Consider the following 223960-nt stretch of genomic DNA (forward strand, 5'->3'; position numbering starts at 1 on the left):
GAACAGCGAGCCGTTCCAGACCTGGGGCGCGCTGCTCAGCCTGATCGTGCTGATGGAGCGCGGCGAGGTCACGCTGTTCAACGACGAGAGGTGGCAGGGATGAGTCTGCTGAGTGGCGTGGTCGTGCCGTTGGTGACGCCGATGTCCGAGCCCGGGGTGCCGTCCGCCGAGGCTGCAGAGAAGTTGCTCACGGCAATGGCTTCGGTCGGCGTACGCCGCTTGATGCTGCTCGGGAGCAATGGCGAAGGCCCGCTGATCCCGGCCGAGGTGTCCGGCGACTTCACCGCCGGCGTGGTGAAGCGCTGGCGGGACCTGGTCGCCGGCGGGACGATCCTGGTGAACGTCACAGCACCCGGTACGGCGGAAGCCGAGCGGCGCACTGATGACGCTGCCGCAGCGGGTGCGGATGCGGTTGTGTCGAGCCCGCCGACCTTCTTCAAGCACCGCGCCGACGAGGTGGTCGCCCACTTCGAGGCATTGAGTCGGCGTGGTCTGCCGGTCATCGCCTACAACACTCCCCGCTCGACGCTGCTCACGCAGGAGACTGCAAGCGGCGCGCAGCCCTATCTGGCCGGCATCAAGGACTCGTCCGGCGACCCGGACATGCTGCGGTACCTGCTGTCGCTCGGGATCGAGGTCAGCCAGGGCGACGAGCAAGGCCTGGCCGACGCCGTACGGGCTGGTGCGCACGGCATCACACCAGGCATCGCCAACCTCGCGCCCGGGCTAGCACTACAGATGGTTGCCCCGGGCGCCGATCTCGATCACCTGCAGGAGCTGTCCACTGCACTGACCAAGATCCACACGGTGCGCCCCGGCGTACCGACGGTCAAGGCCCTACTGAACACCCGCGGCCTCTGCCCACCGCACTGCGCGCCGCCGCTCGCCCCCTGCACAGCCGATGAGGTCCGCCACCTGACGGACCTCATCGCCCCACTGGAAGAGCACCTGATCCCGCGAGCTACTTCGTCTTAGCCTTGAGCGACGACTTGTCCGATGGCTTGCCTGACGGCTTGACGGTGCTGACCGGCGGAAGCTTCCAGGACTTGCTCTTGGCCAGCGTCGACAGCTCGGCCGTGGACAGGATCGGCTTCTGCCGGGTGTGCCGCTGGCCCTTCTCCGCCGGGGCGTTGTAGCTGATCAGGTTGATGTTGCGGCCGTCCGGCCGGAACAGCGTGACGGAGTGGCTGACGACGCCGTTCTGCGCCTGGCGGCCGTCCGAGTACTCCGGGTAGGTCGGCGAGGCGTAGAGCACCGAGCCGTCGGCCAACGTGGTGCAGCCCGAGCGGACGGGCACGCACGGGTTGCCCTCTCCGCCACCGGACACCATCACGTCGACGCGGGCAGCCCCCTTACCGTCGTCGACCACGTACGCCGCTCCGGTGAAGGCGCCGCCGCCCCACGTCTCGGACTTGCCGAGCGTCAGCCCACGCGCCGCAAGCAGCGTCCGCAGCGTGGCGAGAGTCTCCTTCGGCGTCACGGAGGCAGTCGATGCCTTCACGGACGGCTTGGTCAGCGGCGCCGCAGTGCCGGCAACCCCAGCATCAGCGGGGGAGCTCAGCAGCTGGATCCCGCCGCCAATCAGCCCGGCAGTGGCCAGTACGGCGCCAGCGCCGCTCGCGGTGAGCAACGCCGTACGTCGCCTCCGCTGGCGCAGCCCCTGCGTGACAGACCGCTCCAGCAGGTCGGCAGTAACCGGCTCGAGGTTCTCGGTGGCCCGGTTCATCAGGTCAGTGAGTTGGGTGTTCATGTGTTCTCCTCGGTTCAGTGCGCGATCAGCTGGACGGCCTCGTCACCAAGAACCGCCCGTAGGCGATCCAGGGCGCGAGCGGTGCGAGTGCTGATCGCACTGGCGTTCTTGCCAAGATCAAGCGCCACCTGCTCGACGCTGCGATCTTCGAAGAACCGCAGCACCAGCACAGCGCGATCCAACGGCGCCAGCTCCCCCAGTGCACCCTGCAACGCCAACCGCAACTCAACATCTCCCGCCCGCTCAACCACCTCAGGCAAAACCTCAGTAGGCCGCTCAGACCAACTCCGCCGCCGCCGCTGAGACACATAAGTCCGCACCAACGCAGTCCGCGCATAAGCCCCCGGACTGTCCACCCGATGCCAAGCCTTCAACACGTTCGCAAGCGTGTCCTGCACCAGATCCTCAGCATGATGCCGATCCCCGCAAAGCAACCAGGCCGTCCGATACAACTGCGGTATCCGAGCCCGCGCAAACTCCTCAAACTCCTCAGTCGATCTCATCCACACCCTCTCGTCGAGCCTCACAACTAGAGACGCATCAACGAGCCCCCGAGATCACACCCAGAATCAGAAGACTTTGGAGAGCACCCACACAGCAAACGCCAAGAACCCCACCCCGAACGTCACAACAACCACCACGCCATACCCAAACCACATACTCCCGGAACCCTTCACCCCGGCATCCTCCCATCCCAAAGCGGTGACCCAACCGGCAAACCCAACCCAGGAGCCGAGCGAAGCGAAGGCGCCAGGGGGTGCGGGTGGCGGAGCCCCCGCCTGCGGCAAGCGAAGCGCAGCCGAACAAAATGACGAAGCCGACCAAGCCTGCGCAATCCGCAGGCATGGCCGGCCATCGGGTGAGTGACGGGACTTGAACCCGCGACCACCTGGACCACAACCAGGTGCTCTACCAGCTGAGCTACACCCACCATTGCCATCTGAACCGCGACGGCGGAGCAATCATAGCGACGAACTGTCCGGAGCTGAAATCGAGGTGTCAGGAGCCGGTTTGGGTGTCCTGGACGGGTGCTGCGATGAGGCTGGCGGCGGCCCGGGCGGCGTTGGAGTCGGGTCCGGGCTGCGGCACGAACACGGTCTGCCGGTAGTACCGCAGTTCGTCGATGCTTTCGCTGATGTCGGCGAGGGCGCGGTGGTTGCCGTTCTTGGCGGGCGTCGCGTAGTACACGCGCGGGTACCACCGGCGGACGAGCTCTTTGATCGAGCTGACGTCGACGTTGCGGTAGTGCAGGTGCGACTCGACCCGGGGCATGTCGCGGACCAGGAAGGTCCGGTCGGTGCCGACGGAGTTGCCGGCGAGGGCGGCCTTGCGCGGCTCTTTCACGTACGACGTGATGAAGTCGAGCACCTGTTGTTCGGCGTCGGCGAGCGGGATGCCGTTGGCGAGCTCTTCGAGCAGCCCGGACGCGGTGTGCATGTCGCGGACGAAGTCGCCCATCTGCTCGAGTGCGGCCGGTGGTGGAGCGATCACCAGGTCGATCCCGTCACCGAGCACGTTCAGTTCGTAGTCGGTGACGAGCACAGCGACCTCGATCAGGGCGTCTTCCGCCAGGTCGAGGCCGGTCATCTCGCAGTCGATCCACACCAGCCGGTCGTTCATGGGCACCCACCTTACGGCGAGCCGCCGACACTCCTGCGACGGCGTGCCCTGTCAGCGCGGCGAGTACCCCAGGTGGATGCTGCGGACGGACAGTACGGCGAGGTCGCGGCGGCGTCCGAGGTAATACGGCCCGTCGGCGTCCAGCAACTGCTTCCAGACCGCCAGGTCCTCCGGATCGAGCCACTCCTCGTCCGCCACAACGTGACCGTGCCCATGACCGTGCCCGTGGCCATGCCCTGAACCGTGCCCCTCGCCGGCCATCCGCGCGATCCGTGTCCGGAACGCTTGTACGAGCCCCTCCAACCGCTCCGGCGTCAGCGGTGCCGGCGTCTCGGTCAGCACGCTCCGGGTGGTCGCGTCGGTCAGCCCGGCCCGGGTCAGCGCCTCGGTCCACCCGTACGGCATCGGCACCGACCCCGGCAGCGACTCCCGCATCACCTTGAACCACCTGTCCTGCGCCAGGTCCAGCCGCAGCTCCAGCCCGGGCTCTCCGACCCCGAGGTCCCAGGGCAGGTACCGAGCAGGCAGTCCGCCTTCGGCGAGCGCCAGCCGCCCGCCTGGCGCGAGCAGTGAGGCCAGCGCGTCCACAGCAGCCTGCTGGTCGGCAGCGTGGTGCACCGAGGCCGACGCCCAGATCAGGTCGGCCGGCGCGTCGATTGCCCGACGCAACGGCTCTGCCCCCTCGTCCATCGACGCCAGCTCACACCGGACCAGTCCGGCAGTGTGCTGCCGCGCCTGCCCCAGTACGTCGGGATCCGCGTCGACAGCGACCACCGTCGCACTGGGTAGAGCCTCCGCCAACGCCTTGGCCATCCCTCCGCCGCCGCAGCCGATGTCGGCCACGACCTTGTCGCTGTCCCGCACCAGACTGCGGGCCACTGCCGCGTTCCAGTCGCCTTCGCCCTCGGCGGACGCACGCAGCCGCCCGGCCTCTTCAGCCCAATCGATCTCGATCATGACGACAGTCTGGCCCCACGAGTGGGCGCACCCAGTCGCATGTTGCCGGACCGGCAAATGGCGCTACCGTGGCGCGATGATCGCGACGGACCGCCTGACGATGCTCCCGCTCAAGGTCGAGTACGCCGGAGCGATGGCGAAGGTCCTGTCCGACCCCAGCCTGTATACGTTCACCGGCGGCGAGCCGCCCACTGTGGAGGCGCTCGAGGCGCGGTACGCCCGCCAACTCGAAGGCCCGGGCCGTGAGGACGAGCAATGGCTCAACTGGGTGATCCAGCACGATGACGACCTGATCGGCTTCGTGCAAGCGACGATCACGAGCGGTACGGCGGAGATCGCCTGGGTCATCGGCACCGCGTGGCAGGGCCGGGGTTATGCGAAAGAGGCAGCCCAGGGCCTAGTCACCTGGCTACAGAAGCAGCAGACCGACCGGATCATCGCGCACGTCCATCCGGATCACACTGCGTCGGCCGCTGTGGCAGCGGCTGTAGGTCTCGCGCGCACCGACGTGGTGGAAGACGGCGAGTACCTGTGGAGCACAGAACGGCAGGCCCGGTGACCCGGGCCTGCCGTCAAGCACTTCAGACCGGGCGGACGTTCTCCGCCTGCAGGCCCTTCGGGCCCTGAGCGATCTCGAACTCAACCTTCTGGTTCTCGTCCAGCGAGCGGAAGCCCTGCGTCTGGATCGCCGAGTAGTGGACGAACACGTCAGCGCCGCCGTCCTCCTGAGAGATGAAGCCGAAGCCCTTCTCGCCGTTGAACCACTTCACTGTTCCCAAAGCCATGATTTTCTCCTGATACGACAAAACGCCCGGCGGATTACAATCCGCGGGCGCTTCGACAACGAACGTGGAACTGCATAACATCAACCTCGAAGACCCTAGCACGCTCAGTGAGTCTTCAGCCATCCCTGACCGCGACGCGCGTCGTACTCGTCCGGCGTACCGGACCAGACCTCAGCGCAACCGGACGTGCCGCACTCGCACGCGAACGGGTACGGCGGCAGTTCGGCGAGCCCGATGTCGGCCTGCCACAACCGACCCTGCAGGCACGCCGCCAGGTTCTCGTACCGCCGCTGGCGCGACAGCTCCTCACCAGCCTCCAGTCGCGGTAGCGGACCCAGCGCGGCCTCGACAGCGGCCGAGATAGCTGACCAGTCCGGCGTGGCCGGAACCTGTACGACGGCCCGTCCTCGCTCCGCAGCCTCGCGCCGTACCCGGTCTGCCAGTACTGCGTCCCGCGCCAGCAGACTCTCCAACCGGGCCCGACCAGCTGGATCGTCCACCCGGGCCAGCCGCTCCTCCCGGGCACGCCTGGTCTGCTCCGCGTCCGGCACCAGCCACATCGCAGCTGGTACGTCGTCAGCCATCGACGGGAAGAGCTGCGGCCCCTCGACCAGCGCAGGTACGTCCCCCAGTCCGCGCTCCCGCACATCCGAGGCCACCAGCTCCAGCCGCAACCGCGCGATCCGTACGAAGGCATCGGCGGCGTACTCCGGACCCTCGGCGAGGTCCTCCGCGAGCGGCCGGATCGGCGCCATCCGGTCCAGGTGCGCGTAGGTCCACAGGTCGATCGGGTGCAGCGGCAGGTCACCCCGCCGCGCCAACTCTCGAGCAATCGTCGACTTCCCTGCGCCCGGGGCGCCACCGATCCACACCATCACCCCGCCATCCTGCCAAGCGCAGGGTCAACGCACGTACGTCGCCAGCGACGCGTCGCCCGGCTGCGTGAGCGACTCGAGCCGGAGGTGGACGGGCTTCTCGGACGGGCCGAACATCCGCTCACCGGCGCCGACGATCGACGGCATCGTCATCAGGCGGTACTCGTCGACCAGGTCCGCGGCCTGCAGTACCCGGATCACGCTCAGGCTGCCGGTGACCACGATGGTCCGCGACTCGGACCGCACGTAGTCGGTCAGCTCACCTTCCATGAGCCTCGAGTTGGGGAAGGCGGAGAGGTCGGTCAGCGTGTGCGACGCGACCACCTTGGTCATCTTGTTCATCTTGGTCGAGAACTCGTCGGTGCGGGGCGGCCAGATCTTGCTGAAGATCTCCCAGCTGGTCCGGCCGAGCAGCAGCACCCCGGTGTCCATCAGGTCGCCCATCCGGAACTTGTCGCCGCTGACGGTCTCGGCGCCGTGCTGGAACATCCAGCCGCCGGCCGGCGTGCCGCCGGAGCCGTCGGGGTCGGTGACGATGCCGTCGAGGCTGACGAATCCGGTGACGATGACGTGGCCCATGGTCCGTGCTCCTTCTGTCGAGTGATTCACACCCGTACTTACCGACCGGCCGACCCCGATTCATCGCTACCGGCAGAACTTTTTGGCGAGCGCTTGCCGCTCAGTGTGATCTTGACCGCATTCCACGCCCGGCCTACTGTATGCCGTATACAAAACCCGGAAGGCAGGGACCCCTATGAGAGTTGCGGTTCTCGGCGCCGGCGCGATCGGTGCGTACGTCGGTGCGGCGCTGCACCGTGGCGGGACCGAGGTCCACCTGGTGGCCCGCGGCGCGCATCTGGAAGCGATCCGCTCGCACGGCGTACAGGTGCTCAGTCCACGCGGTGACTTCGAGGCGAGGACACCGGCCACCGACGATCCGGCCGAGATCGGTCCGGTCGACTGTGTCTTTCTCGGGCTCAAGGCGAACTCGTACGCGAGCGCCGGCCCGCTGCTCCAGCCGCTCCTGCACGACCGCACGGTCGTCGTGGCCGCGCAGAACGGCATCCCCTGGTGGTACTTCCACGGCCTGAAGGGACCGTACGAAGGCCGCCGGATCGAATCGGTCGACCCGGGCGGCTCGGTCACCCAGGTCATCGACCTCGATCGAGCGGTCGGCTGCGTCGTCTACTGCTCCACCGAGCTGGCCGGTCCGGGCGTCGTACAGCATCTGGAAGGCACCCGCTTCTCGATCGGTGAACCTGCGGGCGGATCGTCGCAGCGGTGTGAAGAGTTCAGTACGGCGATGATCGCGGGCGGACTGAAGTGCCCGGTCGAGGCGGATATCCGCAACGACATCTGGATCAAGCTGCTCGGCAACGCGGCGTTCAACCCGATCAGCGCGCTCGCGCGGGCGACGATGGTCGAGATCGCTACGCATCAGGGCACACGGCAGATGGTCCGGATGATGATGGAGGAGTCGCTGGAGATCGCCGGCGCCCTCGGCTGTCACCCGGAGATCTCTGTCGACAAACGCCTCGACGGCGCCGAGCGCGTCGGTGAGCACAAGACGTCGATGCTCCAGGACCTCGAGAAGGACAAGCCGCTCGAGCTGGACGTCATCCTCGCCGCGGTCGTCGAGCTCGCTGATCTCACCGGCATCAAGGCGCCCACGCTGCGCGCCGTACATGCCGTCGCCGACCTGTTGGCCAGCAAGGTCGGCGTTTGAGCCAGGTGGGTCCGACCACAGCGACGTCGGACCCACCTGTTCCAGCTACAGCTCCAGCGGTCCGAGCGACGGGCCGGCGACGAAGTGAGCCACCGGATCGGCCATGACGTCGAGCTCGAGTACGACGAGCTCGTTGCGGCCGGGTCGGAGCAGCGGGCCCGGTACGTACAAGGTCTGCTGGGGGCCGCGGCGCCAGTAGCGGCCGAGGTTGAAGCCGTTGACCCAGGCGAATCCCTTGCCCCAAGCAACGGTCGAGAGGAAGTGATCCACCGGCGTCTCGACGTCGAAACAGGCCCGCCAGGCCGTGGGACCGACACCGGGAGCATCTGCCGCCGGACCCACGGAGTCCCACAGCGCAGGTACGGCGTCGAGGTCGATCACGCACGCGGACCACTCGGTCAGCTCTACCCCGTCGAGCTGAACCGGACCGATCAAACCCTTGGGCTCACCGATCCGCTGTCCGTAGTTCACCCGGCCCTGGTCCTCGACCAGGATCTCCAGGTGCCCGCCGTGCGGGAGCATCAGCGCCCGGTCGTGCCGCTCCCGGTCGAGCACCCCGACCGGAGCGCCGTCCAGGAACACGTACGCGCGATCCCGCACCTCACCGACGCTCAGCAGCACCGGATCCTCGGCCGGCACCTCGGTCTGGAACAGCACCAGCCGCGCGTCCAGCTCATCGAGCGTCGGCAGCTCGGAGTGCTCGCTCCACGCACCCCACGGATCAGCCAGCAACCGGAGTGGTGAGCCCAGCGCCGCAGACGTCTCCGGTGCGGCCGCTCCCGACGCCGGGACATCGTCGGGAACGGCCGCGTACCGGGAGATCACCTCTCGAAACGCGTGGTACTTCAGCGTCGGATGACCAGCCTCGTCCAGCGGAGCGTCATAGTCGTACGACGTGATGGTCGGACGGTAGACGCCCTTGTCGTTCGCTCCACTGGTCAGTCCGAAGTTCGTACCGCCGTGGAGCATGTAGATGTTCACCGAAGCGCCGGCCGCGAGCAGTGCGTCCAGTTCGGCCGCTGCCTCGGCCACGCTGGTCGTGTGGTGTGGTCCGCCCCAGTGATCGAACCACCCGTCCCAGAACTCCATGCACATCAAGGGTCCGGTCGGCTGGTGCCTCCGCAGCGTCTCCAGCCGTTCAGGAACGCGCGATCCGAACGATCCGGTCCGCAGTACGCCGTCAAGCCCACCGGCCGCGAGCATCGCGTCGACGGGTTGGTCCACGGTCACCAAGGGGACAGTGATCCCGGCGCCGCGGATGATCTCGGCCACTGCCTTGAGGTACGTCGGGTCGTCGCCGAACGCGCCGTACTCGTTCTCGACCTGCACCAGCAGCACCGGCCCGCCGGCAGAGACCTGCAGCGGCGCGACGATCCGTAGTACGTCCTGTAGGTACTCCGAAACCGCGGCCATGAACCGCGGTTCGTACCGGCGGACCCCCAGGCCCGGCTCCCGGAAGAGCCAGGCCGGGAGTCCGCCGTTGTCCCACTCCGCGCAGATGTACGGGCCGGGGCGGACGATCGCGTACAGGCCGGCGGCGGCCACCTCCTGCAGGAAGCGCTCGAGGTCGAGCATCCCGGAGGTGTCGAAGGTGCCCGGCCGCGGGTTGTGCGCGTTCCACGGCACGTACGTCTCGATGGTGTTGAGCCCCATCAGGCGGGCCTTCTCGATCCGGTCGGCCCAGCTGTCCGGGTGCACACGGAAGTAGTGCAGTGCCCCGGACAGGATCTGGAACGGCCGGCCGTCGAGAAGAAAGTCGGACTCACCAATCTCGAACACGGTCACAGGGCCTCCCGACCTGGACTGAGGAGCGCAGGGAGCGAAGCGACCGGAGCGACGAGGGAAGGTCGGGAGTCACAGCCCTGTGACCCGCCGAGCGGTAGCGAGGCATTCAACACCGTCAGCCGTTGACCTGGAAGCCCTGCTGGTTGCCATACGTGACCAGGGCGTCCTGCCAGGACTTCAGTCCGGCGTTCAGGTCGGACTTCGACTGGTACGCCTTGCCCACTGTGTCGCCGTAGATGCTGTTGGCGTACAGCTCGTAGGGCAGGTAGCTCCAGCCCTTCACGACGTTGCCAGCCGCGGCGGTGAGGACCTGGTTGATCTTCTGGCCGCCGAAGTACGCACTCGCCTTGTCAACGAACGCGGTGTCCTTCAGGTCGGCAGTGGTCGCCGGGAAGCCACCGCTGGCCAGGAACGGCTTCACGCCCTCGTCGTGGTTCAGCCAGCGCACGAACGCGGCCGCGAGGGCCGGGTTCTTGCTCTGCTTGAGCACGGACTCGGTGCTACCGCCGTTCTCCGCGGTCGCCGGCTGGCCGTCGTACGTCGGCATCGGCGCGACCCGCCACTTGCCTGCGCCGGCCTTCACCGAGGACTCCATCACGCCGGGCATCCACGCACCGGTGGGCAGCGTCGCGATCGTGCCGTCGCCGAGCGCCTTGAACCACTCGTCGGTCCAGCCCGGGATCTGCGACACCAGACCGCCCTCGACGAGGTTGTTCCAGGTGCCGGTCCACTTCTTCGAGCCGTCGTCGGCCAGGTTGATGCTGATGTTCTTGCCGTCGGTCTTGAACGGCTGGCCGCCGGCCTGCCAGATCATGCTGGTGGTGAAGCCCGCGTCACCGGAGTCGTTGGTGATGTAGGCCTTGGGGTTCGCGGCGTGCAGCTTCTTCGCGGCGGCGACGTACTCGTCCCAGGTCTTCGGTACGGCGATGCCGTACTTGTCGAAGACCTCCTTGTTGTAGAACAGCGCCATCGGGCCGGAGTCCTGCGGCAGGCCGTACAGACCGCCGCCCGCGTGCACGGCCGCCCAGGTGGAGGCGGTGTACGCCGACTCGTACTGGCTGAAGCCGTACTGGTTCAGGTCGGCCAGCGAACCGGGCAGCGCGAACTGGGGGAGGGCCTGGTACTCGATCTGGGCCACATCCGGTGCGCCGGAGCCGGCCTTGATCGCGTTCTGCAGCTTGGTGTAGTGGTCGTTGCCGGTCCCGGCGTTGACGTAGTTCACCTTGACGTTCGGGTACTGCGCCATGAACGCCTTGACCTGGGCCTCCGCCGACGGCGTCCAGCTCCAGTACGTGATCTCGCCGCCGGCCTTGAGCGCCGCGTCGACGGCGTCGGACGAACCCGTGGTCGCACCACCGCTCGCGCTATCGTTGGACGACCCGCCGCCGCATGCCGCCACGGCCGCGAGGGCGATCACTGCGGCCCCGGCAACCACCAGCTGCCGGATGCCTCGCCGATGTACCTTCATCTTGTTGCCTTTCACTTGACCGAACCTGCGGACAGGCCGGACTGCCAGAACCGCTGGAGTAGAAGGAAGGCGATCACCAGGGGGACGATCGTCAGCAACGATCCGGTGATCACCAGGTTGTAGATGGGGCGGGCACCCACGCCGGTCGCTTGGTTGCTCCACTGGGTGAGGCCGACCGTGAGCGGGTAGAGGTTGGGTTTGCTGAGCATGATCAGCGGCAGGAAGTAGTTGTTCCAGGTCGACACCACCGCGAAGAGCAGCGTCGTAACGATGCCCGGGGCAAGCAATCGCAGCGCCACGGTGAAGAACGTCCGGACCTCGCCGGCGCCGTCGATCCGCGCCGCCTCGAGCAGCTCATGAGGTACGGCGTCGGTCGCGTACACCCACATCAGGTACAACCCGAACGGGCTCACCAGCGACGGGATGATGATCGCCCACACGGTGTTCGTCAGTCCGAGGTTCGAAAACATCAGGAACGTCGGTACGGCGAGCGCCGTACCGGGGACTGCGACTGCCCCGAGCAACACGGCGAAGACAGCGCGACGGCCGGCGAACTTGTACTTCGCCAACCCGTAGCCGGCCGCCGTGGCGAGTAGCGTCGCACCACCGGCGCCGACGACCACGTAAAGAACAGTGTTGCCGAGCCAGCGCAGGAAGATGCCGTCGTTGTAGGTCAGCGTGTCCTTGATGTTGCTGAAGAACGCGAAGCTCTTGCCGAACCACAGGCCCGGCGTCGACAGCAGGTCATCCTGCGTCTTCGTTGCGCTAAGCAACAACCAGAGCAGCGGGACGAGCGTGTAGATCAGATACAGCACCATCGCGCCGGTCAGCAGCTTCGAGCGCTTCGGACGCAGTGGAGAAGACAGGACACTCACAAGGACTCCCGGGATCCGCGGAGCTGGACGACGTACGCGATGATCGCGGTGATGACGCCCATCACGATCGCGATCGTGGCCGAGTAGTTGAACTGCTGGCCGGCGAACGACAGGTTGTAGGCGTACATGTTGGGCGTGTAGTACGTCGTGATCACGTTCGGCGCGAGCGTGCGCAGGATGTTCGGCTCGTTGAACAGCTGGAAGCTGCCGATGATCGAGAAGATCGTCGCGATCACGATCGCCCCGCGCAGCGCCGGCAGCTTGACCGCCCGGATGGTCCGGAACGTGCCGGCCCCGTCGATCGCCGCCGCCTCGTACAGCTCACCGGGAACCGTGCGCAGCGCCGAGTAGAAGATCAGCATGTTGTAGCCGACGAACTCCCAGGTGACGATGTTGGCGATCGACGGCAGCATCCAGTGCGCGCTGAGCGGCTGGATCGCGGTCGTGCCGAACAGGTCGTTGAGGTTCGCGGCCAGCCCGAAGTTGTCGCCGTAGATATAGCCCCACATCAGCACCGCGACGACGCCCGGTACGGCGTACGGCAGGAAGATCACGATCCGGAAGAAGCCGGACGCGTGCAACCGGGCGCTGTCGATCGCGAGCGCGGCGAGCAGGGCGAGGATCAGCATGATCGGGACCTGGACCACCAGGAACGCCGCGACCCGGCCGAACGCCTCCCAGAACTTCGGGTCCTGCAGCGCCTCGGTGTAGTTGTCGATCCCGACGAACACCTTGCCGCCGAAGAACGCCTGGCTGCGGTACAGGCTGAGATAGATCGCGTACCCGATCGGGGCCAGGAACGTCAGCGCGAACACCGCCAGGAACGGACCGACGAAGATCCATCCCTTGCCGTCCTGGGACGCTCGCCGCCGTTTCCGGCCGGCCGCGGACACCGGCCGTACTTCCTGGGCCGACTGCTGGGCCATGGACTGAGCCATGTCCGCCGACCTCCTTTCGCCCTCACGACGCCACCGGTCGCGCTGCGACGCGCGCATGTTGACGTCAACATCGACGCGGCGACGGTAACGTGTTTACGTCAACATGTCTACACTGCGGACACGACCGAGGAGGCGGGGATGTCAACGGAGGTATCACCGGGGAAGCGGCGGCGCGGTCCGTCGATGGCGGACGTCGCCCGGCTGGCCGGCGTCTCCGGACAGACCGTCTCGAGGGTCGCGAACGATCGCCACAACGTCGACGCGGAGACCCGCGACCGGGTCCGGGCCGCGATGAACCAGCTCGGCTACCGGCCGAACAGTGCGGCCCGCGCGCTGCGGAACGGCGAGTACCGCAGCATCGGGGTGATCGTCTTCGAGCTGCACAGCTTCGGTACGACGCGCACGCTCGACGCGATCGCCACCGCGGCCACGATCCGCGGGTACTCGATCAACCTCGTCCCCGTGCTCGACGTGACCCAGAGCGCGGTGACGAACGCGTTCGGGCGGCTGGGGGAGCAGGCGGTCGACGGCGTGATCATCCTGATCGAGGCGCACACGCTCGACGCGGCCGGCGTACGGCTGCCGGAGGGGCTGTCGGTCGTGGTCGTCGACTCGAGCGCGCACTACGACTATCCGATCGTCGACACCGACCAGCGACAGGGTGCGCGGCTCGCGACGGAGCATCTGCTCGATCTGGGGCACAAGACCGTGTGGCATCTCGGTGGCCCGCCGACCTCGTTCGCAGCGGATCGGCGCCGGCGCTCGTGGGAGCAGACGCTGATCGACCACGGGCGTGAGGTGCCGCCGGTGTACGACGGCGATTGGTCGGCGACCTCCGGGTATGAGGCGGGCTGTCGGCTCGCGGATGACGGCCAGGTGACGGCGGTCTTCGTCGCCAACGACCAGATGGCTCTCGGTCTGCTGCGTGCGTTGTACGAGCGGGGTCTTGCGGTGCCGGACGACGTCAGCGTGGTCGGCTTCGACGACATGGAAGAGGCGGCCCATTTCTGGCCGCCTCTCACCACCGTCCGTCAGACCTTCACCGAGGTCGGCCGGCAGAGCGTCGACGCGCTGATCGCCGAGATCCACTCCGGCGAGCACCACAACGCGCCGGTCGCCGTCCCGACCGAGCTCATCATCCGCAAGAGCACCGCCCCGCCTCGCCCTACCTCGTTTGGTGGGTAAGCCCACCAGACTGTGGGTTGGCACACCGTATTCCGGTTGGCCAACCCACAGTCGCGTGGGCATACCCACCAAACGGGTGCGTCAGGCGGGCACCATCGCGGCGCGCACGATGGCGGCGGTTTCGGTGGGGGTCTTGCCGACGCGTACGCCGGCGGCCTCGAGGGCTGCTTGTTTTGCTGCCGCTGTGCCGGACGAGCCGGACACGATGGCGCCGGCGTGGCCCATCGTCTTGCCCTCCGGCGCGGTGAACCCGGCCACGTAGCCGACGACCGGCTTGGTCACGTTCTCCTTGATGAACGCGGCCGCCCGCTCCTCGGCGTCGCCGCCGATCTCACCGATCATCACGATCGCGTCGGTGTTGGGGTCGTCCTGGAACGCCTTCAGCGCATCGATGTGCGTCGTCCCGATGATCGGGTCACCGCCGATGCCGATCGCCGACGAGAACCCGAAGTCCCGCAGCTCGTACATCATCTGGTAGGTCAGCGTGCCGGACTTGCTGACCAGCCCGATCCGGCCACGTCCCGCGATGTCCGCGGGAATGATCCCGGCGTTCGCGCGCCCCGGGCTGATGATGCCCGGACAGTTCGGGCCGATCACCCGCGTCCCGTTGGCCTGTGCGTGCGCGAAGAACGCCGCCGTGTCCTGCACCGGCACGCCTTCGGTGATCACCACGACCAGCGGTACGCCGGCATCGACCGCCTCGATCACAGCGCCCTTGGTGAAACGTGGTGGCACGAACACCACCGACACGTCCGCGTCCGTCGCCTTCACCGCGTCGGCGCACGAGCCGTACACCGGGATCGACCGCTTCGCGAAGTCGATCGACAGGCCGCCCTTGCCAGGTGTCACGCCGCCGACGATGTCGGTGCCGGCGGCAAGCATCCGGCTGGTGTGCTTCTGTCCCTCGGACCCGGTCATTCCTTGTACGACGACCCGGCTCTTCTCGGTCAGGAAGATCGCCATCTCTACTGTCCCTTCTCTGTGACCGACTTGGCGAGCTCGGCTGCTCGCGCCGCCGCGCCGTCCATCGTGTCGACCACGGTCACCAGCGGATGGTTGGCCTTGGCAAGGATCTTGCGGCCCTCGTCGACGTTGTTGCCGTCCAGTCGTACGACCAGCGGCTTGTCGGCCTGATCGCCGAGCAGTTCGAGCGCCTGCACGATGCCGTTCGAGACCGCATCGCACGCGGTGATCCCGCCGAACACGTTCACGAACACGCTGCGGACCTGCTGGTCGGACAGGATGATCCCGAGCCCGTTCGCCATGACTTCAGCTGAAGCACCGCCGCCGATGTCGAGGAAGTTCGCCGGCTTCACGCCGTACTGCGAACCCGCGTACGCGACCACGTCGAGCGTGGACATGACGAGTCCGGCACCGTTGCCGATGATGCCGACCGAGCCGTCGAGCTTGACGTAGTTCAAGCCCTTCTCGAGAGCCGCGGCCTCCAACGGATCGGCTGAGGCGTGATCCGCGAAGGCGGCATGATCCGCGTGCCGGTACGCCGCGTTGTCGTCGAGCGTCACCTTGCCGTCGAGCGCCTCGAGCGAGCCATCGCCCAACTTCACCAGCGGATTCACCTCGACCAGCGAGGCGTCCTCCGCGACGAACACGTCCCACAACTTCCGTACGACGTCCTGTGCGCCGACCGGAAACCCAGCCGCCGCGACGATCTCGGCCGCCTTCGCGTCGTCGACCCCGACCGCCGGATCGATCGACACCTTCGCGATCGCGTCCGGGTTGGTGTGCGCGACCTCCTCGATCTCCACGCCGCCCTCGACACTCGCGATGCACAGGTACTCGCGGTTGGCGCGGTCCACCAGGAAGGAGAAGTAGTACTCGTCGGCGATGTCCGCGGCCGGGGCGAGCAGCACGCGGTGCACGGTGTGCCCCTTGATATCCATCCCGAGGATCTCGCCGGCCTTCGCCACCGCCTCCTCAGGCGTTGCGGCGAGTTTCACGCCGCCGGCCTTGCCGCGGCCGCCGGTCTTCACCTGGGCCTTCACTACCACCCGGCCGCCGATCTCCGTCGCCGCGTCCGCCGCCTCGGCCGGATCCTCGATCACCCGGCCGAGCGTCACGGGGACGCCGTGCCGGGCGAAGAGTTCCTTGGCTTGGTACTCCATCAGGTCCACGTCGCCTCCTCAGTGTGTGCGGACGACTGTATGCGGTATGCAATCTGGTCACAAGAGCCAGGTCGCAACACCCCAGGTCTGGACAGCTGCGGTGTCGGGGGAGTACCACAGACTTCATACGGTATGCAGTAGTCATCGGACCCCCGGCCTGGACTGAGGAGCGCAGGGAGCGAAGCGACCGGAGCGACGAGGGAAGGCCGGGAGTCCAGGTCCGATGACGACCGCGCGGAGCGCGGCATGACACTGTCAGGAGGCGAGATGAATCACGTGGCGCCCCACGATGTACGTGATGTCTACGGCCGGCGGTACCGGATCGGCGAGGATGCCCGTGAGTTGACCGGGCACTCCAGGCGCTGGCAACTCTGGGCGGCCTGGGCTTGCATGGTCGCGATCAGCCCGTTGCAATACTCGTTCGGCACGGCCGTACTCGGCCTCGACCGCGGCTGGGGTACGACGCAAACCCTGTGGCTGCTTGCGATCTTCGTCGCTTGCCAGGCGCTGGTCGCGATCCCCGCCGCCTGGATCCAACGGGTCCGCCGTGCGACGCCGACGCAGCTCGTCGTCCTAGGTGGTGCATTGGCCGCCATCGGTCTCGCAACCCTCGCTCACGCGAACAGCTACGTCGCGGCCGTCTTCGGCTACGCGCTCGTCGGCGGCATCGGTGCAGGTCTCGTGTACTCCGCCTGTATCACCACCTCAGCGCGCTGGTTCCCGGATCGACGTACCGCGACGATCGGTTTCGTGACTGGTGGTTTCGCCGTCGGCGCCGTACCGAGCATCGCGCTGCTGGCGATCTTCGAGTCGAGTCAACGGGTTGTCTTCGATGTGACCGCGCTGGTCACGTTGCTGATCGTGCTCGTCGCGGGCGGTCTGCTGAAGGATCCGCCGAGGTACTGGTGGCCCGCAGACCTCGACGCACAGGCGTGGGCGGTCGATCGGAAACTGAACCGCAGCATCCCGAACAATGCGCCCGCCATCCGGCACTACCGTCCGGCGGAGGCGATGAGGACCGGTGCGCTGCCGTTGATGTGGTTGCTGCTGGCAATCAGTACGGCGTTGTCGCTGCTCGGCATCGCGTTCGTTGCTGGCTACGCGGTGACGTCCGACTTCGGGCTCGCGATCGCGGGTGCGGCCGCCGGAATGCTTGCCGCCGTCAACGGTCTCGGACGATCGTCGGCGGGTCACCTGTCTGATCGGTTCGGCCGTAGGAGAGTGCTGGCCGCCGTACTGATGATCGAGGGCTTCGCGCATGTCGGCTTGGTGGTTGCCGGCAGTGGCTGGGCCTTCGTGGTCTGCGCGATGTTCGCCGGGCTGGGCGGCGGCGCGTTCTACGCGATCATGGCCAACCTCGTCCTCGAGTTCTTCGGCGAGAACAGCCTTCTGCAGAACCAGGCCATCCTGTACTCCGCCAAGGCTGTCGGCGGCCTGATCGGCATCGGTGTCGCCGCCTCGCTGATTGCCAGCGTCGGCTACCGCCCGCTATTCCTTGGCGCCGGCCTGCTCGGCCTGCTGACCGCACTGAGCGTGCGCCTACTCAAACAGCCGGGTAGGCCAGCGCTGTCGGTCCGTCAGCAGCTCGGTACACCAGTGGCGGGCGAGTGAACGGATACGGAGTGGCCCATCGGCCGGACCCCTGCGTGATGGAGCTTGTCTCCCGCCTGGCGCGAGAACCCTGGACCGATCGTCCTGCGTGCGTACACCCAGTGCTGAGTGCAGTAGCGCGCGCGGTCCATGACCACAGCAGCTCCGCCGGTCGTCGGGAGCTGCTGCCGCTCGCGCCGCTCTTCCTCGACACCGCCTCTCCCGGCTTTGAACCGTCCGCCCGTCTGGTGGCGCTGTGCGTGTCCACCGCGCTGGCGGGCGGTGAACTCGCCGGCGATGAGCGGAGGCGTCTAGGCGCTGCGCATCAGACCGCGCTGCACCTACTCGGTACGGAGGAACATCCCGCCGGGTCGGCCCGCTGGTGGTTGCCGGTTCTGGGTCATCGGAGCGAGGCCTTCTACCGCACCTTCGTCGCGACGGAACATGCGGCCGAGGCGGTGGCGGTCGCCGCGAGGACGGCGAACGACGTACGACTCAAGAGCCTCCTGAAGCTGTGCCTCGCAGCTCAGCCCAGACCCTCGTGCTCCGCGTCGGCCCAGAACTCCGGGTCGTAGTCGCCGTCAGGGATCGCCACGAGCTCGCCCTGGTGTGGCGCGCGGACCTGCTGCTCGAGTCGGCGCAGGTCCGCTGTGCATCGCTCCAGATCGTCCAGCAACCGCAGTACGTCGAGATGCGGGCCGATCCGATTCCTCAACGCCATAAGGGATTTCTCCAGGGTGAGGAGTGCGGCGCGGGTCCGTTCGAGCTCCTCGGAAATGGTCATCTCGGCCTCCTCGACGCGAACTCTGGACAACCACCATCGCGTGGGATAAGACTACGACTACACCATACGGTATGCAATCTACATTCAAGCCGCACACAGCGGCCCCTTCCGAGGAGAGGACTGCAGATGGCGCAGACAGTGTCGGAGACCCAGCCCGTCGCCGAAGTGAAGGAGCCGGAGACCATCTCAGGTGGTCACCTGGTCGCCAAGGCGTTGAAGGCCGAGGGGATCGACGTGATCTTCACGCTCTGCGGCGGTCACATCATCGATATCTACGACGGCTGCGTGGACGAGGGCATCGCCGTGGTCGACGTACGGCACGAGCAGGTCGCCGCGCACGCCGCGGACGGATACGCACGGGTGACAGGTAAGCCCGGGTGCGCGGTCGTCACCGCCGGCCCGGGTACGACGGACGCGGTCACTGGCGTCGCGAACGCGTTCCGCGCCGAGAGCCCGATGTTGCTGATCGGCGGCCAGGGCGCACTCAACCAGCACAAGATGGGGTCCCTGCAGGACCTGCCGCACGTCGACATGATGACGCCGATCACCAAGTTCGCCGCGACCGTGCCGCACACCGCGCGCGCCGCCGACATGGTGTCGATGGCGTTCCGCGAGTGCTACAACGGTGCACCCGGCCCGTCCTTCCTGGAGATCCCGCGCGACATCCTGGACAATTCGGTCCCGGTCGAGTCCGCGACGGTTCCCGAGGCCGGCCGCTACCGCGCGTCCACGAAGAGCATCGGCGACCCGGCGAGCATCGAGGCGCTGGCCGATCTGCTGGTGCGGGCCGAGAAGCCCGTCGTGCTGCTCGGCACCCAGGTGTGGACCGCTCGCGGGAGCGACGCGGCGACCGAGTTCGTGCGGACCCTCGACGTACCGGCCTTCATGAACGGCGCCGCCCGCGGCACGCTGCCGCCCGGCGACCCGCACCACTTCCACCTGTCCCGTCGGTACGGGTTCAACAACGCCGACCTGATCCTGATCGTCGGTACGCCGTTCGACTTCCGGATGGGGTACGGACGGCGCCTGCCGAAGAGCGCGACCGTCGTCCAGATCGACATGGACTACCGCACAATCGGCAAGAACCGCGACATCGATCTCGGCCTGGTCGGCGATCCCGGTGCGATCCTCGCCGCGGTCACCCAGGCCGCATCGGGCCGGCTGCACAAGACGGATCGCAAGGGATGGTTCGCGGAGCTCCGCGCCGAGGAGGACGCGGCGTACCAGAAGCGGCTGCCGCGCCAGCTGTCCGACGCGAACCCGATCCACCCGCTGCGGCTGGCGCACGAGATCAACGAGTTCCTCACCGAGGACTCGATCTACATCGGCGACGGCGGCGACATCGTGACGTTCTCCGGTGGCGTCGTACAGCCCAAGTCACCCGGCCACTGGATGGACCCGGGCCCGCTCGGCACGCTCGGCGTCGGCATCCCGTTCGTGCTCGCGGCGAAGTACGCGCGACCGGACAAGGAAGTCGTCGCGCTGTTCGGCGACGGCGCTTTCTCCTTGACCGGTTGGGATTTCGAGACGCTGGTGCGCTTCAACCTCCCGTTCGTCGGTGTCGTCGGCAACAACTCCTCGATGAACCAGATCCGCTACGGCCAGGAAGCGAAGTACGGCCATGACCGCGGCCGGATCGGCAACACCCTCGGCGACGTCAAGTACGACGAGTTCGCCCGGATGCTCGGCGGGTACGGCGAGGAGGTCCGCGACCCGAAGGACATCGGGCCGGCCATGCAGCGCGCCCGCGAGTCCGGGCTGCCGTCGCTGATCAACGTCTGGGTCGACCCAGACGCGTACGCGCCCGGAACCATGAACCAGACCATGTACAAGTAAGGGGACCCAGCATGACGAAGGCCCTCGAAGGTGTCCGCGTCCTCGACATGACCCACGTGCAGTCCGGACCGTCCTGCACCCAGATCCTCGCCTGGCTCGGCGCCGACGTGATCAAGCTCGAGGCACCGACCGGCGATATCACCCGCCAGCAGCTGCGCGACCTCCCGGACGTCGACAGCCTCTATTTCACGATGCTGAACTGCAACAAGCGCAGCATCACGCTGAACATGAAGTCCGACCGGGGCAAGGAGATCTTCACCGACCTGGTGAAGAACTCCGACATCCTGGTGGAGAACTTCGCGCCGGGCGCGATCGACCGGATGGGCTTCACCTGGGAGCGACTGCAACTGCTCAACCCGGGGCTGATCTTCGCGTCGATCAAGGGCTTCGGCCCCGGCCGCTACGAGAACTTCAAGGCGTACGAGGTGGTCGCCCAGGCCATGGGCGGCGCGATGAGTACGACGGGGTTCGAGGACGGACCGCCCACCGCGACCGGTGCGCAGATCGGCGACTCAGGCACCGGGATCCACCTGGTCGCCGGCATCCTCGCCGCCCTGTTCCAGCGGACCCACTCCGGCAAGGGCCAGCGGGTGACCGTGGCCATGCAGGAGGCCGTGCTCAACCTGACGCGGGTGAAGCTCCGTGACCAGCAGCGGCTGACGCACGGGGCGCTGAAGGAGTACCCGAACGACAACTTCGGCGACGAGGTACCGCGCTCGGGGAACGCGTCCGGCGGCGGCCAGCCCGGCTGGGCGCTGAGGTGCGCGCCGGGCGGACCGAACGACTACATCTACGTCATCGTCCAGCCGCCCGGCTGGGCGCCGATCGCCAACCTGATCGGCAAGCCCGAGCTGGCCGAGGACCCCGACTGGTCGACGCCGGCCGCGCGGCTGGACAAGCTCGACAAGATGTTCGCGCTGATCGAGCAGTGGACCGAGCAGCACACGAAGTTCGAGGTGATGGACAAGCTCAACGCGCTGAACGTGCCGTGCGGGCCGATCATGTCCACCGCCGAGCTGATCGCGGACGAGACGCTGGCCGACCTCGGCGCCGTGGTCGAGGTGGAGCACCCGCAGCGCGGCGCGTTCAAGACCGTCGGCTGCCCGATCAAGCTGTCCGACTCGCCGGTCGAGGTGCAGACCTCACCCGGACTCGGTGAGCACAACTCCGCCATCTACGGCTCGCTCGGCATCGACACCGCCGAGCTCTCCGAACTCAAGGCCGCCGGCGTCATCTGATCTCTCGAATTGGAGCTTTCGCATGACCTATGACAAGGCAGCAGTCCGGACCATCCTCGACCAGGCTCTGGCGGACGGCCGCACCTCGCTGAGCGCGCCCGAGGCCAAGCAGGTCGCCGACGCGTACGGCATCCCGACGCCGGGCGAGGGACTGGCCACGACTGCCGAGGGAGCCGCCGGTCTCGCCGCCGAGATCGGGTTCCCCGTCGTACTGAAGATCGTCTCGCCGGACATCCTGCACAAGACCGAGGCCGGCGGCGTGGTGGTCGGCGTGGACACCGCGGACGCCGCGCGGGACGCGTTCGACAAGATCCTCGCCAATGCGCGCGCGTACAAGGCCGACGCGGCGATCACCGGCGTACAGGTCCAGAAGATGCTGGTCACCGGCGGTGACGTGCAGGAGGTCATCGTCGGCGCGGTCACCGATCCGACGTTCGGCAAGGTGGTCGCGTTCGGGCTGGGCGGCGTACTCGTCGAGGTCCTGAAAGACGTGACCTTCCGGCTTGCCCCGCTGACGTCCGGCGAAGCGCGGGCGATGGTCGACGGGATCGGCGCGCACGAGATGCTCGAGGGTGTTCGCGGTGCGCAGCCGGTCGACAAGGACGCTGTCGGGGACTTGATCAAGCGGTTGTCGGATCTGGTCACCGACTTCCCGCAGTTCGCCGAGGTGGACCTCAACCCGGTGCTGGCCGGGCCGGACGGCGCTACCGCGGTGGACTTCCGGATCATCGTGGACGCCGAGGCGGGCAAGCCGGTCGAGCGGTTCAGCCAGGAGGAGATCCTGACCGCGATGACCCGGATCATGCGGCCGCGCGCGGTCGCCGTGATCGGGGCGTCCAACGAGGACGGCAAGATCGGCAACTCGGTGATGAAGAACCTGGTCAACGGCGGGTACGCCGGGGACATCTACCCGATCAACCCGCGCGGTGGAGAGGTGCTCGGACGGAAGGCGTTCCCCAGCATCTTGGAGGTGCCGGGGGACGTGGATGTCGCGGTGTTCGCCGTACCGGCCAAGTTCGTCGCCGGGGCGCTCGAGCAGTGCGGGCAGAAGGGCGTCGCGGGCGCGATCCTGATCCCGTCCGGGTTCGCCGAGACCGGCGAGCAGGAGCTCCAGGACGAGGTCGTCGCGATCGCCCGTGAACACAATGTCCGAATCCTCGGACCGAACATCTACGGCTATTACTATCTGCCCGAGAGTCTGTGCGCGACCTTCTGCACGCCGTACGACGTCCGCGGATCCGTTGCCCTGTCCTCGCAATCGGGCGGGATCGGGATGGCGATCCTCGGCTTCAGCCGGTCCAGCCGGATGGGAGTCTCCGCGATCGTTGGGGTAGGCAACAAGGCCGACATCGACGAGGATGACCTCCTGACCTTCTTCGAGAGCGATGACAACACCAACCTGATCGCCATGCATCTTGAGGACTTGAAGGACGGCCGGGCGTTCGCCGAGACGGCGGCCCGGGTGTCCAAGAAGAAGCCGGTCGTCGTGCTGAAGGCCGGCCGGACGTCCATGGGTGCGCGGGCGGCCAGCTCGCACACCGGCGCCCTGGCCGGCGACGACAAGGTGTACGACGACATCCTGCGGCAGAGCGGGGTGGTACGGGCGCCGGGGCTGAACGAGATGCTCCAGTACGCCCGCGGTATTCCGCTGCTGCCGACGCCGAAGGGCGAGAACGTCGTCATCATCACCGGCGCGGGCGGTTCCGGCGTACTGCTGTCGGACGCCTGCGTCGACAACGGGCTCACGCTGATGGACATCCCGGCCGATCTGGACGCGGCGTTCCGCAAGTTCATCCCGCCGTTCGGTGCCGCCGGCAACCCCGTGGACATCACCGGCGGCGAGCCGCCGTCGACGTACCGGAACACGGTCGCGCTCGGGCTGTCCGACGAGCGCATCCACGCCCTGATCCTGGGCTACTGGCACACGATCGTGACGCCGCCGATGGTGTTCGCGAAGCTGGTCGCCGAGGTGGTCGAGGAGTTCCGGGCCAAAGGCATCGACAAGCCGGTGGTGGCCTCACTGTCCGGCGACGTCGAGGTCGAGGAAGCGAGTCAGTACCTGTTCGACCACGGTGTGGTCGCGTACCCGTACACCACCGAGACGCCGGTCCAGGTCCTCGGTGCCAAGTACCGCTGGGCCCGCAACGCCGGTCCGCTCGGCTGATTGGAGGAAATGCGCGCGCGGGGGAGGAGTTTGATCCGCTAGTTGGCGTCGATGTAAGGAGTCCGCCTTGGACGTCACGAGCAAGACCTCAGAAGTTCCCGAAGAGCCGGCCGCGGCAGCTGTGACCGAGAAGGTCTGGAAAGCGGGCAGGCTCGAACCGATGCCGATCCGGAAACTTCCGGACGCACCACCCTCGATGCACATCCTCGGCCCGACCGTGTTCCTGGTCGCGCTGGGGGTCGGCATCGGAGAGTCGTACATGTGGCCCCGGCTCGTCCTGGTGTTCGGGCCGGACATCCGCTGGTTGTTCCTGATCGGTGTCACCCTGCAGGCGTTCGTACTGCTGGAGATGGCCCGGTACGCGATGGCGACCGGGGAGAGCATCTTCTTCGGCGCGGCGCGTGTCTTCAAACCGCTGATGTGGTTCTTCTACGCGGCGGCGATCCTCATCTACATGTGGCCGGGTCACCTGTCCGCGGGCGCCGGCGCGCTCGAGGAGATCACCGGCATACCCTGGCAGGTCAGCGCGTGCGTGGCTCTGGTGTTCGTCGGTGTCCTGTTCAGCATGTTGTCGGTGATCTACAACTTCCTTGAGAAGCTCCTCGGGTTGCTGATCGGCGTACTGGTGGTCGGTACGTCGGTGATCGCGGCGATCGTCGGCAGCTGGGACGACGTGGCGAAGACACTCGGTGGGATGTTCGCGTTCGGGTACTTCCCGCACGAGGCGATGAACTCGACCTGGTTCCCGGTCGTCGTCGGGGCCTGTGCCTTCGCCGGCCCGTCCGGGATGCAGCAGATGTGGTACACGCTGCAGCTGCGCGACAGCGGTGCCGGCATGGGTGCGCACATCCCGAAGATCCGTGGTCTGCGGACGGCGGGCGAGGCGGAGTCGATGCCGTCGCGCGGGTTCATGTTCGACACCGAGGACCCGGCCGAGATGGCGAAGTGGAAGGGCTGGCGCAAGTGGGTCACCTTCGACGCGATCCTGCTCTTCTGGGGGATCACGATGCTGGTGACGATCTCGTTCACCGTGCTGGCCATGTCGGCGGCCCGGCAGAACCCGGACGTGGCTTCGCTGATAGAAGGAGGTGACCGCGACGCCGCGCTGCGGGCGATGTCCGATGCCTTCTCCGCGGCCGGTGGTCCGGTCCTGGGAACGCTGTTCTTCGCTTTCATCGCGCTGATCGGGCTGAACGCGACGCTGGGTCTGTTCGACTCGTTCTCGCGGGGCCAGGCGGACATGACGTACTACTTCGTGCCTGGCGCGAAGCGGTTCTCGATGTCGCGGTTGTACGCCGGGTTCCTGTGGGGCGTGATCCTGTTCGGGATCCTGATCCTGCTGTTCGGGCCGGCCGACGGTCCGGCCGGGATCCTGGACACGCTGGCGTTCCTGTCCACGTTCGCGATGGGTGCGTATTGCATCGTGCTGCTGCTCACGAACAACATGCTGCTGCCGAAGAAGATCCGCCCCGGCCCGGTCCGGAACGTGATCATCGGCTTCGGTGCGGTGTTCTACCTGGGCATGTTGTTCTACTGCCTGGTCCGCTTCGGCGTGGCAGTGGGCTGACATGAGCATTCCCGTTTCGGCCAAGCAGTTAGCGGAGTTCAGTGTCCCGGCCCTGTCGGTCGGTGCCGCTGCCGGGTTGATCGCCGGAGGGCTGGCCGCGTTCGTCGGCCAGCCCGCCGGCTGGGCGGTGGTCACCGGGCTCGGGCTCGGCGTACCGCTGATGCTGTTCGGCGCCGGGTACGCCGTACTGCTTGCCCTGGGCAAGGTCCCCGCCGGGGTGTTCGCGCCGGCGGCGGTCTACTGGGTGATCGGCTTCCCGGTCTCCCTGTTCGTCCACGCGATCGTCACCGAGTGGGTGGTGACCGGCACCCCCGGCGTACCGCCCGATCCGTGGAAGTTCCTCGCCTTCCGTGCCTTGATCAGCATGGGCTTCGCGATCGGCTTCCTCTGGATGCACGAACAGCTGGGCCGCCACTGGTGGCCACACATCCTCGACCGCAACACCTACGCCCGACGGGTCGTAGAACAGTACGTCCACCTGGCCACAGCCCTACAGGCCCGCAAGGCCGCCACGGGCCGCGGCCGCAACTGAGTCCCCGCCAGTTGCCCGCACCCTCAGGGGTGCGGGCAACTGTTTTTGGTACGCCGTCAAAAGGACACCGCTCCGCGGCGGCTGCCTGTTGCCGCCTTCGGCGGGGCGCGGCTTGCTGGTTCCGCGGGCAGGTGTTGGCGCGGGTGTTGCTGGTCACGCGGAATGGTCACCGCTTCGCGGCGGCTGTTCTGTTGCCGCCTTCGGCGGGGTGCACGGCTGATGCCGGCCGCGAGCGTGGTCGGCGCCAGGACCGGACCGGTGGGCTGAAAGGACACCGCTTCGCGGCGGCTGCCTATTGCCGCCTTCGGCGGGGCGCGGCTTGCTGGTTCCGCGAGGAGGTGTTGGCGCGGGTGCTGCTGGTCACGCGGAATGGTCGCCGCTTCGCGGCGGCTGTTTGTTGCCGCTTTCGGCGGGGCTCGATTAATGGCGAGGGGCTCCGCGGTGGCGCGGCGTGCTGGATCGAGGCGACCAGGAAAGGTATCGGGGACTGTGATTGGTGCCAGCCGGTCGCAATGAGGTGATGTCACGGGTGCCGCGCGAGGCTGGAGAAGGCTTGTCAGCGCTGCACCTGCTCGCACGTGAGAAGGCGTCCGGGGAGACCTTTAATACGTTCGCGGATTGCGGCTGCGTGTTGGTGCGCCCAGGAGGCAGGTGCGATGTGCTCCTCGATGAGCTGATCGCCCAGCCACAGTTGGACTTTCCAGAGGTCGGCCGGTTCGGGTTCGATCGGGTCGCCGTCGAGTTGACGTTCGCCGCGGAGCCACCCCTCGAAGGCCCAGCGGTTCTCTGCGGGGCATCGCTCGACGTACTCGCGAATCTGCTCCTCGCTCAACACCCCGCCGTACCTCCGACGCCAGTCCTGGTGGATGCCCGAAGTACAGGCCAGCCCCGGGCCGTGCGTTCGATCGGCGCGGGCGCGACTGGCGGGTCGAGAAGTTGGCGGATCGCGTGGACAGTCCGTTCGGCCGGACCACGCTCGTCGAGTATTCGACGTACCTGGGAGAGCACGTCATGAGACGCCGTCGATGTCATCGCTGCCCCGATCAAATGGCTGGCTCCTGGAACGGCCAGGGCGACAGGGCAGGAGACCGCAAACTCGCCTGCGCACTCGGGCTCACCTGCCGCCCTGACCTGTTCCAAGCTTGTTGCCGATCACCGACTGAAACCACCGAGACGATCAGTGACCAATGGCCGCGAACTCTCCCCGTCAGCCGGGGAGGTTTCGTGGCACCATGGTGTTGTGGACCCCAACACACCGCCCCGCGTTGGAACAGGCGGAGCGAGCATGCGCCAAGAGCGACGGCAGTTGGCCGCTGAGTTTCGCTCCTCGCACCGCACCTGGGTGGAGATCGCGTTGGCGTTCGCCGACCGCTATGGCGTCAACCTCCGCGTTGCGTTCCGGATGGCGCACGACTGGAGCCAGCGCGAAGCCGCCGATCGCTGGAACAACCTTTGGCCGGCTGATCCGAAGACCTTCAAGAACTTCTCGTACTGGGAACAGTGGCCGTCCGCGAGCGGCTACGAGCCATCGATGACGGTGCTGGCCAGGCTGGCGCAGCTCTATGACTGTTCGATCGCCGACCTGGTCGCGGACTGCGCGGACTTTCGCTCGGCCGATCCCAATCAACGCGTCACCTCGCAGTTGGCCAGATTAAACGCCGACTTGGTCGTCGCCGACGACCAGGACGCCGTACGTCGCGTCGCTGATGAGGTCGAGAACACCAGTCCGGAAGTCTTGGCCCGGACTGTTGCGGCCTGGCTCAGCACAGTCGACCCGAGACTCGGGCGGCGCCGACTGCTGACGAAGCTGTCCGCAGCACTTGCTCTCGCCGCTGCCACACCGTCCACCGCCGCAGCAGCGGTGGAAGACACACCGCCCCCGGGTCCCGCGAGTGATAACGCTCTGGGTGGCATCTGGCACTCCCGGTATGTCTACCACTCGACAGGCCGGGACGGGCAGTTGTCGTGTGAGCACTACATCGTCCTTCGACACCAGGGCAACCGGATCTTCGGCGAGAACGTACCGGCTCGCAACGACTCGCTTGTCCGGCTGGACCTGACCCTCCGCGGAACTGTTGCCACCGGCACCTGGTCTGAACGAACCAGCACCAACGGGTACTACCACGGCCGGGAGTATCACGGCGCCATCCAGCTCGTTGTCGACCCGATGGGCAAAGCCATGACCGGTCGTTGGATCGGTGTCGATCGGCAGTTCAACGTCAACAGTGACGCGTGGGAGCTCCAGTGGGTCGACACGGCGTCACCCACTGTCCAGCGCGAATACCGCAATCTCGTGTAGCGGACTGCGAGGCCGTGTGTGCTAGCTGGTCGTACGGCGCAGGCGGCGGGCATGGTTCCCCGTGCGGCTCACCGGTCGGATTTGACTAGTTTCATGGTGATTCGGGAGTCGACGCGGGCTATGGCGGGGTTGCCGAGCAAGTTGGTCATCAGCCAGTGTTCGAAGGCGGCGAGGTTGGCGACCTGGACGCGGATGAGGTAGTCGGGGAGGCCGAACATGCGGCGCATCTCGACGATCTCGTCCATGTCGGCGAGTCTGTCCTCGAACGCCTCGACGGTTGCCAGATCTTTCGCGACCAGGTCCGCGTGGATGATGACCTCGAATCCGCGGCCCATCGCCTCCGGGTTCACGACTGCGGCGTACCCGGCAATCACACCGTCGGCCTCCAGCCGCCGGACGCGTCGCAGGCAAGGTGCGGCGGTCAGGCCGACGCGAGCTGCCAGTTCCAGGTTGGTCAGCCGGCCGTTCTCCTGTAGGTGGGCGATTATTGCTCGATCCAGATCATCCATACCAAAGTATTGCTCCAAGGGCAGCCGGGCAAGCAACAACAGGCAAGCGCATTGCGCGGATTCGCGCCTAACTTAGCTGTATGGCCAATCGCACCGCTGCAGTCGCAGCTGAACCCGGCTCGGCGCTCGCGGCTGTCGCCCGCGAAACGTGGGTCATCTGGATGGGGCTGTTCGCGCTCGGCATCGGCTTCGGCGTCGTCGTCACCAGCCACGGCCTGCCGTGGTGGCTTGCTCCGGTGATATCCGCGGCGATGTTCGCCGGATCGGTGGAGTTCATCCTCGTCGGCATGCTTGCCGCGGCCGCTCCGATCGCTGCGATCGCCATGACCACCTTCCTCGTCAATTCGCGGCATCTGTTCTACGGACTGTCGTTCCCGCTGCACCGGGTCAACGGGTGGCGCAAGGCCTACAGCGTGTTCGCGCTGTGCGACGAGGCCTACGCGATCATTACCGGCAAGGAACCCGACACGCTCACCAGCGGCAGGATCCTGTGGACCCAGCTCGGCCTCCACGCGTCGTGGGCGACCGGCGCGCTCCTCGGCGGCCTCGCCGGCGAAACCTTCCTCGGCGAGGTGCATGGCCTCGACTTCATCCTCACGGCCCTCTTCGTCGTACTGGCCATCGATGCCTTCCGCGCCCACTCCGACAAGCGAAGCCTGGCGCTGGCCGCCGGTTCGGCCATCGCCGCCCAACTGCTCGCCCCTGGCTCGATGATCCTCGTCGCCATGACTGTCTTCAGCATCAGCCTCGTCGTCCGTCACCGACTGCACCGAAAGGCCTGCCGTGCCTGACCCCACCTACATCGCCACCGCACTGGCCGTGGCTGTAACCATCACGGTCGCCCTCCGCGCGCTGCCGTTCGCGATGAAATCGGCCCTGAACGAATCAGCTCTGCTGGCAGATATCGGTCGCTGGATGCCGCTGGGCGCGATCACCATCCTGGCCATCTACTGCCTGGCCGGCATCGACCTCACCACGCCCAGCCACGGCGTACCCGAGATCGCCGGCGTCGCCGCCACGATCGCCATCCACCTGTGGCGCCGCAACGCCGTACTCAGCATCGTCACCGGTACCGCCGCCTGCCTGGTCCTCACCAACCTAGCTCTGCCCGCCTGACCTGCGGAGTGGAGTTTGGGCCATGCGTTGTTCGCCGATGCGGGCGGCTTCGCGGACTACGGTGAAGGCGTAGTCGGTTATGTCGGCCTCGTACGCCGCCAGCGCCTGGTCGAGTGGGAGGTGGCCGTCGGCAACTTTCTTCAGGTGTCGTCCGAGGAGCGCGCCGTAGCGCATCGCGAGGTTGGCTCCGCGGCCGAGCGTTGGGGTCATGGCGTGGATAGCGTCGCCGAGAAGCGTGACGTTGGTGGGTGTGTCGAGCTTGGTCGGCACGCTTGTGTGCATCTCGACCAGGAAGAACGAGGTGGGATCACCAGCATCGATGACGCGGACCGCGGCGTCGGGCCACTCGCCGATGGTCGCGCCGGCGATGTGCTGCAACTCCGCGCCCGTGTGGGCCCGCATCGTGTCGTTGCGCGGGAAGAAGCGGTGTCGGCCGCCGACGATGCACACGACGTAGTCGTCCTGATCGCGCATGGCCGTCCCCGGCGCGAATTGCTGCGCAGCCTGTGCCGGAGGGCTGGGAAAACGGACCGCGCCGAGGCCGAGGAAGACCTTCCGTTCGTCGGAAGCGATGGTGAAGATGTCGGTGAGCGCCTCGGTCGGGACCAGCGACGCCGCGGTCTGCCACGGCAGGCGCCCGTAGATCGCGGTGATCCCGGCGTCCACGATCTCGGCGTACGGCGCTCGCTGCCGACGTACTGTTGATCGGATGGCGTCCGCGCCCACCAGCAGCGTTCCGCGCGCGCTTGACCCGTCGGAGAAGTACGCCGTGACGCCGTCGGGGTCGCTGACGTAGCGTTCCAGCTTCTTGCCGAAGTGCACGACGTCTTCCAAGCCCGCGAGGAGGATCTGACGCAGCGTGCCCCGGTCGACGTTCGCGTGTACGTCGTCCTGCTCGCGGCCCGGCCAGGCGTCGCCGGTGTCGTCGCGGGTCGGCAGCCGCTTGAGCACCGACAGGTCGGTGTTGAGGATCGTGGTGAACGGCTCGGTGGGGTGGGCTGTGGCGCGGAAGACGTCGTACAGCTCGGTCGGCAGAACCTCGTGTGCAGCGTTGATGCCGTCGGCGTCCAGGTGAAGGCGGTAGCCCTGTGGGCGATCCCACGGGTCGGCGTCCCGCTCGAAGACTGCGACGTCGATCCCGTTCCGGCGAAGCGACTGGGCGAGAGCGAGGCCGCCGAGACCGGCGCCGGCGATGAGAACTTTGAACTCAAACATGATCGTCCCTTGTTCGACTGTCGACAAAGGACGCACTGGTAGCCCTGAGAAGGGCGTCTGTACGGGCGCTTGAGGCGCCACCCGGACTACCTACCGGGCAGTGACTTTCGTACGTCACGGAGACGGTAGCACTCGTGCACGCGGCCGTGCGAAGCGAGCTACTCGGTGATACCGTATAGTGGTACTCGGTGATACGGAGTACTGAGAGGATCGGCTTGGGATGGATGACCTGACGGAGATGTTGAAGGGCACGCTGGAGGGTTGTGTGCTCGAGATCATCGGCCGCGAGGAGACGTATGGGTATGTCATCACGCGTCAGCTGAATGAGCTCGGGTTCGCCGATGTCATCGAGGGGACCGTCTACACGATCTTGTTGCGGCTGGAGCGGAACGGGCTGGTGCAGGTGACCAAACGGCCGTCCGGGATGGGGCCGCCGCGCAAGTTCTATTCGCTCAACGACGCGGGGCGCGCGGAGCTCGGGAAGTTCTGGGCGAAGTGGGAGTACCTCTCATCGCGAATCGACAAACTCAAGGAGGGTGGGAGATGAGTTTCTGGGACACGATTACCGGCAACGACCTCACCAGGGAATACAAGGCGTTCGAGGTCCGAGCTGCGGCATTGCCGGCTGACTACCGGGCCGCCTGGGAGCAGATCAAGGCCCGCCTGTCGCCGTACTCAGGCTTCACGGGTCGCAACCTGATGCCGATCCTCGACGGAGCCCTGGGCTTGCTCGAGGAAACGGCGGCCGACGGGCAAAGCATCGACGACGTGCTGAGTGATGACATCGCCGGCTTCTGCGCGGCGCTCGCCGGCGGTGAAGGCGCCCGCACCTACCGCGATCGCTGGCGTGAGCAGTTGAACCGCAACGTGGCAAGAAAACTGGGCCGGCTAGGAGACTGACGTGGGCATCCAAGACATCATCGAAGGCAAGAAGCAGTGGCGAGCGCACCTGGCAAGAGTTAAGGCGCTCCCGCCGGACTACGAGATCGTCTACAAAGAGATCCAGAAGTACTTGTTCAAGGTCGGCCCGACCGATCTGACCGAGGGAAACCTGCTCTCCGGAATCGTCGACTTCTTCGAAGAAGGCGTCGCCGCCGGCAAGGGCGTGATCGAACTAATCGGCCCCGACGTAGCCGCCTTCTGTGACGACCTGATCAAAGACTCCCGCACCTACGCCGAGATCTACCAGGAATCCGTCGCCAAGAAGGAGTAGCCGTCGTCAGGTGGTGCGGCGTCGGCGGCGGGGAGCTGCTTCGGGCTCGGGAGTTTCGGCGGGCTCTGCGCCGGACTGGAGGTCGTGGTAGGCCTTGCGGGTGTGTTCGGTGTGTTCCCGCATGATTTGGGCGGCTTTGTCTTCGTCGCCTTCGCTGATGGCCTTCACCAGGCGGTTGTGTTCGCGCCAGGAGGCTGCGCCGCGGACCGGGGCGACCGGCGTGTAGTACCAGCGGACCCGGCGGTCCACCTGGGCGGCGAAGTCGACCAAGAAGCGGTTGCCGGACATCTCGGTGATGAGGCTGTGGAGTTCGCCGTTGGTGCGGACGGTGCCGTCGATGTCGCCAGACTCCTGGTACGCCGTGCCGACCTTGCAGAGCTCGCGCAGACGAGCGACGTCTTCCTTCGTGGCGTGGCGGGCGGCGAGACGGGCGGACTCGGACTCCAGGGCCGCGCGGGCCGCGAGCAACTGGTCGACCTCGTCCTCGGCGGGAACGTGCACCATCGCGCCGAAACCGGGGCGCAGGTCCACCCAGCCCTCGTTGTTCAGGCGCTGCAGCGCCTCTCGCACCGGTTGCCGGGAGACGCCCAGCAGGCCGGCGAGCTCGACCTCGACCAGGTGACGGCCGCGCTCGAGGGTGCCGTCGATGATCATCTCGGTCAGGGCCTCGTACACCGACTCCCGCAACGGCGTCGGCCGCTTGACGTGCCGCACTCCGGCCGGTTCCGCACCCGCCCCTGGCCCTGCGCTGATCGTCGTCATGAGGTCCCTTCCCGAAAACAGCACGGCACTTGGTAGACAGTCTACCAAGTGCCATGCCCTGACATATAGCCGCCGCTCAGGCGGCCGACTCGTCTGCCTGACGGTCGTCGTCGCGCGCGGCGGTCACGTCGCCGGTCGGTTGGCCGGTCAGCTTGGCGAGCTCTGCGTCCAGGTCGAGCGGGTTGGACAGCTCCTGCTGCAGCTCCGGGGCATCCGGGAACTGCGGGCGAGCCGCCAGAGCGCCGAACCTACGTGTGAAGATCATTTCTACCCTTCCTTGAATTCTGGCTTCTGTATACATTCAACCAGGTGTACTGACCGGTTATGCCCGCGTCTCACGTGATCCGGCTTACACCCTCGTCGAGTACGAATGCGCTCCGGCACCGGCCAGTTGCCCGCCGTCGACGATCAGGTACTCGTCGCGGATCGGCGTACCGGCAAGCCATGACTCCAGGATCTCCCGGGTGCCCGCGGCGTACCGGGTCTGGGCGGACAGCGACGAGCCGGAGATGTGCGGCGTCATCCCGTGGTGCGGCATGGTCCGCCACGGGTGGTCGGCCGGGGCGGGCTGCGGGTACCAGACGTCACCGGCGTACCCGGCCAGCTGTCCGCTCTCGAGGGCCCGGACGATCGCGTCGGGGTCGGTGATGCGAGCCCGCGCGGTGTTGATCAGGTACGTCCCGCGCTTCATCGTCCCGAGCAGTTTGTCGCCGAACAGCCCCTCGGTCTCCGGGTGCAGCGGCGCGTTGACCGTCACGACGTCGCAGTGCGGCACCATGTCGGCTGCGCTCGGGTGGAAGGTCAGCCCGAGCTCCCGCTCGACCGACTCCGGCAGGCGGTGCCGGTCGGTGTAGTGCAGCTTCACGTCGAAGGGAGCCAGCCGGCGCAGTACTGCGGTCCCGATCCGGCCGGCCGCGACCGTACCGACGTGCATGCCCTCGAGGTCGTACGAGCGGGCCACGCAATCCGCGATGTTCCACCCGCCGTCGAGGACGACCTGGTGGGACGGGAGGTAGTTGCGGACGAGCCCGAGGATCATCATCACCACGTGCTCCGCGACGCTGATGCTGTTCGAATAGGTGACCTCGGCAACGGTCATGCCGTGCTTGATCGCCGCGTCCAGGTCGACGTGGTCCGAGCCGATGCCGGCGGTGATCGCGAGCTTCAGCTTCGGCGCCTTCGCGATCCGCTCGGCGGTCAGGTACGCCGGCCAGAATGGTTGCGAGATCACCACATCGGCGTCGGGCAGCTCACGATCGAGCACGGAGTCGGCGCCCTCCTTGTCGGACGTGACGACAAGTGTGTGGCCCTGGCTCTCGAGGAATTCGCGCAGCCCGAGCTCACCGGACACGCTGCCGAGCAGCGCGCCCGGCGTGAAGTCGATCGCCTTCGGCGAGGGCGCGGTCTGACCGCCGGGGTAGCCGTCGATGGTCGGGATGTCGTCCCGCGCGTACGACGTCGGGTGGCCGGTGACCGGGTCGTCGTACAGGACGCAGACAATCTTCGCCATGATGGGAATCTCCTTGTTCTGAAGGGATTTCCACCATCGCGGTGTCACGGTCCGACGGTCAAAGACTTGTTCGCTATGTCGAGATAGCCGGAATCCATCAAATGCACGTCGAGGAGATCGTCGAGGGCTTTGTGTACGCCGGCCTGCCGCGCGACGTCGAGCAACGCCCGCGCCAGTACAGGCTCCGGACTGCGCGCCGCGATCACCAGGCCGACCCGCGGCCCGTGCGCCGGACCCTTGAGCGGTACGACGCGCATCCCGTCCGGTACGCCGAACATATGCAACCAAGCGTGTGAGATCACGGTCGACCAATGGCTGCCATGCAGATGGCTGTACAACCCGGACACGGTGTCGCTCTCGATGGCCGGCGTCGCAGTGACCCCGTCGTCGGTGAAGTAGCCGTTCATGATCCGGCGGTTGCGCATGTCGGGGGAGAGCAGGCAGAGCGGCAGTCCGGCGACCTCCGCCCAGGTGGCGACCGGCTGGTCGGCGAGCTTCGAGTGGGTCGGAGTCAGCAGCAGATAGCGCTCCTCGTACAGCGGCGTCTTCCGCACCTGACCGAGCGTGTCGTCGTCGAGATACGTCATCGCGACGTCGAGATCGAACTCGGCGAGCTTCTGCGTGATGTCGCGCGACGACAGCGATTCCAGTGTCACCCGGGCATTGGTATGCCGTTCGCAGAAAGGTGTCGTGAGCAACGAAACAACCGGCATCGCCGTCGGGATCGCGCCGAGCCGGAGGGTGCCGTTGAGCCCGCCGCGCATCACCGACAACTCGTGCCGGAGCGCGTCCTGCTCGGCGAGGATGCGCTGCGCCCAGAGCAGCACCCGCTCGCCCTCGGGCGTCAGGCCCTCGAACCGCCGGCCGCGACGCACGATCGGTACGTCGAGCTCCTGCTCGAGCTTGCGGATCGCGGCCGACAGCGACGGCTGGGAGACGTAACAGGCTTCCGCCGCCCGGGCGAAATGCTTCTCGCGGGCGAGGGCGACGAGGTACTCCAGCTGGCGGAGCAGCATCAACGAACCCGGGATGGTGTGCAGTCGCCTGTATACATAATCCAACTGTAGTGAGGTGCGCCGTCGCCCGGAAGATCTCGGCGTGTTGTGATGTGGATCACAGGGTGTCTTTCCGGCGCGGATCCGTTCGACGGATGGGCAGAGATCTCTCTGGCAAAAGGAGCTGTGATGCAGAAGGTGGTTTCCAAGGACGGCACCGAACTCGCGTACGACACGTACGGCAGCGGGCCGGTCCTGGTACTCGTCGCGGGCGGGTTCACCGAGCGCTCGCGGTACGTCGACGACGCGAAGGCGCTGTCGTCGGCGTTCACGGTGGTGAACTACGACCGGCGTGGTCGCGGTGACTCCGGCGACACCCTGCCGTACGCGGTGGAGCGTGAGTGGGAGGACCTGGAGGCGATCCGGTCGGCGACCGGCGCGCAGTACGCCTGTGCCTATTCGTCCGGGTCGATGGTGCTGCTGAGGGCTGGACTGCCGTTCGAGAAGCAGGCGGTGCTGGAGCCGCCGTTCCGGGTCGACGGAGCACCGCAGGCGCCGGACCGGTACATCGAGCGGTTGCAGGAGTTCGTCGACGCCGGGAATCCCGGTGGGGCGGCTGAGCTGTTCATGGTCGAGGCAGTCGGCCAGCCGAAGCAGGCGGTCGACCAGATCCGGCAGACGCCGATGTGGGCCGGCATGGAGGCGATCGCGCACACCCTCGTGTACGACGGTCTCCAGATGGGTGACAGCGCCGTACCGCGTGGCCTGCTGGCGTCGGTCGACGTACCGACGCTGGCGATGTACAGCAACGCCAGTCCGGACTGGTTGAAGGAGGCGGCGCGGCAGGCCGCCGAGGCGCTCCCGCACGGGACGCTGGAGGGACACGACGGGACGTTCCACACGCTGCCGCCGGAGACGATGGCGCGGGTGCTGACGGGCTACTTCCTGAGTGCGTAAACCGGTCGGACCCGGTTCAGTAGGCGTTTGAGGCGTGGCGCGAGCGGCTGCTCGACGCCGTAGTGCAGTGCGGCCGCAATGCCGATCATGAGCAGCATCGTGGCGGCGACCAGGAGGACGTGGTTCACCTGGTCGCCGAGGCGCTCGAAGATGATGAAGCCGATGTGCGCGTGCACGAGGTAGAGCGGGTAGGTGAGCGCGCCGAGCACGGCGAACCACGGTCGGCCTCCTAGGCGATGCGTCAGCTTCAGCGCGACGGTCAGCATGACCGCGAAGATCGCGATGATGATCGCGACGACGGCGGGCCGGTGGATCCCGGTGTGGTAGCGGATGCCGACGCGGTCCGCGAATCCGATGCCGCGGTAGATCGCGTTGCCGAGTGCGATCGCGACGATGGCGAGGGTCTGTCGCGTGGCGCCGTACCGGTGGATCAGGCAGAGCGCCATGCCGGCGATGAAGTAGTGCGAGAACTGGGTGTTGAGCACCAGGTCGGTTGCGTGCGGCAACAGTCCGGTCTGGAAGACGAGCGTCGCCGCGAGCCACACCCAACAGAAGATTGTCACCCGGCGCGCGGTGATGCCGATCCAGGTGAGCACTAGGACCATCGCGTAGAACCTGATCTCGGCCCAGAGCGTCCAGTAGACGACGTCGACGTTCTGGATGTTCGGCAGCGAGTTGAACATCGTCAGATTCGCCAGGTACTGCTTGAGGCCGACAGGGAAGTGTCCCTGGCTGAAGGCAACGGACACGAACGCCGTGAGGCTGACCGCGATCCAGTACGCCGGGTACAGCCGGACCGCCCGCGAGATCATGAACGATCGCGGGCTGCGATCCCACGCGCTGAGCAGCACGACGAATCCGCTGATCGTGAAGAACAGGTCGACGCCGAGATACCCGTACCGCGCGACGACGTCCACGTGCGGGAAATGCATCGCGGATGTGCCATCGGCGTACGAGGAGAACAGGTAGTGGTACGCCATCACCGAGAACGCCGCAAAGATCCGCAGCAGGTCAACCTCATGAAGCCGTCCCCGCGAGCCTTCCACAGCCACCCTTCCGTCGCGCTTCCGGCTCCACTACATCGCACCGGACGACCGCAATCGTCAGCCCCCAGCACGATTCACCCGTCCGACCTACGGATGACGGAGCGACCCGGGGCACGCGGCAACAAGAGGGTTGTACGCGGCAAGCACCTCGGCTGATTCAGCCGTCAGTTGGGTAGGCGCATGGGCATCAGGATGTAGGCGGAGTCTGGCGTGGGTGTGTCGTCGGGGGCGCGGAGGCCGGTCAGGTTGGCGGGCTTGGTGGGCTGGGTGAAGGCGAAGTGTGCGATCGGCGTACCGAGTGAGCCGAGTCCGTCGAGCAGGTAGCCGGCGTTGAAGCCGGTGACCACGGGCTCGCCGGTCAGCGTGACCTCGACGGACTCCGACGCCTGGGCCTCTTCGCCGTTGCCGGCGTCAAGCGTCGCCAAGCCGTCGGCGATTGTGAGCCGCACCGGCGCCGACCGCTCAGCCACGAGTGCAACCCGCTTCACGGCCTCGACCAGCGCGGCGGTGTCCACGGTCACCGTGGTGGTGATCGCGTTCTCTACCGGGATGAGACTGCGTACTTTCGGGAACTCGCCGTCGATCAGCCGGCTGGTTGCATGCCGACCGCCGCCCTCGAACCCGAACAACCCGTCCCCTGTGCGGGTCGAACCGAGCGCAAGCGTCAGCTCATGACCGGTCATCGCCTTCGCTACATCCGCGAGCAGCTTCGCCGGGACCAGCGCGTTGGCCTCGACCCCGGCATCGACCGGCTCCCACGGGAACGACCGCAGTGCTAGTCGGTATCGGTCGGTGGCAAGCAACGAGATCGTCGAACCACGGATCTCGAGCCGGATCCCGGTGAACACCGGCAGCGTGTCATCGCGACCCGCCGCGCTCACCACCTGCGAGACGGCCCGCGCGAACACGTCTCCGTCGACCACTCCACTGGCCTTTGGAATCTCCGGCAGCGGCGGATACTCATCGAGCGGCAGAGTGTGCAGCACGAACCGAGACGCACCGCTACTCACCTGAACCCGAGCCGCCTCACCGCTCAGATCCACCGAGTCGCGTGGCATGCTCCGGCAGATATCTGACAGCAGCCGCCCGGAAACCAGCACTTTTCCCTCGTCGGCCACCTCCGCCGGCACACTCACCCGCGCCGAACTCTCATAGTCGAACCCGGACAACGTCACCTGCCCGTCGGCCGCCTCCACCACCATCCCGGCCAGGATCGGCACACTCGGCCGACTGGGCAACCCACGCGCCACCCATCCGACCGCCTCAGCCAGCACCTCACGCCCGACTCGCACCTTCATGCCGCACTCCTCCCCATCTCGAAGTACGACTCAATCAGCAGCCACCGACAATTCGTTAACCGAAGCTGATCCGGGCGATCTGATTTGCCTGCCCACGGCTGAGCACGAGCGCCGACGCGGCTCCAGGTACGACGTACGCCGGATCCTCAGCTGCTCGTCCCACCAGGTCGGGCCACCTTTGGCAGTGCGTGGCCATGCTGCCGGACCGTACGACGCGGCCGCGCGCCCACTGGCCTGAGCGAGCCACATCGCCTGGTACGTCCAGGAGGATGAGGTGCAAGGGCAGCCCGGCGCGGCGGGCCCGCCAGCCGAGCAGTCGGCGTACCCAGGGCCTCGTGGCGCAGTCGTGCACGACAAGCGGGCCTCCGCCTCGACGCATCGCCGCCAGCACGCGCACGTAGTACGCCAGGTGCAGCAGCGGGCGCCACCATGCATACGGCACCCGGCCCAGGACGGGCATCCAGCGAGCACGCAGGCGCTCTGAGTCGAACACTCGTACGCCGCTGTGGTCCGCGCCGATCGGGTAGAGCCTGCGGAGCAGAGTGGTCTTGCCGGCTCCTGGGATCCCGGCCAGGATCACCAGCGCGTCCGCGGCGTACCGCAGGTCGCGTAACCCGTTGGTCGTATGAAGGACACCCACAACTCCTGAAGCCACGACACCGGCCCTTCCGTCACCTGTCAGTACAGATAGGACGAACCAGCTCACACCACCGCTCCGTGAGAAGACTGAGAAGTGCTTAGGAACTCGCTGAGGGAATCTCTGCCGACGCGATCCTGTTGACCGCAGCAGGCCGAGCATCGGGAGGGCGAGATGCAGTTCCTGGTCACGATGACCACGCAGGTACCGGAGGGGGTGACGGACTCGGAGGTCGACGAGGTACGCGGCCGGGAGGCGGCGCACTCACGCGAGCTCGCCGCGGCCGGCCAGCTGCTGCGGCTGTGGCGGCCGCCGCTCCAGCCCGGCGAGTGGCGCACGTTCGGTCTGTTCGAGGCGAAGGACGCCCAGCAACTGGAGGAGGTCCTGTCCTCGATGCCGCTCCGGATCTGGCGCCACGACGACGTCATGCCCCTCGAACCACACCCGAACGACCCGTCGTCACCGACCCCTCTCGACGCCGGCGCGACGGAGTACTTCACCATCTTCAACCTGACGATCCCGGAAGGCACTCCGCCCGAGCTCGTCGACGAGAAGGCCGCCGGCGAGGCAACCAGTACTCGCCGACTCGCCGCCGAGGGCAAGCTCGTCCGCCTCTGGAAGCGCGCCGACGGCCCCACCCTGGGCCTCTGGCAAGCCGACAGCCCCGAGGAAATGACGACCATCCTGAAGTCGCTTCCCCTCGCGGACTGGCTCGAGACCGACACGATCCCGCTCACCGTCCACCCCAGCGATCCGGCCCACACAGCAGCCTGATCCGCGGGTGAAATGGCGCGCCCGGCAGGATTCGAACCTGCGACCAACGGATTAGAAGTCCGACGCTCTATCCAGCTGAGCTACGGGCGCGTGGCAGGGAAGAGTCTCTCAGATCGGCGGGTGATCCCGCCTCTGGGTTCCTGATCGGCGCGGTTCGAGCGGGGGCGAAGTACAGGGTTGTCGTTCCATCCCGGTAACGCTGAGTGGGTGGTCCTGCCGGTTGATCGGCACCCCAACTAGGCTTCTGGGCATGAGTCACCCCTCACCAGGCCCGGCAGGCACGCCGCAACCCGCGGCGGGGTCGGCGTACTCGCCCGGCGGACCCTACCCGCAGCCGAATGTTCTCGGCAGCCATCCGGTCCCCGGCCAGCGCCGTAACCAGGGCGTCCTGATCGGCATCGTGATCGCGGTGGTCTTCGCGATCGCGGGCCTGGTGATCTTCGGAATCGTGGCCAAGTCGACCGGCGCGGGCGGCTTCACCTGGGGTCTGATCTTCGCGTTCGTGCCGGTGATCCCGGTCATCGCGCTCTACCTCTGGCTGGACCGGTACGAACCGGAGCCGACCAGGTACATCGTCTTCGCGCTCTGCTGGGGCGCCTTCATCGCCACGCTGGCCGCGATCTTCATCAACACCGAGGTGTCGCACCGGCTGGCCGAGACCGGCGTCGGCGGCGACCGGTCCGCGGTCTTCGTCGCCCCGCCGGTGGAAGAGTTCGCCAAGGGCTCCGTGATCCTGCTGCTGGCGCTGGTACGCCGCAAGGAGTTCGACGGCATCATCGACGGCCTCGTGTACGCCGGGATGGTCGGCGTCGGCTTCGCCTTCACCGAGAACATCCTGTACTACGGCCGCGTCTTCAACACGCTCTCCGAGGAGGCCGGCAGCGACGCCGGGCTGCGCGGTGCGTTCGCGCTGTTCATCATCCGCGGCGTGATCTCGCCGTTCGCGCATCCGCTCTTCACGTCGTTCACCGCGATCGGTATCGGCGTCGCGATACGCCACCGAAGTACCGTGGTCCGTTTTCTCGCGCCTGTCGTCGGGTACCTGGCTGCGGTGCTGGCGCACGCGTCCTGGAACGCTTCGGCGAGCTGGGCCGGTGGCGGGGGCTTCATCGTCGCGTACCTGTGTCTGATGGTGCCGCTGTTCATCTGCCTGGTCGTCTTCGCTCTCGTGATGCGATCACGGGAGGGACAGATGATCGCGTCCCGGTTGTACGACTATGTGCGGTTCGGATGGCTGGTTCCACAAGACGTTCCACTGATAGCGACGCTGCGAGGGCGCAAGGCGCTGCGGCAGAACGCGCGGCGGTACGGGCCCCAGGCGGAAACGGCGGCGAAGGCGTTCCAGCACGCCGCGACCGAGCTGGCGTACCTGCGGGACAAGATTGTGCGCCAGGTGATCGGACCGGATGCACTGCAAACGGAGAAGCAGCTGCTGGACGAGCTGCGGGAGCGGAGGCCGAGCGTGCCCTTCCCTCCGATGCCTGCGTTCGCACAGGCGGCTCCGCAGTACGCCGGTGGTGCCTTCCCGCCCGGTCCTCCGGGGATGCCGATGGGGCAAATGGGTCCCGGCATGCCGATGGGGCCGGGTGCCCCGATGGGCCCGGGGCCGGGTGGCCCGATGGGACCGGGTGGTGCTGGGCAGGCGCCTGGTGGGCCGGGTCCTGGAGTTCCGGGAGGTGGCGCCGGGGAAGGCGCATACCCGCCGCCTCAGGGTGGTTATCCGCCCGCCCAGCCGGGGTATCCCTCGGGGCAACCCGGTTACCCAGCCGGTCAGTCTGGTTACCCACCGGGACCCCCCGGTCAACAAGGACCGCCGGGAGGATACGGTCCGTATCCACCACCGCAGTGACTGCCACCCGTCCACGCCGCCAAACGGGACTGACGATGACTTTGCTTCTGCGCTGTCCGACCGGGCACTCTGTGCTCGTGGACGGACGACGTGGCTGACACCAGGTCAGCAGCTGGTGAAGGTTCGGAACCGCGGGTTCCGAGCCAGGATCAGCCTGCCCAGGAGCTGGCGAATCTCATCGCCCAGTCCACCCCCAAACCCCGAGGCTTCTGGCGCCGCCGCCGCAAAAAGTCGGCCCCCGACCAGGAACCCACCGCCACGCCGGTCCCGCCCGAGGCTCAATCCTCCGACGAACCGTCCACCGGCGCTCACGACGGCGTGGCGACCGACGGTGCAGTCACGTCTGACTCCAAAGACAAGCTGACTCAGGACGGCGCAGCCACGCCGGGCCAGCCGACAGCAGCTCCGGAGTCGACCGAGCCCACCGCGAGCACCTCCGAGTCCGCACAAGCCGCAGAGGCCGCAGAAGCAGGCGCCGAGAGCCCCACAACAGACTCCGAGCACCCCGGTACGACGACTGACGCGCCGTCCGAGGCCAACCACCCGTCGCCAACCGCAGAAGCCACCCCAACCGCCACCTCGCCGACCGACCCATCCACCTCGACCGACCAGACGTCGACCGAGCACACCGGCGTACCGACGGCAGAGGCCACCCCCAAGCCCGCGGAAGCCTCCACGCAGGCGACGGACGACGCCGCGCAGGCCGGTGCAGGCACGGCGCAGGCCGGTACAGGGACCGCGCAGGCCGGTGGAGGGACCGCGCACGCCGGTGGAGGGACCGCGCAGGCTGGCGAAGACGCCGCGCAGGCTGGCGGAGGCACTGGACAGGCTGGCGGGGGCACCGCTGAGGGCGGTGAGGGGACGGGGCGGGTAGGCGAGTTGAGCGCGCAGGCTGGTCACGGCAACGCGGTACAAGGCTCTGGCGGCGCGGCAGCACCGCGGGTGGGTGTCGTGTACGAGCCGGACGAGTCGCCTGACGGCTTTCCCCTCGAGTACGGCAACATCATCATCGGCCTCCCCAAACAGCCGGAGAACGGCACTCAGGACGCCCAGGACGGCTCCGACGAGCAGCAGCCCAACGCGAGCGACGCCGAGGACACGGACGCCGCAGCCGACGAGACCGCCGAGCAGGCCACTCGCGAAGCTGCGGACGAGTCGACCGAGACCGCGCAGGAGTCGACGGATGACGCAGCCGACGAGGCGGCTGAAGGTGTGGCGTCCGAGGTAACTGATGACGCGGCCGACTCGGCTGCCGGATCGGCAGTCGCAGACGCGACGGAGCACGCGGGCGCGGGAACGGCTGACGAGGCCGCCGACGCGGCTGGTGAGTCGGACGGTGGCGCGGTAGATGGTGCCGCGGACGAGGCTGCCGAGGAAGCTGGGTCGAGTTCGGCCGAGAACGCTGACGAGGTGGCAAGCGACGGCGCAGCCGAGACGGAGAACGACGGTGCGCGCGATGCGGGGAACGACGTCGTGGGCGAGGGCGGTGCCGAGCCTGGTGCTGCGGAGGACGCTGGTGCTGGGGCGGCTGCGGGCAGTGCGGCGGACGACGGCTCGGATGAACCGGCCGGCGAGGCCGCGGAGTCGGCGGCTGAGGGTGCGGCTGGTGCGGCTGGGCGGCACGCTGCCGACGGATCGGCTGACGTTGCGGCAGTTGATGGGACTGAGCCGGCGGCCGGTGATCCAGCAGCTGATGCTGATGGCACGGCCGCTGACGGCGCAGATGAGTCGGCTGGTGCTGCGGCTGCTCCGGCTGGTGCTGCGGACGGCGCGGACGAGGCAGCTGATGAGGCGGGTGACGACGCGGGGGCTGAGGCCGCAGACGACGTCGCGGCGGATGGTGCGTCGGATGAGGTAGCTGGGGAAGCCGCGGATGGTGTTGCCGAGGCGGCCGCAGATGGTGGCGGAGATGCCGCGTCGGACGCTGCGGACGAGTCTGCAGGTGACGTCGCGGGCGAGGCTGCGGAGGATGACGGCGCTGGGTCCGTAGACGGTGCCGCTGAGTCCGCGGATGAGGCTGCGGATGGGGCCGCCGACGGCGCGGTTGCTGGCGATGGTGGTGATGACTCGGATGAGGATGGGGCCGAGGGAGACGCCGCCGATGGGGACGGGGAAGAGGAGCTGACTGCGGCGCAGTTAAGGGAGCGGTTGGCGGCTGAGCAGGCTGCTATGGCTTTGATTACTGCGTTGATGAAGTTGCGGGGAGTGCTGGCGGGTAGTCGGTTGCCGCTGGAGGTTGTGGGGGCTGACGAGGCTCGGCAGCAGCAGAAGGGGATGCTGGATCAGCTGGATGACTACCTGTTGCCGCGGTTGGTGCAGCTTGAGGCACCGGTTCTGGCTGTGGTTGGTGGGTCGACCGGGGCTGGGAAGTCGACGCTGGTCAATACGGTGATCGGCAAGGTAGTGAGTGAGCCGGGTGTGTTGCGGCCTACTACCCGGTCGCCGGTGTTGATTCATCACCCGGCGGATGCGGACTGGTTCGTGGGTGACCGGGTGCTGCCGGGGATGGCACGGACGAGTTCGGACGAGCCGGGTGGCATGGAGGATGCTGGGCAGCTGCGGTTGGTTGCCGCTGACACCGTTCCGCGTGGGCTCGCGATCCTGGACGCGCCGGACATCGACTCCGTCGTCGAGGCGAACCGTGATCTCGCGACGCAGTTGCTCGGAGCCGCAGACCTCTGGCTGTTCGTCACCACGGCGGCGCGGTACTCCGACGCTGTCCCGTGGGAGTTCCTGCAGACCGCATCGGATCGCAGTACTGCGGTCGCGGTTGTACTCGACCGGGCTCCGAGCGAGACGATCGACGACATCACCGGGCACCTCGCGCAGATGCTGCTCGAGCGCGGACTCGGCGATTCGCCGCTGTTCTCCATCCAGGAGACTGTTGTCGATGGCAACGGAATGCTGCCGCAGGCAACGGTTGCCTCGATCAAGGACTGGCTCGTCGACCTCGCCGCCGATGCCGAGGCGCGCGCGGGCGTAGTTCGCCGCACCTTGCAAGGTGCGGTCAGCGCGATGGTGAAGACGACTGCACCGTTCGCCGAGGCTGTGAAGGCGCAGGCGGACACCGCGATCGAGCTGCGGTCGTCGGTGGAGTCGGCGTACGACCAGGCTGTGAAGGACATCGCCAAGGCGTGCCAGGACGGAACGCTGATGCGCGGCGAGGTGCTTGCTCGCTGGCAGGAGTTTGTCGGCACTGGTGAACTGCTGAAGGGCCTGCAGTCCAACGCGGGCCGGCTGCGCGATCGGCTGAAGACTTCGCTCGGCAACAAGCCGGCGGAAACGCGTGACGTCAGCGACGCGATCCAGTCCGGATTGGAGTCGCTGCTGCGCGAGCACGCGACGGCCGCGGCGGAACGTGCGGAGAAGGCGTGGCAGGCAACCGCCCCCGGTCGCCAACTGCTGGCTGTCGGTGACGCGGCGCTCGCCGAGGAAGACCCTGAGAGCTCGCTCGGCGCGTTGTCGCCGGCGTTCCCGGATACTGCGGCTCGTGCGGTCCGGGAGTGGCAGGCGTTCGTCCTCGACGTGATCCGTAAGGAAGGCGGCGCCAAGAAGTCGACGGCACGCATCCTGGAGTACGGCGTTAATGGGCTGGGCCTTTCGCTGATGGTGGTGGTTTTCGCCCGCGAGACCGGGATCCCGAAGGGCGCTGAGGCGAGCGTCGGTGCGGGCAGCGCGGTGGTCGGGCAGCGGCTGCTGGAAGCAGTTTTCGGCGACAAGGCAGTTCAGGGCATGGTGGACAAGGCACGCGAGGACCTTGACGGTAAGGTTCATGCACTGATGGATGCCGAATTCGCCCGCTATCTGGCTGTCCTTGACCAGCATCCGGTCGACGCCGAGACGGCCAGGCAACTGACGGAGGCCGCGCGCGCGGTGGAGGACTGCACGTGACGGAAACAGTGGATACGGTCGAGACCCCGGTCCGGGGCGAAACCGATGTCCTGAAGAAGATCGATGCCATCGACGTGGCCGCGAAGGCCGGCGACGGTCGGCTCGACCCGGTGGTGCTCACCGAGGCGACGCAGATCGTCGACCGGGCCGGACAACGCCTGCGCATGTCCGGCGACCTCACTGTCGTCGCGCTGGCCGGCGCGACCGGCTCCGGTAAGTCGTCGCTGTTCAACGCGCTGACCGGGCTCGACCTGGCCGCGATCGGAACGCGTCGGCCCACGAGCTCGATGCCGCTTGCCTGTGTCTGGGGTGACGAGCCGGCCGGTGAGGTGCTGAGCTGGCTCGGGATCCCGCGCCGCCACCAGGTGCAGCACCGGAGCTCGCTCGAGGAAGCGCACTCCGAGGACCTGGACGGACTGGTCCTGCTGGACCTTCCTGACCACGACTCGACCGAAGTCGAGCACCGCCTGATCGTCGACCGGCTCGTGGAGCTGGTCGACATGCTCGTGTGGGTGGTGGATCCGCAGAAGTACGCCGATGCGGCACTGCACAACCGGTACATCAAACCGTTCGCCTCGCATTCCGGGGTGATGGTGTTCGCGCTGAACCACATCGACAAGTTGACGCCGGACCAGCGGAAGAGCTGCCTCGAAGACCTGGAACGGCTGCTCAAGTCGGACGGTCTCAAGTCGCCGACGGTCGTCGCGACCTCGGCCGTCAGTGGCGACGGTCTCGAAGAGGTGCGCGGCCTGCTGGTCAAGCGGGTCAGCAACAAGCGCTCCGCACGCGAGCGCCTCTCCGCCGACGTCGACCGGGTCGCGGACCGCATGGCGAGCCAGTGCGGCAACGCGAAGACACCGGAGATCGCCGACGCGGACGTGACCGAACTGGTCGACGCGTTGTCGGACGCGAGCGGGCTGTCGGTCGTTGCCGACGCAGTACGCCGCTCCTACCTCCAGCGTGCTCGCGCTGCGACGGGGTGGCCGTTGACCAAGTGGGTCGAGCGGTTCCGTCCGGATCCGTTGCGGCGGCTGCACGGCGACCAGGTGTCGCGCGAGCAGGGCAAGGCGTTGCGCAAGTCGGCATCGAGCGAGGTCGCGATCGCGCGCTCTTCGTTGCCTGCGGCAACACCCGTGCAGCGAGCCCGGATGGATGCCGCCGTCCGCACGATCACGAACAAGGCCGCGGAAGGACTGTCGCGTCCGTGGGCCGATTCGGTGCGTACGGCGATCCGGCGGCGCGAGGAGTCGCTCGGCGACGAGCTCGACCAGGCGGTCGCGCGGACGGACCTTGGCGTCGCCAACAATCCGGGCTGGTGGAGCTTCGCGCGGATCGTGCAGTGGCTGCTGTTCCTGGTCACGCTCGGCGGCGCCGCGTGGCTGATCGCCTTGCTGGTGGCGCGAATCGCCGATCTGAACGACCCGCCGCTGCCGGAATGGAACGGCATCCCGTACGCATGGGTCATGCTGGTCGGTGGTGCCGTCCTGGGTCTGGCGCTCTCCTTCGTCTGCCGGGTGTTCGCGACCAACGGTGCGCTGCGTCGCTCCCGTCAGGTGGCGAAGGCGCTGCGGACCGAACTCGAGAAGGTTGCTGACAGCCACGTAGTTGCGCCGGCTCGCGACGAGCTCACGGCGTACACGACCTGCCGCGACAGCCTCGCCACTGCGCGCGGCTAGGCGTCCACTCGTCGGGAAGTCGAGCTGCCGCTGGGGCACGCGCAAGAGTTGACGCGCGCCCCGGCGGACAGCACAGGTCAGAGCTCGGCGTCGGGGGCGTACTGGGACATCGAGATCTTGGCCGCGGAGGTCAAGTCTTCCTCCGTCGTCGTCCCGGAGGCGCGGATGGCTTCGATCCACGCTCGGACCGACTGCTCGTTGTAGCTGATCACCTCGGCGGAGTTGGCCATCGCCGTCGGGTCGGCGTCCGCCGGAAGCTCGCCGGTGACGTAGAGCGCGAGGCCGAGCAAACCGCCGTCCCAGCCCGGGCCGACCCAGAGCGCGCCCGCGCCGCCAGGCGCCGGAGCCTCGCTCATCGAGTGCTCGAGCTCCAGCTCGGTGGAGGCGTCCGCTCCGGGGAGTAGACGCAACTCGAGGAGACTGTTGGGACCACCAAAGGTCACCTTGAACCGCTTGGGCGGCTCGCATTCCAGGATCTCGCCGCCGGCGTTGCCCTCCAGCTGGAAGGTGCCGCCGACCTGGAGATCGCCGGAGACGGGCATGAACCAGCGCTTCATCCGGTCGGGATCCGTGAGGGCGTCCCACACCTCCGCCGGGTCGGCCTGGTACGAGCGGCGCATCAGCACCGTCACGGTCTCGCCGGTCCGGCTGACGTCGCGCTGGACCGCGTTGATGTGCTCGAGGATGTCGATCACAGGTGATTCCCTCTCCTGCTCGGCTGCTGGGATGGACCTCAGAATGCCGGGCAGCGCTTATATAAGTCAAGGGTGAGATAGTCATGCCGCCTCCGCTTCGGCCGGTTCGGTGCTCGTCGAGAGCGGGAGTGGCGTGACGGAGTACTCGTCGGCGGGAAAAGGAGAGGTGGTCACGTCGGGAACGGCATGCTCACCTCGCGGGGCGGACTTGGAGAACGTCGCCGTGCCTCGGTTGAGGTCATGGCCGATCGAGAAGGCTTCCAGGACGAGGCGGCTGCGCTGCTCGCCTTTGTCGTCGGTCCACTCGTGGGTGCGGAGCTTGCCGCTGACGATGACCGGCTGGCCGACGCGCGTCGAATCGAACGTGTTCTGGGCGAGGTAGCGCCAGCACTCCACCTGCAGCCACGAGGTGGTCTTCTCGACGAACCTGCCGAGGATCTTGTCGAACTGCCTCGGGGTGGAGGCGAGGCGGAACGAGAGGTGGGGGACCTGGCCGATCTCCTTGAAGTCGGGTTCGCTGCCGATCCGGCCGACTACGGTCAGATGGATTTCGTTGACGCTCATCGGGTTCTGCCTTCCGTGCGGATGTCCTGTCGACGGAGAAGATGCACTCGTCGAGCCTCGTTTGGACGCCCGAATTCGTGGCTGTGGAGAAAGCACATAGGCTCTACGTATGGCGGAATTCATCTACACGCTTCGCAACGTCCGGAAGGCGCACGGCGACAAGGTCGTTCTCGACAACGTCACCTTGAACTTCCTCACCGCCGCGAAGATCGGCGTGGTCGGGCCCAACGGCACCGGTAAGTCCTCGCTGTTCAAGATCATGGCGGGGCTCGACCAGCCCTCCAACGGCGAGGCGCGGCTGGCGGAAGGGGCGACGGTCGGGATCCTGCTGCAGGAGCCGCCGTTGACCGAGGGCAAGACCGTGCTGGAGAACGTGCAGGAAGGGGTCGGCGACACCAAGCAGAAGCTCGACCGCTTCAACGAGATCTCCGCCGAGCTGGCCGACCCGGACGCCGACTACGACACGCTGCTCGCCGAGATGGGCGACCTGCAGACCGAGCTCGACCACCGCAACGCCTGGGACATCGACGCCCAGCTGGAGCAGGCGATGGACGCGCTGCGGTGCCCGCCGCCGGACGCGATCGTCGACAAGCTCTCCGGTGGTGAGCGTCGCCGGGTCGCGCTGTGCAAGCTCCTGCTGCAGCAGCCCGATCTCCTGCTGCTCGACGAGCCCACCAACCACCTTGACGCCGAGTCGGTGCAGTGGCTGGAGCAGCACCTGCAGAAGTACCCGGGCGCCGTCATGGCGATCACCCACGACCGGTACTTCCTGGACAACGTCGCCGAGTGGATCCTCGAGCTCGACCGCGGCCGGACGTACGGCTACGAGGGCAACTACTCGAAGTACCTGGAGACCAAGAAGGCGCGTCTGGTCGTCGAGGGGCAGAAGGACGCCAAGCGGCAGAAGATCCTGGAGCGCGAGCTCGAGTGGGTCCGGTCGAACGCGAAGGGCCGGCAGTCCAAGAGCAAGGCACGCCTTCAGCGGTACGAGGAGCTGGCGGCCGAGGCCGAGCGTTCCAAGAAGCTGGACATCGACGAGATCAACATCCCGCCGGGTCCGCGGCTGGGCAGCACGGTGCTCGAGGTCAGCAAGCTGGAGAAGGGGTTCGGCGACCGCACGCTGATCGACGGCCTGAGTTTCTCCCTGCCTCGGGCCGGCATCGTCGGCGTCGTCGGTCCGAACGGCGTCGGCAAGTCGACGCTGTTCCGGATGATCATCGGCGAGGAGCAGCCGGACAAGGGCGGCCTGAAGCTCGGTGAGACGGTCAAGATCTCGTACGTCGACCAGTCGCGCGGCAACCTGGACCCGAAGAAGACGGTCTGGCAGATGGTGTCCGACGAGCTCGACTTCATCAAGGTCGCGAACTTCGAGATGCCGAGCCGGGCGTATGTCGCGTCATTCGGGTTCAAGGGCCCGGACCAGCAGAAGCCCACCGGCGTACTGTCCGGGGGTGAGCGGAACCGGCTGAACCTGGCGCTGACGCTGAAGATGGGCGGCAACCTGCTGCTCCTCGACGAGCCGACCAACGACCTGGACGTCGAGACCCTGCAATCGCTCGAGGATGCGCTGCTGGAGTTCCCGGGCTGTGCGGTGGTCGTGTCCCACGACCGGTGGTTCCTGGACCGCGTGGCGACCCACATCCTCGCCTGGGAAGGCACCGACGAGGACCCGGCCAAGTGGTTCTGGTTCGAGGGCAACTTCGCGTCGTACGAGGCGAACAAGGTCGAGCGGCTCGGCCCGGAGGCGGCCCGTCCGCACCGCGTCACCCACCGCAAGCTCACCCGCGACTGACCCGACGGCTGATCGGCAACCCTGGCAACTCGGCATCACCCCAGACGGGTGAGGCCGAGTTGCGGGGCCGGCCGCGGATCAGGATCCCAAGACTCGGGCCTTCTGGGTGGCGAACTCTTCCTCGGTGAGGATTCCCTGATCCTTCAGCGCCGCGAGCTCCTTCAGTTGCGTCACCACATCGGAGACTGACGACGCGGCGACAGGCTGGGCCGGAGGTTGCTGTGCAGGTGTCGCCTGCTGCTGGCGGTACGCCGCCGCGTCGGCCTCCTGCTGCGCCCGTGCCTGCTGCTGTCGCGAGACACTTCCGGAGACAGCACTCGCCGTACCGGCGACGACCGCCGTACGAGCCATCGTGCCGATCAGGCCTGGCCGGCCGACTCTCCCGCCTCGACGTCGCAACATCGCCTCGTCCTTTCCGTCCGTCACCGCGGACAAACTGTCAGTCGGCCTCGATGCCGGCCAGGGCTTTCTCTACGATCTGCTGCGGGATCCGCTCGCCGGTCGTGATCCGGCCGCCGGCGTCCTGGATCGTCTGCGCGAGCCGCGCCGCCCATCGGTCCTCCCAGACGATCAGCGCTGCTGAGCTGTCCGGCGCGACGACCTCGGCGGCCATCCGCAGATCCTCGTCGCTCAGTACGCCGCCGGCCTCGCCTTCGACGTCGGCGAAGCCGAACTCCAGGACGTCGTCCAGCCCGTCGTACTCGAACAGCGTCACCGTCTCTTCGGCGTCCTTCTTGATGAAGACGACGTCGAGGATGCGGACCACCCCGTTGTCGACCAGTTCGGCCAGGACCGGCACGATCTCGCCCTTGAAGCGGTTCCCGGGAAACTCGATCACCACGTACTCGACAGGCCCGACGTCGGCCATGTTGCCTCCCTCAGCGGACGACCTCCACGGCGGCACTCTAGGCCCGGCCACGGGACCGTCACCTCACCTCAACGGGGTGAGGGGCCAACCAACAGTTAGCCCTTGCGCTAAGTATCAGCGCAAGGCAATACTTAGCCTCATGGCACAGTATTCGGGTGAGGTCGATGGTGTGTTCGTCGCGCTCGCTGATCCGACCCGGCGCAGTGTGATCTGGCGGCTCGGGCGCGGGCCGACCAGTGTGGGCGAGCTCGCGGCCGACTTCCCGATCACCTTGCCGTCGTTCATGAAGCATGTCCGGACGCTCGAGTCGAACGGGCTGATCCGCACGGTCAAGGTCGGCCGGGTGCGGACCTGCGTACTGAATCGCGAGCGGCTGGCGCTCGTCGACGACTGGCTCGCCGAGCAGCGCCGGATCTGGACGGACCGCACCGATCGGCTGGAACGCCTCGTCACGGAATCCCCGCTCGTCACGGAATCCCAGGAGGAAGAGTCATGATTGATCCCGAGCTTGATCTGACCGTCGAGCGCGTGATCCGAGCGCCGCGGGCGACCGTCTGGAACGCCTGGACCGATCCGGCGAAGTTCGCGCAGTGGTGGGTGCCGGCGCCGGCGGTGTGCCGGGTGGAGCGGCTCGAGGTGCGTCCTGGCGGGGCGATGGTGACGCAGCTGAGCGAAGACGGGACGCAGTTCGTGCCGCATCTCGATGCGAGCTTCTTGGTGGTCGAGGAGATCGAGCGGCTGGTGTTCACCAATGCGATCGACAGCAGTTGGCGTCCTGCCAGCCCGGAGCCGTTTCTGATGACGGCCGAGGTGATGCTCGCGGAGCATCCGGAGGGCACGGACTACCGGATCATCGTGCGGCACGGGACGTCTGCGGCTCGGGCGCGGCATGAGGAGCTGGGGTTCGCGGACGGTTGGGAGACCGTCACGAAGCAGCTCGCTGCGGTCGCGGAGGGCGCGCGATGAAGCTGGTGCTGACGGAGTTCGTGACGCTGGATGGAGTCAGCCAAGGGCCGGGGTCTCCGAGTGAAGACACGAGCGACGGGTTCACCCGTGGTGGGTGGCTGGTGCCGTTCATCGACGAGACGTTCGTACGCCGTACCTCGGAATGGCTCGATCTTGCTGATGGGTTGTTGCTGGGACGGCGGACGTACGACGCGTTTGCGCGCGACTGGCCGCGGATCACTGACCCCGACGATCCGTTCACGGAACGGATGAACTCGCTGCCGAAGTACGTCGTGAGTCGGACGATCAGCGAAGGCGATTGGCAGCCGACCACCGTCCTACAGCTCGAAGGCGTGGAAGAGCTGAAGGCGCGAGAGGGTCGCGAGCTGCAGATCCATGGCAGTGCTCGGTTGGGGAGTGCACTGGTGCGGGCCGGGCTGGTGGATGTGGTGCGATTGGTGGTTGCGCCAACGGTTATCGGAGCCGGCAGGCGGCTGTTCGAGCAGTCAGGTGAGACCGCGGGGCTGAAGCTCACGAAGCACGAGGCAACGCCGAGTGGTCTGATGCTGCTGGAGTACGAGACTGCTGGCGTTGCTGCGGTGGGGGAGTACGAAGGCGTCAGCGCGTTTGTGTGACGTAGTCGTCCAGGACGGCCTGCACCACAGCGAGGTCTGAAGTGATCAAAGCTTTCCAGAGTGCCCAGCCGCGGGCTCGGGCCCACATGCCGGAGTCCTGATCAACGGCCTCGCGGAAGGCGTCGCGCGATGAGTCGGAGAAGAACGTGTACGCGATCACCAGGTCGCAGGCCGGATCGCCGACGCCCGACGTACCGAAGTCGATGACGGCCGTCAGCCGGCCCTCCTGCACCAACAGGTTTCCGTGCGCGATATCGCCGTGGAACCACACTGGTGGCCGGTCCCACGTCGCCGCCAGGGCGGTGTCCCACACCTCGCCCGCGAGGTCCGCATCGATGCGGTCCTTCAGTACGGCGAGGGCCTCGACCGTCTCCTCGTGGTAGTGCTGCAGCGGCGCACCGCGATAGAAGCTGTGCTCGCCGGCGAGCGGTCCGCCCGTGGCGTCGACGCTCTGGAGTGCCTGGATGAAGTCCGCGATCGACTCTGCGAAAGCGATCAGGTCGGTCACGGTTTCGGTCGATGCGGTCCGGCCGTCGATCCAGCGCCGGACCGCCCACGGATGCGGATATCCCTCGCCCGGCGCGCCCTTGGCAATGGCCGTTGGGATCTCGACCGGCAGATACGGCGCGAGCACCGGCAACCACTGGTGCTCCTTGTCCACGGCCGGCACGTAGGAAGCGGCCGTCGGCAGGCGGGCGGTCAGATCGGCGCCCAGCCGGTACGTCCGGTTGTCCCAGCCGTCGACCTTCACCGGGGTGACCGGAAGGTCGGCCCACTGCGGGAACTGGTGCGCGATCAGTCGCCGGACCAGCTCTGCGTCGATGCCGGCCCGGCCGTCAATGTCTGTCACACCGAGAAGGCTTCCGGAGTCGTCCGGCAGGCTCAAACGCTTTAGCCGCCGGCTTCAGCGATCGAGTCGGCGAGGAACGCGGAGATGGTCCGGAGCTCCTCGACACTCCGTGATGCGAGTACGCCGTGCATCCGCTCGCCCTGGTCGGCGTACAGCGGGACGAGCTTCTCCCGGATCGCCTCGAACGACGGCGTGACGACTACCTTGCGGCGATCGCCGGGATCTGGCCGGCGGGTGACGAAGCCGTGGGACTCGAGCCGGTCGATGACACCGGTGACCGTGCCGGAGGTCAGACCGGTGCGCTCGGCGAGCTGCCGCGGCGTCAGGGGGCCGTACGTCTGCAGCAACGTCATGAACTGCGAGTCGCTCGCGCCGAGTCCGACCTTGGCCGACACGGCGTGGTTGTACAGCACCGCTTCGGCGATGAATCGGATCATCCGCTGCTGGATCTCGCCGGTGAGCTCTTCACGAGTACTGGTCATGGTCCGCCTCAGCATAGGGCTTGCATTTCTCTCGGATCTCCAAGATACTCGGTTTACCGAGATACTTGAAGAAGCGAGGGAAAATGAAGGTATTGGTGATCGGCGGCGGGACCGGCGGCCTGGCTCTGGCGCACGGCCTGAAGCGAGCCGGCATCGGCGTGACCGTGTTCGAGCGGGACGCTGTCCGGACCGACGGCCTGCACGGCTACCGAGTCGGGATCGACCCGGATGGCAGCCGCGCGCTGCATGCGCTGCTGCCCAAGGAGCTGTACGACACGTTCGTGGCCACGAAGGCGCGCGATCCGAAGTACTTCAACATGCTCACCGAGGACCTCAAGGAGGTCCTGTCGATGGAGATCCCGGCGTCGACGGATCCGGTCGAGAGCGAGAAGTCGATCAGCCGGATGACGCTGCGGCAGGTGCTGCTGACCGGGCTGGACGATGTCGTCGAGTTCGGCAAGGAGTTCACCCGGTTCGAGCAGCACAGAGGCCAGCAGGGTGACCAGGTCACGGCGTACTTCGCTGACGGTACGAGCGCCACCGGCGACCTGCTCGTTGCCGCGGACGGATCAGGATCGCGCGTACGACGTCAGTACCTGCCGCAGGCGAAGACCGAGGAGACCGGGATCCTCGCGATCGCGGGCAAGCTGCCGATCACCGAGGAGAGCGCGAAGCTGGTCTCGCCGAAGGTCTTCGAGGGCATCTCGATCGTGACCGCGCCGCGCGGATTCGCCTGCATCCTGCACGTGATGGAGTTCCAGTGGGACCGGGACGGTCACGTGAAGAGCGGCATCGGCGGTAACACCGAGGAGCTCATCCGCCGCTGGCCGGGTCTGCAGTTCGACAACACGCGTGACTACATCAACTGGGGCCTGTCCGCGACCAGGGACAAGCTGCCGGCGAACATCATGGAGATGAGCGGCGAGGAGCTCGTCAAGGTCGCCCTCAACCTCACCCCGGGCTGGCACCCGAACCTGCGCCGGCTGTTCGAGCTGACCGATCCGGGCACGTGCTTCCCGGTGAACATCTGGACCTCGGTCCCGCTCGATCCGTGGAAGACCACGAACGTCACGTTGCTGGGTGATGCGATTCACACGATGACGCCGGGTCGCGGCGTCGGCGCGAACACCGCGCTCCGCGACGCCGTGAACCTCTGCCGCGCGCTGATCGACGTACGCGATGGCCGTCGGGAGCTGATCCCGGCCGTCAACGAGTACGAGGCGAAGATGATCGAGTACGGCTTCGATGCCGTGATCAAGTCGCGGGCGCAGATGACGTCGGCCGACCCGGTGCACAAGCCGGTCGTCGGGCGCGTCGCGCTGGCCGGCATGCGTACGGCGATGCGTACCGTCAACCACCTGCCGCCCGTCAAGCGGCGGATGCGCGACTCGATGATGGCCTACCGCGGCGCCGACCGGGACGAGCTGACCTTGGAGATCACACCCGGCCCGGCGGGCCAATAATCAGACGCTGTTCAGCGCTGTCCGACGTGCTCCGAGACGGCGTCGAACACGCGGCCGACGGCAGCGAAGTCGTCGGAGCTGGCGAGGTCGACCAGGTTCTCCCGGACGCCCTCGACGTGGTACGGCGCGGCCTGCTCCAGCAGCGAGAATCCAGCCTCGGTCAGCTCGGCCCAGACGCCGCGCTTGTCGCTGGTGCACGACGTACGGCGGACCAGGTCGGCGGCCTCCAGGCGACCGACCGTGTGGGTCAGGCGCGACCGGCTCTGGTGCAGCCGGTCAGCCAGATCCGCCATCCGGAGCCGCCGGTCAGGCGACTCGGAGAGCCGGACCAGGATCTCGTAGTCGTTGATGCCGATGCCGAACCGGCGCAGGTCCTCGTCCAGCTTGGCCATCAGGCGTGCGGTGCCCAGCAGGTACGCACGCCACGCCACCTGCTGCTCGGGGCTGAGCCACCGAGTCCCAGTCTCCATCGTCGTCACGGGAACAGTGTACCGGGAATGTAGTTGACTTTTAAACCGTTACTGCCTACTGTCGTAGTCATCGGTTGAAGTTTTAACTATAGACCCGGCTGCGTCGCCCCCGACCAGTACGTACACCTTCCCGAGAGGACCCCATGAGCGACACCACCACCGGCACTGTGACCAGCACCATCCCCGGCCTGGTCGCCGGTACGTACGCCCTCGACACCGCGCACACCGAGATCGGCTTCACCGTTCGGCACCTGATGACCAAGGTCCGCGGCACCTTCCAGGAGTTCAGCGGCGAGATCACCGTCAAGGACACCATCGAGGAGTCCGGCGTGAGCGTCTCCATCGAGCTCGGTTCCGTGCACACCCGGAACGAGCAGCGCGACGGGCACCTGAAGTCCGGCGACTTCTTCGACGCCGAGAACAGCCCGAAGATGACCTTCGTCAGCACCGCGATCAAGCCCGAGGGCGACGACTACGTCCTCGCCGGCGAGCTGACCATCAAGAACGTGACCAAGCCGGTCGAGCTCGGCGTCGAGTTCCTCGGCGTCGACCAGAACGCCTACGGCCAGACCATCATCGGCTTCGAGGCCTCGACCTCGATCAGCCGCAAGGAGTGGGGCATCGACTTCAACGTCCCGCTCGAGGGTGGCAAGCTCCTGATCGGCGACAAGGTGGAGATCCACCTCGACGTCCAGGCTGCGCTGCAGGCCTGATCTGCTGACGCAAAAGACCCCGCACCAAGTGGTGCGGGGTCTTTGCTATGTCTGGACCATCCGGTGCGCGAGGTCGGCGTACAGCTTGCCCAGCGCCGCCGGGTCGCCGCGATGCGGTGTGTACCAGCGGGCAACGTCGATGGACAGCGACAGTACGGCGAGAGTCGTGCCTGGAAGGTCGGCGACCGCGAAGGATCCGTCGCGTACGCCGTCCGCCAGCACCTGCTCGATCTGGGTGGAGATAGCCCGTCGGATGACGGCTACCTCGGCGAGGTGCTCCGGCGTCAGGGCGACCAGCTCGTACTGGACCACGCGGGCGATGGTGTGGTGCTCGGCGTGCCAGGCGGTGAACGCCGCGACCAGCGAGCGAAGTCGGTCGGCGGGCGTCGAGCCGGCGTCGGCGGAGCGCAGTACCTCGAGTGCCGCGTTGTGGCCGTAGAGGCTGATCTCGAAGAGCAGGCGCTCCTTGGACGGGTAGTGCACGTACAGCGCGGCCGGACTCATCCCCGCGCGGGACGCGATGTCGCGGGTCGTGGTGGCCTGATACCCACGCTCGGCGAACGCGTCGACGGCGCCGGTCAGCAGCCGGCGGGCTGCGGCCGGCTGGACATGCTCCCAAACCAGGGGACTCGTGACTGCGGACACGTTGACACCTTGCACCAAACGCGTGAAGCTAAGCAAGCGCTTAGCCAGACATCTCACAGCTTGGGGAGGCCTAGATGCAGCGCGTCATCTTCAACGAGGACCACCACGCATTCCGAGCGAGTGCCAAGGAGTACTGCGACCGCTCGCTGGTACCGCGGATGGAGCAGTTCCTCGAAGAGAAGACGATCGATCGGGCCGCCTGGCTGGAGGCCGGCAAGCAGGGCTTCCTCGGGCTGGACGTGCCGGAGGAGTACGGCGGATCGAGCGTCGGCGACTACCGCTTCAACCAGGTCTTCGCCGAAGAGGTCTCGAAGGTCTCCGCCTCGCTGTCGAGCTGCTTCGGCATCCACTACGACTGCGCCGCGCCGTACTTCGTCGACCTCGGCACCGAGGAGCAGAAGCAGCGCTGGCTGCCGAAGTTCTGCTCCGGTGAGTACGTCGCCGCGATCGGGATGACCGAGCCGTCGGGCGGCTCCGACCTCGCCGCGCTGAAGACGACGGCGAAGCGGGCCGACGGCGGCTGGGTGCTGAACGGCTCGAAGACCTTCATCACGAACGGCGACATGGCCGACCTCGTCATCGTCGCCGCCCGGACCGACCCGTCCAAGGGCGCGAAGGGCATCACGCTGTTCGTGGTCGAGGAGGGCATGGAGGGCTTCGCCCGCGGCCGCAAGCTCGACAAGGTCGGTCAGACCGAGTCGGGTACGTCGGAGCTGTTCTTCGAGGACCTGTTCATCGCCGACGACAACGTGCTCGGCGAGCTCGACCGCGGCTTCATCCACATGATGGAGCGGCTGGCCCAGGAGCGGATCGGCGCCGCGGTGTCGAATATCGCGCACGCGACCCAGATCCTCGACGAGACGATCGAGTACGTGAAGCAGCGCAAGGCCTTCGGCCAGTCGGTCGGCTCGTTCCAGTACAACAAGTTCCTGATCGCCGAGCTCGTCACCAAGGTCGAGGTCACGCAGGCGTACGTCGACAACGGCGTGGTCGCGCACGACGAGGACCGGCTGTCCGCGGTCGACGCCGCGAAGACCAAGTGGTGGAGCGCTCACGTGCAGAACGAAGTACTGGATGCGTGCGTCCAGCTGCACGGCGGGTACGGCTACATGAACGAGTATCGGGTGGCCCGCGCCTGGCGCGACGCCCGGGTGACGAAGATCTGGGCCGGCTCGAACGAGATCATGAAGGAACTCATCGGCCGCGATCTGGGCCTCTGAAAGGGATAAGAGATGCCTGAAGCAGTCATCGTCTCCACCGCGCGTTCGCCGATCGGCCGCGCGTTCAAGGGATCGCTGACCACGATCCGGCCGGACGACCTCGCCGTACAGATGATCAAGGCGGCGACCGAGAAGATCGGGCTGACCGGGGATCAGATCGAGGACCTCGCGCTCGGTTGTGCGGAGCCGCACGACGAGCACGGCGGCAACATGGCCCGCCGGGTCGCGGTGCAGCTCGGCTGGGACAACACGCCCGCGACCACGGTGAACCGGTTCTGCGCGTCGTCGACGCAGACGGCGCGGATGGCCTTCCATGCGATCAAGTCCGGTGAAGGCGACATCTTCGTCAGCGCCGGCGTCGAGTGCGTGTCGCGGTACAAGAACTTCGGCTCGGCCGGGGTCGGCGACCCGAGCGCGTTCAACCCGGTCTTCACCGACGCGGTCGCGCGGACCGAGAAGTACGCCGAGACCAACGACACCTGGCACGACCCGCGCGCGGACGGGCAGATCCCGGACATCTACATCGCGATGGGCCAGACCGCGGAGAACGTCGCGACGCTGCGGGGGATCACCCGGACCGAGCAGGACGTGTTCGGCGTACGGTCGCAGAACCTTGCCGAGAAGGCGATCGGCAACGGGTTCTTCGAGCGGGAGATAGTCCCGGTCACGCTGCCCGACGGCACTGTCGTGAGCAAGGACGACGGACCGCGGGCGGGTACGACGCTCGAAGGCGTCAGCGGCCTGAAGCCGGTGTTCCGTCCCGACGGCACTGTCACGGCAGGCAACTGCTGCCCGCTGAACGACGGCGCCGCGGCGGTCGTGATCATGAGCGACACCAAGGCTCGCGAACTCGGCCTGACGCCGCTGGCGCGGATCGTGTCGACCGGCGTGAGCGGTCTGTCGCCGGAGATCATGGGCCTCGGTCCGGTGGAGGCGTCGAAGCAGGCGTTGGCCCGGGCCGGGATGAGCATCAACGACATCGACCTGGTCGAGATCAACGAGGCGTTCGCGGTCCAGGTGATCGGTTCGGCGCGCGAGCTCGGGATCGATGAGGACAAGCTGAACGTGCACGGCGGGGCGATCGCGCTCGGACACCCGTTCGGGTCGACCGGTGCGCGGATCATGACCACGCTGGTGAACGGGCTGCAGTTCGAGGACAAGCAGTTCGGCCTCGAGACCATGTGCGTCGGCGGCGGCCAGGGTATGGCGGTCGTGCTCGAGCGTCTCAGCTGATGACGCTGGAGAACCGCACGGCGATCGTCACCGGAGCCTCCCGCGGGATCGGGCTGGCGGTCGCGCAGCGGCTGGTGGCCGACGGTGCGCGCGTCGTCATCACCGGCCGGACCAAAGAGACGCTCGACGAGGCGGTCGCAACGCTGGGTGGCCGGAAGCACGCGTTGGGGATCGCGGGCAACGCCGCGGATGCCTCGCACCGCGGCGCGGTGGTCGCGGCAGCGGTGGCGACGTACGGGTCGGTGGATCTGCTGGTGAACAACGCCGGCATCAATCCGATCTACGGCAAGCTGCTCGATGTCGACCAAGGTGTCGCGGCCAAGATGGTCGACACCAACGTGCTGGCCGCGATCTCGTGGGTGAAGGCCTGCCGGGACGCGTGGATGCGCGCGCATGGTGGGGCCGTGGTCAATCTGTCGTCGGTGGCCGGTCTGGGTCCCTCGCCGGGCATCGGGTGGTACGGCGCGACCAAGGCGATGCTGTCCCGGATCACGCAGGAGCTGGCTGTCGAGCTGGCTCCGGAGATCCGGGTCAACGCCGTGGCTCCGGCGGTGGTCAAGACCAAGTTCGCCGGAGCCCTCTACGAAGGACGTGAGGACAAGGTCGCGTCGACGTACCCACTGGGTCGGCTGGGTCGGCCGGAGGACGTCGCCTCGCTGGTGTGGTTCCTGCTGTCCGATGAGGCGTCGTGGCTCACCGGCCAGACCGTCACGATCGACGGCGGGCTGACGCTGAACGGCGGGATCGCCTAGGGCTGACGGCCCTGCCAGGCCACCAGCTGGTCGTACGGCGCGGCGTCGTCGGCGACCGGCACGACCGCGTCGAACGGGATCTGCCCGCCGCGTGGCTCGGCGGGAAGGTACTGCTTGCTCATGGGGAGCAGGTACGTCGCGATGCGGTCGTCGAGCACGTCCAGCCGGCTGGTGGCTTTCGCCAGGTCCCACGAGTGGGTCGCGAGCTCGCGGCCGTAGGAGTTCAGCGCCACGGCGCCGGAGACCGTGCCCCAAGGAACCCGGCAGACCCGATCCAGCACATCGTCTTCGGCGAGGGTCGCCTCCAGGGCGGTCCTGCGCTCTTTCCAAACGCCGGCGACGTCCTCGGTCTCGGTCACTGTCGGGATGCTGAAGATGTCCTCGCCCGACAGCGCGAGGTCGATCCGGCCGATCACGGTGAGCAGGTGGCCGAGCAGCGTGCGGACGTCGTACTCCGTACATGGCGTCGGCAGGTCGAGCTCCTCCGGCCTGACCGACTCCATCAGTTGCTGGGCCTGGTCGAGGGCACGGACGAACATCGGGCGAGGGTCTTCGAAGTTGTTCATGGCAAATAGCTTCGCGGGGTATATACGACATCTTCTGTCGCATATTCTGAAGTCGTGCGAGCGGACCGGTTGTTGCAGATCATCCTGCTGTTGCAGAGGCATGAGCGGCTGAGTGCGCGCGACCTCGCCGAGCGGCTGGAGGTGTCGACGCGGACTGTCATGCGCGACATGGAGGCGTTGTCCGCGGCCGGCGTACCCGTCTACAGCGAGCGTGGACGCAACGGGGGCTGTGTGCTGCTGCCGGGCTATCGGGCCGACGTCAGTGAGCTGACGCCGCGGGAGGCGCAGGCGCTGTTCGCCTGGTCGGGGCGGGCTGCGTTGTCGGAGGAGCTCGGGCTGCAGGACGCACTGCACTCTGCGATGGGGAAGCTGTCCGCGACGTTGCCGGTGGAGCTGCAGGGGGACGCGGATGCGTTGTCCGGTGCGATCGTGGTCGACCGGCGACGGTGGTTCGCGGAGGCCGAGGACACCGGTGCGTTGCCGGTACTGCGACAAGCGGTCGTCAAACGCAGACGAGTCCGCCTGCGCTACGCGTCGGCCAGCGAGGGCGTGCAGCGCCGTACGGTCGATCCGTGGGGGCTGGTGGAGCAGGCGGGACGCTGGTACCTCGTGGCAGCGCATCGCGGGGCGGCGCGGATGTATCGGGTGTCGCGCGTGGAGCATGCGGACATCCTTGAGGAGTTGGCGGATCGGCCCGACGGGCTCGACGTACGTGCGGAGTGGGATCGGCTGCGCTCGGGGCTCGAGCGGCAGATGCCGCTGGGGGTCGACGTACTGGTCCGGGTACGGCGGGAGCGCGTCGAGATGGTGCGGCGGATCGCGACGCCGATGCTGGCCAAAGGCGAGGCGGCGCGCGACGTACCGAGCGACGACGACTGGCCGCACCTGCGGATGCACTTCCGGGTGCGGGAGGCCGCGTGCGGGGTGTTGCTCGGGTTCGCCGGTGATGTCGAGGTGCTCGAACCGGCTGACATCAGGGCGCGGATGCTGGAGTTGGCCGAGGCGGCGGTCGCTACCTACCGCTGACGGGTTGCGACGAAGGTCTGCCGCAGGATGATGTTGCCGTCGGCATCTTCATCCTCGTTGCGCCAGTGGAAGCCGGTCCCGGTGATGCCGGTGAACTCCCAGCGGGTCTTCGCGCCTTGTGCCTCGAGCGTGATCGTGTCCGCGGTCGCGCGCGCGACGAACGGCATCACGAAGGCTGCCTTCGGTCCCATCCAGGTCGAGCGGAACGCCTGCAGGTCGGGATCGAAGATGCGCATCGACAGGCCCCACTCGCCGTCGCCGTCGGTGGCGCGGGCGGCACGGCTGGGGGTGATCCAGATGTCCGCGACCGCGCGTCCGTCGAGCACCCAGGCGAAATGCCATTCACCCTTCGTCTGCCGCGTGACGGCGCCGGTCTCGTCGTACCAGGCGACGTCGAGATCCCAGCTCCCGATCAACGGAGCGAACGGCTCGAAGGCTTCGGCGTACTCCGGGCGTGGGCCGTCGGAGACCATCAGCTCGGCGAAGGTCCGGGCGGCTGAAGCGCCGTCGGTCATCTGCATGCTTGTTGTTTACGCCTGACATCTGAACGGGGTCAAGCGTAAATGCGGACGCCCCGCCGCCGGTGACCCCGTCGCGTGCAACCACGATGGCACTTCCGGCGGTCGGGGCGATCAGTCCGACAGCACCGCGTCACTCTAGTACGACTCCGCTACACAGCCGAATCACGAGACTCTCGCCGCTGTTGCGATCGCGTTGCTGGTTGTTAATGCGTGGCGTGGGCAAGGGCTGCTGACTAGGGTCCGGGGCATGACGACGCGGGTGGTGATCCGGCAGGCCGTGGGTGACGACGCCGAAGCGGTGGCGGCGGTACGACGGGCCGTGTACCCGTACAAGGCGATGTCGGCGGCGGCGACGCGGCACATGATCACCGTGTTTACCCCCGATGAGCGGTTCCTGCCGCTGGTGGCCGAGGTCGACGGCAAGGTGGTCGGCTGGGGAGCGGCCGGATTGAGTGTGTGGACGAGCAATCCGGGCCAGAGTCACCTCACCGTGTTCGTGCATCCCGACCATCGCAAGCAGGGCATCGGCAGCCAGCTCGCGGAGCGGTTGCACCAGCATCTGACCGAGGTCGGCGCGATTCGCGTGCGGACGTTCGTCCATCCGGATGGTCTCGAGTTCGCCCGCAATCTCGGGTACGACGGCACGCGGCAGATGCACTATGCCGGCGTCGAGCTGAAGTCGTTGCCGGAGCAGCCGGAAACGCCCGAGGGGATCGAGCTGCTGTCGTTCGACGAGGTGGATCCGCGGGCGGCGTACACGGCCGACACGATCGCGTCGCTGGACGAGCCGGGTGATTCGCCGATGGACTCGATGGAGTACGACCGGTGGCTCGAGGAGATCTGGAACAGCCCGTCGATGGACAAGTCGCTCAGCATCGCGGCGATGTCCGGTGACGAGATGGCGGCCTTCACGATCGTCGAGACCGACGGCGATCGGATGTGGTCGGGCATGACCGGCACGATCCCGGCGTACCGCGGTCGGGGGTTGGCGAAGCTGGTGAAGTCCGTTGCTCTGCGGCGGGCGGCCGCGGCCGGGATCACATCGGCGTACACCTCCAACGACGACGAGAACGGCCCGATGCTTGCCATCAACAACTGGCTCGGCTACCACCGCGTCCAAACCGAACTAGCCCTCCTCCGCACCCTGGACAACTGACCGATGACAACGGTCACCTTCGACCGCCTTCAGCACTTGGTCCAGGTCCCGGTGACCGTCGGTACGGCGGAGCACCGCTTCCTGGTCGACACCGGCATCGGGACCACGGTGATCTCGTCCGCGCTCGCCGGTGGCCTCGACGAGACCGGCGAGACGTTCACCGGCCGGCGCATGTCCGGGCAGGCGATCGAGGTACCGCTGGTCCGGGTACCGCGGATCGCGCTCGGTGACTTCGTGGTTGAAGGACACGTCGCCGGTGTCGCTGATCTGGGCGACGACTTCGCGGGGATCCTCGGGCCGACCTTCTTCGAGAACCACACCGTCACAACCGATCCGGACGCGAAGACGCTGACCGTCCAGCCGCGGGAGAGCTTCGTTGCCGATGGCCCTGAGATCCCGCTCGACGTACGGCGTGAGTCGGTGTCGGCCGATCCGTTCGCGCAGCTCGTGCTGCCGAGCGGACGGGAGATCACCGTGGAGGTGGACACCGGGTCGGACAGCCTGATTCTGGACACTTGGTTCGCGGTGGACTGCGGCGTCGATCTGGAGGGTTCCGACGTCACGACGCGGAGTGGGACTGACGAGACTGGTTACGTCTGGCAACGACATTGGGCAACGATTGAGGGGAGTGTTCACCTGGCTGCGGCGCCGGAGACCGCGCACGCAGGGCCACGGGTTCTGTTTCAGGAGATCATTCATGACGGGCTGGTGGGTACTGGGTACCTCGAGCGGTACAGGATGACTTTCGACATCACGGGGGCTCGACTCGTGCTCGGTGCGCGAACCCTCTGAGACAGAGCGTTACCTTCCGGGGGACTTCGTCGTTGGAGTTCCCGAGGAGTTGGGATGGAGATCAGGGCGGCTGGACCGGGGGACGTCGACGCGGCGGTGGCGTTGCATGACGCGCTCGTTCCGTATCTGGTGGTCACGCGGAGTTCGCTGATCCGGCGGCTGACTGCGCCGGCCGCTCCGGGGCACGGTGCGTTCGCGGCGGTGGACCACGGCAAACTGGTCGGCTGGGCATCGGGCGGGCTGATCGGCGGCTCGGATCCGCTGGACGGCGAGCTGCGGCTGCTGATCCGGCCGGAGTACCGCGGTCGCGGTATCGGCACGCGCTTGCTGGAGGCAACGCACGCGGACCTGAAGGCGGCCGGAGCGACGTCTGCCCGGGTGTTCGCCGACCCGAGCAGTGTCGATTGGGCAGCGCGGTTCGGCTACCGGCAGACGCGGCAGGTGCACTACGCGGGCATCGACCCGCGCAAGGTCCAGGACCGTCCCGAGGTCCCGAGCCAGGTGCGCTTGGTCCCGTTCACCGAGGTCGATCCGCGCCTGCTGCACGCCGCGGACGAAGTTGCCCAGCGCACCAAGCCGGGCGACGCGAAGATCCCCTCCCACCCGTACGACGCGTGGCTGGCCGACATCTGGAACGCGCCGGACCTGGTCCGCGAGGTGAGCGTGGCCGCGATGTACGACGGCCAGATCATCGCCTTCACCCGCAACCACGGCGATCGAGCCAAGATGTGGTCGAGGATGACGTCGACCATGCCGGAGTACCGCGGCCGCGGGCTCGCCAAACTGGTCAAGAGCGCCGCCCTGCACCGCGCCGCCGACGCCGGTATCGAGGGCGCCTACACCGCCAACTACGACGGCAATACCCCGATGCTCGCCGTGAACGAATGGCTCGGCTACGACCGCATCGCCACCCACGCGGTCCTGATCTGCCCGCTCTAGTGTCCTGCGTCGGAGGTGCGACGGCGCTTTCGGCGCCCAGGCACGCACCTCGCGGCACTTGGCCAGCGCCCACGATGCTCCGCATCGACGCCACTGCCCAAGCACCGCGATGCACGCACCTGACCACCGAAATCGCTCGCCGCACCTCCGACGCAGGACACTAGCGGACGAGCAGTACGACGGTCTCCGCAACGCAGGCGGGCTTTGTGGAGTTCTCGAGCTCGATGACCCAGTTGAGCGAGACCTGGACGCCGGCCGGGGTCTCGACCGCGTTGGAGATCGAGGCGCCGGCGCGGACGCGGGTGCCGACCGGGACCGGGGCGGGGAAGCGGACCTTGTTCACGCCGTAGTTGAGCTTGGCGGTGACGCCGTCGACCTTGAACAGCTCGTCGCCGAAGCGGGCGATCAGGCTCAGTGTCAGGTAGCCGTGGGCGATCGTGCCGCCGTACGGGCCCTGCTTGGCGCGCTCGACGTCGACGTGGATCCACTGGTGGTCACCGGTCGCCTCGGCGAACTGGTTCACCTGCTCCTGGGTGATCTCCAGCCACTCGGTCTCGCCGAGCGGGGTGCCGACCGCGTGCGCGACCTCGTCGACGCCGTTGAAGGTCTGCGGCATGCTCGTTCGCTCCTAGTTCCGGGGTCCGCCGGCGACGTACAGCACCTGGCCGGAGACGAAACCGGCCTCCTCGCTGCAGAAGAACGATGCCGCGGCGGCGATGTCCTCCGGCTTCCCGGTGCGCTGCACCGGGATGGTCGCGGCGGTCGCCTTCTTGAACTCCTCGAAGTCGACACCGACCCGGGCAGCGGTGGCCGCGGTCATGTCGGTCTCGATGAAGCCCGGCGCGATCGCGTTCGCGGTGACGCCGAACTTGCCCAGCTCGATCGCCAGCGTCTTGGCCAGGCCCTGCAGACCGGCCTTCGCGGAGGCGTAGTTGGCCTGGCCGCGGTTGCCCAGCGCGGAGGTCGACGAGAGGAACACGATCCGCCCGTACGCGGCGTCGACCATGTGCGACTGGACCGCCTTGGACATCAGGAAGCTGCCCTTGAGGTGGACGGACATGACCGTGTCCCAGTCGTCCTCGGACATCTTGAACAGCAGGTTGTCCCGCAGTACACCGGCATTGTTGACCAGGATCGTCGGCGCGCCGAGCTCGGCCGCCACCCGCTCGACCGCGGCGGCGACCTGGTCGGACTTGCTGACGTCGGCGCCGACGCCGATCGCCTTGCCGCCGGCCTCGGTGATCGCCTTCACGGTGGCGTCGCAGGCGCCCTCGTCGAGGTCGATGACCGCGACGGCGTTCCCGTCCTGGGCGAGCCGCTGCGCGACAGCCGCGCCGATTCCCCGGGCCGCCCCGGTCACGATCGCCACCCGCTGCGTGCTCATCCACCACTCCAATCGAAAACTGGTCTGCCGGGGATGACATTACCCACGCTGTGTCACCCGGGTAGTACCCCGGATGCGATGATCGCCGTGTGGATCATCACAGACCGGGGCGGTGGGGTGGGGAAGGTATGAGAAACCGCCACGTCTACCACTGCCCGCTGCGGTGGGGGGACATGGACGCACTCGGCCACGTGAACAACGGCCGGTACGTCGACTACCTCCAGGACGCCCGGGTGGATTTCCTGTTCCGCACGGCCAAGGAACTCGGCGCCGACGCCCTCGAGACCGGACTGCTGGTGGCGCGGCACGAGGTCCAGTACCGGGCGCCGCTGCTGTTCCGCCCTGAACCGGTTCGGATCGAGCTGTGGATCAGCGAGATCAAGGCCGCCTCGTTCACGGTGGACTACGAGATCCTCGACGCGGAGCCTGAGCGCCGAACCTATGTGGAGGCTCGCACGCGGCTGGTGCCGTTCGACTTCAATGCCAATCGGTTGCGCCGGATCACGCCGGTGGAGCGCGAGGCCCTGACCAAGCTGGTGGGCGCATGACGTTCACGTACCAGGTCCTGGTCCGCTGGTCCGACATCGACTCGTACGACCACGTCAACAACGTGCGGTACTTCGACTACCTGCAAGAGGCCCGGATCGCGTTCCTCGCACAGGTCATGGGGACCACGGGGGACTACTTCGCGCAGTACCCGGTCGTGCTCGTCAGCCAGACGGTGGACTACCTGCGTCCGATCCACCTGCGGCACCCGCCGTACGACGTGGACGTGTGGGTCGCCTCCGTCGGTACGACGTCGTACACGCTCGGGTCGCGGATCGTGGACCGCAGTGGCGAGTCGGAGGACGTGTACGCCAAAGCGGAGTCCGTACTGGTGGTTGTGGACGGTGAGACGCACGCGAAGCGGCAGCTGGGAGACGCCGAACGGGCAGCCCTCCTCCAGCACGTTGTGACCACTTGAGAGACTAGATCCGATATGAGTGAGCAGCAGAGCTTCTATGACGCCGTCGGTGGGGCGGACACCTTCCACCGGTTGGTGGCGGCCTTCTACCGCGGTGTTGCCGCCGACCCGGAACTGAGAGCGCTGTACCCGGAGGAGGACCTCGGTCCGGCCGAGGTGCGCTTCCGGATGTTCCTGGAGCAGTACTGGGGCGGCCCGAAGACGTACTCCGAGCAGCGCGGGCACCCCCGGCTGCGGATGCGGCACGCCCCGTTCGCGGTCACCCCACGCGCCCGGGACATGTGGCTGGGCCATATGCGCGCCGCGGTGGACGAGCTCGCCCTGGCACCGGAGCAGGACGAGCAGCTCTGGACCTACATGGTGATGGCCGCGCAGAGCATGGTGAACACCGACGAACCGCAGTACCCGGGCGCGATCGACGTGTCCGGCCGCTGAACCTCTTCGAAGGAGACAACACGAGCATGGCTACCACTCGTACGGCCAAGGCCCACTGGGAAGGCTCGCTGATGGAGGGCGCCGGCCAGGTCGCTCTCGAGTCGTCCGGTGTCGGCACCTACGACGTCACCTGGGCCTCCCGCGCGAACGACGCCAATGGAAAGACCAGCCCGGAGGAGCTGATCGCGGCCGCGCACTCCACCTGCTTCTCGATGGCGCTGTCGCACGCGCTCGCCGGTGCGGGTCACGCGCCGACGTCGATCGACACCCAGGCGGACGTCACCTTCCAGCCGGGTGAGGGCATCACCGGCATCAAGCTGTCCGTCAACGGCAACGTCCCCGGCGTGACCGCCGACGAGTTCGCCGAGTACGCCGAGGGCGCGAAGAAGAACTGCCCGGTCTCGCAGGCGCTGTCCGCCGTGCCGATCACGCTGGACGTCACCTTCACCGCATGACGTGAACGAACGCCCGGCGAGCCAGTCGCTCGCCGGGCGTTCGTCGTTTCAGCCGTGGAACTGGGCGACAACCTTGGTGAAGTCGTAGGCGTTCTGCGAGATCCCGCTGCACGAGTCACCGTCGTTGTTGCTGCCTCCGCACTTCCGGTCCCGGTTGACCGACCAGAACGTGAAGCGGGCCAGGTGGTGCTGCTGCGCGTAGGCGAGCATCGTCTTGAAGTCCTGCAGCCGGACCGTCTCGCCGTCGTCGGTCTTGCCGTTCATCGACGAGATGCCCATGTGCCGGTACGCCGTGTCGTCGGAGTACCCGTACGCCGTCTTCAGCCGGCCCTTCAGACCTTCCTCGGCCTTCTGGGTCAGCGTCGCCATGTTGGTCGAGCCGCCGCCGAAGTCGAACGGCATCAGCACCCAGCCGTCGTTGGCCAGCCCGGCCTTCGCGGCCCGGTTGATCAGGTCGACACCGGACGAGTCCGGACCGGTCTGATCGGTACCCATCGTGATGTAGGTCTTGATCCCGGAGTTCTTGGACTTGACGGTCTTCAGCGCGTCGACCACCCGCTGCCGGGCGGCCGAGCTGTGGAACTCGGTGTCCTCGATGTCGATGTCGATCGCCTTCAGCTTGTAGGCGTCGATCACCTTCTGGTACGCCCCGGCCAGGGCGGAGGCCGAGGTGCACTTCTCGCCGAGCTTGTTACCGGACCAGCCGCCGAACGACGGGATGACGTCGCCGCCGGCCGACCGGATGTTGTTGATCGCGGTCTGGTCCGAGCCGCCGGTCAGCGCGCGGTCGCCGTCCCACTTCGGGTTACAGCCGCCGTCGGACAGGATGAAGGCGAGCGTGAACCACTTGTTGCCGGCCGCCTTCATCACGTCGGCGGGCTTCTGCGGGTTACCCCAGCCGAGGTACTCGTACGGCGCGGCGCCGATGCTGGCCGGGTCCGCCTGGACCTGCTGGGTGGACGCCTGCGCGGCGAGAGCCGCACCGAGCACCAACGTGCCGGCGACGACCGTCGCGGCGGCGGCCTTGAAGATGCGCATCTGAAACTCCGATCTTGGGGGCGGGTAGGAGTTAGGAAAGTTTCCTATCAGTTGTTGATGTGGTCAAGACCTGCTCGTTCATCAGCAGGAAGGCGCCGAGGCCGTGGAAGTCGTTCGTGGCCCGCTCGCGGCCGACGTAGTACTTGTAGTCGCCGACGTTGGTGCCGATCGAGATCCCGGTCAGGTTGGTGCGACCGTCCGAGCCGAGGCTGAGCTTGGACAGGACGCCTTGGTAGCCGCGGTCGGCGGTGGATTGGTACGACGCATCGACGTACCCGCGTTCCACCGCACGGGAGATGACGAACGTGTACATCGACGAGCAGGACGTCTCGGTCCAGTTGTCGGAGCGGTTGCCCTTGTCGACGACCTGGAACCAGCGCCCGCTGGCCGGGTCCTGGTACTGCGCGTACGCCGCCACGAGCTTCCGCAGTACCTCGATCAGCTCGGCCCGTCGTGGCTGGTTCGCCGGTACGACGTCCAGTACGTCGATGGTCGCCATACCGAACCAGCCCTCCGCGCGGCACCACACCTCAGGGGACTGGCCGGTCTTGGGGTCGGCCCAGGACTGTGTGCGGGACTCGTCGTACGCATGCCGCAGCAAGCCGTTCGACTGCTGTAGATGGCTGGCGTAGACGAGCAGCTGGTTCACGGTCTCCTTGTCCGTGTATGCCGAGTCGCCGAACTCATGCCCGTACTCCGCGAGGAACGGATCCACCATGAACACACCGTCGCCCCAGAGCTGGTGCTGACGACTGGTCGCGTGCCAGAAGCCCTGATCGGTAGTTCGTGGGTAGGTGCTCAGCCGTTTGCGGATCTTGGTCGCTGCGACCTCGTAGCGGTGGTCGCCGGTCTCGTGGTGCAGTACGACGAGCAGGCGGCCGGCGAGCATGCTGTCCAGGCTGTTGAAGCTGTTGTCGATGTTCCCGGACTTGTCGACGAACCGGTCGACCCAGGACTTGACGTAGCTCAGGTACTTCGGGTCGTGCGTACGTTGGTAGACCAGGTACTGGCCGTAGAGGTACAGCCCGACCGGATAGGACCAGCCGCCGATCGTAGTCGGCTTGTAGCGAGCCATGGTCGAGTCCACCATCCGCACCGACCAATCGGTCGCTGCAAGCGCAGCAGGTGGATCCACCGCGACATCCAGGTAGTCCAGGTTGGGAGCGCCGTTCGCAGTGGTCGCCGTGACCCGGATGGTGTTGGTGCCTGCTCGCAGGTTAGCCGCGGTGTGGATGGTTCGCCACAGGGTCCACGCGCCGGTTGACGGGATAGCGACGCTCTTCGCGACGGTGCTGCCGTTGACGGCGATGTCGACGGCTCGGTTGGCGGTTGTCCCGTTGGCGTGGTCGAAGATGAGCGTGGCTGGACCGGCCTGGTCGTGGTCGACCTTCCACTCGACGTAGTTGCCGGTCTGGTTGGGGGTGTTGACGAAGCCGGCACCGGAGTACCCGGAGTGGTCCTTGTCGATCGTGCTGCCGGGTGAGAGCGTCGCGGCCTCGGCCTCATAGCGCTGGGTCGTTCCAGCGCGGGAGACGCGGTACATCACGGTGGCGTGGGACGGCACCGATGCGCTGATCTGACCAGCGGTGGTCCGAGACGTCTTGCTCCACAGGTCTTTCAGTGTGTACGACGCGGATCCGCCGAGGCCTATTGCTTCCGCGGTCGTGCTGATCGTCGCTGTCGAACCAGTCTCGTTGGAGAGGGCTACGGCTCGGTCTCCGTTCGCCAGGGTCTTGGCGTAGACGACCAGGCCACCCGACGAGCTGACCACTGTGGCCTGGCGGCCGAGGCGGTCCTGGTCGATAGCGATGACGTCCGGGTTGGTGAGGATGTCGAAGGTCCCAGTGGACGCCTTGCGGAGGTCGGTGCCGATCAGCAGCGGCGCCGACATCATCGCCCACAGGCTGAAGTGCGTGCGGTACTCCGTGGCCGTCATCCCGCCGTTGCCGACCTCCAGCATGTCCGGGTCGTTCCAGTGGCCCGGACCGGCGTACTGGGTGAGGTCCCGGTTGGCCTGGGCCTTGCCGATCATGCTGCCCCAGTTGTCGCTGATGTCGCCGGTGGTGCGCCACAGGTTGCCGACGTCCGCAGCCCATTGCCAGACCTTCGGCGGTCCGGTGCGGCCCCACTCGCAGATGGAGTACGTGATCGGCCGTCCGGTAGCCAGTAGCGCGTCACGCATCGCGGTGTACCGCTGCTGCGCGTCGACGCCCTGGTTGTTGCAGTTGTCGTACTTCAGGTAGTCCACACCCCACGACGCGAACAGATTGGCGTCCTGCTTCTCGTGGCCGAGTCCACCGGGGAAGCCGTTCTTGTCGCAGGTCTTCGTCCCCGCGCTGGTGTAGAGCCCGAACTTCAAGCCCTTGCTGTGCACGTAATCCGCCACGCTCTTGATGCCGTGCGGGAACCGGGCCGGGTCCGGCACGAGCTTGCCCTGGGCGTTGCGCTGGGGGAGCGCCCAGCAGTCGTCGATGTTGACGTACTGGTACCCGGCGTCCTTCAGGCCGCGACTGACGAAGAGGTCCGCGATGCTCTTGATCATCGCCTCGTTGAACGCGGACGTGCACTTGGTCGAGTTCCAGTTGTTGAAGCCCATCGGCGGTGTCCGGGCCTGCCCGTTCTCGAGGTTCGCAGTGCGGCAGTTGCTGGACGAGTCGGTCGCCTTGACGCGCAACGAGCCACCGTTCACGCAGTATCCGTTCACGGACTGGAAGCCCAGGTCATACGGACTCGACGTCCCGCGCTGTGCGGTGAAGTTGCTCAGCCTGACGTTCGCTGCGTCGTTGGCGATGACAGCCGGCCGCCCGTCGTTCTTGTTGAAGTGGATGGAGCTGTCGGTGAAGTGCACGCCGTCCACCTGGTGCAGATACCAGCCGTACGACGGCCTGGTGCCGATGCTGTTCGGGTTGTAGTCCTTCGGGTCGTTGCTCGGTACGCCGGTCCCCATCGTCGCGTTGCCGCCCGGCACTGTGAGCTGCACGTTGTCGAAGGTGACGTCGCTGATCTTGTCCTCACCCCAGAGCGTCGGGCTGTACGCCGAACCCCTCGCACCGTCGTACGTGCCGGTGACGTTCTGGTAGGTGATGTTGCTGATCGAGCCGACACCTGGGTTGCTCCCGCAGCGTTTGCGCGTGCCGACCTTCTGCATGATCGGACTGCGGGTGCCGGACATCGTGATGTCGCGGTAGTGCACGTCGGAGATGTTGCTGCCGTCCATCGAGACCATGCCGAGCCCGGACTTGCCGGCGCCGGTGATCTTGATCCGGTCGAACGCGTAGTCGGTGAAGTTGCCGCAGGTCTCCGAGCCGAACATCAGCGCGTTGCAGCATCCCGCGGACAGCTGGCTGTCGGAGACGCGCACGTGCCCGTTGTCGATCGTCTGGCCCAATGCCCAGTCGCTCTTGAAGACCAGCGCGTCGTCGTTGGCGGCGATATTCGCGTGGGTGACCGTGACGTTCTTGGCGTTGATGATGTTCCAGCCGTCGCGATTGTCCGCGGTCTCGATCCGCAGGCCATCCGAGCTGATGTCGTCGCAGCCGTTGGTCAGCATCGCGAAGTGCCCGCCGCGGCGCAGTCGGATGCCGTCGACGCGCAGACCGTCGCAACGGGTCAGCGAGATGATCTTGTCGGCCTGGCCCGACTTCGGGTTGCCGGTGATCAGATGGCCGCCGCCGTCGATCGTTCCTGTGCCGGTGAACGCGATGTCGGTCAGTCGATCGCCCCACAGCATCGCGTCGTGGAAGTGGCTGTGGCCGTAGTCCTGGTACTCGTCGTTCGGGTTCGCCTCGGCCTTGTCGTACGTGTTGTTGCTCGCGCCGAGGATGGTCGCGCCGGAGTCGAGTTGGTACCTGAGATGGCTCTTCAGGTGGATGGAGTTGGCGCTCTTGTAGGTGCCGGCCGGGAACCGCACGGTGCTCCCGGGCGCTGCCGCCGCGATCGCCTTGTTGATCGCCGCGCTGTCGTTGGCCTTGCCGTCGCCCTTCGCGCCGTAGTCCTTCACGTTGACCTCAGCAGCCATGACTGCAGCGGTTGACGGCTGGGCGTACGACGTACCGATCCAAGCCTCGTCGATGCGCAGCCGCTTGTAGCGGGTCGGGTCCGAAGAGGCCGCGTAGGTGTTGACGACCTCGAGGCGGACGTGACGAGTGGTGGTCGCGGGCAGGTCGATGTAGACGACCGCGCGGCGGCTGGGGAGAGTGCCGGTCTTGATGGGCGAGCCCCAGGTCTTCCCGTCGGCGCTGACGTAGACGCGGTAGCTCTTGATGCGGGCCGATTGCTCGCTGGCGGAGCGTGCGTACGCGACCGAGTCCTCGCGCTGGTTGAGGCCGATGAACCGGACCGGCTTCGACGACCCGAGGTCGAAGTCCAGCGACACCGGCGTGGTCTTGTTGCTGTCCCAGTAGGTCAGGTAGTTGCCGTCAGCCGCTGCCGCTGGATTAGTGCCAGCAGTGGCAGTCATCGTGTACGACGATGCCGGGAGGATGCCCTCGCGTCCCGCACTCTCGACTTTGAAGACCGTGTCGTAGGCGTCCCAGCTGGTCAGACCGGTGAGGGTGAGAATGCCGTTGGCCTGCGAGTGGGCGATCGCCTGACCGGTCCGCAGATCGGTCACGTCGGCGATGCGGTACCCGTTGTCGCGGATCCGCAGGGTGCTGGTGGTCGGCTTGGTGAGTACGTGGATGTACTGCTCGTCCGGATCGGTCCGGCTGACGGTGGTGACGCCGTACGCGCCGTCGTTCCAGGCGCCGGGCTTCAGGCCGCCGTACATGTAGCCGCCGCCCTCGGTGCCGTGGAGCGACGGCCAGATCGGCTGCAGGTATTTGTCAAAAAGGTTGTTGAAATCTTCCTGGTGGGACGGGAACCGGCCGTTGACCATCGCGGTCTCGGCCATCAGCGACTTGATCGACGAGCCGGCGTTCGCTACGTACCGGCCGATCGTCAGCCGGGTGTCGACGGTCGGGTTCGAGCCGTCGTACCACCAGGCGCCCTTCGACGGCAGCTTGAAATCGGCCTCGATCAGCCGCGGCGCCGCGGTGTAGACCGCCTGCGGGTAGTCGTAGTCCGGGGACATGCCGGTCTTCTGCTCGTTGCTGATCATGTCCATGATCGGCGTGTCCTCGTTGTTGTTGCTGAGCGTGTACTCCGGCCGGTCGCGGCGGATCTTGTCGTACAGCCCGTGGCTCTCCCAGTAGGCGTTGTCGTTGTCGATCCAGAAGCCGCCGAGGTCGGGGTACCGCTGCATCACCTCGACGAAGTTGTCGTAGCTGAACTCGCCGAACCCGTCGCGCGTGCTGAGATCGACGTTGTGGCCCTTGTACTTCGAGTACGCCGCCGAGTCGAGCCAGTCCTTCCCGGACGGCAGGCCGTCGTTGTGCCACTGCGGATCGTCGGTCATGTAGAGGACGACCTTGAGTCCCTGCGCCTTCGCGGCGTCGATGGTCTCGCGGAGGAGGTCGCGGTTGGTCTGGCAGCTGCCCGGGATCTTCGACGGCCACGGCCGCGCGTACCCGAGCCGGCTGTGGAAGGTCGCGAGGACCAGGTACTGCGTGTGCAGCTTCTGCGCCTCGCGGACCCAGTACGCCGGGTCCCAGCCGCCGGCCTTGACGGCGTTCTCCCAGGCGCTGCAACTGGTGTAGCCGGGGGAGGATCGCATCCCCCAATGCAGGAACAGGCCGCCGGTCGACTCGCGGAGGAACTGCTGCCGGGGATGTTGCAGCTCGGCCTGGGCCGGCTGGGCGCTGAGCTGTGCGCTGAACAGTGTCGTCAGCAGCAGAAGGGGGAGGAGTGCCGCCAGACAGCGGCGCAGGACGGATCGTGCGCGCATTTCGAGCTCCAAACCTGGGGGCGGTCAGAGTTGGGCTTCTGTTAGGAAGGTTTCCTAATGGTTCGCTCGATCATGACGCGCCGGTCGCGATGCGTCAACAGCTGATTTCTGTCGGTGCCGCCGTAGAGACAGCTCGCATGCCCGACGACCCCGCCTTGCTCGACAACCACCTGGCCTTCCTCGCGGCCCATCGCGGAGCGGTACGCCGGTCGGCCGCGGCGATCGAGGTGGTGGGCGAATCGGACGAGTTCTCCGCGTGGATCCCGCTCTCGCCGACCGCCGAGCTCCCGGCCGGGACGTCCACGGTCCGCCTGGTGCCGTGGAGTGGCGCGGGGTGGGCCGAGCGGCTGACTGCGGCGGGCTTCGAGCCGGCCGAGGTCCTGGTGCACATGGAGGCGTCGGCCGGCTCGGTGGACGGGGAGCCGGTCGAGGCGATCGACTCGGATGCGGACGCGGCGGGGTTTGCGGAGGTGCAGAGTGCGGCGTTTCTCGAGGTCGGCGAGCCGGACTACGACTGGTGGCAGAAGATGTTCGTCGAGCGAGCCGTCCAGAACTACCGGGCGCCCGACCAGTCGCTCTACCTGCTCCGCGTGGATGGTCGGCCCGCGTCGAGCACGCTGGTGTTGCGGACCGGATCAGTCGTCGGCGTGTACGCAGTCGCGACCAAACCGCTGTACCGGGGGCGAGGGCTGGCAACGGCGCTGCTCGAGCAGGCCCGGCGGGACGCGGCCGGCGGGCGGCTCACGCTGCAGGTGGTCGAGGGGTCGGACGCTGAGCGGCTCTACCTCAAGCTCGGGTTTCGTCCTGCTTTTCGCTCGCCGCACTTTCGTCGGGCTTAGATTCTTCTTCCTTCTCGGTGCCGGAGCCGACACCGGAGGAGGCCGGGCTGTTCGGGTCGCGGGTGGTCAGGTTGCCGATCCGGACCACCTCGCCGTTGCGGACGTACCAGGTGGTGCCGTCCTCACCGCGGAGTGTCGTGATTCGCAGGCCGACCGCGACCACCGTCCCGGTCGCCTTCTCCATGTCGATCAGGTCGCCCACGCCGTACTGGTCCTCGAAGATCATGAACACGCCGGCCAGGAAGTCCTTCACCAGCGTCTGCGCGCCGAAGCCGAGCGCCACGCCGATGATGCTGGCGGACGCGATCACCGGCAGGATGTTGAAGCCGAGCTCGGCCAGCACCATCACCACGAGTACGGCGGTCAGCACGATCGTGACCGTGCTCGTCAGCAGCGACGCGATCGTCTCCGCGCGCTGCGCCCGGCGTTCGTTCGCGAGGTTGTTCTCGACGAACTCCTGGCCGCGCTTGGACTTCGCCAGCACGCCCGCCACCGCGCCGTTGCCGGTGCGGCGGGCGAACCGCCGGATGACCTTGTGCAGCACCCAGCGGAGCACGAGGAAACCGATGATCAGTCCCGCGATCCGGGCAGGGACGACCACGATCTGGTCGGTCACCTCGAGTTTGCCGTCGTTGCCGGTGCGGAAGAACGTCGGAAACGCGTCCGGGGGCGACAACAAGCGCGAAAACAGGGGGTGACTGAACGGGGACAGAAGGTAGCTGGTCAGAATAGGCATCTCGCCGCCAGATCTTAGTAAGGCTGACAAGGAGACGGAAAAGCATGTCGAGCCGGCTGGATGACGAGCTGTCCAGGCTCGTGAGCGCTGGTGTGCTGCGCCAGTACCAGGCCGACTCGATCCGGGACGCCGCCGACGCCGAGATCGACGCGGCGCTGGCCGACCCCGGCCGGCCCCATCCGCAAGCAGCGGCCCAGGCGGCCCAGGCTCCCGGGCCACCCAAGCCCAAGGCGCCGCCCGTCGAAGCCCACCCCAACGCCCTCGTCGAGGTGCTCGGCTACATCGGCGGCGCACTGCTGCTTGGCGCGGTCGCGCTCCTGACCTTGGCGAACTGGGGCGAAATGGGTCGCGCGGCCCGGGTCAGCACCGGTACGACGGCAGCGGTCGTGCTGCTCGGTGCGGCCGTCGTGCTCGCGTTGATGCGGCGCCGTGAGCAGCTGAGCTCGGCGCTCGCGTCGCTCGGGTGTTGCGTGGCCGGCTTCGCGACGTACGTGGCGATCGAGGGGGAGACCGGGCAGGTCGCCGGGGTGGCGGTCGCACTCGCGCTGGCCGCGGTCGGGTTGTGGTGGCTGGAGGGCTCATCGTTGCTGGTGGCAACGTTCGGGATCCTGGCCGTGGGTGTGTTGGTCATCACGGCAGATGTCCTCACTCCGGACACCGGATCGGCGGCGAACAGCGCGGGCATCGCCGGCACCGGTTTCATCATCGTGGCGTTCGTGTTCGCGATGCTCGGCCTGGTGCGGGATCAGGCGACGTCGTGGTCACTGGCCGGAGCGGCGATGTTCAGCTCGTCGATCTGCTGGCTGGTGCAGGACCGCGGCGAGATCATGGCCCTGGCCGTCGGTACGGCGGGCCCTGCCGCGCTGCTGGTCGCCTACGGCCGGACCCGGCGTTCGTCGTACGCCGTGGTGGGCTGTGCGATCCTCCTGGTGATCTGGCCGACGTCGCTGTACCAGCTGACCGACAACATGGCCGGTGTGGCGGTCGGACTCGTCGTCGCCAGCGGAGTCCTGCTGCTCGCAGTGCTGATGCTGAGTCGGCGGCGCTCGAACGAGTAGCAGACGCCCTCGTGCGGCGCGCGCCGTTTAGCCGTTGGCGCGGTTGATGCGGCAGACTCGCTGAGGTGACAGCTCCCACTGCAGCCCTTGTCGAGCTAGCGGTTGCCCATGGCGTGGCGACGGAGTACTGGAACTGGCAAGGCGAGCATGTGATCGTCTCGAGCGAGGTCGTGGCCGATGTACTCGCTGCGCTCGGCGTGGACGCGTCTACGCCGGACAGGGCGGCTCTTGCGCTTGCTGAGCACCAGGAGGCGCGCTGGCGACGTACGCTGCCCGCCACCGTGGTCATGCGAGAGGGCTGGACGCCCTGGTTCGCCGTACACCTGCCGCACGGGTCGACGGCAGAGGTGTGGGTCGACCTCGAGGACGGCGGCCAGCGACGGGACATCCCGCAGCAGGATCACTGGGTGGAGCCGGAGTGGGTCGACGGCGTACAGGTCGGCGAGGCGACGTTCCAGCTGCCCGGGGACCTGCCGCTCGGGTACCACCGGCTGTGCGCGCGGATCGGTACCAATCCGGAGATCTCGGTCAGCACGCTGATCGTCACACCGCGGAAGCTCGAGCCGGAGAAGCTGCACCGCACCTGGGGCTGGGTGCTGCAGCTGTACTCCGTTCGCTCGCGGCGGTCGTGGGGGATCGGCGACCTGCACGACCTGGGTGACCTGGCTGCGTGGTCGGCGCATGACCTGGGCGCCGGGTTCGTGCTGGTGAACCCCTTGCACGCTGCGGAGTTGGCCGGGCGGATGGAGCCCTCGCCGTACCTGCCGGCGTCGCGGCGCTTCAACAACCCGATCTACCTGCGGATCGAGGACATCGACGAGTACGGCGACCTCGCGCCGGCGGAGCGGGATCGCGTGCGGACGCTGGCGCTGCAGGCGCGGGTGCTCAGCGAGGACGTCACCGCGCTGGACCGGGACACGGTCTGGGCCGCGAAGCGCGAGGCGCTGCAGCTGCTGTTCCGCGTGCAGCCGTCGATCGGACGGATCGCGGAGTACGGCGCGTACTGCGACCGGGAGAGCCAGGGGCTGATCGACTTCGCCACCTGGGCCGCGATCGCGGACGTGCACGGGCCGGAGTGGAGCAAGTGGCCGGAGGAGCTGCAGGAGCCGACGTCGTCGGCGGTCGTTGCCTTCCGCAACGAGAACCCGGACGCGGTGGAGTTCCACTGCTGGCTGCAGTGGCAGCTCGACGAGCAGCTCGCGCGCACGCAGGCTCGGGCGAAGTCGGCCGGCATGTCCCTGGGCGTCGTACACGATCTTGCGGTCGGTGTGCATCCCGACGGCGCGGACGCGTGGGCGCTGCAGAACGTGCTGGCGCCGAACATCCACGTCGGTGCGCCGCCGGACGCGTTCAACCAGCAGGGGCAGGACTGGTCGCAGCCGCCGTGGCGGCCCAATGCGCTGGCCGAGACCGGGTACGCCGCGTGGCGGGATCTGGTGCGGGCCGTGATGCGGCACGGCGGCGGGCTGCGGATCGACCACATCCTCGGGATGTTCCGGCTCTGGTGGGTGACGTCGCCGGAGCGGCCCACCGAGGGGACCTACGTGCGGTACGACCATGAGGCACTGATCGGCATCCTGGTGCTCGAGGCCCAGCGCTCCGGAGTGACCGTGATCGGCGAGGACCTCGGGACGGTCGAGCCGTGGGTGCGCGACTACCTGACCGAGCGGGGGATTCTCGGTACGTCGGTGCTGTGGTTCGAGCGGGATGCGAACGGGAAGCCACTCGCGCCGGAGCGGTGGCGGGAGCTGTGCCTCGCGACCGTCACCACGCATGACCTGCCGCCAACAGCGGGATACCTGGCCGGCGACCACGTGGAGCTGCGGAACCGGCTCGGCCTGCTGACGCGTCCGGTCGCGGAGGAGCTTGCCGTCGACGAGGCCGACCGCGACGCGTGGCTCGGGGCCTTGCGCGAGCGTCATCTGCTGTCCGACACCGACGGCGACGTCGAGCGGATCGTCGAGGCTCTGCACCAGTACGTCGCGCATACCCCGTCCAAGCTGGTCGGGGTCGCGCTGACCGATGCGGTCGGCGAACGGCGTACGCAGAACCAGCCGGGGACCACGGACGAGTACCCGAACTGGCGGATCCCGCTGGGCGGGCCGGACGGCGAGCCTGTCCTGGTCGAGGACCTGCCGAACAACCACCGGCTCCGCCGCCTGATCGGCGCACTGAACATATAGCTTTCCGTATTCAACTGCTCACCAACCGTTGACAATAGATTTGAACGGTTGTTTTCTATTGAGCAGGAGGCGCCTTCCTTCGCTGTTCCACCGCCCCAGCAGTTGAAGGAGCTCGCATGCTGCGACAAAGGAAACTCGGCATCGCCGGAATTGCCGTCGGCGCGTTCGCACTGACGGTGTGTACGTCGGTGCCGCTCGCCTACGGACACGGGTACACGACCGGGCCGATCAGCCGGGCCAAGAATTGTCAGGACGGAGTCGTGCAGGACTGCGGTCAGATCCAGTGGGAGCCGCAGAGTGTGGAAGGACCGAAGGGGTTTCCGCAGGCGGGTCCTGCGGACGGGAGCCTCTGCTCGGCGGGGCTGCCGCAGTTCGCCGAACTCAACGATCAGCGCGGCGGGACCTGGCCGGCCACCCAGCTACAGGGCGGTCAGGGCTTCACGTTCGCGTGGCATCTGACCGCGGCGCACGCGACCACGGACTTCAAGTACTACATGACCAAGCAGGGCTGGGATCCGACCCAGCCGCTGACGCGGTCCGCGCTGGATCTCGAACCGTTCCTCACCGTCCCGATGAACGGCGCGCGTCCGGCGACCGACGTCTCCCACCCCGGAACCATCCCGACCGGGCGGTCCGGACGGCACATGATCCTCGCCGTCTGGACCATCGCCGACACTGCGAACGCCTTCTACCAGTGCTCGGATGTTAATTTCTAATTCAATCTGAAGTTTCGCCAATATCTTTCCTGGGCAGTGCACTCCTTGAAATAACCGCCCCATATTTCAAGGAGTGTCCCCATGAAGTCAGTGCTCCGTCGCGTCGTCGTCCCGATCGTCGCCGTCCTCGTCGGCCTGCTGCCGGGTGTGGTCGCAGTCGAGCAGGCGTCGGCGCTGACCAAGATGACGCACGCCCAGGCGACCGCGATCTTCTCGGCCGCCGGCATCACCTGGTCGTCCAGCGGCAACTGCTCGAACCGCAACATCTCCACCTGCACGTCGTTCGACCAGATCAACGACAGCACCGTGTACGGCGTCCGCACGCTCAGGCAGGCGAGCGGGTGCGCGATCCGGATCACCGGCGGCACCGAGACAGGCCACGCCAGTGGTACCTACAGCCACTGGAACGGCTACAAGGTCGACGTCGCGATCACCACGTGCGTCACCAACTACGTCCACAACAACTTCACCCGCATCGCCGACCGCGGCGACGGCTACCCCCAGTGGCGCTCCGGCGCAGGCAACATCTACGCCAACGAAGGAAGCCACTGGGACATCACGTACTACAACTGCGGCGGCTGCTGACAAGAACGACAAGCAGCCGCGCTTCGCGCGGGTTGTGAAGAGGGAGCAGCGGCGGCTGCTGACAACAAGCAGCCGCGCTTCGCGCGGGTTGTGGTGAGGGCGCTGCGGCGGCTGCTGATAGCGCTGGCTGACTCGTGGCTGCTCCAGGGTGAGGCCCTGGGGTGGTCGCGGGTTGGCGGGTATTAGGCTTCGGGGCGTGATACCTCAATTGTCGGGGCACTCCCTGCTGGTGTTCGTCGGGATTCCTCTGTTGGTTGTCGCGGTGCTGGCGTTGCTGGTGTTCGCGTCGTCGATCGCTGACGGGCCGCGGTACCGTCCAGGGCTTTCCTGGTGGGCTCCGCCGGTCTGGATCAACGGGCCGACCGCGACCAAGCCGGACCCGGCCAACCTGCCCGAGCTGCCTGAGCTGACCGGCGCACCGGGTGCCACTGTGACCACGGCGACCGCCGGCACCGGCGTCGCCCGCACGACCGGAGGCGCAAGTGCCAGCTGGTGACGCATTCACCCCTGACCAGCTCTACGACATCGAGCGAGCGATCCGGTACGCCGAGGAAACCTCCGGCCTGCACTTCTCCGTGTACGTCGGCGGCGCGGACTCCGAGACCCGTCCGTTCGCGCTCGAGCTGTTGAACGAGCTCGACGACCCGGACAGCACCGTCCTGGTGTACGTCGACCCGGCCGGCCGGCGCCTCGAGATCGTCACCGGCCCGCTGGCCAAGCGGCAGCTGACGGACACCGCAGCCGGACTGGCCGCGCTGACCATGCAGACGTCGTTCGCCACCGGCGACCTCACCGGCGGACTGGTCACCGGCGTACAGCAGTTGGGGACGCACGCTCACCAGCCGCCGTTGCTGCACGCCAGCGACGAGCAGCACAAGCTGTAGCACGTGGCACCGGCCCTGCAGCCCCGCCGTATCGAGCTGGGCGACGTCGTACTGCGTCCTTTCGTCACGTCCGACGAGGCTGCAGTGGCCGAGGCATTGCGTGACCCCGGCATCCTCCGCTGGACCGCTGGTACGGCGGTCATCCGCGCACCAGCCGAGCACCGCGCCCGCAGGTGGCTGGAGCCACGCATCGACGGCTGGAGCCGCGGTAGCGCCATCTTCGCGATCGCGGACGCCGCCACGGACCAGGTGCTCGGGAACGTGTCGCTGCGGGACGTGCACCGCATCCCGGACCAGGCCGTCGCGGCGTACTGGGTCAGCCCGCTCGCCCGCGGCCGCCGGCTCGGTGCGCGCGCACTCGACGCTGCAGCGACCTGGGGGTTCGCGGCCGACGGACTGGGTCTGCACCGCATCTCACTCGACCACTCGCTGGTCAACGAGGGGTCGTGCCGCGTCGCGCTCCGCGCCGGCTTCCAGCTGGAGGGTGTGATGCGCGACTACTACGTCGAACCGACCGGGAAGCGGCACGACTCGCACCTGCACGCCCGGCTGGCCACGGACGTGGTCTCCTCAGCCGGCTGACGCTGCCGGCTCGTAGGTCGGGCAGGCCGGACTCGGGTACGCCGCCTGCGTGCGCGAGTCCAGGCATAGGTTGAGGACCTGCGCCGAGGAGGAGCCCGGGCCGAGGTAGACGATCCAGGTATTGATGACCGGCGTCATCGAACTGCTGTTCGTGATGCCGGGGTACTGGCCGTTGACCAGCATCGCCTTCGCCGGGATCCCTGCCCGGGTGAGCGTGGCCGCGGTGTTCTTCGCACTCTGGTCCGCAGGCATGCCGACGTCGGTCGGGTACTTGTCGATCACGACGATCCACTGGCCGCGCTTGAACTTCGGCGAGACCGGCCCGGTGTTCACCTGCGGCGTCGTCTTCTGCGCCTTGGCCTTCGGCGCCGCCGTCGAGGCCGGGGGCTGCCGATCCGCCTTCGAGACGGTCCCGCTCGCGCTCGCGGTCGGGACCTGCGGTGCAGCGGCGCCGGAGTCGGTGCCCGATCCCAGCCGCAGCCCGTCGACCGGCGGGTCGTCGGAGGTTCCCCGCGTCAGGATGAACCCGAAGATCGCGGCCATCGCCGCAGCAGCCACGACACCCGCGCCGATGGCGCTGTGCGAACGCTGTGCCTTCCGCGGGCCTGCTGCCGGCGTACTCCGCCTGGCAGCGGTCTTCTGTTGTTTACGCGCAACCCGAGCAGGCGGCTTACGGTGATCGACGCGAGTCACGGCAAGGGCCCCTCCCCAAGAAAACCCGGGCATCCGTGGATGGATAGTCCGGTGCAGCTTAAACCGAACGACCGAATAAATGAGCCTCTCTCAGGTGGCGAGAATCTCTTTCCCTGCAAGGGAATCGCGCACCGCGCACGACCCCTCACGATCTGCCGACGAGCAATCGTTTGACCCTTACCGAGCGGGGTCGGACGGTCCGGAAGCGCAATATGTTGACCTAGACCGCACTCCAGCTGATTCGCTCCTGGTATGCGTTATCTGACCATCGGAAGTGACCCCGCGCGACAGCGCCGGGTGAGCCAGATCGCCCTCGGGGCGATGCTCATGGGTACGGCGACCGACGAGGCGACGTCGTACGCGATTCTGGACCGGTACGTCGAGGCGGGCGGCACGTTCGTCGACACGGCCAACAACTACGCGTTCTGGGTCAACGGCACCCAGGGCGGTGAGAGCGAGCAACTGCTCGGCCGCTGGCTGCGGAGCCGCGGCATCGCGGACGAGCTCACGATCGCGACCAAGGTGGGCGGCAGGCCGCCGCGGCCCGCCAACGCCTTGAGCGAGCATCTCGAGGGCCTGTCGGCTCAGGTGATCAAGGAGTCCCTGGCCCGGAGCCTGGAGAACCTCGGGCGCGACCATGTGGACGTGTACTACGCGCATGTGCCCGATCCCGCAGTACCGCTGGAGGAGCAGGTCGAGACGTTCGGGACGCTGGCCGCGGACGGCACGGTCGGTCTGCTCGGGCTGAGCAATTACTGGAGCTGGCAGATCGAGCGGGCGAGGACGCTAGCCGCGGCGGCCGGTCTGCCAGGCTGTGAGGTGCTGCAGCATCACCACACGTACTTCCGGGCCCGCACCGACCAAGGCGGCCTCCGCTCGCGCGACGGCAGCATCGGTGTCACCGACGGGCAGTTGCTGAGCTATCTGCGCGAAGAGTCTGGCCTGACGCTCGTGGCATACACACCACTCCTCAGCGGCGCCTACGTCCGAGCTGACAAGCGACTCGACGAGCTGTACGACCACGCCGGTACGAGAGCTCGCAAGATCGCGCTGGACGACGTCGTACAGCAGACCGGCGCCACGGCGAACCAGGTCGTCCTCTCGTGGCTGATGGGCGGCGACATCCCGATCATTCCGCTGGTAGGCGCGTCATCCGTCGCCCAGCTCGACGAGACCCTCGCAGCCGCCGACCTCGAGCTCACGCCCGAGCAGCGCGACCGACTGAACGCAGCCGGCCAGAACTAGGTGCCGGACGGGATGCCGTCGTACTTCGCCTTCGGGCGGGTGTCGAGGGCGTCGTCCAGCCAGGCGTCGATGTCGACGTCGGCGGAGAGGATGTGCCGCACGTACGACGCGCGCTCGTGGCTGAGGACCTCTAGCTCCCAGACGCACGGGGCAGCGCCGAGCGGGGCAGGGCGGAGGTCGTCCGCTTCCATGCCGCTGAAGATGCTCAGGCGGGACTGGAAGTCCTTCGCCCAGCTCTGCACGACCAGGTAGATGCCGTCGTCGCCGAGGTGCAGTACGACGACGCCGAGCCCGATCGCTCCCATCGCGTCGTCGAACTCGAGCTGACGGGTTGCAGTGCTGCGGGCCACGTCGACCATGTGGTCGTCCCACTGCCGTCCGCGTGCGGTGATGATGTACGGCTTCACCAGGCGGTGGGGGTACCGCCAGGGCATCAGGGGAGTGACTGGGCGGGGTCTGTACGCCTCTGCGAGTCCGGTCAGCGCAACAGCTGCCGCACCGGCCAAGGCGGGGTCGGAGGCGGGCACCGACCCAGTCTTACCGCACGCAAAGGTCCAACGCGACACTGCCGGTCTCCTGGTGAGACCGGCAGTGTCACGGGAGGTCAGGCGACGGTGTCCGTGGCCTGCGCGGCGATCGCGCGGGTCAGGTCCGCCTGTGCCTCGGTGACGTACCGGAGCGTCGGAGCGTCCACAGCCGACGACTCCGTGGCCAGCCAGCCGGTCAGCGCGTCCAGTGCGGCCTCGTCAGCCAGGTGACGCGGCGACAGGTACACCAGCACGTTCTCGCCCATCGACGAGCCGAGCCGGGTGTACACGTCCTTGGCAGCGTTCAGGTACTTGTCGACGTACGGCCGGAGCAGGTCCTCCTGACCGGGCTGCTGGAAGCCGAGGATGGTCCGGAACTGCGTCTCGTTCGGGGTGTCCTCGGACTCCACCGCGATCCGCCAGGCCTCTTCCTTCGCCTCGGCCGTCGGTCGCGCGGCACGGGCCTGCGCGGCCCGCTCCTGACCGGTGATCGTGGTGTCGCGGGTGAGCTCGTCGTCGATCTCGTCCGCACCGATCTTGCCGAGGCGGGCGAGTGACACGATCAGCGTCCAGCGCAGGTCGGTGTCGACGGCGAGACCTTCCGGCAGGTCGCGGCCGTCCAGCCAGCCGGCGATCCGGTCGGCGCCGGCCGCCGAGAACACGGCCGAGCTGTACGCGCGGACGAAGGCCAGCTGGTGGTCGCTGCCCGGCTCCGCGTCCGCGACCAGACCGGACAGTGCCTCCTCGAGCTGCGCCCGCAGAGCAGGCCGGTTCTGCGGGGCGGCGTACTGGTTGACGGCGCTGTTCGCCTGCGCGAGCAGCGAGCGGACGCCGGTGAGGTCGGTCTCGGCGCGGATACCCCGCAGGACGATGCCGACGTACTGGCTGGCCGGCATCTCGGCGTCGCGGGTCATGTCCCACGCCGAGCCCCAGGCCAGTGCCCTGGGCAACGACTCGGTCAGCTGATCGATCGACTCGACCAGCGTCGCGCGGGAGCGCTCGTCCAGCCGGATCTTCGCGTAGGTGAGGTCGTCGTCGTTCAGCAGGACCAGGTCCGGCTGCGTCGAGCCGGTGAGCTCGGGCAGCTCGGTGCGGGCGCCGTCGATGTCCACCTCGAACCGCTCCGTCCGCACCAGACCCTCGTCGGTACGCCGGTACAGCCCGACCGCGAGCCGGTGCGGACGCAGTACCGGGAACTTCTCGGTCGCGGTCTGCTCGATCGCGAACGTCGTGAACGCGCCCTGGTCGTCGACGGTGAAGTCGGCGCGCAGCGTGTTCACACCGGCGGTCCGCAGCCAGCGCTCGGTCCAGTCGTCCAGGTCGCGCCCGGACGCCTTCTCCAGCGGCTTCAGCAGGTCGGTCAGCTCGGTGTTGCCGAACGCGTGGTCGTGGAAGTACTCCTTCAGCGCGGTGACGAACGTGTCCTCACCGACGAAGGCGACCAGCTGGCGCAGCGTCGACGCGCCCTTGGCGTAGGTGATGCCGTCGAAGTTCACCTCGACCGCGTGGAAGTCGATCATGTCGGCCGCGATCGGGTGCGTCGACGGCAGCTGGTCCTGCCGGTACGCCCAGTTCTTCCGGGCGTTGCAGAACGTCGTCCAGGCGTCGGAGTACTTCGTTGTCGCGACCACCTGGGCCCAGTGGCTGGCCCACTCGGCGAACGACTCGTTCAGCCACAGGTCGTCCCACCAGGTCATCGTGACCAGGTCGCCGAACCACATGTGCGCCAGCTCGTGCAGCACGGTGTTGGCGCGCGACTCCAGTTCTGCGTGCGTCGTACGGCTGCGGAACAGGTACTCGTCCCGCAGCGTCACGCAGCCTGCGTTCTCCATCGCGCCCATGTTGTACTCCGGCACGAAGGCCTGGTCGTACTTGTGGAACGGGTACGGCGTCCCGAACGCCTCCTCGAACAGCGCGAAGCCCTGCTTGGTGACCTCGAACAGGTCCTCGACGTCCAGCGCCTCCTTCAGCGACGGACGGCACAGCAGTGACAACGGATACGTCCCGTGCGGACCCTCGTACGCGTCTGTCACCACGTGGTACGGACCTGCGACCACCGCGGTGATGTACGTCGAGATCCGCTCCGTCGGCGGGAACTCCCAGCGGGCCAGCTCCTCGCCGTTCTCACCGGAGTACGTCGTGGGCTCGGGCGTCGGTGCGTTCGAGATGACCGCCCAGCGAGCCGGTGCGGAGACGGTGAAGATGAACGGGGCCTTGAGATCGGGCTGCTCGAAGGTGGTGAACACCCGGCGGGCGTCCGGCACCTCGAACTGCGTGTAGAGGTAGGTCTCCTTGTCGGCCGGGTCGACCGAGCGGTGCAGCCCTTCACCGGTGCGGGAGTACAGACAGTCCGCGACCACGGTCAGCTCGTTGCGCTCCGCCAGCCCGTCGAGCTGGATCCGCGCGCCGTCGTACACCACGTCCGGGTCGAGGGCGACGCCGTTCAGGGTCACCGAGCGGACCTTGTCCGCGATCAGGTCGGCGAACGTGCTCGCGCCGGCGGTGGCGGTGAAGGTGACGGCGGTCACGGACGGGAACGTGGGGGCGCCGCTCGGGGCACCGGTCAGGTCGAGCTCGATCGCGTAGGTCACGTCACTGACCACGCCCGCACGGGAACGCGCTTCGTCGCGCGTCAGGTTGGTTCCAGGCATATCGGCATCCTATGCACCTGGTTCTCAGGTTCGCCGAGGGTTTCCCCGCGATATTGGGTATTGGATACCGAGACGATATCTGGTGTCCTTCAACTTTGTATGATGGTGAATATGACTGCCTCTGCAGATTTCTGGTTCGACCCGGCCTGCCCCTGGGCCTGGATGACATCTCGCTGGATGCTCGAGGTCGAGCAGGTCCGCGATGTGAAGACGACCTGGCACGTGATGAGCCTCGCCGTCCTGAACGAAGACCGCCGCGAGCACGACGCGGACTGGCTGCGGTTGCTCGGCCGGGTCCGGGTGCTGATCGCCGCCGAGCAGGCGCACGGCAACGAAGTACTGCTGCCGCTCTACACCGCACTCGGCCGCCGGATCCACAACGAGGGCCGCGGCGGCAAGGACGACGCCGTACTGGCCGAGGCGCTCGAGGAGGTCGGCCTGCCTGCGTCGCTGCTGGAGGCGGCCGACACCGACAAGTACGACGACGCGCTGAAGAAGTCGCACCACGCCGGCATGGACCTGGTCGGCATGGACGTCGGTACGCCGGTGATCGCCGTCGAGGGCACCGCGTTCTTCGGACCGGTCGTGACGCCGGCGCCCAAGGGTGAGGCGGCCGGCAAGCTCTGGGACGGCGTCCGGCTCGTCGCCGGCACCGAGGGCTTCTTCGAGATCAAGCGCACCCGCGACCGCGGCCCGATCTTCGACTGACGATTCAGGGCTTGCTATCGAACGGCTCGGCCGGTGAAAGTTGCTCACCAAGAAGTCCGTCAAGTGGTGAGTAGGTTCCAGATGACCGCCGTACCTCCAGATGTGACCGCCGGGATCGCCGTGTTCGACCGTCACACCGGACAGTTCGTCCAGCAGTTGAATGCCGACCACCAGTTCCGGTCGGCGTCCGTGGTGAAGCTGCTGATCGTGCTGGACTTCCTGTGGGAGCGCGGACCGCAGTACGACGTCCCCGCGGCGGACCGGGAGCGGCTGGAGGTCATGCTCCGCAGCAGCGACGACGACGCGGCCAGCTACTACTGGGACGAGCTCGGCGGCGCAGCGATCGTGGAGCGGATGGTGGAGCGGCTCGGCCTGACCCGTACGGCCGGACCGCCCGCCACCCACCCGGGCTTCTGGGGGTACGTCGCCATCACCGCCGCCGACACGGTGCGGATCTATCGATACATCCTGGACCGCGCTCCGCAGCCGGTCCGGACCTACGTGATGGACCTGCTGCACCGGCCGACCCGCTACGGCACCGACGGCTTCGACCAGTACTTCGGGATCGCCTCCGTGTTCGACCCGGACTTCAGCATCAAGCAGGGCTGGTCCGGGTTCCAGGGGTCGAGCGGCTACCAGTCGGACCGGGCGAAGCCGGAGTCCACGCTCGATCTGGTCAGTGACGCACTGCACACCACCGGAACGGTCGGCGTGGACGATCGGACCGTCGTCGCGGTCTTCACGCTGCATCCGAGCGGAACGGAGTACGAGCAGGCCTATGCCGCGGTCACGCAGTTGACCGCGGGGCTGACAGTGCCGGGTGGCGTCCGCGCACAGGCGGGCTGACAGTAGATTGCTCGCCATGCGAGTGCACATCGGCTGCGACCATGCCGGCTTCGAGCTGAAGAACCACCTGGTAGAGCACCTGACTGCTGCCGGGCACGACGTCGTGGACCACGGTCCTGCGGTGTACGACGCCGTGGACGACTACCCGCCGTTCTGTCTGCGGACCGCACAGGCCGTCGTCGACGACCCGGGCAGCCTGGGCGTCGTGATCGGTGGCTCCGGCAACGGTGAGCAGATCGCCGCGAACAAGGTGAAGGGGGTCCGGGCCGTGCTGGCCTGGAGCACCGAGACCGCACGTCTCGGCCGCGAGCACAACAACGCCAACGTGATCAGCGTCGGCGGCCGGATGCACTCGGAGGAGGAGGCGACCGGGTTCATCGACACGTTCCTGGCAACCGACTACTCCGGCGAGGCGCGGCACACCCGCCGGATCGACATGCTGTCGGACTACGAGTCGACCGGTGAGCTCCCGCCCCTGCCCTGACCGTCCTGAGCGTCGTGATTGTCCTCGGACTTTTGCGGCGCCGGCCGGCGTTCTACCTCTCGACGCGGCCGGGAGACGTCCCGGGCCCGCATCGACCGGCCGGTGCCGACCACCGCCGGAGTGGGCGGCGCCGCGCGTCCGCCCCTGGCTGCACCAGAACCACCTGTCGTCCCCATATGAGGAATCATGCCTGAAGGTCACACCCTGCACCGCCTGGCGAACGACGTCTGGGACGCCTTCGGCGGCCGCCTGGTCCAGGCGTCCAGCCCGCAGGGCCGGTTCGTCGACGGCGCCGCACTGCTCAACGGACATGTCCTGCGGCAGACCGAGGCCCACGGCAAGCACTTTCTCGCCGATTTCGAGGGCGCCGGCTGGTTGCACATCCACCTCGGCCTGATCGGCAAGATGGACATCCGCCCGGCCCCCGTGCCCGAGCCGGTCGGTCAGGTACGGCTCCGGCTGCAGAACGCCACGTCGTACGCCGATCTGCGCGGCGCGACCGTGTGCGAGGTCATCACCGACGAGGAACGCGACAAGCTGCTCGGCCGGCTCGGACCCGACCCGCTGCGCGACGACGCGGACTCGGACCTCGCCTGGAAGCGGATCCACCGCAGCAAGCTGCCGATCGGGCAGCTGCTGATGAACCAGGACGTGTTGAGCGGTGTCGGCAACGTGTACCGCGCCGAGGTCCTCTTCCGGGCCAAGCTGAACCCGATGACGCCGGGCAACGTGGTCAAGAAACGTGAGTGGCAGGGCATGTGGGACGACCTGCTCGAGCTGATGAAGTACGGCGTCGAAACCGGCCGGATCGACACCGTTGCCGACGACCACACACCGGAGGCGATGGGGCGTGACCCACGCAAGGATGATCATGGTGGCGAGGTCTACGTCTACCGGCGGCAGGGGCAGCACTGCTTCGTCTGTCAGTCGGTGATCCGGACCAAGATCCTGGCCGGCCGCAACCTTTTCTGGTGTCCCAAATGTCAACGGACCGGACTCACTCGCAAGAGCTGAAACCCATCGGTTGTGTTGCGAATTGATGCGCGGACCGGGTGGTGCCGTTATCTTCTTCACACCATGAGGAAGAACGGCGGTCTCGCGCTGGTACGACGCATCGGCCGCCGGGTCGAAGCGCTGGGCCGTCGTGCCCGCCGGTCCCACCGGCTGGCGTTCGTTGCCCTGGCGCTGATGCAGCTGGTGATCGCGATCGCGAGCTTCGCCTGGATGACCTTCGTCCCGGCGTCGTTCCTGATCATCCCGCTCGTCGTCGGCGGCGTTCTGCTGCGCTTCGGCGAACTGGTGGCGCTGACCGGGATCACGGCGGGGTTCGGTTCGTACGTCGTACTGTCCCGCGGGATGACGATGCCGCGGATCGGCTTCGTGCTGGTGCTGGTGATCGTCGGCTGGATCATGATCACCAGCGCCAAGGTGCGCAGCCGGCTCGGTGTGGCCGGCACCCGGAGCGAGTCGATGCTGATGGAGCTGCGGGACACGCTGACGGCGCAGGGGGAGATGCCGACGTTGCCGTCGGGCTGGCAGGTCGAGGTGGCGATCCAGTCCGCCGCCGGTTCGACGTTCTCCGGTGACTTCGTGGTGTCGACGATGCACGACGAGTTCCTCGAGGTGGCGCTGGTCGATGTCTCGGGCAAGGGAATCGATGCCGGCACGCGGGCGCTGCTGTTGTCCGGTGCGTTCGGCGGCCTGCTGGGCGTCGTACCCGAGGCGGAGTTCCTGCCGTCGGCGAACCAGTACATCCGTCGGCAGGACTGGGACGACGACTTCGCGACCGTGGTCCACGTCGTACTCAACCTGAGCACCGGGGACTTCGACGTACGCACAGCCGGGCATCCGCCGGCGATCCAGTTCGACGCGTGGTCGGGGCGCTGGCAGACGCGGGACGCGGACGGGCCGTTGCTCGGGCTGATGGAGGCCCCGGACTTCAACGCGAACCACGGGCAGCTGCGGCCCGGGGACGCCTTGTTCCTGTACAGCGACGGCATGGTCGAGACTCCGCGGCGGGACATCGGCCGCGGTACGGACCGGCTGACCGGGCACGCGGAACGGCTGGTGGCGCAGGGATTCCTGGGCGGTGCCGCCGACCTGGTCGCAACCGCCGGCGGACCGGGCGACGACTCGGCGATCGTGATCATCCACCGCAAGGCGCATGCCTGAGGCAACTAAGTCTCTCGTTGTCAATCACTGGTTGTTGACTTGGGCAACCAAAGGGTCATACTGCAGATGAAATGTCCGCCCGGGCTATGACCACAGCGCTAGACAGGGGACGGGCATGGTCATCAAGGGTTTTCGCGTGCAGGTTGCCGGGGCGGTAGCGGCTGCTGGAGCGCTCACAGTCCTGATCGGGGCCGCGGCGATGTTCGTTCGGCCGGCGAGTGACGGCGGATCTGCCGGGGTTCCGGCGGGAGCGGCGATCGCGGCACCGCCCGGGAACAACGGGACGATCAAGATCGACGGCGTGGACATCGGCGGCGGGCCGCCGGACAACAATCCGCACCAGGGGTGCACGTTCACCGTCGAGTTCTACGACTACGACCAGGGGCCGTACAACGCCCAGGTGATCTTCGAGGATCAGCCGCCGACGGCAGACGGCGGGTTGCAGGTCGTCTCCGGCGATCTCACCCCGTTCATCGGCGGCGACCCGGCCGGGGGTGGCAACGATCTGGACGCCCGCGTGACGTACACGCTGAAGTTCACCGGCCAGCCGCAGCCGCAGCAGGGTTACCACGTCAAGATCACCGTCCACGCCCCCGGCTCGACCGGCGCCGACACCAAACACAAGGTCTTCTGGGTAGAGGGCTGCGACGCCCCACCCCCCACCACCCCGCCGACAACCCCGCCCACGACGCCGCCCACGACCCCGCCGACCACACCTCCCACGACGCCTCCCACCACGCCACCAACGACGCCTCCGACGACTCCGCCTACGACGCCTCCCACGACGCCACCGACCACGCCGCCTACGACGCCTCCGACCACGCCGCCTACAACTCCACCGACGACGCCTCCGACCACGCCTCCCACGACGCCTCCGACCACGCCGCCTACAACGCCACCCACCACGCCTCCCACGACGCCTCCGACCACGCCGCCTACAACGCCACCCACCACGCCACCAACGACGCCTCCGACCACGCCGCCTACAACTCCGCCGACGACGCCTCCCACGACACCACCGACCACGCTGCCCACGACGCCTCCGACGACGCCTCCGGTGACGACTCCGCCGCCCACCAGGAAACCGTCGAGTACGCCGCCGACCACGCCGGTGCCGACGCGGCACCCGAGCAGCCCGGCGACTTCCGGCCTACCGACGGCTGTGCACGCAGGACTGGCGGGCCCGCCGACCCGGCCGGTCTCGTCGACCGGCGATCAGGGAAGCGGCCAGACCGGCGGCCTCCTGATGACGCTGGGCGGCATGCTCCTCGCCGGTGGCGCGACCGCATCCCTGCGCCGCCGCGGCAAGCACATCCGTTGACGCCTCCTGGGTGAACTTGACAGAGGCAACCACCACCCGCGCACCTGTGCTGACCTTTGGCGCAGGTGCGCGGCGCCCACAGGCCTGTGGATAACCCCAAACATCGACGAGCCAATCGTTACCGAACCGTCTTGACTGCTGTAACGGAACCGAAATACTTCTCCTGGACCAAATTCCCTGCACCTCGTTCGAGGACGGACATGACCCCCAAGGGCATTCGCTCCCGCGCCGGCGGCGTTGTCGCCGCGGCCGGAGCACTCACACTGCTGCTCGGCGCAACGACCCTGCTCGTCGCGCCCTCCGCCAACGCCGACCAGGCGGTCGTGGCCGGAGGCAACAAAGGCAACCCGCCGGGCAACAACGGCACAGTCAAGATCGAAGGCGCCGACATCCAAAGCGGACCGCCGGACAACAACCCGCACCAGGGCTGCACGTTCGTGGTCGAGTTCTACAACTACGACAAGAACCCGGACTACTTCGCGAAGGTGACCTTCGAGGACCAGGCGCCGACCAAGGACGGCGGCCTGCAGGTCGTGTCCGGCAACCTGAGTCCGTTCATCGGCGAGGATGCGGCCGGTGGCGGCACCGACCTGGATGCGCGCGAGACCTACACGCTGAAGTTCACCGGTCAGCCGCAGCCGCAGCAGGGCTACCACGTGAAGCTGACGGTGGACGCGCCCGGCTCGATCGGCGCCGACAAGAAGCACAAGGTGTTCTGGGTGAGCGGCTGCGACGCCCCGCCCACCACCACCCCGCCGACGAAGACGCCTTGCCCGACCAAGACGCCGACGAAGCCGCCAACGACCTCGCCGCCGACGACCACCGCGCCGACGACTCCGCCGGCGACCACGAAGCCGCCGACGACGGTTCCCACGACAGCGCCGCCGAGTACTCCGGCCACGACCACGGCGCCGCCGGCCACCACGACCGGTACGCCGTCGGACACTCCGCCGACCGCCACCACGACCGCGACCACGCCCGTCCCCGATGTGCCGGGTGAGTCGCAGACGCCGGCGCCCGGTGTGCCGACCGAGGTCGACGCCGGCTTCGGCGGAGCCAACGGCACCGCTGCCAACTCGGTTGCTGGCGGCAACAGCCCGTTCGGTCTGGCGGGCGGACTGCTGCTCGTGGCCGGTGGCCTGATGCTGGCCGGCGGCGGAGTTGTCGCACTCCGGCGCCGCGGAAAGCACAGCGTCTGACGTGAGGCCGATGTGACCTCTGCTCAACGACGCGGCCGCCCTGCTCCACTTCGGTGGAGTGGGGCGGTCGCGCTCGTCGGTATCGGTGTGCTCGCAGTCGGCGCCTACCTGCAGTTCGGCAACGACCACGCCGGCGCCTCGACGTCACCGAGCAGCTCGGTGACACCGGCACCGGCCGCCTCGACCAGTCCGGTCGGTGTAGTAGGCCGGGGGGCTCCGGAGTCTGCGCAGACAAGTCCGTCGACGAGTCGTACGTCGACGGTGCGCGCTGGGCGGCCGACCGGCATCAGCATCCCGCAACTGGATGTCAGCGCGCCGGTCGTGGCGATCAAAGCGGTCCATGCGGCGCTGACCCCGCCGTCCGACCCGTCGATGGTCGGCTGGTGGTCGGCAGGTGCGCAGCCCGGTGCCAAACGAGGTTCCGCGGTGATCACCGGCCACACTGTGCACACCGGCGGTGGGGCCTTCGACAACCTCGGCAAGCTGGTCCCTGGGTCGGTTGTCCGCGTGACGACGGCGCACGGTCAGTTGCAGTACCGGGTGGCGACGGTGACGACGTACCGCAAGGCGACACTGGCGAAGCGGGCCGCGCAGGTCTTCGACCAGAGTGTTCGCGGACGACTGGTGCTCGTCACGTGTGAGGACTGGAACGGCGAGGTGTACCTCAGCAACGTGGTCGTGATCGCCCTGCCGATGGCGTAGCCTGCTCGGTCGTGACGATCGATGGGCTGGGCGACACCTTCGGTGCGGGGGCGGACCGGGTCGCGCCCGACGTCTCGTTCGAAGAGCTGGTCGCGATGATGCCGGAGGCGTTGCGGGAGGTGTTCCCGCCGTACCGCTGGCAGTTGGCGAAGCTGTGGGAGCTCGAGCTGAAGGTCGAGCCGGTCGAGGTCGCCGACCTGGTCTGGATGTTCGACCTGCCGCTGTGGCAGCTCGACGGCGAAAGGTTCCGGGTCACGCCGAACCAGGTCGCGGAGACCCCGATGAACTTCCGTGCCCACTACCAGCGGGTGATGGACGCGGACCTCGACTTCCCGATCAACCTGGTCGCGTACCGCGGCCGGCTCGTCGTCCTCGACGGCGTACACCGGCTGGCCAAGGCGCACTTCCTGCGTCGCCGCTGGATCGAGGCCACGATCGCCACCGCGACCCAGCTCCAGTCCTGCGCCGTTTGACAGGATGGACGCCATGGACAGCGTGGAGCGTGAGGTGTACGTCGAGGCTCGCCCGGAGGAGGTCTGGGCCGCGGTCACGCAGCCTGCCGGTCTCGCCCGGTGGTACGCGTTCGGCGGCGCGGAGATCGACCTGCGGCCGGGCGGGCGGCTGGTCCTGCGCTGGGACGAACACGGGCAGTTCCGCGGCTTCGTCGAGAAGGTCGAACCTGGTCGCCGCTTCGCCTACCGGTACGCCGTCGCGCCGGACGTCGATCCCGCGCCGGGCAACGCGAACCTGGTCGAATTCACCCTCACCCCGGAAGGTGAAGGCACCCGCCTGCTCGTCGTCGAGTCCGGCTTCGACCGCCTCGACCTCACGCCGGAACAGCAGACCGAGCACGCCGACCAGTCCTCGCAGGCCTGGGAGAACTCTCTCGGCCTGCTGACCAGTTGGGCGACACGCGGCAGTTGGTAATGGTGATGTGTCACCTTACGATTGGTGACATGACATCGAACAACGACGACTACGCGCCCAGCCCCACCGGATGGGTCCGCGACCAGGTGGAGAAGGTCACCGAGGCCGGCACCACCGCGGCGGTCGACATCAAGGGGATGCGCGTGGTGCTGCTGACGATGCGCGGCGCCAAGTCCGGCAAGATCCGGAAGGTCCCGCTGATGCGGGTGGAGCACGACGGTGTGTATGCCGCCGTCGCCTCGCTCGGCGGCGCGCCGAAGAACCCCGTCTGGTACTACAACCTGAAGGCAGACCCGAAGCTCACCCTGCAGGACGGTGAGACCACCAACGAGTACGTCGCCCGCGAGATCGAGGGCGCCGAGTACGACGAGTGGTGGCCGCGCGCCGTCGAGGCCTACCCGCCGTACGCCGAGTACCAGACCAAGACCTCCCGGAAGATCCCGCTGTTCGTCCTGGACCCGGTGAACTAAGTCCTTGCAAAGATCTCGCTCCGGATGACGGTCGGTGACTGGGGCGGGACCAGGCTTGTGAGACGCTGGCGAAGGCCGGGTTCACTTCGACCCGGCCCGGCGCGCTGCGTCGCTTGAGTTCTGGGAGTCGTCCTGACCACACACGACGCGGTGCAGGAACCGTTCGTCGGGTCGACGCGGTTGCGTCTGGCCGGACTTGCACTGCATGCCTATACCGCGAGCGGAACGGTGCTCGCGTTGCTGATCGTGATCGCCGCCATCGACGGCGACGCGGTCCGCGCCCTCTGGCTCGGACTGGCGACCCTGGTGATCGACGGCACCGACGGGATGCTCGCGCGCCGGCTGCGTGTGAAGGAGACCCTCCCGTGGTTCGACGGCGCGATGCTCGACAACATCGTCGACTACCTGACCTACGCGTTCGCCCCGATCATCCTGCTGTGGACCGGCGGCTACCTGCCGTCCGGCACCTGGGGCGCGGTCCTCGGCGCGCTGCCGTTACTTGCCTCCAGCTACCAGTTCTGCCGGGTCGACGCGAAGACCGAGGACCACTTCTTCCTCGGCTTCCCCAGCTACTGGAACGTGGTCGCGTTCTACGTCGTGGTGCTCAGCCTCAGCCCGGTCACCACCGGCATCATCCTGGTCGTCTGCTCGATCCTCGTCTTCATCCCGGTGAAGTACGTGTACCCGTCGCGGACGAAGGCCTTCCGCACGCTGAACCTGTTGACGACCGCGATCTGGCTCGCGGCGTACGCCGTACTCCTGGCGCAGATGCCGAACCCGAACCCGATCGTGGTCGGGGTCTCGCTGTCGTACCTGGTGTATTACGGCGTCCTGAGCCTGTATCTGACGTGGCGCCGTAAGGCTGTCGCGTAGATGGTCCTCGGTCTTGGCGCGGCTCTGGGGGCCGCGGTGCTGTTCGGCGTCGGTGCGATCCTTCAGGCAGTCGGTTCGCGCAAGGTGCCGACCGAGTCGGAGCTGAATCCGCGGCGGTTCGGCGCGTTCGTCGTCGCCTTGCTCAAGCAGCCCGCGTTCCTCGGCGCGCTCGCGCTCAACCTGGCCGGCTTCGGCCTGCACTTCGTCGCTCTGCGTCTGCTGCCGTTGTACCTGGCGCAGGCCGGTATCGCGGTCAGCCTCGTCGTCACCGCACTGCTCGCGACCCGGCTGATGTCGGACCAGCTCAGCGCCCTCGAATGGTCAGCGGTGGCGGGCGTCGTCGTGGGTCTCGGTCTGCTCGCGGTGTCAGCTGGGGACGCCGGCGCGAACGTGCAGCATCACGGCCTCACCATCGGCATCATCGTCGGCCTCGTCACGATCGCCGCACTCGGCGCCATCGCCAGCCGATCGCAGCACGGTGTCTCGACCGCCCTGCTCGGAATGCTGGCCGGTCTCGGGTACGCCGGAGTTGCCATCTCGGCCCGTCTGCTGCAGGACGGTTCCATCTCCGAGCTGTTCCACAGCCCGACGCTCTACACGCTCCCGATCAGTGGAGCGCTCGCTTTCATCCTGTACTCGTTGGCGCTGCAGCGTGGTTCGGTGACGTTGGCAACGACGCCGATGATCGCCCTGCAGACCATCACCCCGGCCGCGGTCGGTGTCTTCGTCCTCAACGACGCCGTACGCGCAGGTTGGTGGCCGGCGGCGATCATCGGCTTCGCCCTCTCCGCGGCCGGCTCCGTGGTCCTGGTCCGCTTCGAGTCGGTCAAGCACTGAGCTCAGCGCGACGGCCACTTCCAGGGTGGTTCGTCGAGCGGGCCTTGGCCATCGATGGTGGTGGCGCCGCGGTCCTTGACCAGCTCGATCGTGTGCAGGTCGGGGGACAGGGTCTGCAGTGAGGCGATGAACGGGCGCGAATGGGTGACCACGATGACCTGCGCCTCCTTGGCCGCGGTGACCACGAGGTTGGCGAGGGCCGGCAGTAGGTCTGGGTGCAGGCTGGTCTCGGGCTCGTTGAGGACCAGGAGTTCTGGCGGTCTCGGGGTCAGTAGCGCAGCGACCCACAGGAGATATCGGAGCGTGCCGTCGGACAGCTCGGCACCGGACAGCGGCCGGAGCAGACCGTGCTGGCGGAACGCGACCTCGAACCGGCCGGCGGTGTTCACGACGTCGACCCGGCTGCCGGGGAAGGCCAGCTCGATGGCCTCGTCGAGTGCGCCGTTCGGGCCTAGCTCGCGGATCGTCTGGAGGGCGGCCGCAACGTCCCCGCCGTCCTGGGACAGTACGGCGGTCCGCGTCCCGATCTGCACTCGCCGAGCAGGTGCGTCGGAGTCGGTGCGGAAGTGGTCGTAGAACCGCCAACCCCGCAGTCGATCCCGCACCAGCATGAGCTCCGGCGCGCGCTCTGGATCCGCGAACTCGCTCAGCATGCTGTCGAACGTCTGCAGCTGATGACCCGCGCGTTCCCACTCGCCACCGGAGGAGCGGATCCGCGCCTCGCGATTGCTCCGATCGACCAGCAGCGTAGCTGGTCGGAGGAACGGCCCGGCCCACAACGCTTCCCGCTTGATCTCGGGATCCAGATCGAACTGCGAACCGTTGGGAACAGGCAGCCCGAGGTCCATCAGATAGCCGTAGTCGTCGCCCGCAAACCCCATCCGCAACGTCACCGGACCGGTCCGGACCGTGCCCTGGACCGGCCGGTCTTTGCGGACATGCTCCGGCCCGGCCCACAGTGTCGACTGCAGGCCGCCTTCGCGTGCCAGGGCTGCGACGGCGCCGTTGCGCGAGGCATCGGCGAGCAACCGGAGCGCCCGGTACAGGCTCGACTTGCCCGACCCGTTCGCTCCGGTCACCACGTTCAATCCGCCCAGCGGCATGACGATCCGCCGCAGGGACCGGTAGTTCTCCACCGCCAGCGTCGTCAACATGCGGCCAACGTACCGGCGGCTCCGGACAGTTCTACGGCACGCGGCGCCACCGGACGGCGTCGGCGATCACGTAGCCGTCGGCGTTGTCGCTCAGCTCGACGTAGCTGTCCAGACCCGCATTGAACGTGAACGTGCCGAGCGACACCCACTCACCGGTCCGCGGATCCGGTACGCCGCGGACGCGCTGGTCGACAGTCACCGTCGTAGTACCGCCCGCGTGATGAACGACGTACGGCGCGTTCGAAGCACGGTTCGGATCGGCGGTGTACGACGTGAGGAGCTCGTACTGACCTGTGCCGGGGATGGCCGGGCGGAAACGTGCCAGGTTGGCACCGGTGCCCTTCGCGTGGGTGAGGTAGTTGAACCCGTAGTACCCGAGGATGCTGCGCCCGCTGGCCCACGTCCCGACCGTCTCGAAGCCGAGGCCGCCGTTGTCGACGGTGATCTCCTCGCGGACGTCCGGGGTCGCCGGTGCCTTGACCAGGGTCAGCTGCTCGAGCGCGACCGCCGTACCGCCGCCTCGGCCTGCGCCCGCCAGGGTGAAGCGGATGGAGTGCCGGCCCGCGGTGAGCTGGCGCCGGTCGAGCAGCACCATGTCGTAGCCCTCGCCGCGGAACGATGTCAGGTCGAGTGCACTGACCCGCGGCGCGTCCCCGTCGACAGTCACCGTGACCAGTCCGCCGTCAGCAGAGCGGTAGTAGCGCAGCCACAGCTCGTACGTGTCGTCGCGGTCTACGTGGATCGCCTGGTCGACGTACGCGCCGACTGCGCCCGCTGGGAGCCGCGGGTAGTTCATCGGGTACGACGACGTGGACAGACCAGGCCCGGTGGCCAGGCTGTCGCGTCCTTGGGTCAGCCACTCCAGGTTGAAGCGGGCGACTGCCACACGGCGCGGACTGCTGTCGATGTCGCCATCGCACCCGTACAGCAGGACGATGGTGCCGTCGGACAGGCGGGCGAGGTCGGAGTAGTACCCGCGGATCGGGCTGATCGATCGGCTGTAGCGGAACGACTTGCCCTCGTCGTAGCTGACCGCAACCGTCATGTTCCAGCGCATCGGTGAGTCAGGACGACTGAGCAGCACCCGATTGGCGTCGTCCGTGTACCGGTGGAAGCCCATGTCGCAGCCGTTGAACAGGCCCACACTGAAGTCCATCACCGCGCGCGACCAGCTCAGACCCTCGTCGGTGCTGATGGCGAAGTCCCGCGGCCAGTCGTTGCCGGAGCCCGGCCGACTGTTCATCACGATGGAGCCGTCCGCGCGCTGAAGCACTCTGGCCTCGCCAACCGTCGGCAGCCCAGTCCCGAGCGGTACTTCGCCACCGGCCTTCCAGGTGCGACCGTGGTCGTCGCTGTAGACGGTAGAGGCGCCGTAGTTGCGGTCTGCCGTCGGTACGCCGGTGATGATCGTCCGGTGCGACACGGTGAGCAGCAACCGGCCGGACTTCAGCTGGATGCCGTGCCCGGGGCCGGGCCCATGCATCTCCCAGTTGAACGGGAAGCTGTCGAACAGACCGTCCAGACTGTGCCGCTCGCCCCACGTAGCGCCGTTGTCGGTGCTGGAGCGGTAGTGCACGATGCCCGTGTCGGACGAACAGCTGGTGTTCTCCGGCAGCCGCGCGCAGAGGTTGTAGAACAGGAAGACCTCACCGGTGTGGCCGTCGGCAACGAACGTCGGGTTGGCCCAGCTCTCACCGTTCACCGACGCCTCGACGGTCTGCGTCGGCAGCCACGTCTGTCCGCCGTCCGTACTGCGTCGGATGAGCAGATCGTGCGGTCCGGCGTCACACACCTCGTGCCTGCCTTCGCAGCACGCGATGAGGGTGTCGTTGCGTGTCGCGATCAGCCCGTAGACGAAGTAGCTGGCCAACGGGTCGACGGTGTTGTCCCACAGCGTTGTCTCTCCGAAGACCGGCGCGGCCGGCTGGTGGCCATGACCACCGCCATGACCACCGCCACCCTGCGGTACGACGGCATTGGCGGACGTCGGCAATGCGGCCGCGGCCGCTCCGGCTGCGATCCCGAGATTCAACGTACGACGACTGATCGGCATGCCACTCTCCTCACGACGGGTGGCAGGACCGTACTAGCTCGGTTCGCGCAGGCGCTAGACGCTAATAGGTATTACTCCTGTTACTTGCCGCCGAAGGTCTCGTACAGCTCGTCGCGCTCGGCCTCGGTGAGGTTGGTGTCGATGAGCTTGCTGTGCATGCCGTGGAAGCGCTCGCCGACGCGGTCGAGATCGCCTTGCTCGGTGACCACGAACAGTGCCGAGCTTCCTGGTGTCACCTCGGTGCGGATCTTGTGCAGCTGCTCCTTGGTGATGCCGGCATTCTCGGTCGTCTTGGCGATCGCGCCGATCGCGGCGCCGGCCACGCCGCCGATCACCGGCACGAAGAAGAGGGCGCCGAGGAGAACGCCCCACAAGGCGCCCCACCCGGTTCCGCGCCAGGTCTCTTCGTGTGCCTGCTTGGTGGTCGGATGCGAGGCGCCTTCGGGCCACGAGACGACCGCATGGTCGACGATCTTCACCAGCCCGTCTCTCTCGCAGCCCTTGAGCACTGTAGCGGCGTGCTCGGCTCCGTCGGGGCTGTCGAACTTCCACACCGTAAAGGCGGTCATGGTGCACTCCTTGCCGATCTTCACTGCCGGTCATCACATGGTGTCGGCTGGAAGGCACGGCAACGTCACCCCGCTGGGGTGAATCTGAGAAACGCAGCGGGCGCGTGGGTTGATGAACCCACGCGCCCGCGATCACAGACAGTCAGGCCAGGGACTCTTCCCAGGCCTGGTGCAGCCCGGCGTAGTGACCGTCCCGGGTGGCGAGGTCGTCAGGTGCGCCGTCCTCGATGATCCGCCCGTGCTCCAGCACGAGCACCCGGTCCGCGGTCTCGACGGTGGACAGCCGGTGGGCGATCACGATCGCCGTACGGTCGGCCAGGATCGTCTTCAGAGCCCGCTGGATGAGGCGTTCGCTGGGGATGTCCAGGCTGGACGTCGCCTCGTCCAGGATCAGTACGGCGGGGTTGGCCAGGAACGCCCGGGCGAACGCGACCAGCTGACGCTGACCCGCGGACAACCGGGAACCGCGCTTCTCCACCGGGGTGTCGTAGCCGTTGGGCAACGCCGAGATGAAGTCGTGCGCGCCGATCACCTTCGCCGCCTCGACAACCTCCTCCATCGTCGCGTCGGGCTTGCCGAAGCGGATGTTGTCGGCCACCGAGCCGGTGAACAGGAAGTTCTCCTGGGTCACCATGACGACCCGCTCGCGCAGGTCGTCCTCGGCCAGGTCGCGCAGGTCCACACCGTCGAGCAGCAGGTGCCCGCCGGTCGGGTCGTAGAACCGCGCGACCAGTTTGGCGATCGTGGTCTTGCCGGCGCCCGTCGTACCGACCAGGGCCAGCGTCTGACCCGCCGGCACGTCCAGCTGCAGACCGGGCAGTACGGGTACGCCGTCGACGTACTCGAACCGCACGTTCCGCAGTTCCAGGTGACCGCGCTCCTTGCCCGGCTTGGCCGGCTCGATCGGCTCCGGAACGTCCGGGGTCTCGTTCAGCACACCGGACAGCTTCTCCAGCGCCGCCGACGCGGACAGGAACGTGTTGTAGAACTGCGTGATGTCCTGCAGCGGCTCGAAGAACTGCCGCAGGTAGAGCAGGAACGCCGTCAGTACGCCTACCGTCACGTGCCCGTGGTACGCCTGGTAACCGCCGAACGCCAGGATCGCGACGATCGTGATGTTGCCGACGCCCTTGATCGCCGGCATGAACACCGCGTTCAGCCGGAACGACTCGAGGTTCGCCTTCCGGTAGCGGTCGTTGACCCCGTGGAAGATCTCCTCGTTGCGCGGCTCCCGGCGGAACGCCTGGACCGCGCGGATCCCGGTCATCGACTCGACGAAGTGCACGATGACCAGTACGACGGCCTCACGCGTCTGCCGGTACACGACCGCCGACCGCTTCCGGAACCACGCCGTGAGGACCAGCAGTGCCGGGATCGACACCAGGGCGAGCAGCCCGAGCTTGACGTCCAGCGTGATCAGGATGATCGACGTACCGACCAGGGTCAGTACTGCGGTGACCAGGCTGTCGAACCCGCTCGCCAGCATCTCGTCGATGACCTGCACGTCGGACGTCAGCCGGGAGATCACCCGACCGGAGGTGAACCGGTCGTGGAACGCCGGGCTGAGCCGCTGGAAGTGGTCGAACACCCGCTTGCGCAGGCCGAGCAGGATGGTCTGACCCAGCCGCCCGGACCGCAGCAGGAAGATCTGCCGCGCCCACGCCTGCAGCAGCGCCGAGAAGAGCACCGCGATCACGATCGTGATCAGCTGCCGCGAACCCTCGCCGGCCAGGATCGGCGGGATGCCGTTGTCGATACCCAGGTGGACCAGGTATGGCACCGCGAGCCGGGCGGCGTTCTCGACTACCACGATGACCACCAGCAGCCAGATCAGCTTCTGGTACGGCCGGAGCAGCTCCCCGAGCAGCTTGCGGGAGTCCTCCTTCAGCCGGATGGTCGTCGCCCGGGAGATCTCCCGGTCCGGGTCCTCCTCGAACAGGCCCCGCCAGCTCTGCTCCTCCGGGGCCTTCTCGTCCCGTTCCTTCTCCGGTTCCGAAGCCCGAGGAGGTGTTTGCTGGGTCGTCGTCATGCGTGCACCTCCTCTTCTTCGGCCGCGAGCAGGTGCCGGTACGCCGGCACTGTCGCGAGCAGTTCGTGATGGGTTCCGACGTGGGTGATCGTGCCGCCCTGGAGCAGGGCAACCTTGTCGGCCAGCATCACGGTCGACGCGCGGTGCGCGACCACGATGCCGGTGGTGTCGGCGAGCACGTTCTGCAGCGCCTCCTCCACCAGAGCCTCGGTGTGTACGTCGAGCGCCGACAGCGTGTCGTCCAGCACCAGTACGGCCGGCTTGGCGAGCACTGCACGGGCCAGTGCGAGCCGCTGCCGCTGTCCACCCGACAACGACATGCCCTGCTCACCGACGCGGGTCTCCAGACCCCACGGCAGCTCGTTGGCGAACTGCGCCTGCGCCACCTCCAACGCCTGCTGTACGTCGGCCTCGCTCGCGTCCGGCCTGCCGAGCGTCAGGTTCTCCCGGACGCTCATCGAGAACAGTGTCGGGTCGTCGAACGCGGACGCGACCGCGGTCCGCAGCGACACCAGGGACAGGTCCCGGATGTCGTGCCCGTCGATGGTGATCCGTCCGGCGGTCACGTCGTACAGCCGGGGGATCAGTGCGGTCAGAGTGGTCTTGCCGGACCCGGTGGCGCCGACCAGTGCGAGCGTCGTACCAGGGGTCAGGTCGAGGTTGATGTCGTGCAGGACCTCGGTGGAGTCGTCGGAGAACCGGAACCCGACGTGCTCGAAGCGCAGGTGCCCCCGCGAGTTGACGAGCTCCTCCGGACCGGACTTGATCACCGAGTAGGTGTCGAGGATCTCGCTGATCCGGTCCGCCGCGGTCATCGACTCCTGCGCCATCGCCAGGATCGCGCCGAGCGAGGTGACCGGCCAGACCAGGGACAGCATCAGCGTGATGAACGCGACCAGGGTGCCGAGGGTGATCGCCTCCCGGCCGACGGCGAGCGCGCCGAGCAGCAGCACGATCACCAGGGTCAGGTTCGGGATGACGCCGAGGAAGCTCCAGAACCGGGATGCGAGCCGGACCTTCTCGACCTCGGTGTCGTACAGCGTGGTCGCCTCGTCGTCGAACTGGCCCTGGACGTGCGGCCGGCGGCCGAACGCCTTGATCACCCGGAAGCCGAGCGCCGACTCCTCGATCCGGGTGGCCAGGTCGCCCTGCTGGTCCTGCACCTTGCGCGAGATCCGCAGGTACTTCTTCTCGAACTTGAGCGACACCATCACGATCGGCACGGCGGCCACCAGGACCACGAGACCGAGCGGCCAGTACAGCTGCAGCAGCAGGATGGTGACGACGATCAGTTGCAGGATGTTCATCACCAGGAACAGCAGACCGAAGCCCATGAACCGGCGGATCGTGGACAGGTCGGTGGTGACGCGGGAGAGCAGCTGCCCGCTCTGCCAGCGGGTGTGGAACTCCATCGGCAGCGACTGGAGCCGGACGTACAGGTCGTGCCGGAGAGTTGCCTCCAAATCACTGACCGCTCGGGATTGCGCCCAGCGGCGCATCCACACCAAGATGACTTCGGAGATGCTGAGCCCGAGGGCCAGCAGTGCGAGCGGGACCAGCGCGCTCAGCTCGCGGCGGGTTACCGGACCATCGATGATGGCTCGGGTCACCAGCGGAACGGTAAGGCTCACTCCGACGCCGAGCATGGCGGTGGAGAACATCACCGCGAGGCGCCAGCGGTGTGGCTTCAGGTAAGGACGCAGTCGCCACAGGTTGCGGCTGCGTTCGGGGGCACGGGTGGTAGGGGCAGCGATCGACGGCGCTGTGACAGCGTGCTCTGACGGCATCTGGACGGGCGCACTTCCCATCTACTTCGGTTCACAAGGGGCTTGGGCGACCGGAAAACGGCGCACTTTCCAGTATCGCTTAGTAGGTAAGCGCTTGTCCCGCGAATTCCATTCCCTGTCGATGAATAACCACCGGACGCAATAACCCGTCCCGGGCCCACGCGGGAGGCCTGTCCGGACCTATCGCGATTCGTAATTAGTGCTAGGCCATCGATCGCCCAGCCGTTTCCTCTTCGGGCAGCTCGCGCAGTCCGCGCAGCGGCGAGAAGACGGCGACCAGGGTTCCCGCGAGCATGCCCGCGGTGGCGATCAGGAGGGTGGGGCGGATGTGGAGAGCCGTGGCCAGGACCCCTGAGGCGGCCGCGCCCGCGGCCTGGCCGCCGATGACCAGGGTGCGCCAGGAGGCCGTGACCTGGCCGAGGAGGTGGGCAGGAGCCAGCGCCTGGCGCAGCGTGCGCTGCGGTACGCCGAACAGCGACATCCCGAGGCCCGCGAGTACCTGGCCGAGGAGGATGAGCGGCGTGCGGCCGGTGAAGAGCAAGGCGCCGTTGAGCGAGGCAAGGACGCATCCGGACAGGTACGAGCGGCCGATGCCGACCCGCCGGCACCACGGACCGGCTACCAGCGTCCCCACTACCGCAGCGGCGCCGAAGGCGGTCAGCGTGAGGCCTACGAACGCGGGCGAGCGGTGCAGCTCACGGATGAGGAACAGGACGATCAGTGGTCCCTGCAGAGATCCGGCCAGGGCCGCAATGCCCGCGGAGATGACAAGCGGCCTGAGCATCCGGTGACCGAAGAGCACGCGCAGACCTGCCGACAGCTGCACCTCGGAGCGGGGTCGCGCGGGCGGGCGGTCCGGCTCGCGGATCAGGTACGCCGCGATGGTGGACACGATGTACGACGCGGCGTCGATGACGATCGCGAATGGGGCTGTGAGGACCTGGACCAGGAGACCGGCGGCAGACGGGCCGACGGTCGAGGCAAGGTTCAGGCTCAGCAGGGCCGCACTGTTTGCGCGGATCAGGTCCTCACGTGGAACCAGCAACGGGATCATCGTCTGGGACGCGGTGTCGGACAGCAGCGTGAGCACTCCGGTCAGTACGGCGACGACGTACAGCTGCTCGATCCGCAGCGACTGGAGGGCTGCCGCAACCGGCACCGAGCCGAGTAGCAGGAGCCGTCCGACGTCGGTCCAGATCAGCACGCGCCGTCGCGACCACCTGTCCACCCAGACACCCGCCAGCAGTCCGAACAGCAGGTGGGGCGCAATCGACACCGCGGACAGCGCACCCATCTGCACAGCTGATGCCTGCAGAGTCAGCACGGCCACCAGCGGCAGCGCGACAGTGGTGACCGCACTGCCGGATGCAGACACCAGCTGTCCGATCCATAGCTTCCTGAACTCGCCGTTAACGACCCATGCCATACCTGTGAACCTGTCACTCAGGAGAGTCACGCGGCTACGGCTGTTCGCCGCCAGCAGAGCTTGTTCACTCCACGCGAAACACGGGACCCTTTGCAGTGAAGGGGAGTGAGGCGCCGCGGGGGATCAGCCAGGCGTGCTCGCGCCGTACCCGGACGACGTCGCACTGCCCGTCCGTGATGAGCAGGATCGGGCCCTCCGCGGGGAAGTCCTTCGCCCGCTCCAGGAGATCGACACCGGGCTGCAGCACCGTCCCGCCACGACCACGGACCTGCACCCGGCCGGCGATGTCGTCCACGGGCACATACCCGGCGTCGTACGCCGCCGCGTCGCAGTACACGACCCGTGCGGCCGGTACGTCGCGAGCGCGCGAGTACGACGCGATCGCGCCCAGCGCCTTGCCCAGCAGCTCGCGGTCCATCGAGCCGGACGTGTCCAGCACCACGCCGTACGTCGGGAGCCGGTCGAGCTCGACCGGGCGGATCCAGCCCGGGCGCGGTATGTCCGGCGTACCGGATTGGCGGCGGGATGCGCGGGCGTACGTGCGGGTCTTCTCGACGGCCGGCACGTGTTCCTCGAACCAGCGGGCCAGCTGTGCGTCCCACGCGAGCGGCGGGTGGTCCAGCGCGCGGATCTCCTCGACCAGTCCGGCAGGCAGCGTGCCCCGGGCGGAGTCGTGGTACGCCAGACCTGTGGTGAGCGCCCGCCGGTAGATGTCGTCCAGACCGGCGCCGCGTGCGGCCTCACCCGCGTGCGGCAGAGGGTGACCGAGCACGTCGCCCAGTCCGACGCCACGCAGGGTCGCGAGCTTCCGGTAGCGACGCAGGTCGGTGGTGATGCGGTCGTAGACCTCTTCGGCGGACATGCCCTTGAGTACCGGGTCGTCCAGAGCGCCGTCCGGCATGCTGCCGACGCCCATCTCCAGGAGCCAGCCGTTGATCACGAGGTCGGCCGCCACGTTCCACAGGTATGGGTCGCGGCCGCCGACGCGCTCACCGTGTCGCAGGGCAGCGTGCAGCATCTCGTGAGCCATCACGAAGCGCCACTCGCTCAGCGTCATGCTGATGAGCGGATTGACGTAGATCTCGCCGACCGCCGCATTCACCGCAGCGGTGTGGATGTCCCAGCCGCGGGCGAGCTCCGCCTCGGCGACGATCGTCATGCTCGACGCGATCGCACCGAGCAGCGGGTACGACGAGACGAACCAGCCGAGCGCGAGGTCCCATTTGTCCCGCCCGCCACGGCCCGCACCCAGCGAAGAGCGTGCACCGCCGGCGATCTCGACGGCTGCTGCCGTTGCGGCGGACAAGCCGGCAGCGAACAGCTCGCCCCACTCGGGCGGCTTGCCCCAGCCGTTCCAGCGGGCCGTCTCCACGTCCGATGTGTGGCCGGCCGCTCCGAGTCCGTCGTACTCCGCTGGTACGCCTTCGCGCCGCCAGAGGCGTGCCAGCGCGTCCTCCTCCATTGCGGGGAAGGAGGCCGGCAGCTCGACGATCGGCGAACCGAGTTTGAGGGACTGGAGGTAGCGATTGACCGCTACGTCGCACGCGGCCTGGGCGGCGTGGTCCGGTTCCGGTCGGTCGCGGTCCGCGTGGCCGAGACCGAGGTGGATGAGCAGGTGCGCGAAGACCCACGTCCACTCGTCCGGCGTGGCGCGGCGGGTCCGGTGCGTCTGGATCTGGCCGTTCGAGTCGATGATCGCCCAGGCGTCGGCCGGACAGGCGTCGTCCCGGATCGGGCTGCGCATGTAGTCGGCGATCGGCGCGAACAACGGATGCTGCACGATGGTCGTCCACCCGGCCTGGATCGCCTCCCACGCCTGATCGCGCTGCTTCTTGCGCTGTTTAGGCACGTGCGGCAACCAGCCGCGGCAGGTCGCGGCTGACCTCGACGAGGAACCAGGTCGGCAGCACCGGACGGCCGTCGTCGTCGGACGCGATCACCAGCTGCGCGATCTCGAGCGAGATCTCCGCCAGCTCCACCAGCAGCGCCTTGCCGCGGTGTGCGAGCTGACGGGCCGCCGGGTTGGCGGAGGTCTTGTCGGCGGCCAGTTCCTTGATCAGCCGGGCGCGGAAGGTCTCGGCGAGGAAGTAGAGCAGGTCGCGGTCCTCCGGAGCGGCCGGCCAACCGGTCTCACCCTTGAGCACGGCGTCCAGCCCGAACGCGTGGCGGACCGTCTTCACGTACGCGCGGAACGTGGAGGCGTGCGCGGCGGACAAGGTGCCGAAGGCAAGCACCCGGAGGGTCTCGTCGGCCACGTCATCGCCGTACGACTGCAGGGCGTCCGAGAGCATGTGCCAGGAGCGCGGGGTGGAGAACGGCTCCTCGGTCTTCGGCGGTGCGGTCCACAGGTGGTCGGGGCGGTTGCGCAGGTACTCGAGGATCCACGGGTGGATGCTCGCCGTACCGGCCCACTGCAGCCAGTCGCTCGCGGAGGCACGCAGGTGGACGTGGACGAGCCGGTTGACCAGTGCGCTCGCCATCGGACGGGCCAGCGCATTGTCGGTGGCGCGGTTGCCGGCGCCGATCACGACGGAGCCCTCGGGCAGCTCGTACTCACCGATCCGGCGGTCGAGGATGAGCGAGTAGAAGGCCTTCTGGACCTCGGCGGACGATGCGTTCAGCTCATCGAGGAACAGGCAGTACGGCTCGTCCCGCGCGATCGCGACGGGCGGTGCGAAGCGGCTGCGGCCGTCGACGATCTGCGGTACGCCGATGAGGTCCTCCGGCGCGAGCTGCGTGCCCAGCAGCGTCACGCACTCCAGACCGAGCGATTCGGCGAACTCCCGCACCAGACTGCTCTTGCCGATCCCCGGCGCGCCCCAGAGGAAGACCGGCCGCACCACTGCGACGTGCAGCAGTACTTCGGGCAGCTCTGCCGCCGATACCGTGATTCCCGCCTGCATTCGTTCCTTTCGATTTCGTCGCTGGTCAGCCCTTCAGGATCCTCCTGGCGTCACGGTGTGTCACTCTGTTTTCCACGGCGCTTCCGTTACCGGTGGTTACTGGCTAGGGTGCGGCCCGTTGTCTTCGGAGTACTGGGGGGTCTCTCGTGGTGAGCTTTCGGGTCAAGGCCGCGGCTGTGTGCGCCGTCGTACTGCTGCCGTTGTCGGCATCGCAGGTGATGGCTGCCGACCCGCCACCGCACCTGGGGGCGGGGGTGCTGGTCCCGGGGCGGTCTGCCGTCGACGTGGGGATGTCCGGCGCCCGCGTGGTCGTGTCGAACCCGGTCTACGAGACCAGCAACAACGGGACCACCTGGACCGCTTCTGGCGGTACGAACGTCGGCAAGCCGCTGCAGGTCGAGGGGACTGCGCTGCTGACGTTCGACGGGAGTACTGCGAAGGTCGGCGGGCTCACGTTCCCCGCTGCGGACGAGGTGGTGCTCGGGAAGGGCGGCAAGCTCGTCTCGGACCGTACGCCGGCCGGAGCGACCGCAGCGGTGTACGACGTCGCCTCCAAGACCAAGCTGGCCGACTATGCCCCGCCGTTCGCCATGTCCGGCGACACCGTGTGGAAGGTGACGTCGCCGGGGCATCTGGACGGCAAGAACCTGACTACCGGTGCCGTGAAGAGCCTGCTCGTCGCCAGCGCGTGCACCGTCGGCCCGTCCAATGTGAATGGCCGCTGGGCTGTGCTGAGCGGCTGCAACCAGGTTGTCGACGTTGCAGGCCCGCAGCCGCCGCGGAACCTGTCCGTGGCCGCGGACTCCCAGCTGGGCAACGGCTTTGCTGTGCAGGCGTCTGGATCGGACCTGCTGGTCACCGACCTCAACGATCCGGCTTTCGGTCAGCGCAGGTACGGACCGATCCGCACCGCCAGCCCCAGCTTCCGCGCGGACGGCTCCGGTCTGGCGAAGATCGTGTACGCCGACTCGGACGGCAATCCCCGCGTGATCACGCTGAGCTGGCTGACCCCGGATCCGCAGCAGCACCCGGACACGCTTGCTCCCGTACTGACCAGTGCGTCGGCCGGCGACCGGGTGCGTGACAACACCAGCTTGTCCTTCGACTGGGCCTTCACCGACCCGCAGGACCCGAACTCGCCTGCTACCGGCGTTTTGAGCTACGACCTGCGCATCCAGCAGCGCCCGAACCGGACGTCGCCGTACGGCGCCTGGAATCTGGTGCCGGGGTGGCAGGGGCTGAAGACGACTGCAGCGAGTCTGACTGCGCCGATCGGCACGGATACGTGCTGGTCGGTCCGTGCGCGTGACTATGCGGGCAATGTGAGCGCGTGGAGTGCGTCGTACTGCAGTGAGGTCGATGGGACTGCGCCGTCACTTGTGACTTGGCGGATCGGCGATCGGGTGCAGCTGACCGGGACCGCGACTGTTCGGTGGGCTTACAAGGACGACACCGACATCGCGTCGTACGACGTGGTGTACAAGACCGCCGCACCGGGTGCGGCGCTCGGCAAGTGGATCTACCCGGCCACCTGGCAGAACACGCGCATCACGTCGATCACCTGGGCGCCCCGCCTCGGGTGGGACGAGTGCTTCATGGTCCGGTCCCGCGACTACCTGGGCAACCTGTCCGCCTGGGCCGCCCCCATCTGCTCAGTAGCCCCCGAGGACGACCGCGCCCTGACCTCCGCCGGCACCGTCACCCGCACCACCAGCACCCTCGCCTTCCAGGGCACCACCACCATCCTCAAAGCCAACGGCGCCTACCTGACCAAGGCCACGGAAGCGGGCCAACGCATAGCCCTAGTAGCGCTCCACGGTCCCGGCCAAGGCCGCGTAGACATCTACCACGCCAACATCAAAATCGGCACCGTCTCCCTGGCCGCCACCACCACAAGCCGAGTAGTCACCTACCTCCCCACCACCGTCTTCCGCACCGGCGCCCTCAAAATCATCTCCACCACCACAGCCCCAGCCTCAATAGACGCCATAGCCTTCCTCCGCGCCCCATAACCCAAGCCGCGCCCGCTAGCTGAGGTTGGCGAGTGCTTGGAGGGCTTGGGTGACGTGGTGGGGGAATGACTCGTCGTTGTCGGAGTCGAGCCAGTGGGTGAGGGCTACTCGGGTGGCGGCGACTGTGGCGGCTGCTACCGCGGTGGCGGCTAGGGGGTCGGGGAGGCGGTCCTGGACGGCGGCTGCCAGCGGGGCTTCCAGGGTGCTGAGGTCCTTCAGGTACTCGCCGCGGAGCGCGGGCTCACGGGTGATCAGGCGCAGCGCGGCCCGGTCCGGATCGGGACCGAGGAACTCCGCTGTGATCGCCGCGGTGATGGCTGCCAGCAGCGGTTCATCAGCGGGACGAGCACGCAACGCATCCGCGATCCGCCCAGCGCGATCGGCGTACAGCGCACAGATCGCCTCTTCACGGCTCCCGAAGTACCCGTTGTAAGTCCGCGGCGCAACGCCGGCCCGGTCAGCGATATCCGCGACCCGGACGTTCTCCGTCCCCACCTCGACCGCCAGGCCCCGCGCAGCCGCCCCCAGCGCCGCCCGCGTCGCCACCTTCTTCCGCTCCCGAAGTCCACTCACAACCGAATAGTAGCGCAGCACGCATATTTGCGCGCCACGCAAGTTTGCGTATGCTGCCGATCATGGACGAGTTCATCGAGGTTCCAGGCGCACGCTTCCGTATCCGGTCCGGTGGCTCCGGCCCGATTCTGCTCTTGCTGGGCGGTGCAGCCGAAGGCGGCGGCCTCGGCGTACTGCGAGACCTGCTGGAGCCGTCGTACACCGTCATCACCTACGACCGCCGAGGCCTCGGCGAAAGCACCGTGGACGCCCCCGACGCGCCCGTCGAGGTAGCCGACGATGCCGACGACGCGGCAGCCGTCCTAGCCGCCATCACCCCCGAGCCGGCCTACGTAGCCAGCACCAGCAACGGCGCAGTCCAAGCCCTAGAACTAGCCCTCCGCCACCCAAACCGCATCCGCACCCTCCTGGCCCACGAGCCACCCCTCCCACACCTCCTCCCACCACCCCAACGCGACCAGATCACCACCACCCAGTCCCAAATCACCACCCACCTCCAAACAGCCACCCCCACAACCGCCACCCCCCTCCTATCCACCCTCACCGGCCTCCCCACCCCACCCAAATCCCTCGCCACCCCCGCACCACCACCCCCCACCACCCCCACGCCCGCCGATCCCGCGCCCGAGGCGCCCATCGCGCCTGTGCCCGCCGTGCCCGCGCCCGCAGCACCAGCCCTCGCGGGGCCGACGGTCGCCGAGTCCACGCCCGCCGGGCCTACGCCCGAGGCGCCCGTCGCGCCTGTGCTCGCCGTGCCCGCGCCCGCAGCACCAGCGCTCGCGGGGCCCACGGTCGCCGGTCCTCTGCCCGCCGGGCTTCCGCCCGAGGGGCCCGTCGCGCCGGCAGTCGACGGGTCCGGCGGTTCCATGGATGAGGTGCGTGCTGCGTTCCTCCGCCGAGTGGCGCTACCACTGCACCGGTACCGGCCGGACCGCGATGCGCTCGCCACGTGCCCTGTCTCAATCGTCATCGGCGCAGGCGAAGAAGCCCCCACCCTGGTCGGCCCCCTCAGCGCAACCGCCCTCGCCGCCCTCCGCCGTACTGCGGTAACCGTCTTCCCAGGCGGCCACGCCGGCTACCTCCAGAAGCCGGCCGAGTTCACCGCCATCCTCCGGACAGTCCTCCCGCCCACCTAAAGGTTGCCGCCAGCAACCTCCCTCATCACCGCCCGTGGTAACGGTCGACCGCCCATCGCGATAGACGATTCGTGACGGGGAACAGCAGGACCGGGTGGCTCGGTGGGGCAATTTATGTGCTCGCCGTACTCGCCTTCGCGATCTACGTCTACGCCGTGGACTTCGACCTGATCAGGTTCCTCTGGCTAGGAACCGCACTAGTCGGCCTCGCAGTCCCCTACGTGAGCTACCTAGCCTCAGTGCCACCCATCTTGCTAGGCCTAGCAGACCCAGTAGACGGAAACGCCCTGCTCCCAGTCCTCATCCTCCTGTGGACCCTCGCCGCAATCAGCAACGTCACCCTCGCCCGACTGATCTGTGGAGCAGGCCGGACCAAAGCCGCCGGGCGCGTCAGGTCTTGATCTGCCCGGACACCCACCCCAACCAGAATTCGCGAAGGCTCGGTGCGAGTGGTCGCGCTTCCTGCTCGATAGGCGACCAAGTGAAGATGGTCGGCTTCCCGTCCAGTGCGACACAGAAGGGATCCCCGGCGCCGTCGTCTCCGAAGCCAAGCAGTTCCCGGCGAGCCTCGGACTCCCATCCGCTCCAGGCTTCAAGGTTCCAGCGGGCGACGTCTACAAGCCGCCACATCACAAACCACTCACCCGGTTTGTCGAAGATGCCGTCCGTCACCTCATACAGTCCGCGCAACTCACCGGGGAACGCGACCCCGAGCCGAAGCTCAACCGCCGCAATCTCGCCAGGATCCGCGGGACCCTGCAACTTCAAGCCGTCGTCACCAGTCCGCAGTGTTTGTAGCCAGGCGGCCGCGTCCATACCAAGCAGGCTCTCACGCCAGCCCCCGACGAACCCACAAGCCAAACACGCCCGACCCAGCACCCGAGCCCACCGCAAAACCCGACCCAAGAGCCGAGCGCAAAACCCGAGCCAAGAGCCGAGCGCAGCGAAGGCGCAGGGGGTGCGGGTGGCGGAGCCCCCGCTCGCGCCGAGCGGAGCGAGGGCGCACAAATGACGAGGGCGAGCTGGCCTGCGCTTTTCGCAGGCACGGCTCGCCCATCGTCCGAGAGCGGGTGACGAGAATCGAACTCGCGTAGTCAGTTTGGAAGACTGGGGCTCTACCATTGAGCTACACCCGCGTGGTGCTGCGGAACATGATTCCACAGACCGGGGGGTGGACTCAAAATGGGTTTCGGGAGCCCGGTGGCGCGAGCAGTGGTTCGGGGCGGCTAGACTTCTCCGGTCACTGCGGGGCGTAGCGTAGTGGCTAGCGCGCCTGCTTTGGGAGCAGGAGACCGCAGGTTCGAGTCCTGTCGCCCCGACAAACCCCCTGCAGCTCTGCTGCGGTCCGGGCCGTCGCCCGTGCTGGCAATGTCATCGAATCAAGGAGAACCGCCACCGTGAAGAGCACCGTCGAGTCCTTGAGCCCGACGAAGGTCAAGCTCATTGTCGAGGTGCCGTTCGAGGAGCTCAAGCCGAGCCTCGACGCGGCGTACAAGAGCATCGCCCAGCAGATCCAGGTGCCGGGCTTCCGCAAGGGCAAGATCCCGCCGCAGGTCATCGACCAGCGCGTCGGCCGCGGCCCTGTGCTCGAGGAGGCGATCAACGACGCGCTCCCGAAGCTCTACTCGCAGGCTGTCAGCGACAACCAGGTGAAGGCGATCGGCCGGCCCGAGGTTGACGTGACCGAGTTCAACGACAAGGAGAGCCTGCAGTTCTCCGCCGAGGTCGAGGTCCGCCCGGAGATCACCCTGCCGGACCTGGAGGGCCTGGAGGCCCAGGTCGAGGACCTCGCGATCTCCGACGACGAGGTCGACGAGCAGATCGAGGGCCTGCGGCAGCGGTTCGGCTCGCTGAACCCGGTCGAGCGCGCGGTGCAGGACAAGGACTTCATCACCCTGGACCTGTCGGCCAGCAAGGACGGCGAGAAGGTCGAGGAGGCGCAGGCGACCGGCCTGTCGTACCAGGTGGGCAGCGGTCAGCTGCTGGACGGCCTGGACGAGGCGGTCACCGGTCTGAGCGCCGGCGAGAAGAAGACGTTCGTCACCCAGCTGGTCGGCGGTGCGCTCAAGGGCGACGACGTCGACGTCGAGGTGACGGTGACCGCGGTCAAGGAGCAGGAGCTGCCGGAGCTCGACGACGAGTTCGCGCAGACCGCTTCGGAGTTCGACACCGCGGATGAGCTGACCGCCGACGTGCGGACCCGGCTGGAGCGCGGCAAGCGGCTCGAGCAGGCCGGCGAGGCGCGTGACGCCGTACTGGAGAAGATCCTGACGCTGGTCGACGTGCCGGTGCCCGAGGGTCTGCTGACCGACGAGCTCGCCGCCCGCAAGGAGAACCTGGAGCAGCAGCTCGGGTACTCCGGGATGACGATGGAGCAGTTCCTCGAGGGTGAGGAGCAGTCCCAGGACGAGTTCGACGAGGACCTGAAGAAGCGCTCCGAGGACGCGATCAAGGCGCAGTTCGTGCTGGATCTGGTGGCCGAGCAGCAGGAGCTGAGCGTCAACGACCAGGAGCTGACCGAGCACATCGTCCGGCACGCGCAGCGTTCCGGCGTCAGCCCGGACCAGTTCGCCCAGCACGCGGTCGAGAACAACCTGGTCCCGAGCCTGGTGTCCGAGGTCGTCCGCGGTAAGGCGCTGGCCTACCTGGTCGAGAACGCGACGGTCACCGACGCGTCCGGCAACACGGTCGAGCTGAAGACCCTGCAGCCCGACGGCACGTACGCCGACCCCGAGGCCGAGGGCGCCGATGAGGCGTCCGACGCCGAGGCCCCGGTCGCGGAGCCCGCGAAGGCCTGATCCACGGCGTAACGGCCCGGCACCCAGCGATGGGTTCCGGGCCGTTCGCATTTTGCGAACCGGCTGCAAGGAAACCGACGGCTGGACCGCCTAGCGTGGCTGGTGAAACGATTTCCGAGCGAGGAGGCGGGTGTGACCGCGCTGCTGGAGGAGCCTGAGGTCGACCGTCCTGAGCTCTCCGAAGTACCTGACGAGGAAGCGGTCGACGAGCCCGGATCCGTTGTTCTGTGCGGCTGGTGAATACGTCCCGAATTCGCTGACAGCAGACAGACAGCAGACAGATCAGGCATGAGGATGCGCCGTGAGCGAACACCTACGGCCCAGCCTTAGGTCTGTCGCCGTCGACCAGTAATGTCGGGTTCGTGAACGAGACATTTGCAGCCAGCCCCACCGCCGCGGGCGGCAACGGATCCGGCGGACAAGACGACGACATCTACCGCGAGCTGCGGAAAAACCGGATCATCTTCCTGGGCTCCGAGGTTCGCGACGACAACTCGAACGCGATCATCGCGCAGATGCTCCTGCTGAACGCTCAGGACCCCAACGCGGACATCTGGCTGTACATCAACTCGCCGGGTGGCTCGGTGGACTCAGGCATGGCGATCTACGACACCATGCAGTGGATCTCCAACGACGTCGCCACGGTCGGGATGGGTCTGGCCGCCTCGATGGGCCAGTTCCTGCTCTGCGCCGGCGCGAAGAACAAGCGGTTCGCGCTGCCGCACACCCGGGTCATGATGCACCAGCCGTCCGGCGGTATGGGCGGTACGGCCTCCGACATCAAGATCCAGGCCGAGCAGTCGCTGCACCTGAAGGCGCTGCTGTTCAAGCTGATCTCGGAGCACACCAACCAGCCGCTCGAGCAGGTGGAGAACGACGCCGACCGCGACCGCTGGTTCACCGCCGACGCGGCCAAGGAGTACGGCTTCATCGACCACGTGGTCACCAGCGCCGCCCAGCTCAGCCAGGGCAGCCCGAACTCCTGATCTCCCACTCCGTCTCAGTTAAGGACGCACAATGAACTACTTCATCCCGCAGTGGGAGGAGCGCACGTCGTACGGCATGCGCCGCATCGATCCCTACACGAAGCTGTTCGAGGACCGCATCATCTTCCTCGGCACGCCGATCACCGACGAGATCGCGAACGCGGTGATGGCGCAGCTGCTGTGCCTGCAGTCGATGGACTCCGACCGCGACATCAGCATCTACATCAACTCCCCGGGCGGCTCGTTCACGGCGCTGACCGCGATCTACGACACCGTCCGTTACATCAAGCCGGATGTGCAGACGGTCTGCCTCGGCCAGGCGGCGTCCGCGGCGGCTGTGCTGCTCGCGGCCGGTACGCCGGGCAAGCGCCTCGCCCTGCCGAACAGCCGGATCATCATTCACCAGCCGGCCACCGAGGGCACCTACGGCCAGTCCTCCGACATCGAGATCCAGGCGAACGAGATTCTCCGCCTGCGTGCGCTGCTGGAGACCATGCTGGCCGACTCCAGCGGCAAGTCCCGCGAGGAGGTCTCCCGCGACATCGAGCGGGACAAGTTCCTGACCGCCGAGCAGGCCATCGAGTACGGCTTGATCGACGACGTCCTGCAGACCCTCAAGACCCCGGTCCCGGCCGGCGTCTGACCCGGCCGACGGCCTGTCAAGAGCTCGACGCGTTCGCCACCGGCGTAGTCACAACCCGGTGGCGAGCGCGGTTTTTTAGCCCACGACGGGGTACCGTCGAAACGGTCCGACTGCGCATAGAAGGGATCTGTCCCGGTGGCACGCATTGGTGACGGCGGTGACCTGCTCAAGTGCTCGTTCTGTGGAAAGAGTCAGAAGCAGGTCAAGAAGCTCATCGCCGGTCCCGGCGTCTACATCTGCGACGAATGCATCGATCTCTGTAACGAGATCATCGAGGAGGAGCTGAACGAGGGCTCCGAGGTCGGTCTCACCGAGCTTCCCAAGCCGCGGGAGATCTACGACTTCCTCAACGCGTACGTCGTCGGACAGGACGTGGCGAAGAAGGCGCTCGCAGTAGCGGTGTACAACCACTACAAGCGGGTTCGCGACGGTCAGGGCGCCTCGAGCGCCGGCCGGCACGCGAAGGACGAGGCCGTCGAGCTGGCCAAGTCCAACATCTTGCTGATCGGCCCGACGGGCTGCGGCAAGACCTACCTCGCCCAGACGCTGGCCCGGATGCTCAACGTCCCGTTCGCGATCGCGGACGCGACGGCGCTGACCGAGGCCGGCTATGTCGGCGAGGACGTCGAGAACATCCTGCTCAAGCTGATCCAGGCGGCGGACTACGACGTCAAGAAGGCCGAGACCGGAATCATCTACATCGACGAGGTCGACAAGATCGCCCGCAAGAGCGAGAACCCGTCGATCACCCGCGATGTCTCCGGTGAAGGTGTCCAGCAGGCGCTGCTGAAGATCCTGGAAGGCACCACCGCGAGTGTCCCGCCGCAGGGCGGCCGCAAGCACCCGCACCAGGAGTTCATCCAGATCGACACGACCAACGTGCTGTTCATCGTCGGCGGCGCGTTCGCCGGTCTGGACCACATGGTCGAGCAGCGGGTCGGCAAGAAGACCCTCGGCTTCAACGCCTCCCGCGAGCCGGAGAAGCCGAAAGAGCTCGGCGGGTACGCCGATGTCATGCCGGAGGACCTGCTCAAGTTCGGGCTGATCCCCGAGTTCATCGGCCGGCTCCCGGTCATCACGACGGTGTCGCCGCTGGACCGCGACGCGCTGATCAAGATCCTGTCGGAGCCGAAGAACGCGCTGGTCAAGCAGTACCGGCGGCTGTTCGAGATCGACAACGTCGAGCTGGAGTTCAGCGACGACGCGGTCGAGGCGATCGCGGACCAGGCGCTGCTGCGCGGCACCGGCGCCCGTGGTCTGCGGGCGATCATGGAAGAGGTCCTCCTCAACGTGATGTACGAGGTGCCTAGCCGCGAGGACGTCGCCAAGGTCGTCGTCACCGGCGACGTCGTACTGGAGAACGTCAACCCGACGTTGATCCCGCGTGACCAGCTCGAGCGCACCAAGCGCCGCGAGAAGAGCGCGTAACAGAACACGACGAAAGGGAGGCCGGAGTCCGCTGTACGGCGGACTCCGGCCTCCTTCTCGTCTACAGGGAAGAAAGCACTGAGTCCGCTGCCGCAAGAGTCTCGTCGACCTGGTCCGCGGTGTGCTCGGTGGACAGGAACCACAGTCCACGCGGGACGATGTTGATCCCGGCGGCGAACAGGCCCGCGTGGAACCGAGCCATCGCGCCCCGGTCGCAGGCAGCGAACGATCGGTAGTCGACCACCTCGGCCTGGTCGGTGATGTAGGTCTGGAACACCGGGCCCGGACCGTCCACCAGCAGCGGTACGCCGTGCTTGGCAGCTGCGGCGCGCAGGCCGGTCATCAGCCGTTGGCCGGTCGCGTTCAGCGATGGGTAGACGTCGTCGCGGTTCTCGTCGAGTTCACGCAGTACCGCGTCGGCGGCCGCCATCCCGACCGGGTGCGAGTTGAACGTCCCCGCGTGCGCCACCTTGCCGTCGGCAATCGTCCCCATCACCTCCGCCGATCCGACCAGCGCGGACACCTGCATCCCGCCGGCCATCGCTTTCCCAAAGGCTGCCAGATCGGGTACGACGCCGAGCAGCTCGCCCGCACCGCCGGGAGCCACGCGAAAGCCGGTGATGATCTCGTCGAAGATCAGCAACGACCCGTGCTGCCTCGTCAGCTCCCGCAGCGCCTCGAGGTAGCCGGGTCGAGGCGTGATGCAGCCGGTGTTGCACAGCAGGGGTTCGAGGATGACGGCGGCGATGTCGTCGCCACACCGCAACAACACGTCCGAAACAGCGGCCAGGTCGTTGTACGGGAGCACGATCAGGTCGTCGGCGTCGTGGCGCGGCTGGCCCGCCGTACCGCCGACTGCGGTGGGATGCCGGGCGTCACCAGCCAGCGCGAGGTCCGGGTGCACGCTGTAGAGCACCGGGTCGAGCCAGCCGTGGTAGTTGCCCTCGAACTTCACGATCTTCGGCCGACCGGTGTGACCGCGGGCCAGGCGGATCGCACCGTGCACCGCCTCCGAGCCGACGCTGTTGAAGCGAACCAGCTCCGCTGCGGGGACCATGGCGCAGAGGCGCTCCGCGACCCGTGCCTCCAGCTCGTGCTGTGCGGCATACGCGACGCCACGGCGTACCTGGGTCGAGACGGCATCGGCGACAACTGGTGCGGCGTGGCCGAGGAGGTTGGGGCCTTGACCGAGCACGTAGTCCAGGTAGCGGTTGCCGTCCACGTCCCACAGCTCTGCGCCGCTGGCGTGGTCCACGAACAGGGGCCGGTCGGCACGTCGGGCGTCGCTGGAGACTCCACCGGTGATCACCTTCTGGGCACGCTGGTACAGGCGGTCGGCGTGGTCGTGGGTTCTCTGCACGGGTGCCTCCAAAGGGGCGTCAGTCGAGCTTCTCGGTCAGCAAGCGGAACTGCTGGCGGGGACGGCCACCGCCGGTCGACCGAGCCGGCGGCAGCGGCCACGCGAGTCCGGCCTCGACCAGCTCCTTCAGCATGCGGCGTCCGGTGCGTTGGGTGACCTGCATGATCGCGGCGACGCTCTCGACGTCGACAACGAGTTGCCGGCCCGGTGTGGCACTCATGGCGGAGGCGATCGACGTGACGATCTCCAGCGCCCTCTGATCGAGCGGAGCGCTGTCAACAGGTGCAGCGTCAGCTGTCGCAGGCCCAGGCTCCAGGTCCAGCCGGTCGCTGCCACCGTCCAGGTACACCGCGACCTTGCCGCCTGCAGCAACTGACTCCTCCACAGCCATCAGCGCGTTTGCCTCAGCTGCACGAGCAGTCTGGCCAGTGCCAGCACCCACAGCGACCGGTACGCCGAGTTGCGCCGTCAAGGCGCTCAGGAAGGGTGCAACGGTGAACTGCTCGGTCAGCCGGACCAGTGCGCCGTGTGTGGTGGTGACGAGGAACAGCGTGTCGGACCGGCGCGTCACCGACGCACCGACCTGCCGTGCCTCGGACAACAGCTTCTGGTGGGTCGACAGCGCCAGCTCCTGCTGCCAGTAGTCGCCGGACTCCGCTCCCGAAGGAATGACCTGTACGGCGATCATCGCCAGCTGGTGCGCTCCCATCCGCGTGCCCTGACCGAGCAGTACGGCGGTCTCCAGCGCGTCCCGCACACTCGACCGCGTCGGCGCGATCCGCAGCACCGGTACGCCGTCTGCTCGCAGCTCGCGCTCCACGGACAGGATCGTGGTCAGCGCGACCGTGGTGTGCTGACGCTCCCACTTGTCCCGGTGGAACGCTGCGAAGCCGTCAACCGACTCCGGCCCGTCGTATGGGACGTCATATACCTGTGCGGTGTCCAGGCCGATCTCGGCGTACGCCTCGGTGACGTCGGCCAGGGAGAGCGAGTCGATGCTGACCCGGCTCAGGTCGACGTCTTTGATGGTCAGTGAGGCACGCAGCAGGGCGGCGTACAGCGCGGCGCCGGTCAGTGGGAGGTGGGTGGACGGGACGGTCAGCCAGTGGCCAGTGGTCGCCAGGTCGAACGCCCACGGGCCGGGGAAGACGGCGGAGTCGATCCGGTCGCGCAGCCTCAGGTAGCGCTCCTCGGCCTCGGACTGGTCGTCGTACCCGCCGGTGAGGAACCGCACGCCGTGCGCGGACCGCTCCGCGACCTCCTGCCCGACCTCGGCCATCGTCTTCACCAGACGACGTGGCCCGAACAGTCCAACGGTCACTGCCGGCACCCGCTCACCCGCCGCCGGCTCGGTATCGTCACTCATCGTCAACCCCTCGTTCTCCCGGTAGCGGCCGCCACCGGAACAGCTTGCGGGCATTCCCGCTGAGAACATCTTGACGTTGACTCTCCGTCAAAGGGGCGCACACCACTCTGCCCAGTGACATCCGCTGGTCGATGAAGGGAAAGTCCGAGCCGAACAGGACCCGCCCGCTGCCCACCTGCGCGACCATCGCACCGATCATCGGCCCGGTCATCTGCGAGCCGCACACCTCCAGCCAGAGCGACTCGTACCGGCTCGCGGCCTCGATCGCCTCGGCTACGCCGGCCGGGGTGATACCGGCGTGGCCGAGCATGACCGCAGCACCCGGGTAGCGCTCGGCGACCGTCTGGAACATCGCCGGAGCGTCGTACGGCGACTGGTGCTCGGAGTGGCTGAGCACGGGACAGCCGGTCGACTCGGCGAACTCCCAGACCGCGGCGTACCGCGCCCCGGTGACTGGATAGCGATGCAGCGACGGGTGCACCTTGATCCCGACGAACCTCTCGTCGGCCGCGAGCCGCTCGAGCTCGCGCTCCGGGTCCTGCCACGGGTTGATGACCGCGTACGCCGCGATGCGTCCCGGATGCGCGTCGACGGCGGCCAGCGATTGCGAGTTGCCGAGGTGCGCGTCCTGCTGGATCGCGCGATTGGCCGAGAGGACGGTGACGTCGGTGCCGGTCAGGTCCATCACGGCGACCATCGTGGCGGCGTCCGGGTCCGGGATGTAGAACAAGGAGTACGGGCCGAGATGCGCGTGGACGTCGATGATCCGGTGCGTCGGCCTGCGCCCGATCACAACCAACCTCCCGCCGTGCTCCGCACGTCGCGCGGGCCGGACTGCCGGGGCGTGTCGGGGGCGCCGAAGAGGCGGGTTGCGTTGGTGAATCCGACCTGGTGGATCGTGGCGTCGTCGAGGCCGGACCAGGCCAGCCGGACGACGCTCTCGCCTGGGTCGCGCAGGCCTAAACCGGTCGCGAACAGCAGCCGGTCGGCGAGGCCATGGGCGGCCAGCCACTCGACGCCCTGGTGCGAGGCGAAGTCGACGAGGTCCACGTGCAGGTTGGAATGCCCGGAGAGCGCTGCCCAGAGTTCACGCAGCTTCCGGTAGCCCAGGTTCGACACGATGATCGGCAGTTCGGGATACCGGGTGGCGATCGTCGACAGGTCCGTCCAGGCGATCTCCGCCGAGTCGATGCACAAGGGCAGACGGTTGGCCTGCAGCGCGGCGTACAACTCGTCGAGCAGGCTGGGGGAGAAGCCGTGCGACGCCGGGTGGATCCGGAAGGCCGCGACGCCGTCGTCGACGGCGCGTTCCACCAGTTCCGTCAGCGAGTCCAGTTCGCCCGGGGTTGCGGGCACCGCGCTCCAGCACGCGAGTACGCCGCGATCGGCCAGGCTGTGCGCGAGGGCGGACGCCTCCGCGTTGCCGCCGATCGGGTCGTGCAGCCAGGAGGCCATCGCACTCACCAGCGCGCCTGACAGCTCGAACCGGTCAAGATGCGCGGCAACCGCATCCCGATCGGTCGCCGGCTGCAAACTGGCCGGATGCGCGCCGGTCACCACCCGCGCGTCGAACCACCCACAAGTCACCGCATCACTCATCACGAACCATCCCCCGATTCAACAGTCCAGCGGCCCGCGTACGGCAACGTCAAGTGCGCCCATCCGTCCTCGATCGCCGCGTCGATCACGATGCCGTTGAGGCGGAGCTCGCCGGTAGCGCGCACAGACAGCTCGCAGCGTGCCGAGCAGGTGACCTCGTACCGCGTCGACTCGGCAAGGATGGTGATGTCTTCTGTGGAGCGGACCAGCGACGGCAGTTCCCGCACCTGCCAACCGGTTGCCCAGGACAACTTTCCGTTGACGGAGCGGATCCAGGTGGAGGCGCCGATGCGGTCGATGGTGGGTCCGTTGGTGACGAGTAGTTCACCGTCTACTCGGGTGACGGCAACGTCGTCCGCGGACGGCACGAGAACGGTTGTGAAGTCGCCGCTCGAGCGTTCCAAGCTGAGCGAGTGCAAGGGCCCGTACTCCGCCGTCTGAGACTCCAGAACCGGCCGCCGGGCGGTGCCCTCCGTGGTGCCGACGACGGTTGTCGCCGGATCACCCGCCTCCACCAGCAGGAGCCGCCCTGCCGCGTACGCGAGCGGCCCGACCTGCTGCCAGGGATGAAGCGCATGCCACAGCGCGCGGAAGGTGTGCGGGCCGCTCGCCCTGTCCGTCACGACGACGTACGCCGGCTCCTCGCGCACCATCGCGATCGTGCGCGCCTGCTCCAGCCCGTTGCCGTGATGCCGTCCCGAGAAGACCGCCACCGGACCGGTGTCGATGAGCGGATCGACCGAGACCCGACGATCCGTCGACAGTTCGCGATCGTCGACGAGGACCGTGTTGTGGCCCCGACCTGACTGGTACCAGCTCACATAGCCGGGATCGTCGTAGCTCGGGGGACCGCCCGCCTCCCACAGCAACGGCTCGCCCCCGCCGTCCAGCACAAGATCCAGTACGGCACGATGCGAGTGCGACTCCAGCTCATGCTCGATATGCGGCCCGTGATTGATCACGGCCCGCAGCTCGTCACTCCGCAAGATCGTGTACCCCGACTCCGGCAAGAAAGTTGCCAAAGGCAACTCCAAAGGCAGCGAACCGCCACGCTCCAACATCGCAGCAGGCCAGACGATCCCGCTGTCCTGCAGATGCGGCACCCATCCACCCGACGACACCAACTCGCGCAACCAGGTATGCATCGCGGCGTACCGGGGATGACCCGCAACCCCCGAGTCGATCCGCGCCGCCGTTTGCAGCGCGCTCAGCACCATCCCGTGGTACCCGGGCGACCGCTCGTAGTGCCCGCCATCCGGATAGATGTCCAAAGCGAGGTGCTCTTCGATCCGCTCCCGCGCACGCCACGCCCAGGCCGCCGACTCCACGAGTGACGGCAGTACGGCGCTGATATGCAGCAGCTCGGTCGCGCACACCAATTGCCAGTTCCCGTGCCGGAAAACGTCATGCTCGTCGTACGCCCAGCGGGCTCCACCGACCAGCGTCGCGACCAGCCGACCCCACGCGCGATCGGACAGCGACGACGGAGTCAGTACTTCGAGCGTCGGCAGCAGGTTGCGGCAGCGCGCCCATGTGCCCAGCGAGTACCAGATGACGTCCAGCCCCGGCCACTCGCCGGTGACCGAGTCGCGCCGCTCCACCCACTCGTCGAGGTGCCGCTCGAAGGCCCGCAGATAGCGCTCGTCGCCGGTCAGCAACCAGGCATCAACGCCGGGCTTCAGCCAGCCGAGGTAGTGGAAGCCGTACAGCTGCGACCGGCCCTTGCCCAGCCCGGTCACGTCCACGCCATCAAGCAACGGCGCTGCAGCTTCGAGTACGCCGTCAGCTGAGTCCGGCAACGGCCAGGCCGGACGCTGCATGCGTGACCCGACGAAAGCGCGCAGCCCGGCGAGATCCTCCGCCGGCGACCCGAACGCCTTCAACAGGTCGTCAGTTCCGATCTGATTGATCCGCCCGTCGATATGCCGTGGTTTCTCCGGACCCACACTCATGCGACATCGACCGGTTGCCGGGTCTCGATCGACAGATGCGCGGCCTCGAGTACGGCGGTCACGTCGCGGCTGCTCTCGATCGTGATCAGCGGCTGCCGCCCGGTCTGGCAGCAGTCGACCCAGTGCGCGATCGCGTCGGCGTACGCACCGGCCGGGATCCCGTGCATGACCCGCTGCAGCATGTTCCGCGGATAGCTGTAGCCCTCCGGACGAGCCAGTACGACGCTCTCCTTCTGCCGGTCGAGCTGTACGACGCCGTTGTCGGTGATCACCGCGACGTACGAGTCGACCGTGGTCGGGAACGTGTTCGGATAGATCCACGCCGACTCGAACGTGGCGACCGCGCCGCGCGAGTACTCCGCCTGGATCTGGATCGCGTCCGGGGTGTCGATGCCGAGCGACCGCAGCTTGCCCCAGCGCGCGGTCGCGTAGACCCGGCGTACCTGATCGCGCAGCAGCCACGAGACCAGGTCGATGTCGTGGCTGGACAGGAACCACGCACACGTCGTGCGATCGGCCCACGACAACATCTCGGTCGGCACGAAGATCGTGTCGTCCTTGCGTGCGTACGCGACCGCGGCCTCGCCGAGATCCGCGAGCAGCTCGTAGGCCTGTGCGTACGCCGGAACCCAGCGGTGGTTGAACAGGCACATCGCGATCACCTCGTTCTCGCGGATCGCCTTCACCGCGGCGTCGGCCTCCGCGATCGACGTGGTCATCGGCTTCTCGACCAGGATGTGCTTCCCGGCCTCGGCCGCGCGCACCATCATCTCGCCGTGCACGTGATCCGGAGTCGTGAGTACGACGGCATCCACCGAATCGTCGGCGAGCAGCGCGTCGAGGTCGGGGTGGATCGTGGGCCGCCGCGCGCCACGTGCGGCGATCTCGTCGGCCAGCCGCCCGGCCGAATCCGCCGACCGGCTGGTCACCGCCGTGATCTCGGCGTCGGACCGGCCGGACAACGACAACGCGTTGCCCCGCCCCATGATTCCGGCCCCGACAATCCCAATCCGCAACACGCTATTTGCCCTTCGCCAGAGTCTCGTTCCACGCCTTCTCGGCGTCGTCCAGTGCTTGCTCAGCAGTCTTGGTACCCGACATGTACGCGCGGATCTGGTCGTCGAACAGCTGTCGCAGCTGCTCGTCGTTCCCGGAACCCATCGACGCGTCCACGCTGGTCTTGAACGTGTCGACCAGGATCTTGCGGGCCTGATCGGCCGGCGTGTTCCCGGAGATGTCGGTGAAGAACGGGTCGGCGAGTGCCTTCACCGACGACGGGTAGATCGGGACGAGCTTGCAGAGCGCGAGCTGCTGCTCGGGCGCGGCGACGTACTTGAGCCACGCGGCCGCCGCAGCCTGGTTGTCCGACTTCGCCGGGATGCCCATCACCTGCTGGCCGGACATGTAGTACTTGCTGTCGGCACCGGTCACCGGGGGACCGACCACGATCGAAGAGTAGACCGCGGGCGCGTTCTTCTCGACATTGAGCAGCGAGCTGGAGACGGCCGCCGGGTTGAACGCGATCAGCTTGTTCTCCAGCGACTGCGGCAGGTCCCGCGGGTTCTCGCTCAGGCTTCCGGGCGCGATCGCACCCGACGCGAACAGCGGCTTGAACTTCTGGACCAGCGCGAGAGTCTCCGGCGTGTTGAAGGCAGCCGTCTTCCCGTCCTCCGACAACAGCTTGATGCCGTCAGCCTGCACCACGCTCGAATACGCCATGAAGTTGGTCGCGGACTTGCCGGTCGCGTCGTGGTACTTCGTCGCGAGCGTCAGCGCGTCGTCGTACGTCGTCGGCGGCTTGGCCGGATCGAATCCGGCCTTGGCCAGCAGATCCTTGTTGTAGAACGAGAGCGACGTGCCGCCGTTGTACCACGGGATCGCGATGCGCTTGCCGTCGACAACCAACGGGTCGGCCAGGTTGGGCAGGTACGCCGCGACGTCCTCCTGGCTGAACAACGAGCTCAGGTCCGCCATCGAGCCGGCGAACAGCCCGGTCGTCGCGGACGTGAAGTTGACGACGTCCGGCACCTTCCCGCTGGCGATCGCGGCCAGCAGCTTGGTGGTGATGTCCGCGCCAGGCACGTCCACCCAGTTGATGTGAACCTTCGGATGGTCCTTCTGGTACGCGTCGATCCATTTCTGGATGTCCGGCCCGTAGTTCTTCTGCAGGTTGATCGTCCACCACTCGACGTCGCCGGCGTACGCGTCGCTGGACTGCTGCTTCGGTTCGTCGCCGCCGGCCGGGCTGCCGGACACACAACCGGTCAGCGCGAGAAGCAGAGCGGCACCCACCGCAAGGTGCCTGAGCAGGGATCGGGCCATCGGTGGCTCCTCAGAACGAAATGTCCTAAACCTGGCTTACAGACACCAGAGTGTTCGGCATCTCGTGAGCGAGGTCAAGGGAAGATCGCAGAAAATTCTGGGAGTTAGCGCTTCCTGCGGCCGCGTTCGTGCGTTACGGTTCCGGACATCCAGGAATCTGAAAGCTAGGTTTCAGACATTAGGGGCGACATGCGAGGACGTGTAGTCGGACAGCACTGGTACACGCCGTACGTGTTCATGCTGCCCGGGCTGCTGTTCTACGCCGCGATGTTCGCCTGGCCGGCCGTCATCGCGATCCAGTTGGCGTTCTCCGACTACGACATCGTCCATCCGGTCCGCTTCTCCGGGCTGGACAATTTCATCCGGCTCGGGCAGGACCCGCGGGTCTGGATCGCGCTGCGCAACTCGCTGTTGTTCCTGCTGATGTTCCTGCCGCTGACCGTGGTCGCGCCGCTGTTCCTGGCGATGCTGGTCAACCTGAAGCTGCGCGCGATCCAGGCGTTCCGGATGCTCTACTACCTGCCGGTGATCACGTCGATGGTCGCGGTGGCGGTCGCCTGGCGGTATGTCTTCAACCGCGAAGGCGTCGTGAACTGGCTGCTCGGCCTCTTCGGCGCCGGCCCGATCGACTTCCTCCTCGATCGGCACTGGGCGCTGCCGACCGTCGTACTGCTCGAGGCGTGGAAGAACGCCGGGTTGTTCATGATGATCTACCTGGCCGGACTCCAGGCCGTGCCGTCCGATCAGGTCGAGGCGGCGACGATCGACGGCGCGAACGCGTGGCAGCGGCTGCTGCACGTCGTCGTACCGTCGCTGCGGCCGACCTTCGCGGTGACGCTCGTGCTCAGCATGCTCGAGGCGATGCGGGCGTTCGAGTCCGTCTACGTACTGACCCGCGGCGGGCCGCTCGACTCGACTCTCACCCTCGGCTACTACATCTGGTCGAAGGCCTTCCAGGACTACGACATGGGCTACGCGAGCGCCGTCGGCCTGCTGCTGTGGGCGATCATGATCGTCCTGGCCGGCTTCAACCTCCTGGTGACCCGACGGAGGGACGGCTGATGGCCCGCCGCCTGTACCGGAGCCGGCCGCGGATCAACGTGCGCCGCGTCGGCCTTTATGTGCTGCTGATCGCGGTGGCGGCGTTGTTCATCGGGCCGTTCCTGATCCTGCTCAGCTCGGCGACCAAACCGGCCAGCCAGGACGTGTTCGGCTTCCCGCCCGATCTGATCCCGCGGCCCCCGGTCTTCGACTGGTTCCGCGAGGCGTGGACGACGATCCCGTACGCGCGCTTCCTGGTGAACTCGGTGATCTACGTCGGCATTACCGTCCCGATCTACCTCGTGATCTCGGCGCTGACGGCGTACCCGCTGGCCCGGATCGCATTCCGCGGCCGCGGCGTGTTCTTCATGCTGTTCCTGTCGATCATGTTCCTGCCCGGCGAGCTGATGCTGATCCCGCGGTTCCTGGTGATGAGCCAGCTCGGGCTGACCGACACGTTCGCTGCGGTGATCCTGCCCGCGGTGCTGTCGTCGCTCGGGATCTTCCTGCTTCGCCAGGCGTTCTCGCAGATCCCGGACGAGATCGTCGAGGCGGCCCGGATGGACGGCGCGAACGAATTCGCGATCTTCTGGCGGATCTGCGTGCCCATCGTCGCGCCGACGCTGGCCGTGCTCGCGATCCTCGGCTTCGTCTCGGTCTGGAACAGCTTCATCTGGCCGCTGGTCGTGCTGACCAGCCAATCGAAGTACCCGATCGCGCTCGGGATCGCCTACCTGAGCGGCGTCAGCGGGACCGATGTTCGCGGTCTTGCCGCCGGGACGGTGATCTCGCTGGTCCCGGTGATCTTCGTGTTCCTCCTGCTGCAGAAACGCATTCTCAACAGCATGGGCGGTGCAGTCAAAGGCTGAGCCGCCCACCGCCGCCCACCGCCGCCCACCGCCGCCCACCGCCGCCCACCGCCGCCCACCGCCGCCCACCGCCGCCCACCGCCGCCCACCGCCGCCCACCGCCGCCCACCGCCGCCCACCGCTCCGTCCACCCTGTGAGGCCCTCATGCAACCGTTCAGCCGCCGCACGCTCATTCTCGGAACGACCGCCGGCGGAGTCGCCGCCTGGGCCGGCATCCCGGCCCTCTCGGCATCCGCCGATCCACTCGTCTACGACTCACCCGAAGCCTTCGACGTCGCGCAGGCCGGCTACCTCGCGTCCGACCCGCAGGACAACGAGGCCGGCGTGTACGCCTGGGGCGAGTCCTACTTCCTGCTCAGCCTGCTCCGGATGTACGAGGCCCATCAGGACGAGCGCTACCTGCGGACGTTCGAGGACCGCGCCCACCACCTGATGAAGACCACCGACCACGCCCGCCACGTGACGGACTACGCCGGCCGGTCCGGCAAGGTCTGGCGTACGGCGGGTAACTACACCGCCGGGCACGGCGTACTCCCTGATGGCGACGGCAAGCCGGCGATCCAGCTCCGCTGGGCCGGGAGCCGGTCGGCCGAGTCGACCGCCGAGGTCTCGAACGTTGCCGACGGCACCTTTGACCTCGTACTTCGCAACCCCGCCACCACGACCGTCGTCACGCTGCCCGGCGTCACCCTCGATCCCGCTGCGCCGACGTACGTCGTGACCGCTGTCAACAACGCCTACACAGCAGGGCTGCGCTGGACTGCGGCCGATCTCCGCGCGACTCCCGCTGCAGCGCCCGCACCCGCACCTGCCACGATCACCTTCCAGTCGCAGTACTACGTGTTCGCCGTACACACCGGGATGATCGCGTTCCCGTTGGCGCGCTACGCCCGGATGGTGTTGCAGTCGCCGAAGCTCCGTTCGCGGCAGAAGTTCGCGCGCGACGCCCTCGACGCGGCGACCGCGGCCGTTGCGTTCCACGATCCCGAATGGGTCTCGCGGCCGGACGGGACCGGCGATTATGTGTGGCCGAAGGGTGCGCCGATCCCGTTCGACGGGACGATCCAGCCGTACAACCAGAGCCAGGGCATCGGTCAGGTGCTGGTCGAGCTCTTCCGCGCGACCAAGCAGCCGCGCTACAAGACCCGGGTCCAGCAGATGCTCAAGGCGTACCAGCCTGCTCTGCGACTCGTCGACGGCGCCTACGTGTGGACCTACTGGCCGCCGTACAGCGAGTTGTACGCCGGTTACCCGAAGACCGCGGGGATCTCGGAGTACACGCCGTCGTACCCGGCGTCGAAGCAGATCGAGGATCTCAGCCACGCGGCGATCAGCACCGAGTTCGTGCACGCGGCGTACGACGCGGGGATCGACGGGGGACCGGTCACGGACGTGACCATCTTCGCGAAGACGTTCACGCAGAAGCTGATCCGATCCGCGAACGAGGTCTGGTTCCGCGTCGACGGGACCGGTGACGCCGTGCCGGCCAACGCGGTCCAGTGCGCACGATGGGGCGAGTACGCCGAACAGGATCTGCTGATCTACCAGCAGTCCTTGCGCGTGTACGACGCCGTACAACTCATGCCGGTGCAAGGCTCGCACGCATTGGGTATCGCATACCTGAACTGGGCGAAGAACTCTGGTTGGAGGAACAAGTGAGACTGCTCCGGATCCGCAGCGACGACGGCCTGCGCGACGCCGTACTCGACGACGACGGCCGGGTGCGGCTGTTGCCGGGCGCCGCCGAGCCGTTCGACCTCGACCGGCTGCGTGAGCGGACGCCTGGTGACGAAGCGTTGGGCTTCGAGGCGGTGAGACTCGCCCCGCCGCTGAGCCCCGGCAAGATCGTGTGCGTCGGGCTGAACTACGCCGACCACGCGGCCGAAGGCGGGCAGGAGGCGCCGGCCGAGCCGATCCTGTTCATGAAGGCGCCGGACACCGTGGTCGGTGCGCGCGACGACGTGATCATTCCGCGGGGCAGCGAGAAGACCGACTGGGAGGTCGAGCTGGGCGTTGTCATCGGTCGGAAGGCGGCCTACCTGGCTGACGAGGCCGAGGCGATGGCTCATGTCGCCGGATATGTGCTCGCCAACGACGTGTCCGAGCGACACTTCCAGCTCGAGCGCGGAGGCCAATGGGACAAGGGGAAGAACTCGGCGACGTTCTGCCCGCTCGGTCCGTGGATCCTGACCGCGGACGAGGTGCCGGATCCGCAAGCGATCAAGCTCGGGCTGGACGTGAACGGCGAGGCGTTGCAGGACGGGTCGACGGCGAACATGATCTTCGGCGTCGCGCACCTGGTCCACTACATCTCGCAGTTCATGACGCTGTACCCGGGCGACGTGATCAGCACCGGTACGCCGGCCGGCGTCGGCGCAGGCCAGAAGCCGCCACGCTTCCTGCGCGAGGGCGACGTACTCCGGGTCTGGGCCGACGGCCTGGGCGAGCAGCACAACCGGCTTCGTGGCGCTAACGACAGGACGTAGTCGTCTACGTATACGACTTCGCACGCCTGACCGCGGCGCGAGCCGGCCCAGAAACCTGGGTACCTCCTGTCGTTAGCGCCCCAGCGCGGCGGCGATCGAGTCCGCGATCGGTGTTGTGGGACGACCGATCAGGCGGCTGAGGTCGCTGCCGCGTCCGGCCAGCAGGCCGCGCTCGATCGCCGCGTCGACGTCCACGAGGATCGGGGCGAACCGCTCCGGCAACCCAGCCCCGATCAGGATCTGCAGGTGCGTCTCGGCCGGAACGTTGTTGTAGGCAACGTTCTTCCCGGACTGCTCGGCGAGCTCGGCGGCGTACTCCGTCAGCGTCCAGGCGACGTCGCCGTTCAACTCGTAGGCCTTCTTGTCGTGCCCGTCCCCGGCCAGCACGACGGCTGCCGCAGCGGCGTAGTCCCGGCGCGCGGCCGACCCGATCCGCCCGTCGCCGGCGCTGCCGACAACACCGTGCTCCAGCTGTACGGCGATCTGGTCGGTGTAGACCTCGTTGTACCAGCCGTTGCGCAGGAGCGTGTACGGCAGCCCCGAGTCGAGGATCGCCTGCTCGGTCGCGAGGTGATCGGCAGCCAGATCGAAGTCGGCCTCGGGTCCGCCGAGCACGCTGGTGTACACGATCCGCGCGACGCCGGCGTCCTTCGCGATCGCGATGATCGACTTGTGCTGGTCAACCCGGTTCGGCTCGAGTCCGGAGATCAGCAGGACGGTGTCCCCGGCGCCGAACGCCTTCGCCAGCGCGGCCGGGTCGTTGTAGTCGGCGATCCGGACCTCGACGCCGCGGGCCGCGATCGGGGCGGCCTTCTCGGCGTTTCGGGCGACCGCGACGACCTGGTCGGCGGGAACCCGCTGCAGCAGTTCGTCGATGACGAGGCTGCCCAGGTGGCCGGTGGCGGCGGTGACGACGATGCTCATCTGTACTCCTCAGTGGTTGATGTCTGTCACCGACAGTAGGCAGCTTCGGCGAGCGGATCTATGTCCATAGAGCGCAGATTTATATCCGATCGTCTTGACGGCTGCGCGTATCATGGAGGACATGGATGTGCTCGCAGATGTCGTCGACGCGATGAAGACCGGTCCGGCCACCTCCGGGCGCACCGACGTCCGGGGCCCGTGGGGGCTGCGGTTCGGGCACTCGTTCGGCGCCACGTTCCATCTGGTCCTGCAGGGTACGGCGTGGTTGCTGCCGCCGGACGGCGACCCGATCCCGCTCGGACCGGGCGACGCCGTACTGCTTCCGCGCGGCCTCCAGCACACGCTGGTCGACCATCCGGACTCGCCGACCGTCGACTTCGATCCGTCGGTCGAAGAGCCGCAACACGGTCAAGGCGCCCGCGCGCTGTTGTTGTGCGGGACCTACCGGCTCGATCGCGAACGCCCTCACCCGGTGCTGAGCAGACTGCCCGACGTGGTCGTCGTGCCGGCGGATCCGGGCCGGCACCGAACGTTGCACACGGCAATCAGCATCCTGGGCGAGGAGCTCGACGCGCAGCGGCCCGGCGCGGCGGCCGTCGTACCGGCGCTCGTCGATGCGCTGCTGGTGCTGATCCTGCGGGCCTGGTTCGAGAACAACGACTGCCCGACGGATCGCGGGTGGGCGCGGGCGCTGACCGATCCCGCGGTCGTGCAGTCGCTCGAGCTGATCCACGAGAAGCCTGGTGCCGCGTGGACGGTTGCTGATCTGGCGGCCGATGTCGGACTGTCGCGGGCGGCGTTCGCGCGCCGGTTCACCGAGGCGGTCGGCGAGCCGCCGCTCACGTACCTGTCGCGTTGGCGGATGACGACCGCGGCGCGGCTGTTGCGCGATCACGATCGTCCGCTCGCCACGGTCGCGAAGGAGATCGGCTACACCTCGGAGTTCGCGTTCGCAAAGGCGTTCAAGCGCGACTTCGGCGTACCGCCAGGGACTTACCGCAAGCAGCTCACGCCGGCCTGACGGTCAGATCCTCTGGGCGCAACGTCGCGACCAGTTCGCCACGACTGCGGACGCCGACCTTGGCGAACGCGGACTTCAGGTGGTCCTGGATGGTGTGCGGCGAGATCGACAGCCGATCCGCGATCTCGGTGGTGGTGTGCCCGGAGATGATCTCCAGGCAGATCTCCCGCTCGCGCGTGGTCAGGCCGTACGCCGCCAGTAGCATCCCGACCAGGTGATGACCGGACGCCGGCTCGATCGTGACCACGACCTCCTCGTCGTTGTCCCCGAGCAACCGACTGCCCTGCAACACAACCCATCCGCCCGACGCCGTCTGCACCCGCGCCTGAAACGTCCCGCCGGCCGCCACCCGCGCGCCGGTGACGACCGCGCGCAGCAGTACGTCGAACCGCCCTGGCGCGATCTCGTTCAGCTCGTCCTGCCAGGTCTGCGCGGCCGCCGTGATCGCCCGAGGTTCGCCGTTGGGGCCGGTGACGACGATCGACGGGCCGACCCGTCCGCGGTACCCGTGCGCATCGGTCCGTACGGCGACCCGCGTCGCCGCGCCGATCACCGGCGCCACCGACCCGAGGAACTCGACCTCGCGATCGCTGAAGTCCGAGCCGCTCCGCACGAACCCGGCCGCACCCCAGCAGTCCCCGTCGACGGTGAACGTGGTCCGCACCTCGTGCTCGATCCCGAGCGGCCGCCACACCTCGTTCAGCCGCCGGTGCCCGACGACCTCGCGGTACGGCAGGTCGGACATCCGCGCGACCCGGCGATCCTCGCGGGCCAGTTCGGCGAACGAGTTCGGCACCGATCCGGCGTACTCCGTCTCGGCCAGCCGCGGCTCGTACTCCGAGGGGATGCGGGCCTGCCCGCTGGTCATCGAGCTCATCACCAGCGTGGCCGGATCCAGGCCGGCCCAGCAGGTCAGCTCGCTGCCGACGACCCGCTCGACCACCTCGATCGCGGCCGCGTGCAGTTCGACGACGCCCATCCCCGACGTCGCCAGTGCCGCGATGTCCCGGCGCGCGGTCCGCGCCTGGCCCTCCCACATGCGCTCAGTATGCGCCGCCGTACCGGGGCCGCCTATCCCGGAAATGTGGGGATTCCGGTCAGGTCCTGAGCCCAGCCGCACGGGATTTCGGCCGGCCTCACCGCTTCCTACCGTCGCAGCCATGACCGAATCAGTGCATCTGAGCAACGCCGGCAGCGGGGTCGAGCACGCCGCTCCGGACGCGACCGTGACCGTCAAGATCGGCGCCGAACACACCGACGGGCAGTACGAGCTGTTCGAGATCGACGCGCCCCGCGGCGATGCGACGCCGCCGCACAGCGAGACCTGGAGCAAGGCTTTCTACGTGCTGCAGGGCCGGATCCTCGTCCAGGCAGGCGATCAGGGCTACGACCTCGGCCCGGGTTCGTCGATCAGCATCCCGGCCGGCACGCTGAACACCTTCTCGGTGCTCACGCCGTCGGCCAAGTTCCTCACGATCAGCCAGACCGGCCGGATGGGCGAGACGCTATGAGTACGGCGGCGCAGGTGCTGGCGATCTTCATCGCGGTGATGCTGACCGTGGTGTTCGTGATGGAGTCGATCCTCTACCGGCATCCCAAGCTCTATCCGCTGTTCCTGACCAGGCGCGAGGACCTCGACGCGGTCCGGATGTGGACCGTGAACATGGGCTGGTACAACCTGTCGACCGCGGCCGCGCTGGTGATCGGCGTGATCCTCGCGGCCAACGGCCACGAGTCGGCGGGGGAGGCCCTGGTGACGTTCACGGCGGCGCAGCACACGTTCATGGCCGTCGTGCTGGTGGTCTCGGAGCGGCGGTTGTGGCTGAACGCGCTCATGGAAGGCATTCCTGCTGCGGTTTTGCTCATCCTCATGCTGTAGGAAACTTACGGACCTTGCGCAATCATGGGCATGAAACACCGCACACACTCAAGGTTCCCGGATGGTCACCGAGCGTTCGGCTATTCCGGGGGCCTGCCGCCCTGAGTACCCGTGAAGGTGAGGCTCATGAGCCCAATCAGTCGCAGGACCCTTGTTCTCGGCGGACTCGCCGCGGCCGGTGTCGGCGCCCTCCCGGCTGCCGCCCAGTCGTCCGTGATCACCGCCACCGCCGCCGTCCCGTACCCGTTCCAGCTCGGCGTCGCCTCCGGGGAGCCGGACGCGAGCAGCGTCGTACTGTGGACCCGCCTGGCCCCGTCGCCGACCGACGCCGACGGCCAGGGCGGGATGGCGAACGCCGACGTCGCCGTGGACTGGCAGGTGTCGACCACCGACACCTTCAGCACGCTGGTCGCCTTCGGCACAGTCACTGCCACGTACGCCGCCGCGCACTCGGTGCACGCCATCGCCGGCGGCCTCAACCCGGACTCCGACTACTTCTACCGATTCCGTGCCCAGGGCCACATCTCGCCCGTGGGCCGCACCCGCACCACTCCGGCCATCGGCGCCGCCGGACGCGACCTGGTGATGGCCTTCACCTCCTGCTCGCACTACGAGGAGGGGTACTTCACCGTCTATCGCCGGATGGCCGAGGAGAACCCTGGCGTCATCCTGCACCTCGGCGACTACATCTACGAGTACGGTCCGACGACGGGCCGCCCGCGTCTCCACCTCGGCAACGAGATCGTGGCGCTCGCGGACTACCGCCGCCGGTACGCGCAGTACAAGACAGACCCGGACCTGCAGGCTGCGCACGCGGTCGCGCCGTGGATCGTCGTACCGGATGACCACGAGGTGGAGAACAACTACGCCGGCACGGTGCGCGAGAACAACACTCCGGCGCTGACTGCGGCGCAGTGGACCGCGCGGCGCTCGGCGGCGTACCAGGCGTACTACGAGAACATGCCGCTGCGGCCTGCTCAGGTGAACAGCGGCAACAGCATCCAGCTGTACCGGCGGCTGCGGTGGGGGAGTCTGGCGACGTTCCACATGCTCGACACCCGCCAGTACCGCAACGACCAGGCGTGTGGTGACGGCTGGCAGCTGTGCTCGGACGCCGATCTGGCCAACCGCAGTCTGCCCGGCAACCCGCAGGAGACGTGGCTGCTGGACGGTCTGGGGCAGCACCTCGGTACGTGGGACATCATCGGCCAGCAGGTGTTCTTCGCCCGCCGGTTCAACTCGACCGGCGCCAGCATGGACTCCTGGGACGGGTACCGCGCTTCGCGGGCGCGGATCCAGCAGGGCTGGGTGGATCGGTCGGTCCGCAATCCCGTCGTACTCACCGGAGATGTGCACCGGGCGTGGGCCAACGACCTCAAGGCCGACTACAACAACGTGAACTCGGCGACCATCGGCACCGAGCTCGTCACTAGCTCGGTCACCTCGAGCGGCGATGGCGACGCGACCACAGCGGTTCCGGATGTGGGGACGAACCCGTGGCTGAAGTTCTACAGCAATCGGCGCGGGTACATCCGCGCGACGGTCAGCCCGACCGAGATGCGAGCCGACTTCCGCAACGTGGCAAAGGTGTCCGAGCACGGCGCCGCTGCTGCGACCGCGAAGTCGTTCGTCATCCAAGAGGGCCAGCCCGGACTGCAGGCGGTGTGACTCATGAAGACGCTACTCATTACCGCGCTTGCTGCTACCGCTCTGACGCTCACTGCCACCCCTGCTGATGCGCATGTGGCTGCTCCCACGTGGGTGACCGCGAACAGCGTGGCCACCGGCGACCAGGACAACGCATCCGTTGCGATCAACCGGAACGGGTACGTCGCTGTGGCGTGGGAGGACGACCGCGACACCGACAACGCGACCGACAACGTCCATAGCGACATCTGGGTGAGGCTGTTCCACAACGGCACTGCTGTGTATGAGAAGAAGCTGTCCGCCGGTGGCGACAGCGGAGTGACGACCTGGCGACACCTGCACCCGGACGTCGGTCTGGATGACAAGGGCAATGCTGTCGTGGTGTGGCAGGACGACCCGGACGGCAATGGGTTCTACAACATCCCGTACCGCGTCCTGAACACTGCTGGCACCGTGACAGCGACTGGCAACGCCAACACGAGCGCTACTGGTCAGCAGATCAACCCACGGGTTGCTGTGGACCCGGACGGCGCACCATCCACTGCTGCAGTCGCGTTCTCTGTTGTGTGGGAGGACATCCAGACCGGTACGCCGGCCACCGTGAAGGCAGCCGGCTACACCGGACCGACCACGCGCGCCTGGGAGGTCACCGCCTCGCAGACGACCGGCCAGCACCACAACCCGGACGTGGCCGTGTCGGCGTCCGGTGACGCGGTAGTCGTCTGGGACGAGGACGGCGACGCCAACGGTGACTACAACATCGGGCTGATCCGCCTGGGACGGACCAACGGTGCAGCCAGCCTGTCCCGCCGGGTCGCCAACGCCACAACGACGGGCCAGCAGACGGGCGCAGCCGTCGCAGCCAACTTCAACGGCGACTTCGCGGTCGCATGGCAATCAGGTACGGCGCTCGGCACACGCTCGTTCGACTCAGCGGGCACGGCCCGCTATGCCGACGTACAGGCAGCAGCTGCGGGTACTGCGCCGTCGATCGGGATCGACGACCAGGCGCAGACCGTAGTGGGCTGGACGGTCCAGGCGACTGATCTCGATGTGTGGATCCGTGGCTTCGGGACGGACGGCACGGACACGGGACGACTGTCATCGCAGCAGCTCAGCTCGGCCACCGCCGGTCGGCAGGAGCAGATGACGGTCGCGGTCTCGCCGTACGCCGAGGTTGCTGTTGCCTACACCGACGACAACGACGGCAACACGTACGACCAGGTCATCCTGGGCACTGGGATCTCCAACAATAGTTGGTGATTCAGTGCGAGGTCGGGGACATCGTGCTGAGCACCTTGTCCCCGGCCGTGACCACGTCGAGCCCGACGATGTCCTGCAGCGGGATCGATGTACTGGCCGGCACCTGTGCCTGGCTGCCGCCGTTCGCAGCCCACCAGCCGGCTGTCTCGGTGGTGCCGTTGCGACTGCGGACGACCAGCATGCAGTGCTCGTACGGCTGCAGGTCCTTCATCTTCAGCTGGATGTCCGTACCCCAGCCGTGACTGGTCAGCTTGGCAGTGGTGTCGATGCCGCCCACTCCGTCGGTCGCGGTCCAGGTAGCAGAGGCCGGAGTCGACACCAGGCCCCAGCCGACCACGCCGCTCACCATGGCTGCCGATGCAGCCGCCAGCACCCAGCGTTTGCGTCGCGGTCGCTTGCGTTTGGTCAGGTGAAGCGGTGCAGGCTCTGGTTGCTCCGTCTCGATGTCTTCGACCGGTACGGCGTGCAGCAGGCCCGGCAGGTGGGCGAACTGCAGCAGCGTCTCGCGGCAGGTCGCACAGGTCGCGAGGTGCTCCTCGGTCGCGCGACGCTCGGACGCCTCCAGCGCACCGAGAATGTAGGCACCGATCGACATCGTCTCCGGGCACGTCATGAGCCGGTCACTCCTCGTTCCTGCAGCGCCGCACGGAGTGCGTGCAGCGCGTAGTAGCTCCGCGACTTCACCGTCCCCGCCGGTACGCCGAGGACCACCGCCGCCTCGTTGACGGTCCGCCGCTTGTAGAACAGCTCGACGATCACCTGCCGGTGGTCATGGCTCAGTCCGCGCATGACTTCGATCACCTGCCAGACCTGCAGCACGTGGTCGATGTCGTCCCCGAGCGCAGCGAACTCACGGTCGTCGATCGGTACTTCGGTCACCCGGGCGGCCTGTTTGCGGTGACCGGAGATCACCAGGTTGCGCGCGACCGTGAACAGCCAGCGGCCGGCCCGGTCCGGATCCAGTTCCGACGCGTGCGTCCAGGCCCGCGCCATCGTCTCCTGCACGATGTCCTCGGCGTACTGACGGTCGCCGCCCACCGAGCGCAGGACATAGCTGTAGAGCGGCCGCCGGTACCTGTCGTACAACGCGCGGATCACCGTGTCGTCATCCACACCCCAGAACTACGCACCAGAGCCGTAGAAGGTTCAACTGAACCGGTCGGCGCTGTTCTGCGTATCTGATGGTGAAAGGAGCTATTGATGAAAACCACAGTATTGTTGCTAGGAGCAACCGTGGCCGCGGTCGGAACGCTGGCTGCGTGCGGAGGCAACAACACCGATCAGACAAGCACCGGCGGAGCTGCTGCTGGGGCTGCGGTCTCGGTCCAGAACGTGAGCGGGGTCGGTCAGACGCTGGTCGACTCGTCCGGCAAGACGCTGTACTTCGCCGACCAGGAGGCCGGCGGGATGATCAAGTGCACGGGCAACTGCCTGAGCTTCTGGATGCCGGCCACAGGCACCGCCGCCGACGCGAAGTCGGTGACCGGTCTGGCCGTCACGAAGCGCACCGACACCGGCGCCGACCAGCTGACCTTCCAGGGCAAGCCGCTCTACACCTTCAAACTCGACACCGGAGCCGGCAAGGCCCAAGGCAACAACGTCACCGATTCCTTCTCCGGCACAAGCTTCACCTGGCACGCCGCCACAACCACAGCCGCGGCCGCACCTTCTCAAGCAACGTCCAGCTCGTCCGGCGGCGGCGGTTACGGCTACTGATCCTCGACCAGGACGCGAACGTCCCACGGGCCGAGCTCGAGCTTGCCGTTCGTCGGCCGGTCCGCGAGGACGTCGCGGGCCGGACCGGGCACCTTGATATCGACGCTGCCCCACGACCAGTTGTGGACGAATCGGAGCCGCCGTCCGTCCGCAGCGGTCGCGGACGTCACGGTCACACTGCTCGGCAACTCGGACCATGCGACTGGCTTGATCCACCGGAAGAGGGCTGCGGCGAGGGCCGGATTGGGGACCGTACCGACGTACGTGACCCGGCCGGACCCGCAGGCCCGCGTGGTGATCGCCGGCCACCTGCCGAAGTGCGGATCGTCATAGCCGGCCAGAACCTCGGCGCCGTCGAGCTGAAGCCCGTCTGCCCAGCGGGTTGCGGCAGCGTCGTCCCCGAGCTCTAGGCCGCCGGCACCGTGAACGGACAGGTCTACGTCGAGATTGCTGTACTCGTCGTACCGGACACCGGCTGCGGCCGACAGTCTGGCGGGCTGCATGTCGGTGCGGACCCGCGCCTCGACGTCGGCGTACCCCGTGCGCGGTCCGACGACCAGGTGGCCGCCGGCCTCGGCGTACGCGACCAGTCGGTCCAGCAGGCCGTCGTCGGCCAGATAAAGCGCAGGTACGACGAGAATCGAGTGCTCCTCGACCGAGCCCGTGAACTGACTCGTGTGCAGGATGCGGACCTGGAGGCCGGCGTCGAAAGCCCCACGATAGAAGGGGTCGAAGAATCCGTGGTACGAGCGCTCGTCCGGGCTGCCGTCCTCCCGCGCGAGCGCCGGGTACTTCTGCATCAGCCACTTGCTGGGCAGTGAGTACAGCATCGTCACGTCGTTGTCCGGGGTGATGCCGGCAACGAGTGAGCCGGCGGCATCGAACTCCGCACCCAGCTGTGCGACCTCCCGGTAGACCCGACCCGGTTCACCACTGTGAGGAAGGACTCCACCCCAATAGGTCTCCGCACCGAAGTGCAGGGTGTGCCAATGCCAGTACTCGATCATGCTGGCGCCACGAGACACCAGGGCCCACGCTGCCTGGCGCCACTGGCCGTCGTACGCCGGACGGTTGTTCCACGGGTAGCCGATGGACTGCGCGTTGGTCTCCGTGACGAGAAAAGGCCGCTGCTGGGACGAGTACATCCGGTCTGCGCTGAGGTAGAGCGCCCAGGTGCCACTCGTGGTCCAGCCCTGCTGAGCCGGACCGTGAGGTGGGTGCAGCAGGCCGTCCTGCATTGCGTAGTACGCGTTGCCGGTGGTGACGTCCAGACGCCGTACCAGCTCGTCGTCGGCGACGGCCGGGCGCTCGTAGGCGATGCACGTGGTGACGAACTGGTCCGGTCGCGAGTACTCACGGACGAGGTCGGCCTGCCAGCCGATGAACTCCGTTGTCTGATCTGCCTGGAACTGCCGCCACGCCACGTCGTACTGCGGCTGGACGTTACCGTCGGGAGTCCACAGGTCGGCCCAGTCCGACAGGCGGTGCGACCAGTAGACGAGACCCCAAGCGTCGTTGAGATTCTGGACGTCGCCGTACTTGTCCCGGAGGCTGTCCACGAAGCGCTGGAAGACCCCGTGGTTGTGGAGCAGTTCGTTACCTGGTTCGTTGTCGACCTGGAACCCGATCACGGCCGGATGCCCGGCGTACCGGCCGGCGATCTTCCGGATCACCCGCTCCGCGTGGAACCGGAAGCCGGGATGCGTGAAGTCCACCTCCTGCCGCGCGCCCCACCCGATCCGCTGACCCGTCTTCCGCTCGCCGGTGATCTCCGGATACAACCGCACCAGCCACGGCGGCACGGCGTACGTCGGAGTGCCGAGCACGACCGCGATACCGCGCCGGAGCGCGCCGTCGAGGACGGGTTGCAGCCAGTCGAGGTCGAAGCGGCCGTTCTGCGGCTCCCAGGTCGACCAGACCGACTCGCCGACGCGGATCACCGAGAAGTGCGCCGCGGCCATCAGGTCGAGATCCCGCTCGAGGCGATCGTCCGGTTGGTATTCGTGATAGTACGCAGCTCCGAAGAGCACACGCTCGTGCACGCTTTCTCCAATAATAGAAGGGAATCAGGCCTTGACGCCGCCGGCGGCCAGCCCTGACTGCCAGTACCGCTGCAGCAGGAGGAAGGCGGCGATCAGCGGTAGCACGGACAGGAACGAGCCGGTGATGACCAGCGAGAGCACGGCTCCGGTCGTGCCGCCGCCGGCGCTGGCCTGGGACGACCACGCGGCCAGCCCCACGGTGATCGGATACAGATCCGGGTTGTTGAGCATGATCAGCGGCAGGAAGTAGTTGTTCCAGGTCGCGACCAGGGTGAACAGCAGCACCGTGACGATGCCCGGCGCGAGCATCCGGAGCGCGACCTGGAAGAAGATCCGGAACTCGCCGGCGCCGTCGATCCGGGCCGCCTCGATGATGCCGTCCGGTACGGCGTCCTGCGCGTAGATCCGCATCAGGTACAGCCCGAACGGGCTCACCAGCGACGGCAGGATGATCGCCAGCGGCGTGTTCACCAGCCCCGCCTTGCTGAACAACAGGTACGTCGGGATCGCGAGGGCCGTGGTCGGGACCATGATCGCGCCGAGCACGGCCCCGAACAGCGCCGCGTTCCCACGGAACCGGTACTTGGCGAAACCGTATCCGCCCAGCGCACACAGGAACGCCGCCCCACCGGCACTGACGACCGCGTAGAAGACGGTGTTGCCCATCCAACGGGTGAAGACCCAGCCGTCGGTCGTCACGGTCTGTTTGATGTTCGAGAACAGGGAGATGTCGTGCGCGAACCACAGGCCGAAGCTCGAGAACAGGTCGCCGACCGTCTTGGTCGATGCGACGAACAGCCAGAACAACGGCAGCAGGAAGTAGATCAGCAGGACCGCCATGGCGACGGTCAGCGCGGTGCTGCGGCGACCGGTCATACCCGGCTCCTTCTGGTGGTGATGAACAGGACGGCATAGGACGCGACGACGATGACCGCGCCGAGCAGGAACGAGACCGCCGCGGCGTAGTTCACTTCCTGGCCGGTGAACGCGAGCGTGTAGGCGTAGAGGTTGGGCGTGTAGCCGCTGTCGATCACGCTCGGCGCCAGCCGCTGCATCAGTTGGGGCTCGTTGAACAGCTGGAAGCTGCCGATGACCGAGAAGATCACGCAGATCAGAAGAGCGGGTCGCAGCGCCGGGATCTTGATGCTCCACGCGGTCCGGATCGCGCCGGCGCCGTCAACGGCCGCGGCCTCGTACAGGTCGTGCGGGACCGCGCGCAGAGCGGCGTACAAGATGATCATGTTGTAGCCGGTGAACTCCCAGGTGACGACGTTCGCGAGGGAGCCGAGCATCCAATCGGGGGTGAGGAACTTCGGCGCGGCTGTCCCGACCTTGTCGGCGAGCTGGGCGAACGGGCCGAAGTCGCGACCGTACAGATAGCCCCACATGAGTGCCGCGACGACGCTCGGCACGGCGTACGGCAGGAAGATTCCCAGCCGGAACACCTTCGCGATACGCAGCAGGCCGCTGTCGATGGCCAAGGCCGCCAGCAGCGCGATCACGAGCATGACCGGGACCTGGATCAGGAAGAACAACCCAACGCGGCCCACACCGTGCAGGAGCCGCGGATCGGTGAGGGCGCGGGTGTAGTTGCCCATCCCGGCGAAGACCGTCCCGCCGATCAGCCGCTCCTGGAAGAGGCTGAGGTACGCCGCGTAGGCGAGGGGGAGGATCAGCATGGCGAGGAACACCAGCATGAACGGTGCCACGAACAGGTAGCCGGTCCGGGCGTGGCTCACACCGCCGCGCCGATGCCGATGGCCCTGACTGCGGCTCGGGGCCCGCGCCCCGAGCCGCCGATCGGTGGTGTCGACACTCATTGGTCGACCTTGAAGCCCTGGTTCTGGGCGTACTTCGTGGTCCGTTGCTGCCATTGATCGAGCGCCGCGCTGGTGTCGGTCTTGTTCGCGAACGACTTGCCGACGGTCTCGTTCCAGTCGCTGACGGTCTGGTCCAGGAACGGCGGCCACTGGAACTTCGTGTCCACGGTGTCGCTGATCCCGGCGAACAGCTTGTTCACCGGCTGGCCGCCGTAGAAAGGCAGCGGCCGGTCGACGAACGAGCTGTCTGCCAACAGGGCTTTCGTGACCGGGAACAGGAACTGCTGGGTCGCGAACATCTTGGCCGACTCCGGATCGGTGTTGATGGACTCGGCCAGCTTGGCCGCGGCGATCGGATTCTTCGTTCCCTGGACGACGGCGGTCGTCGAGCCGCCCCAGTTGCCGGAGACGTTCTTGCCGGCGTCCCACTGGGGGAGCGGCGCGGCCCGCCACTTGCCGCTGGTCGCCTTCGCGCTTCCCTCCAGGAAGACCGGGCCCCACGCGGCAGTGAGCCAGGTGGCGTACTTGCCCCGGTTCAGCGCCTGGTACCACGCGTCGTTGAAGTCGGCGTCGGCAGAGACCGAGCCGTCCTTGATCAGACCGCTCCAGTAGTCGGCCACCTTCTTGGACCCGTCGCCGTTGAGGTCGATCTTGACCGAGTCGGCGCTCGGCGTCTCGAACGGGTTCACGCCGGCCTGCCAGAGCAGCCCGAACCACACTCCGGCCTGGCTCTGCGCGAGGTTCGTCATCGACACGTTCGGGTCCGCGGCGTGCAGCTTGCGGGCGGCCGCCGCGAACTCGTCCCAGGTCTTCGGTACGCCGATGCCGTACTTGTCGAAGATGTCCTTGCGGTACAGCATTCCCATCGGCCCGCTGTCCTGCGGAACCGCCCAGACCTGACCGCCGGACCCGACCACTTGCTGCCAGGTCCACGGCACGAACTGGTCCTTGAGCGCCTCCGCGCCGTACGGCCGCAGGTCCATCAGACTCTTGGTGAGCGCGAACGTCGGGATGTACTGGAACTCGATCTGGACCGCATCGGGGAAACCGGTCCCGGCCTTGAGCGCCGTGCGCAGCTTGGTGTACTGCGGCGTGCCCTGGCCGGCATTGACCACCTTCACCTTGATCGCCGGGTACTTCTTCTGGAACAGGTCGACCTCCTTCTGGATGTTCGGCACCCAGGTCCAGAAGGTGAGGTCGGTCGGCGTGGTCATGGCCTTGTCGATGTCGGACTGGCTGACGGTCTGCGCCTGGCTCGCACTGCCTGACGACGACCCGTTACCTCCGCCGCAGGCGGCCAGAGCCAGCGCGGCGGCAAGGGCGAGGGCGGTTCCGACGGCTGTGCGTCGGCGAATACGGTTGATGAACATTGCGAACAACTCCTCGAGTCGTGGCAAGGCGGTGCCCGGGCACGGGCCTCGGCCGGCGTGCCTGACAGGGGTACGGCGCAGCGTGCGCCGGACGTGAATGCGGCGATCAGCCCGCCGGATGCGGCGCGGCGGTGGAGTGGCGGACGACGAGCCGGAGCGGTGGTGACTCCGGGAGCGGCGAGCGGTCGCCGGTAGGCGACTCGATCTCGGTGACCAGGTTGGCGATCCCGCGGTCGACGTGGAGGTCGAAGTCCTGCGGGACGGTGGTGAGGGGCGGCGTCAGGAACGCCGCGGACGGGATGTCGTCGAAGCCGACGACGCTGACATCGCCGGGAACCGAACGGCCGGCCTCGGCGAGCGCACGCAGTACTCCGATGGCCATGTCGTCGTTGGCGACGAAGACCGCGGTGACGTCGGGATTCGCGGCCAGTTCACGGCCGGCGGCATAGCCGGAAGCAGGCAGCCAATCGCCTTCCAGCACAGGGGGTTCGGGCACACCGGCAGCCGCCAGCGCCTGGCGCCAGCCCGCCAGCCGGTCCTGAGCGGCCCACCAGCGCTGGGGGCCGGCGACGTGCCAGACCGTCCGGTGCCCGAGGCCGAGCAGGTGTTCGGTCGCGGTCCGGCCGCCGCCTACGTTGTCGCCGCCGGTAACCAGGCTCGGCTTCGCACTGAGCCCGGGCAACCGGCCGAAACTGAGCACGGGGAGGTCGGCCTCGATCGGTACGCCGTCGCCCTCGTCGATCGGCTCGGACAGGATGATCCCGTCCACACCTTGCTCGAGCAGGTGCTCGACCGCGTCGGCGATCGTGTCGCCTTCGAGGGTGTTCACGATGGTGACCGAGTAGCCGGTCGTCCGCAGCGCCCGTTCGACCGCCACCAGCTGGGTCGACGGGCCGAACAGCGCCGTACCGAGGCAGACCACCCCGATCCGCTTCGTCCGGCCGGAGTTGAGCGCTCGGGCAGCGTCGTTGCGTCGGTAACCCAGCTCCCGCACCGCAGCCTGGACCCGGAGCCGCACCTCTTCCTTGACGTACGGCTCACCGTTCAGAACCCGCGACACAGTCTTCTGCGAGACCCCCGCAAGCCGCGCGACATCGGTACTGCTGGGTTTGGCATCGCTCATGACTCCTCCGCTCTGACTGCGTAGTCATAATGTGTCTACGTAGTCAGAACGTCAAGACCTCAGGCCCAGGTGCGCCAGAGTCAGCGTTTGTAGGTGGCCGTGAGGCGGCCGCGGGCCACGGTGGCCGCGCCGACGGCTTTAAGCGCCTCGTCGAGTCCGGTGCCGGCGCCGTCGCAGGTGTACTCGACGGGGATCGCCCCGCCTTCGCGGAACGCCGTACTCGTCACCTTGATGCTCTCCGGGGCTGTGGCGGCAGGCTCTGTCGGATCGCCACCGCTGCACCCGGCTGTCAGCAGGACGGCGGTCGTCAACAGTAGGAGACGCACGTCCTCACGCTACTGCTCGATCAGTTTGATGATTGGGAGTTCGCGATCGGTCTTCTGTTGGTAGCCCGCGAAGCGTGGGGCGGTCGCGATGATTCGCTCCCACTCTTGGGCCCGTGCCGCGCCGTGAAGCTGTTCGGCGCGGACCTCGATCGTCTTGTTGCCGACCTCGATCCGGACCTGGTCGGGATGGGCGGCGAGGTTGTAGTACCACGCCGGATTCCCCGGAGCGCCGGCCGCGGAGGCGATGATCAGCCGGCTGCCGTCGGCGGCCGGGAGCCAGCTGACCGGTGTCACCCGTACCTCCCCGGACCTGCGTCCGATCGTGTGCAGGACCAAGATGTCGATGCCAACGACCCTGCCGCCCCGGCGCCGCATCACGGGGGCCACGAACTTGTTCAGCAACCGCCACGCGAGGCCGTTCGGCTGCCGAGCGCCACGGGTGCCGGCTCGGCTGTCGAAGCTCATCCCGTCACGCTACTGCCTGTCCTTCAGTGCCGTTCGGTCAGCTTGATGACGGGGAGCTCGCGGTCGGTCTTCACCTGGTACTCCGCGAACCGCGGCGCGGCTGCCGTGATCCGCTCCCACGCCTCCGCTCGCTCGGCGCCGTGCAACTGCTCCGCCCGGACCGCGATCGTCGTGCCGTCGATGTCGATCAGGACCTCGGGGTTCGCCGCCAGGTTGTAGTACCAGGCCGGGTTCTTGGGCGCTCCGGCGGCGGACGCGACGATCAACCGGCTGCCGTCGGCGCCGGGGAACCAGCCGACGGGTGTCCTGCGTTCCTCGCCGGACTTCCGCCCGATCGTCCGGAGTACCAGCGCGTCGAAGCCCATGAACTTGCTCCCGCGGCCGATCCGGCGGGCCATCAGGGCGTTCATCCAGCGCATCACCCGGCCCTTCGGCTGCCGCGCGCCGCGGGTGCCGGCCATCGCGTCGAAGCTCATCGGCGCGTCACCGCCTCGCGGGTGTGGACGGTCCGGGTCGTCGTGACCTCGACATCGTGGCCGAACGGCCGGCCTTCGAGGTTGAAGCTCCAGGACACGGTCGGAGTTATCCGCAGATACGGCGCCGGGCCGAACTGCCCGTCCCGCTCGACCAGTTCCGCCTCGCCGTAGATCCGCAGGTACCGAGGAACCCACGGGCGCACGGACGCCAGGTCGTCGACAACGAACGCGACCTTGACGTTCCCGTCCCGGACGTTGCGGTACTTGCGGGTGCGGACCGGGTCCATCCCGCCGACGTAGAGGTACGTCCCGTCGTACTCGAAGCCGACCGGCACCGCGTCCGGCTGGCCGTCGGCGGAGACGGTGGCGAGGCGGCCCAGGGGCTGGGACCGCAGATAGTCGGTCTCCGCTTCGCTGAAGGACATGGCTCTCCTTCGATAGTTAACGACATTGACTGTATGTGCCGTTAACTATACATGCCCTGTACCTTGGTGGATGTGACCGAGACCGAAGCCACCCGGCCTGTCGCCCGCTCCGGCCCGCTGTACGGCGCCGACCTGGCGGCCGACCAGATCGACACGGCCACCGGTCTCATCCAGCTGACCGGCCTCGTTCAGGGGATCTTCACCCGCATCGCCGAGCGGCATGAGCTGACGCCCGTTCAGGCGAGACTCCTGTGCGTTCTGCTCGGCGGCCCGCGCGGAATGGCCGAGCTGGCGAACTGCTTCGGCGTGGAGAAGGCGGCGCTGACCGGGTTGATGGACCGGGCCGAGAAGCGTGGGCTGGCGGAGCGCTCGGCGGTCCCGGGCAACAGGCGTGCCCTGCAGGTCAATCTCACCGAGGCCGGCCGCCGGGCCGCGACCCGGTTCCATGCCGATGTCGGCGAGGAGCTGACCAAGCTGACGGCGAGCCTGAGCGCAGCCGATCACGAACGCTTCCGCGCCGTCATGGCCGGCATCGTGACGAGTTGCCGCAGCGGCGACGGCCCCTGCTGACCGTCCGGTCGCTGGAAGCCCAAGGTCGCCGGACAGCCGTTTCCTATACGATCGCAGCGTGTCGAAGCCGCTGAGTTCCTGAGGTGTCCGCCGTCGTCGGTGCGTTCGGCGCGCTGGTCGCGGTCGCCGTGCTCGGGTACGTCGTCGGCCTCCTCGGCGTACTGCGGTCGCAGGACGAGCTGGTTCTGTCCCGGCTGGCGTTCTTCGTCGCGACGCCGGCGCTGCTGTTCACGACGGTCGCGCGGGCGGATCTGCGGGCGATCTTCTCGGTCGTGCTGGTCACCAACCTGCTGAGCCTTTTCGTGGTCCAGGTGGTGTTCCTCGTCGTCGCTGCCGCGATCTGGCGGCGCACTCGGTCGGAAGCGACGATCGGCGTACTCGCGTCGTCGTACGTGAACGCCGGGAACCTCGGCGTGCCGGTCGCGGCGTACGTGCTGGGGAACGGTGCGTTGGTCGCACCAATCGTGTTGTTCCAGGTCGTGATCATGGCGCCGATCGCGTTCGCCGTACTGGACCATGACCGGCAGGGGAGTGGACGGCGGGTGTCGCTGCGGACGATGGTGACGCGGCCGTTCCGCAATCCGCTGACCGTGGCGTCGTTGCTCGGGTTGCTGTTTTCGTTGCTGGGCGTGCGATTGCCGGAGGTCGTGATGCGGCCGATCGACTTGGTCGCCGCCGCGGCGGTGCCGGTTGCGTTGGTCGCTTACGGGTTGAGCCTGAGCGCGGGGACTAAGGACTCGATCACGTTGCGTCGGGACGTCGTACTCGCGGTCGTGTTGAAGACGTTCGTGCAACCACTGGTCGCCTACACCATCGCCCGCTGGGTCCTGGACCTCCACGGGCCTGCGCTACTGGCCCCGACTCTGCTGGCCGCCCTGCCTACTGCCCAGAACGTTTACGTCTATGCCGTTCACTACAGAGCGAGCCGCACGCTGGCGCGGAGCGCGGTCCTGCTGAGCACGTTGCTGTCGATCCCGGTCATGATCCTGATCGCAGGCCTGCTCGCCTGATTCGGTGTGCCAGTCAGTGCCAGTCAGCGCCAGTCAGCGCATGGCTTTGAAGGCTTCTTCGGCGACAGGCTCGACCTTGTCGACGTTGACGCCTTCGTTCGCGGACTGGGCGATGACCGTGAGGGTGTTGGAGCCGCGGTAGCACTGGGTCGGCAGGTTGCCGGACGACTCGACGCAGGTGGAGTTGCCGATCTTCTTGATCTTGTCCGGGGTCGCGCCGGAGTCGGCGACGGTCTTGTCGATGTCGACCTTGCCGCGCAGCGCGATGATCACGAACAGGCGATCGCCGTCGAGACTCCCGTACGCCTCGACCGTCACCTGCTTGCCGTTGTTGATCCGGCTCAACGCCTCTCGGGTCTGGTCGAGGCCGGCCTGGTCGCGGATCGTCTTGTCGGTGATCCGGTCGAGCCCGGCCAGCTTCGCCGGCGGGGTGATCCCGCGCTCGGTGTTCAGCCGGTTGAGCGGCCCGAGACCCCAGATGTACCCGAGCAGCGCCAGCGCGAGCAGTACGACGAGCGCCGCGGCGACCGTGACCCACGGCCCCCGGACCTTGATCCGTCGCCACCACTTCTTCTTCGGCTGCCCGCCCGCGCCATCAACGTTCGTGTCCCCAGCCGCTTCCCCAGCAGTCTTCACGGCCCCAGCAGCCTTCTCGGCGCCCACAGCCTTCTCGATCCCAGCAGCCGTCTCAGCACCCGCAGCCTTCTCGGCCCCAGCAGGCTTGTCGGCCCCGGCAGTATTGTCGGCTCCGGCGGAATTCTCGGCCCCGGCAGGGACTGCGGCCAGCTCGGCGGTGTCGGCGCCGGCGTCGGCCGTGGTGACGGCCTCCTCCGTCGGCGTCGGATCCGCCGGGGTGGTGGGGTCGCTCATGGGTTGGCTCCTCGGACGTTCGGTCACGGGGTTCGGACCCGATGCTTCCACATCAGCACAAACCGATCTCGCAGGGTAGTCGTTCCGCCACACGTGCCGGCGCCCGCCTCCATCAGGAGACGGGCACCAGGAGACAGGCAGCAGGAGACAGGCAGCGGGGAACGGGCTCAGAGCGCGGCGACGACCTTGACCGCGTCGGAGTCGTCGGCGTGCCAGACGATCTCGCCGGTGATCCGGCCCGCGGCCCGCAGGTCCGGCTCGGCGCGCTCGGCCAGCTCCAGCCGCGCCGCCGGACCGGTGACCTCGACCTTGCTGACCTCGGTCTTCATCGACACCTGCGCCTCGGACTTCGCCCCGCGAATCCCCGCGAGAACCTCCGAAACCGCGTCCAGAACCTCAGGCTCCTGCGCGGCGACCGCGAGATCGACATCCGGCTGCGGCCAGCTGGTCAGGTGGATCGAACCCTCCTGCCACCACGACCAGACCTCCTCGGTCGCGAACGGCAGGTACGGCGCGAGCAGCCGCAGCTGGACCGACAACGCAACGGCGAGCGCAGCCTTCGCGGAGGCTGCAGCGGCGTCACCCTGACCGCCGTACGCCCGCTCCTTGACCAGCTCGACGTAGTCGTCGCAGAACGTCCAGAAGAACCGCTCGCTGACCTCCAGCGCACCGGTGTAGTCGAACCGCTCGAAGGCCGCGGTGGCGTCGGCGACGACCGACCGCAGCCGCTGCAGCATCGCCAGGTCGACCGGCTCGGTGACCGCGGACGTGTCGACCGTCGTCGCACCGAACCCGAGAACGAACTTCGACGCGTTCAGGACCTTGATCGCGAGCCGGCGCCCGACCTTCATCTGCGACTCGTCGAACGGCGAGTCCATCCCCGGCCGGGCCATCGCCGCGCGCCAGCGGACCGCGTCCGCGCCGAACTTGTCCAGGATCTCGGTCGGGACGACCGCGTTGCCCTTGGACTTCGACATCTTCTTCCGGTCCGGGTCGACGACGAATCCGGAGATCATCGACCGCGCCCACGGCAGCGTGCCGTTCTCGAAGTGGGCCCGGACGACGCGGGAGAACAGCCAGGTCCGGATGATCTCGTGCGCGTGCGTGTTCAGATCCATCGGGAAGGTACGCCGGAATAGGTCGTCGTCGCGCTCCCAGCCGCAGGCGATGTGCGGGCTCAGCGACGACGTCGCCCAGGTGTCCATCACATCGGGATCGGCCTCGAATCCGCCCGGCTTGCCGCGCTGGGACTCGTCGTACCCCTGCGGTGCCTGTGAGGTCGGGTCGATCGGCAGCTCGGCCTCGGCCGGCATCAGCGGGTGCGCGTAGTCGGGCTCGCCGTCGGCGTCCAGCGGATACCAGACCGGGAACGGGACGCCGAAGTACCGCTGGCGGGAGATCAGCCAGTCGCCGTTCAGCCCCTCGACCCAGTTCAGGTAGCGGTGCCGCATGTGCTCGGGAACCCAGGCGAGCTCCTCGCCGCGCTCGAGGAACTCCTGCTTGAGCCCTTCGTCGCGTCCGCCGTTGGTGATGTACCACTGCCGGGTGGAGACGATCTCGAGCGGCTTGTCACCGTTCTCGTAGAAGTTCGCCATCCGCTCGGTGGGCTTCGGCTCGCCGTCCAGGTCGCCGCTCTCGCGCAGCTTCGCCACGATCAGCTCGCGGGCGCTGAAGACGGTCTTGCCGGCCAGCTCGCCGTACAGCTCGGCGGAGTCCTCGAGCCAGGCCGGGGTCTCGCGCAGGAACCGGCCGTCGCGGCCGATGACGGTGCGGACCGGCAGCTGCAGCTCGCGCCACCACTGGATGTCGGTCTGGTCGCCGAACGTGCAGCACATCGCGATGCCGGCGCCCTTGTCCATCTCGGCGGCCGGGTGGGACAGGACCGGGACCTCGACGCCGAACAGCGGCGACTTCACGGTCGTCCCGAACAGGTGCTTGTAGCGGTCGTCGTCGGGGTGGGCGATCAGCGCGACACAGGCCGGGATCAGCTCGGGCCGGGTGGTCTCGATGTAGATCGGCCCGTCGGCGCCGTGGAACGCGATCCGGTGGTAGGCGCCCGGATACGGCCGGGCCTCCATCTCGGCCTGCGCGACAGCGGTCTGGAATGTGACGTCCCAGACGGTCGGCGCCTCGGCCAGATACGCCTCGCCGCGGGCGAAGTTGCGCAGGAACGCGCGCTGCGACGTACGCCGGGAGTCCTCGGAGATCGTGGTGTAGAGGTGCTCCCAGTCGACGCTCAGGCCGACCGTCCGCCACATCGACTCGAACGCCTGCTCGTCGATGTGGGTGAGCTCACCGCACAGGTCGACGAAGTTCTGCCGGGCGATCGGGATCTGCTTCTTCGGGTCCGGCTTGGCCGGCGGGGTGAAGTCCGCGTCGTACGGCATGGAGGGGTCGCACTTGACGCCGTAGTAGTTCTGGACCCGGCGCTCGGTCGGCAGGCCGTTGTCGTCCCACCCGATCGGGTAGAAGACCTTCTTCCCGCGCATCCGCTGGAAGCGCGCGACCAGGTCGGTGTGGGTGTAGCTGAAGATGTGCCCGACGTGCAGCGATCCGGAGACCGTCGGCGGCGGCGTGTCGATCGAGAACACGTCGGCCCGCTCGGCGGTGCGGTCGAAGGCGTAGGTCTGCTGCTCCTTCCATACGGCAGCCCACTTCTCCTCGAGGCCTTCGAGGGTGGGCTTGTCTGGAACGCGGGACGTCTGGCTCATGCGCACAATCGTAGTGGTTGTCAAGGGGTGCTCCGAACGCTTATCCACAGGGCCCCCATAGACTGAGTCTCCTGATGAGCGACCTCTCTTATGCCGACGTGTCGGCCCTGCTCCAGGCGCGCTGGCCGGAGCACAAGATCGAGCCTTCCCTGGACCGGGTTCGGCGGCTCGTCGAGCTGCTCGGCGACCCCCAGAAGGCCTACCCGGTGGTGCACCTGACCGGGACCAACGGCAAGACGTCCACGGCCCGGATGATCGACACCCTGCTGCGCGAGGCGGGGCTGCGGACCGGCCGGTTCACCAGCCCGCACCTGGAGTCGGTGCGCGAGCGGATCACGCTGGACGGTGAGCCGATCAGCGAGGAGCGCTTCGTCGAGGCCTACGCCGAGATCGCGCCGTACCTCGACGTCGTCGACGCCGAGCAGGAGCACCCGCTGACGTTCTTCGAGGTGATGACCGGCATGGCGTACGCCGTGTTCGCGGACGCACCGGTCGACGTCGCGGTGATCGAGGTCGGCCTGGGCGGGTCCTGGGACTCGACCAACGTCGCCGACGGAACGGTCTCGGTGATCACGCCGATCGCGGTCGACCATGCGCACATCCTCGGCGCGGATCCGGTCACGATCGCCGGTGAGAAGGCCGGCATCATCAAGGCCGGCGGTACGACGGTGATGTCGCAGCAGAGCCTGGAGGTCTTCGAGGTCCTGCTCCGCCGGGCCGCCGAGGTCGGCTCGCAGGTGGCCCGTGAGGGGATCGAGTTCGGTGTCGTCAACCGCACGCTCGCGGTCGGCGGCCAGGTCATCTCGGTGAAGGGCCTCGGCGGCGAGTACGACGAGTTGTTCATCCCGCTGCACGGTGAGTTCCAGGCGCACAACGCCGCCGCCGCGATCGCCGCGGTCGAGGCGCTGCTCGGCGCCAGCCCCGAGACCGAGGGCCGGGTCACCACCGAGCTGCTGCAGGCCGGGTTCGCCGAGGTCACCAGCCCGGGCCGGCTGGAGGTCGTCCGGCAGAGCCCGACGATTGTCGTGGACGCCGCGCACAACCCGCACGGCGCCGAGGCGACCGCGGCCGCGGTTTCGGAGGCGTTCCAGTTCCAGCCGCTGATCGGCGTCCTCGGCTGCATGAAGGACAAGGACGTGTACGGCGTCCTCGAGGCATACGAGCCGATCATGGAAACGGTCGTCTGCACCCGGAACAGCTTCGTCGAGCGCTCGATGCCGGCCGAGGAGCTGGGCGAGCTCGCGGCCGAGGTGTTCGGCGAGGACCGGGTGGTGGTCCGCCCGCACCTGATCGACGCGATCGACGACGCGATCCGGCTGGCCGAGGAGAACTCGGTCGCGTTCGGCAGCGGCGGCGTACTGATCACCGGCTCCGTCATCACCGCCGGTGAGGCCCGCACGCTACTGGTTCGCAAGTCGAAGGACGCGACGACATGAGGTCGCTGGCGTCGATCTCGCTCGGGTTCGAGATGATCGTGCTCGCGCTGGTGACGCCGGTGATGATCTCGGTCGCGGACGTCCGGCCGGCAGTAGCAGTGCCGGTGTGCCTCGGGCTGGCGGTGCTGGCGCTCGTGGCCGCCGGCCTGTTGAAGTACCGGGTCGGCTACGTGCTCGGCTCGCTGGTCCAGGTCGGCGCGGTCGGGCTCGGCTTCGTCGTACCGGTGATGTTCCTGCTCGGTGCCGCCTTTGCGGCGTTCTGGGTGGCGGCCATCGTGCTCGGCCGCCGCATCGACGAGGCCAAGAAGGCGCATGAGGCCCGTGCGGCTCGTGAGGCCCCCGAAGCACAGAGCAGTTAGGCTCAGCCGCCCACCCTAGTTCGAGAGAGAGTTGACAGATGTCGCAGCGCACCCTGGTCCTGCTGAAGCCCGACACGGTCCGCCGCGGCCTGGTCGGTGAGGTGCTCGGCCGGTTCGAGGCCAAGGGGCTCCGGATCGTCGCGATGGACCTGCGCACGATCGACGGCGAGATGGCCGACCAGCACTACGCCGAGCACGTCGAAAAGGCGTTCTACCCGCCGCTGCGCGACTTCGTCACCAGCGGCCCGCTGGTCGCGATGGTGCTCGAGGGCGACGAGGCGATCGAGGTCATCCGCGCCGCCAACGGCGCGACCGACGGCCGCAAGGCCGCGCCCGGGACCATCCGTGGCGACTTCTCGCTGTCGAACCGCGAGAACCTCGTCCACGGCTCCGACTCCGAGGAGTCCGCGAGCCGCGAGATCAAGATCTGGTTCCCCGACCTGCCTTGATCACAAGGCCGTTCGCGCCCGGGAGGCCAGTTCGGACGCCGGGTGAGTAAGCGGATACGATACGTGCCGGACGGACCGGTCGTGTCGGTCCACGGGCTTTGCGCGGGCGGCGCTTAGCCTGAGTTGGGGTCGAGTGGGAGGTGCCGCGGTGGCGAACAGCATGCTCGGCCGCGACATGGCGGTCGACCTCGGGACGGCGAACACCTTGGTCTACGTGCGCGGGCGGGGCGTCGTGCTGAACGAGCCGTCCGTGGTCGCGACCCGGACGGACGACCCGCGCGAAGCGGTCGCGTTCGGTCACGAGGCGAAGAAGATGATCGGCCGGACGCCGGGCAACATCACTGCGATCCGGCCGCTCAAGGACGGCGTGATCGCCGACTTCGACGCAGCGGAGCAGATGCTGCGGTACTTCATCCAGCGCGTGCACCGCCGGCGGTACTTCGCGAAGCCGCGGATCGTGGTCTGCGTCCCGTCCGGGATCACCGCGGTCGAGCAGCGCGCGGTCCGCGACGCCGGGTACATGGCCGGCGCCCGCAAGGTCTACATCATCGAGGAGCCGATGGCCGCGGCGCTCGGCTCGAACCTCGAGGTCCGCGACGCCACCGGCAACATGGTCGTCGACATCGGCGGCGGTACGACGGAGGTCGCGGTCATCTCGTTCGGCGGCATCGTCACCAGCCAGTCGATCCGGGTGGCCGGCGACGCGATCGACAAGTCGATCGTGAACTACTGCAAGAAGGAGTTCTCGCTGCTGCTCGGCGAGGCGACCTCGGAGCAGATCAAGATGACGATCGGGTCGGCCTTCCCGACCACCGACGGCCCGGACAGCGAGATCCGCGGCCGCGACATGGTCTCCGGCCTGCCGCGGACTGTGAAGGTCTCGTCGGCCGACATGCGCCAGGCGATCGAGGAGCCGATCACCGCGATCGTCGACGCGGTCAAGGCGACGCTGGACAAGACCCCGCCGGAGCTGGCCGGCGACATCGTCGACCGTGGCATCGTGCTGACCGGCGGCGGCGCGCTGCTCAAGGGGATGGACGAGCGGCTGCGGCACGAGACAGGCATCCCGATCCACGTCGCGGAGAATCCGCTCGACGCCGTCGTCCTCGGCGCCGGCAAGTGCGTGGACAACATCGAGACCCTCAACCGCATCCTGGTCACCGACAACCGGCGCTGAGGTCCACCCGATGCTCAAAGACCTCGGTACACCCGCCCGCAGCGCGATCCGTTCGGCAGGCGCCCCGCTCCGCGCGACCGGCATGCCGCGGCAGATCCGCCGCCGCCGGACCGTGCTCGTGCTGGTGATCCTGGCCTGTTTCACGCTGATCGTGCTCGACGCCCGCCGCTCGGCCGGTTCGCCGGTCGAGCCGCTGCGGGAGGCCGCGGCCGGCGTGTTCGGTCCGCTGGAGTCGACCGCGAGCTCGGCCCGGCAGCCTGTGGACAACCTCCGCGACCGGTTCGCGGAAATGGATAGGTTGAAAGCAGAGAACGAAAAACTCAAGCAGGACAACGAGAATCTGACCCAGGAGCTGAACACCTCCGACTACGCCCGCAACCGGGCGCAGGAGTTGGACAAGCTGCTCAAGGTCGCGCCGGCGTACACGATGACGCCGGCCCGGGTGATCGGGATCGGTGGCGCGCAGACGTTCAGCCACACGGTCACGATCGACGCCGGGACGGCGGACGGCGTGCACACCGACATGACCGTGATGAACGGGACCGGTCTGGTCGGCCGAGTGGTGCGCACCACCGCGGGGACCGCGACCGTGCTGCTGATCGGCGACCGCAACTCGACCGTCGGCGGCCGGCTGAACTCGTCGATGGCGCTCGGCTTCGTCTCCGGGCGCGGCGACCTGGCCGGCACCCTCGACTACAAGCTCGTCGACCCGAAGGCCCGGCCCAAGGTCGGGGACCGGATCGTCACCTGGGGCTCGAGCGGCAACGCGCCGTACGTGCCAGGCGTCCCGATCGGCGTCGTCACCTCCGTGACGCCGAACGAAGGCTCCCTCGGATCCACCGCAACCATCAAGCCGTACGTCGACCCGACTCGGATCGACACCGTCGGCGTGGTCACCGGACCACCCGCCCGCCCACCGCGAGCCCCACTACCAGGGAAGGGGAACTGACACCGTGATCGCTTTACGCATCGGCCTGGCTGCCTTCTTCCTGATGGTGGCCGTGACCGTGCAGACGTCCGTCCTGACCAACATCGCAGTCGCTGGGGTGACGTGTGACCTCACGCTGATCGTGGTGATCGCACTCGCGCTGTCCCGCGGGCCGGAGTGGGGTGCGATCGCCGGATTCGTCGGCGGCCTGCTGCTGGACGTCGTGCCGCCGGCGGACCACACCGCGGGCCGCTGGGCCTTGTCGCTCGCGATCGCGGGGTACGTCGCCGGCCTGATCCGCCGCGAGACCTCCAGCGGGCCGGTCGGTCCGCTCGGTGTTGCGCTCACGGTCGTGCTCGGGACGGCGGTCTCGTTCTTCATCTACAGCGCGACCGGCTCGCTGCTGCACGACCCGTCGGTCGACTGGGGTGAGTTCGGCGTCCGCCTCGGCATCGCCGCCGGGTACGACGTGGTCGGCGCGATCGTGGTGATTCCGCTGGTCATGTGGATCATGGGCCGCGTCCAACCCGCCCGCGAGCGGCGAGTCGCGCCATGAGCTGGGACGGCTTCGAGGCCCCACTGAAGGCCCGGTTGCGGTTGTTCGTGATCGGGGTGCTGGTTTTCTCCTTGCTGTGCACGCTTTTCGGCCGACTTTGGTACATGCAGGTGATGTCGAGCGCCGACTACACGCAGGCCGCGACCGCTCAGCACATCCGGCAGGTCCTGATCCCCGCCCCGCGCGGCACGATCGTCGACTCCCAAGGCCGGACCCTCGTCGGCAACCGGGTCTCGCTGATGATCACCGTCGACCGGTCGGTGCTCGCCAAACTCCCCGACAGCCAGCAGAACGTCGTCCTCGCCCGGCTTGCCAAGGTGCTCGGCCAGAAGCCCGCGGACCTCAAGGCCCGCACCATGCTGTGCGGAGAGCCCGGCGCGTCCAAACCACCCGCCTGCTGGAACGGCACGCCGTACCAGCCGATCCCGGTGGCCAAGGACGTCAGCGAGCAGGTCGCGATCGACGTGATGGAGCGCCGCGAGGACTTTCCCGGGATCGCCGCCGACTCGCAGACGCTCCGCGCGTACCCCGAGCCGTACAAGGTGAACGCGGCGCACATCCTCGGCTACCTGTCGCCGATCACCACCGGAGAGCTCGAGGACATGGACAAGGCCGGGCAGGACTCGGTCCCACACCGGTCCGACCTGGTCGGTCGCGCCGGCATCGAGCGCTCGTACGACAAGCTGTTGCGCGGCACGCCCGGCGAGAAGGACGTGATCGTCGACGCGGTCGGGTACACCACCGGCATCAAGAAGCAGACCGCGCCGGTCCCGGGCGCGACGCTGGTCACCACGATCGACGCGCGGATCCAGGCCTCGGTCGAGGCCAACCTGAAGAACGCGATCATGACCGCGCGCAAGCAGACCGACCCGGTGACCCACAAGAAGTACGTGGCCGACTCCGGTGCCGCGGTGGTCATGGACACCAAGACCGGCCGGGTCGTCGCAATGGCCAGCTACCCGACGTACGACCCGGGCGTCTGGGTCGGCGGTATCAGCCAGCGCGAGCTCGACGCCTTGTACTCGACCAAGTCCGGGACGCCGCTGGTCTCCCGTGCGCTGCAGGCCCAGCTGGCGCCGGGCTCGACGTTCAAGCCGATCACGACCTCGGCCGCGCTGAGCTCCGGGTACAGCACGAAGACCCGGCTCGACTGCTCCTCGTACTTCGAGGTCGGCAACCGCCGGTTCAAGAACTACGAGTCGGCCTCGTACGGGATGATCGGCTTCGACCGGGCGCTGGCGCTGTCCTGCGACACGTTCTTCTACCGGGTCGCGTATGCGCTCTGGCTGAAGGAGGGCGGCAACTCCAGCGACATCAGCACGTACGACCCGCTGGTCGAGATGGCGAAGAAGTTCGGCCTCGGCAAGCCGACCGGGATCGACCTGCCCGGCGAGGCGACCGGCCGGATCGCCGACCGCCAGTGGAAGAAGACGTACTACGACTCGATGAAGGACTACTACTGCAAGCTGTCGGCCAACCCGCCGGCCGGCACGTCAGCATTCCTCAAGCAATTCGCCCGCGAGTTCTGCGTCGACGGCTACAAGTACCGAGCCGGTGACGCGGTGAACTTCGCGATCGGCCAGGGCGACACCACCGTCACCCCGCTGCAACTCGCGACCGTGTACTCCGCCCTGTCGAACGGCGGCACGCTCTTCGAGCCGCGCGTCGTCCAGTCGTGGGTCGGCGCGAACGGCAAGCCGCACGAGATCAAGCCGGCGGTGAAGGCCAAGCTCCCGGTCGCGAAGAACACCCTGAAGTACATCGACACCGCGCTGAAGCAGACCACGATCAGCGGCACTGCTGCCTGGAAGTTCCAGGGCTTCCCGCTCGACAAGATCCCGGTCCGCGCCAAGACCGGTACGGCTGAGGTCTACGGCAAGCAGACGACGTCCTGGCTGGCGTCGTACACCGATCGGTACGCCGTGGTGATGATGATCAGCCAGGCGGGTACCGGTTCGGGCGCCGGCGGTGACGCGGTCCGCAAGATCTACGAGACGCTGTACAACATCAAGCCGGCGCCGCCGCCCGGACAAGAGAAGCCGAAGCAGTGAGGGCGCGCAGATGGCAACCCTGACTCCGATCCGGATGCGATCGCGGATGGACCGGCGGTCGACCGTGTGGCAGGTGGACTGGGTCCTCGTGCTGGCCGTCGTCGCGTTGTCGTTCCTGGGCGCGATGCTGATCTGGTCCGCGACCCACAACAGGACCTCGCTGACCGACGGCAACCAGTACGCGTTCCTCGTCCGGCACGCGCTGAACTTCGCGATCGGCCTGATCCTCGCGATCGGCGCTGCGGTCACGGATCATCGCCGGGTCCGCATCCTCGCACCGGTTCTGTACGCCGCATCGATCGTCGGCCTGATTCTGGTCCTCGTGCCCGGCGTCGGCTCGACGATCAACGGCTCACGGTCATGGATCCAGCTGCCGTTCATGTCGATCCAGCCCAGCGAGTTCGCCAAGCTCGCGGTGATCGTCGGGATGGCGCTGCTGATCGCGGAGAAGGGCGAGACCGACCGCAACGAGAACGCCCGGACCGTCGACGTCGCGCAGGCCGTCGCGGTCGCCGCGTTGCCGGTGATCCTGGTGATGCTGCAGCCCGACCTCGGCACGGTGATGGTGCTCGGCTCGATCGTGTTCGGGATCATCGCGGTGTCCGGCGTACCGAAACGGTGGATGCTCGGTCTGCTCACCATGGGTGTGCTCGTCGCGGCGATCGCGATCAAGCTGCACATCCTGAAGCAGTACCAGATCTCCCGCTTCATCGCGTTCGCGCACCCGTCGTCGGATCCGCAGGGCATCGGGTACAACGTGAACCAGGCCCGGATCGCGATCGGGAACGGCGGCGTCTTCGGGCAGGGGCTGTTCCACGGCGGTCAGACGCAGAACGCGTTCGTCCCCGAGCAACACACCGACTTCGTCTTCACGGTCGCGGGGGAGGAGCTCGGGCTGATCGGCGCCGGCGCGATCATCGTGCTGTTCGCGGTCATCCTGTTCCGCGGGCTGCGGATCGCGATCAACGCGCGGGACGCGTTCGGCCGGCTGGTCGCGACCGGGATCGTCTGCTGGTTCGCGTTCCAGGCGTTCGAGAACATCGGCATGACGCTCGGCATCATGCCGGTCACCGGCCTGCCGCTGCCGTTCGTGTCGTACGGCGGTTCCTCGATGTTCGCCTGCCTGCTCGCCGTCGGCCTGCTGCAGAACATTCACCTGAGGTCCCACCGCTACTGACCGAGGAACTGACACGTCAGGTACGCTCCCAGCGCGCTCCTCAGTCCAGTCCGAGAGGCACCATGACCAGGTACGTGTCGTTCCCGCTCGCCCTCGCCACCGCCCTCACGCTGTCCCTCACCGCCTGCGGCGGCGATGACGACAAGAAGGACGCCGGTACGGCGCTCACGCCCACCCCGAGCTCGACGCCCAGCGCGCCGTCGTCGACGTCGCCGACGTCGCCGACGTCGACCGTGCCGGTGACCCGGACGGCCGACGAGCTGACCAAGGCGCTGCTCGAGCTCAACGACCTGCCGAGCGGGTTCTCCCAGGAGAAGGACGAAGCCGACGACGGTTCGAAGCCGTTCTCGTCGTCGAGCAGCCGCTGCAAGACCCTGGTCAAATACCTGAACGCCACCAAGGCTCCCGGGTCGAAGGCGAGCGTGACCCGCACCTTCACCGGCGGCCAGGAGGGCCCGTACATCGACTACGGCCTCGACTCGATGGGCACCGCAGCCGAGGTCGGCGACCTGCGCGACTCGTACGCGAAGGCCGTCGACTCCTGCACCAAGGTGACGCTGAAGACCGAGGGCTCCGGCAACACCTCGATGAAGGTCGAGAAGATCACCGCCCCGGCGTACGGCACGAAACCGTTCGCGTTCCAGCTCACCGGCACCAGCGGGCCCAAGCGCGGCCTCGAGTACACCGCGGCCGTCACCGGCGTCGGCGACGTGATCATCTCCGTCGGCGTGCTGGCCGGCCAGGGCGGAGAACTCGAGCCGGCGACCGAGGCAGCCGTCACGAAGGCCCGACAGGTCCTCAGGCCTGCGTGACCGGAGTCACACCGGTCACTGTCACGCCGGCGTCGCGTGCCGCCGTCGTGTTGGCATGGACGAGCGGATGAGTTTCAGGAAGGTCTCGCCGGCCGGCTTCCGGGCCGTGTACAGCGTGGAGAACTATGTGCAGGGCGTTCTGGACCCCACGGTGCTGCACCTGATCAAGGTCAGGGCGTCGATGCTCAACGGCTGCGCGTACTGCCTCGACATGCACACGGCGGACGCGTTGAAGGAGGGTGAGAGCAGCCAGCGCCTGTTCGGGCTGGCTGCCTGGCGCGACTCCTCGTTCTACGACGAGCGTGAGCGTGCCGCGTTGGGGCTGACCGATGCGGTCACGGTGCTCGAGCGTCACGGCGTACCGGATGAGGTGTGGGACGCGGTGGTCGAGCACTTCGGTGAGGAGGGGGCTGCGAACGTGCTCCTCGCGATTGGCACCATCAATCTGTGGACCCGTCTGAACGTCGCGACCCGGAGACAGCCGGAACTGGCCGGTTGATCCTGCAGGAGTTCGAGTCTGCGCGCGGCATGCTCGCCGGCCTCGCGTACCGGTTGCTGGGCAGCTGGCACGACGCCGAGGACGTGCTGCAGGACGCGTACGTCCGCTGGTCCGCCGCCGACCGCACCGACGTGGCCGAGCCGCGTCGCTACCTGACCCGGGTGGTGACGCGGCTGTCCGTCGACGTACTCCGGACCAGGCAGGCGCGCCGCGAGAGCTACACCGGCGAGTGGCTCCCGGAGCCGGTCTCCGCGGATGCGCTGGAGCTCGAGGACCTCTCGATGGCGCTCCTGCACCTGATGGAGCGACTCACTCCACCGCAGCGCGCTGTCTACGTACTGCGCACCGCCTTCACCCTCCCGTACGACGAGATCGCCGAGATCCTCGACCGTACGCCGGAACACTGCCGCCAGCTCCACCGCCGCGCAGTCCAAGGGCTCGACCTGGACCGAGCGCGCTTCGAACCGACGATCGAGGAGCAGCAGCGGCTCCTGCTCGACTTCGTCGCTGCCGCCCGCGACGGCGACCTCGTCCGGCTGGAGGCGATGCTGAAGGACTCGGTCACCTCGTGGACCGACGGCGGCGGCGTCCGCCGCGCGGCGCGCAAGCCGGTGGTCGGGCGCGCGAAGGTGGCCCAGTTCTTCACCCACATCTACGGTCGCCCCGCGCTGAGCGTCGTACCGCTCGACTTGGTCACCGGTCCGGCGCTGGACATTCAGCTCAACGGCAGACGCCATGTCCTGGTGCTGGACGTCGACGCTGGGCAGATCGCAGGCATCCGGGTCGTCGCGAGTCCGGCCAAGTTGTCTGCCCTCGAGCGTTCGTAATGCTCAGTCCCCGGCGGCCAGGGGCATGATCGTAGTGCGGCGGTGGTGTTCGAAGACGACCGAGCTGCGGATGTCGGCGATCTCCTGGCGTTTGGCCAGGGCGAGGACGAGGTCGCGCAGCGCCTGGGTGTCCTTGACGGCGACGTGGGCGAGGAAGTCCGAGGCGCCGGAGACCATGAACATGTCCAGGGTCTGCGGAAGCTGCATCACGTAGTCCTGGAACGCGGTGGCGACCGCCATCGCCTGTGGCCGGAGCTTGATCGAGATGATCGCCTGGGTGGACCGGTCGATCGCCTGCAGATCCACCTCCGCCCGGTACCCGCGGATCACCCCTCGGTCGCGCAGTCCGCGGATCCGCTCCAGGCACGTCGACGGCGCGATCCCGAGCTCGGCGGCCATGTCCCGGTTGGTCCGCCGGGCGTCGTTCTGCAGCATCCGCAGCAGCGCCGTATCAAGTTCGTCCATGACAGGAAGTTTCGCAGATCCGCCGAACGATGTTCGGATCACGGAGTACGACGCCGTGCGTCCGGCTAGCTTTGCCGCCGTGCTGACGAACAAGATGGTCGTGGTCATCGCCGCCGGGACGCCGGTCGGCGTGGCCCTCAACACCGCTGCCCTGCTCGGCGTAGGCCTCGGCCACCACCACGACGACGTGGTCGGCCCCGACACCGTCGACGCCTCCGGCGAAGTCCACACCGGCATGGGCGCCTATCCGATCCCGGTACTGCGAGGCACGGCCGAGCAACTGCACGACCTCCGCACCCAGGCCGCGGCCCGGCCGGACGTCACCGTCCACGACATGCACGAAGCCGCCCAGAAGGCCCGCACCTACGACCAGATGTCGCAGACCCTCGCCGGCACCAAACCCGAGGACATCACCTACCTGGGCCTCGCCCTCTACGGCCCGCGCGCAGCCGTCGACTCGCTGACTGGAGCTCTGGGTCTCTACCGCTAGCCTGCCGACTTCGTAGGGTGGCTGCATGCGACTCAACTACGTGGAGACCGGTCCGGCTGACGCGCCCGTGGTGCTGCTCGGCTCGTCGCTGGGCGCGAATCAGACGATGTGGGCGCCGCAGGTGGACGTGCTCGCCAAGCGGTTCCGGGTGATCGCGTTCGATCATCGCGGACATGGCGAGTCCGAGGTCCCCGAAGGCCCGTACGCGATCGACGACCTCGGCGGCGATGTCGTGGAGTTGCTCGACACCCTCGAGATCGAGCAGGCGTCGTACGTCGGAATCTCGCTCGGCGGCTCCGTCGGCCTGTGGCTGGCCCAGCACGCGCCGGAGCGACTCCACCGCCTGGTGGCGATCTGCCCGCCGTCCAACACCGCGGCCAACCCCGAGATGTGGACCGACCGCGCCGCGCAGGTCCGCGCCGAAGGCACCCGGTCGATCACCGACGCGACCCTCGGCCGCTGGTTCCTCCCCGACTTCAAGGAAGACCTCGAGCCCGTCCGCCAGATGCTCCTCGACTGCCCCGACGAGGGCTACGCCGCCTGCTGCGAGGCGGTCAGCGCGCTGAATCTCCTCCCCGGGCTCGCCGACATCACCGCCCCGGTCCTCCTGATCACCACCGACTCGGACCAATCCGTCCCGCCGGAAACCGTCGTACCCCTCGCCTCCGAGATCCCCGGCGCGCACCTCGAGATCATCGAGAACGCCGCCCACCTGGTCACCTACTCCCACTCCGACACCATCAACCCCCTGCTCCTCGCCCACCTCGGCTGAGTGCGCGATTCCGGCGTACGGGAGGCTCGGCGTTAGGCTGGTAGGCGCTCTGATCGCTGACTGGAAGTGTTTATGACTGTCGAATCGCTGTTCCCGCGCCTGGAGGCGTTGCTGCCGAACGTGCAGAAGCCGATCCAGTACGTCGGAGGTGAGCTGAACTCGGTCAGCAAAGAGTGGGATTCGGTCAGCGTGCGGTGGGCGCTGATGTATCCGGACGCCTACGAGGTGGGCCTGCCCAACCAGGGCGTGCAGATCCTCTACGAGGTGCTGAACGAGCGCGACCACATCCTGGCCGAGCGGACGTACTCCGTCTGGCCGGATATGGAGCAGATCATGCGGGACAACGCGATCCCGCAGTTCACGCTGGACTCGCACCGTCCCGTCCGGGCGTTCGACGTCTTCGGGCTGTCGTTCTCGACCGAGCTCGGGTACACGAACATGCTGACCGCGCTCGACCTCGCGGGTATCCCGTTGCACGCCGTCGACCGGACCGATGAGGACCCGATCGTGCTCGCCGGCGGGCATGCCGCGTTCAACCCGGAGCCGATCGCGGACTTCATCGACGCCGCGGTGCTCGGTGACGGCGAGGAGATCGTGCTCGCGATCTCCGAGGTGATCCGGGAGTGGAAGGACGAAGGCCGTCCGGGTGGTCGGGACGAGGTGCTGCTGCGGCTGGCGAAGTCGGGCGGCGTCTACATCCCGAAGTTCTTCACCGTCGAGTACCTCGCCGACGGCCGGATCCAGCGCGTCACCCCGAACCGCCAGGGCGTTCCGTTCCGGACGGCGAAGCACACGGTCATGGACCTCGACGCCTGGCCGTACCCGAAGAAGCCGCTCGTCCCGCTGGCCGAGACCGTGCACGAACGCTTCTCGGTGGAGATCTTCCGCGGCTGCACCCGCGGCTGCCGGTTCTGCCAGGCGGGCATGATCACCCGCCCGGTGCGTGAGCGCAGCATCACCACGATCGGCGACATGGTCGACAACGGCCTGAAGCAGACCGGCTTCGAAGAGGTCGGTCTCCTGAGCCTCTCGAGCGCCGACCACAGCGAGATCGCCGACGTCGCGAAGGGCTTGGGGGACCGGTACGAGGGCAGCAACGTCTCGCTGTCGTTGCCTTCGACAAGGGTCGACGCGTTCAACATCACGCTGGCCAACGAGTTCTCCCGCAACGGCCGGCGTAGTGGTCTGACGTTCGCGCCCGAGGGCGGGTCGGACCGGATGCGCAAGGTGATCAACAAGATGGTCACCGAGGAGGACCTGATCCGCACGGTCGCGGCGGCGTACAGCCACGGCTGGCGGCAGGTGAAGCTCTACTTCATGGTGGGTCTACCGACCGAGACCGATGAGGACGTGCTGGCGATCGCCGCCCTCGCGAAGCGGGTGATCGAGACCGGTCGCGAGGTGTCCGGCCGTCGCGACATCCGGTGCACCGTGTCGATCGGCGGATTCGTGCCGAAGCCGCACACCCCGTTCCAGTGGGCGTCGCAGCTCGGCGCCGAGGAGACCGACGCGCGGCTGTCCAAGCTCGCTGCGGCGATCCGCTCCGAGAAGGGGTACGCGAAGGCGATCGGTTTCCGGTACCACGACGGCAAGCCCGGCATCATCGAAGGTCTGCTGTCCCGCGGCGACCGCCGCGTCGGCCGCGTGATCGAGGCGGTCTGGCGCGACGGCGGCCGGTTCGACGGCTGGAGCGAGCACTTCTCGTACGACCGCTGGATCGGGGCGACCGAGAAGGCGCTCGCCGACGAGCCGGTCGACCTCGCCTGGTACACGACGCGCGAGCGCGAGTACGCCGAAGTCCTGCCATGGGACCACTTGGACTCGGGCCTGGATCGCGACTGGTTGTGGGAGGACTGGCAGGACTCGCTCGAGGAGGACGGCGCGATCGAGGTCGAGGACTGCCGCTGGACCCCGTGCTTCGACTGCGGCGTCTGCCCGGCCCTTGACACGAGTATCCAGATCGGTCCGACGGGCAAGAAGCTCCTGCCGCTGACTGTGATGAACACTCCCGCCGGCGCTAACTCGGGTTCCTGATGAGATCACCCGCGCGTCCGCAGGCGAAACGGGAGTTTGTCAGATCGCCTGGGCGAAGGAATCCCGCTTGATGATCGAACGCTCGCGTATGTCGTCCGGGATGACCAATTCGACGTCGACCATTGGAGCGCGCACACCCTTCGTCGCTGTGCGCCTGACCTTGTATTTCACACCGATCTGGAGGAGGTCGGCGGCCATCGTGTCCATGCCGCCGGCTTCCCATCGCGCCCGGAACGTCTGACCGTCGTAGACGCTCACCCAACCGCCACCTCCAGCCTCGGCGCGTTGGACGTACTCGCGGACCTGCACAGGCTCGTGGCCGAGTGCGACAAGCACCTCATCGACAAGCTTGCCGTAGATCTCGTCTGGGTTCGGTGCGCCATGGCCTCCGCTGCGGCAGCCTCCACAGCGGAGATACCGGTACTCACGCGAATTCTTGGTCGTCTTCTGCACAGTCATGTTGGTCTCACAGTCCGCACAGACGATGACTCCGAGGAACTTGGTCGCTCCGCCGGATTGGCGTGCAGGTTGATTTCGCGACGCCCGATCAAGCGCCTCCTGCAGGCAGTTGAACTCCTCGGGAGTGAAGATCGGCGCGGCCACCTTGATCGGATTCCCGTCCGGGCCTAGGACCAGCTTGGACCGGCGAATGCCGCCGTCCTTGTCCTCTTCCACTCGGTACCCCATGAGGGCGGGATTCCTGAGCCGCCGGAGGAGAGTGGACGGGGTCAGTCCCGGTCCGCAAAGACCTGAGCGAACGAGAACCTTGACCATGCGCCGAGCTGAGCAGGGGCGTCGGCGCAGAGCCGCTGACCGGCACCAGTGCAGCGCCTGCCAGGCGGTCTCGTCTATGCGGAGAACGATCTCTCCGTCATCATCACGGTCGGTAACGTAGCCATAGGAGGGCTTGCCGACCAACCAGGCGCCTTGGGTCTTGGTGTATTCCCAGAGACTGGCAACGCGCTTGCTGGTGCCGGCTGCTTCAATCTCGGCAATGCCGCCGATGATTGAAGCCATCGTCCTTCCGGCCGGGGTTGTCAGGTCTATGCTCTCGTTCCCGGAGACGAGGTTCTTGTCGTACCTCAGGCACCAGTCGATCATCGTGGACAAGTCCGACAACCGACGGACGAAGCGGTCCAACTTCCAGAAGAGCAGTACGTCGAACTCGGGCAACCGGTTGTTGATCCAGTCGCCAAGCTCCTTGCGCCTCCATGGCGGGACCTTCGTAGCGCTGACGTTGAGGTCTCTGGCAACCCCGACGACCCTGAAACCCATGTCCCGCGCTAGGCGCCGGAGATCGAGCTCTTGTCTGACCGGTGAGGTCGTGTCAGCTCGGAGTACTGACAGTCTGATGGACAACAGAGCCCGTGGTGCGTTGCTGGGCAACAGGGTTTCTGCCTTGGCCAACTCATCCAGCAACGCTGAGTCGGCCCTCGTCCACTCGGTCTCAACGGCGTACCGCCGCTTGGGTCCTGCGCGTCGCCGGCCCCTCGCTACCATCCGTGAATGGTACTGGGGATTCTGACTGTGCCTCCAATTGCTTCAGGCGGGAACCGACCGCGACCGGTGCCGTGAATCTAGCTGTTGTAGTACGCCGGCGTCGGCGGTGCCTTCATCGAACCAGGCGCCGGCTGAGTAGGCGTAGAGCTCGGCGACCGTGGCTAACGGTCCGCTCGCGCTCTGGCCCTTCTGCAGTTCGACGAGGACCTCGGGGACGCTGTTAGAGCAGCCCTCCGGGCCGACGGAGACGTACGGCATCAGCGCGGAGTGCCTGACCGAGTCGGCCGTGAGGACCCTCTCGGTGCAGCTGATAGAAGCAGGTCGGTGAGGAACAGCTCGTCGGCGCTGCCCAGGACCAGGTCGGCCGCTGCGACCGCAGCCTTGGTGACGAACGGATTCGGTATGGCGACCGCGTACATCCCGGCCGCCTGCGCTGCCTCCACGCCGTGCGCTGTGTCCTCGACAGCGATGGCAGGTACGCCGACCCGCTCCAAGGCCAGCTGGTAGATCGCCGGATCGGGCTTGTGCGTTGCGACCTCGTCGCCTGTGACGATCTCGTCGAACAGCTTGACCGCACCGACCCGCTCCAGGTGGCCGACCACCCAACTCCGCGGTGAACTGCTGGCGATCGCGACCCGAAGCCCCAGCTCCCGAGCCGATGAGATCCAATCCCGGATCCCCGGCCGGAAGTCGAGCTCGGCGTGCATCCGGTCCCGATGGGCGAGCCGGCGCGCCTGACTCTCGGCGCGGTCGAACCCGCTCCCGACGGCCGCCGCGAGTACGGCGTACCGGTCCTCGCTGACGTCTCCGCCGTGTCCCGGCCAGAAGCCGTCGAGGTCGAGCTCGAGACCGTGGTACGCCCACTCGGTCTGCCAGCTCTCGACCATCGTCGTCTCGGTGTCCATCAGCAGGCCGTCGAAGTCGAACACGATCGCCTGCACGTCCGTCGGCACCAGCCGCGTCGCGAGCCGGTGGATCTGTGTCTCGCTCAGCCCGAGCCAAGCGAGGTACCCGCGGACCCCGCCGAAGCGCTCGTCGACGTACGAGAGCGACCCGAGGATCGTGTCCGGATGCGATCGGGAGAAGGCCGGCGCATCCTGCAGGCCGAGGTTGGTCTCGCTGATCGCGTAGTCCGCGGCAATGTCCGATCGGGGTACGCCGACGAGGTCGAGCAGCAGCGCAACCGTCAGGCCGGTCCGATCCTTGCCGGCCTTGCAATGTACGACGACCGGCTGATCCGCCGGCGCCTCCGCGATCGCGGTGAAGATCCGGCCGACGTGGGCCGCGTTCCGGGTCAGGCTGTTGCGATAGACGTCGACCAGCCGCGGCTCGGCGGCCGGATCACGAGTCGCCTCGGCCGCCGGGTCGATCCATGGGATCCGCTGGTATACCAAATCTCCGGCCAGCGGATGTGGTTGCCTCAACTCCCAATCGGACCGCAGATCCAGCACCAGCCCGGCCCCCACCTCCTCGAACGCAGGCAGGCCGACGGCGTCGATGCACTCACTGCGGAGCAGAGCCCGCGCACGCGTCGGTACCCCGTACCGCGTCGGAAGTCCGCCAACGTCACGCGCATTCGGGCTCCACATACCTGTCAGCTTATGACAATGCCTCCCAGGGACTCGAAATCGTGCCAGGTTCCGTCGAAAGCCTTGTGGTGTAAGGCGGAATCCATGCCGACTGCGAACACGTCGATCCGGCCCGGGCCCGAGGAGACCACTGAACCGGCTGGTTGCGGACGGCGCTGTACGGCGGCCGGTTCGAGCCAGCCGGCCAGGGCGGCGATGTTCATCCGGAGGATCTCCGCGGCCAGTGACCAGTCGATGAAGTTCAACGTGTCGTTGGCGGAATGGATGTGGCCGTTCGCACTGTCCGCGCCCTCGATCGTCAGAACCGCTGGTATACCAGCGTTGATGAACGGGACATGGTCGCTCGCGAACGGGTTCAGCGACGTCTCGACCGTCAGCCCCGTGTACGTCGCAGCCGCGGTCGACAGGTCCGCGATCTGACTCGACGACACCGCCGCCCCCTCCAGCAGTACGCCGGGTGTCGCGGTGTTCCTGGTCCCGATCATGTCCATGTTGAGTACGGCGCGGACGCGTGACCGCTCCGCCGGCGGCAGCGCAGCGACGTACTGCTTGCTGCCGAACAACCCCTCTTCCTCGCCGCCGAAGAGGATCAGCCTGATGTCGTGCTGCCAACCGCGCGTGGACAAGAGCCGGCCGAGCTCGAGTACGCCGGCCGAGCCGCTGCCGTTGTCGTCCGCACCCGGAGCCGCCGCGGCCGGACCGCCCGCGATGTTGATCGAGTCCAGGTGCGCGGTGACGATGACCAGCTTGCGATCCACGCCCACGCCGGGCCGGTCGCCGACCAGGTCCGCCGAGTGGCCGGCGCCGACAGTGATCGGCGTCCGCGCCACTTGGTAGCCGAGGGCAACCATTCGGTCGGACGCGAAGTCCATCGCCTGGGTGAACGTCGTACTCAGCGAATGCCTGGTCGGCAGGCTCGCCAGCCAGGTCAGGTCGTTCTGGTACGACGTCGTGGACACATCGCCGACCAGCTCCGCGACGGCCGGGTCGACCCGCGCCGCGGAGGCCGTCGGATGGTCGACGACCGTCGTGTTCGGGCGGAGCACTTCGATCCGCCAGTGGTGGTTGGACCGCCGACGGGGTTTGTCGGCCGACGAGATGACCAGATGCCGGCCGTGATCGAGCAGCGGCGTGACATCGGGGTAGTCGTCCTGGAAACTCCGGCCCACCTGCGTCACCAGCAGCAGACCGGGAACGGTCCGGGAGGCCCGACCGAGGCGTTGTTCGGCCGGGACCCAGAGGAGGGTCTTCTCCCCGAACCGTGCCGACCGCGCGCCACCGGCGGCGTCCGCGGTCGGTACGACGAGATAGCGCACATTCATTGTTGGTCCTGCCAAGCAATCTCGAGTCGATCGGGCGCCGAGGACACGATCCGCCCGGTCCCGTCCGGCAGTTCCAGGCGGCCGGTGGTGTCCCAGCGGCCCGGCGGACCGGGGGAGGGGGCATCGCCGCGGCCGATCTGCAGCGGTACGAACGTCCCGTCCGGGAGGAACTCCACCCCCCGCCGGCCACGGGCCGGCGGGAAGGCGAAGTCGTCATGGCGGTAGACGCTGATCCCGTCGTGGTCCTCCTCGAAGGAATGCGTCCAGCGGCCCGTCGGCGTGGCGGTCAGATCGTCACCCCCTGCCCGATCGAGGCCGGGGAGTCGGGGACGGTCAGCTTGAAGTCGCTGATGATTCCGCCGAGCCCTTCGTACCCGGTGACCGACGGTCCCCAGTTCGAGCCGTCCCACCACTTGTGGTAGAGCTGCTTGTCGGTGCCGGTGACGAAAACGTCCAGCCGGTTGGTGTCCCACGAGACCACGCGCGGCTCGTCGGTGCAGATCCCGCCCATGTACTCGTATCCCGTGACGCTCGGCCCCCAGGAGGATCCGTCCCACCACTTGTGGTAGAGAGCGGAGTCGGTTCCGAGCAGGAATACGTCGAGGCGGTCGGAGCCCCACGAGACCACGGTCGGCGCCGTCGTACACACGCCGCCCATGTACTCGTAGCCGCTCCACGACGAGCCGTCCCACCACTTGTGGTAAAGCGCCGAGTCGGTGCCGATGACGAACAGGTCGAGCCGGTTCTCGCCCCACGCCACCACGCGCGGCGGTGATGCGCAGACGCCGCCGAGGTACTCGTACCCGTTCCACGACGAGCCGTCCCACCACTTGTGGTAGACCGCGTTGTCGGTTCCGAGGACGAACGCGTCCAGCCGATCGGGGCCCCAGGCAACGACTTCGGGCGGGCTCATGCAGACCCCGCCGAGGTACTCGTAGCCGTTCCAGGACGACCCGTCCCACCACTTGTGGTACAACGCCCGGTCGGTCCCGAGCACGAAGGCATCCAGCCGGTCGGGGCCCCAGGTCGCCAGCCGCGGCGGACTCATGCAGACGCCGCCGAGGTACTCGTATCCGGTGACGGACGGTCCCCAGTTCGAGCCGTCCCACCACTTGTGGTACAGCGCGTGGTCGGTGCCGAGGACGAACGCGTCCAGCCGGTTCGGACCCCAGGACGCGACTTCAGGAGCGCTCATACAGATACCACCCATGTACTCGTAACCGGCGACGGACGGTCCCCAGGCCGATCCGTTCCACCACTTGTGATACATCGCCAGGTCGGTGCCGAGCACGAACGCGTCCAGCCGGTTCGCGCCCCACGACACGATCGAGCCGGCCGGTTCCGGCGTACCGCCCGAGCCGAAGTCCGGCAGGTCCTTGCGGACGGTGTCCAGCGTCGCCTGCATCCGCGCCACCTGGTCGGTGGTGAACATGACCATGCCGCGGTCGTCGGTGTAGTCCATGTAGTCGTAGAACAGGTCGCCGTTCGGCCCGTTGCTACACGTGACATGCGGGAACGCCGGTACGCCGAAGTTCGGGCCGGCCGCGTTCGGGGTGTCGGCGCACTCGTCGGTACCGCTACAGCCGCTGCCGTCGTCGCCCCAGATGTGGAACAGGTTCAGGTAGTGCCCGACCTCGTGCGTCGTCGTCCGGCCGAGGTCGAACGGCGCCGCCGCCGTACCGTTGGTGCCGAACCCGCTGTGCAGGATGACCACGCCGTCGGTGTTCGCCGGACCGCCGGGGAACTGCGCGTACCCGAGCAGACCGCCGCCGAGCTGACAGACCCAGATGTTCAGGTAGTGCGCGGGATCCCAAGGGTCGATGCCGCCGGTCGCCGACGACTTCACCTTGTCGTCGGTGCCGAAGCTCGCCGTACTGGTCTGGGTCCGGGTGACGCCCGTCGTCGGGTTCCCGTTCGGGTCCTCGGTCGCCAGGAAGAACTCCACCCGCGAGTCCGCGATCAGCCCGCTGAACACACCCGGCACGATGCTCGTGTCCGGGTTGGTGGCGCGGTAGTCACGGTTCAGTACGTCGATCTGGCTGTCGATCTGCGCCTGCGAGATGTTCTGCGCGTTGGTGTTCCAGACGACGTGGACGACACACGGGATGCGAGCGACCCCGGTGAACCGTTCCTCGCGGGCGACGTAGACCATCGTCGCGGTTTCGAGCGCCGACCGTGCCGCGGCGTACGCCGGGTTGGTCGACAGCAGTCTGCGGTGTACATCCATGACGCCGCACTGTCTGCGATTCGGGAGCTCAGTCCGCCCGTCCGCGCCGCTCATACCGGCACCACTGGCCTGCCCGCCGCCTGCCATCCCCGCGCCTGCAGGCGATCCGCCGGCGTTCATCTCCGCTGCGGGCGTTCCGCCGCCGCCCATGTCGGCTGCCGGTGACCCGCCGCCGCCCATGTCTGCCGCAGGCGATCCGCCGCCGCTCATCGTCGAACTGCTCGAGGCCGGTGCCCCAGCCATCGGCATGCCGTCCGCCGCGGGCTGTCCGTTAGCGGCGTGCCCGTTCTGCTCGGTCGCCGGTGCCTCACCCGGCATCCGGTTGTCGTCCCGGTGCTTGTCCGCTCGCCCGTTGGCCTTCCTCGGCATCTCTCCCCCTTCCGGCGGGGGCGCACGGGCAGGTCGACGTACACGCGCCGAACCGAGAAGATTCACCCCCAGCGCACCCCTCGACCGAAGACGGTCCCTACCGCCTTCCCCCACCGAACAGTCGGCCCCCAAGTCACTGTTCTGCGTTTCACCTTGCTCCGTTCACCGCGCGCACACAACCCTTCGTGGCAAGACATTCGGATCTGGCCGGCCTCGATTTGTCTACAGTGCAGGATTGACCCATGCAGCGTGAGAAGTCGGTCCCGTTCGAGGTGCGTGCTCATCGTGGGTTGATCTCGGTCCGGGTGGTGCCGAACGACGACCCGTGGGCCTCGGGGCACCAACTCGTCGTACCCGATCTGAAGGCCGAGGCGTTCCGCGGCTTCCCGATCTGCACGGCGTCGATCAGGTACCACGGGTACGGGATCAACGCGATCATGGGCTGGGTCCAGGTCGTCTCGCGCGGGTCCGAGGTGTCGGTCGATCGCGCGCCGAACCTCGACGCGACCGATCCGTTCTACGCGTACGGCTACCTGCCGACGTTCTTCGACGCGCCGGCGAACCCCGACCACCCCGACGGGACGTGGCGCGCCGACACGTTCCTCGTCGTCGTACCCGACGTGATCCACTCGCGTCACGTCGTCCCGATCGCCGCCTTCACCTGGGGCTACGAACTACGCTCCGGCCGCCCGACCCTCCTCGACGTCGCCGCTCTACCGTCGACGGATTGGGCCGGCCATCGCGAGGTGCTGTCGGTCAAGCACCCGAGCTGGACCTTCGGCTAGAGGACGCGCTCCCAGATCGTGCGCTGCGCCACCGGGCGGAAGCCGAGTTTGGCGTTGACCGCGATCATCGGTGCGTTCTCCGGCGCGTTCCAGGTGTGCAGTACGGCGGGGCCGGCTTGGATGGCTCGCAAGTTCGGAGCCTTCACCGCGATACCGAGCCCGTGGCCGCGGTGCGTACGCCGTACGTAGGTGTCGTACTGGTTGAGCCGCTCGGGGGTTTCCGGCGTACCGCCCATCTGCGTGTACGCCGCGAGCTCGCCGGACGCGGTGTGCACGGCCGCCGTGGTGTAGGTGAACCGCCCCTGAGCCACGCGCCGGGCCTCAGCGTCCCGCACGAGCTCCGCCGTCCACCGCAGCGGCTCGTCCGTCCGATCGCCGGTCGGCACGTCCTCACTCATCCCACTCAGCAACTCCACAAACTGCTCGAGCCACTCATCCGGCGCGTGCTCACGCCACTGCACCAATTCATATCCGTCGACCGGCCGCTCCAACGCCGTCACGTCGATCGGCAACTCCACCACCTGATGCAACTCCGCATGCTTCTTCTCGAACCCCCGAGCCCGAGCAAACGCCGTCCCCGCACTCTCACCCGTCACCGGATCGCCCGCCACATTGATCCCCGAAACAATCCGCCGCCCGTCTGCGCGCGCCCGCCCCACCGCAGCATCCAACAACCTGCTCGCAACCCCACGCCGCCGGTACTCCGGCACAACCGCCAGCTCGACATCAACGGTGTCGGTGTTCCCCACCAACCACCAGTCCAGCCAGGCGACCCCAAGCCAGTCGTCCCCCTCGACCAGCCCGATCCCCTCGGCCCGCACATCGGCATGAGTCCCCGCCATCAAAACCCGAGCCTCTTCCACCCCGAGCCCCACCGGGAACTCCAGCTCCTCCCGCCGAACCCCGAACTTCACCTCGTAGAACCGCCGGAACAGTTCAGGATCCTGCCCATCAACCCAGATAATCTCCACGCGGGCACCTTAGGTGCCCGGCGGGCTAGTGGTGGGGGCGGAGGGCTCGGTTGGCGGCGGGTTCGGCTATTTGGGTGCGGAAGGGGTGGGAGGGGTAGACGCCGAGGACGCGGACCTCGACCGAGAAGAATGCGAGTTCTTCCAGGGCCAGGGCGACGTTCGGGTCTTCGGGGTGGCCCTCGATGTCAGCGTAGAACTGGGTGGCGAAGAACATGCCGCCGAGTTGATACGACTCCAGCTTGGTCATGTTCACGCTGTTGGTCGCGAATCCGCCGAGCGCCTTGTAGAGAGCGGCCGACACGTTCCGCACCCGGTACACGAAGCTCGTGATGACCGGACCCGAGCCGACCGGCGGCACCTCCGGCTCGCGGGAGAGCACGAGGAAGCGGGTTGTGTTGTGGTGCTCGTCCTCGACGTCGGACGCGAGGGTCTCCAGCCCGTACAGCTCGGCGGCCGCCCGGGGCGAGAGGGAAGCGACAGTCGGGTCAGCCAGCTCCGAGACCTCGCGAGCCGCGCCCGCGGTGTCGTCCGCCACGACGGTCGACCAACCGTGCTCCCGGATGATCTTCCGGCACTGCCCGAGCGCGTGCACGTGGCTGCGAACGGTCCGGATCTGGTCCAGCGTCGTACCAGGAGTCCCCAGCAGCTGGAAGTGGATCGGCAGGAAGTACTCGCCGACGATGTGCAGCCCGGACTCCGGCAGCAGGTGGTGGATGTCCGCGACCCGGCCGGCGATCGAGTTGTCCACCGGGATCATCGCGAGCCCGGCGCGCCCGCTGCTCACTGCCTCGAGCGCGTCCTCAAACGTCGTACAAGGCAGCTGCTCGCGGTCCGGGAACATCTCGGTGCACGCCATCGCTGAATTCGCGCCTGGCTCACCCTGATAAGCGATCGGTCCGTCCACGATCTACCAGCCTAGACCCACCGCATCTCACCACCCGGATCAGGTGTCCGTCTTACGGACCTTCTCGGGCGCCCCCGTGACTGCTCGACCCTCGAGCGACTTGGCCTTGGTGGCGTACATGTCGATGTACTCCTGCCCCGACAACTCCATGATCTTGTACATGATCTCGTCGGTGACGGCCCGCAGGATGAGCCGATCGCTCTCCATCCCTTCGTACCGCGAGAAGTCCAGCGGCTCGCCGAACTTCACCGTCGGCGACGCGAACGACGCAACGACCTTCCCGGGCGGAGCCACCACATCCGTCCCGATCACCCCGCACGGGATCACCGGCACCTTGGCCTCCAGCGCGAGCCGGGCCACGCCAGTACGACCCTTGTACAGCCGTCCGTCATGCGACCGTGTGCCCTCGGGGTAGATGCCGAACAGCTCGCCGCGCTCGAGCACCTTCATCCCGGCCCGCATCGCGCCCTCGGACGCCGACCCGCCGGACCGGTCGATCGGCACCTGGCCGGTGCCCTTGAAGAACCCGCGCTGGAACCGGCCCTTGATCCCGGCCCCGGTGAAGTAGTCGGACTTCGCGACGAACGTGACCCGGCGCCGCAGCGACAGCGGCATGAAGATCCAGTCGGAGTACGAGAGGTGGTTGCTGGCGATGATCGCCGCGCCCTGCTCCGGGATGTTCTCGGCGCCGACCACGTTCGGCCGGAAGATGCGCTTCACCGGCGGACCGACCAGCACGTTCTTCAGCACCCAGTAGATGCCCTTGCCGTCGCCGTCGCCGGCATCCACGACCGCAGGGTCCGGCTCCCGCCGCGGCGACTGTGCCGGTTCCGTCATCGAAGTCCTTCCCTCACTTGTTCCCCGAACCCACATGATGCCGCACCGCGACCGGAATGGCCCGTACGTCGCCACGCGGGAACTCCTCACCTCCGCCGCCGGACGTTCGTAAGCTGCTGACGACACCGTCGCCCAGGTGGGGGAGAACCATGCGTACCAAGCTCCTGACCGCGGTACTCGCGCTCCTCGCCGGCGTGCTGGTCACCCTGCCGGCCCGAGCGGCTGCCCCGGCAGCGACCGTCGTACCGATCCAGGTGACCGGGCCGGCGGCGTCGCGGTTCAACCTGGTGGTGATGGGTGACGGCTACACCGCGGCCGAGCTGCCGAAGTTCCGCGAGCAGCTCGACAAGCACCTGAACATCCTCTGGAGTATCGAGCCGTTCAAGTCGTACCGGAACTACGTCAACGTGTACGCCGTCGAGATCGCCTCCCCGGAGTCCGGCGTCGACTGCGACCCCAACCTCACCTCGCCGCAGCGCGACACCCCGCTGCAGATGGGGTTCTGGGGCGGCTGCAACCCGGGCAGCGTCCAACGCCTGCTGACCGTCAGCTCGGCCGCCGCAACGCAGTACGCCGATCTGGTCCCGGGCACGACCGCCTCCAACCGGCAGATCCTTGCTATCGGCAACAGCGACACGTACGGCGGGGCGGGCGGGACGTATGCGACCGCGTCCGGCGGGAACGCGCTCTCGGCCTTGATCACGCCGCACGAGCTCGGCCATTCGCTCGGCGGGCTCCAGGATGAATACGACTACTACGCCCGCGGCGAGCGCGGCGCGCCGTACGTCGGTCCCGAGCCGTCCTCGATCCACCACACGTTGCTGACCCAGCAGCAGATGCTCGACCAGCACGTGAAGTGGTACCGCTGGCTGGGGGAGCCGTCGGAATCCGGCGGGACGATCGGCCGCTACGAGGGCGGGATGTACGCCGGATCAGGCGTCTGGCGGCCCAGCGCGCACTCGATGATGAAGGCGCTCGGGTACTACTTCGACCAGGTCTCGCGCGAGCGGATGGCCCAACGACTCTCCGCCAAGGCGAACCTGTTCCAGGACAGCACGCCGGTCGGCCCGGTCGCCGCAGACCAAGTCGTCTGGCTGCAGACGCTGCATCCGCTCGATCACGAACTGACGGTCTCCTGGGCGGTCGACGGTACGACGCTGCCGACCTCGAACGCCCGCGCCGTCGACCTCTCCACCTTGCACCTGACCGCCGGCCAGCACACCCTGACCGCGACGATCGTGGACCCGACCACCTTCATCCGCGACCCCGCCGTACGTCCGACCGCCACCCGCTCCTGGACGGTCGACACCACCCTGACCGCACCGCCGTCGACCGGTACGCCGACGTTCACCGGCTCCACCTCGACCGAGCATCCGGTCAGCGCCGACGAGGTCGTGTACGCCGAGACCTCGCAGCCCAACGCCCCGATCACCTGGCAGGTCGACGGGCGAACTGTCGCGAACCCGGGCAACGACCGCGACCTCGAGCTCGCCCCGCTCAAGCTCACCAGTCGGCACACATTGACCGCTCAGGTCGGCGCCGACAAACGAACCTGGACCGTCGACGGCGTCGAAGCCGTCGTGACCCCGACCATGTCGAAACCCCTGCTCACAGTGCAGAAGCCGACCGGTAGTGAATACGTATACAACGATGCCTTCACGATGGGGCTCACGGCAACGGACGACAGCCCGGGGTACGTCGTACCGGAGTTCCGCGTCGACGGTGACGGTTGGTACAACTACTACGGCTGGCCGACGGATGCGTCCCTCCCGTTCAAGTTCACGGCCGAGGGCACCGAGATCGACCAGCTCGTCTACGGCAAGCTCGGCGTACCGCGGGTCGTGCCGTGGGACGACGTACCGCCTGGGTACGGGCGTCATCAGATCGAGTATCGCGCGATCGATGCCACCGGCAACATCGAGAGCCCGCGCCGGTTCGCCGTCACGCTGCTGCACCCCGCGCCGGCCTGTACCACCACGATCACCGGCACGCACAACGGCCCGCTGTACCTCCGCACCGGCGTCACCTGCCTGACCAACGCAACCGTCAACGGCCCAGTCCTGGTCGCGGCCAGAGCCTCGCTGGTCTCCACCGACTCACGCATCAACGGTCCCGTCCGCGCCGACCAGGCCGCCGACCTGCAGCTCCTGCGCTCCACCGTCGCAGGCCCGGTCACCGCCGATCACGTCAGCCGCAGCGTGGTCGTCGTCGGAAGCACGGTCCAGGGCCCTGTCTCGGTCACCAACGCCTCGACCGCACAACCTCCGGCCCTGGCCGGAAACACCGTCAACGGCCCGCTCGTCTGCCAGGCCAACGCCCCGAAACCGACCAATCTCGAGGCACCGAACAAGGTGTCAGGCCCTCGATCCGGGCAGTGCGCGAAGCTCTGAGCCGAGCAGACATGGACGTGAGTTTCGCCGACATGTCCCCGACGACGCGGTTCTCATAACTTTCTGAGTGCGGGGAGTTCCCGCCCTACAGAAGGAGTGAAATGAACGGACTGCGGGTGGCGTCCCTGATGGCGGCGACGATGACAACCGGTCTGGTGGCCGGCATCTATGCGATCTACGCGAACGCGTTCATGCCCGGCCTCGCCAAGACCGACGACAAGACCTTCGTCGCAGCGTTCACGGCCGTGGACCGGGCGATCGTGAACCCGCTCTTCCTCGGCCTCGGCTTCCTGGGCGCGGCGCTGTTCACGGTGCTCGCCGGACTGCTCAGCCTCAAGGAGAAGGCGCTGCCGTGGATCGCGGTCGCCTTCGTGCTGTACCTGGTCTCGATCATCGTCACGATGGCGGTGAACGTCCCCCTGAACGACGCCCTGAAGGCCGCCGGAGATCCGGCAACCATCGACGTAGCGGCAGCCCGGGCAGCCTTCAACGAGTCGAAATGGGTCGCCTTCAACCTGCTCCGCACGATCCTCGCCCTCGTCTCCTTCGGCCTCCTCGGCTGGGCCCTCTACCTGACGGGCAAGTCCGCCGCTCAGCCCTGAGGTTATTTGCAGTATTTGCAGGTACCGTTCGTCGCGAATCGGAGCCTGGGGAGGCAGGGTGAGTGACGCAGACTCGGACTGGTGGGATCACCGACCGGTGTTCTCGACCACCGACAAGGGATTCCGCCTCACCGGACTGGCCGTCGGCGAGCGCCCCGGACAGGTGACGATCCGCCTGCTGGTCTCGGCCGCACTGTGCTTCGCAGGCTGGGGAGCCGTCAGCCTGCTGGGTACGTCGTTCCTGTGCGGCGCGACGTCAGCGCCCGCCGGCTCCTGCGCCGTCGATGTCCCCGGCAACCTCCCAACAGCATTGGTCATCGCGGCTGCTCTGGTCGGTGGCTACCTCGTCCTCTTTGTCACGGTCGATCTGTCCGAGCAGGCACGACATCGGTTCGGACAGCGCCGGGCGGCGGGGCTGTTCAGGTCCGTCCCGCTCCTGGCCGGGATGTGCGTCGGCGCCGCCAGCTCGGTCGTCACCGCCGTCGCTGTCGATCCGGCCGAGACGGTCCGGCGTACGCTCCACGGCTTGATCGGCACCGAGGCGATCGCGATCTCGGCGGCGGTGGCGATCCTGACCGGTGTGTGGTGCCTCACCATGCTGGCGCGGCTGCCGGCGGCGCTGCTGCACGCACACCAGCGGCAGGCGACGATCGAGCGGCTGCGCCGCGACGGACGCCGGTACGCCGGGCAGGTGAAGCTCGGCCGGATCGTGTACTGGCTCGGGCACGATCCTGAGCTCGACGTCACGATCGAGTACGACTCGCCGGCCGGTTCGCACGCGGTCAAGGCGCGGATGCGGACCTCGCCCGACCGGGTGCCCGCCGACGGCAGCCGCGTGATCGTGTACGACGACCTGCGCGGCGTCGTACACATCGAGCTCGACCGCGACGCCGGTCCGACGTACGAGCCGGAGGCGCGGTACGCCGCCTCGGAATGATTTTGAGAGACTGTCCACGTGCCACCAGTTCAAGCTCCGCCCTCGCAGCAGCTCCCCGCGGTCCAGAAGCTCCGGGTGAGGTTCGCCAAGCGGGGACGGCTGCGATTCACCTCACACCGTGACTTCCAGCGGGCGTTCGAGCGCGCCGTACGGCGGGCCGGGCTGCCGGTGGCGTTCTCGCACGGCTTCAGTCCGCACCCGAAGATCTCGTACGCCGGTGCCGCGCCGACCGGGGCTGCCTCGGAAGCGGAGTACCTGGAGATATCGCTCACACACGAACGGGACGCCGACGAGGTCCGGACCGCGCTCGACGAGGCGCTGCCGCCGGGACTCGACGTACTCGAAGTGGTCGTCGCCGGGCCGGGGTCGCTGGCCGAGCGACTCGAGGCCAGTGAGTGGCGGATCGCGTTACCGGGGGTGGATCCCGAGGCGGCCGGAGCCGCGGTAGAGGCCTTCCTGGCGCGGGACGAAATTATGGTCGAGCGCATGACCAAACGGGGGGTTCGTTCGTTCGACTGTCGGGCTGCCGTTCTCCGACTCACCGTCGCGAGTGAACCGGGGTCGGTTGAGACGTGTGCGATACTGCAAGTGGTGTTACGGCACGGAACCCCGGCCGTGAGACCCGACGACGTTCTCGCCGGCGCGCTCGAGGTAGCGACGCTCACGGTGACGGGCCCGGCTCTTTTGACCAGGCTCGCCCAGGGCCCGCTCACCACGGACACCGGCACGGTGGAAGACCCGCTCGCTCGTGACCGCGACGCCAACCAGGCGACCGCGACCGGCCAGGCAGATCCCCACCAGACGCACACAGCGGAGGGCGACGCCGCCGCTCCCTCTGTGCCCTGAGCGCGGGCGGAGCGGATCCAGCAGGCTTCCGCCACGCGGCGGCCCCGGGAAGATTTCCGGGCCGGGCGCGGCGAACCGTGACCGCCTTGTGGCCGCGCCGGACCCGTGACAGGGGCCGCAGGATGCGCCGGAGGGCTTGAGGAGACCCGCACTACATGCTCGACAACGAGCCGACCACCGAGGCAGCCGACACGGCTGCCACCGCCCAGCCCACCGCCTCCACCCGCAGGACCGCGAAGAAGGCGCCGGCTGCCAAGAAGACCACCACCACGCGGAAGCGCACGGTGAAGACCGCCGCCGGAGACGGCACCGCGGTCCCGACCCAGTCCGACGCGCAGACCGCCGATCCGGCGCCCGCTCCGGCCAAGAAGGCGGCAGCCAAGAAGACTGCCGCGAAGAAGACCACGGCCAAGAAGGCCGCGGCGAAGGCTCCGGCCAAGAAGACCGCCCGCGCCGCCCAGACCGCTGAGCAGGACATCTTCCCGCAGTTCGTCCCCGACGACGCGCCGGAAACCGCAGCTGCGGCTCCCGCGAAGAAGACCACCCGCAAGCGCACCGCCAAGAAGGCCGCCGCGCCGGACCTGCTGTCCGCAGATTCGCCGGTCACCGACGGCCCGGTAGCCGACGCCGAGACCAGCGCGCCGGCCGCGGACGCCCCCGCCCGCAAGCGCACCTCCCGCCGCCGTACGAGCAAGACCGCCGAGCCGGCCGCAGAGGCCGGCTCCACCCACGTTGACTCCGGCGCGGCGACCCGCGGCGCAGCTGACACCGACTCCGCCGTGACTGACGGCGGCTCTGCAGACCGCTCCGGTTCCGCCCGGTCCCGCAGCACCTCCACGGACCGCTCCGGCTCGGCGGAGCGGTCCGGCGCGTCGGTGGACCGCTCCGGATCCTCCGCTGACGGCGCCGAGGTGCCGGCTGAGGAGTCGGGCACCCGCCGTACCCGTCGGCGTGCAGCTGCCCCCGCGGCCGTCCTGTTCCAGGCACCGACCGGTGGCCCTCAGCAGGCCGCACCCCAGCAGGCCGAGCCGGCCGCCACGGTTGAAGCGACCTCCGAGGCGACCCCGGAGCCCGGGACCGACGAGCAGCCGACCGGCAACCGCCGTCGCCGCAGTCGTCGTAACCGCGACGCAGATGCCCGCGAGACCGAGGTAGCCGAGGAGACCACCGAGGGCGCCCAGCCGCAGGCGAGCGCCACAGACACTCCCGCCGACGAGACCAGCAGGTCCACCGGAAGGTCCCGGACCCGGTCCGCCCGGAAGACCACCGACACCGCCGGCGCAACCGCCTCGGGCGCGACCACGGCAGGCGCAACAGCGACCGGCACGGACATCGACACCGAGACCGACGAGGCGGACGAGGAGTCCGCGGACGTCACCGACGCACAGTCCGAGGACGGCGAGGAAGGTGGCGAGGGGACTCGTCGCCGTCGCCGTCGCCGCGGTGGGCGTCGTCGTCGCAAGTCCGGTGACGGCGCTGACGACAACGCCGACGACCAGTCCGACGACGAGGACGAGGCCGACACCCAGGACACCGACCAGGATGCCGACGCGTCCGAGGACGGCGACCAAGACGCGGCCGACTCTGACGAGGACGGCGAGGCAGGCAGTTCGTCCCGGCGTCGCCGCCGTCGCCGTCGCCGCAAGGGCGAGGACAGCGGCGCCGCGTCCCCGGACGACCCCGACGAGACCGTCGTACGCGTCCGTGAGCCGCGCAGCAAGACCGTCAACAACGAGATCACCGCGGTCGAGGGCTCGACCCGTCTCGAGGCCAAGAAGCAGCGCCGCCGCGAGGGTCGCGCCGCCGGCCGTCGCCGCGCGCCGATCGTGACCGAGGCCGAGTTCCTGGCCCGTCGCGAGTCGGTCGAGCGGACGATGGTCATCCGGTCCCGCGACGACCTGACCCAGATCGCGGTCTCCGAGGACAACGTCCTGGTCGAGCACTACGTGACCACCGCAGAGCAGACGTCGCTGATCGGCAACGTGTACCTCGGCCGCGTGCAGAACGTGCTGCCGAGCATGGAGGCCGCGTTCATCGATATCGGCAAGGGCCGCAACGCGGTTCTGTACGCCGGTGAGGTGGACTGGGCGACCCTTGGTGGCGCCAACGGTCCGCGCAAGATCGAGCAGGTGCTGAAGTCCGGTCAGGCGGTCCTGGTCCAGGTGACCAAGGACCCGATCGGCCACAAGGGCGCACGGCTCACCAACCAGATCAGCCTCCCCGGCCGGTACGTCGTGTACGTCCCGCGCGGCGGCAACGGCGGGATCAGCCGCAAGCTCCCCGACACCGAGCGGAACCGGCTGAAGACGATCCTCAAGGACATCGTCCCCGACGAGGCCGGCGTGATCGTCCGGACCGCCGCGGAAGGCGCCTCGGAGGAGGAGCTGACCGCCGACGTCAGCCGGCTGCAGTCCGCCTGGGAGGACATCGACAAGAAGTCCAAGAACGGCCAGGCCCCGCAGCTGCTGTACGGCGAGCCGGATCTGCTGATCCGCGTCGTCCGCGACCTGTTCACCGAGGACTTCGCGAAGCTCGTCATCTCCGGCGACCGTGCGTACGAGCAGGTTCGTGAGTACGTCGCCGGCGTCGCGCCGCACCTGGCCGACCGGGTCGAGAAGTGGGGCGGGGACGGCGACGTCTTCGCGAACTACCGGATCGACGAGCAGATCAAGAAGGCGCTGGACCGCAAGGTCTGGCTGCCGTCGGGCGGCTCGCTGATCATCGACCGGACCGAGGCGATGACCGTCGTCGACGTCAACACCGGCAAGTTCACCGGCTCCGGGGGCAACCTCGAGGAGACCGTCACCAAGAACAACCTGGAAGCGGCCGAGGAGATCGTCCGCCAGCTCAGGCTCCGTGACATCGGCGGCATCATCGTCATCGACTTCATCGACATGGTGCTCGAGTCGAACCGCGATCTCGTACTGCGCCGGCTGGTGGAGTGCCTGGGCCGCGACCGGACCAAGCACCAGGTCGCCGAGGTCACCTCGCTCGGCCTGGTCCAGATGACCCGGAAGCGGATCGGCACCGGCCTGCTCGAGGCGTTCAGCGAGAACTGCGACCACTGCGGTGGCCGCGGCCTGATCCTGCACGACGAGCCGAAGGAGTCCCGCCGCCGCGACAGCCGCAACGGCCAGGGCAACAACGGCAACGGCCAGGGCAACAACGGCAACGGCCAGAGCACCAACGGCAACGGTCAGGGCAACGCGAACGGCAACGGTCAGGAGAACGCCAAGTCCGCGCAGGCGGAGGAGGGCGGCCGGAAGAGTTCGCGCCGTCGCCGGGGCAAGGGCCGCGGCGAGGACGAGGCCGCCGAGCCCACGGCGGCCGAGACCGCGCAGCACAACGCCGACGCCGCCCAGAGGCTCGCGCAGATCGCCGCCGCTTCCGTGAAGAAGGACGACGAGCACGGTACGCCGGAACCGACCGGCTACCCGATCTCTGCCGACGCCGAAGAGCACGTCAGCCCCGAGGCGACAGGCTTCCCGGCCGACACGGCTCAGGCGACGACCGTGATCACCGAGGCCGCGGAGTCCACCGGCACCGAGGCTCCGGCCGCGGGCGAGGCGGCCGACCCGGCCGACGCCGCCCAGAACGGCGCCACCAAGAGCACCCGGCGGCGGCGCAGCAGCCGCAGCCGGAGCAAGACCGCTACCGAGGGTGAAGGCGCGGACCAGTCCGAAACGCTCGTCACCACCGGCAGCTAACCGATTTCGGGTTTGCGGACCCGGGGTTGTAAGCTATTGGTTCGGTGCGCTGAGGCGCACCGAACCTGTGCTTGATGTGAGAGTGAGTGGATTACAGCCTCTCGCGTCACGCTTGTAAGTTTCCGAACCAGCAGAGAGTGAGATCCACGGTGTACGCGATCGTGCGCAGTGGCGGCACCCAGCAGAAGGTCGCCGTCGGCGATGTCATCGAGATCGACAGCCTGACGGACAAGGTGGGCGACACTGTGTCCCTTCCGGCGGTCCTGGTCGTCGATGGCGACACCGTGACGACCGACTCTGCGGCGCTGGCCAAGGTGGCCGTTTCGGCCGAGGTTCTCGGGCGCTCCAAGGGCCCGAAGATCACCATCATGAAGTACAAGAACAAGACCGGTTACCGCAAGCGCCAGGGGCACCGTCAGCACTACACCCAGGTCAAGGTCACCGCGATCGACGCGAAGAAGAAGTGAGCTGATCTAGATATGGCACACAAAAAGGGAGCAGCGTCGACCCGTAACGGTCGTGACTCCAACGCGCAGCGGCTCGGCGTGAAGCGGTACGGCGGTCAGCTGGTCAACGCCGGCGAGATCATCGTCCGTCAGCGTGGCACGCACTTCCACCCGGGCAACCTGGTCGGCCGTGGCGGCGACGACACGCTGTTCGCGCTGGCCGAGGGCCACGTGGAGTTCGGCACCCGGCGCGGTCGCCGCGTCGTCAACATCGTCCCGGCCCCGGCGGAGTAACACCGCCACCCGGACGTTTCAGTAAGCTCTTCAAGAGGGCGGGTCGCGGAATACCGCGGACCCGCCCTTTTGCTGTGTATGTGGTTGGACCCGACAGGAAGTAGAGACACCGATGGCAATCCCCAGCTTCGTCGACCGCGTGACGGTGAATGTCGCCGCGGGCCGCGGCGGAAACGGCTGCGCCTCGGTGCACCGGGAGAAGTTCAAGCCCCTCGGCGGTCCCGACGGCGGGAACGGCGGTGACGGCGGCAGCGTGATCCTGCGCGTCGACCCCGACGTGACCACGCTCGTCGACTACCACCGCTCCAGCCACCGCACCGCCACGAATGGTGCCCAGGGCAAGGGTGATCACCAGTCGGGTAGCAACGGCGGCGACGTCGTCCTGCCGGTCCCCGACGGCACAGTCATCAGTGCGGTGAATGGCGTCGTACTCGCGGACCTCGTCGGGCCGGGTGCTGAGTTCGTTGCTGCCCAAGGCGGCAAGGGCGGTCTGGGTAACGCGGCCCTGGCCAGCAGCGCGCGCAAGGCGCCCGGATTCGCCTTGCTGGGTGAGGATGGCGAGGAGCGCACGCTCGTTCTCGAGCTGAAGGTCGTCGCCGACATCGGCCTGGTCGGCTTCCCGAGCGCGGGCAAGTCTTCGCTGGTGGCCGCGATCAGCCGCGCCCGGCCGAAGATCGCCGACTACCCGTTCACCACCCTGATCCCGAACCTCGGCGTCGTCGTTGCCGGTGACGTCACGTTCACCGTGGCCGACGTACCGGGCCTGATCGAGGGTGCGAGCGAGGGGCGCGGGCTCGGCCACGACTTCCTGCGGCACGTCGAGCGGTGCGCGGCGCTCGTACACGTCATCGACTGCGCGACGTACGAGCCGGGCCGTGACCCGCTCAGCGACCTCGACACGATCGAGGCCGAGCTGCAGGCGCACGGCGGGCTCGAGGACCGGCCGCGACTCGTTGCCCTGAACAAGATCGACGTGCCCGACGCGCGCGAGATCGCCGACATGGTGCAGGCCGAGCTGGAGCAGCGCGGGCTGCGGGTGTTCCCGATCTCGACCGCCTCGCACGAAGGCCTCGAAGCCCTGAAGTTCGCGATGGCCGACATCGTCGTACGGCGTCGTGTGGAAGAGGAGAAGCCCGACACCACGCGGATCGTGATCCGGCCGCAGGTGCAGGGCGGTCCTGAGTTCAAGGTGAAGAAGCTGCCGGACGACGGCGGCTGGCTGGTTCAGGGCGACAAGCCCGAGCGCTGGGTCCGGCAGACCGACTTCGCGAACGCGGAGGCGACCGGGTACCTGGCCGACAGGCTGAACCGGCTCGGCGTCGAGGACGAGCTGCTGAAGCTGGGCGCCCTCGCCGGCGACGCGGTGATGATCGGCGACGGACCGAACGCGATCGTGTTCGACTTCGCGCCCGACATCCTCGCCGGCGCGGAGATCCTGGCCCGGCGCGGTGAGGACCACCGGCTCGAGGAGGACCGTCCGGCCGCCCAGCGGCGGCGGGAGAAGGACACCGAGTACCACGCCCACAAGGGTGTTCGGACCGACTACAAGCAGGAATGGGGCGAGGACGAGGTCGACTTGTCCCCGGCCGAGGCGAAACGAGCAGCGGTGAAGGCGGAGAAGCTGGCGCGCAAGGAAGCGCGCGAGCTCGAAGCGGCGGAAGAAAGCACAGATCAGGACTTCTGATGGACGCTCGCGCGGAGGTCCTTGCGGCCACGCGAATCGTCGTGAAGGTCGGCTCGTCATCGCTGACCCAGCGCGGCAAGATCGATCTCGAACGACTCCGGCTGCTCGTCGACGCCATCTCGGCGCGACGGGTGGAGGGGGCCGAGGTCGTGCTCGTCTCCTCCGGCGCGATCGCCGCCGGCCTAGCCCCGATGGGGTTGCGATCCCGACCGCGTGACCTGGCCACGCAGCAGGCTGCTGCTTCGGTGGGGCAGGGCCTGCTGATGGCTCGCTACAGCGACGCGTTCGCAGCGCACGGATTGCGGGTCGGGCAGGTGCTGCTGACCGTCGATGACGTGACACGGCGCAGTCACTACCGCAACGCGTACCGCACGTTCGCGCGGCTGCTCGAGCTGGGCGTCGTACCGATCGTGAACGAGAACGACACCGTCGCGACCACCGAGATCCGCTTCGGCGACAACGACCGGCTCGCTGCGTTGACCAGTCATCTGGTCCACGCTGATCTGTTGCTGCTGCTGTCCGACGTGGACGGCTTGTACGACGGGGATCCGCGCAAGCCCGGTACGTCGATGGTCACCGAGATCCGCGGTGCGGCTGATCTCGAGCCGCTCGCGATCGGCAAGAACGGGTCGTCCAGCGTCGGCACCGGCGGCATGCAGACCAAGGTCGAGGCGGCCGCAATCGCCACAGAGGCAGGGATTCCGGTCGTTCTGACGTCGGCCGCGCGGGTCGGCGAAGCCCTGCGCGGCGATCAGGTCGGCACCCTCTTCCACCCCACCGGCCGGCGCCGGAAGACCCGCCTGCTGTGGCTGGCCCACGCAACCTCCGGCCAAGGCATTCTGCGTTTGGACGAGGGCGCCGTCCGGGCTGTGACCCAACGCCGCGCATCCCTCCTCCCGGCCGGAATCTCTGCAGTAGAAGGCACTTTCTCAGCCGGCGACCCTGTCGACCTGGTCTCGCCGTCGGGCGTGGTCATCGCCCGCGGCCTCGTCAACTACGACGCCACCGAGCTGCCGGACCTCCTGGGCCGCTCCACCCGAGACCTGGCTCGCGAACTCGGCGCGGCGTACGAACGCGAGGTAGTCCACCGCGACGACCTGGTGTTGCTGTGAAGAAGGTTGCCTGGGGTCTGCTCGGTGCGTGGATCGTCCACGACCTCGAGGAACTCGCGACGATGCCGTCGTTCTCCCGGCAGCCGGGTCTTCCGCCGTTCGTCCGGACGTCGCGCCGCGAGGCTGCCACGGCGATCGGTCTGACCGGTGTCGCGATGGCTGCTGCGTCTGCGGCAGGCGCTGCGACCGGCGGACGCAGCAAGTTCTTCCAGGCATCGCTGCTGGGCTTCGGTCTGCACGCCGGCACGCACATCGCGCAGTCCGTCGTACTGCGGCGCTACACCCCAGGCCTCGTGACGACGCCGCTCGTCGTCATCCCGTTCAGCGTTTGGGCCTGGCGACAGTTGAAGGCTGAGGGCGTACCGATCGCGCCGAGTGACCGCCGGCTCAACCTTGCACTGGCGGCGGTCGTCCCGCTGTCGCACGCGATCGCCCGTCTCCCACGGTTGAGACGACGGGTCACCGACCGGAACAACGGACCTAGGATGAGCGAGTGAGCGAGATCATCGAGTTGGCGCAGCGGGCGCGCGAGGCGTCGTACGCCTTGGCCGACGCGTCCCGGGCGACGAAGGATGCGGCGCTGCACGCGATGGCGGCGGCGCTGCGCGAGAACACGGACGCGATCGTGGCGGCGAACGCTGTCGACGTCGCGGCGGCGCGCGAGGCGGGTATGCCGGAGTCCACGGTCGACCGGCTGGCGCTGAACCCGGCGCGTGTTGACGGGATGGCGGCCGGGCTGGAGCAGCTGGCCGGGCTGACTGATCCGGTGGGTGAGGTGGTCCGCGGGTACACGCTGCCGAACGGGCTCGAGCTCCGCCAGGTCCGGGTGCCGTTCGGCGTGGTCGGCATCATCTACGAGGCGCGACCGAACGTGACCGCCGACGCCGCGGGCATCTGCCTGAAATCCGGCAACGCCGTACTGCTGCGTGGCTCGTCATCCGCTGCAGCGTCCAACACGGCGATCATCGCCGTACTGCGGGATGCTGCCGCGACATGTGGATTGCCCGCGGATGTGATCCAGGGTGTGGCGACGGATCGGGCTGCTGTGAAGGAGCTCATGCAGGCGCGCGGGCTGGTCGACGTACTGATTCCTCGTGGTGGTGCGGGCCTGATCCAGACGGTGGTCGGCGAGTCGTCGGTGCCGGTGATCGAGACGGGCGTGGGGAATTGCCACGTGTACATCGACGCTGAGGCTGATCTGGAGCTCGGGCTCGAGATTCTGTTGAATTCGAAGATCCAGCGGCCGAGCGTGTGCAACGCGGCTGAATCCCTTCTGGTGCACGCCGCGGTCGCTGACGAGTTCCTCGCTCTAGCCCTCCCCGCTCTCGCCGATGCGGGCGTGCAGGTCCATGGCGACAGTGCAGTAGTTGCCGCAAGCAAGGACACGTCGGCGTCCGGCGATGCCGACGGTGGCGGGGCGGGTGTTGTGGCTGCGACCGAGGAGGACTTCGGGACGGAGTACAACTCGCTCGACCTCTCAGCCGCGGTGGTGGACTCGCTCGAGGACGCGGTGCAGCACATCCGTCGCTACAGCTCGGGCCACACCGAGGCGATCATCACCCGGTCGCAGTCGGCGGCCCGTCGCTTCACCCAGGCGGTCGACTCCGCGGCGGTTGTCGTCAACGCGAGCACGCGCTTCACCGACGGCGGTGAGTTCGGCTTCGGCGCCGAGATCGGCATCTCCACCCAGAAACTCCACGCCCGCGGCCCGATGGGCCTCCCGGAGATGACGTCCACGAAGTACATCGTCACCGGCGAAGGCCAGATCCGCACCTGAATCAGGTGGCTTGCTCCCGCGACAGCAACTCCCACGACGCGGACCACCCGGCATCGTTCCGGAGGCGGCGCACGGAGGCGGCGCACGGAGGCGGCGCACGGAGGCGGCGCACGGAGGCGGCGCACGGAGGCGGCGCACGGAGGCGGCGCACGGAGCCGTCCGACGGGCAGATCACCCGTGCCGGCGGTACGTTCCAGCGGCCAAGTTCGCGTCGTCCGGCGTGAACGTCAGCTGAGCAGGTGCGTCGCGTCCTCCACCCGCACGACCGGCGGCTCTCCGCTCACCACGGCCAGAGCCGCCCGGTGATTCGCGCCCACCTCCAGCTCCTGCACCTGAATCCCCGCCGGCGCCGGCGCCCGAAGCTCCCCGCGCAAACCTTCCCCGGCCGCCTTCAACACAGCTTCCTTCCGCGTCCAGTACGCCGTGAACACCCGCGCCTTCGCAATCCCGTCGTACCGCTCCAGCTCCTGCGCTTCCTCCGCGCTCAGCGCAACCCGAGCCACCCCGTCAACATCGATCCGCGAATCAACCTTCTCCACATCAAGCCCCACCGGCCGATCCGAGAACGCCACCCCGACGAACTCTCCCGAGTGCGTCACCGACAACTCCACCCCGTCAGCCCGCACCTTCCCATGCGGCTTTCCACACTCGGAACAGGTCCGATCCAACCCAACCCTTGCCGGCAGCAACGAAAACCGCGCGCCGAGCACCCGCCGCGTGATCGTCACCCCCAGCAGGAACCGCGCCTTGTCCTCATCCCGCAAGTACGCGCCGAGCCGCTCGCGCTCAACCGCGTTCAAGTCGTCGACAAACTCTGTCCGAGCCAACCCGACCCTCGCCCACCAAACCTCAACCCCTGCGGGGCGCAGAGCGTTCTGGCTGACTGTCACACCGGGCCCGGCGTCCAGGTCAGCTTGCCGGTGCGAAAGTCGTGCAGCACACCGTCGATCCACTTGGCCTCAGCGATCGCAACAGCGACCTGGTACTCCGTCTCCAGCAAGGCAAACCGGGGGATCGGCTGACCGTCCACCTCCGACCGCAGCTCCAGCTGCAGCTCGGCGATGCGCTTCGTCAGCGACTCCCGGCGCTGGCTCAACAGCTCGCCCGCTGTCTGCGGCGTCAGCAGCATCACGAACGACAACCCCGCCGGGAACTCGGGGAACTCGTTGCGCGGTGTCGTCAGGATGTCCGCCAACCACTCCCGGCAGATCGTCCGTCCCTCGTCGGTCAGGTGGTAGACCGTCCGCTCCGGATAGCGCTCGTCCTGCTCCGTCGCGCCGGCCGTGAGCAGGCCGGCCTCCTCGAGCCGCACGATCATCCGGTACAGGCTGGTCCGCTGACCGACGTTGACGACCTGGTCCTTGCCCCACTGCTTGATCAACCGCTGGATCCCGTACGGATGCATCGGCCCGTTCTCCAGGAGGCCGAGGATCGCGAGTGCGAGCGGTGAGCGTCGAAAAGTCACCTCCTCAGCATAGGGGGCAAAGAAACTAGTTGCAATGTAACTAGGTCGCATGTAACTATCGATCCATGAAGACCGCAGAACTCACCCAAGGCACCGTGACGTCGCACGACGGCACCGAGATCGGCTACTACAAGACCGGCCAAGGCCCCGCCGTTGTCGTGCTCCACGGCAGCATGGAGTCCGCCCGCAGCCACACGCTCCTCGCGGAGACGCTGGCGTCAGACTTCACCGTCTACCTCCCGGACCGCCGCGGTCGCGGCCTCTCCGGACCGCAGCGCGCCGACCACACGGTCCGCACCGAGGTCGAGGACCTCGAAGCAGTTCTGACCGTGGCCGGCGCAGACCGGGCGTTCGGCGTCAGCGCCGGGGGAGCGGTCGTCCTCGAAGCGGCCCGCACCCTGCCCCTGAAGCAGATCGCGCTCTACGAGCCCGCGATCGTCGCCGACGGCGCTCCGCACCGCGAGTGGCTGATCCGCTTCGACCAGGAGATCGCCCGCGGCGACCTCGCCGGCGGGATGGTCACCAGCATGTTCGGCTTCGAGATGGCCCCGGCGTTCCTCAAGGTCATTCCCCGCGGCCTGCTCCGCAAGATGACCGAGAAGATGATGGCCAAGGAGGAGCGTCAGGCCCCCACCGGCACCATCACCATGCGCCGGCTCGCCCCCACGATCCACGCCGAAGGCACGATCGTCGCCGAGCTCGGCGGCACCTTCGACAACTTCCGGGCCCTCAACGCCGACGTACTTCTCCTGGGCGGCACCAAAGGTCTCCCAGGTCTCAAGCCCGGCCGCGCCACGCTCGAGAAGGTCCTGCCGCACTGCCGACGCATCGAGTTCGACGGCTACGACCACGGCTCGTCCTCGGACCCCGGCGGCGTCAACCCGACCGGCAAGCCAGAGGCCGTCCGGCGGATCGCCGAAGAGGTGAAGGCGTTCTTCAAGCAGTCGTGAGCGCCCACTCGACAGCATCCGCGATATCAACCACCGGATACCGCACGGCCTGGACGATCCGATCGCTGCCGATCACCAGAACGACTCGCTTCAACCGCTCGTACCCACCCGCCCGGAACGTCGGCAACCGCAGCGCCGCCACCAGTTCCAGGTCGAGGTCCGACAGCAGCAGGTGTGGGATCTCCTCCGCCCGAGCGAACGCCTGCTGCTCGTCGGTCCGCTGCGTACTCACCCCTCGTACGGCGATCCCGCGAGCAGCAAAGTCGTCGTACCGACCAGCAAACAGTCGATTCTCCAGCGTGCACCCACTGGCCCCAGCGATCTCGTTCCACCCGTCAGGCAACGGAGTCGGCCGCCCAGTCGCCGGATACCCGAACAGCACTGTCGCCCGCGCATCCGCATCCACCACGTCAACCGTCGTACCGGCTATCGACGGCAGTGCGACGTACGGCACCCGCTGACCCACCAGCTCGTGCAAGCGATGCGCCGGCGGCTCGTCCTCCGAATTGGTCCCGCTCAGAGACCCGTCGCCGAGCAGCCACCGATCGCCCCAGTCCTGCAGCGCGACGAGCACCGGCAGCAACGCGCGTCCGCGCTCAGTCAGCCGGTACGCATACCGAGTCGGCCGCTCCTGGTACGCCGACCGCGAGACGATCCCGCTCTCGAGCAGACCGTTGAGCCGCTCGGTCAGCACCTTCCGCGAGATATGCAGCGATTCGGCGAGCTGGTCGAACCGCTCCAGCCCGCGGGCCAGATCGCGGACGACCAGCAGCTCCCAGCCGTCGCCGATGACGCCGAGGGACTGCGCGATCGCGCAGTCCGGCTCGGGTGAGAAGGTGCTCCGCCGCACGACGTACTCCTTCGATTTCCGGTTGCCACCACGCTAGCCGTCCGAGTAAGTTCCTGTTAGGAACTTACAACAGGAGGGCAAGCATGTACTGGCGCCGGATCGCGGACCTGCCCACCTGGCTCAAGGCCGTCATGGTCGGCCAACTCGTCAGCTCGGCCGGCGCCCTCGCCTGGATCTACCTGACCCTCTACCTGGTCGAGGACCGCGGCATGTCGGCGCAACAGGCCGGGTTCGCGGCAGCGGCGTACGGTGTCGGGCTGCTCGGCGGCAACCTCGGCGGCGGCTGGTTCGGCGACCGCTTCGGCCTGCGTACGGCGGCAGTCGCCAGCCAGCTCGCCTGGGTCGTCACCTGTTGCGCGATGCCCTTGGCCGGCACCTCCTGGATCGGCGTCGTCGCCGCGCTGGCCGGCTTGTGCGGCGGTGCGAGCCGTCCCAACCTCAGCGCGCTGGTCGCAACCGCGCTCCCGGCCGAACGCCGCCGCGAGGGGATCGCCCTGTCCCGGACCGCGAGCAACGCCGGCTTCACCATAGGCCCGCCGCTCGGTGGACTGCTGGCGGCGTACAACTTCTCGCTGGTCTTCCTCGTCGACGCCGTGACCAGCCTGGTCATGGCGGCCGTCATCTGGCGCTTCGTCCCCGCTGCCCGCCGTACGGCGTCCGTCCGCGTCAACGGCGTGTGGCGCGCGCTGACCCGCGACCGCTCGGTGCTCGTGCTGCTGGCAACAATCGTGGTCGTCGACACCGTCTACCGGCAGATCTTCGCCACGATGCCGCTGCTCCTCCGCGATGCCGGCACGCCGGCCGTCGCGTACGGCGTACTCATCGGCGTCAGCTCCGTCGTGATCGTGCTCCTCGAGGCGCCGCTCGCCGTACGACTCCGCGGCCACCGAGCGACCCGGGTCATTGCCGTGGGCTTCGCTCTCGTCGGCGCAGGACTAGCGATCCTCGGCGTCTGGCCGGCGCTTGCGGGAGCGACGCTGGCGATCGTCGTGATCACGGCGGGGGAGATGCTCTACAAACCGACCGCCACCGCGCATGTCGCCGACGCGGCGCCGGAGGGGATGGTCGGTCGGTACTCCAGCCTGTACGCCGCGGCGTCGATCAGCGGCATGTTCCTGGCGCCGGCGCTCGGCGGGTCGGCGTACCAGCACGTCCCGGGGGCACTCTTCCCGGTCGCGGCCGGGTTAGCCGTCGTGGCCGCCATCGTCCAGTCACAGGTCAGGTCGGCTGATCGGGAAGCGGAGCCGGCCGGCCCTCCCAGCGGGTCGAGAGGACGACAGTCGTCCGTGTCCTGACCACGCCGTTGACGCGCCGCAGCGAGCCGACGACCGCCTCGAGCTGGGTGACGTCCGCGACCCGGACCTTGACGACGAGCTCCTGGTCGCCCGCCACGAACCAGCAGTCCTCGACGGCGACGATGTCCCGGACCTGCTCGACGATGTCGTCGGTCTCGACGTCGTCGCGCTGGAACAGCCCGATCAGCGCGCTGGTCCCGAGCCCGACCTGGTCCGGCGCGACCACCGCGCGGTACCCGAGGACCACGCCGCGCTCCTCGAGCCGCCGTACCCGCTCCTGGACGCTCGGGCCGGACAGGCCGACCTCACGGCCGAGCTCGGCCCAGCTGGAGCGGCCGTTCAGCCGCAGCGCCTCGATCAGCTGCCGGTCGATCGCGTCCATGACGCCTCCTGTTCACTGCAGATTCTAAGGTCTGGAATGTTTCAGACCTTTAATTCGTTTGTGACAACGTAGTTCAAACCGTACAATTGGCGGTACTGGGGTCGTCCGCCCCAGCTCTGCCGTACCAACCCAGTGAAGGAAACATGATCACCCCCGAAGTTGCCCGTGCCCACATCGACGAGCGGCACCGCGTCGCAGCGCAGGCCCGCCGCGCCCACGCCGTACCGTCTGCCTGGCGCCGGCTGCTGACCCGTCACGTCCGCCACAGCTGACCTATTCACGCGACCGGTGCCCTCCTGGGGCCACCGGTCGCTGTTGTCGGGGCGGCCACGAGATAGGCTTCGCATCATGTTCTCGATCCTCGTGCCGCAGGTGGCGGCCATTGAAACGGCCGCCGTCGAGGCGTCACACATCTCGAAGTGGTGGTATGGCGGGTTCGCGCTGTTCGTGCTCCTCCTGCTGCTGCTCGTCACCGTCATCATGGGTAAGGGCCGGCCGCACAGCTAGGCGGCTGTCGTGAAGGGCTGACGTGGCTTCTGTGGAGCGGGTACGACGCATCGGTGTGATGGGTGGCACGTTCGACCCGATCCATCATGGCCACCTTGTCGCGGCCAGCGAAGTGCAGGCGTACTTCGATCTCGACGAGGTGATCTTCGTTCCGACCGGCCAGCCGTGGCAGAAGTCGGACAAGAAGGTCTCCCCGGCCGAGGACCGGTACCTGATGACCGTGATCGCGACCGCGTCCAACCCGCGGTTCTCGGTCAGCAGGGTCGACATCGACCGGCCGGGTCCGACGTACACCATCGACACCCTGCGCGACCTGTCCAGGCTGTATCCGGACGCCGAGCTGTTCTTCATCACCGGCGCCGACGCGCTCGCCCAGATCCTCACCTGGCGCGACGTGGACGAGATGTTCAAGCTCGCCCAGTTCGTCGGCTGCACCCGGCCGGGGACCGAGAGCCTCGAACTGCCGCTCGACCAGCTGCCGATGGACCGGATCACCCTGCTCGAGGTTCCGGCGCTGGCGATCTCCTCGACCGAGTGCCGCGCCCGGGTCGCCAAAGGCAACCCGACCTGGTACCTCGTGCCGGACGGGATCGTCCAGTACATCGCCAAGCGTGAGCTCTACACCAACCGTTAGGACCTGTATGTCTGCCAGTGAACGCGCTATCGAGCTGCTGACCGCGGCTGCGGAAGCAGCCCACGACAAGAAGGCCGAGAACGTGCTCGCCTTCGACGTGTCCGAGCAGCTCGCGATCACCGACGCGTTCCTGGTCGCCTCCGCCTCCAACGACCGCCAGGTCCGCGCGATCGTGGACGCGGTCGAGGAGAAGCTGCGGGTCGACTTCGACGCCAAGCCGGTACGCCGCGAGGGCGCCCGCGAGGGCCGCTGGGTACTGCTCGACTACCTCGAGATCGTCATCCACGTCCAGCACGACGAGGAGCGAGCGTTCTACTCCCTCGAGCGGCTCTGGCGCGACTGCCCGGTCATCGCCTTGCCGTCGCCCGTCCCCGGAGCCTTAGGCGGCTCTGGCTCGGTTGTGCCTGACTCGGCGATCCCGGGCTCGGCCGTGCCTGGTTCGGCTGTGCCTGGCTCGGCTGTGCCTGGCTCGGCTTCGGCCGAATGACCGCGGGCCGGCTGATCGTCTGGCGGCATGGCCGGACGGAGTGGAACCTCCAGGACAAGATCCAAGGCCAGGCCGACATCCCACTGGACTCGGTCGGCCTCTCCCAGGCCCGCTCCGCCGCCGCCCGCCTGGCCGCCCTGGCGCCGACCAGACTCTTCGCCAGCGACCTCCAACGAGCCGTCGCCACCGCCGGTGAACTGGCCGCGCTCACCGGCCTCAAGATCGAGTACGACGAAGCGCTCCGCGAGATCGACGTCGACGACTGGGCCGGCCTCACCTCGTCCGAGCTCGCCGCCATCAACCCCGAAGCCGCCGCCCGCATGCTCAGCGGCGAACCCCAGCGCCGAGGCACCAACGGCGAAACCATCGAAGAAGTCGCCGCCCGCTTCAGCGGCGCCCTCCAACGCATCTCGGAGGAAGGCACCTCCGAAGACACCATCGCCATAGCCACCCACGGCCTGGCAGCCCGCGTAGGCATCTGCCTGTTCCTCGGCATCCCCCAAACCAACTGGCCCGCCTTCGGAGGCCTCGCCAACTGCAACTGGGTCTCCCTCCTCAACGGCCGCCGAGGCTACCGAATCGAGGAATGGAACGCCGGCTCCCTCCCCGAACCGGTCATGAGCGACGACCCCCAGAAGTAAAGGACACCGCTCCGCGGCGACTGCTCTTCTGGCCGGCTCCGCCGGCGTTGGGCTTGTTCGGCGGGCAGCTGGACCTTCGCGGCTTGCTGATCGGGGGTCCCGTCCGGAAAGGTCACCGCTTCGCGGCGGCTGTTCTGTTCGCCGGCTCCGCCGGCGTAGGGCTCGTGCGTCGGGTGGCTGGTCCTTCGCGGGGTGCTGGTCGGGGGTGCCGCCCGGAAAGGTCACCGCTTCGCGGCAGCTGTTCTGTTGGCCGGCTTCGCCGGCTCTGGGCTCGTTCCGCGGGTGGCTGCTCTGTCGCGGGGTGCTGGTCAGGGATGCCGTGCGGAGAGGTCACCGCTTCGCGGCGGCTGTTCTGTTGGCCGGCTCCGCCGGCGTTGGCTCGTCCGGCGAGCGGCTGCACCGTCGTGGAGCGCTTATCTGGGGTGGCGTCGGAAAAGACTGGTGCGACAGCGCAGGCGAAACCGCCTGCAGACACGCAGTTTTGTCGTGCCGCCTCCGCTAGTGCACAGCGTGACACCAGGCGGAGTGCTCGGCGTACAGACGGCCTTGAGCGAGCGTGCCACCAGCCCTGAAAGCAGGGCAACTCGGCTGTCGCGCACCTCACCAGCCCCACGAGCCAACCGATTTTTCTTTGCCGCCCCCCATCCGCTAAACTTCCGGAGTCCGCAAGACACTGCGGGGCTTTGGCGCAGTTGGTAGCGCGCTTCCATGGCATGGAAGAGGTCAGGGGTTCGAATCCCCTAAGCTCCACCGCAGCTCAGAGGCCGGTTTCCCACTCGGGAGACCGGCCTCTTTCACGACCTGTGCGACTAACTGAGTGACTACCGGTTTCGGGGCAGGATCTCGTCCATCGCTTCGGCTCCCTCAGTTAGTACCGGCCGCAACTCGTGCCGGTACACGGTCTCGGTTACCTGGGTGCTCTTGTGTCCGACCAACTGCGAGATCTGTTCAATGCTCACGCCCTGGGCACTGAGCAACGACACGAAGCTGTGTCGCAGCTCGCGAGGCGTCCAGTCCGCAGCATGCAGCCCAGGTGTCAGGGCGACCACGCGGCGGAATGCGCGCCGGACGTTGGCGGCGTCCAGCTCCGTGCCGATCGACGTGCAGAACACCAGGTTGGGCCAGGGTGACCGGCGTGCCGGCGCACGGTCGTCTGACTGTGTGTTGGGAAAGCCACTGCTGCGTCATAACGTAATGAAATGGCAAGAGCACGCACAGGCAAGATGCCGAATGACCAGGTTCTGCGCTGGGCGGCCGAGGCGGTTGGCGGGACGAGCGTCGTTTCGTCCGAGGGCCTGACCCGCGGCGAGCACCGCCCTTCGGGCACGTTCCGCCTGGGAATCGAAGGACCGGCGGCCCGGACCAGGGACGTGATCTTGAAGGTCCCTGTCCGGGGATGGATCGCCGCCGCGTGGGTGATCACGAACGCACGCGCGCTTCAGCTGGCCGAGACTCATGGCCTGGCCGCGCCGCGGCTGATCGCTGCGGATCTCGACGGGAAGGCGAGCGGAACCGTCGCCACCCTGGAGACCTTCCTGCCCGGCAGCGCCGGTCTCTCGCCGACGGTTTCGGTCGCCCGGCTCCGCGAAGCGGGAGCGGCCCTTGCCAGGGTCCACGCCTTGAGGCTGGTTCCGCAGGCCCACCTGCCATACCGGCCCCGGCCGTGCGCCGTCGACGACCGCGCCGATGAACGCTGGCGGGGCCTGATGCCGACCACACCTTTGCTGCAGCAGGCCGACGAGCGGGTCAGGTCGCACGGGATGCCGGCAGTCGCGTCGGTGTTCGTGCATGGTGACGCCTGGGGCGGCAACATGCTGTGGGATGGTGACCGTTGCGTTGCGCTGATCGACTGGAATACAGCCGGGGCTGGTAATCCGGGCGTCGATCTCGGCAGCCTGCGGATGCAGATGACCCTTCAGTACGGCCAGGACGCGCCGTCCCATGTGTTGGAGGGCTGGGAGCGGCAGGCGGGCCGGGAGGCAGTCGGCGTGCCCTACTGGGATGCCGTGGCCGCGCTGAACACGCCGACAGTGATGGACGGTTGGGCGGGATTCGCCGACGACGGTAGCCTCCTGGGCGCCGCTGCCGTCACCGAAAGGCGCGACGGTTTCCTTCGCACCGCTCTCAGTCAGTGGTCATAAAGTGGTCGCGCGTGCCGCAATCGACGCTGCTCTCCACTTGGGCCTGTGAGTGGCTAACTGAGTGACAACGAGGCGACACGGCACCGGACAGCCACGGACGATGACGGACGGCGGCTAGGCGGGCACCGGCCACTGCCCAGGGGCTGGGTGTGAATGGCATGGAAGAGGTCAGGGGTTCGAATCCCCTAAGCTCCACCGCAAGTCAGAGGCCGGTTTCCCGCTCGGGAAAGCGGCCTCTTTCGTGACCTGAGTGACGAACTGTTTCGGGGCAGGATCTCGTCCATCGCTTCGGCCCCTTCGGTCAGCACCGGCCGCAACTCGTGTCAGTACACGGTCTCGGTGACCTGGGTGCTCTTGTGCCCGGCCAACTGCGAGATCTGTTCAATACACACGCCGTGCGCACAGAGCAACGAACGAAGCTGTGTCGCAGCTCGCGAGGCGTCCAGTCGGCAGCACTCAGCCCAGGTGTCAGGGCGACCACGCGGCGGAATGCACGCTGGACGTTCGTCGATCTTCGTCGCCGGGGTTCGCAGCACCGGCTGCCGACCATCACGCGACGGCGGACATGTTGCTACCGATTGAATCCGGAGGCTTCGTGGAGGGCGCTCGATCTCGCGTACTGCCGACGCGGCTGTCCGCGCGCACGAGGCCTTGACCACGGAAGCCCAATTCTCATCAAGTCCTCATCTGCGCAGCGCGGCGGCACGTCATCGTCGTGTTGTGGGCCGCCGGCCCGGACCAAGGAGGTCGCTGTGCAAATCCTCATCGTGAACTTCAACCTCGACGGACTCTCCGAGGAGGAATTCGTGCGCTCGTGCGACGAGCTCGCTCCCGCCTTCGCCGCCGTCCCGGGACTCAGTTCGAAGGTCTGGCTCGCCGACCGGGCCGAGGGGGTCTTCGGCGGCGTGTACACGTTCGAGTCCGAGAAGGCCGTCGACGACTACCTTCAGTCGGACCTGTTCGCCGGGGTCGGCTCGACACCCGGTCTCGTGAACATCTCGGTCCGTCGCTTCGGCGTCCTGGACGGGCCTACCCGTGTTACCCGTGGGTTGGCGCAACCCGCGGGCGTCTGAGGCTGGCACTCTTGTCACTATGAGCGACGCTGTCATGCTGCGGGGACGGGGGCGCGAGCTCGCGTCCCTTCAGCGCGTGCTCGACGCGAACGGGCCGCGGGTGGCGTTCGTGTACGGCGTCGCGGGTATCGGCAAGTCGGCACTGCTCAACGCTTTCGCGAACGGCGTGCGAGGGTTCGGGACTCGGGCTTGGCGAGTCGACTGCGCGGCGATCGATCCGACGGAGTCGGACTTTCGCGCTGCACTCGCCTCGACGGGCTGGCAGCCAGGAAGCGCTGGCGTCGTACTCGTCGACACCTATGAGATGTTCCGCATCGCGGATCCCTGGTTGCGGCACGAACTGGTTCCGTCGTTGTCGGCGGATGTGCGCTTCGTCATCGCCGGGCGCGACCCCCCGATGCTCGAATGGTCGACCGAGAGGGGTCGCGTGGGCGGGCTCGAGATCCTCCCACTCGTCGGGTTGACCGATGAGGCTGCAAAGGCCTTTCTCGCCGACGCGAGTGTGGGGAAAGACCACGCTGACATGATTTGCCGATTGGCGCGCGGCCACCCGTTGTCGCTCCGGCTGGCCGCGGAGGCAGACGTCGCCCGCGTGCCGATCGACGAAGTCGGGCCGCGCGTGGTCGCCGCGCTGGCGACGGCGTTTCGCGCCGGCCTCGATAACGACGGTCGCCGACTCCTTGACGCTGCATCCGTGCCTCGCCGGGTGACGAGAGGTGTCCTTGAGGCGATGAAGTGCCGCGGCGCGGACGATGCACTCGAAAGACTCGGGGCGCTCAGCTTCGTGGACGAAACCTCGGAAGGTTTGCGGCTCCACGACGCAGTACAAGCCGCAGTCTCCGCCCGGCTACGCGCGCTTGAACCTGAGCGGTTCCACGAACTGCGCTCGGCCGCGTGGCACCATCTCCAGAACGAGACGCAGCGGGCGGGTGTGAGCGAACTCCGCCGATTCACCGCCGACCTCCTCTTCCTCATCGACAACCCGTTCGTGCGCGAGGCGATGTTCCCCGCGACGGCCCATGCCTTCAGCGTCGAGAGGTCGCGGAAGGAGGACGCCGAAGCTCTGCGAGGGTTGTGGCACGAATTCGAGACACCGGAGGGCGCCACTGTGCTGGACGCGTGGTTGCGCCTGCGTCCAGACGCGGTTCGGTCGGTGCGAGACCGGACGGGTGCCGTCGTCGGGTGCTCGATCGTCGCCGAGTGGCGAGACATCCCGCCGTCTCTCGAGCGAGCCGACCCGGTCGTGGCTGCTTGGTCGCGGCACACCGCAAGTCACCCGCTGCCTCCCGGCCAGCGGACGCTCACCCACCGGCGCTGGCTCGCGGCCGGCACCGGCGAAGGCCCGAGCGGTGTGCAGGCCGCGGCGTTGCTCGACGTGAAGCGTGACTACTTCCGCCTCCGACCACATCTGGGTCGGCTCTACCTCAGCGTCCGCGACCCCCAGCCCTTCGTCGACGCGCTGCGCACGCTCGGCTTCGTTCCCTTCGACGAACCCATCGAGGTCGGCGGCGAACCTTTCCACCTCGCGACGCTCGACTTCGGTCCCGACTCCGTCGACGGGTGGCTCAACCGCATCGCCGCGGCCGAGCTCGGCGAGAGCGATCAACCATTCCTCGATGAGCGCGACCGCAGCGTCGATCTCGGTGGCGCTCGCATCCAGTTGTCCCCGCTCGAATTCGGAGTCCTGAACACACTCGCCGCCCACCCAGCCGCGCCGGTCTCGCGCGCCGACCTGCTCCGCGACGTATGGCGCACGGGCTACGACGGTGGCAGCAACACGGTCGACGTCGTGATCCGCAGCCTCCGGAGGAAACTTGGCCCAGTCGGCGACCGCATCGAGACGGTCCGCGGCGTCGGCTACCGACTCAGGTGAGGCTGCGACCCCACCGGTCAAGGCCGAAATGATCCCCGCGCAGGTGGCAGCCGACTGCTCAGCGTCCGAGCTCATCCGCCCACGTTGGAACACGGCCCGAACCGCGGCGCCGTTCGAGAGCACGGATCATTACCAACACCCACGCAAATCCCGGAAGTGCCCTCAGTAGAGCCAGTTTTGAGCTATCGGTCGCTCGCGGGTGTCGACAGGTGAGTGACTAACTGAGTGACAACAACCTCGCTCCGACATACCAGGGCTTGCCTTGTAAGGATGTGAAGGCGAACGAGACCCTCGCCAACTGGATGTGCGACACGTTAGAGGCCTGGGCGACCACCTGGCGCGCCGGCCAACGCACGGATCAGCCGAGAAGAGTGCATTTCCGTACACCGCATGTCGCGGCCCTACAGCGGAAGAAGTTGCGCAGCAAGACGGCTCCTGTGCTGCCACGCCTCGTATGAATCGACCTGTCCAGGGAATCCGCCATTTGCGAAGACCTTGTTCAGATAGGCGACGAACGGCATCGTTGTCTCGCCCGCCCACAGGCCGTCGACGCAACCGTCCGGGACCACCACGCCGTACGGCGGGCCTCCGCTGGTGTTGTCCTTCGTAAGTCTGTCAGGCGACATTGGCAGACAGAACAAGTCGCGGTCGTCGTCCGATTCTGCTTGTGCCTCGAGCCAGAAGGCGTAGTCGCTTGCGAAGTATTCGCGAAGGGGATCGGTCGGGTAGCGCAAGCCCTCAAGGTCGATGACCAGCGGATCGGCCGCTGTTGCCTCTGGCCATTCGGGGTGCGTGCCCACCAACCACACGTCACCCACGATCCTCAACCAGGAGAGCAGAGTCATCGGCACCGAACCGAAGTGCTCGACTAGCCACCGCGCCTGCCCCTCAGCGTCCCCGCTCGCCGGAAAGAACGGGACTTCTGGCTCCTGTCGGTCGTCGTTTGAGTGGAAGCGGTAGCCCTCAGCGTTCAGCTGCTCAACGAGAACCTCCACGTTTCTGCGAGCCCGCCGCGCCATCTCATCGCAGACAAGCTGGGCGCCTTCGCGTTGCGCTCCGTCGAGCCGCGCACCCAGTTGGCGAATCTCGTGCCAGACAATCGCGCGATCGCCAGCTCTGTATCGCCCCAGCCAACTCTCGGGCTCGGAACTCCGCACATCCATGCCGCCATCCTGGCGGAATTCGGGCTCACATGTGCCCGCGGCGTAGACCAACGCTCTGATCTGGCCGCGAGCGCGCACGTGCCAACAGGATGGCGGGTCGAAGACAGCGGAGCTTGACCCACATCGAACCGGACCTGGGGGCGGCAGCTGTCGGGACGATGCGGAGGTCTGCCTGTCGGACGCGTTGACACGTAGGTGTCAACGCGCGGCGGTGATGATCTCGGCGTCCCGGGGTCCTCGGGCAGCCGGAGAGCTGCGTCATTCCGGCAGATCGCGGTTGCAGGACGGCCGCCCGAGCGAGGCTGCGTTTCATCCGCTCTAGGTGAAGCGGTGAACGATATTCGCGGCGAGGGTGGCGGGACGTGTCTCCTCCTGACTGTGAAGGTGGCGTGGCATGACTGGTGTAATCGCAGCGCCGTTGGATGGCACGAAGGTCACCGACGACTATGTCCGGTCGTTGGGGCGGATCGCCTACCTGTGGGGTTGGCCGTTGGTCAACATGCACAACCGTCTCTCTCTGATGGCTGGGCTGACCGAACCGGCCCTGCTGGGTGGGGTCGTCCCGGCCGGCCCTCCCGGCAGTATCGGCATGCTGCACGACTACATCCGCCCGGAGGAGCGGATCGTCGCCTGCCCGAACCAGGATGTCGCCTACGGCTTCGGGGTTCTCGACGCCCAGCTCGGACCCGCCGTCATCCAGGTACCTGACTTCGGCGATCGCTTCTGGGTCTACCAGGTGGTCGACCAGCGCACCGACTCCTTTGTCGAGCTCGGGGCGATGTACGGCACCGAACCGGGGCTCTACCTTCTCGCTCCGAGCACCTGGGACGGCAAGGTACCCGACGAGATCAGGCGGGTGTTCCACTTCGACACTCGTGTCGGCGTGGTCATCCCGCGGGTATTCCTCGACGACACCCCCGAGGATCGTTCCGCCGTACTGCCACTGGTCAATCAGATCGGGATGTACCCGCTGACCGAATTCACCGGCAGTCCCCGCACCTATGACTGGACCAGTATCCCGACGGTCGGAGGCGGCTCGAGTACCAGTGGCCAGCAGGAGACACAGTGGGTCGATCCGACCCGGTTCTTCGACGTCCTGCCCGACGTACTCGCCGAAGTGCCGGCGCGCCCTGGCGAGGAAGCGATGTACGCCTGGATCACCTCGCTGCTCACTGCGGCTGCAGCTGACGACCACGTCGCCGACGTCCTGCGCGAGTCCGCCGTCGATTCCAATACGACCTTGGTCGGCGAGCTGTTCCAGTTCCGCAACATCGGACTGCCGAGCGCCCACCACTGGACCACCCAGCGAAATGGTGCCGGCTTCGGGGGTGACTACCTCTCTCGCACCGCGATGGCCAAGGCAAACATCTTCGTCAACACGCCTCGGGAGACGGCCTACTTCTACCAGGACCTCGACGCCGACGGACGCCGCCTCAACGGCGGACATCGCTACTCCATCACCTTCCCAGCTGGTCAGCTTCCTCCGCTGCAAGGCTTCTGGTCGCTGACGTTGTACAACGAACACCACTTCTTCCACGCCAACGACCTCGACCGCTTCTCGCTCGGCACCAAGAACAAGGATCTGCACTACGAGGCCGACGGATCGCTCACGCTGATCGCCTCGGCCGAACCGCAGACCGGCCCCGCAACGCACTCGAACTGGCTCCCCGCGCCAGTCGGCGACTTCTCCCTCTACCTGCGCGCCTACTGGCCCGACGCGCCCGTCCTCGACGGCACCTGGACCCCACCGCCAGTCCTCCAGACCGCCTAACCAGGCAGCCGAGTACTGGATTCGTCACCCGGGCCTGGCGGAGCGTCTTGCCGCGATCCCAGGCTGTGTCGAGCACTGAGTGACCAGGCAAGTCCTACCGAACGGCCACTAAAACGGCGGCTGCGGTTCGTACTACCGTGGATGGATGAATGGTCGGCTGACCAACCTCGTCCTTCTGGGTGTGGTCCCGCTTGCCGCGGTGTCGGGATTGTGCATGTTCATCTTCGGCGGCGGGTTCGTGTGGCCGATCGCCTTCCTGCACGGGGTCTTGGGCCTGGCCGTCGTCGTGCTCGTTCCCTGGAAGTCGATCGTGGTACGTCGGGCGCTGCGGCGCGCACGGCGGCCCAGCGCAGTCGTCTCCCTGCTCTTGACCGCAACGACCGTCGTGGCTCTGGTGACCGGTGTGGCACACCGGGCTGGTGTTCTCCTGGCCGAGTCACCCGTCACGACATTGCAACTGCACGTCGCCGCTGGTGTCGTTGCCGCAGTCCTCACGCTGTGGCATGCCCACCATCGACGGATCCGGGCACGCCGTACGGACCTCTCGCGGCGCACGTTCTTGCGCCTCGGGGTCGTCGCCTCGGCAGCTGGCGTGCTCGAGGCGACCGCCCAGGCATCCAGCGCGCTGGCCATGCCGTCCGGCATTCGTCGATCTACCGGCTCCTTCAAACTCGCCTCGCCCTCGGTCGCCGCGATCCCGACCACGTCATGGCTCTTCGACCAGCTGCCCGAGATCGACGCCACGACCTGGCGGCTGACCGTGACGACGGGCGGGGCATCGCGTGACTGGTCCCTAGAAGGCCTCGGTCAGTGGGACGACCGGCTGAGTGCCGTCTTGGACTGCACGGGCGGGTGGTGGACGCAGCAGGAGTGGTCCGGTGTGCGAGTGAGCAGGCTGCTGCCTGACAGTGCGACCGGATCGGTGGAGGTGGTGAGCGCGACGGGTTACCACCGTCGGCTTCCGTTGACTGACCACCTGCTCCTCGCCACCAGCGTCGGCGGTAACAACCTCAGCGTCGGACACGGGGCGCCAGCGCGCCTGGTGGTCCCCGGCCGGCGCGGCTACCACTGGGTCAAATGGGTTACTCGTATCGATCACGACAGCCGGCCGTGGTGGCTCCAGGCGCCGCTGCCATTGCAGTGATGATGGGCGCGTGACCCGGCAGGCTAAGTCTCTGTGGGTTCCTTGCTTCGAGGAGTCGTTCGGCGCTGCGCGGCGACCGCGATGAGGGCGCTGCGCTGATGATGGCGACGGACTCCTGTGATTCAGCGCGCGCGGCGGTAGTGCATGGCTACCACACCGTCGTGGAGCGGCTCCGCCGAGATCAGCTCGAGTCGGCGCGTGCCGGGCAGACCGCCCTGGTACAGCGTCGGGCCGTGGCCCGCGATCATGGGTTGGACGAGCAGCTTGTACTCGTCGATCAGGTCCAGCCGGTCGAGCTCGGTCGCAAGCTTGCCGCTTCCGAGCAGGACCCCGGCCGGGGTCGCGTCCTTGAGCTTCTGCACGCCCTCGCGCAGATCGCCGGCGATGTGGTGGCTGTTGGCCCACTGGAAGTCCTTGCGCGTCGACGACACGACGTACTTCGGTTTGGCCTCCAGCTTGACCGCCCACTCCCGCAGGGCCGGGGACACCTCCTCGTCGCCGCGAGCGACGGCCGGCCAGTAGCCCTCCATCATCTCGTAGGTGACGCGACCCCACAGCATTGCCCCGCCCTCGTCCAACAGACGGGTGAAGAAGGCGTGCGTCTCGTCGTCGGCGATCCCCTCCTGGTGGTCGACACAACCGTCCAGGGTGACGTTGAGGCTAAAGGTGAGAAGTCCCATGCCCGGCGAGTCTAACGCCACGACGGCGGCGCATCCGTCGTCCGCCGCACCGCCGCACCGCCTCAGCGCAGGCCAAGCGCAGGCCGCAGCAACCCCGTGGACCGCGAGGAACATGTCCGCCAACTGATGTACGACAGGCTAGAAGTCTGTCCACGCGCTGGAGCAACGCACGGACATGCCGATGATGTGCGACGAAGTCGAGTTCACCCGTGGAGGGTGAGGACTTGGTGGCCGTCCAACGCGAGCGTGGACACCTTCGGTCCCTAGCTGGGAGAAGAGGCCAGAGATGCCCCAGCCCGAACGTGTCGACTCCGCGAGTACCGAGACCTCTTCGCCGTTGGTACGGCAGATCAACGGCGGGAACTGGCTGGCACGCGAAGACGCAGAGTCGCTGCGTGCCGAACTGTTCTTCCAGCGCGCTGTGCACGCCTACATGACGATGCTGCCTGCGCTGAACGTGATCGGCATGCGCGACGGTTCCGAGGCGAAGTTCGGCCGGGGCTACCACGTGCTGCCGATCTGGAAAGACCGGATGGACAGCCGCACCTGGGTCCCGACGCCGAACGCGGATGTCATCTACGCGATGAGTTACCTGGACCTGAAGGAGACCGGTCCTCTGGTGGTGGACGCGCCGCCGAACGTCATCGGAATGTTCACCGACTTCTTCCAGCGCACACTCACCGATGTCGGTGCGATCGGCCCCGACCGGGCACGCGGTGGACTCTACCTACTGCTGCCGCCCCACTACGACGGTCACGTGCCCGGCGGCTACTACACGGTCTCGTCCTCGACGTACAACGTCTTCCTGTTCTTCCGGGCCGTGATGGGTCGCGGCGACGGACAGCCCGACCCTGCCACCGGTACGGCGGTTGCCGAGCGCACCCGCATCTTCCCGCTGTGGACCGAGGAAAAAGACGTCCCGGCCATGCAGTTCCCCAACGCCAGCGGTCAGCGCCTGAACATGATGTACCCGACGGACTTCGAGTACTGGACCAAGCTCAAGGAGTTCGTCGACTACGAACCGATCGCCGCCATCGAGCCAGAGCTGCGCGGCGTACTTGCCTCGATCGGCATCATCAAGGGCCAGCCGTTCGAGCTGTCGGATTGGCAGCGCAGCCAGCTCGATCGCGCGCTGCACGACGCGCCACGGATGATCCTTGCGCTCGCCCAGCTGGGCCGCGAGGACAAGCGCAACTACTACTACGACGACCGGCAGTGGCAGGTCGCTTGGGCCGGCGGTACGGCGGAATGGATGCAGGAGAGTTATCTCGACATCAACACCCGGGCCCGGTTCTTCCAGTACGCCTACTCCTCGGCGCCGGCCATGAACGTCCACTCCACCGGCGCCGGGTCGAAGTACCCCTTTACCTACTGCGACGGCGCCGGCGACCATCTCGACGGCAGCCACACCTACAAGCTGCACCTTCCGCCCAACGTGCCGGCCGGCCTGTTCTGGGCCACCACCGCCTACAACGTCACCGACGGCACAATGCCCGAAACCGACCAGTTGCTGCCGTCGACGAACGGCTACTACGACCTCCCACAGAACAACGACGGCTCCATCGACATCTGGTTCGGGCCCGAGCAGCCCGACAACGCCGCGGTCGCGGCATTCATCAAAACCGTTGCCGGTCGAAACTTCATCGTCGCGCTACGCCTCTACGGCACCGAGGTCGCCTTCTACGACCAGACCTGGAGACCCGACGACCTCGTCAGGGTCGACTGACGATCCGGCGCAGGTCGGCAGCTATCGGGGCGATGCGATGGTGGGGAGACTGCCTGCGTGCTTGACACATAGCTGTAGAACGCGGCCGCGAATGAGTTGCTGGCTAGGCGGGGAAGGCTTTCCAGTGGCCTTCGGAGATGATTTCGACGGTGCCGTTGGTTACTTTGATGGCGGTTTCGTCGTCGATGGCGTAGGCCGGAGCTGCGATGTCGGCGGCCCATCGTTCTGCGTCGGCCATGGTGTTGTTGGGCATCTGTTCGTGGTCCAGGTGTGGGTAGATCGAGAAGTCGACGAGCCCGAGCGTGCGGTCGTTCGGCGCTGAAGGCCAGCTGACGAAGTCGTTGCCGATTCGCGGTGTCATGACCATGCTGCCGGCGCTGAGTCCTACCCAGACGGTCTCGGGTAGCGAGGAGATGAGGTCCGACAGGCCTGACTGCTGCATCCAGTGGTACAGGTACGTCGTGTCGCCGCCGTCGGCCAGGAGTACGTCGGCCTCTTGGACCCACGGCATCCACCGCTCCTTGCCGATGCTGGGCAGTGCGGTGAGTTCGAGGACGCCCAAGGATGCCCAGCCCAGGCTGGTCAGCTTGTCGAACGGAGGCTCGGCGGCGATAGAGCGTCGTACCGTGGCAGGCCCGAGCATCGGGTGGCCCCACTGGGCTGTGGGGATGCAGAGTGCATGGGACTCGGAGATCGGCTTGCCCAGCAGATTGACCAGCGCATCGCGGATGCTGTCGTTGGTGATGCCGCCGGATGTGAGAAGGAGCTTCACAACGCCTCCCGAGTTGAGGGCGACAGATTTGTGTGGCGCGGGCACCGCGGACGCGTCATCGCTTGACTCCTTTGTCTGTTCTGTGGCGTCGTTGACTAGCAACCGTTCACCCGTTCTACACCAACTGTGGAGCACTGATCTGCTACATCGATGGGGGACGAGCGACCACGTCGGCTGTTTGCTTGGTCGCACAGATGACCCGTTCGTCAGCACGACGAGCGCAGCGCGGCATTTTTGTCTGCGGTCGTGTCTAGGGTGCTGGCATGGTTGCCCCGGTTTCGATCTCAGTGGCTGCGCTTGTGCGCGACGGCCTTGTGCTCCTGGTGCATCGGCATCCTTCGCGGCGGTGGTATCCCGACTGTTGGGACCTCGTCGGCGGGCACGTCGAGTCGGGCGAGTTGCCTCACGAGGCCGTCGGTCGGGAGTGCCTCGAAGAACTCGGTGTCCGGGTCCACGACCCCAAGCCCATCCCGATGGCGGTCAGCGACCCGACCCTCGATGTGCATGCCTTCGTCGTCACGCGCTGGGACGGGGAACCTGTCAACGCCGAGCCCGAGGAGCACGACGATCTTCGCTGGTTCCGGCCGAGTGATCTCGCAAACCTGAAGCTGGCCCACTCGGGCAGCCTGCCGAGTCTCCTCAACGCCTTCCGGATCGCAACTGGCTAGCCGCGACGAACTGCCTGCTCTTCATCACGTGAGTCAACTACTCTGAGGCGCTTGGCAACCGAAACACCCAAGAAGCGCGAGGGCGATTCAACGTGTCTCAGGCTGATTATGCGATCTTTCTGAACGGTGGATTTGGGGTTGGCAAATCATCTGTTCTTGATCATGTGGGTGATCTGCTCGCGAAAGCAGGTCGGCCCTTCAGCCTGATGGACGTTGACTGGTTCCACCGCTCCTGGCCGCCGGCCGAGCAGGACAACGCTCATGTTGAGGCTCGCAACATAGCGGCAGTCTGGGAGTGCTACCGGTCTGTGGGTCCGCGCCAGTTGGTCATGTGCGGAGTGATCGGGACCGCAGCAGATCGAGAACGCTACGAAGCCGCAGTCGAATGCGATGTCCGCATGGTTCGTCTCACCGCCGACGCCGGCATCACCAGGAAACGGCTGCGTGGTCGCTATACCGCAAGTCAGAGATCGGCTTTGGACTGGCACTTGGAGCGCTGCGATGAGATAGCCGCTCGCCTGCAGGCCGCGGATCTGGACGAATTGGTAATCGACACCAGCACTCTCGAGCCGCACGAAGTAGCCGAGCGCGCTCTGCGACACTTCGGTCTACTGGAGAGCTAGCCGCTCTCAGTCGAACAGCTTCCAGTGCCCCTCGGAGACGACGGCGACCTCGCCGTCGATGACGGTGATGGCGGTCTGGTCGTCGATGGCGTAGCCCGGCACGTCGAGCGCGGCGGCCCAGCGCTCCGCGTCGGCTAGGCCGAACTCCGGCATGTTCGGGTTGTCGAGGTGCGGAAAGATACCGAAGTCGACCAACCCCAGTGTCTCGACGCTGCCCGTCGGCGACTGCCAGTCACTCAGGTCCTGGCCTAGGTGGGGCGCCGCCACGAGGCTCCCGGCGCTCACCCCGACCCACACCGTGTCGTGCAGCGAAGGCAGGACGTCAGCCACGCCGGACTGCTGCAGCCAGTGCGCCAGGTACAGCGGATCGCCACCGCCCACCAAGAGAGCGTCGGTTTCCCGGACGATGGGGATCCACTGGGCCGCGTCGATGCTGGCGAGCGCTGTGAGCTCGAGCAGGCCGAGAGACTTCCAGCCGATCTCGCACAGCGGACTCATCGCGCGGCCGGAGACGATGCGCCACGCGGCAGCGGGACCCCCCGCGGGGTAAGCCGCCGTTGGGATCACCAGGGCGCTGGCCTCGGCGATGGGCTTGCCCAGCATCTCGACGAGCGCGTTGGCGATGCTCGTGTTCTTGATGCCGGCGGAGGTGAGAAGAAGCTTCATGTCTCTCCTACGATCTCGTCTTCCCGAATCCGCGCACCGTAGCCGATCTGATCGAAGGGCGGTTCAGACCTCAACTACACCCTCGAATGGGATGAGCCTGCAAACATCAGGAGACCGTCGGCGGCCAGTGGTGGGTGCGCCATTCGTTCCAGGTTGTGAAGCCGGGTGGTGGGGCGTCGATGGGTTCGCTGCCGTCGAGTTCGCCTGGGGTTGGGATCTCGATGATGGCGGACCATTCGGCGAGTTCCTCGTCGGACATGGGCCATGTGGTGTGGGGCGCTTCGGCTTGGCGTTGGTCGAGGCGTTTGCGCTGCTCGGTTGCGGGGAGTTCGAAGTACCGCATGTCCACCCGCGCGCCGAGGTCTGCTGCGGCCTGCCGGAGAGCGGAGCGCTCGTCTCGGCTCCAGAGGCCGTAGTCGATGACGACGTTGTTGCCGAGCTCGAGAGAGCGCAGCCCGATCTCGATCAGTCGTCCTTCGATCACGCGCTGGGCCGAGTCTGGGTTCTCGTGGCCGTAGAGGGCCTTCACCCATTCGTCCTTCGTGAGACGAAGCGCTCCTTGCTCGACCTCGATGCGCAGCGCGGCAGTGGTCTTCCCGGTGCATGGAAGTCCAACAGTCAAGAACAGAATTGGTTGCTTGGTCATCACCGCCCATCCAAGCAGATGCCTCGTCGCCGCAACTCGTGGCGGCTTTTCGTGTTTGTCATGGGTGCTTTGTGGAAGTCGTGCCGGACGTTGGCGATGCTCGGGGCACTGTGAGGTCGACGGGTTCAGGTTGGGCACCTAGGGTGGCCCGACGGCCTGCGGGTGTCGCTCGATGGCGGCAAGGCAGGCGGACCGATGGGTCGAATGGTCGGAGGCAGAAGTGGTGCATCTTCTTGCAGATGACGCCGGTATGACTGTCTACGTTGGATGTCCCGAGGTGCTTGGTGGTGAGGACGGCGGGATGGTGTTGGCCGGCTTCTACCGGGAGGTGCTCGGTTGGGAACGGTACGACGCCTGGGGGACGTTCTTCGTGGCGAGGTGCCCTAAGTTCCGGATCGGGTTCGACGGTGATGGCTGGTCGGATGAGAGGCCGCCGCGCTGGCGCGATCCGGAGTACCCGCAGCAGATTCACTTTGATATCGCCGTGCAGGATCTGGACGTCGCGGGCGCCCACATCATCGCTGGTGGTGGGACGTTGCTTGAGGACGACGTTGACCACCGGGTGTACGCCGATCCCGCCGGACATCCTTTCTGTCTCTACCCGGATCCGACTGGAACGCCGACGGTTGCCCGCCTGGTTTACGACTGCTTCAGCCCGCGGTCGCTGGCGCGGTTCTACGAGGGATTCATCGGCGTACAGGAGAGAGCCGAGGACTCACCTGAGCGAGTCGTGATCGATCTTGACGACGACGAGCTGCCGAACCTGGCGTTTCAGCACGCACAGGTCGTTGCTCCGCGGTGGCCTGATCCTGCCTATCCGGCACAACTGCACGTTGACTACCGGTTCACGGTGGACCATGAAGTTCCGCACTTCCAAACTGCGGCGGCCAAGGCCGCGATGGCATGTGCCGAAGAGTTGGGCGCGATCCACCTTCAGAACGTGGTGTACGCCGACCCGGCCGGTCACCCCTTCTGCTTTTGAAGCGCTTCCCCCGACTGAATCCAACCGTCGGGAGGTTGGAACGGCTGGCGCAGGGCGGGCTCGTCTTCGCGTCCCGCGCCAGCCGGACTGTGGGTCCCTGTCCGAGCCCGCCACAGGGAGGAGGGCTCGGACAAGGAGATTGATGACGGGACCGGTTAGCGGGGCGATCCGCTGCACCTCAGCAAACCTGCCCGTCGGTCAAAGTCAGGGGTCGTACAGCAGGAAGCGCGCACCCGTGACCCGCTCGAACCGCTGCTTGATCGCTGCGGGGTCGCCGACCAGCGCCAGGTGCCGCCACTCCGGCAGGAACACCGTGGTGTTCTCGTAGCGATTGACCGACTTGACCAAGGCATCGAAGGCGGCGGGAGCTGAGGCTGGATCCTCGACGTACACGGAGCCCATGGTGTAGCCCTCGAGCTTGGCGATTGCTTTGAGTTCCCGCTTCAAGTGTTCGATGTGTGGATCGGACAGATACAGGTCTCTCCGGACATAGCCGAGCAGGAGCGGCGCGGTCACCGTGGCAGTTGCCGGCTCGATGGTTACTCGAAGGCTCGCGAAACGTCGGCTCATTGCGGCCTGATAGCGGTGGGCCGCGGCCGGCTCGCCCGTGTAGTCCGCAATGACGTGTACGCCGAACCAGACGCGAACGCGCCTGTCACCGGGAAGCGGGGGCCGGGTCATCGTCGTCATTCGCCGCGCACCTCCCGCGCAATGTCGCGCAGAATGAAGGCGTAGACCACGCTGGCTACCAGCCAGAGAGACCACATTTCCGGTATCACTTAGCGTCACCCCACCGTTGCGGTTGGCACACTTGGTGCCGAGAAGCTTCTGGCCGAGTGGGCGGACATCACCATGATCCGCACCGGACATATGCCGGACATCCGGCGCCATCTGTCAGGCGTTTGTCTGCCAAGACGTGCGAGACCGGCGCACCGGCTAGCTGGTTGATGTGCGCTGCGCGCGGGGCAAGGCGGCAGGGAAGTCGCGGTACGCGCAGGTCTTGGGCCGGGCGGAGCAACATGGAGATATGGGTGCCAGGGATTTGGTGTTTGGGGTGGGGGACAGGGTCCGGACCTGGGGGCGGTTGGTGAGCGGGCCGGACGGTGATTGGTTGGATGTGGCTCGCATTCATACTCTGGTCACCAGAGAACCGGGCTGGAAGTCGGATCGGTCGGTGCGGTTGGTCGGGTTGGTTGCTGAGGGACTGCCTGTCGACTCGGCATCGAACCGCCGACCGGGCTACATCTCGGTGGTCGGGATATGGCGGGACGAGAGCATCGAGGTCGAGGCGGTCTCGGCGGAGACTCCTGCGCCGGAGCCGCGTGCACTGTGGAGGGAACCGCCGTGCCCGCCGCCGCCCGGTGGCTGGCGGCGCGGTGTGGTGGAACTCGACATCGACCTCCGCGGCCTGGAACCGGCCGGAGAGGTGGTCCATCCGGTGATCTTCCGTCCCTCCGAAGATCAGGAAGTCCTCGTTGTCGCCGCCACCGACGTGGACGCAGTGACCCGATTGCTGGCCCCGAAGCTGCCAGGTCAGTTTTGTGTTGTGCCCAGTCGGTTCACCCGCGCTCAAATCGACGAGGTGTATGACGTCCTGCACGCCCATTGGCGAGAGTGGCGCATCGAATCCTTCGGCACCGGCTCGGACGCGCAAGCTCAACCGTTCATTCCGGTCAGCCTGTTTCGGGTCACCACCGATACAGCCGAATGGGCTGACACCTTGCCCGAGGGCCTGGTCCGCCTTGACCCAACGCTCAGCCCGGCCTGACACCCTCGATCAATCGGTGGGATCTTCGGCGGCTTGGCGGGGCATCAGGGTGACGAGGGGGAGGGTTAGCGCGGTGAGGGCTAGTACGACGATGAGGGTTATCTCCATCGCGTGCGCCAGACCGGGGGTTGTGGCTCGGAAGAAGATCGAGGTGACTGCGGCCGAGCCGATTGCTGAGGCGAGCTGCTGGATCGAGCTGAAGGAGCCGCTGGCGCTGCCGGCTTCCTCGGGTTTGGCGGTGCCGAGGGCGACAACGGGGATCGTGGCGAAGCTGAGGCTGATGCCGACGCCGATGACGAAGAACGCGGGGGCCAGCGCCCAGAGGCTGAGGTTCGTTCCGGAGTACGCGACGAGAGCCAGTACCCAACCGCAGCCGACGAGGTCGATGACGAGGCCGATGAAGACGAGCCGGCGTCCGAGCTTGGCGACGAGGCCACCCATGGCGGCAAAGCCGGCCGCGACGAGTCCGAGGGTGAGAGGCATCAGGCCGAGCGACGCGTTCCTCGCGCTGACGTGCAGCCCCTCCTGCAGGAACAGCGACAGCACGAAGAGCAGGCCGGTGCCGGCGGCGACCGCGACCAGACAGACGAGCAATCCGGACGTGAAACCGCGGTTCTTCAGGAGCGAGGGCGTGATCAGCGGGTACGTCGCGGTGCGCTGGCGGTAGGCGAAGGCAGCGAAGAACAGTACGCCGATGACCATCGAGGCGATCGGGATGATGCCCCAGCCGTTGCTCGAGCCCTGGATCAGTCCGTACAGCAGCCCGAGCATCGCGATCCCGAGTACGCCGGAGCCCCAGCCGTCGACGACCGTCGACCGGTCGCCGTCGTCATCACGCGGCAGGATCCTGACGGCCATGATCATCCCGGCAAGGCCGAGGACGATGTTGAGGAGGAAGATGGGTCGCCACGACAGACCGAACAGGTCGGCGCTGATGATGAACCCGGCCAGGACCGGGCCGGCGACGCTGGACAGACCGAGCACCGGGCCGAACAGCCCGAACGCCTTGGCGAGCATCTCGCGATCGAACGCCTTCGTCATGATCGCCATGCCTTGTGGGATGAGCAGAGCCCCGAACGCTCCCTGCGCCACCCGCGCCATGACCAGCAGAGTCGGGTCAGGCGAGAACCCGGCGACCGCCGAGGCCAGCGTGAACCCGCCCATCCCGAGCAGGAACAGCCTGCGCTGGCCGAACTTGTCACCCAGCCGCCCGCCGATCACGAGCAGGACGCCCATCGCGAGCATGTACGCCGGTCCCAGCCATTTGACCAGGCTCACACCACCGCCGAGCTCGGCGGCGATGGTGGGGGCGGCGATATTGGTGACCGTCGCGTCGATCACGTCGAGAGCGTCGGCGAGTATTACCAGTGCCAGGATCGCCCACATCAGCCGACTGGACCGACCGGTGCGGATTGCTGGCTCCGTCAAGATCGTCATGATGAGGTGTTGCCCTTCTCCACTCGGCCCCCCGTCGTGAGCGGCCTCTCATCTTGACTACGAGCACCCTCCACACGATCCGACACCCGCCCCCGAAGTTTCTTCGAGAAGCTCCGATCAGTCGCTGAGCGCCAGGAGCTCGTCCAGCCGTTCGGTGGGAAAGTCGTGGGCGACCCAGCCCTGCTTGTAGCCGTGCAGTCAGCTCGACGGATGCGGTGCCGACTTCGAGCCGGCCTTTACCCCACCCGCGACCCGAAACCCGGTACTCGGACGTCCGCCACGGGACGGATCGTGTCAGATGGGTCGCTGAAGGAGTTGCTCACGTTGGGAGATGCGGGCGGTGGCTGGTAGGCGCCACATGGTGTAGGCGGCGGCCATGAGCTGTGCGGCTCGGCGAGGTGGTACGCGGCCGTAGCCTGTGCCGAAGCCGGGGGCGGCGATTCTCGTGATCGAGTCAGCCGCACGGTCCACGGCTAGCAGCGCGGCCCAGAAAGCGTCGTGTACGGCGATGTCCATCTCGCCTGTCAGAGGCATCGGCACGCGCATGGTCGGGGCGTAGATGAGCCAACGGCAAGCCTCGTCACCAGTCGGGACCACGCTCGCTGAGCCGACTGGTTGATAACCGTGGTGCTCGTCGGCGATCGCTGCCCACACTGAGCGCTGGACGTTGGGCCAGTAGCCGGCGAGTGCTCGATCGACCCCGCCGTCCATCTGCCCGTAGCTGTTTCCTGCCGTCAGAACGGCGTCGACCTCGGGCAGCACGTCCAGCAACGAACCCCGCCGTACGTCGATCGCTCCCTCGCTGATCTGCTCGGCGAAGACCTCGCACCACGCCGCGACGAGATCGGCGTCGAGGTCGACAAGGAGCAGGAGAGGTTGCATCACGCCGACGATACACACGCGAGGCCGACATACCTCGACAGGAACCGTCAGGGAGAGGGGGTTGGGGTGGGGAGCTCGAGTCGGGCCAGTAGACCGAGGTGGTCTGACAGGTAGCCGGGACCGCTGGGCAAGGGGTGTTTGTCGGTGAAGAGGAGGTCGACGTCGTTCACCTCGATCGCGTTGTTGACGAGGATGAAGTCGATGCACTGTGCGGTGCTGCCCGGCGGAAGGTACTCAGCATGGAACGTGGGTGGGCATTGGCCGTCGAACGCATCGCGTAGACCGGTCTGCTGTTGGAGGGCGCGATGCAACGTACTGATCCGGGCGACGTTGAAGTCTCCACACACCACTGTCGTTGACATGTCGGCTGCGACAACCTGCCCGAGGGCAGTGAGTTGGTCGCCCTGCAATTGGCGGAACCGGTTCTGCTCCGACCAGTCGCCGTCGGTGTTGGCCGTTGGGTGGACATTGAGCACCCTGACCCGGCTGTCTGCCAGCCGAACGGCGAGCAATCCGCTGTGCAGCGCATTCACCCGCGCTCGAACGGGTAGGCCTGAGCGGCGCGAAGCGTGCGGAAGCCTCGTGTACGCCGTGTCAGACAGCGGCTGCCGCGACAGCGTGACCAGGCCACCTCTGGGGCCGGCCAGCGACGGCCGATAGGCCACATGTGGGAACGACGGCATCCCTTTGCGGAGGAGTCTCAGGTGGTAATAGTCGAACAATTCCTGCAAGCAGACCAGGTCGATCTTGCTGGAGTCGAGCTCGGCCGCAATCGCCGCGAATCGTCCGGCAACGCGAGTGCCCTTGAGCGGGAGCCCGCGGGTGTTCAGTGTGGCGACCGTCAGCTGCGTAGTCATGGTGCGAGACAGCTTACGGACGAACCTACGCGACGTCGGGTCGTGTCATGAGAGGCGACTGGAGGTGGAGGGGGAGGTTGGGGCCGGTTAGGGGGACGGTGTTCCAGGTTGCGGTGGCGGTGGGGCCGTTGACGGTTAGGTGGACTCGGTGGGGGGTGGTGATGACGTAGAGGTCGGCGACGAAGGTGTTGTGCTGCCAGGCGGCGGAGGCTACTACTGGGCGGCCGAGAGGGGAGCTCTCGTGCCATTCGTTGTGGCCGGCCTTGATGGTTAGGGACGGGCCGAGGTGGATGCGCCAGCCGTCGGAGGTGGGGTCGACGGTGACTGGGGTTCCGTCGGGGAGGGCGGAATTGTCGGCGGAGGCGTCGATCGTTGCCTTGATGGAGCGGTCGGGGGCGGCTGTGCCTGGCACGGGTGGCGTGGAGAGTTGACGCAGGCGGTCGGCCAGGAGGGCGTCGTGCTCGGGGGTTGCCTGGGTGTCGAGTAGGTGGTCCCAGAAGAGGCCGGGTACGGCGTTTGTCGGGCCGACGGCGCCGGTCAGGGCGATGACGAGGTCGTGGGACGGCACGACCACGCAGTACTGGCCGAAGGAGCCGTGGCCGAAGTACCCGTGGCGCGAGATCCAGAACTGGTAGCCGTAGCCGGAGACGAAGTCGGGGTTCGGCGCCCAGTTGGGCAGGGGCAGCGTGTCGATGTGGCGCCGGGTTGCGAGCTCGATCCATTCGCGCGGGACGAGTTGTTGGTCGCCCCAACGTCCTCCGTGGAGGAGCAGTTCACCGAAGGCAGCGATGGCCTCGGTTGTGAGATGCAGACCGTGGAATCCGAAGGCGGCCCCGCTCGCGACGCGGTCCCATTCGGCGCCCTCGATGCCCATCGGCTTGAAGAGGCGCTCGTCGAGGAACTCGGGGAGTTCGCGGCCGGTGACCCGCTCGACCATCCGCGCCAGGATGAAGGTGGTCGCGTTGTCGTAGTCGTGCTGGGTCCCCTCGGCCGCGGGGAACGACACGCGCAGGAAGCCCTTCACCAGGTCGCTGGGCTCCAGCTCCCACGCTTCCTCGAGGCTGTCCTTGCCGTGCCCGGCTGTCATCGACAGCAAGTGGTGAACGGTGATGCGGCGGCCCTGCTCCGAGACGTCGGAAGGAACGTGATCGGGCAGTACGTCGACCACCCGATCGTCCAGCGACAGCAGCCCGTCGGTGATCGCGAGCCCGACAGCGATCGAGGTGAACGACTTGGTCAGCGAATACAGCAGGTGCGGGCGCTCGGCGGAGTACGGCGCCCACCAGCCTTCCGCGACGACCTGACCGCGGTACACGATCATGAGCGAGTGGCACTCGATGGACTGGGCTTCGAGCTCGTCCAGCAGCGCGAGGATCGACGTGGACGACATCCCCGCGGCGGCCGGTGTCGACCGCGGCAGGAGGGCGCGCTGAGAAGCCATCCGGGCACAGTAACAAGCCCGCCCGATCGGGTCATGCGATATATGCCCTTGCTTCTAAGGGCAAATGACCAGGCGAGAGAGGGGCGTGACGGCGTACCGTCGTGTGATGGACGGGCTTCGGGGGAGCGTAGAGGACGAGCTGTGGCCGCTGGTTGAGGGCTTTGTCGGCTCGCATGACGTGGCGGGGCTGGCTGTTGCGGTCGTGCGGGACGGCGAGGTTGTCTCGCGCGGATTCGGTGTGCGCGATGTTGGGAGCGGTACGCCGGTCACGCCGGAGACGATGTTTCATCTCGCGTCGGTGTCCAAGCCGTTCGTCGCGACGGCGATCGTTTCGCTGGCGAGCAAGCAAGAGCTCGATCTGGACGCTCCGATTACCGAATGGGTGCCCGAGTTCACGCTGGCCGACGGCCGGGCGGGGGAAGTCACGGCGCAGGGCTTGCTGAGTCACACGAGCGGTCTGCCCGACGTCTCGGACTACGGCTGGCACGATCCCCAGCTCGGCGACGATGCGCTGAGCGAGTTCGCTCGCAGCTTGTCGAGTTGGCGGCTGAAGGACCCGGCGTTCTCCTACTCCAACGCCGGCTACGAGCTGCTCGGCTTGGTCCTTTCGAGGGCGACGGGCACGACGTTCGAGGACGCCGTACGGCGGGAGGTCCTCAAGCCGCTGGGAATGCAGACGAGCACGTTCCTGCTCGCCGACGTACCAGCTGAACTGGCCGCCTCGCCGCACGTGGGAATGCCGCT

Annotated in this window: 225 protein-coding genes and 5 tRNA genes (2 of these 230 only partly in view); 128 read left to right on the forward strand and 102 right to left on the reverse strand. The window is 67.6% G+C overall.

Features of this window, described 5'->3' with window-relative positions:
- On the forward strand, positions 1–103 hold the final stretch of the coding sequence (locus ACQPYH_RS12015) for an MGH1-like glycoside hydrolase domain-containing protein (protein ID WP_432890089.1). Its footprint begins 1712 nt before the window's first position; 103 of the gene's 1815 nt are visible here — the last part of the coding sequence; its start codon lies beyond the left edge, outside the window; its stop codon occupies positions 101–103.
- Positions 100–975, forward strand: coding sequence for a dihydrodipicolinate synthase family protein (locus ACQPYH_RS12020; protein ID WP_432890091.1), 876 nt, complete (start codon positions 100–102; stop codon positions 973–975). Before ACQPYH_RS12015 ends, ACQPYH_RS12020 begins: the two co-directional genes overlap by 4 nt.
- On the opposite strand, the gene ACQPYH_RS12025 is transcribed toward ACQPYH_RS12020, so the two are convergent.
- The 5 genes from ACQPYH_RS12025 to ACQPYH_RS12045 all read right to left on the reverse strand — a co-directional run bounded on the left by ACQPYH_RS12025 (position 962) and on the right by ACQPYH_RS12045 (position 4327).
- Entirely contained in the window at positions 962–1750 is a 789-nt protein-coding gene (locus tag ACQPYH_RS12025) for a hypothetical protein (protein WP_432890093.1), read from the reverse strand. The two genes, ACQPYH_RS12020 and ACQPYH_RS12025, sit on opposite strands and share 14 nt — an antisense overlap.
- A 14-nt stretch (positions 1751–1764) precedes the next feature.
- A complete protein-coding gene (locus ACQPYH_RS12030) occupies positions 1765–2253 on the reverse strand; it encodes a SigE family RNA polymerase sigma factor (protein ID WP_432894384.1) in 489 nt (162 codons plus the stop codon).
- A 355-nt stretch (positions 2254–2608) separates the two neighbouring features.
- A tRNA-His gene (locus tag ACQPYH_RS12035) sits at positions 2609–2681 on the reverse strand.
- A gap of 68 nt (positions 2682–2749) precedes the next feature.
- Positions 2750–3370, reverse strand: coding sequence for an oligoribonuclease (gene orn / locus ACQPYH_RS12040; protein WP_130445356.1), 621 nt, complete (start codon positions 3368–3370; stop codon positions 2750–2752).
- Between the two features lie 51 nt (positions 3371–3421).
- On the reverse strand, positions 3422–4327 hold the full coding sequence (locus tag ACQPYH_RS12045) for a class I SAM-dependent methyltransferase (protein WP_432890095.1): 906 nt from the start codon (positions 4325–4327) through the stop codon (positions 3422–3424).
- A 76-nt stretch (positions 4328–4403) separates the two neighbouring features.
- Here ACQPYH_RS12045 and ACQPYH_RS12050 point away from each other — a divergent pair, with 76 nt between their 5' ends.
- Positions 4404–4886 (forward strand): GNAT family N-acetyltransferase, encoded by a 483-nt coding sequence (locus ACQPYH_RS12050; protein ID WP_432890097.1) that lies wholly within the window; start codon positions 4404–4406, stop codon positions 4884–4886.
- A 22-nt stretch (positions 4887–4908) separates the two neighbouring features.
- On the opposite strand, the gene ACQPYH_RS12055 is transcribed toward ACQPYH_RS12050, so the two are convergent.
- From ACQPYH_RS12055 to ACQPYH_RS12065, 3 genes are all read right to left on the reverse strand, one after another.
- Positions 4909–5112: a cold-shock protein gene (locus ACQPYH_RS12055; protein WP_130445359.1), complete on the reverse strand. Its 204-nt coding sequence runs from the start codon at positions 5110–5112 to the stop codon at positions 4909–4911.
- A gap of 104 nt (positions 5113–5216) precedes the next feature.
- Complete coding sequence (locus tag ACQPYH_RS12060; RefSeq protein WP_432890099.1) at positions 5217–5987, reverse strand: hypothetical protein; 771 nt, start codon at positions 5985–5987, stop codon at positions 5217–5219.
- A gap of 27 nt (positions 5988–6014) precedes the next feature.
- On the reverse strand, positions 6015–6566 hold the full coding sequence (locus ACQPYH_RS12065) for a dihydrofolate reductase family protein (RefSeq protein ID WP_432890101.1): 552 nt from the start codon (positions 6564–6566) through the stop codon (positions 6015–6017).
- A gap of 175 nt (positions 6567–6741) precedes the next feature.
- Here ACQPYH_RS12065 and ACQPYH_RS12070 point away from each other — a divergent pair, with 175 nt between their 5' ends.
- A complete protein-coding gene (locus tag ACQPYH_RS12070; protein WP_432890102.1) occupies positions 6742–7713 on the forward strand; it encodes a 2-dehydropantoate 2-reductase in 972 nt (323 codons plus the stop codon).
- 45 nt (positions 7714–7758) lie between these two features.
- Here ACQPYH_RS12070 and ACQPYH_RS12075 read toward each other — a convergent pair whose 3' ends face one another.
- The 4 genes from ACQPYH_RS12075 to ACQPYH_RS12090 all read right to left on the reverse strand — a co-directional run bounded on the left by ACQPYH_RS12075 (position 7759) and on the right by ACQPYH_RS12090 (position 12779).
- Positions 7759–9498 carry a glycoside hydrolase family 35 protein gene (locus tag ACQPYH_RS12075; protein WP_432890104.1) on the reverse strand — a complete coding sequence of 580 codons (1740 nt, stop codon included), beginning with the start codon at positions 9496–9498 and terminating at the stop codon, positions 7759–7761.
- Positions 9499–9613: 115 nt separating this feature from the next.
- Positions 9614–10966 carry an ABC transporter substrate-binding protein gene (locus tag ACQPYH_RS12080; protein WP_432890106.1) on the reverse strand — a complete coding sequence of 451 codons (1353 nt, stop codon included), beginning with the start codon at positions 10964–10966 and terminating at the stop codon, positions 9614–9616.
- An 11-nt stretch (positions 10967–10977) separates the two neighbouring features.
- A complete protein-coding gene (locus tag ACQPYH_RS12085) occupies positions 10978–11841 on the reverse strand; it encodes a carbohydrate ABC transporter permease (protein ID WP_202877597.1) in 864 nt (287 codons plus the stop codon).
- Positions 11838–12779, reverse strand: coding sequence for a carbohydrate ABC transporter permease (locus ACQPYH_RS12090; RefSeq protein WP_432890108.1), 942 nt, complete (start codon positions 12777–12779; stop codon positions 11838–11840). The genes ACQPYH_RS12085 and ACQPYH_RS12090 overlap by 4 nt, the downstream gene beginning before the upstream one ends.
- 138 nt (positions 12780–12917) lie before the next feature.
- On the opposite strand from ACQPYH_RS12090, the gene ACQPYH_RS12095 reads away from it, so the two are divergent.
- Complete coding sequence (locus ACQPYH_RS12095; protein WP_432890110.1) at positions 12918–13964, forward strand: LacI family DNA-binding transcriptional regulator; 1047 nt, start codon at positions 12918–12920, stop codon at positions 13962–13964.
- 81 nt (positions 13965–14045) lie between these two features.
- Here ACQPYH_RS12095 and sucD read toward each other — a convergent pair whose 3' ends face one another.
- On the reverse strand, positions 14046–14927 hold the full coding sequence (gene sucD / locus ACQPYH_RS12100; protein WP_432890112.1) for a succinate--CoA ligase subunit alpha: 882 nt from the start codon (positions 14925–14927) through the stop codon (positions 14046–14048).
- 2 nt (positions 14928–14929) lie between these two features.
- Positions 14930–16096, reverse strand: coding sequence for an ADP-forming succinate--CoA ligase subunit beta (sucC, locus tag ACQPYH_RS12105; RefSeq protein WP_432890113.1), 1167 nt, complete (start codon positions 16094–16096; stop codon positions 14930–14932).
- Between the two features lie 237 nt (positions 16097–16333).
- Here sucC and ACQPYH_RS12110 point away from each other — a divergent pair, with 237 nt between their 5' ends.
- Positions 16334–17698, forward strand: a complete 1365-nt coding sequence (locus ACQPYH_RS12110; RefSeq protein ID WP_432890115.1) for an MFS transporter — start codon at positions 16334–16336, stop codon at positions 17696–17698.
- Positions 17699–17799: 101 nt separating this feature from the next.
- Complete coding sequence (locus tag ACQPYH_RS12115; protein WP_432890118.1) at positions 17800–18252, forward strand: hypothetical protein; 453 nt, start codon at positions 17800–17802, stop codon at positions 18250–18252.
- Here the strand turns inward: ACQPYH_RS12115 and ACQPYH_RS12120 are convergent.
- On the reverse strand, positions 18204–18461 hold the full coding sequence (locus tag ACQPYH_RS12120; protein ID WP_432890120.1) for a hypothetical protein: 258 nt from the start codon (positions 18459–18461) through the stop codon (positions 18204–18206). The genes ACQPYH_RS12115 and ACQPYH_RS12120 overlap by 49 nt on opposite strands.
- A gap of 126 nt (positions 18462–18587) precedes the next feature.
- On the opposite strand from ACQPYH_RS12120, the gene ACQPYH_RS12125 reads away from it, so the two are divergent.
- From ACQPYH_RS12125 to ACQPYH_RS12145, 5 genes are all read left to right on the forward strand, one after another.
- Complete coding sequence (locus ACQPYH_RS12125; RefSeq protein ID WP_432890122.1) at positions 18588–20297, forward strand: thiamine pyrophosphate-binding protein; 1710 nt, start codon at positions 18588–18590, stop codon at positions 20295–20297.
- Between the two features lie 11 nt (positions 20298–20308).
- The gene (frc, locus tag ACQPYH_RS12130) at positions 20309–21535 is read left to right on the forward strand and encodes a formyl-CoA transferase (RefSeq protein WP_432890125.1); all 1227 of its coding nucleotides are present in this window, start codon (positions 20309–20311) and stop codon (positions 21533–21535) included.
- A 22-nt stretch (positions 21536–21557) separates the two neighbouring features.
- On the forward strand, positions 21558–23699 hold the full coding sequence (locus tag ACQPYH_RS12135) for an acetate--CoA ligase family protein (RefSeq protein ID WP_432890128.1): 2142 nt from the start codon (positions 21558–21560) through the stop codon (positions 23697–23699).
- A 67-nt stretch (positions 23700–23766) separates the two neighbouring features.
- The gene (locus ACQPYH_RS12140) at positions 23767–25266 is read left to right on the forward strand and encodes an Nramp family divalent metal transporter (RefSeq protein WP_432890130.1); all 1500 of its coding nucleotides are present in this window, start codon (positions 23767–23769) and stop codon (positions 25264–25266) included.
- A gap of 1 nt (position 25267) precedes the next feature.
- Positions 25268–25798 carry a hypothetical protein gene (locus ACQPYH_RS12145; RefSeq protein WP_432890133.1) on the forward strand — a complete coding sequence of 177 codons (531 nt, stop codon included), beginning with the start codon at positions 25268–25270 and terminating at the stop codon, positions 25796–25798.
- A 556-nt stretch (positions 25799–26354) separates the two neighbouring features.
- Here ACQPYH_RS12145 and ACQPYH_RS12150 read toward each other — a convergent pair.
- Positions 26355–26630, reverse strand: a complete 276-nt coding sequence (locus tag ACQPYH_RS12150; RefSeq protein ID WP_432890136.1) for a hypothetical protein — start codon at positions 26628–26630, stop codon at positions 26355–26357.
- Positions 26631–27083: 453 nt separating this feature from the next.
- On the opposite strand from ACQPYH_RS12150, the gene ACQPYH_RS12155 reads away from it, so the two are divergent.
- Entirely contained in the window at positions 27084–28097 is a 1014-nt protein-coding gene (locus ACQPYH_RS12155; protein WP_432890139.1) for a hypothetical protein, read from the forward strand.
- 68 nt (positions 28098–28165) lie between these two features.
- Here ACQPYH_RS12155 and ACQPYH_RS12160 read toward each other — a convergent pair whose 3' ends face one another.
- Complete coding sequence (locus tag ACQPYH_RS12160) at positions 28166–28606, reverse strand: Lrp/AsnC family transcriptional regulator (protein WP_432890142.1); 441 nt, start codon at positions 28604–28606, stop codon at positions 28166–28168.
- 161 nt (positions 28607–28767) lie between these two features.
- Between ACQPYH_RS12160 and ACQPYH_RS12165 the strand changes: the two genes are divergently transcribed.
- Together ACQPYH_RS12165 and ACQPYH_RS12170 are read left to right on the forward strand one after the other, a co-directional pair.
- Complete coding sequence (locus ACQPYH_RS12165; protein WP_432890145.1) at positions 28768–29397, forward strand: AzlC family ABC transporter permease; 630 nt, start codon at positions 28768–28770, stop codon at positions 29395–29397.
- A complete protein-coding gene (locus ACQPYH_RS12170; RefSeq protein WP_432890148.1) occupies positions 29390–29722 on the forward strand; it encodes a branched-chain amino acid transporter permease in 333 nt (110 codons plus the stop codon). The genes ACQPYH_RS12165 and ACQPYH_RS12170 overlap by 8 nt, the downstream gene beginning before the upstream one ends.
- On the opposite strand, the gene ACQPYH_RS12175 is transcribed toward ACQPYH_RS12170, so the two are convergent.
- Positions 29705–30937 carry an FAD-dependent oxidoreductase gene (locus ACQPYH_RS12175; RefSeq protein WP_432890151.1) on the reverse strand — a complete coding sequence of 411 codons (1233 nt, stop codon included), beginning with the start codon at positions 30935–30937 and terminating at the stop codon, positions 29705–29707. The two genes, ACQPYH_RS12170 and ACQPYH_RS12175, sit on opposite strands and share 18 nt — an antisense overlap.
- Positions 30938–31157: 220 nt before the next feature.
- Here ACQPYH_RS12175 and ACQPYH_RS12180 point away from each other — a divergent pair, with 220 nt between their 5' ends.
- The 3 genes from ACQPYH_RS12180 to ACQPYH_RS12190 are packed head-to-tail and all read left to right on the forward strand — an operon-like array spanning position 31158 to position 32150.
- Complete coding sequence (locus tag ACQPYH_RS12180) at positions 31158–31484, forward strand: PadR family transcriptional regulator (RefSeq protein WP_134096869.1); 327 nt, start codon at positions 31158–31160, stop codon at positions 31482–31484.
- Positions 31481–31837 (forward strand): DUF1048 domain-containing protein, encoded by a 357-nt coding sequence (locus tag ACQPYH_RS12185; RefSeq protein ID WP_432890154.1) that lies wholly within the window; start codon positions 31481–31483, stop codon positions 31835–31837. Before ACQPYH_RS12180 ends, ACQPYH_RS12185 begins: the two co-directional genes overlap by 4 nt.
- A gap of 1 nt (position 31838) precedes the next feature.
- Positions 31839–32150, forward strand: a complete 312-nt coding sequence (locus tag ACQPYH_RS12190) for a DUF1048 domain-containing protein (protein WP_432890157.1) — start codon at positions 31839–31841, stop codon at positions 32148–32150.
- Between the two features lie 6 nt (positions 32151–32156).
- Here the strand turns inward: ACQPYH_RS12190 and ACQPYH_RS12195 are convergent, their stop codons facing one another.
- From ACQPYH_RS12195 to ACQPYH_RS12210, 4 genes are all read right to left on the reverse strand, one after another.
- Entirely contained in the window at positions 32157–32912 is a 756-nt protein-coding gene (locus ACQPYH_RS12195) for a GntR family transcriptional regulator (RefSeq protein WP_130445376.1), read from the reverse strand.
- A gap of 76 nt (positions 32913–32988) precedes the next feature.
- A complete protein-coding gene (locus tag ACQPYH_RS12200; RefSeq protein WP_432890160.1) occupies positions 32989–33177 on the reverse strand; it encodes a hypothetical protein in 189 nt (62 codons plus the stop codon).
- A gap of 84 nt (positions 33178–33261) precedes the next feature.
- Positions 33262–34422 carry an NAD-dependent formate dehydrogenase gene (locus ACQPYH_RS12205; protein ID WP_432890163.1) on the reverse strand — a complete coding sequence of 387 codons (1161 nt, stop codon included), beginning with the start codon at positions 34420–34422 and terminating at the stop codon, positions 33262–33264.
- Between the two features lie 44 nt (positions 34423–34466).
- Positions 34467–35438 carry a LysR family transcriptional regulator gene (locus ACQPYH_RS12210; protein ID WP_432890166.1) on the reverse strand — a complete coding sequence of 324 codons (972 nt, stop codon included), beginning with the start codon at positions 35436–35438 and terminating at the stop codon, positions 34467–34469.
- 168 nt (positions 35439–35606) lie between these two features.
- On the opposite strand from ACQPYH_RS12210, the gene ACQPYH_RS12215 reads away from it, so the two are divergent.
- Positions 35607–36374, forward strand: a complete 768-nt coding sequence (locus ACQPYH_RS12215) for an alpha/beta fold hydrolase (RefSeq protein WP_432890169.1) — start codon at positions 35607–35609, stop codon at positions 36372–36374.
- On the opposite strand, the gene ACQPYH_RS12220 is transcribed toward ACQPYH_RS12215, so the two are convergent.
- The 3 genes from ACQPYH_RS12220 to ACQPYH_RS12230 form a co-directional block, all read right to left on the reverse strand.
- Positions 36356–37426 carry an acyltransferase family protein gene (locus tag ACQPYH_RS12220; protein ID WP_432890172.1) on the reverse strand — a complete coding sequence of 357 codons (1071 nt, stop codon included), beginning with the start codon at positions 37424–37426 and terminating at the stop codon, positions 36356–36358. The two genes, ACQPYH_RS12215 and ACQPYH_RS12220, sit on opposite strands and share 19 nt — an antisense overlap.
- 158 nt (positions 37427–37584) lie before the next feature.
- Entirely contained in the window at positions 37585–38718 is a 1134-nt protein-coding gene (dnaN, locus tag ACQPYH_RS12225; protein WP_432890174.1) for a DNA polymerase III subunit beta, read from the reverse strand.
- 55 nt (positions 38719–38773) lie between these two features.
- On the reverse strand, positions 38774–39358 hold the full coding sequence (locus ACQPYH_RS12230) for an AAA family ATPase (protein WP_432890177.1): 585 nt from the start codon (positions 39356–39358) through the stop codon (positions 38774–38776).
- Positions 39359–39529: 171 nt separating this feature from the next.
- On the opposite strand from ACQPYH_RS12230, the gene ACQPYH_RS12235 reads away from it, so the two are divergent.
- Positions 39530–40129 (forward strand): muconolactone Delta-isomerase family protein, encoded by a 600-nt coding sequence (locus ACQPYH_RS12235; RefSeq protein ID WP_432890180.1) that lies wholly within the window; start codon positions 39530–39532, stop codon positions 40127–40129.
- Between the two features lie 13 nt (positions 40130–40142).
- On the opposite strand, the gene ACQPYH_RS12240 is transcribed toward ACQPYH_RS12235, so the two are convergent.
- Positions 40143–40219: transfer RNA gene (locus tag ACQPYH_RS12240), tRNA-Arg, on the reverse strand.
- 160 nt (positions 40220–40379) lie between these two features.
- On the opposite strand from ACQPYH_RS12240, the gene ACQPYH_RS12245 reads away from it, so the two are divergent.
- The 3 genes from ACQPYH_RS12245 to ACQPYH_RS12255 all read left to right on the forward strand — a co-directional run bounded on the left by ACQPYH_RS12245 (position 40380) and on the right by ACQPYH_RS12255 (position 47545).
- The gene (locus ACQPYH_RS12245) at positions 40380–41978 is read left to right on the forward strand and encodes a PrsW family intramembrane metalloprotease (protein ID WP_432890183.1); all 1599 of its coding nucleotides are present in this window, start codon (positions 40380–40382) and stop codon (positions 41976–41978) included.
- A gap of 90 nt (positions 41979–42068) precedes the next feature.
- Complete coding sequence (locus tag ACQPYH_RS12250) at positions 42069–45869, forward strand: dynamin family protein (RefSeq protein WP_432890184.1); 3801 nt, start codon at positions 42069–42071, stop codon at positions 45867–45869.
- On the forward strand, positions 45866–47545 hold the full coding sequence (locus tag ACQPYH_RS12255) for a GTPase (RefSeq protein WP_432890186.1): 1680 nt from the start codon (positions 45866–45868) through the stop codon (positions 47543–47545). The genes ACQPYH_RS12250 and ACQPYH_RS12255 overlap by 4 nt, the downstream gene beginning before the upstream one ends.
- A 77-nt stretch (positions 47546–47622) precedes the next feature.
- Here the strand turns inward: ACQPYH_RS12255 and ACQPYH_RS12260 are convergent, their stop codons facing one another.
- Positions 47623–48240: an SRPBCC family protein gene (locus ACQPYH_RS12260; protein WP_432890189.1), complete on the reverse strand. Its 618-nt coding sequence runs from the start codon at positions 48238–48240 to the stop codon at positions 47623–47625.
- A gap of 81 nt (positions 48241–48321) precedes the next feature.
- Positions 48322–48804 carry a single-stranded DNA-binding protein gene (locus ACQPYH_RS12265; protein ID WP_432890192.1) on the reverse strand — a complete coding sequence of 161 codons (483 nt, stop codon included), beginning with the start codon at positions 48802–48804 and terminating at the stop codon, positions 48322–48324.
- A 109-nt stretch (positions 48805–48913) separates the two neighbouring features.
- Here ACQPYH_RS12265 and ettA point away from each other — a divergent pair, with 109 nt between their 5' ends.
- On the forward strand, positions 48914–50596 hold the full coding sequence (gene ettA, locus ACQPYH_RS12270) for an energy-dependent translational throttle protein EttA (protein WP_432890195.1): 1683 nt from the start codon (positions 48914–48916) through the stop codon (positions 50594–50596).
- A gap of 78 nt (positions 50597–50674) precedes the next feature.
- On the opposite strand, the gene ACQPYH_RS12275 is transcribed toward ettA, so the two are convergent.
- Together ACQPYH_RS12275 and ACQPYH_RS12280 are read right to left on the reverse strand one after the other, a co-directional pair.
- The gene (locus tag ACQPYH_RS12275) at positions 50675–51022 is read right to left on the reverse strand and encodes an SHOCT domain-containing protein (RefSeq protein WP_432890198.1); all 348 of its coding nucleotides are present in this window, start codon (positions 51020–51022) and stop codon (positions 50675–50677) included.
- Positions 51023–51035: 13 nt separating this feature from the next.
- Positions 51036–51464, reverse strand: a complete 429-nt coding sequence (locus ACQPYH_RS12280) for a DUF6325 family protein (protein ID WP_432890201.1) — start codon at positions 51462–51464, stop codon at positions 51036–51038.
- A 139-nt stretch (positions 51465–51603) separates the two neighbouring features.
- On the opposite strand from ACQPYH_RS12280, the gene ACQPYH_RS12285 reads away from it, so the two are divergent.
- Genes ACQPYH_RS12285 through ACQPYH_RS12295 form a run of 3 tightly spaced genes read left to right on the forward strand, consistent with a single transcriptional unit; the run spans position 51604 to position 53044 of the window.
- Entirely contained in the window at positions 51604–51960 is a 357-nt protein-coding gene (locus ACQPYH_RS12285; RefSeq protein WP_432890204.1) for an ArsR/SmtB family transcription factor, read from the forward strand.
- On the forward strand, positions 51957–52430 hold the full coding sequence (locus tag ACQPYH_RS12290) for an SRPBCC domain-containing protein (RefSeq protein ID WP_432890207.1): 474 nt from the start codon (positions 51957–51959) through the stop codon (positions 52428–52430). Before ACQPYH_RS12285 ends, ACQPYH_RS12290 begins: the two co-directional genes overlap by 4 nt.
- Positions 52427–53044 (forward strand): dihydrofolate reductase family protein, encoded by a 618-nt coding sequence (locus ACQPYH_RS12295; RefSeq protein WP_432890210.1) that lies wholly within the window; start codon positions 52427–52429, stop codon positions 53042–53044. The genes ACQPYH_RS12290 and ACQPYH_RS12295 overlap by 4 nt, the downstream gene beginning before the upstream one ends.
- Here ACQPYH_RS12295 and ACQPYH_RS12300 read toward each other — a convergent pair.
- Entirely contained in the window at positions 53028–53894 is an 867-nt protein-coding gene (locus ACQPYH_RS12300) for an aminoglycoside phosphotransferase family protein (RefSeq protein WP_432890212.1), read from the reverse strand. The genes ACQPYH_RS12295 and ACQPYH_RS12300 overlap by 17 nt on opposite strands.
- 41 nt (positions 53895–53935) lie before the next feature.
- The gene (locus ACQPYH_RS12305; RefSeq protein ID WP_432890214.1) at positions 53936–54376 is read right to left on the reverse strand and encodes a MarR family winged helix-turn-helix transcriptional regulator; all 441 of its coding nucleotides are present in this window, start codon (positions 54374–54376) and stop codon (positions 53936–53938) included.
- An 83-nt stretch (positions 54377–54459) separates the two neighbouring features.
- Between ACQPYH_RS12305 and ACQPYH_RS12310 the strand changes: the two genes are divergently transcribed.
- On the forward strand, positions 54460–55839 hold the full coding sequence (locus ACQPYH_RS12310) for an FAD-dependent oxidoreductase (RefSeq protein WP_432890216.1): 1380 nt from the start codon (positions 54460–54462) through the stop codon (positions 55837–55839).
- Positions 55840–55850: 11 nt separating this feature from the next.
- Here ACQPYH_RS12310 and ACQPYH_RS12315 read toward each other — a convergent pair whose 3' ends face one another.
- Entirely contained in the window at positions 55851–56309 is a 459-nt protein-coding gene (locus ACQPYH_RS12315; RefSeq protein ID WP_432894386.1) for a MarR family winged helix-turn-helix transcriptional regulator, read from the reverse strand.
- Positions 56310–56452: 143 nt separating this feature from the next.
- Here ACQPYH_RS12315 and ACQPYH_RS12320 point away from each other — a divergent pair, with 143 nt between their 5' ends.
- Positions 56453–57022: a YceI family protein gene (locus tag ACQPYH_RS12320; RefSeq protein ID WP_432890218.1), complete on the forward strand. Its 570-nt coding sequence runs from the start codon at positions 56453–56455 to the stop codon at positions 57020–57022.
- A gap of 45 nt (positions 57023–57067) precedes the next feature.
- Here ACQPYH_RS12320 and ACQPYH_RS12325 read toward each other — a convergent pair whose 3' ends face one another.
- Positions 57068–57667 (reverse strand): TetR/AcrR family transcriptional regulator, encoded by a 600-nt coding sequence (locus tag ACQPYH_RS12325; RefSeq protein WP_130438737.1) that lies wholly within the window; start codon positions 57665–57667, stop codon positions 57068–57070.
- 74 nt (positions 57668–57741) lie between these two features.
- Between ACQPYH_RS12325 and ACQPYH_RS12330 the strand changes: the two genes are divergently transcribed.
- The 3 genes from ACQPYH_RS12330 to ACQPYH_RS12340 are packed head-to-tail and all read left to right on the forward strand — an operon-like array spanning position 57742 to position 60872.
- The gene (locus ACQPYH_RS12330; RefSeq protein WP_130438739.1) at positions 57742–58887 is read left to right on the forward strand and encodes an acyl-CoA dehydrogenase family protein; all 1146 of its coding nucleotides are present in this window, start codon (positions 57742–57744) and stop codon (positions 58885–58887) included.
- 12 nt (positions 58888–58899) lie between these two features.
- Positions 58900–60120, forward strand: coding sequence for an acetyl-CoA C-acetyltransferase (locus ACQPYH_RS12335; RefSeq protein ID WP_432890221.1), 1221 nt, complete (start codon positions 58900–58902; stop codon positions 60118–60120).
- A complete protein-coding gene (locus tag ACQPYH_RS12340) occupies positions 60120–60872 on the forward strand; it encodes an SDR family oxidoreductase (RefSeq protein ID WP_432890224.1) in 753 nt (250 codons plus the stop codon). The genes ACQPYH_RS12335 and ACQPYH_RS12340 overlap by 1 nt, the downstream gene beginning before the upstream one ends.
- On the opposite strand, the gene ACQPYH_RS12345 is transcribed toward ACQPYH_RS12340, so the two are convergent.
- Positions 60869–61438, reverse strand: a complete 570-nt coding sequence (locus ACQPYH_RS12345) for a TIGR03086 family metal-binding protein (protein ID WP_432890227.1) — start codon at positions 61436–61438, stop codon at positions 60869–60871. The two genes, ACQPYH_RS12340 and ACQPYH_RS12345, sit on opposite strands and share 4 nt — an antisense overlap.
- 54 nt (positions 61439–61492) lie before the next feature.
- Here ACQPYH_RS12345 and ACQPYH_RS12350 point away from each other — a divergent pair, with 54 nt between their 5' ends.
- Positions 61493–62464, forward strand: a complete 972-nt coding sequence (locus ACQPYH_RS12350; RefSeq protein WP_432890230.1) for a helix-turn-helix transcriptional regulator — start codon at positions 61493–61495, stop codon at positions 62462–62464.
- Here ACQPYH_RS12350 and ACQPYH_RS12355 read toward each other — a convergent pair.
- Positions 62455–62985, reverse strand: coding sequence for a hypothetical protein (locus ACQPYH_RS12355; protein ID WP_432890232.1), 531 nt, complete (start codon positions 62983–62985; stop codon positions 62455–62457). The two genes, ACQPYH_RS12350 and ACQPYH_RS12355, sit on opposite strands and share 10 nt — an antisense overlap.
- A gap of 247 nt (positions 62986–63232) precedes the next feature.
- Between ACQPYH_RS12355 and ACQPYH_RS12360 the strand changes: the two genes are divergently transcribed.
- Genes ACQPYH_RS12360 through ACQPYH_RS12370 form a run of 3 tightly spaced genes read left to right on the forward strand, consistent with a single transcriptional unit; the run spans position 63233 to position 65872 of the window.
- Complete coding sequence (locus ACQPYH_RS12360) at positions 63233–64141, forward strand: GNAT family N-acetyltransferase (RefSeq protein ID WP_432890234.1); 909 nt, start codon at positions 63233–63235, stop codon at positions 64139–64141.
- 3 nt (positions 64142–64144) lie between these two features.
- A complete protein-coding gene (locus ACQPYH_RS12365) occupies positions 64145–64933 on the forward strand; it encodes a retropepsin-like aspartic protease (RefSeq protein WP_432890236.1) in 789 nt (262 codons plus the stop codon).
- Between the two features lie 54 nt (positions 64934–64987).
- Positions 64988–65872: a GNAT family N-acetyltransferase gene (locus ACQPYH_RS12370; RefSeq protein WP_432890239.1), complete on the forward strand. Its 885-nt coding sequence runs from the start codon at positions 64988–64990 to the stop codon at positions 65870–65872.
- Between the two features lie 160 nt (positions 65873–66032).
- On the opposite strand, the gene ACQPYH_RS12375 is transcribed toward ACQPYH_RS12370, so the two are convergent.
- Positions 66033–66488 (reverse strand): MaoC family dehydratase, encoded by a 456-nt coding sequence (locus tag ACQPYH_RS12375; protein WP_432890241.1) that lies wholly within the window; start codon positions 66486–66488, stop codon positions 66033–66035.
- A 12-nt stretch (positions 66489–66500) separates the two neighbouring features.
- Positions 66501–67256, reverse strand: a complete 756-nt coding sequence (locus tag ACQPYH_RS12380; RefSeq protein ID WP_432890243.1) for an SDR family oxidoreductase — start codon at positions 67254–67256, stop codon at positions 66501–66503.
- Positions 67257–67384: 128 nt separating this feature from the next.
- Between ACQPYH_RS12380 and ACQPYH_RS12385 the strand changes: the two genes are divergently transcribed.
- From ACQPYH_RS12385 to ACQPYH_RS12400, 4 genes are read left to right on the forward strand one after another with little or no spacing between them, the layout of a single operon-like run.
- On the forward strand, positions 67385–67804 hold the full coding sequence (locus tag ACQPYH_RS12385; protein ID WP_130438757.1) for an acyl-CoA thioesterase: 420 nt from the start codon (positions 67385–67387) through the stop codon (positions 67802–67804).
- The gene (locus ACQPYH_RS12390; protein WP_432890246.1) at positions 67801–68220 is read left to right on the forward strand and encodes an acyl-CoA thioesterase; all 420 of its coding nucleotides are present in this window, start codon (positions 67801–67803) and stop codon (positions 68218–68220) included. The genes ACQPYH_RS12385 and ACQPYH_RS12390 overlap by 4 nt, the downstream gene beginning before the upstream one ends.
- Positions 68221–68235: 15 nt before the next feature.
- Entirely contained in the window at positions 68236–68655 is a 420-nt protein-coding gene (locus tag ACQPYH_RS12395) for a globin (protein WP_432890249.1), read from the forward strand.
- 26 nt (positions 68656–68681) lie between these two features.
- On the forward strand, positions 68682–69110 hold the full coding sequence (locus ACQPYH_RS12400; RefSeq protein WP_432890251.1) for an OsmC family protein: 429 nt from the start codon (positions 68682–68684) through the stop codon (positions 69108–69110).
- Between the two features lie 48 nt (positions 69111–69158).
- On the opposite strand, the gene ACQPYH_RS12405 is transcribed toward ACQPYH_RS12400, so the two are convergent.
- Together ACQPYH_RS12405 and ACQPYH_RS12410 are read right to left on the reverse strand one after the other, a co-directional pair.
- On the reverse strand, positions 69159–70148 hold the full coding sequence (locus ACQPYH_RS12405; protein ID WP_432890254.1) for a chitinase: 990 nt from the start codon (positions 70146–70148) through the stop codon (positions 69159–69161).
- 31 nt (positions 70149–70179) lie between these two features.
- On the reverse strand, positions 70180–75972 hold the full coding sequence (locus ACQPYH_RS12410) for a glycoside hydrolase family 88 protein (protein ID WP_432890256.1): 5793 nt from the start codon (positions 75970–75972) through the stop codon (positions 70180–70182).
- A gap of 137 nt (positions 75973–76109) precedes the next feature.
- Here ACQPYH_RS12410 and ACQPYH_RS12415 point away from each other — a divergent pair, with 137 nt between their 5' ends.
- Entirely contained in the window at positions 76110–76811 is a 702-nt protein-coding gene (locus tag ACQPYH_RS12415; protein ID WP_432890259.1) for a GNAT family N-acetyltransferase, read from the forward strand.
- On the opposite strand, the gene ACQPYH_RS12420 is transcribed toward ACQPYH_RS12415, so the two are convergent.
- Positions 76759–77547 (reverse strand): mechanosensitive ion channel family protein, encoded by a 789-nt coding sequence (locus ACQPYH_RS12420; protein ID WP_432890262.1) that lies wholly within the window; start codon positions 77545–77547, stop codon positions 76759–76761. The genes ACQPYH_RS12415 and ACQPYH_RS12420 overlap by 53 nt on opposite strands.
- Before the next feature lie 44 nt (positions 77548–77591).
- Here ACQPYH_RS12420 and ACQPYH_RS12425 point away from each other — a divergent pair, with 44 nt between their 5' ends.
- The 7 genes from ACQPYH_RS12425 to ACQPYH_RS12455 all read left to right on the forward strand — a co-directional run bounded on the left by ACQPYH_RS12425 (position 77592) and on the right by ACQPYH_RS12455 (position 83555).
- Positions 77592–78605 carry a hypothetical protein gene (locus tag ACQPYH_RS12425; RefSeq protein WP_432890264.1) on the forward strand — a complete coding sequence of 338 codons (1014 nt, stop codon included), beginning with the start codon at positions 77592–77594 and terminating at the stop codon, positions 78603–78605.
- Between the two features lie 65 nt (positions 78606–78670).
- Positions 78671–80788, forward strand: a complete 2118-nt coding sequence (gene malQ, locus ACQPYH_RS12430) for a 4-alpha-glucanotransferase (RefSeq protein WP_432890266.1) — start codon at positions 78671–78673, stop codon at positions 80786–80788.
- Between the two features lie 116 nt (positions 80789–80904).
- Complete coding sequence (locus ACQPYH_RS12435; protein ID WP_432890269.1) at positions 80905–81504, forward strand: lytic polysaccharide monooxygenase auxiliary activity family 9 protein; 600 nt, start codon at positions 80905–80907, stop codon at positions 81502–81504.
- An 81-nt stretch (positions 81505–81585) separates the two neighbouring features.
- Positions 81586–82089, forward strand: a complete 504-nt coding sequence (locus tag ACQPYH_RS12440) for a hypothetical protein (protein ID WP_432890271.1) — start codon at positions 81586–81588, stop codon at positions 82087–82089.
- Between the two features lie 196 nt (positions 82090–82285).
- Positions 82286–82585 carry an aa3-type cytochrome oxidase subunit CtaJ gene (gene ctaJ, locus ACQPYH_RS12445; RefSeq protein WP_432890273.1) on the forward strand — a complete coding sequence of 100 codons (300 nt, stop codon included), beginning with the start codon at positions 82286–82288 and terminating at the stop codon, positions 82583–82585.
- Positions 82572–82973 (forward strand): DUF5130 family protein, encoded by a 402-nt coding sequence (locus ACQPYH_RS12450; RefSeq protein WP_432890275.1) that lies wholly within the window; start codon positions 82572–82574, stop codon positions 82971–82973. Before ctaJ ends, ACQPYH_RS12450 begins: the two co-directional genes overlap by 14 nt.
- A 3-nt stretch (positions 82974–82976) precedes the next feature.
- A complete protein-coding gene (locus tag ACQPYH_RS12455; RefSeq protein ID WP_432890277.1) occupies positions 82977–83555 on the forward strand; it encodes a GNAT family N-acetyltransferase in 579 nt (192 codons plus the stop codon).
- On the opposite strand, the gene ACQPYH_RS12460 is transcribed toward ACQPYH_RS12455, so the two are convergent.
- Positions 83544–84248 (reverse strand): hypothetical protein, encoded by a 705-nt coding sequence (locus ACQPYH_RS12460; RefSeq protein WP_432890279.1) that lies wholly within the window; start codon positions 84246–84248, stop codon positions 83544–83546. The two genes, ACQPYH_RS12455 and ACQPYH_RS12460, sit on opposite strands and share 12 nt — an antisense overlap.
- Before the next feature lie 252 nt (positions 84249–84500).
- On the opposite strand from ACQPYH_RS12460, the gene ACQPYH_RS12465 reads away from it, so the two are divergent.
- Positions 84501–85493, forward strand: a complete 993-nt coding sequence (locus tag ACQPYH_RS12465; protein ID WP_432890281.1) for an aldo/keto reductase — start codon at positions 84501–84503, stop codon at positions 85491–85493.
- Here the strand turns inward: ACQPYH_RS12465 and ACQPYH_RS12470 are convergent.
- Both ACQPYH_RS12470 and pepN read right to left on the reverse strand, forming a co-directional pair.
- Positions 85490–86020 carry a hypothetical protein gene (locus ACQPYH_RS12470; protein WP_432890283.1) on the reverse strand — a complete coding sequence of 177 codons (531 nt, stop codon included), beginning with the start codon at positions 86018–86020 and terminating at the stop codon, positions 85490–85492. The genes ACQPYH_RS12465 and ACQPYH_RS12470 overlap by 4 nt on opposite strands.
- Before the next feature lie 77 nt (positions 86021–86097).
- Entirely contained in the window at positions 86098–88671 is a 2574-nt protein-coding gene (pepN, locus tag ACQPYH_RS12475) for an aminopeptidase N (protein WP_432890285.1), read from the reverse strand.
- Between the two features lie 111 nt (positions 88672–88782).
- Here pepN and ACQPYH_RS12480 point away from each other — a divergent pair, with 111 nt between their 5' ends.
- The 13 genes from ACQPYH_RS12480 to ACQPYH_RS12540 all read left to right on the forward strand — a co-directional run bounded on the left by ACQPYH_RS12480 (position 88783) and on the right by ACQPYH_RS12540 (position 99210).
- Positions 88783–89379: a mycothiol-dependent nitroreductase Rv2466c family protein gene (locus ACQPYH_RS12480; RefSeq protein WP_432890287.1), complete on the forward strand. Its 597-nt coding sequence runs from the start codon at positions 88783–88785 to the stop codon at positions 89377–89379.
- A 66-nt stretch (positions 89380–89445) separates the two neighbouring features.
- Entirely contained in the window at positions 89446–90225 is a 780-nt protein-coding gene (locus ACQPYH_RS12485) for a hypothetical protein (RefSeq protein WP_432890290.1), read from the forward strand.
- A 16-nt stretch (positions 90226–90241) separates the two neighbouring features.
- A complete protein-coding gene (locus ACQPYH_RS12490) occupies positions 90242–90709 on the forward strand; it encodes a ribose-5-phosphate isomerase (protein WP_432890292.1) in 468 nt (155 codons plus the stop codon).
- Between the two features lie 186 nt (positions 90710–90895).
- Complete coding sequence (locus ACQPYH_RS12495; RefSeq protein WP_432890294.1) at positions 90896–91723, forward strand: Fpg/Nei family DNA glycosylase; 828 nt, start codon at positions 90896–90898, stop codon at positions 91721–91723.
- Between the two features lie 63 nt (positions 91724–91786).
- Positions 91787–92881 (forward strand): PP2C family protein-serine/threonine phosphatase, encoded by a 1095-nt coding sequence (locus ACQPYH_RS12500; protein ID WP_432890296.1) that lies wholly within the window; start codon positions 91787–91789, stop codon positions 92879–92881.
- A gap of 115 nt (positions 92882–92996) precedes the next feature.
- Entirely contained in the window at positions 92997–94202 is a 1206-nt protein-coding gene (locus tag ACQPYH_RS12505) for a hypothetical protein (RefSeq protein ID WP_432890298.1), read from the forward strand.
- A 200-nt stretch (positions 94203–94402) separates the two neighbouring features.
- Complete coding sequence (locus tag ACQPYH_RS12510) at positions 94403–95401, forward strand: hypothetical protein (protein WP_432890300.1); 999 nt, start codon at positions 94403–94405, stop codon at positions 95399–95401.
- A gap of 87 nt (positions 95402–95488) precedes the next feature.
- Positions 95489–96103 (forward strand): class F sortase, encoded by a 615-nt coding sequence (locus tag ACQPYH_RS12515; protein WP_432890301.1) that lies wholly within the window; start codon positions 95489–95491, stop codon positions 96101–96103.
- A gap of 11 nt (positions 96104–96114) precedes the next feature.
- Positions 96115–96576 carry a hypothetical protein gene (locus ACQPYH_RS12520; RefSeq protein ID WP_432890303.1) on the forward strand — a complete coding sequence of 154 codons (462 nt, stop codon included), beginning with the start codon at positions 96115–96117 and terminating at the stop codon, positions 96574–96576.
- A 13-nt stretch (positions 96577–96589) separates the two neighbouring features.
- On the forward strand, positions 96590–97030 hold the full coding sequence (locus ACQPYH_RS12525; RefSeq protein ID WP_432890306.1) for an SRPBCC domain-containing protein: 441 nt from the start codon (positions 96590–96592) through the stop codon (positions 97028–97030).
- A 29-nt stretch (positions 97031–97059) separates the two neighbouring features.
- Positions 97060–97500: a nitroreductase family deazaflavin-dependent oxidoreductase gene (locus ACQPYH_RS12530; protein ID WP_432890308.1), complete on the forward strand. Its 441-nt coding sequence runs from the start codon at positions 97060–97062 to the stop codon at positions 97498–97500.
- A 150-nt stretch (positions 97501–97650) separates the two neighbouring features.
- Complete coding sequence (locus ACQPYH_RS12535; protein ID WP_432890310.1) at positions 97651–98373, forward strand: CDP-alcohol phosphatidyltransferase family protein; 723 nt, start codon at positions 97651–97653, stop codon at positions 98371–98373.
- Positions 98374–99210 (forward strand): hypothetical protein, encoded by an 837-nt coding sequence (locus ACQPYH_RS12540; RefSeq protein ID WP_432890313.1) that lies wholly within the window; start codon positions 98374–98376, stop codon positions 99208–99210.
- Between the two features lie 2 nt (positions 99211–99212).
- On the opposite strand, the gene ACQPYH_RS12545 is transcribed toward ACQPYH_RS12540, so the two are convergent.
- The 8 genes from ACQPYH_RS12545 to ACQPYH_RS12580 form a co-directional block, all read right to left on the reverse strand.
- A complete protein-coding gene (locus tag ACQPYH_RS12545; RefSeq protein WP_432890315.1) occupies positions 99213–100364 on the reverse strand; it encodes an AAA family ATPase in 1152 nt (383 codons plus the stop codon).
- A 31-nt stretch (positions 100365–100395) separates the two neighbouring features.
- Entirely contained in the window at positions 100396–102417 is a 2022-nt protein-coding gene (locus ACQPYH_RS12550; protein ID WP_432890318.1) for an exo-alpha-sialidase, read from the reverse strand.
- An 80-nt stretch (positions 102418–102497) separates the two neighbouring features.
- Entirely contained in the window at positions 102498–102986 is a 489-nt protein-coding gene (locus tag ACQPYH_RS12555; protein WP_432890321.1) for a DUF1269 domain-containing protein, read from the reverse strand.
- Between the two features lie 142 nt (positions 102987–103128).
- The gene (locus tag ACQPYH_RS12560) at positions 103129–105015 is read right to left on the reverse strand and encodes an ABC transporter ATP-binding protein (RefSeq protein WP_432890324.1); all 1887 of its coding nucleotides are present in this window, start codon (positions 105013–105015) and stop codon (positions 103129–103131) included.
- Positions 105012–106625: an ABC transporter ATP-binding protein gene (locus ACQPYH_RS12565; protein ID WP_432890327.1), complete on the reverse strand. Its 1614-nt coding sequence runs from the start codon at positions 106623–106625 to the stop codon at positions 105012–105014. Before ACQPYH_RS12565 ends, ACQPYH_RS12560 begins: the two co-directional genes overlap by 4 nt.
- Before the next feature lie 379 nt (positions 106626–107004).
- Positions 107005–108228 (reverse strand): MFS transporter, encoded by a 1224-nt coding sequence (locus ACQPYH_RS12570; RefSeq protein ID WP_432890330.1) that lies wholly within the window; start codon positions 108226–108228, stop codon positions 107005–107007.
- 64 nt (positions 108229–108292) lie between these two features.
- Positions 108293–110077 carry a vWA domain-containing protein gene (locus ACQPYH_RS12575; protein WP_432890333.1) on the reverse strand — a complete coding sequence of 595 codons (1785 nt, stop codon included), beginning with the start codon at positions 110075–110077 and terminating at the stop codon, positions 108293–108295.
- Positions 110070–111131 (reverse strand): AAA family ATPase, encoded by a 1062-nt coding sequence (locus tag ACQPYH_RS12580; protein WP_432890335.1) that lies wholly within the window; start codon positions 111129–111131, stop codon positions 110070–110072. The genes ACQPYH_RS12575 and ACQPYH_RS12580 overlap by 8 nt, the downstream gene beginning before the upstream one ends.
- Positions 111132–111280: 149 nt before the next feature.
- Between ACQPYH_RS12580 and ACQPYH_RS12585 the strand changes: the two genes are divergently transcribed.
- Positions 111281–113143, forward strand: coding sequence for a hypothetical protein (locus tag ACQPYH_RS12585; protein ID WP_432890338.1), 1863 nt, complete (start codon positions 111281–111283; stop codon positions 113141–113143).
- 15 nt (positions 113144–113158) lie between these two features.
- Here the strand turns inward: ACQPYH_RS12585 and ACQPYH_RS12590 are convergent, their stop codons facing one another.
- Positions 113159–113716: a TetR/AcrR family transcriptional regulator gene (locus ACQPYH_RS12590; RefSeq protein ID WP_432890341.1), complete on the reverse strand. Its 558-nt coding sequence runs from the start codon at positions 113714–113716 to the stop codon at positions 113159–113161.
- A gap of 62 nt (positions 113717–113778) precedes the next feature.
- On the opposite strand from ACQPYH_RS12590, the gene ACQPYH_RS12595 reads away from it, so the two are divergent.
- Both ACQPYH_RS12595 and ACQPYH_RS12600 read left to right on the forward strand, forming a co-directional pair.
- Positions 113779–114852, forward strand: coding sequence for an alpha/beta fold hydrolase (locus ACQPYH_RS12595; RefSeq protein ID WP_432890343.1), 1074 nt, complete (start codon positions 113779–113781; stop codon positions 114850–114852).
- A gap of 71 nt (positions 114853–114923) precedes the next feature.
- Positions 114924–115253 carry a hypothetical protein gene (locus tag ACQPYH_RS12600; protein WP_432890344.1) on the forward strand — a complete coding sequence of 110 codons (330 nt, stop codon included), beginning with the start codon at positions 114924–114926 and terminating at the stop codon, positions 115251–115253.
- On the opposite strand, the gene ACQPYH_RS12605 is transcribed toward ACQPYH_RS12600, so the two are convergent.
- Both ACQPYH_RS12605 and ACQPYH_RS12610 read right to left on the reverse strand, forming a co-directional pair.
- Positions 115243–115668, reverse strand: coding sequence for an SMI1/KNR4 family protein (locus tag ACQPYH_RS12605; RefSeq protein ID WP_432890347.1), 426 nt, complete (start codon positions 115666–115668; stop codon positions 115243–115245). The genes ACQPYH_RS12600 and ACQPYH_RS12605 overlap by 11 nt on opposite strands.
- Positions 115669–115917: 249 nt before the next feature.
- Positions 115918–115988 (reverse strand) — tRNA-Gly (locus tag ACQPYH_RS12610).
- A 110-nt stretch (positions 115989–116098) separates the two neighbouring features.
- On the opposite strand from ACQPYH_RS12610, the gene ACQPYH_RS12615 reads away from it, so the two are divergent.
- The 5 genes from ACQPYH_RS12615 to clpX all read left to right on the forward strand — a co-directional run bounded on the left by ACQPYH_RS12615 (position 116099) and on the right by clpX (position 120707).
- Positions 116099–116171, forward strand: a tRNA-Pro gene (locus ACQPYH_RS12615).
- Positions 116172–116249: 78 nt separating this feature from the next.
- Positions 116250–117650 carry a trigger factor gene (gene tig, locus ACQPYH_RS12620; protein ID WP_432890350.1) on the forward strand — a complete coding sequence of 467 codons (1401 nt, stop codon included), beginning with the start codon at positions 116250–116252 and terminating at the stop codon, positions 117648–117650.
- A 362-nt stretch (positions 117651–118012) separates the two neighbouring features.
- Entirely contained in the window at positions 118013–118636 is a 624-nt protein-coding gene (locus ACQPYH_RS12625; RefSeq protein ID WP_432890353.1) for a ClpP family protease, read from the forward strand.
- Positions 118637–118667: 31 nt separating this feature from the next.
- Positions 118668–119279, forward strand: coding sequence for an ATP-dependent Clp protease proteolytic subunit (locus ACQPYH_RS12630; protein WP_130438828.1), 612 nt, complete (start codon positions 118668–118670; stop codon positions 119277–119279).
- Between the two features lie 135 nt (positions 119280–119414).
- Positions 119415–120707, forward strand: a complete 1293-nt coding sequence (clpX, locus tag ACQPYH_RS12635) for an ATP-dependent Clp protease ATP-binding subunit ClpX (RefSeq protein WP_432890356.1) — start codon at positions 119415–119417, stop codon at positions 120705–120707.
- Positions 120708–120768: 61 nt separating this feature from the next.
- Here the strand turns inward: clpX and ACQPYH_RS12640 are convergent, their stop codons facing one another.
- From ACQPYH_RS12640 to ACQPYH_RS12670, 7 genes are read right to left on the reverse strand one after another with little or no spacing between them, the layout of a single operon-like run.
- Complete coding sequence (locus ACQPYH_RS12640; protein WP_432890359.1) at positions 120769–122067, reverse strand: aspartate aminotransferase family protein; 1299 nt, start codon at positions 122065–122067, stop codon at positions 120769–120771.
- 19 nt (positions 122068–122086) lie between these two features.
- Positions 122087–123433: a hypothetical protein gene (locus tag ACQPYH_RS12645; RefSeq protein WP_432890362.1), complete on the reverse strand. Its 1347-nt coding sequence runs from the start codon at positions 123431–123433 to the stop codon at positions 122087–122089.
- Positions 123426–124226 (reverse strand): amidohydrolase family protein, encoded by an 801-nt coding sequence (locus ACQPYH_RS12650; protein WP_432890365.1) that lies wholly within the window; start codon positions 124224–124226, stop codon positions 123426–123428. Before ACQPYH_RS12650 ends, ACQPYH_RS12645 begins: the two co-directional genes overlap by 8 nt.
- Entirely contained in the window at positions 124223–125032 is an 810-nt protein-coding gene (locus ACQPYH_RS12655) for an amidohydrolase family protein (RefSeq protein WP_432890367.1), read from the reverse strand. Before ACQPYH_RS12655 ends, ACQPYH_RS12650 begins: the two co-directional genes overlap by 4 nt.
- Positions 125032–126984, reverse strand: coding sequence for a heparinase II/III family protein (locus tag ACQPYH_RS12660; protein WP_432890369.1), 1953 nt, complete (start codon positions 126982–126984; stop codon positions 125032–125034). Before ACQPYH_RS12660 ends, ACQPYH_RS12655 begins: the two co-directional genes overlap by 1 nt.
- Positions 126981–128003, reverse strand: coding sequence for a Gfo/Idh/MocA family protein (locus tag ACQPYH_RS12665; protein WP_432890372.1), 1023 nt, complete (start codon positions 128001–128003; stop codon positions 126981–126983). The genes ACQPYH_RS12660 and ACQPYH_RS12665 overlap by 4 nt, the downstream gene beginning before the upstream one ends.
- Position 128004: 1 nt before the next feature.
- A complete protein-coding gene (locus ACQPYH_RS12670; protein WP_432890375.1) occupies positions 128005–129306 on the reverse strand; it encodes an ABC transporter substrate-binding protein in 1302 nt (433 codons plus the stop codon).
- A 189-nt stretch (positions 129307–129495) separates the two neighbouring features.
- Between ACQPYH_RS12670 and ACQPYH_RS12675 the strand changes: the two genes are divergently transcribed.
- The 4 genes from ACQPYH_RS12675 to ACQPYH_RS12690 all read left to right on the forward strand — a co-directional run bounded on the left by ACQPYH_RS12675 (position 129496) and on the right by ACQPYH_RS12690 (position 133703).
- Complete coding sequence (locus ACQPYH_RS12675) at positions 129496–130368, forward strand: carbohydrate ABC transporter permease (protein WP_432890378.1); 873 nt, start codon at positions 129496–129498, stop codon at positions 130366–130368.
- Positions 130368–131216 (forward strand): carbohydrate ABC transporter permease, encoded by an 849-nt coding sequence (locus tag ACQPYH_RS12680; protein ID WP_432890380.1) that lies wholly within the window; start codon positions 130368–130370, stop codon positions 131214–131216. The genes ACQPYH_RS12675 and ACQPYH_RS12680 overlap by 1 nt, the downstream gene beginning before the upstream one ends.
- Positions 131217–131361: 145 nt before the next feature.
- Complete coding sequence (locus tag ACQPYH_RS12685) at positions 131362–132876, forward strand: hypothetical protein (protein ID WP_432890382.1); 1515 nt, start codon at positions 131362–131364, stop codon at positions 132874–132876.
- Positions 132873–133703, forward strand: coding sequence for a fumarylacetoacetate hydrolase family protein (locus ACQPYH_RS12690; protein WP_432890385.1), 831 nt, complete (start codon positions 132873–132875; stop codon positions 133701–133703). Before ACQPYH_RS12685 ends, ACQPYH_RS12690 begins: the two co-directional genes overlap by 4 nt.
- A gap of 72 nt (positions 133704–133775) precedes the next feature.
- Here the strand turns inward: ACQPYH_RS12690 and ACQPYH_RS12695 are convergent, their stop codons facing one another.
- On the reverse strand, positions 133776–134627 hold the full coding sequence (locus tag ACQPYH_RS12695) for an NAD(P)H-binding protein (RefSeq protein ID WP_432890388.1): 852 nt from the start codon (positions 134625–134627) through the stop codon (positions 133776–133778).
- A gap of 121 nt (positions 134628–134748) precedes the next feature.
- On the opposite strand from ACQPYH_RS12695, the gene ACQPYH_RS12700 reads away from it, so the two are divergent.
- Positions 134749–135648 carry an AraC family transcriptional regulator gene (locus ACQPYH_RS12700; RefSeq protein WP_432890390.1) on the forward strand — a complete coding sequence of 300 codons (900 nt, stop codon included), beginning with the start codon at positions 134749–134751 and terminating at the stop codon, positions 135646–135648.
- Here the strand turns inward: ACQPYH_RS12700 and ACQPYH_RS12705 are convergent.
- Complete coding sequence (locus ACQPYH_RS12705; protein ID WP_432890393.1) at positions 135635–136687, reverse strand: helix-turn-helix transcriptional regulator; 1053 nt, start codon at positions 136685–136687, stop codon at positions 135635–135637. The genes ACQPYH_RS12700 and ACQPYH_RS12705 overlap by 14 nt on opposite strands.
- 121 nt (positions 136688–136808) lie before the next feature.
- Here ACQPYH_RS12705 and ACQPYH_RS12710 point away from each other — a divergent pair, with 121 nt between their 5' ends.
- The 4 genes from ACQPYH_RS12710 (at position 136809) to ACQPYH_RS12725 (ending at position 140437) form a co-directional block, all read left to right on the forward strand.
- Positions 136809–137159: a cupin domain-containing protein gene (locus ACQPYH_RS12710; protein ID WP_432890396.1), complete on the forward strand. Its 351-nt coding sequence runs from the start codon at positions 136809–136811 to the stop codon at positions 137157–137159.
- Positions 137156–137527 (forward strand): DUF1304 family protein, encoded by a 372-nt coding sequence (locus ACQPYH_RS12715; protein ID WP_432890399.1) that lies wholly within the window; start codon positions 137156–137158, stop codon positions 137525–137527. The genes ACQPYH_RS12710 and ACQPYH_RS12715 overlap by 4 nt, the downstream gene beginning before the upstream one ends.
- A 126-nt stretch (positions 137528–137653) precedes the next feature.
- Entirely contained in the window at positions 137654–139195 is a 1542-nt protein-coding gene (locus tag ACQPYH_RS12720; protein ID WP_432890402.1) for an alkaline phosphatase D family protein, read from the forward strand.
- Between the two features lie 3 nt (positions 139196–139198).
- Positions 139199–140437, forward strand: coding sequence for a hypothetical protein (locus tag ACQPYH_RS12725; protein WP_432890405.1), 1239 nt, complete (start codon positions 139199–139201; stop codon positions 140435–140437).
- A gap of 1 nt (position 140438) precedes the next feature.
- Here the strand turns inward: ACQPYH_RS12725 and ACQPYH_RS12730 are convergent, their stop codons facing one another.
- Complete coding sequence (locus tag ACQPYH_RS12730; protein ID WP_432890408.1) at positions 140439–141050, reverse strand: anti-sigma factor family protein; 612 nt, start codon at positions 141048–141050, stop codon at positions 140439–140441.
- The gene (locus ACQPYH_RS12735; protein ID WP_432890411.1) at positions 141047–141550 is read right to left on the reverse strand and encodes a sigma-70 family RNA polymerase sigma factor; all 504 of its coding nucleotides are present in this window, start codon (positions 141548–141550) and stop codon (positions 141047–141049) included. The genes ACQPYH_RS12730 and ACQPYH_RS12735 overlap by 4 nt, the downstream gene beginning before the upstream one ends.
- Before the next feature lie 87 nt (positions 141551–141637).
- On the opposite strand from ACQPYH_RS12735, the gene ACQPYH_RS12740 reads away from it, so the two are divergent.
- Positions 141638–142153 carry a hypothetical protein gene (locus ACQPYH_RS12740; RefSeq protein ID WP_432890414.1) on the forward strand — a complete coding sequence of 172 codons (516 nt, stop codon included), beginning with the start codon at positions 141638–141640 and terminating at the stop codon, positions 142151–142153.
- Here ACQPYH_RS12740 and ACQPYH_RS12745 read toward each other — a convergent pair.
- From ACQPYH_RS12745 to ACQPYH_RS12785, 9 genes are all read right to left on the reverse strand, one after another.
- A complete protein-coding gene (locus tag ACQPYH_RS12745) occupies positions 142147–144195 on the reverse strand; it encodes a beta-galactosidase (RefSeq protein WP_432890416.1) in 2049 nt (682 codons plus the stop codon). The two genes, ACQPYH_RS12740 and ACQPYH_RS12745, sit on opposite strands and share 7 nt — an antisense overlap.
- A gap of 24 nt (positions 144196–144219) precedes the next feature.
- On the reverse strand, positions 144220–145071 hold the full coding sequence (locus tag ACQPYH_RS12750; RefSeq protein WP_432890419.1) for a carbohydrate ABC transporter permease: 852 nt from the start codon (positions 145069–145071) through the stop codon (positions 144220–144222).
- The gene (locus ACQPYH_RS12755) at positions 145068–146015 is read right to left on the reverse strand and encodes a carbohydrate ABC transporter permease (protein ID WP_432890422.1); all 948 of its coding nucleotides are present in this window, start codon (positions 146013–146015) and stop codon (positions 145068–145070) included. Before ACQPYH_RS12755 ends, ACQPYH_RS12750 begins: the two co-directional genes overlap by 4 nt.
- On the reverse strand, positions 146012–147385 hold the full coding sequence (locus ACQPYH_RS12760; protein ID WP_432890425.1) for an extracellular solute-binding protein: 1374 nt from the start codon (positions 147383–147385) through the stop codon (positions 146012–146014). Before ACQPYH_RS12760 ends, ACQPYH_RS12755 begins: the two co-directional genes overlap by 4 nt.
- Before the next feature lie 106 nt (positions 147386–147491).
- Positions 147492–148508 carry a LacI family DNA-binding transcriptional regulator gene (locus ACQPYH_RS12765; protein WP_432890428.1) on the reverse strand — a complete coding sequence of 339 codons (1017 nt, stop codon included), beginning with the start codon at positions 148506–148508 and terminating at the stop codon, positions 147492–147494.
- A gap of 80 nt (positions 148509–148588) precedes the next feature.
- Positions 148589–148834 (reverse strand): hypothetical protein, encoded by a 246-nt coding sequence (locus tag ACQPYH_RS12770; protein ID WP_432890431.1) that lies wholly within the window; start codon positions 148832–148834, stop codon positions 148589–148591.
- 9 nt (positions 148835–148843) lie between these two features.
- A complete protein-coding gene (locus tag ACQPYH_RS12775; RefSeq protein WP_432890434.1) occupies positions 148844–149299 on the reverse strand; it encodes a nitroreductase/quinone reductase family protein in 456 nt (151 codons plus the stop codon).
- Positions 149300–149322: 23 nt separating this feature from the next.
- Positions 149323–149775, reverse strand: coding sequence for a nitroreductase/quinone reductase family protein (locus tag ACQPYH_RS12780; protein ID WP_432890437.1), 453 nt, complete (start codon positions 149773–149775; stop codon positions 149323–149325).
- The gene (locus ACQPYH_RS12785; RefSeq protein WP_432890440.1) at positions 149772–150200 is read right to left on the reverse strand and encodes a PPOX class F420-dependent oxidoreductase; all 429 of its coding nucleotides are present in this window, start codon (positions 150198–150200) and stop codon (positions 149772–149774) included. The genes ACQPYH_RS12780 and ACQPYH_RS12785 overlap by 4 nt, the downstream gene beginning before the upstream one ends.
- A gap of 72 nt (positions 150201–150272) precedes the next feature.
- On the opposite strand from ACQPYH_RS12785, the gene ACQPYH_RS12790 reads away from it, so the two are divergent.
- Together ACQPYH_RS12790 and ACQPYH_RS12795 are read left to right on the forward strand one after the other, a co-directional pair.
- On the forward strand, positions 150273–150770 hold the full coding sequence (locus tag ACQPYH_RS12790; RefSeq protein ID WP_432890443.1) for a MarR family winged helix-turn-helix transcriptional regulator: 498 nt from the start codon (positions 150273–150275) through the stop codon (positions 150768–150770).
- 83 nt (positions 150771–150853) lie between these two features.
- Complete coding sequence (locus ACQPYH_RS12795) at positions 150854–151780, forward strand: AEC family transporter (RefSeq protein ID WP_432890446.1); 927 nt, start codon at positions 150854–150856, stop codon at positions 151778–151780.
- A gap of 33 nt (positions 151781–151813) precedes the next feature.
- Here the strand turns inward: ACQPYH_RS12795 and ACQPYH_RS12800 are convergent, their stop codons facing one another.
- Positions 151814–152650 (reverse strand): hypothetical protein, encoded by an 837-nt coding sequence (locus ACQPYH_RS12800; RefSeq protein ID WP_432890449.1) that lies wholly within the window; start codon positions 152648–152650, stop codon positions 151814–151816.
- Between the two features lie 167 nt (positions 152651–152817).
- Positions 152818–155361: a valine--tRNA ligase gene (gene valS / locus ACQPYH_RS12805; RefSeq protein ID WP_432890452.1), complete on the reverse strand. Its 2544-nt coding sequence runs from the start codon at positions 155359–155361 to the stop codon at positions 152818–152820.
- A 74-nt stretch (positions 155362–155435) separates the two neighbouring features.
- Here valS and ACQPYH_RS12810 point away from each other — a divergent pair, with 74 nt between their 5' ends.
- The 11 genes from ACQPYH_RS12810 (at position 155436) to ACQPYH_RS12860 (ending at position 165632) form a co-directional block, all read left to right on the forward strand.
- Positions 155436–156797 carry a bifunctional folylpolyglutamate synthase/dihydrofolate synthase gene (locus ACQPYH_RS12810; RefSeq protein ID WP_432890455.1) on the forward strand — a complete coding sequence of 454 codons (1362 nt, stop codon included), beginning with the start codon at positions 155436–155438 and terminating at the stop codon, positions 156795–156797.
- A complete protein-coding gene (locus ACQPYH_RS12815) occupies positions 156794–157156 on the forward strand; it encodes a DUF4233 domain-containing protein (RefSeq protein ID WP_432890458.1) in 363 nt (120 codons plus the stop codon). The genes ACQPYH_RS12810 and ACQPYH_RS12815 overlap by 4 nt, the downstream gene beginning before the upstream one ends.
- Positions 157157–157194: 38 nt before the next feature.
- Entirely contained in the window at positions 157195–157605 is a 411-nt protein-coding gene (gene ndk, locus ACQPYH_RS12820; protein ID WP_130438888.1) for a nucleoside-diphosphate kinase, read from the forward strand.
- Between the two features lie 148 nt (positions 157606–157753).
- Positions 157754–158782, forward strand: coding sequence for a rod shape-determining protein (locus ACQPYH_RS12825; RefSeq protein WP_277876961.1), 1029 nt, complete (start codon positions 157754–157756; stop codon positions 158780–158782).
- A gap of 10 nt (positions 158783–158792) precedes the next feature.
- Entirely contained in the window at positions 158793–159731 is a 939-nt protein-coding gene (gene mreC, locus ACQPYH_RS12830) for a rod shape-determining protein MreC (RefSeq protein ID WP_432890461.1), read from the forward strand.
- Positions 159732–159735: 4 nt separating this feature from the next.
- The gene (mreD, locus tag ACQPYH_RS12835; protein WP_432890463.1) at positions 159736–160266 is read left to right on the forward strand and encodes a rod shape-determining protein MreD; all 531 of its coding nucleotides are present in this window, start codon (positions 159736–159738) and stop codon (positions 160264–160266) included.
- Positions 160263–162317, forward strand: a complete 2055-nt coding sequence (mrdA, locus tag ACQPYH_RS12840) for a penicillin-binding protein 2 (RefSeq protein ID WP_432890465.1) — start codon at positions 160263–160265, stop codon at positions 162315–162317. Before mreD ends, mrdA begins: the two co-directional genes overlap by 4 nt.
- A 10-nt stretch (positions 162318–162327) precedes the next feature.
- A complete protein-coding gene (gene rodA, locus ACQPYH_RS12845) occupies positions 162328–163494 on the forward strand; it encodes a rod shape-determining protein RodA (RefSeq protein WP_432890468.1) in 1167 nt (388 codons plus the stop codon).
- A gap of 62 nt (positions 163495–163556) precedes the next feature.
- Positions 163557–164306, forward strand: coding sequence for a hypothetical protein (locus ACQPYH_RS12850; protein ID WP_432890470.1), 750 nt, complete (start codon positions 163557–163559; stop codon positions 164304–164306).
- A gap of 67 nt (positions 164307–164373) precedes the next feature.
- On the forward strand, positions 164374–164805 hold the full coding sequence (locus tag ACQPYH_RS12855; RefSeq protein ID WP_432890472.1) for a carboxymuconolactone decarboxylase family protein: 432 nt from the start codon (positions 164374–164376) through the stop codon (positions 164803–164805).
- A complete protein-coding gene (locus ACQPYH_RS12860; RefSeq protein ID WP_432890475.1) occupies positions 164754–165632 on the forward strand; it encodes a sigma-70 family RNA polymerase sigma factor in 879 nt (292 codons plus the stop codon). The genes ACQPYH_RS12855 and ACQPYH_RS12860 overlap by 52 nt, the downstream gene beginning before the upstream one ends.
- A 3-nt stretch (positions 165633–165635) precedes the next feature.
- Here ACQPYH_RS12860 and ACQPYH_RS12865 read toward each other — a convergent pair whose 3' ends face one another.
- Entirely contained in the window at positions 165636–166097 is a 462-nt protein-coding gene (locus ACQPYH_RS12865) for an Lrp/AsnC family transcriptional regulator (protein WP_432890478.1), read from the reverse strand.
- Between ACQPYH_RS12865 and ACQPYH_RS12870 the strand changes: the two genes are divergently transcribed.
- From ACQPYH_RS12870 to ACQPYH_RS12880, 3 genes are all read left to right on the forward strand, one after another.
- Positions 166096–166587 (forward strand): DUF2000 domain-containing protein, encoded by a 492-nt coding sequence (locus ACQPYH_RS12870; RefSeq protein ID WP_432890481.1) that lies wholly within the window; start codon positions 166096–166098, stop codon positions 166585–166587. The two genes, ACQPYH_RS12865 and ACQPYH_RS12870, sit on opposite strands and share 2 nt — an antisense overlap.
- Before the next feature lie 25 nt (positions 166588–166612).
- Positions 166613–167359, forward strand: a complete 747-nt coding sequence (locus ACQPYH_RS12875) for an alpha/beta fold hydrolase (RefSeq protein ID WP_432890484.1) — start codon at positions 166613–166615, stop codon at positions 167357–167359.
- Between the two features lie 72 nt (positions 167360–167431).
- The gene (locus tag ACQPYH_RS12880; RefSeq protein ID WP_432890487.1) at positions 167432–169393 is read left to right on the forward strand and encodes a TIGR03960 family B12-binding radical SAM protein; all 1962 of its coding nucleotides are present in this window, start codon (positions 167432–167434) and stop codon (positions 169391–169393) included.
- A gap of 39 nt (positions 169394–169432) precedes the next feature.
- Here ACQPYH_RS12880 and ACQPYH_RS12885 read toward each other — a convergent pair whose 3' ends face one another.
- The 6 genes from ACQPYH_RS12885 to ACQPYH_RS12910 form a co-directional block, all read right to left on the reverse strand.
- Positions 169433–170893, reverse strand: a complete 1461-nt coding sequence (locus tag ACQPYH_RS12885) for a recombinase family protein (protein WP_432890489.1) — start codon at positions 170891–170893, stop codon at positions 169433–169435.
- 42 nt (positions 170894–170935) lie between these two features.
- Complete coding sequence (locus ACQPYH_RS12890; protein ID WP_432890492.1) at positions 170936–171151, reverse strand: hypothetical protein; 216 nt, start codon at positions 171149–171151, stop codon at positions 170936–170938.
- The gene (locus ACQPYH_RS12895) at positions 171151–172482 is read right to left on the reverse strand and encodes an HAD-IA family hydrolase (RefSeq protein ID WP_432890495.1); all 1332 of its coding nucleotides are present in this window, start codon (positions 172480–172482) and stop codon (positions 171151–171153) included. The genes ACQPYH_RS12890 and ACQPYH_RS12895 overlap by 1 nt, the downstream gene beginning before the upstream one ends.
- 5 nt (positions 172483–172487) lie before the next feature.
- Complete coding sequence (locus ACQPYH_RS12900) at positions 172488–173804, reverse strand: M20/M25/M40 family metallo-hydrolase (RefSeq protein ID WP_432890497.1); 1317 nt, start codon at positions 173802–173804, stop codon at positions 172488–172490.
- Entirely contained in the window at positions 173801–173980 is a 180-nt protein-coding gene (locus tag ACQPYH_RS12905; protein WP_432890498.1) for a hypothetical protein, read from the reverse strand. Before ACQPYH_RS12905 ends, ACQPYH_RS12900 begins: the two co-directional genes overlap by 4 nt.
- A gap of 110 nt (positions 173981–174090) precedes the next feature.
- Positions 174091–176400, reverse strand: a complete 2310-nt coding sequence (locus tag ACQPYH_RS12910) for a M43 family zinc metalloprotease (RefSeq protein WP_432890500.1) — start codon at positions 176398–176400, stop codon at positions 174091–174093.
- A 242-nt stretch (positions 176401–176642) separates the two neighbouring features.
- Here ACQPYH_RS12910 and ACQPYH_RS12915 point away from each other — a divergent pair, with 242 nt between their 5' ends.
- Positions 176643–177185, forward strand: a complete 543-nt coding sequence (locus tag ACQPYH_RS12915) for a hypothetical protein (protein ID WP_432890503.1) — start codon at positions 176643–176645, stop codon at positions 177183–177185.
- Here ACQPYH_RS12915 and ACQPYH_RS12920 read toward each other — a convergent pair.
- From ACQPYH_RS12920 to ACQPYH_RS12930, 3 genes are read right to left on the reverse strand one after another with little or no spacing between them, the layout of a single operon-like run.
- The gene (locus tag ACQPYH_RS12920) at positions 177182–178156 is read right to left on the reverse strand and encodes a GNAT family N-acetyltransferase (RefSeq protein WP_432890504.1); all 975 of its coding nucleotides are present in this window, start codon (positions 178154–178156) and stop codon (positions 177182–177184) included. The two genes, ACQPYH_RS12915 and ACQPYH_RS12920, sit on opposite strands and share 4 nt — an antisense overlap.
- 25 nt (positions 178157–178181) lie before the next feature.
- A complete protein-coding gene (locus ACQPYH_RS12925; protein WP_432890507.1) occupies positions 178182–179060 on the reverse strand; it encodes a prephenate dehydratase in 879 nt (292 codons plus the stop codon).
- A 39-nt stretch (positions 179061–179099) separates the two neighbouring features.
- A complete protein-coding gene (locus ACQPYH_RS12930) occupies positions 179100–179897 on the reverse strand; it encodes a lysophospholipid acyltransferase family protein (protein WP_432890509.1) in 798 nt (265 codons plus the stop codon).
- 149 nt (positions 179898–180046) lie between these two features.
- Here ACQPYH_RS12930 and ACQPYH_RS12935 point away from each other — a divergent pair, with 149 nt between their 5' ends.
- From ACQPYH_RS12935 to ACQPYH_RS12985, 11 genes are all read left to right on the forward strand, one after another.
- The gene (locus ACQPYH_RS12935; protein ID WP_432890512.1) at positions 180047–182287 is read left to right on the forward strand and encodes a M64 family metallopeptidase; all 2241 of its coding nucleotides are present in this window, start codon (positions 180047–180049) and stop codon (positions 182285–182287) included.
- A 101-nt stretch (positions 182288–182388) separates the two neighbouring features.
- Complete coding sequence (locus ACQPYH_RS12940) at positions 182389–182889, forward strand: DUF1772 domain-containing protein (protein WP_432890514.1); 501 nt, start codon at positions 182389–182391, stop codon at positions 182887–182889.
- A 58-nt stretch (positions 182890–182947) separates the two neighbouring features.
- Positions 182948–183826, forward strand: coding sequence for a hypothetical protein (locus tag ACQPYH_RS12945; RefSeq protein WP_432890515.1), 879 nt, complete (start codon positions 182948–182950; stop codon positions 183824–183826).
- An 18-nt stretch (positions 183827–183844) separates the two neighbouring features.
- Positions 183845–184672: a TIGR03936 family radical SAM-associated protein gene (locus ACQPYH_RS12950; RefSeq protein WP_432890517.1), complete on the forward strand. Its 828-nt coding sequence runs from the start codon at positions 183845–183847 to the stop codon at positions 184670–184672.
- Positions 184673–184827: 155 nt separating this feature from the next.
- The gene (locus ACQPYH_RS12955) at positions 184828–188379 is read left to right on the forward strand and encodes an Rne/Rng family ribonuclease (protein ID WP_432890520.1); all 3552 of its coding nucleotides are present in this window, start codon (positions 184828–184830) and stop codon (positions 188377–188379) included.
- 149 nt (positions 188380–188528) lie between these two features.
- Positions 188529–188846 (forward strand): 50S ribosomal protein L21, encoded by a 318-nt coding sequence (rplU, locus tag ACQPYH_RS12960; RefSeq protein ID WP_130438983.1) that lies wholly within the window; start codon positions 188529–188531, stop codon positions 188844–188846.
- Between the two features lie 12 nt (positions 188847–188858).
- Complete coding sequence (gene rpmA, locus ACQPYH_RS12965) at positions 188859–189119, forward strand: 50S ribosomal protein L27 (RefSeq protein ID WP_130381076.1); 261 nt, start codon at positions 188859–188861, stop codon at positions 189117–189119.
- Between the two features lie 112 nt (positions 189120–189231).
- Entirely contained in the window at positions 189232–190803 is a 1572-nt protein-coding gene (gene obgE, locus ACQPYH_RS12970; protein ID WP_432890523.1) for a GTPase ObgE, read from the forward strand.
- Entirely contained in the window at positions 190803–191915 is a 1113-nt protein-coding gene (gene proB, locus ACQPYH_RS12975; protein WP_432890526.1) for a glutamate 5-kinase, read from the forward strand. The genes obgE and proB overlap by 1 nt, the downstream gene beginning before the upstream one ends.
- Positions 191912–192412, forward strand: coding sequence for an HXXEE domain-containing protein (locus tag ACQPYH_RS12980; protein ID WP_432890529.1), 501 nt, complete (start codon positions 191912–191914; stop codon positions 192410–192412). The genes proB and ACQPYH_RS12980 overlap by 4 nt, the downstream gene beginning before the upstream one ends.
- The gene (locus ACQPYH_RS12985) at positions 192409–193692 is read left to right on the forward strand and encodes a glutamate-5-semialdehyde dehydrogenase (RefSeq protein WP_432890532.1); all 1284 of its coding nucleotides are present in this window, start codon (positions 192409–192411) and stop codon (positions 193690–193692) included. The genes ACQPYH_RS12980 and ACQPYH_RS12985 overlap by 4 nt, the downstream gene beginning before the upstream one ends.
- A 227-nt stretch (positions 193693–193919) precedes the next feature.
- Here the strand turns inward: ACQPYH_RS12985 and ACQPYH_RS12990 are convergent, their stop codons facing one another.
- Both ACQPYH_RS12990 and ACQPYH_RS12995 read right to left on the reverse strand, forming a co-directional pair.
- Complete coding sequence (locus ACQPYH_RS12990; RefSeq protein ID WP_432890534.1) at positions 193920–194492, reverse strand: 4'-phosphopantetheinyl transferase family protein; 573 nt, start codon at positions 194490–194492, stop codon at positions 193920–193922.
- 86 nt (positions 194493–194578) lie between these two features.
- A complete protein-coding gene (locus ACQPYH_RS12995) occupies positions 194579–195157 on the reverse strand; it encodes a PadR family transcriptional regulator (RefSeq protein WP_432890536.1) in 579 nt (192 codons plus the stop codon).
- 65 nt (positions 195158–195222) lie between these two features.
- Here ACQPYH_RS12995 and ACQPYH_RS13000 point away from each other — a divergent pair, with 65 nt between their 5' ends.
- On the forward strand, positions 195223–196107 hold the full coding sequence (locus ACQPYH_RS13000; RefSeq protein WP_432890538.1) for an alpha/beta hydrolase: 885 nt from the start codon (positions 195223–195225) through the stop codon (positions 196105–196107).
- Here the strand turns inward: ACQPYH_RS13000 and ACQPYH_RS13005 are convergent.
- Entirely contained in the window at positions 196094–196957 is an 864-nt protein-coding gene (locus tag ACQPYH_RS13005; protein ID WP_432890541.1) for a winged helix-turn-helix transcriptional regulator, read from the reverse strand. The two genes, ACQPYH_RS13000 and ACQPYH_RS13005, sit on opposite strands and share 14 nt — an antisense overlap.
- A gap of 83 nt (positions 196958–197040) precedes the next feature.
- Here ACQPYH_RS13005 and ACQPYH_RS13010 point away from each other — a divergent pair, with 83 nt between their 5' ends.
- A complete protein-coding gene (locus tag ACQPYH_RS13010) occupies positions 197041–198252 on the forward strand; it encodes an MFS transporter (RefSeq protein WP_432890543.1) in 1212 nt (403 codons plus the stop codon).
- Here ACQPYH_RS13010 and ACQPYH_RS13015 read toward each other — a convergent pair.
- Entirely contained in the window at positions 198176–198634 is a 459-nt protein-coding gene (locus ACQPYH_RS13015) for an Lrp/AsnC family transcriptional regulator (protein WP_432890546.1), read from the reverse strand. The genes ACQPYH_RS13010 and ACQPYH_RS13015 overlap by 77 nt on opposite strands.
- Before the next feature lie 143 nt (positions 198635–198777).
- Between ACQPYH_RS13015 and ACQPYH_RS13020 the strand changes: the two genes are divergently transcribed.
- The 6 genes from ACQPYH_RS13020 to ACQPYH_RS13045 all read left to right on the forward strand — a co-directional run bounded on the left by ACQPYH_RS13020 (position 198778) and on the right by ACQPYH_RS13045 (position 201653).
- Positions 198778–198906 carry a hypothetical protein gene (locus ACQPYH_RS13020; RefSeq protein WP_267901740.1) on the forward strand — a complete coding sequence of 43 codons (129 nt, stop codon included), beginning with the start codon at positions 198778–198780 and terminating at the stop codon, positions 198904–198906.
- A gap of 76 nt (positions 198907–198982) precedes the next feature.
- A complete protein-coding gene (locus tag ACQPYH_RS13025) occupies positions 198983–199141 on the forward strand; it encodes a hypothetical protein (RefSeq protein WP_198681415.1) in 159 nt (52 codons plus the stop codon).
- A 58-nt stretch (positions 199142–199199) separates the two neighbouring features.
- Positions 199200–199775, forward strand: coding sequence for a nicotinate-nucleotide adenylyltransferase (gene nadD, locus ACQPYH_RS13030; protein ID WP_238159778.1), 576 nt, complete (start codon positions 199200–199202; stop codon positions 199773–199775).
- A gap of 7 nt (positions 199776–199782) precedes the next feature.
- Positions 199783–200262, forward strand: a complete 480-nt coding sequence (rsfS, locus tag ACQPYH_RS13035) for a ribosome silencing factor (RefSeq protein WP_432890551.1) — start codon at positions 199783–199785, stop codon at positions 200260–200262.
- Positions 200259–200903: a histidine phosphatase family protein gene (locus ACQPYH_RS13040; protein WP_432890554.1), complete on the forward strand. Its 645-nt coding sequence runs from the start codon at positions 200259–200261 to the stop codon at positions 200901–200903. Before rsfS ends, ACQPYH_RS13040 begins: the two co-directional genes overlap by 4 nt.
- 677 nt (positions 200904–201580) lie before the next feature.
- Positions 201581–201653 (forward strand) — tRNA-Ala (locus tag ACQPYH_RS13045).
- Between the two features lie 71 nt (positions 201654–201724).
- On the opposite strand, the gene ACQPYH_RS13050 is transcribed toward ACQPYH_RS13045, so the two are convergent.
- Positions 201725–202015 (reverse strand): tyrosine-type recombinase/integrase, encoded by a 291-nt coding sequence (locus tag ACQPYH_RS13050; protein ID WP_432890557.1) that lies wholly within the window; start codon positions 202013–202015, stop codon positions 201725–201727.
- 87 nt (positions 202016–202102) lie between these two features.
- On the opposite strand from ACQPYH_RS13050, the gene ACQPYH_RS13055 reads away from it, so the two are divergent.
- From ACQPYH_RS13055 to ACQPYH_RS13065, 3 genes are all read left to right on the forward strand, one after another.
- Complete coding sequence (locus ACQPYH_RS13055; protein WP_432890559.1) at positions 202103–203044, forward strand: aminoglycoside phosphotransferase family protein; 942 nt, start codon at positions 202103–202105, stop codon at positions 203042–203044.
- A 752-nt stretch (positions 203045–203796) separates the two neighbouring features.
- Positions 203797–204117 (forward strand): YdhR family protein, encoded by a 321-nt coding sequence (locus tag ACQPYH_RS13060; RefSeq protein ID WP_432890562.1) that lies wholly within the window; start codon positions 203797–203799, stop codon positions 204115–204117.
- Between the two features lie 19 nt (positions 204118–204136).
- On the forward strand, positions 204137–205990 hold the full coding sequence (locus ACQPYH_RS13065; RefSeq protein ID WP_432890565.1) for a winged helix-turn-helix domain-containing protein: 1854 nt from the start codon (positions 204137–204139) through the stop codon (positions 205988–205990).
- Positions 205991–206391: 401 nt separating this feature from the next.
- On the opposite strand, the gene ACQPYH_RS13070 is transcribed toward ACQPYH_RS13065, so the two are convergent.
- The gene (locus ACQPYH_RS13070) at positions 206392–207153 is read right to left on the reverse strand and encodes a hypothetical protein (RefSeq protein WP_432890567.1); all 762 of its coding nucleotides are present in this window, start codon (positions 207151–207153) and stop codon (positions 206392–206394) included.
- A gap of 394 nt (positions 207154–207547) precedes the next feature.
- On the opposite strand from ACQPYH_RS13070, the gene ACQPYH_RS13075 reads away from it, so the two are divergent.
- Complete coding sequence (locus tag ACQPYH_RS13075) at positions 207548–208924, forward strand: DUF1214 domain-containing protein (RefSeq protein ID WP_432890569.1); 1377 nt, start codon at positions 207548–207550, stop codon at positions 208922–208924.
- A 145-nt stretch (positions 208925–209069) separates the two neighbouring features.
- Positions 209070–210068, forward strand: coding sequence for a molybdopterin-dependent oxidoreductase (locus tag ACQPYH_RS13080; RefSeq protein ID WP_432890571.1), 999 nt, complete (start codon positions 209070–209072; stop codon positions 210066–210068).
- Between the two features lie 122 nt (positions 210069–210190).
- On the opposite strand, the gene ACQPYH_RS13085 is transcribed toward ACQPYH_RS13080, so the two are convergent.
- Positions 210191–210748, reverse strand: coding sequence for a dihydrofolate reductase family protein (locus ACQPYH_RS13085; RefSeq protein WP_432890574.1), 558 nt, complete (start codon positions 210746–210748; stop codon positions 210191–210193).
- Between ACQPYH_RS13085 and ACQPYH_RS13090 the strand changes: the two genes are divergently transcribed.
- On the forward strand, positions 210747–210875 hold the full coding sequence (locus tag ACQPYH_RS13090) for a hypothetical protein (protein ID WP_432890576.1): 129 nt from the start codon (positions 210747–210749) through the stop codon (positions 210873–210875). The genes ACQPYH_RS13085 and ACQPYH_RS13090 overlap by 2 nt on opposite strands.
- 159 nt (positions 210876–211034) lie before the next feature.
- The gene (locus tag ACQPYH_RS13095; protein ID WP_432890579.1) at positions 211035–212474 is read left to right on the forward strand and encodes a DUF1254 domain-containing protein; all 1440 of its coding nucleotides are present in this window, start codon (positions 211035–211037) and stop codon (positions 212472–212474) included.
- A 103-nt stretch (positions 212475–212577) separates the two neighbouring features.
- On the opposite strand, the gene ACQPYH_RS13100 is transcribed toward ACQPYH_RS13095, so the two are convergent.
- On the reverse strand, positions 212578–213246 hold the full coding sequence (locus ACQPYH_RS13100) for a Type 1 glutamine amidotransferase-like domain-containing protein (RefSeq protein ID WP_432890582.1): 669 nt from the start codon (positions 213244–213246) through the stop codon (positions 212578–212580).
- 263 nt (positions 213247–213509) lie between these two features.
- Between ACQPYH_RS13100 and ACQPYH_RS13105 the strand changes: the two genes are divergently transcribed.
- Both ACQPYH_RS13105 and ACQPYH_RS13110 read left to right on the forward strand, forming a co-directional pair.
- On the forward strand, positions 213510–213914 hold the full coding sequence (locus ACQPYH_RS13105; RefSeq protein WP_432890585.1) for an NUDIX hydrolase: 405 nt from the start codon (positions 213510–213512) through the stop codon (positions 213912–213914).
- A 92-nt stretch (positions 213915–214006) separates the two neighbouring features.
- Positions 214007–214537 (forward strand): hypothetical protein, encoded by a 531-nt coding sequence (locus ACQPYH_RS13110; protein WP_432890587.1) that lies wholly within the window; start codon positions 214007–214009, stop codon positions 214535–214537.
- Between the two features lie 6 nt (positions 214538–214543).
- Here ACQPYH_RS13110 and ACQPYH_RS13115 read toward each other — a convergent pair whose 3' ends face one another.
- Both ACQPYH_RS13115 and ACQPYH_RS13120 read right to left on the reverse strand, forming a co-directional pair.
- Positions 214544–215203 carry a Type 1 glutamine amidotransferase-like domain-containing protein gene (locus ACQPYH_RS13115; protein WP_432890590.1) on the reverse strand — a complete coding sequence of 220 codons (660 nt, stop codon included), beginning with the start codon at positions 215201–215203 and terminating at the stop codon, positions 214544–214546.
- A 106-nt stretch (positions 215204–215309) separates the two neighbouring features.
- On the reverse strand, positions 215310–215849 hold the full coding sequence (locus ACQPYH_RS13120) for an AAA family ATPase (protein WP_432890593.1): 540 nt from the start codon (positions 215847–215849) through the stop codon (positions 215310–215312).
- A gap of 250 nt (positions 215850–216099) precedes the next feature.
- Here ACQPYH_RS13120 and ACQPYH_RS13125 point away from each other — a divergent pair, with 250 nt between their 5' ends.
- Positions 216100–216831, forward strand: a complete 732-nt coding sequence (locus ACQPYH_RS13125; protein WP_432890600.1) for a VOC family protein — start codon at positions 216100–216102, stop codon at positions 216829–216831.
- A 204-nt stretch (positions 216832–217035) separates the two neighbouring features.
- Here ACQPYH_RS13125 and ACQPYH_RS13130 read toward each other — a convergent pair whose 3' ends face one another.
- Positions 217036–217521, reverse strand: coding sequence for a hypothetical protein (locus ACQPYH_RS13130; RefSeq protein ID WP_432890602.1), 486 nt, complete (start codon positions 217519–217521; stop codon positions 217036–217038).
- A gap of 397 nt (positions 217522–217918) precedes the next feature.
- On the opposite strand from ACQPYH_RS13130, the gene ACQPYH_RS13135 reads away from it, so the two are divergent.
- A complete protein-coding gene (locus ACQPYH_RS13135; RefSeq protein ID WP_432890605.1) occupies positions 217919–218599 on the forward strand; it encodes a hypothetical protein in 681 nt (226 codons plus the stop codon).
- Positions 218600–218608: 9 nt separating this feature from the next.
- On the opposite strand, the gene ACQPYH_RS13140 is transcribed toward ACQPYH_RS13135, so the two are convergent.
- The 4 genes from ACQPYH_RS13140 to ACQPYH_RS13155 form a co-directional block, all read right to left on the reverse strand.
- A complete protein-coding gene (locus ACQPYH_RS13140) occupies positions 218609–220036 on the reverse strand; it encodes an MFS transporter (protein WP_432890607.1) in 1428 nt (475 codons plus the stop codon).
- Between the two features lie 294 nt (positions 220037–220330).
- On the reverse strand, positions 220331–220918 hold the full coding sequence (locus ACQPYH_RS13145; RefSeq protein WP_432890610.1) for a macro domain-containing protein: 588 nt from the start codon (positions 220916–220918) through the stop codon (positions 220331–220333).
- A 47-nt stretch (positions 220919–220965) separates the two neighbouring features.
- Positions 220966–221775, reverse strand: coding sequence for an endonuclease/exonuclease/phosphatase family protein (locus ACQPYH_RS13150; RefSeq protein WP_432890613.1), 810 nt, complete (start codon positions 221773–221775; stop codon positions 220966–220968).
- 25 nt (positions 221776–221800) lie between these two features.
- Positions 221801–223216, reverse strand: a complete 1416-nt coding sequence (locus ACQPYH_RS13155) for a serine hydrolase domain-containing protein (protein WP_432890616.1) — start codon at positions 223214–223216, stop codon at positions 221801–221803.
- A 106-nt stretch (positions 223217–223322) separates the two neighbouring features.
- Here ACQPYH_RS13155 and ACQPYH_RS13160 point away from each other — a divergent pair, with 106 nt between their 5' ends.
- Positions 223323–223960, forward strand: the start of a protein-coding gene (locus ACQPYH_RS13160) for a serine hydrolase (RefSeq protein ID WP_432890619.1). 748 nt of this gene lie beyond the right edge of the window; 638 of the gene's 1386 nt are visible here — the first part of the coding sequence; the start codon lies at positions 223323–223325; its stop codon lies off the right edge, out of view.

The sequence above is a fragment of the Kribbella sp. CA-245084 genome, from assembly GCF_050942355.1.
Taxonomy (GTDB): Bacteria; Actinomycetota; Actinomycetes; order Propionibacteriales; family Kribbellaceae; genus Kribbella.

Bases quoted from the DNA above. Each gene is read 5' to 3' on its own strand.
- ACQPYH_RS12020 (WP_432890091.1), top strand. From the start codon at position 100: ATGAGTCTGCTGAGTGGCGTGGTCGTGCCGTTGGTGACGCCGATGTCC.
- ACQPYH_RS12025 (WP_432890093.1), bottom strand. From the start codon at position 1,750: ATGAACACCCAACTCACTGACCTGATGAACCGGGCCACCGAGAACCTC.
- ACQPYH_RS12030 (WP_432894384.1), bottom strand. From the start codon at position 2,253: ATGAGATCGACTGAGGAGTTTGAGGAGTTTGCGCGGGCTCGGATACCG.
- orn (WP_130445356.1), bottom strand. From the start codon at position 3,370: ATGAACGACCGGCTGGTGTGGATCGACTGCGAGATGACCGGCCTCGAC.
- ACQPYH_RS12045 (WP_432890095.1), bottom strand. From the start codon at position 4,327: ATGATCGAGATCGATTGGGCTGAAGAGGCCGGGCGGCTGCGTGCGTCC.
- ACQPYH_RS12050 (WP_432890097.1), top strand. From the start codon at position 4,404: ATGATCGCGACGGACCGCCTGACGATGCTCCCGCTCAAGGTCGAGTAC.
- ACQPYH_RS12055 (WP_130445359.1), bottom strand. From the start codon at position 5,112: ATGGCTTTGGGAACAGTGAAGTGGTTCAACGGCGAGAAGGGCTTCGGC.
- ACQPYH_RS12060 (WP_432890099.1), bottom strand. From the start codon at position 5,987: ATGGTGTGGATCGGTGGCGCCCCGGGCGCAGGGAAGTCGACGATTGCT.
- ACQPYH_RS12065 (WP_432890101.1), bottom strand. From the start codon at position 6,566: ATGGGCCACGTCATCGTCACCGGATTCGTCAGCCTCGACGGCATCGTC.
- ACQPYH_RS12070 (WP_432890102.1), top strand. From the start codon at position 6,742: ATGAGAGTTGCGGTTCTCGGCGCCGGCGCGATCGGTGCGTACGTCGGT.
- ACQPYH_RS12080 (WP_432890106.1), bottom strand. From the start codon at position 10,966: ATGAAGGTACATCGGCGAGGCATCCGGCAGCTGGTGGTTGCCGGGGCC.
- ACQPYH_RS12090 (WP_432890108.1), bottom strand. From the start codon at position 12,779: ATGGCTCAGTCCATGGCCCAGCAGTCGGCCCAGGAAGTACGGCCGGTG.
- ACQPYH_RS12095 (WP_432890110.1), top strand. From the start codon at position 12,918: ATGTCAACGGAGGTATCACCGGGGAAGCGGCGGCGCGGTCCGTCGATG.
- sucD (WP_432890112.1), bottom strand. From the start codon at position 14,927: ATGGCGATCTTCCTGACCGAGAAGAGCCGGGTCGTCGTACAAGGAATG.
- ACQPYH_RS12110 (WP_432890115.1), top strand. From the start codon at position 16,334: ATGACACTGTCAGGAGGCGAGATGAATCACGTGGCGCCCCACGATGTA.
- ACQPYH_RS12120 (WP_432890120.1), bottom strand. From the start codon at position 18,461: ATGACCATTTCCGAGGAGCTCGAACGGACCCGCGCCGCACTCCTCACC.
- ACQPYH_RS12125 (WP_432890122.1), top strand. From the start codon at position 18,588: ATGGCGCAGACAGTGTCGGAGACCCAGCCCGTCGCCGAAGTGAAGGAG.
- frc (WP_432890125.1), top strand. From the start codon at position 20,309: ATGACGAAGGCCCTCGAAGGTGTCCGCGTCCTCGACATGACCCACGTG.
- ACQPYH_RS12135 (WP_432890128.1), top strand. From the start codon at position 21,558: ATGACCTATGACAAGGCAGCAGTCCGGACCATCCTCGACCAGGCTCTG.
- ACQPYH_RS12145 (WP_432890133.1), top strand. From the start codon at position 25,268: ATGAGCATTCCCGTTTCGGCCAAGCAGTTAGCGGAGTTCAGTGTCCCG.
- ACQPYH_RS12155 (WP_432890139.1), top strand. From the start codon at position 27,084: ATGCGCCAAGAGCGACGGCAGTTGGCCGCTGAGTTTCGCTCCTCGCAC.
- ACQPYH_RS12160 (WP_432890142.1), bottom strand. From the start codon at position 28,606: ATGGATGATCTGGATCGAGCAATAATCGCCCACCTACAGGAGAACGGC.
- ACQPYH_RS12165 (WP_432890145.1), top strand. From the start codon at position 28,768: ATGGGGCTGTTCGCGCTCGGCATCGGCTTCGGCGTCGTCGTCACCAGC.
- ACQPYH_RS12175 (WP_432890151.1), bottom strand. From the start codon at position 30,937: ATGTTTGAGTTCAAAGTTCTCATCGCCGGCGCCGGTCTCGGCGGCCTC.
- ACQPYH_RS12180 (WP_134096869.1), top strand. From the start codon at position 31,158: ATGGATGACCTGACGGAGATGTTGAAGGGCACGCTGGAGGGTTGTGTG.
- ACQPYH_RS12185 (WP_432890154.1), top strand. From the start codon at position 31,481: ATGAGTTTCTGGGACACGATTACCGGCAACGACCTCACCAGGGAATAC.
- ACQPYH_RS12195 (WP_130445376.1), bottom strand. From the start codon at position 32,912: ATGACGACGATCAGCGCAGGGCCAGGGGCGGGTGCGGAACCGGCCGGA.
- ACQPYH_RS12200 (WP_432890160.1), bottom strand. From the start codon at position 33,177: ATGATCTTCACACGTAGGTTCGGCGCTCTGGCGGCTCGCCCGCAGTTC.
- ACQPYH_RS12205 (WP_432890163.1), bottom strand. From the start codon at position 34,422: ATGGCGAAGATTGTCTGCGTCCTGTACGACGACCCGGTCACCGGCCAC.
- ACQPYH_RS12210 (WP_432890166.1), bottom strand. From the start codon at position 35,438: ATGCTGCTCCGCCAGCTGGAGTACCTCGTCGCCCTCGCCCGCGAGAAG.
- ACQPYH_RS12215 (WP_432890169.1), top strand. From the start codon at position 35,607: ATGCAGAAGGTGGTTTCCAAGGACGGCACCGAACTCGCGTACGACACG.
- dnaN (WP_432890174.1), bottom strand. From the start codon at position 38,718: ATGAAGGTGCGAGTCGGGCGTGAGGTGCTGGCTGAGGCGGTCGGATGG.
- ACQPYH_RS12235 (WP_432890180.1), top strand. From the start codon at position 39,530: ATGCAGTTCCTGGTCACGATGACCACGCAGGTACCGGAGGGGGTGACG.
- ACQPYH_RS12245 (WP_432890183.1), top strand. From the start codon at position 40,380: ATGAGTCACCCCTCACCAGGCCCGGCAGGCACGCCGCAACCCGCGGCG.
- ACQPYH_RS12265 (WP_432890192.1), bottom strand. From the start codon at position 48,804: ATGAGCGTCAACGAAATCCATCTGACCGTAGTCGGCCGGATCGGCAGC.
- ettA (WP_432890195.1), top strand. From the start codon at position 48,914: ATGGCGGAATTCATCTACACGCTTCGCAACGTCCGGAAGGCGCACGGC.
- ACQPYH_RS12280 (WP_432890201.1), bottom strand. From the start codon at position 51,464: ATGGCCGACGTCGGGCCTGTCGAGTACGTGGTGATCGAGTTTCCCGGG.
- ACQPYH_RS12285 (WP_432890204.1), top strand. From the start codon at position 51,604: ATGGCACAGTATTCGGGTGAGGTCGATGGTGTGTTCGTCGCGCTCGCT.
- ACQPYH_RS12290 (WP_432890207.1), top strand. From the start codon at position 51,957: ATGATTGATCCCGAGCTTGATCTGACCGTCGAGCGCGTGATCCGAGCG.
- ACQPYH_RS12295 (WP_432890210.1), top strand. From the start codon at position 52,427: ATGAAGCTGGTGCTGACGGAGTTCGTGACGCTGGATGGAGTCAGCCAA.
- ACQPYH_RS12305 (WP_432890214.1), bottom strand. From the start codon at position 54,376: ATGACCAGTACTCGTGAAGAGCTCACCGGCGAGATCCAGCAGCGGATG.
- ACQPYH_RS12310 (WP_432890216.1), top strand. From the start codon at position 54,460: ATGAAGGTATTGGTGATCGGCGGCGGGACCGGCGGCCTGGCTCTGGCG.
- ACQPYH_RS12315 (WP_432894386.1), bottom strand. From the start codon at position 56,309: ATGGAGACTGGGACTCGGTGGCTCAGCCCCGAGCAGCAGGTGGCGTGG.
- ACQPYH_RS12320 (WP_432890218.1), top strand. From the start codon at position 56,453: ATGAGCGACACCACCACCGGCACTGTGACCAGCACCATCCCCGGCCTG.
- ACQPYH_RS12330 (WP_130438739.1), top strand. From the start codon at position 57,742: ATGCAGCGCGTCATCTTCAACGAGGACCACCACGCATTCCGAGCGAGT.
- ACQPYH_RS12335 (WP_432890221.1), top strand. From the start codon at position 58,900: ATGCCTGAAGCAGTCATCGTCTCCACCGCGCGTTCGCCGATCGGCCGC.
- ACQPYH_RS12340 (WP_432890224.1), top strand. From the start codon at position 60,120: ATGACGCTGGAGAACCGCACGGCGATCGTCACCGGAGCCTCCCGCGGG.
- ACQPYH_RS12345 (WP_432890227.1), bottom strand. From the start codon at position 61,438: ATGAACAACTTCGAAGACCCTCGCCCGATGTTCGTCCGTGCCCTCGAC.
- ACQPYH_RS12355 (WP_432890232.1), bottom strand. From the start codon at position 62,985: ATGCAGATGACCGACGGCGCTTCAGCCGCCCGGACCTTCGCCGAGCTG.
- ACQPYH_RS12360 (WP_432890234.1), top strand. From the start codon at position 63,233: ATGACGACGCGGGTGGTGATCCGGCAGGCCGTGGGTGACGACGCCGAA.
- ACQPYH_RS12365 (WP_432890236.1), top strand. From the start codon at position 64,145: ATGACAACGGTCACCTTCGACCGCCTTCAGCACTTGGTCCAGGTCCCG.
- ACQPYH_RS12370 (WP_432890239.1), top strand. From the start codon at position 64,988: ATGGAGATCAGGGCGGCTGGACCGGGGGACGTCGACGCGGCGGTGGCG.
- ACQPYH_RS12375 (WP_432890241.1), bottom strand. From the start codon at position 66,488: ATGCCGCAGACCTTCAACGGCGTCGACGAGGTCGCGCACGCGGTCGGC.
- ACQPYH_RS12380 (WP_432890243.1), bottom strand. From the start codon at position 67,256: ATGAGCACGCAGCGGGTGGCGATCGTGACCGGGGCGGCCCGGGGAATC.
- ACQPYH_RS12385 (WP_130438757.1), top strand. From the start codon at position 67,385: ATGAGAAACCGCCACGTCTACCACTGCCCGCTGCGGTGGGGGGACATG.
- ACQPYH_RS12390 (WP_432890246.1), top strand. From the start codon at position 67,801: ATGACGTTCACGTACCAGGTCCTGGTCCGCTGGTCCGACATCGACTCG.
- ACQPYH_RS12395 (WP_432890249.1), top strand. From the start codon at position 68,236: ATGAGTGAGCAGCAGAGCTTCTATGACGCCGTCGGTGGGGCGGACACC.
- ACQPYH_RS12400 (WP_432890251.1), top strand. From the start codon at position 68,682: ATGGCTACCACTCGTACGGCCAAGGCCCACTGGGAAGGCTCGCTGATG.
- ACQPYH_RS12405 (WP_432890254.1), bottom strand. From the start codon at position 70,148: ATGCGCATCTTCAAGGCCGCCGCCGCGACGGTCGTCGCCGGCACGTTG.
- ACQPYH_RS12410 (WP_432890256.1), bottom strand. From the start codon at position 75,972: ATGCGCGCACGATCCGTCCTGCGCCGCTGTCTGGCGGCACTCCTCCCC.
- ACQPYH_RS12415 (WP_432890259.1), top strand. From the start codon at position 76,110: ATGCCCGACGACCCCGCCTTGCTCGACAACCACCTGGCCTTCCTCGCG.
- ACQPYH_RS12420 (WP_432890262.1), bottom strand. From the start codon at position 77,547: ATGCCTATTCTGACCAGCTACCTTCTGTCCCCGTTCAGTCACCCCCTG.
- ACQPYH_RS12425 (WP_432890264.1), top strand. From the start codon at position 77,592: ATGTCGAGCCGGCTGGATGACGAGCTGTCCAGGCTCGTGAGCGCTGGT.
- ACQPYH_RS12435 (WP_432890269.1), top strand. From the start codon at position 80,905: ATGCTGCGACAAAGGAAACTCGGCATCGCCGGAATTGCCGTCGGCGCG.
- ACQPYH_RS12440 (WP_432890271.1), top strand. From the start codon at position 81,586: ATGAAGTCAGTGCTCCGTCGCGTCGTCGTCCCGATCGTCGCCGTCCTC.
- ACQPYH_RS12465 (WP_432890281.1), top strand. From the start codon at position 84,501: ATGCGTTATCTGACCATCGGAAGTGACCCCGCGCGACAGCGCCGGGTG.
- pepN (WP_432890285.1), bottom strand. From the start codon at position 88,671: ATGCCTGGAACCAACCTGACGCGCGACGAAGCGCGTTCCCGTGCGGGC.
- ACQPYH_RS12480 (WP_432890287.1), top strand. From the start codon at position 88,783: ATGACTGCCTCTGCAGATTTCTGGTTCGACCCGGCCTGCCCCTGGGCC.
- ACQPYH_RS12490 (WP_432890292.1), top strand. From the start codon at position 90,242: ATGCGAGTGCACATCGGCTGCGACCATGCCGGCTTCGAGCTGAAGAAC.
- ACQPYH_RS12495 (WP_432890294.1), top strand. From the start codon at position 90,896: ATGCCTGAAGGTCACACCCTGCACCGCCTGGCGAACGACGTCTGGGAC.
- ACQPYH_RS12500 (WP_432890296.1), top strand. From the start codon at position 91,787: ATGAGGAAGAACGGCGGTCTCGCGCTGGTACGACGCATCGGCCGCCGG.
- ACQPYH_RS12505 (WP_432890298.1), top strand. From the start codon at position 92,997: ATGGTCATCAAGGGTTTTCGCGTGCAGGTTGCCGGGGCGGTAGCGGCT.
- ACQPYH_RS12510 (WP_432890300.1), top strand. From the start codon at position 94,403: ATGACCCCCAAGGGCATTCGCTCCCGCGCCGGCGGCGTTGTCGCCGCG.
- ACQPYH_RS12525 (WP_432890306.1), top strand. From the start codon at position 96,590: ATGGACAGCGTGGAGCGTGAGGTGTACGTCGAGGCTCGCCCGGAGGAG.
- ACQPYH_RS12530 (WP_432890308.1), top strand. From the start codon at position 97,060: ATGACATCGAACAACGACGACTACGCGCCCAGCCCCACCGGATGGGTC.
- ACQPYH_RS12540 (WP_432890313.1), top strand. From the start codon at position 98,374: ATGGTCCTCGGTCTTGGCGCGGCTCTGGGGGCCGCGGTGCTGTTCGGC.
- ACQPYH_RS12545 (WP_432890315.1), bottom strand. From the start codon at position 100,364: ATGTTGACGACGCTGGCGGTGGAGAACTACCGGTCCCTGCGGCGGATC.
- ACQPYH_RS12550 (WP_432890318.1), bottom strand. From the start codon at position 102,417: ATGCCGATCAGTCGTCGTACGTTGAATCTCGGGATCGCAGCCGGAGCG.
- ACQPYH_RS12555 (WP_432890321.1), bottom strand. From the start codon at position 102,986: ATGACCGCCTTTACGGTGTGGAAGTTCGACAGCCCCGACGGAGCCGAG.
- ACQPYH_RS12560 (WP_432890324.1), bottom strand. From the start codon at position 105,015: ATGACGACGACCCAGCAAACACCTCCTCGGGCTTCGGAACCGGAGAAG.
- ACQPYH_RS12570 (WP_432890330.1), bottom strand. From the start codon at position 108,228: ATGGCATGGGTCGTTAACGGCGAGTTCAGGAAGCTATGGATCGGACAG.
- ACQPYH_RS12580 (WP_432890335.1), bottom strand. From the start codon at position 111,131: ATGCAGGCGGGAATCACGGTATCGGCGGCAGAGCTGCCCGAAGTACTG.
- ACQPYH_RS12595 (WP_432890343.1), top strand. From the start codon at position 113,779: ATGGACGAGTTCATCGAGGTTCCAGGCGCACGCTTCCGTATCCGGTCC.
- ACQPYH_RS12605 (WP_432890347.1), bottom strand. From the start codon at position 115,668: ATGGACGCGGCCGCCTGGCTACAAACACTGCGGACTGGTGACGACGGC.
- ACQPYH_RS12630 (WP_130438828.1), top strand. From the start codon at position 118,668: ATGAACTACTTCATCCCGCAGTGGGAGGAGCGCACGTCGTACGGCATG.
- ACQPYH_RS12645 (WP_432890362.1), bottom strand. From the start codon at position 123,433: ATGAGTGACGATACCGAGCCGGCGGCGGGTGAGCGGGTGCCGGCAGTG.
- ACQPYH_RS12655 (WP_432890367.1), bottom strand. From the start codon at position 125,032: ATGAGTGATGCGGTGACTTGTGGGTGGTTCGACGCGCGGGTGGTGACC.
- ACQPYH_RS12660 (WP_432890369.1), bottom strand. From the start codon at position 126,984: ATGAGTGTGGGTCCGGAGAAACCACGGCATATCGACGGGCGGATCAAT.
- ACQPYH_RS12670 (WP_432890375.1), bottom strand. From the start codon at position 129,306: ATGGCCCGATCCCTGCTCAGGCACCTTGCGGTGGGTGCCGCTCTGCTT.
- ACQPYH_RS12675 (WP_432890378.1), top strand. From the start codon at position 129,496: ATGCGAGGACGTGTAGTCGGACAGCACTGGTACACGCCGTACGTGTTC.
- ACQPYH_RS12680 (WP_432890380.1), top strand. From the start codon at position 130,368: ATGGCCCGCCGCCTGTACCGGAGCCGGCCGCGGATCAACGTGCGCCGC.
- ACQPYH_RS12685 (WP_432890382.1), top strand. From the start codon at position 131,362: ATGCAACCGTTCAGCCGCCGCACGCTCATTCTCGGAACGACCGCCGGC.
- ACQPYH_RS12695 (WP_432890388.1), bottom strand. From the start codon at position 134,627: ATGAGCATCGTCGTCACCGCCGCCACCGGCCACCTGGGCAGCCTCGTC.
- ACQPYH_RS12700 (WP_432890390.1), top strand. From the start codon at position 134,749: ATGGATGTGCTCGCAGATGTCGTCGACGCGATGAAGACCGGTCCGGCC.
- ACQPYH_RS12705 (WP_432890393.1), bottom strand. From the start codon at position 136,687: ATGTGGGAGGGCCAGGCGCGGACCGCGCGCCGGGACATCGCGGCACTG.
- ACQPYH_RS12710 (WP_432890396.1), top strand. From the start codon at position 136,809: ATGACCGAATCAGTGCATCTGAGCAACGCCGGCAGCGGGGTCGAGCAC.
- ACQPYH_RS12715 (WP_432890399.1), top strand. From the start codon at position 137,156: ATGAGTACGGCGGCGCAGGTGCTGGCGATCTTCATCGCGGTGATGCTG.
- ACQPYH_RS12720 (WP_432890402.1), top strand. From the start codon at position 137,654: ATGAGCCCAATCAGTCGCAGGACCCTTGTTCTCGGCGGACTCGCCGCG.
- ACQPYH_RS12725 (WP_432890405.1), top strand. From the start codon at position 139,199: ATGAAGACGCTACTCATTACCGCGCTTGCTGCTACCGCTCTGACGCTC.
- ACQPYH_RS12730 (WP_432890408.1), bottom strand. From the start codon at position 141,050: ATGACGTGCCCGGAGACGATGTCGATCGGTGCCTACATTCTCGGTGCG.
- ACQPYH_RS12740 (WP_432890414.1), top strand. From the start codon at position 141,638: ATGAAAACCACAGTATTGTTGCTAGGAGCAACCGTGGCCGCGGTCGGA.
- ACQPYH_RS12750 (WP_432890419.1), bottom strand. From the start codon at position 145,071: ATGACCGGTCGCCGCAGCACCGCGCTGACCGTCGCCATGGCGGTCCTG.
- ACQPYH_RS12755 (WP_432890422.1), bottom strand. From the start codon at position 146,015: ATGAGTGTCGACACCACCGATCGGCGGCTCGGGGCGCGGGCCCCGAGC.
- ACQPYH_RS12760 (WP_432890425.1), bottom strand. From the start codon at position 147,385: ATGTTCATCAACCGTATTCGCCGACGCACAGCCGTCGGAACCGCCCTC.
- ACQPYH_RS12765 (WP_432890428.1), bottom strand. From the start codon at position 148,508: ATGAGCGATGCCAAACCCAGCAGTACCGATGTCGCGCGGCTTGCGGGG.
- ACQPYH_RS12775 (WP_432890434.1), bottom strand. From the start codon at position 149,299: ATGAGCTTCGACAGCCGAGCCGGCACCCGTGGCGCTCGGCAGCCGAAC.
- ACQPYH_RS12780 (WP_432890437.1), bottom strand. From the start codon at position 149,775: ATGAGCTTCGACGCGATGGCCGGCACCCGCGGCGCGCGGCAGCCGAAG.
- ACQPYH_RS12785 (WP_432890440.1), bottom strand. From the start codon at position 150,200: ATGTCCTTCAGCGAAGCGGAGACCGACTATCTGCGGTCCCAGCCCCTG.
- ACQPYH_RS12800 (WP_432890449.1), bottom strand. From the start codon at position 152,650: ATGAGCGACCCCACCACCCCGGCGGATCCGACGCCGACGGAGGAGGCC.
- valS (WP_432890452.1), bottom strand. From the start codon at position 155,361: ATGAGCCAGACGTCCCGCGTTCCAGACAAGCCCACCCTCGAAGGCCTC.
- ACQPYH_RS12810 (WP_432890455.1), top strand. From the start codon at position 155,436: ATGAGCGACCTCTCTTATGCCGACGTGTCGGCCCTGCTCCAGGCGCGC.
- ACQPYH_RS12815 (WP_432890458.1), top strand. From the start codon at position 156,794: ATGAGGTCGCTGGCGTCGATCTCGCTCGGGTTCGAGATGATCGTGCTC.
- ndk (WP_130438888.1), top strand. From the start codon at position 157,195: ATGTCGCAGCGCACCCTGGTCCTGCTGAAGCCCGACACGGTCCGCCGC.
- mreC (WP_432890461.1), top strand. From the start codon at position 158,793: ATGCTCAAAGACCTCGGTACACCCGCCCGCAGCGCGATCCGTTCGGCA.
- mrdA (WP_432890465.1), top strand. From the start codon at position 160,263: ATGAGCTGGGACGGCTTCGAGGCCCCACTGAAGGCCCGGTTGCGGTTG.
- rodA (WP_432890468.1), top strand. From the start codon at position 162,328: ATGGCAACCCTGACTCCGATCCGGATGCGATCGCGGATGGACCGGCGG.
- ACQPYH_RS12850 (WP_432890470.1), top strand. From the start codon at position 163,557: ATGACCAGGTACGTGTCGTTCCCGCTCGCCCTCGCCACCGCCCTCACG.
- ACQPYH_RS12855 (WP_432890472.1), top strand. From the start codon at position 164,374: ATGAGTTTCAGGAAGGTCTCGCCGGCCGGCTTCCGGGCCGTGTACAGC.
- ACQPYH_RS12870 (WP_432890481.1), top strand. From the start codon at position 166,096: ATGACAGGAAGTTTCGCAGATCCGCCGAACGATGTTCGGATCACGGAG.
- ACQPYH_RS12865 (WP_432890478.1), bottom strand. From the start codon at position 166,097: ATGGACGAACTTGATACGGCGCTGCTGCGGATGCTGCAGAACGACGCC.
- ACQPYH_RS12875 (WP_432890484.1), top strand. From the start codon at position 166,613: ATGCGACTCAACTACGTGGAGACCGGTCCGGCTGACGCGCCCGTGGTG.
- ACQPYH_RS12880 (WP_432890487.1), top strand. From the start codon at position 167,432: ATGACTGTCGAATCGCTGTTCCCGCGCCTGGAGGCGTTGCTGCCGAAC.
- ACQPYH_RS12885 (WP_432890489.1), bottom strand. From the start codon at position 170,893: ATGGTAGCGAGGGGCCGGCGACGCGCAGGACCCAAGCGGCGGTACGCC.
- ACQPYH_RS12890 (WP_432890492.1), bottom strand. From the start codon at position 171,151: ATGCCGTACGTCTCCGTCGGCCCGGAGGGCTGCTCTAACAGCGTCCCC.
- ACQPYH_RS12895 (WP_432890495.1), bottom strand. From the start codon at position 172,482: ATGTGGAGCCCGAATGCGCGTGACGTTGGCGGACTTCCGACGCGGTAC.
- ACQPYH_RS12900 (WP_432890497.1), bottom strand. From the start codon at position 173,804: ATGAATGTGCGCTATCTCGTCGTACCGACCGCGGACGCCGCCGGTGGC.
- ACQPYH_RS12910 (WP_432890500.1), bottom strand. From the start codon at position 176,400: ATGCCGAGGAAGGCCAACGGGCGAGCGGACAAGCACCGGGACGACAAC.
- ACQPYH_RS12915 (WP_432890503.1), top strand. From the start codon at position 176,643: ATGCAGCGTGAGAAGTCGGTCCCGTTCGAGGTGCGTGCTCATCGTGGG.
- ACQPYH_RS12930 (WP_432890509.1), bottom strand. From the start codon at position 179,897: ATGACGGAACCGGCACAGTCGCCGCGGCGGGAGCCGGACCCTGCGGTC.
- ACQPYH_RS12935 (WP_432890512.1), top strand. From the start codon at position 180,047: ATGCGTACCAAGCTCCTGACCGCGGTACTCGCGCTCCTCGCCGGCGTG.
- ACQPYH_RS12940 (WP_432890514.1), top strand. From the start codon at position 182,389: ATGAACGGACTGCGGGTGGCGTCCCTGATGGCGGCGACGATGACAACC.
- ACQPYH_RS12955 (WP_432890520.1), top strand. From the start codon at position 184,828: ATGCTCGACAACGAGCCGACCACCGAGGCAGCCGACACGGCTGCCACC.
- rpmA (WP_130381076.1), top strand. From the start codon at position 188,859: ATGGCACACAAAAAGGGAGCAGCGTCGACCCGTAACGGTCGTGACTCC.
- obgE (WP_432890523.1), top strand. From the start codon at position 189,232: ATGGCAATCCCCAGCTTCGTCGACCGCGTGACGGTGAATGTCGCCGCG.
- proB (WP_432890526.1), top strand. From the start codon at position 190,803: ATGGACGCTCGCGCGGAGGTCCTTGCGGCCACGCGAATCGTCGTGAAG.
- ACQPYH_RS13000 (WP_432890538.1), top strand. From the start codon at position 195,223: ATGAAGACCGCAGAACTCACCCAAGGCACCGTGACGTCGCACGACGGC.
- ACQPYH_RS13010 (WP_432890543.1), top strand. From the start codon at position 197,041: ATGTACTGGCGCCGGATCGCGGACCTGCCCACCTGGCTCAAGGCCGTC.
- ACQPYH_RS13015 (WP_432890546.1), bottom strand. From the start codon at position 198,634: ATGGACGCGATCGACCGGCAGCTGATCGAGGCGCTGCGGCTGAACGGC.
- ACQPYH_RS13020 (WP_267901740.1), top strand. From the start codon at position 198,778: ATGATCACCCCCGAAGTTGCCCGTGCCCACATCGACGAGCGGCACCGC.
- ACQPYH_RS13025 (WP_198681415.1), top strand. From the start codon at position 198,983: ATGTTCTCGATCCTCGTGCCGCAGGTGGCGGCCATTGAAACGGCCGCC.
- nadD (WP_238159778.1), top strand. From the start codon at position 199,200: ATGGGTGGCACGTTCGACCCGATCCATCATGGCCACCTTGTCGCGGCC.
- rsfS (WP_432890551.1), top strand. From the start codon at position 199,783: ATGTCTGCCAGTGAACGCGCTATCGAGCTGCTGACCGCGGCTGCGGAA.
- ACQPYH_RS13040 (WP_432890554.1), top strand. From the start codon at position 200,259: ATGACCGCGGGCCGGCTGATCGTCTGGCGGCATGGCCGGACGGAGTGG.
- ACQPYH_RS13055 (WP_432890559.1), top strand. From the start codon at position 202,103: ATGGCAAGAGCACGCACAGGCAAGATGCCGAATGACCAGGTTCTGCGC.
- ACQPYH_RS13065 (WP_432890565.1), top strand. From the start codon at position 204,137: ATGAGCGACGCTGTCATGCTGCGGGGACGGGGGCGCGAGCTCGCGTCC.
- ACQPYH_RS13070 (WP_432890567.1), bottom strand. From the start codon at position 207,153: ATGGATGTGCGGAGTTCCGAGCCCGAGAGTTGGCTGGGGCGATACAGA.
- ACQPYH_RS13075 (WP_432890569.1), top strand. From the start codon at position 207,548: ATGACTGGTGTAATCGCAGCGCCGTTGGATGGCACGAAGGTCACCGAC.
- ACQPYH_RS13080 (WP_432890571.1), top strand. From the start codon at position 209,070: ATGAATGGTCGGCTGACCAACCTCGTCCTTCTGGGTGTGGTCCCGCTT.
- ACQPYH_RS13090 (WP_432890576.1), top strand. From the start codon at position 210,747: ATGCCCGGCGAGTCTAACGCCACGACGGCGGCGCATCCGTCGTCCGCC.
- ACQPYH_RS13085 (WP_432890574.1), bottom strand. From the start codon at position 210,748: ATGGGACTTCTCACCTTTAGCCTCAACGTCACCCTGGACGGTTGTGTC.
- ACQPYH_RS13095 (WP_432890579.1), top strand. From the start codon at position 211,035: ATGCCCCAGCCCGAACGTGTCGACTCCGCGAGTACCGAGACCTCTTCG.
- ACQPYH_RS13105 (WP_432890585.1), top strand. From the start codon at position 213,510: ATGGTTGCCCCGGTTTCGATCTCAGTGGCTGCGCTTGTGCGCGACGGC.
- ACQPYH_RS13115 (WP_432890590.1), bottom strand. From the start codon at position 215,203: ATGAAGCTTCTTCTCACCTCCGCCGGCATCAAGAACACGAGCATCGCC.
- ACQPYH_RS13120 (WP_432890593.1), bottom strand. From the start codon at position 215,849: ATGACCAAGCAACCAATTCTGTTCTTGACTGTTGGACTTCCATGCACC.
- ACQPYH_RS13125 (WP_432890600.1), top strand. From the start codon at position 216,100: ATGACTGTCTACGTTGGATGTCCCGAGGTGCTTGGTGGTGAGGACGGC.
- ACQPYH_RS13130 (WP_432890602.1), bottom strand. From the start codon at position 217,521: ATGACGACGATGACCCGGCCCCCGCTTCCCGGTGACAGGCGCGTTCGC.
- ACQPYH_RS13140 (WP_432890607.1), bottom strand. From the start codon at position 220,036: ATGACGATCTTGACGGAGCCAGCAATCCGCACCGGTCGGTCCAGTCGG.
- ACQPYH_RS13145 (WP_432890610.1), bottom strand. From the start codon at position 220,918: ATGCAACCTCTCCTGCTCCTTGTCGACCTCGACGCCGATCTCGTCGCG.
- ACQPYH_RS13150 (WP_432890613.1), bottom strand. From the start codon at position 221,775: ATGACTACGCAGCTGACGGTCGCCACACTGAACACCCGCGGGCTCCCG.
- ACQPYH_RS13155 (WP_432890616.1), bottom strand. From the start codon at position 223,216: ATGGCTTCTCAGCGCGCCCTCCTGCCGCGGTCGACACCGGCCGCCGCG.